A 230686-nucleotide genomic window follows, 5' to 3' on the forward strand; every position below is an offset into this window, starting at 1 on the left:
TTTCAAATCCCATAAAAAAGCCGATGCTTAAAAAACATCGGCTGTGTTCGCTTATTTTGAAAGATTAAACATCAATCTTTGCATACTTAGCGTTCCGTTCTATAAAATCTCGGCGCGGAGCAACTTCATCGCCCATTAACATCGAGAAAATATGGTCAGAGTCTACCGCATTTTGTATAGTTACCTGTTTTAAAGTTCTGGTAGCCGGGTTTAAAGTGGTTTCCCACAACTGCTCGGCATTCATCTCTCCTAAACCTTTGTAACGCTGTACATGTACGCTTTCTTCTTTCCCGGCGCCTTTTAAACGCTGTATGGCTTCATCGCGCTGGATGTCATTCCAGCAATATTCAAAATCTTTTCCTTTTTTTACCTGATAAAGTGGCGGTGCCGCAATATAAACGTTGCCAAACTCAATCAAATCGCGCATGTACCTAAAAAAGAAGGTCAAAATTAAGGTGGTAATGTGCGATCCGTCGATATCAGCATCCGTCATGATTACGATTTTGCTATAACGCAGTTTCTCCAAGTTCAGGGCTTTATCATCTTCCGGCGTACCTATACTCACACCTAAAGCCGTAAAAATGTTCTTAATCTCGTCGTTTTCGTAAATTTTGTGCTCCATGGCTTTTTCCACGTTCAAAATTTTACCTTTTAACGGCAAAATTGCTTGGAAATCGCGGTCGCGACCTTGTTTAGCGGTACCACCCGCCGAGTCGCCCTCAACCAAGAACAGTTCGCAAACCTGAGGATCTTTATTGGCACAATCCGCCAGTTTCCCGGGTAAACCCGAGCCGCCCATTACGTTTTTACGCTGTACCATTTCACGGGCTTTGCGCGCGGCAGCTCTTGCGGTTGCGGCCAATACTACTTTATTTACAATCAGCTTTGCTTCTTTTGGGTTCTCTTCTAAAAAGTTCCCCAAAGCTTCGCCAACCGCAACATCAACAGCCCCGGTAACTTCGTTGTTGCCCAGCTTAGTTTTTGTTTGTCCCTCAAACTGCGGTTCTTGTACTTTCACAGAAACAACAGCGGTTAAACCCTCTCTAAAATCGTCGCCGGTAATTTCAACCTTCACGTTTTTAAGCAAGCCCGATTTATCTGCATACGACTTTAAAGTACGTGTTAAACCGCGTCTGAAACCGGCAATGTGTGTACCGCCCTCATGCGTATTGATATTGTTAACGTAAGAATGTACGTTTTCGCTGTACGAGTTGTTGTAGGTAAAAGCCAACTCTACGGGGATACCGTTTTTTTCGCCTTCAATGTATATAGCTTCCGGGATTAAAGGAGTACGTGTATCGTCTAGGTAACGTACAAACTCTTTTAAACCGCCTTCACTGTAAAATCTTTCGCTCAAGAAAGTGCCGTCTTCTTGCACCTCCCGCTCATCTGTAAGCGTTAGGGCAATGCCTTTGTTTAAGAAGGCCAGCTCGCGCAAACGTCCTGCAAGGGTATCAAATTTGTACTCGGTAGTTTGCGTAAAAATCTCCGGATCCGGGCTAAATGTTTGTATCGTACCCGTTTTGTCACTTTCGCCAATCACCTTAACATCAAACATCGGCTTTCCGCGCTCGTACTCTTGGGTAAAAATTTTGCCCTCGCGGTGTACCAAACTTTTGAAATGGGTAGAAAGCGCGTTAACGCAGCTTACACCCACACCGTGCAAACCGCCAGAAACCTTGTAAGTATCTTTATCAAACTTACCTCCGGCGTGCAACACCGTCATTACAATTTCTAAGGCAGATTTGTTCTCTTTTTTATTGATGCCCGTTGGAATACCGCGCCCGTTATCAGATACAGTGATGGAATTGTCTTGGTGGATAATCACTTGGATATCGTTACAATATCCGGCTAAAGCCTCATCAATAGAGTTATCTACAACTTCGTAAACTAAATGGTGCAAACCTTTTACACCGGTGTCGCCAATGTACATGGACGGGCGTTTACGTACGGCTTCTAAGCCTTCTAAAACCTGAATATTATCGGCTGAATAATTTGACTTCTGATCGTTTTCTTCGCTCATTATATTTTTTACTCAAATACCCGTAAAAGTACATTTTATGCGCCGTATTCCGAAACGCTGTGGATAAAAGGTGAAATGCCCCTAAAACCGTGTCTGTGGCGTTTGTTGCACGCCTTTTTTTATCCACAATGCTTACCAAGGCCTACTAATGAACCTATATTTTTTTAATTAAAAAGCGTGGAGTTGTTTGCTCGAAGCGGGAAAATTATAAGCCTTTTTGTGTGTAATGGCTATTTTGTGTTTTTATTTAAATTACTGATATATAGTAGTTTATGTTCTTTTTAAGTTGTGGATGATTAATTGCAAATACGTTTAAGGTGCTTGTTTTAGCAAGGGCTTTGCACAACACCATTGAAACTTAAACAAAAAACACACGTACAAAAATGCGTGACAAACTAAACGCAATATATGAAAACAAAATTTTACCTATCGCTCATCTTGTCTGTTGCAATCCTGTTTGCATCTTGCGAAAAGGAACAGTTGCCGGGGGTTTCTCCGCATTCTAACTCCAAAGAATTAGTAGAATTTGCTTTTTTGCAGTCAAATAATCCGGGCTTGGACCGTGATTATATATGTGTAGTAGATGGCCAAAATTTAACCATGCAAGTGCCTAAAGGGGTTGATTTGGGTAGTTTGGTGCCTACATTTAAATTGTCGGAAGAAGCAACACTGCGCATAGGCAATGAAGAGATAAGAAGCGATCAAACGGCTATCAACGTAAGTAAAACCAATAATATTACCATAGTTGCAGGCAACGGTTCAATGGTGCGTTATAATTGTAGCGTGTTGTTAGTTGGCTTAGTGCAAGATTTTGCGGCCAACAGCAAAACATCCTATTATAATTATATCCAAAACAACTTATACATTGATTTGGCAAGTGTTATTACAAAAACTTCTTTAAATGTTGCTTATCATGAAGATGCTTACACTGCCCGCGCCTATGCCGATTTTGATAAAGATGGTGACATGGATATTATTGCCGGAGCGAGCAACACTTACGGGAAGGCGCCGGTAGAACTGGAATATTATAAAAATGATGTGTTTTCTTTCGCTAAAGACCAATCTGTGTTTAACGGAGCGGTTCCTACGATGTTAAATCCTCGGAAAGCCATTGTTGGAGATTTTGACAAGAACGGTTGGCTAGATGTGTTTTTTGTAGGTTCCGGATTTGATGCGGGCTCATACACCGGCGAAACCGCTAAAATATTAATGAACAATAACGGTAAATTTACCAGCAAAGACATTTCTCTGGCTAAAGGATACATTGCATCCGCCGCAGCCGGAGATATAGACAACGACGGGGATTTAGATTTGTTCATCACCGATAACAAGAGCATCAGCAGGTTTTTAATAAACGATGGTAAAGGCAATTTTACCGAGGATTTAAGTATTTATCCGAGCGACTTATGGGGTAAAGCTTACTACGCGTCTGAATTGTATGATGTTAATAACGACGGCTATTTGGATATCGTAACCGGTGGGCACGAGCATAACAGTGCGCAAACCATGATTTTGTTGGGCAATGCCAGCGGTAAATTCATGACCTCTAAAATGCTTGCTATCCCAGCGGTATTCGGTTTTGGTGTAGTGGTGGATATTGATTTTATCGATTATGATAAAGACGGCAAAACCGATGTTTTGGTTACACGCACCGGCGACGGTAAAGGAGAGCAAGGCTATTATAAAGGCTACTATCTTCAATTAATGCAAAATCAGGGCTCAAAATTTGCAGATGTAACTAAAACTGCCTTCGGCTCTGATGGAGCATCAGCAAGCGCGAAGTGGATTAATTTAGTTAGGGTGCAAGATTTGGATAAGGATGGCAGCCCGGATATTAGCACCGATGACCAGTTTTACGGTTTAAGCTGGACTAATAAAAATGGAACTTTTGTAAGAAATGGAAGTAAATAAAGTTTAGGGTTAATAATAAGGAGAGAGTGCTTAGGTGCTCTTTTTTTGTTTAACGCACAAATTATTTGTTTATTTAAGCATGGTAAAACCCAGGTTTGATTTAGAGCAACACAATGATTTTGGCAATTTAGAACTACTAGCCACCCAGGTTGTTGAGGGTTTTATCACGGGCCTGCATAAAAGTCCGTTCCATGGCTTTTCGGTAGAATTTGCAGAACACCGCTTATATAATAAAGGCAATTCTGTTAAAAATATAGATTGGAAACTTTACGGACGCACAGAAAAGTTGTTTGTAAAACGTTTTGAAGAAGAAACCAATCTGCGTTGCCAATTGGTGCTGGATGTTTCCTCGTCAATGTATTATCCCGAAAATGGGATGAGTAAATTTGCTTTCTCGGCTTTAGCTAGTGCCGCTATCATCAATTTGTTAAAGCGCCAACGGGATGCCTTCGGTTTAACCTTGTTTAGCAACGAAATCAGTTTATCAACGCCAACAAAATCTACCACGGCACATCAAAAGTTTATTTTAGACGAGCTTTCTAAAAACTTGAATTCGCCGGTAAACACACAGCAAACAAATTTAGCAAGCAGTTTGCACCGTATTGCCGATAAACTTCCGCAACGCTCTTTTGTGGTTGTTTTTACAGATATGCTTTTTAGCCCGGGCAACCATGCCAGTGTCGACGAGGTATTTTCGGCCTTGCAGCATATTAAATATAATAAAAACGAACTCATCGTTTTCAACGTGTTAGAAAAACAACACGAACAGGAATTCAACTTCGCAAACCGTCCGCATCATTTTATAGATGTTGAAACCGGCCAGAATATCAAACTTAACCCCTCTGCCTACCAGGAAATTTACCGGGAAAAATTGCAGGCGTTTAAAGAAACCTTAGCCATCAAGTGCGCGCAATCTAAAATTAATTTGGTTGATGCCGATTTGGAAGACGGTTTTTACCCCATATTAAAGGCTTGGCTGTTGGCTAGGAGTAGGAAGGAAACCCGCATTTTCGTGATTTTATAGGAAATACTTTTATCAGGATGTAAAATTATTTGTCTGTAAACCAGTCTGTTATGTATTTTAATTGTCGTATTTACATTTTTTATTAATTGTGGATTTGACAATTAAATAATCTTTCCTACTTTAGGGTTGCCAAATAACTATTTTGGCGTAAACCAATTATACAACCAATTCAATAAGTAATGAAAATTAAACAAAAACTCTTCCGAGGAGGTGTTGCGTTTCTGATGCTCCTATTACTGTGCGCATTGCAAACCTACGCCCAAAACTCAAACGTTCAAGGAACTGTGCGAGATGACAATGGTGAACCCCTAATTGGCGTTGCGGTAACTTTAAAAGGTACGCAAAAAGGAACCTTCACCGATTTAAACGGTAAATATTCCATAGACGTTGCGCCAAATGCAACCTTGGTTTTTTCTTATGTGGGTTATGTTAGCCGTGAAGAAGCCGTTAATAACCGGAAAACTATATCTGTTGTTTTGGCTAGCGACAATAAAGCATTAAACGAAGTAGTAGTTATAGGCTATGGCGCACAAAAAAGAGCCGATATTACGGGTTCTGTTGCGGTGGTTAATACCAACGAACTAAAGAAAGTTTCCAGTAACGATGTGGGTAGTATGCTTGCCGGCCGTGTAGCGGGTGTTTCGGTTACCGGAGATGGTCAGCCGGGAGCGTTTCCACAGGTAAAATTACGCGGTATCTCCACATTCGGGAATTCGGATCCTTTGTATGTGATTGATGGGGTAGCATTATTTGGTGTTCCGCGAGAGTTCAATCCAAACGATATTGAAAGCATTCAAATTTTAAAAGACGCTTCTGCCGGAGCTATCTATGGCTCGCGTGCGGCAAATGGGGTAGTAATTATTACAACCAAACAAGGCAGAAAAGATACACCGTTAAAAGTGGATTATAACGGTTATTATGGTTTTGATGAGATTTGGCAGATTATGCCGGTCACCGGACGCGAGAACTATCAAACCTTAAATAACGAAGCGCGGATAAACTCAGGAAAAGCACTAGCTCCAGGAAATGACCCTTCATCAAACGTATACATTAAAGACATTGATACCGATTGGCAAAAAGAAGGTCTGAAAACCGGAAACCGTCAAAACCATTATCTTTCTTTAAACGGAGGTGGGGCGTATAATACTTATAACGTTTCACTAGATTATTTTGACAACAATGGGACGTTTGTGGGTGTTGGGCCTGATTATAAGCGTTATACCGGAAGGGTAAATAACACTCAAGAACGCGGGCGCTTTAAATTCGGACAAACTTTGCTTTTTTCTAAATCGCATGAAAATGCCTTGGTAACTGGCGATGGGATTTTAGCGGGTGGCCGTCCGCCGCTTATTAACGATTTAGTATTCGCCATTCCAACCATGCCGGTTTATGATCCAAATCGTTTAGGAGGTTTTGGAGGTACGGCAAGCGAGATACATGACGCAATATCGTTGAACGGAATTGGATTTAATTCGCTAATTACAAACTACACAGATGTTCAAAGAACTTTTGCAACAGCATATGGTTCGGCGGATATTGTAAAGCAAGATCATCATAAGCTAACTTACAAGTTGAATTTTGGTTATGATTTCTTGACTTACAGAAATTATCAATTCGTACCTAAATTCAATTTGGGGTATTTTTTTCCTAACGAAATTGCTAGGGTAACAGATACAGATACCAAAACGGAAAATAAAGTTATTGAAAACACGCTTACCTATCAATTTAAACAATACAAACATACATTGGACGTACTAGCCGGCCAAATGTTTGAAAATACCACAAACTTATGGCGTAAAGGATACGCCGAAGGTATCCAAGACAATGACTTTGCGAACCTTCACAACAGTACGTCTTCAAACGCGGATAGCAATGAGTGGGAGCGTAGCTTGCTATCGTTCTTAGGAAGAGTAAATTATAATTTTGACGAACGCTACCTTTTATCCGCTACGGTACGCCGTGATGAGTCATCTCGCTTTGCGAAGGCCTACAGAGTAGGTTATTTTCCTTCTGCTGCATTAGGTTGGAGAATATCAAATGAGTCTTTCTTCAAAGGCTTAAAGCCGGTGGTTTCGGATTTTAAATTGAGAGCGAGCTGGGGCGTTTTAGGTAATGATAATATTGGAGACTACGCCTATCAAGCCGTTTTAAATCCGGGGATTGTGTATTCTTTCAACGGAACAAGGGTTTTAGGCACCATCCAAACCAACGAAGTTTCTGAATCATTAAAATGGGAAGAGCGCGAAACCTTCAATGCTGGCTTTGATGCGCAATTTTTTAATGGCGATTTAACCTTAAGTGCAGAGTATTACAGAAGCACAAGCCGTGATATTTTGGTAGCTATCCCAATCCCCCTCTCGGTAGGTTCAATTAACTCGCAACCTGTTGTTAATGCCGGTACCTTGCGTAACACAGGGATTGAAGTTTCTGCAGATTATAACTATCGTGTAAACGATGATTGGAACTTTACATTCGGAGCTAACTTCTCTACCTTACAAAATAAAGTGGTGTCTTTAGGAGACGGCGTACAAACGCGTATAGACGGTGCCTTTAGAACAACAGTAGGCAAAGAAGTTGGACGCCATTACGGTTTCTTGACAGATGGCTTATTCCAATCACAGACCGAGATTGCCGCACATCCCGTACAATTTGGCGGTGCAGCAGTAGGTGACATTAAATTTGTAGACAGAAACAAAGACGGTTTTATTAACGATGCCGACCGAACAGATTTAGGAAGTGGTTTGCCTTCTGTTTATTACGGTTTTAATTTTACCGCTAAATACAAGGATTTTGATTTCACCTTATTTGCATCGGGTGCAGGAGATTATCTTATCAACAGCCGTTTATACAGAGATTTGATGCACACCGGAGGTGATCAAAACTATCACCAAGATATGGTGAACAGATGGACAAGCGTTAACACAAACACCACCATTCCAAGACTTTCATGGGATGATTTAAACCACAATTGGGAAAACTCTAACCGAGACGGATGGTTGCAAGACGGAACATATCTGAGGATTAATACCATTTCTTTAGGTTATCAGTTGCCGAAAAACTTAATCAAAGGCGTAGAAAAGGCCAGAATATTTGCCACAGGGCAAAATGTTTATACTTTCCAAAAGTACAAAGGCTATAACCCGGATTATTCCTATGGTGTATTTACTCCAGGTTTAGATAACGGCTCTTATCCAAAACCTAGAGTAATCATGTTTGGTGTGCAACTAGGTTTTTAACTAAACAATTTGTTTTCAACATAAAGTAAAATATAGCATTGGCTATAAGCTATTTAATAAATAGATATTAAGATGAAAAAAATCATATATGGTGTTTTGGCAGCGATTGCTTTAAGTGGCTGCGAAAAAAAACTGGATTTAGTAAATCCAAATTATCCTACAACTGCTAGTTTTTGGAAAACATCAGACCAAGCATTTGCGGCAGTTAACTCTGTTTACAATTCACTTACGCTAGATGGCACCTACAACCGCTCTTTTCCGGGCTTGCAAGACAGCCGGGGCGAAGACGTGAAAGGCGATAGCCCATGGGGCGATTTGGTAGCGACAGGTCAGTTTGTAATCCCTAACACATCCGATCCGGTTTTATGGATCTGGCGGGATTTTTATTTGACGATAGGGCGTGCAAACCGTGTTATTGCTAACGTAGAAGCGTATAAGCCCGAAGATTTAGATGATGCAGCCAAAAAGCGCATCATGGGCCAGGCTTATTTTTTACGCGCGCTTTCTTATTTTAACTTGATAAATAATTTTGAAAAAATACCATTAATTACAACGCCTCCGGCAAGTAAGCAAGATTATTATCCGGCAACAGCAAAATCCGAGGATGTTTGGAATCAGATTTTTGAGGATTTAAAAACAGCAGAAGATTATCTTCCTTTGGATTATAGCAACGTAGTCGGTCCAGATAAAGGACAAGTGGGCAGGGCAACAAAAGGCGCCGCTGCAGGTCTATTGGGCAAAGCTTATGTTTACCAAAAAAAATGGGATTTAGCTCAAAAGCAATTTGAAAAATTTGTTCTGCCAGGCGGAATCTTTAACGGGCGGTACAGCTTAACCTCAAACTATCGGGATAATTTTAGCAACGTTGGAGAAAACAACGCAGAATCACTTTTTGAAATCCAGTTTGATAGTTCATTCGGCTCTGACGGTAATTGGACCGGCGAACCAAACGCCAATTGGAGACAATTTGCAGGCTATTGCGTAACTTACGCGCCCAGAGGTTTTTCGGCAAACGGGGTACAATATGGAGGTTATAAGGATTATATCCCCACAGCGTATCTGAGAAATCAGTACAAAACAGAAACCACTGTTGACGGCGGTACAGACCCGCGCTTGTTGGCAACCGTTTGCTCTTATGAACCCGCAGCAAATTCTACAAAAGTGTACGGCGTAGAGTGGCCTTACGGCACCAATGAAATGTTTTTACGTAAATACACGCATGACGGTTTAAACTACACTGGTCCCGAAACTTTTGAGAACGGTGATATTAACTACCGCGTACTTAGATATGCTGATATTTTAATGCTTTACGCAGAAACATTAAACGAATTAGGACGCACCGCGGATGCTTACACTTATATCCAGCAGGTGCGAAGCAGAGCTAAATTAAAAGATTTAGCAACTGTTAAACCGGGTATGAATAAAGATCAAATGAAAGATCAAATTGCACACGAACGCTTGTTGGAATTTGCAGTAGAGGGACAGCGCATTCACGATTTAATCCGTTGGGGTTGGTTCTACGATAACACGAAATTAGCTGCTTTGAAAGCGGCAGATTCTGACTTTAACACGTGGAAACCCGGTAAAGAATATTTGCCAGTGCCCTTATTTGAGCTAAACGCTAATAAAAATCTAGTTCCAAATTCTGCAAATTAAAATCACTGTGATGAAAAAGAGCATTTATATATTACTATGTGCAGGCTTGCTAAGTGCGGTATCTGCCTGTAAAAAAGACACGGAGGTAATCACGCAGTTAGATCCTGCGCTAAAGCTCCCAGTGCCAGAGCCTCCCATTCAAGGCTTTGATATTTCAACAATAAAAGATACTTACGCAGATATCGCAGACTACGCCAACAGTGCAAAATGGGGACCATATAATCTGCACGATCCATCGGTAATAAAAGATGGCGAATATTATTATTGTTTTAGTACCGATGCTGCTTTTGGCTATGGCGAAGGCACTTTGAAACCGGGAATAATGGTGCGCCGTTCAAAAGACTTGGTGGAATGGGAGTTTCGCGGCTGGGCTTTAAACGGTCTTCCACAGCAAGCCGTTGATTATATCAAAAGCGTAAATGCTACCTACAAACCAAATAGCGGAATTTGGGCACCTTACATTTTAAAAGTCGGTAATCAGTTCCGTTTGTATTATTCATTAGCTTCCGACGGTTTCCGGGTAAGTGCAATAGGCTTGTTAACCTCTAACTCTTTGGAAGGACCTTGGACAGAAGCCGGGTTGGCCGTAAAATCTGGCACCAACGGTCCCGGCACTAATGCTATCGACCCGTCTGTAGTTGTTACGCCTGCCGGCGACCACTACCTTTACTATGGCTCTGCTTGGGACGGCCTGTTCGTTGTACAGTTAAATCCGGCTACAGGTTTAGCCATGAACAGTGGCGACTTGGGTACACGGATTGTACGTCGCGGCAAAACCGGAAATACTTACAACGGAAATTTAGAAGCACCAGAAATTATTTATAATGAGGAGCTACAGAAATATTTTCTGTTTGTTTCTTATGACTGGATTGATACTAAATATAATGTTAGGGTATTTAGGTCCGATAGCCCAACCGGTCCATTTGTGGATTGGAACGGTGAAAATGCGGACACACAATCTGACCATGTTGCGCAATTAGTGGTGGGGCCATATGCTTTTAAAGAACATCAAGGATGGCAAGGTACCGGGCATTGCGCGGTATTTAAAGCACCAAACGGTCAATACTTTATGATGCACCAAGGCCGCCCTCACGAAAACAAGTTCTTTATGGACATGCACGTGCGGAAAATGTTTTGGTCTGATAACGGCTGGCCGATGGTTTCGCCAGAACGATATGCCAATGTGGAGCAAACGCCCATCACCAGAGCAGATATTATAGGAGAGTACGAACAAGTAATTCATGGATATAACACCGTTCCGGGCTATGCCACAGAACAAGCCAATCCGGATATTAATGTTGCTGTAGCAAACAATCCTATGTTACATGCTGATGGAACAATATTCGGCGACGTTAACAACACCTGGGTTTTTGATGAAACCAAGTCCACGTTAGAAATGCGATGGGCCGGAGGTTTATTTGTAGATAAAGTTCATGTATCAAGGGAAAGAGATTGGGAGCGTAAGAAAACTTCTACAATCGTAATGACCGGTTATAACGGCGGAGGCTTAGCGCTTTGGTTCAAAAAAGTTAACTAATTTTACAATATCGGGAAAAGCCAGCATCCCATTCAGGATGCTGGCTTTTCTATCATCTGTTCTAAAAAACGTAATAAACAAACATGTCAAAACTAAAAACTAGCCTCACAACACTAGGCCTTGCGTTAACAGTCGGTTTTACGCAGCAGGTATCGGCACAAAACACCATTAAATTGGATGCAACCGACCCTAAAATCACCATCAACAAAAATATTTATGGCCACTTTGCCGAGCATTTGGGCCGTTGTATTTACGACGGTTTTTATGTAGGCGAAGACAACAAAGCCATCCCCAACACCAACGGCGTAAGAAACGACATTATCGAAGCTTTAAAAAAGCTTAACATCCCCAACCTACGCTGGCCCGGAGGTTGTTTTGCGGATACTTACCATTGGAAAGACGGTATCGGTCCAAAAAAAGACCGCCCAACCATTGTAAACACTTGGTGGGGTGGCGTTACAGAAAATAACAGTTTCGGCACACACGACTTTTTAAATATGTGCGAACTTTTAGGTGCAGAACCTTATTTAGCCGGCAATATGGCCACAGGTACCGTGCAGGAGCTAGCAGATTGGGTGCAGTATGTAAACCATGGGGGCGAAAGCCCAATGTCTAAACTGCGAAAAGAAAACGGCAGAGAAAAGCCTTGGAACGTGCGTTATTGGGGTGTGGGCAACGAGGCTTGGGGTTGTGGCGGCAATATGACAGCAGAATATTACGCTAATGAATACCGTAAATACGCCACCTTCATGTCTAGCTGGACCAACACCAACGGTATTTTCCGCATTGCATCTGGCGCTAATGTGGCAGATTACCACTGGACAGAAACTTTAATGAAAAACATCCCGAAAGGATTGTTGGAAGGTGTGGCTTTGCACAGCTACTCATTTGTAGAATGGAACAAAAAAGGCTCGGCAACCAGCTTTACAGAAGCACAATATTTTAAAACCCTACAAACCGCCTGGAAAATGGAAGAGCTGGTTACCAAACACTCGGCCATTATGGATAAATACGATCCGCAGAAAAAAATAGCTTTGGTGGTTGATGAGTGGGGCGGTTGGTACGATGTAGAAGACGGAACTAATCCCGGATTTTTGTATCAGCAAAATACAATGCGCGATGCAATGATTGCCGGCTTAACCTTAAACGTATTTAACAACCATGCAGAACGTGTGCGTATGGCCAATTTAGCCCAAGCGGTTAACGTTCTACAGTCGGTTATTTTAACCAAAGGCGATCAGATGATTTTAACGCCAACTTATCACGTAATGGAGATGTACAAAGTGCATCAAGATGCGAAGCTGATTCCTTTGACTATAAGTACAGCCGACTATGTGTTTGGTGACGAAAAACTTCCGGCAGTAACTGCATCGGCATCTTTGGCCAAAGATGGTAAAACACACCTTAGCTTAACCAATATCGATCCGTCAAAAGCTCAAGAAATAAGCATCCAATTAGATGGTAAAAAGTTTAAAAACGTTAGTGGCAGGGTGCTAACTTCAAAAAAATTACAAGATTACAATTCTTTTGAAAAACCTAACATCATCCAGCCGGCGCTTTTTAAAGACGCCAGCCTTAAAGGCGATCAGCTAAAAGTGAAATTGCCGCCGTTTTCTGTTGTTGTATTAGAATTATTATAAAATATTATGCGAAACACATTCTTACGTTCACTGGCGTTAGGCGCGGTTTTAGGTATCGGCACGGCCTATGCCCAAACCACAAAATTTACGGTAAATGGCGCCCAAGTAAAAGCACAGGTAAACCAGCACATGTACGGTGTTTTCTTTGAAGACATTAACATGGGTGCAGATGGTGGTATTTATGCCGAACTGATCAAAAATCGCTCTTTTGAGTTTTATAAGCCTTTGATGGGCTGGAAAAAAGAAGGCGATAAAATAGCTGAAGGCGATATACTGGTGCTTAACAGAACAAACCACGAGGCAAATCCACGATTTCTTAGAGTAAAAACGCAAAGCGCTTCCAAAGGAAATATCGGGCTAACCAACGAAGGCTTCCGTGGTATGGGGATTAAAAAAGACCTGAAATACGATTTTTCTGTGATGTACCGCCAAAGCACGCCGGGGCTTAGCCTGCGTTTAGAGCTTCTGGACGGCAAGGACAACATCATAGGTACGGCAACTTTAAAACCAGAAAAATCTGGCGAAGATTGGCACAAACAGGGTGTTTCTTTTGTTTCATCTGCCACCGAGCTAAAAGGAAAGTTTAGGATTTGGTTTGAAGGTTCTGGAAGTATTGATTTAGACATGATTTCTTTGTTCCCCACAGATACCTGGAAAAACCGCCCCGGCGGGATGCGCGCAGATATGGTGCAGCTTTTAGCGGATATGAAACCGGGTTTTATCCGTTTCCCGGGAGGTTGCATTGTTGAAGGGCACGATTTAGAAACACGTTACCAATGGAAAAAAACGGTTGGCCCTATTGAAGATAGGCAACTGATTGTGAACCGTTGGAACACCGAGTTTGCGCACCGTTTAACACCAGATTACTACCAAACTTTCGGTTTAGGTTTTTTTGAGTATTTCCAACTGGCAGAAGACATTGGCGCCGAGGCAATGCCTATTTTAAACTGCGGGATGGCTTGCCAGTTCAACACCTCAGAACTGGTGCCTATGGAAGATATGGAGCAGTACGTGCAAGATGCTTTGGATTTAATTGAGTTTGCAAACGGTCCGGTAAGCAGTAAATGGGGCAAGGTAAGAAGCGATATGGGACACCCGGCACCTTTTAACTTAAAGATGTTGGGCGTAGGTAACGAAAACTGGGGGCCACAATATGTAGAGCGTTTGAAGCTTTTCCAGACGGCTATAAAAGCAAAATATCCTAACATTAAGCTCATCTATAGCTCGGGTACCGACCCTAACGGAGCCAAGTTTGATTATTTGAACGGCGAGCTACGTAAGCTAAATGTTGATATTATTGACGAACATTATTACAGAAGCCCCGAGTGGTTTTTAGAGAATGCCGCGCGCTACGACAGCTACGACCGCAACGGGCCAAAGGTTTTTGCCGGCGAATATGCTGCGCAAAGCGACAGAATAGCCAGCACAAAAAATGAAAACAACTGGAAAACGGCGCTGGCAGAAGCTTCTTTTTTAACAGGCTTAGAGCGTAACGCAGATGTAGTTCGCTTAGCGTCTTACGCGCCTCTTTTTGCCCATGTGGACGGCTGGCAGTGGACACCGGATATGATTTGGGTAGATAATTTGCACGCCTACGGTACACCTAACTATCAAATCCAGAAATTGTATTCGTTAAATAAAGGGACAGATGTTATTAGTTTGACAGAAAACGGCAAAGCCGTAAGCGGACAAGATGGAATGTATGCCTCTGCTACTTTAGATAAAAACAAAAACGAGCTGATCATCAAAATTTCCAATTATTCTGATAAAGCTAAAGATGTAGAGTTTGCTATTGAAGGATTGAAAAAATTGGCATCTAAAGGTACCAACACTTTTATCGCATCAGAAAACTTGGATAAAGAAAATACCATTGAAAACCCGAAAAATGTGGTGCCGATGGAGCAAAGCATCAAAGCTAGCGGTAAAAAGATAAAAACGAGCTTGGCTCCGTACTCCTTTAATGTTTTAAGATTTAAGACTAACTAACATGAGCGTTTTAAAGTCGCTTTTATTGGCTTGTTGCATTCTGCTGGGTACGCAAAGTTTTGCACAGGAAAATCTAAAACAAAACATATCCGTGCATGATCCGGTAATGATTAAGCAAGGCGGTACCTATTATCTTTTTTGTACCGGTTTTGGCATTTCTAAATGGTCGTCCAAGGACCTAATTAACTGGAAACGCGATAAACCTGTTTTTTCTACCGCCCCGCAATGGGCGGTAGATACCATCCCAAATTTCAAAGGCCATATTTGGGCGCCAGATATCAGCTATTACAAAGGCAAATATTATTTGTACTATTCCGTGTCTGCTTTCGGCAAAAACACATCGGCTATTGGCGTTGCTACAAACACTACTTTAAATGAAGCCGACCCAAATTACAAATGGGTGGATCACGGAAGAGTGGTGCAGTCGTATCCTAACGTAACTAACTGGAACGCAATTGACCCCAATTTAATAGCCGATGAAAAAGGAAACGCATACTTAACTTGGGGATCTTTTTGGGACGGTTTAAAAATAGCCAAACTAAGTGAAGATCGTTTGTCATTAACAGGTAGCGATAAAGATTTTGCGACCATTGCCAGCCGTAAAAAGGTAAAATCAGAAATTAATCCGCCGGCAATAGATGATAACCCAAAAGATGCGGGAGGTAACGCTATTGAAGCGCCTTTCATCTACAAAAAAGGGAACTACTACTATTTGTTTGCTTCCATAGATTATTGCTGCAAAGGCGAGCGCAGCACCTACAAAATGATTGTAGGTCGCTCAAAAAATATCCTAGGACCGTACCTAGACGATAAAGGTGTGGATATGGCACGCGCCGGCGGTAAAATGTTGCTACAAGGCAATGAAAAATGGCATGGCGTAGGGCACAACGCGGTTGTGGATATCAGTGGTGAGGATTACCTAGTTTACCATGCTTATGATGCAGAAGATAAAGGCATCCCGAAACTGCAGATTAAAAAATTGGCGTGGGAACAAGGCTGGCCTGAGGTGAAGTAGAAGAAGTTCATTAGTAGAAGGAGTTCATTAGTTCATGGGTAAAAAGTTGATTTAGTGGGAGAAAGAGTTTATTAGTTCAGTTTCGAACGTTCTTCAAATATATAAATGGGCCGAAAAACCAACATCAAACCCCCAACAAACAAAAACATGAAAAAACACATCATCCTGAGTTTAATTGCGCTTTGCTCGGTTTTGCAACTTTACGCCAAAGAAGTAGAAGTAAGCAGCCCAGACAAAACTCTAAAAGCCAGCCTTACGCTCAACAGCAAAGGCCAGCTCTTTTACCGTATATTTAAAAACGGACAACAGGTTTTAGAGTATTCCAAATTGGGTTTAATACGTGCAGATCAAGATTTTCTGCATCAACTTAAATTTGTGTCTGTCTCTAAACCTGTTAAAGTTACCGACCATTACCAGCTAGCCGTGGCCAAACGTTTTGAAAATAATTATGAAGCAAACAAATTGGTTTTTACCGTTTCTAATGCGCAAAAGGCCTTAATGGAAGTCATATTTCAAGTTTCTGATGATGGCGTGGCCTTCCGCTATCATTTTCCAAACAAAAGCAGCGGTTTAAAAGAAATTACTTCGGAAGCTACCTCTTTCAATTTCCCGGCAGAAGCAAAAGCTTGGTTACAGCCTATGGCCGTTGCCAAAACCGGATGGAGCCAAACCAACCCGTCTTACGAGGAATTTTACGAGAAAGAAATTCAGGTAGGTACCCCGGCGCCCTTAAAAGCGGGTTGGGTTTATCCGGCCCTGTTCAAAAGTAATGGCACTTGGGTGTTAATTACAGAAACTTTTCCAGATAAGGATTACTGCGGCACACGTCTTTCAACCGAATCGCCAGCGGGCGAGTATACCGTGACATTTCCAGATCAAAGAGAGGTTATCCCCGGAAAAGCTTTAAACCCTATTTCAACCTTGCCTTGGTATTCACCATGGCGCATTTTGGCGGTCGGTAGTTTAAAAACCATTGTAGAATCAACCTTAGGGACTGATTTGGCAAAACCTGCAAAAATCAAAAACGTAGCAGATTTTAAACCGGGTATTTCTTCTTGGAGCTGGGTGATGCTTAAAGATGATTCTACAGTTTACGATGTTCAAAAGAAGTTTATCGATTACGCTGCCGATATGAATTGGGACTACTGTTTGGTAGATGCCGATTGGCATAAAAAAATAGGCCGCGATAAAATTGCTGAGCTTTCCAAATACGCGCAGACCAAAAATGTGGCTTTAATACTTTGGTACAACTCGGCCGGTAACTGGAATACCGTACCTTACGGCCCTAAAGATTTTATGCTTACAGAAGCGTCCAGAGACAAAGAATTTGCTTGGCTACAATCTATTGGTGTAAAAGGCGTAAAAGTGGATTTTTTTGGTGGCGATGGCCAATCCATGATGGCTTATTATGAAGATATTTTAACCTCCGCTGCTAAATATGGGGTATCGGTAAATTGCCATGGCTCTACTTTGCCGCGCGGTTTGCAACGCACATTTCCAAATTTGATGACGATGGAAGCCATCCGTGGGATGGAGTTTAGAACTTTTGAGCAGAAAGATGAGAATGTAGCGGCCTCGCATATTGCAACCATACCATTTACCCGCAACGTTTTTGACCCGATGGATTATACCCCAATGGCTTTGGGCGGTGTACCAAGATTTGAGAGAGGAACCACCAGTGCTATGGAATTAGCAACAGCGGTGCTTTTCCAATCCGGGGTTACACACATGGCAGAAACGCCAACAAGAATGGCGAAAGCGCCTGCATACGTACAAGATTTGTTAAAGCATTTGCCAAAACATTGGGACGATATCCGTTTTGTAGACGGTTATCCCGGAAAATATTGCGTGTTGGCGCGCAAAGCGGGTAACAAGTGGTATATTGCAGGTATAAACGGCGAAAAGGACAGCAAAGAACTAAACTTAGACTTGTCGTTTTTGCCATCCACAAGCATAACTATGATAACCGAAGGTAAGGATGCAATGGGGTTTTCATCTGCGAGTTTACAAGGCTCAACCAAGGTAAAAGTTACGCTAAATCCACACGGCGGATTTTTAATGCTTAGTCAATAAAATACCAATTACATCTACTCAGAAAGCCTCCAGTTAATGGTGGCTTTTTTGTTTTGGATTAGATATGCGTTTGCCCGGCTAAAAGGTTTTGAACCAAAAAATCCCGAGTGCGCCGAAAAAGGAGAGGGATGTGCCGATTCTATAATCAAATGCTTGCTAGCATCAATCAAGGCTTTTTTTTGCCGCGCATAATTGCCCCAAAGAATAAATACCACGTGCTCTTTTAGTTCCGATACTTTGCGGATTACCTCGTCTGTAAAAACCTCCCAGCCCTGGTTTTGGTGCGAGCCTGGTTTGCCGGCACCTACCGTTAAAGTTGCATTTAACAATAAAACACCTTGTTTAGCCCAGGCGCTCAAATTTCCACTTTTGGGCTCTTTAAAATCAGGATATTCATTAGCTAATTCTTTGAAAATGTTGCGCAGGGAAGGTGGCGGTTTTATGCCGTCTTGCACAGAGAACGAAAGTCCGTGCGCCTGTTGCGCACCATGGTAAGGGTCCTGCCCTAAAATTGCCACTTTTACTTCATCAAACGGGCAAAGTTCAAATGCGTTAAAAATATCCGAATTTCTAGGATAAACGGTTTCGCCGCGGTTTTTTTGTTCTGTTAAAAAAGCTTTTAATTTACCGAAATAAGGTTTTTCAAACTCGGCACCAAGCACTTTTAGCCAGGATGATTCTAATTTTACAGCCATATTTGTAGGGTTTTTATTGCTTTAAACCTTAAATAAACAGATATTTGCAACCACTAAAATAGAATAATAAATACGCGGACATGCCAAATTTTATCAGAATAATTATTGCAAGTTTAATTTTAGGAGTAGCCATTACCTTAATGGTGTTTTCTCATTGGGGATGGGGGATTCTGTTAATTTTTGTGGCTTTGCTTGTGTTTATCACTTTCATTTTTAATGAGCGGATGCTTTTAGCGCAGTGGTATTTACGTAAAGAAAATATGGACAAAGCCGAGCGTACGCTAATGGGCATCAAAAACTACGAGAAAGAATTGTACAAAGGCCAGTACGGTTATTACAATTTGTTAATCGGTCTTATCGAATCGCGCAAAGCGCCCATGAAATCGGAAAAATATTTTAGAAAAGCCCTGAGCTTTGGCCTGGCTATGGACCACAATATTGCGCTGGCAAACTTGAGTTTAGCTGGTGTAGAGATGGGCAAACGCAATAAACGCGAAGCACAGCGTTTGTTAAAAGAAGCCGAGAAAGCAGATAAGAATAAGCTTTTGGCCGAGCAGATTAAAATGATGAAAGGCCAAATGTCTATGTTGGACCGCACCCAGCAAGTACGTGGTGGCAAAGGCAGCTATCGTCAGTTTTAGTTATTAGTGAGTAATGGGTAGTGATAAAGACCGTTTTCTTAGGTCTTTAGTCTTTACTCCTTATTCTTTGCTCTTTGTTCTTTACTCCTTATTCCTTCTTCAGGCAAATTTCTTAGATCCGGCTACGCAGGCAATTACGCCCAACGTAATGATAATCATAAGTGTGCTTACATGCTCGTGCAAAACGCCAGCGGCTATGCCTAAGCCAAAAAACGGTTGCAGTAATTGCAGCTGACTTATGGATGCAATACCTCCCTGGGCCATTCCTTTATACCAAAATATAAAGCCAACAAACATACTAAACACCGAAACGTACAGCAATCCGCCCCAAGCCGCTAAAGAAATATGGGTAGCAGTGTTGGGTAAAAAATAAAAAGTTAAGGGCAGCATAATAGGTAAACTAATCACCAAGCACCATGATATCACCTGCCAGCCTCCCAGTGTTTTAGCTAAGCTTGCACCTTCGGCGTAGCCTAAGCCGCAAGTAATAATGGCAAGCAACATCAAGCCATTGCCTAAAGCTGATGTGGAAAAGCCTTGCAAAACGGCAAAACCCACAACAAGCGTAGCACCCACCGCCGAAAATAACCAGAATGCAGGTTTCGGTTTTTCGCCGTGGCGCCATACGCCAAAACTGGCGGTAGCTAAAGGCAGCAAACCTAAAAATACGATTGAATTGGCCGAGGTGATATATTGTAGCGCCAAAGCACTGAACAACGGAAAGCCTAACACCACACCAAAAGCTGTAAGTGCGAGTTTGCCTAAATCAGTTGTATTCGGTTTTTTTTGTTTGCCTATAAGTAACACCGCCAAAGCAATTAAGCCTGCAATACTTGCGCGGGCAACAGTTACAAAATATGGGTTTAAATCGATAACGGCGAGGCGGGTGGCAGGTAACGAGCCACTAAAAATAAGAACACCGATAAATCCATTGATCCAACCTTTGGAAACAGTAGAAGGGGGCATTTGGCAAATGTAAAAATCTGAGCCAATGAAATCAACATCAATCCGCTACAATCAGCTCTATTTCGTGTGCTTAAATAGCACCACATCACCGCAAAAAACAACCTTCATTTAGCAAATGCTTATGAGGGCTGGCTTTATCATATCAAAAGCAAAACGAAAACCTAAAAGGTCTGATTAACGATAAGGTTAATCTTCTCGTCCAATTCCTCGGTGGCATCCTTCATTTTTTGTAAGATGTCTTTATCGGCTTTATAATTTTCGTTTTCGATGATTTCCATTAACCCAAGTATGGAAGAAACGGGTTTGCGGAGTTCGTGCGATTGCATCCATGCAATCTGTTTCAAAGCTAGCTCTTGTCGATAAAGTTTTTGCTCTTGGGAAACTTGTTGCGAGATGTCCGAAGCGTTAAAAGAAACACCTATAATCTGCCCTTCTTTGTCTTTTGCCGGTCCGTAAGTCACATGCCACCATGACGGGCCTTCTGAAGTTTCGATAAATTTCTCAATGGCAATGCGCTCGCCAGCCACACACCTCTTAAAATTAATGATGAAGTCGTTCGCGTAATCAGCAAAAAAAGTGGTGGCGGCAACGCCTTTTTTCATGCTTGGCCCAAAAGACTCTTTTGCTTTGTTGTTGTATGCTGCAATGTTCATGTCTAAATCAATCAAAAGATGGATCGAGCTGGATGCGTCGAAAAAAGACCGAAGTTTATTGGTCGAATCTTTCGCTTTAATGTAAAGCTCTTTCAAAATACGTAGGCTGTTATCAAACTCTAACAAATGGATAATCTGTTTGGATAAAATATCTAGCATCTGCAATTGGTAGCCTTCCAGTTTGCGCGGTTTACGGTCTGTCACACAAAGGCTTCCTAAACAATGCCCGTCTAGAGTAGTTAACGGGATGCCGGCGTAAAAGCGGACTTTAATACCCTCTTTTGCTAGTGGCTGGGCATTAAAACGTGCATCTTTCCTGGCATCCTCAATAACCACACTTTCTTTTGTTTTAATTACCAAATCGCAAAAGGCATTTTCGCGGGGCGAGTTTTCTAAAGCGGTGCCTACCTTAAAACGCACATGCTGAGTATCGTGGTTTAATAAGGTAATGAGAGCGACAGGTGTATTACACACTTTAGCCGTTAATGCTGTAATCTCCTTCAACTGCGCTTCTTTTTCTATTTCCAGCTCTAGGAAACGGTTTACCTGCATCAATCGTTCTAATTCTTTAAAAGGCATTTTCTTATGTCTGTAAGGATGCCTGTTTTGCGAACAGCCAACGGCAATGAAGTTAATTAGAATTCGGTGAAATTTTAAAACATTTTTAACCCTTTATTTAAACAAACTTAATTTTAAACCGAAAGTTGACCGTTTATTACTCGTTATGTCCCAAGTGTTTTACGCTTGATACCGCTTAGGTAAATGTTATCATTCTATTCAAGCCTTTTATTTTATCCCATTAATTCATGTATCAACTTATCAAAATCTGCTTTAAGCTGGGCATAATTTTCTTCCAATTGCGCAACACGTGATTCCAATTCGCTTACAGATTTTCGAGCAGGTTCTGCAACAAAATCGTCTTCATCAGAAATTTCCGGCTCTCCGGCAAATAAATGGGCATAGCGTGCTTCTTTTTGTCCGGCTCGCTTGGGCAGTTGAACAATATATGGCGGTTCTACGGAGGCTAACTGTTCTAAAACTTCATGCACGTTATCTAAACTTTCAAATTCATAAAGCCTGCCCGCGTTACTGTTAATTTCCCCGGGCGTTAAAGGGCCTCGTAAAAATAGCAGGCACATTACTGCAACTTGCGCCGGAACTACCGGATAAACGATAGCGAAATTATGTTTGTATTTTGTTGCACGACTGCTTCCGCCGGTTGCGGTGGATGTTAAACCTTTTTTCTTTAAGCTATCCAACGCTAAAACAACGGTTTCCGCGAGCTTTTTTGGTTGCATGCCGCCGTTAGTGCGTTTAATGTCATCGGATAATAATCCGGCGTGGTTTTGCTTTTCTCCATCAAGGCGCCCAACACGCGGATTTCTTGGCTGTTTAAAATAGGTAAGGTTTTGTTTTGGTCCATGGTGTAACAATTGAAAGCCTAAGCTAAACAATTTCGCGCGGACGGATAAATTTCTGAAACAATAGATGTGCAATTGGTGCAATCATAATTCCCGCTGCTGCAAAAAGCGCGAAAGATACTCTAAGATTTAAGGCGTGAGATATATATCCGATGATTGGCGGGCCAATCAACATCCCAGAAATGGTGTAGGTGGTAATGATAGATAAGGCCATGCCCGGGGCATATTTGTCCGATTTTCCGGCTAAGGCGTAGGTCATAGGCACCACGGAAGCGGTACCCGCACCCACAAAAGCAAAACCAATTAAACCCGCCCAAAAATACGGCAAGGCAATAGAAAGTATAATGCCCGAAAAAATAAGCCCGGCGCTGAGCATGTAGTTGCGGTACATGCCAATTTTAGCTATAATAGTTCCGGATAAAAAGCGGAAACCGGCCATAAACGTCATGAAGGTAAGGAAGCCATAAGTGAATATCGGCGTTTGTATTACTTCTTTAAAATATACGCCGCTCCAGTCAAACATTCCTCCTTCGCAAACCGCGGCACAAAAAGCCAACAAGCCTAGCATAAAAATGTAAGGATCCGGTTTGCCGATGATGATTTTATTGCCTTTTTCGGGTTTATCGTTTCTGATGAGATAGGGATAGGCAAATGCGCATGCAATGATGACTAAAATTGCGATGGCGATTAAATGAACCTGAATGCTTACCTGATATTTTAGCAGGAAAGTAGTCAAGGCGGCGCCTACGATGCCTCCGGCGCTCCACAAACCGTGGAAGGTGCCCAAAATGTTTCTGGAAAACAGCTTTTGAAGATTTACTCCTTGAGTGTTTAGCGATAAGTTGAGCGTACGTGTGGTAAACGCGTAGGCAGATATCCCAACAGACAGTAAAAAAATAGAATTTGCATTTCCTATCAGCATCAGCGAAAGCGCATTGATGAAAATAGATACTATCAAAGGTTTCCGGCTGTTAAAGCGCGAAACTAACCATCCCGAAAAAGGCAGGCTAACCATAGAGCTGATAGGCATCAGAATCAGTAACGAACCGAGTTCAGCATCATTTAGTTGGAAATTTGCCTTAATATTTGGAATGCGCGATGCCCAAGTTGCAAAACTAACGCCTATGAAAAAGAAAATTAAACCGATAAAAGCTCGTTGATGCTTAGAAGATGGCATGTGAAATTTTTTGCAAATATCTTCTTTTTACGCAAAGCAAAAGTCTTTTTTTGGTCAATCTGCCTCTACCGCCGCTTTGTACATATGGTCGATATAATCAGCGTATTTTTTCTCGATCACCTTACGTTTTGGTTTTAAAGTAGGAGTAATATCGCCATCTTCAATGGTAAAAGGGTTACGCTTGATGATGAAATTTTTGATACGTTCAAACTTCGCCAGCTCGGGCGAAAGCTTTCGGATGTCTTCTCCAAACCATTTAACAATCTGCTCGTCATCAATAAATAAATCGGGCTTGTTAAAAAATGCCTCGTCTAAGTTGAAAGCTTCCTGCATCGTCTCGCGACTTGGAGTTATAATAGCAGTTACATATTCGCGCTTATCGCCAATCAAGAAAATGCTCTCAATTTTAGGGCTTTTTAAGTAGGTGTTTTCAACCGGGGTTGGATAAATGTTTTTGCCATAAGCATTCACCAACATATTTTTAATACGATCGGTAATCTGCAAGTTCCCTTTGTAAAAACGCCCAACGTCGCCAGTGTGGAACCAACCGTCGGCATCTATTACCTCAGCTGTTTCCTGTGGCTTGTTCCAATAGCCGCGCATTACGCAATGCCCGCGCACGCAAATCTCGCCTTCATCACATTGGAAAGCCTCATTAAATGTTTCGTGGGTTTGTATACTGATGAACTTTTTGGTCTCTACATCTTGTATGCCTACTTCTATACCGGGAATCACTCTACCCACCGTTCCGTAAACTTGACGGTGATACTCCGTTACCGACATTACCGGCGAAGTTTCCGTTAAGCCGAAACCTTCTAATATTTTAATGCCTAAATCGCCAAAAAACTCCCCAACATTTTTAGGCAAAGCTGCGCCACCAGAAATCATAAATTTTAACCGGCCGCCGGTTTTCTCCTTTATTTTGCTAAAAACCAGCTTCTCTGCCAAGGCATGTTTGGCCTGCATAATTAAGCCGGGCTTATTGCCCGTTTCTTTTAGCTGCCGGTAATTTTTGCCGGTTTCTAAGGCCCATAAAAATATTTTTGCTTTGGTGCCTCCGCCAGCTGTTCCGCTTTTGATGGCTTTATCGTGTATTTTCTCTAGCAGCCGGGGCACGCAAGACATCACCGTTGGTTTAACCTCGCCCATGTTTTTCGCCAATAGCTCTAAACTTTGCGCAAAAGCTATTTTACAGCCCATTGCACAGCAAACATGATAAGTTGCAGTGCGCTCAAAAACGTGGGATAGCGGTAAAAACGAAAGGAAAGTTTCGTGATGGCCGATCACCGGAATTTGTTGCAGGCAAACTTTCACATTCTCTACAAAATTTGCGTGTGTAAGCATCACACCTTTGGGTGTACCGGTGGTGCCGGAAGTATAAATTAACCCCGAAAGGTCTGATGCCTGCACCTGCGCGCGTCTTTTCTCAATTTCTTCGCGATATTTTTCTAAATTATTTTTTCCTTCGGCAATTACGTTGCTTAAGCTGATGATGCCTGCATTGACTTTATTGTTGCCCACAATTTTTTGGAAATCGTCAAAAGCCGGAATTATCCTAACCAATTCTGAGCAGTGGTTAGCAATTTTTAAAATCTTTTTCAACAGAAAAGGATTGCCAACTAAAATTGTCTTTGCGCCAGAATCAATTAAAATGTATTCAATTTCTGCTTCAGATAGGGTGGGGTAAATAGAAGTATTAACTGCACCAATTTGTTGCAACGCTTGGTCGTAATAAACATAGTCTGGGCCATTCTCAATAATGAAGGCAATACGGTCGCCTTTGCAAATGCCCATCTCTAAAAAGTATGCGCTAATTGCATCTGCATTGGCTAGGGTGGTTTCAAAAGAAATTTCCTCCCAAACTTCTTTTTCTTTTCTGATTAAAAAAGTGTCAGTAGCCGAATGGATATTTTTTACCACGTTTCTTAAAAGCTGTGGTACGGTTGTCAAAGTAGAAATACTGCTCATTATTTGCCTACGCGGTTGCCTAATATTAATTTAACAATATCCGCTAAAATAAATAAAAAAACAAAGGCGCCTTTTGGGCGCCTTAAATTTTATATAACAGCTTGGTTTTAAACCGAGAAGCTCTCGCCACATCCGCAGGTGCGGGATGCGTTGGGGTTAACAAAGTTGAAGCCCTTTCCGTTTAAACCATCAGAAAAATCAAGTTCTGTGCCGGCCAAATAAAGAAAAGATTTCATATCTAACACAATTTTTAAGCCTTTATCTTCAAACTCTTGATCACCTTTTTGGGCTTCGTTATCAAAATCCATGTTATAAGATAAACCAGAACAACCGCCGCCTTTTACCGATACGCGGAGAAAGTACGATTCGTCCAGGCCAGCGTCCCTCATCAGTTCATCAACCTTACTTTTTGCCTTATCTGTTATTGTTACCATTTTTTTTGAGTATTGAGATTTGCGTATTGAGTATAGAGCCATTTGCAAAGTCGCAATACGCACTACTCATATCGCAAATACAATTAGTGGTGCGATTTCTCCAATTCAATAGCTTCCATACCGTTTTTCACGCGGTAGTCGTTAATTGCAGATTTAATTGCGTCTTCTGCCAATACCGAGCAGTGGATTTTCACCGGTGGCAAAGCCAATTCTTCCACAATATCCATATTATCGATAGTTAAAGCGTCGTCTATTGTTTTTCCTTTTAACCACTCTGTAGCTAACGAAGACGATGCAATTGCCGAGCCACAACCAAATGTTTTAAACTTTGCGTCGGTAATTACCTGGTTTTCGTCTACCTCAATTTGCAAACGCATCACGTCGCCACATTCCGGGGCGCCTACCAAACCTGTTCCAACGCTTTGTTTAGCCTTATCAAGCGTTCCTACGTTTCTTGGGTTGCTGTAATGATCTATTACCTTATCTGAATATGCCATAACTTTATCCTCCTTTTCCGCTCCTTGGAGCTTATTTTTTAATTTTAATTTTATTACTTTTTATTTCTTCCTAGTGCTCTGCCCACTCAATAGAATCTAAATCTATACCTTCTTTAAACATCTCCCACAGTGGCGAAAGCTCGCGTAAGTGGTTTACGGCTTTAATGGTGTTTTCGATAGCAAAGTCTACTTCTTCTTCTGTAGTAAAGCGCCCTAAACCGAAACGGATAGATGAATGCGCCAAATCATCAGACAAGCCTAAGCTTTTTAATACGTAAGATGGTTCTAAAGATGCGGACGTACAAGCAGAGCCCGAAGATACCGCCATGTCTTTCATCGCCATCATTAAACCTTCTCCCTCTACATATTTAAAAGAAATATTTGCAGTATGCGGAATGCGGTGTTCCACATTTCCGTTTACGTATGACTCTTCTAACACCGTTAAGTTACGCTCCAGTTTATCTCTCAAGGCAGCTAAGCGTTTAGATTCTTCTGCCATCTCATTATAGCAAATTTCTGCCGCTTTTCCTAATCCTACAATGCCAGGTACGTTTAAAGTGCCAGAACGCATGCCTCTTTCGTGACCACCGCCATCCATTTGTGCAGTAACTTTAACGCGCGGATTTTTTCTGCGAACATACAAAGCACCTACGCCTTTTGGCCCGTACATTTTATGTGCAGAAAGTGCCAATAAATCAATGCCATCTTCAATTACGTTTACCGGAATTTTTCCTACCGCTTGTACGGCATCTGTAAAGAAAAGCGCGCGGTGTTTATGCGTAATTGCAGAAATTTCTTTGATAGGCTGAACTACGCCAATTTCGTTATTGGCATACATAATGGCAACCAAAATGGTTTGGTCGGTAAAAGCAGCCTCTAATTTATTTAGGTCTACCAAGCCATCTTGTTCAACATCTAAATAGGTTACCTGTGCGCCTAGTTTCTCTAAATGTTTACAGGTATCTAATACGGCTTTATGCTCGGTAGTTAAGGTGATGATATGGTTGCCTTTTTCTTTGTACATCTCGTACACACCTTTGATCGCCAAGTTGTCTGATTCTGTAGCTCCAGAGGTGAAAATAATTTCTTTATCTGTAGCACCAATCAGCTTGGCAACCTGCTCGCGCGCATAATCAACACCTTCTTCTGCGGCCCAACCAAAAGGGTGGTTTCTGCTGGCTGCATTTCCAAATTTTTCATTAAAATAAGGCAACATCGCCTCAAGCACTCTAGGGTCTAAAGGCGTTGTAGCATTGTTGTCTAAATATATAGGAGTCTTTATCATCGTCAAATGAATTATTTACCCTGCAAAGGTATGAAAAAACTTTTCAGAACGCTAGCGCGATAGGGGTAGAACTGGTCTAAATCAGTCATTCCTTTGCAATTATTGTTTAGCTGTTTTTACAGATAAATGCCAGTAGATGACGAAGTAGCTGCATTTTGAAATTTGTAAACATCATTTTTGTAATACATAAAATATTAATATATTTGCGCTCCTAAAAATTGGGGAACGAATAAGAAATTAGCATGAAAAAAGATTTGCATCCATCGAATTATAGATTAGTTGTTTTTAAAGATATGTCTAACGACTATTCTTTTATCACTAAATCTTGCATTAACACCAACGAAACTACTACTTGGGAAGACGGAAATGAGTATCCTTTGGTAAAATTGGAGATTTCTCATACATCGCACCCATTTTATACCGGTAAAATGAAATTGGTTGATACCGCTGGTCGTATTGATAAATTCAAAAGCCGTTACGCAAAAAAATAAGTTTAAAATAAATTTATATACGAAGTCCCTTCTTGCCAGTTGGGACTTTTTTTGTTTTTTTGCACTATGACAGTCATATTTTTCGATGATCAATCGCGAGAAAGCCTATTGCCCTTAACCTACACACGGCCAGTAGCTGATTTGCGGATTGGAATCATGAAAATTTCGGAGAAGTGGCTCCGCCATTTTAAAACCGATAAGCATTATTACCAAACCCAAACCTATCTTCAAGAAAAATTCGCCACCGGCTCTGGAAGCTTAAATATTTTCATTAACGGTTCAGTTTGCCCAAATACGCAACTGTTTGAAGCTGTTGTGGCTTTAAAAGATGGGGAAGCGCTAATGCACGAAGATATTTGCATTGCCGTAAAAACCTCACAGCCGCAATTAAACATCCGTGCGCTAGAAAATTTCAAACAAGTTCATTTTGATGAACAGTTTATTAAAATCACCTATCCCGAAGATATTTTTAAATTTAATGCAGATGCTTTGCGCGAGGATTTTGACGCGCTAACAAGAGGCAGAACATCAGCAAAACTGAGCAATACCAACACGATTTTAGGTACGGATATTTTTGTAGAAGAGGGAGTAAGTGCGGAGTGCTGTACTTTTAATACCCATAACGGGCCAATTTATTTAGGCAAAAACAGTCAGGTTTGGGAAGGAACCAATATTAGGGGAGGCTTGGCTTTGTGCGAAAATTCGCAGATAAAAATGGGCGCAAAAATTTATGGTGCTACTACCATTGGTCCCAATTCGCGTATTGGCGGCGAGGTGAACAATGCTGTAATCTGGGGCAACTCATCAAAAGGGCACGAGGGGTATTTAGGTAATTCTGTAGTGGGCGAGTGGTGCAACTTTGGCGCAGACAGCAACAACTCTAACCTAAAAAACAACTATGCGGAAGTGAAACTCTGGGATTATAGTAAACAGCGTTTCCGCCGTACAGGCTTGCAATTTTGCGGTTTAATTATGGCCGACCATGCTAAATGTGGCATAAACACCATGTTTAACACGGGCACGGTGGTAGGTGTGGCGGCAAATGTGTTTGGCGCCGGTTTTCCGCGCAATTACATCGCAGATTTTGCTTGGGGCGGGGCCCAAGGTTTTGAAGTTTATACCTTAAACAAAATGTTTGATACGGTGGTAAAAGTGTTTGAGCGCCGCGGGCGTTTGTTTGACGAAATGGAAAGAAATATCCTAACCAATATATTTAATTTAACAGAAGAGTACAGAAGATTTTAACATTATGAGAAAGAAAATTGTAGCCGGAAACTGGAAAATGAACAAAAACTACACCGACGGTTTGTCTTTATTTTCGGAGGTTTTAAACATGGTGAAAGATGAAGTTCGTGGACAGCAACAGGTAATTGTTTGTGCGCCTTTTATTCATTTGCACAGTTTAACCGCTCTAGCAAAAGGACACGCACAATTGAGCGTTGGTGCACAAAATATGCATCAGGAGGCTTCTGGCGCTTACACCGGCGAAATCTCTGGAGAAATGTTGGCTTCGGTTGGCGTACAACACGTAATTTTAGGCCACTCGGAACGTCGGCAGTATTTTGGCGAAACAGATGCGCTTTTGGCTAAAAAAGTTGATGCGGCTTTAGGTAACGGTTTAGCACCTATCTTTTGCATCGGCGAAACTTTGACCGAACGCGAAGGCGGCTCTCATTTTGATGTTGTAAAAAAACAATTGGCAGACGGAACTTTCCATCTAAGTGCGGATGATTTTAAAAAGTTGGTGATTGCTTATGAGCCGGTTTGGGCTATTGGTACCGGTTTAACGGCAACAGATGAGCAAGCGCAAGAAATTCACGCTTTTATCCGCAAACAAATTGCCGAAAAATATGGTGAAGCAGTAGCTGATGAAACCTCTATTTTATACGGTGGCAGTTGTAACCCTAAAAATGCTGGGGGCTTATTTGCACAAGCAGATATTGACGGTGGCTTGATAGGCGGTGCTTCGTTAAAATCGCGTGATTTTGTTGATATTGCTAAGACCTATAATTAAAAAGCTTTAAGTTTAAAAGTTAAAGCCCAGGTGACTAGTTCATTTAGGCTTTAACTTTTAAACCTTATACCTCAATCCTTCTCCCTCAAACCTTACACCTTCCTCCTCAAGCCTTACACCCTCCTCCTCAAGCCTTAATTTTATTGCTCTTCATAATGATAGGTGAGTCCGCCATCAATAAAATAAGTACTGCCGGTAATATAAGATGCATCATCGCTGGCTAAGAAAGCCACTAAGCCCGCCACTTCTTCTGGGGTACCCATACGCTCCATCGGAATGTTTTCTAAAAGCGCTTTCATTTTTGCTTTGTCGGCCATCATTTTTTTGTTGATGGGCGTAGCAATAGCACCCGGCGCAACATTGTTAATCCTTATTTTTAAAGGCGCTAATTCTGTCGCCAAGTTTCGCATCAGCATTTTTAAACCGCCCTTGCTGGCACAATAAGCGGCAAAATGGGGGAAAATAATTTCTTCGTGCACCGAGCTCATGTTTATCACCACACCGCCACGTTTCTCTTTCATGCAGTATTTAGCGTAGGCTTGCGTGCCAAAAAAAACGGCTTTCAGATTGGTATCCATCACTAAATCATAATCTTCTGGTGTAACATTCCAAAAATCGGCCGAGCGTTCAACACCGGCATTGTTAACCAATATATCTAAGCCACCAAGCGCTTCAATGGCTTCATTTACTAAATCAATCACGTTTTGGGGAGCGCTAATGTCTTTTGCTATAAAATGTATTTTTGTGCCCAGTTTCTCCATTTCTTTTACCAACAGGCCCGCATCTTCATCCAAATGGCGCCCGTTTAAAACGATATTTGCGCCTTCTGAAGCTAGGCGGTTTGCACAAGCTTGGCCAATGCCAGAACTGCTTCCGGTTATCAGAACGTTTTTTCCTTCAAATCTTTTCATAAGCTTTTTTTATCAAGTTAAACAAGAATACGACCAAAGCGCATTACCTTAGCTTTGCAAAGCTGTTGGCCGTGGTTTTTTGGTGCCTCAGCGTTAATTCTTGGATTTTACGAAATGGATTATATAGAACTGAAATTTAAACTGGAAGACCCAGAGGCTTACCGGAAAGATATTTTAATAGATGCCTTAGCTAATGTTGGTTTTGATACTTTTGAAGAACATGACGAGGGTTTTTCTGCCTATGTGGTTAAAGAAAATTTTGAGCAAACGGCAATGGAGCTCGCCCTAGAGCCATTCGCCGATTTTGATTTTGCTTACGAAATAAACAACGTAAAATCGGAAAACTGGAATGCCGTATGGGAAAGCAATTTTGAACCGATACATATAAAAGACCAGGTTTACGTACGCGCCACTTTTCACAATCCTAAGCCGGATTTTCCTTACGAGATAGTCATTGACCCAAAAATGTCTTTTGGCACAGGCCATCATCAAACTACTGCTTTAATGATGGAATATTTATTAGAAGCCGATTTACAAGATAAAGAGTTATTGGATATGGGTTGTGGTACGGCCATCTTGGCTATTTTAGCAGCTAAATTGGGCGCAAAATCTTTGGTTGCGATTGATTACGACCCTGTATGTTACGAAAGCACTTTAGAAAACGCGGAGTTAAACGGCATTGATAAGCTTACTGCGTACTGCGGTTCTAAAGAAGCAATTCCCAACCAAAAATACGATGTGATCTTAGCAAATATCAATCGCAATATTTTGTTAGATCAAATGGAAAGCTATTCCGGCGTTTTAAAGACCAAGGGTGAAATATATTTCAGTGGCTTTTATGAAGAACCAGATTTGGGGATAATTAAAGCTGCCGCAGAAAATTTAGGAATGCAATACGTTAACCATAAGAAGAAAGACGCTTGGGTAGCGGCAAAGTTTATCAAAAAATAATATGAGAGTACATTTTATTGCCATTGGCGGTGCAGCTATGCACAACTTAGCTATTGCCTTACATTTAAAAGGCTACGAAGTTAGCGGGTCTGATGATGCGATTTACGAACCTTCCAGAACGCGTTTAGCAAAGCACGGCTTATTGCCTGATGCGGATGGTTGGCGCCCCGAGTTGCTAAACGATAAAATAGATGCGGTAATCTTAGGGATGCACGCACGCGCAGACAATCCGGAGCTGCTGAAGGCCCAAAGTTTAGGCTTAAAAATTTACTCGTACCCAGAATATGTTTATGAGCAAGCTAGAAATAAAAAACGTGTAGTGATAGGTGGCAGCCACGGGAAAACCACCATCACTTCCATGATCTTGCATGTGCTAAATTATTATCAAAAAGACTTTGATTATTTGGTAGGGGCACAAATTGCCGGTTTTGAAAATATGGTGCGTTTGTCTGATGCTCCGGTTATTGTTATAGAAGGTGATGAATATTTGGCGTCGCCGATAGATAGGCGGCCGAAATTCCACTTGTACAAAGCACATGTGGGTGTAATAAGTGGCGTTGCCTGGGACCATATCAATGTGTTTCCAACCTTTGATAGCTACAAAGCGCAGTTTAGCAAATTTATAGACACCCTTGAGCGAAACGGTACATTGATATACTGCGCTGAAGATGAGGTTTTGAAAAAAATTGTTGCCCAGCATACAAGCAGGAACGATGTGCGGAAAATTCCGTACGAAACTCCTCTTTATGAAATAAGGGAAGGGAAAACCTACTTGGTAACTGCCGGTAAGGAGGTTGGACTAGAAGTTTTTGGCAAACATAATTTACAAAACTTAACCGCAGCGCGTTTGGTGTGCGCCCAGCTGGATGTTTCTGAGGAAGATTTTTATGCTGCGATAGCTAGTTTTAGCGGTGCGGCAAAACGCCTAGAGAAATTAGGAGAAACGGCACATAAAGCAGTTTTTAAAGATTTTGCGCACTCGCCATCTAAGTTGAAAGCAACAGTTGAAGCGGTAAAATCGCAATACCCTCAGCGCAGTTTAATTGCTTGCATTGAGCTGCATACATTCAGCAGCTTAAATGAAAATTTTTTAAACGAGTACTCGGGTACTTTTAATGGCGCAGATTTTGCGGTCGTGTACATCGATCAAAAAACCTTCGAACAGAAGAAGTTAAAACCGTTTAACGGCGAAGATGTGATGAAAGCATTCGGGAACAAAAATTTATTGTTTTATGACAATCCCGAAAAACTAAAACGATATATTGAATCGTTTGAAATATCTGACTGTAATCTGTTGATGATGAGCTCTGGAACATTCGGAAGTATTGATTTGGTTACATTGGCAAACTCTTTTCTTTACAGGTAAGAAATGTTTATATTAGGAGCGTTAAAACTCATGTTGTAGATTTAAAGTTTAAAAAGCGAAAAAAAGATATGAAATTACTAGGAAAAAAAATCAGACTTCTAAGACATCAAAGAGGATGGAGCCAAGAGGACGTAGCTAAGCAATTGGATATTTCCATTCCGGCTTTTTCTAAGATAGAAACCGGTATTACAGATGTAAACCTTTCTCGTTTAGAACAAATTTCGGCTTTGTTTGAGATGTCGGTGGTCCAGTTGCTAACTTATAATGATCCGGAGCAGGAAATAAAAAATGCTTCTGATTTGGAAGTTGCCAATAAAAAACTGCACGACCGCGATGCGGAAGTTATTGAGTTGCAGAAAAAAGTGATCGAGCTGTACGAAGAAATCAGAAACTCAAAAAGTTTCGGTTAAAAAAAAGTCCTGAAGAAAATTCAGGACTTTTTTTATGATAAAGCTGTTGCTTATAAAGCTTCGGAAACTACTTCCTTCACTTCTGGCACCATCCTTTGTAATAAACTTTGGATGCCAGATTTTAAGGTGATGGTTGATGAAGGGCAACCGCTGCAAGAACCGCGAAGTTCTACCGTAACCACACCATCTTCAAAAGAACGATAGCTGATAGCGCCACCGTCTTGCTCAACCGCCGGACGCACATAATCGTTTAAAATCTGCTGAATTTTAATTTCGGTTTCTGTGCCTTCAAAAACCAAATTTTCTTCCTCTGTTTTGTCTTGTACGGCATATTCAGATTCTATGGCTCCTTTTACAAACTCCTTTAGCAAAGGCTCAATATCCGCCCAGTCTGCATCTTCTGTTTTGGTGATAGTCACAAAATTGCTGGCGAAAAATACGCCGTTTACAAAGTTGAATTTGTAAAGCTCAGACGCAAATTTGGAGTGCTCGGCGCTTTCTTTGGTCGGGAAATCTACACTTCCGTTAATCAACAGTTTGTTTACAATGAATTTCATTGTAGCCGGATTTGGGGTGGATTCTGTATATACGGTGATGTTCATTTTTTTAATCTTTTTTGTAAAAATAACCAACCTTTACGAAAGAAACGTGCAATAAGCGCTATTTTACGCCTTAATGACTTTAAATGCCGGTATAACTGCTTGGCGTAATAGCGCGCAATTCGGCTTTAACTTCATCAGTTACATCCAGCGTTTCTATAAAATCAGCCATTACTTGGGCGTTAATTTGGGTGTTTGTACGCGTTAAATCCTTTAGTGCCTCGTAAGGGTTCGGATAGTTTTCTCTTCTTAAAATGGTTTGGATAGCTTCTGCTACCACCGCCCAGTTGTTATCTAAATCTGCTTGAATCTCTTTTTGGTTTAGCAACAATTTATTTAAGCCTTTAATGGTCGATTTTAAAGCGATAATGGTATGCGCCAATGGAACCCCAATGTTACGCAACACGGTAGAGTCGGTTAAATCGCGCTGCAAGCGGCTTACTGGAAGTTTTGCCGCCAAATGTTCAAATAAAGCATTGGCAATGCCGATGTTTCCTTCCGAGTTTTCAAAATCTATAGGGTTAACTTTATGTGGCATGGCGGATGAACCTACTTCTCCTTCTTTAATTTTCTGTTTGAAGTAGTTCATGGAAATATAGGTCCAAAAATCACGATTAAGATCCAGCACAATATTGTTGATTCTTTTTAAGCCATCAAACTGCGCCGCCATGTAATCGTAATGTTCAATTTGGGTGGTATTTTGCAAGCGCTTCAACTTCAGTTTCTTATCAACAAAATTATTTCCAAAGTTTTTCCAGTTTATTAGGGGAAAAGCTACATGATGCGCGTTAAAATTGCCGGTAGCGCCACCAAATTTTGCGCCGAACGGAATTTCTTGCAGTAATGCAAGCTGGTTTTCTAAACGCTCTACAAACACTTGAACTTCTTTGCCCAAACGCGTTGGCGATGCTGGCTGCCCATGCGTATGTGCCAACATAGAAACGTGTTTCCATTCTTTTGCCAAGTCACTCAAGGTATTGATGAGTTCTTGCAATTGAGGATAATAAATTATCGATAAACCCGCTTTTAAAGAATAAGGAATGGCAGTATTGTTAATGTCCTGCGAGGTTAAGCCAAAATGGATATATTCTTTATAAGCGGAAAGGCCCAGTTCGTCGAACTTCTTTTTGATGAAATATTCCACCGCCTTTACATCATGATTGGTGGTTTTCTCAATCTCTTTTACCGCTAAAATATCCTCTTCGGTCAGATTGTTTATTTCTAAGCGTATAGCATCAAAATTATAATTGGACAAACCTTTTAAAGCGGGCAAAGGAAGCTCACATAAAGCGATAAAATACTCTACTTCTACAAAAATACGGTACTTAATAAGCGCAGCTTCAGAAAAGTATGCGCCTAAATCGGCAGTCTGGCTGTGGTAGCGTCCGTCTATTGGAGAAATAGCGTTAAGCGTTGAAATATTCATTTGATTGGATTGTTTGCACAAAAATAACAAAGTAAGTTGAAATAGGCGAGGTTTGAGATGGAAGGTTGAGGTGGAAGGTGTAAGGTTTTGGGTTTAAGGTTTAGAACTTTTGTAGCGTTCTGTAGAGGGCTTACGTATTTAACAGTGGATTTTTTATTGGAAACTTTGGAAATGAAAAAAGTTTCCATAGTTTTGGGCGCGAAAAAATTTGGAGATATAGATGGTTGACAAGGTAATATTGGAAGAGGCGGAGAAGTTGTTTTTAAAGTTTGGGATGCGCAGCGTTACCATGGATGATATTGCAAAGCATTTGGGTATGAGCAAGAAAACCATATACGCGCATTATAAAGACAAAAATCAGCTGGTGATGGAAATGATTAGCAATACCCTAAGTAAAGAAGAATGCAATATGGATTTGTGCCGGGTAAAAGCTAAAGATGCCATTGAGGAGATTTTTTTAACGATGGATTTTTTGAAAGAAATGATATCCAGTTTGAATCCGATTGTATTTTACGATTTAGAAAAATACCATAATGAGGCCTACAAATTATTGATGAGCTTCCATGAAAACCGCATCTATAACTGTGTAAAAGCGTGCTTAGAGCGTGGCATAAACGAAAAGATTTTTAGGGCAGACATTAATCCGGATATTTTAGCTACTGCGCGTACGGCACAAATCAACTGGGTTTTTCAGGCAGATTTGGTGCGCAGCGGCCGATATAGCATGTACAACGTAATTCATGAATTAACCACGCATTTTCTGTTTGGCATTTGCACGCTAAGCGGACATGTATTAATTAACAATTATACCAATAGAAACAATCCGATATGATGAAAACAAAAAAACTGTTTGTTACGGCTGTTTTCAGTTTATTCAGCATTTTAGTGTGGGCACAAAACCCGCCCGAAAAGGTGCATGATTTTAACTTAGAGCAGTGCATAAATTATGCTTATGAGCATCAAACCAGTGTACTTAATGCGGCGATTGACCAAAAAATTGCGGATGCCAAGGTTAAAGAAACAATAGGCATCGGTTTACCGCAAATTTCTGCTTCGGCAGATTTGCAAGATTTCTTGAAACTACCTACTTCATTATTGCCAGGCGAATTTTTTAATCAGCCGGCGGGCACATTTATTCCAGTAAAATTTGGTGTTAAATACAGCTCTAGCCTAGGCGCGGCAGTAAACCAGTTGATTTTTGATGGAAGCTATTTGGTTGGCTTACAGGCATCCAAAACCTATAGAGAGCTGTCGGAAAAAACGTTTAATCGCACTAAAATTGAAACAAATGTTGCGGTAACTAAGGCATTTTACATGGTTTTGGTAAACAACAAACAGCTGGATTTGCTGAATGCCAACATCAGCCAGTTAAAAACCCAGCTAGACCAAACACAAGCTTTGTTTGACAATGGTTTTGCCGAAAAAATTGATGCGGATAGGCTGCGGGTGATCTACAACAATTTGCTTACCGAAAAGCAAAATGTTGAGCGTTCTTTAGGCGTGGGCATTACCATGCTAAAATTTCAGATGGGCATGCCCGTTACCGACGTTTTAACACTTTCTGGGACTATCGAAGATGTGAAATTGGACAAAGGCGTTTTTATGAAAGACACTACCGCCTACCAAAACCGCATTGAATATTCTTTGGCGCAAACAGCTATTAAGTTGAACCAATTGGATTTAAAGCGCTACAAATCGGCTTATTTGCCAAATTTATCAGCTTTTGGCTCGGGTTCTTATCAATATCAAAACAATAAGTTTAGCGATTTGTACGACGAAAGCTTTCCGACGATGGTAATTGGTCTAAAACTGAACGTGCCGATTTTTAGCGGCGGGCAAAGGTATCAAAAGGTTAAACAAGCAGAATTTGAGGTGTTAAAATCACAGAACGATTTGTTCCAGGCTAAAAACTCTATTAATCTGGATATCGAAAACAGCATTACCAAATACACCAACGCCATCAACTCGCTAGAAAGCCAGCAACGTAATTTGGATTTGGCCAATGAAGTACTGCGTGTGAGCAAAATTAAGTACGAGCAGGGTGTGGGCTCATCTTTGGAGGTTACCCAAGCGCAAACATCGCTCAAAGAAGCAGAAAACAATTATATCAATGCACTTTATGACGCTGTTGTAAGTAAGGTGGACACCGAGAAAGCAACTGGAGTTATCCAATAAATAAAGAATTGTCAACATGACTAAACAATCAACAAATAAACAGATGAAGAATATATTAATACTGTCCCTTGTGCTGTTTTTAGCAGCCTGTGGTAGTGAGCCTAAAGACAAAAAAGCTCAGCTAGAGAAACTAAAGAAAGAGCAAGCCAAGATAAGCGAGCAAATTGCCGATTTGGAAGCTCAGATTGGCGATGATAAAGAAGATGTGGTAAAAGAGGTAACCGTATTTGACGTACAAAAGAGCACTTTTAAAAATTACATTGAAATACAAGGAAAGGTAGATGCTGAACAAAATGTGCAGGTAAACCCAGAAGCGCAAGGTGTAATCACCAAAATTTACGCAAGCATTGGTCAGCACGTATCAAAAGGGCAGGTGTTGGCGCAAATTGACGATGCAGTTTTAAGGCAAAATATCGCACAACTGCAAACCTCGCTTGACTTAGCTACCAATTTATACAACAGGCAAAAGAACCTTTGGGATCAAAAAATTGGTACGGAGGTGCAGTACCTGAATGCAAAATCGCAAAAAGAGGGCTTAGAGAAACAGATGGCGGTGCTAAAACAACAAGCAGCGATGTACAAAATCAAGTCGCCAATTTCCGGCACTATAGACGAGATGGATTATAAAGTTGGGCAGGCTGTGCAACCAGGCGCGCCGGGCATTAGGGTGGTAAATGCTAACGATTTAAAAGCAAAAGCGCAAGTTTCCGAAACCTATGCGGGGCGCATTAACCAAGGTGATGAGGTTTTGGTGATTTTGCCAGACGCTTCTGATTCGGTAAAAACGCGCATCTCTTTCGCGTCGAAAACCATTGACCCTATGAGCCGGAGCTTTAACGTAGAGGTAAAACTGCCAAGTCGCAAAACTTTTCGGCCTAACATGATATCAGTACTTAAAATTGTGGATTACACCAATAAAGATGCGACCACTGTGCCTATAAAAGCCATCCAAAAATCGGAAAAAGGCGATTATTTGATGCTAGCGGTGAACGGGAAAGCCAAAAAAGTTGATGTAAAGGTCGGCAATGTGTACAACGGCATGGCCGAAATTTTAGAAGGCATTAGTGCCGGCGATAAAGTGGTTGTTGCAGGCTTAAACGGACTGAGCGAAGGCGATACCGTAAGTTTTTAGTTGAAAGATTTGAAAACATCAATCCAAACTAAATGAAAGATTTAGAAAAAGAATTTAAGCCCTCAAGTTGGGCTATTGAGAATAAAACGGCAATTTACGTACTAACTTTTATGCTTTTAATAGCGGGTTACATTGCCTACGTAAACTTGCCTAAAGAGAATTTTCCGGAAATCTCTATCCCGAAAATATTTGTGCAAACGGTTTATCCGGGCACATCGCCAGAGAATATGGAGAATTTGGTAACCAAGCAGATTGAGAAGCAAATTAGATCTACCCAAGGCTTAAAGAAAGTTACCTCCAACTCTTACCAGGATTTTTCCATCATTACAGCAGAGTTTAACTCTAACGTAGATATTGTGGTGGCAAAACAGCGTATCAAAGATGCTGTGGACAAATCAAAAACAGATTTACCTAGCGATTTGCCCGATGATCCGGTGGTGATGGATATCAACCTTTCGGATTTACCGATTATGTACCTGAACATGTCGGGAGATTTTGATTTAAAAACCTTAAAAGGTTATGCCGATGATTTGCAGGATAGGATAGAGGCCTTGCCAGAAATTTCCGGGGTGGATATTGTTGGTGCGCTTGAACCAGAAATGCAGATTAATGTGGACATGAACAAGATGGCCGCAGCGAAAATCTCGTTTATGGATATTCAAAATGCGGTAGGTTACGAGAACATCTCGGCGTCTGGCGGTACTGTGCCTATTGATGGCGTTCGCCGTACCTTAAATATTAAAAAGGAGTACAAATCTGCCGAGGAAATTGGCAACACCATTATTAAAACACCGACAGGTGGCTCGGTTTATTTGAGAGATATCGCCAACGTGGTGGACGGTTTTGAAGAACAAGAATCTTTTGCGCGACTGAACGGTAAAAACGTAATCACCTTAAACGTTAAAAAACGTTCGGGAGAAAACCTGATTGAGGCATCGGATAAAATCCGCGAGATTTTGGCGGAGATGCAGGAAAAGCAGTTTCCAAAAGGTTTGGAAATTGTGGCCACCGGCGACCAATCCGATCAAACCCGCGTTACCCTTCATGATTTGATCAACACCATTATCATCGGTTTTATTTTGGTAACGCTGATTTTGATGTTTTTCATGGGCATTACCAATGCCTTGTTTGTGGCGCTTTCGGTACCGCTTTCTATGTGTGTGGCTTTTTTGGTGATGCCGGCTTTAGGTTTCACCATGAATATGATTGTGCTGTTTTCTTTCTTGCTGGCTTTGGGTATTGTGGTGGATGATGCCATTGTGGTGATTGAAAATACCCACCGGATATTTGAGAACGGGAAAATAGAGATTAAAAAGGCTGCAAAAATGGCGGCAGGCGAAGTGTTTTTGCCTGTGTTTTCTGGCACTATGACGACTTTAGCGCCTTTTGTGCCACTCGCTTTTTGGCCCGGCGTTATTGGCGAGTTTATGTTCTTTTTGCCGATAACCTTGATTATAACCTTGTTGGCATCTTTGGTGGTGGCTTATATCATCAATCCGGTTTTCGCGGTTGATTTTATGGAGTCGCATGATGGGCATGAGGCGCACCAACCTAAGTTTGACAGGCGCACCAAAAAGGTACTGCTTTACTTCTGCATAGCAGCTGTAATTGGCTACATCATCAACTTTGGTTTTGGAAACTTTATTGTGGTAATAGCCTTGTTTTACCTGCTGCAGCATTTTGTATTAGAAAAAACCATCCGCAAGTTTCAAACCCATTTTTGGCCAAGAGTACAAGATCGCTACGCCCGTTTTTTAGATTGGGCGCTGCACCGCCCTTACACCATCTTGGGCAGCACTTTCGCTTTGTTGGTGTTCTCCGTTATTTTAACAGGCATCATCCCGCCAAGGTTTGTGTTTTTCCCAACTGCCGATCCCAACTTTGTGTATGTGTACACCACCTTGCCGGTAGGTACGGACCAAGCTTACACCAACGAGGTCACCAAGAAAATAGAAAAACGCGTAACTGCCGTGGTAGACAGTTTGGGTGCGCAAAACGTATCGTCTATCATTTCTAACGTAACGGTGGGCGTTACAGATCCGCAAGATGAAGACCAAGGCAATTACCCTAACAGAAGCAAGGTTACGGTGGCTTTCAAAGAATTTGGCAAACGTACCGGAAGGCCTTCATCAGAATATCTTACAGAGATTAGGAAAGCTATAAAAGGTATTCCGGGTGCCGAGATTTCTGTTGCACAAGAGCAAGGCGGCCCGCCAACGGCTAAACCCATCAGTATCGAAATTACGGGCGACGATTTGGATAGCATTGTAAAAACATCTGAACGCCTAAAGAGCTATTTGGTAGCTAAAAACATTGGCGGTATTGAAGAGCTAAAATCGGATTTCCAAAACAATAAGCCAGAGGTGATTTTTGATATCGACCGTGAGCGGGCAAACCGCCAAGGGATATCTACACAAAACGTGGTTTACAATTTACGTACAGCCCTTTACGGGATGGAGGTTTCTAAGTTTAGAGATTTGGATGAAGATTATAAGATAAACGTGCGGGCGCGAGAGGAGCAACGGAATAGTCTGGAGGCTTTGCGCAATATCCAGATTACGTTTCGCGATATGGCGATGGGCGGCGCAATCCGTCAGGTGCCGATTTCTTCTTTTGCGACGATAGATTATGTGGACACTTACGGCGGTATCAAGCGGAAGCAAGGTAAACGCATTGTGATTTTATCATCTAACGTTTTGGCGGATTATAACCCGGGCGAAGTAAATAAAAACATCGAGAGTGCCATTAAAGATTTTAACGCGCCAGCCGGTGTGGTGATTAAAATGGGCGGTGCGCAAGAAGAACAGGCCGAAACCTCCGCTTTCTTGGGCTTAGCTTTGGGCGTTGCATTTTTCTTGATCCTCATTATTTTGGTGATCCAGTTTAACTCTATCGGTAAACCGATTATTATTTTGAGCGAGATTTTGTTCAGCATCATAGGTGTGTTGCTGGGCATCACTATCTTTCATATGGAAATGTCTATTGTAATGATGGGCGTGGGTATTGTTGCCCTTGCGGGGATTGTGGTGCGTAACGGAATATTGCTGGTGGAATTTGCAGATTTAATGATAGAACAAGGGATGCAACCTTACGAGGCCGTTTTAGAAGCCGGACGCACGCGGATGACGCCGGTTTTATTAACCGCTACGGCTACGATGCTGGGCTTAATTCCGCTTGCAGTAGGTTTAAACCTGGATTTTGCCACTTTATTAACTACCGGAAATCCCCATTTATATTTCGGCGGTGACAACGTTGCTTTCTGGGGCCCGCTTTCTTGGACGATGATATTCGGTTTAAGCTTTGCCACTTTCTTGACGTTAATTTTAGTGCCGTCTATGTACCTAATTAGGTGTAAAATGAAGGCACGAATTGCCAAATGGCGTAAGAAAGAGGAAGTGAAATTGTTAGAAGAATAAGTTTAATTTATAAATGTGTGTTTAGCGTTCCGAAATTTCTTCGGAACGCTTTTTTTTGTTAAAGCAAACATTCTTCTTTCTTCTCGGGCATATCTTCATTTGCGGTAGGCACGCTAATGATATCCGAGATGTTTCCGTTTTTATCCAAAAGCAAGGCTGTTAATTTATTGCATTTATAGGCACCGGTGTCGATATTAATGGCGTGCACATTGGCATCGTAAAGTGCATCTTCTTTTGGTGTATGGCCAAAAACTTGCAGTTGCGGCAGTTTTTTGGTTTCGTTACGTTGCCAAACTACACCTTCTTTATTGTTAGGGTCAAAAGGGTTTTCCGAATCTGAAATGCCAGCGTGGGAAACGATAAAGTTGGGGTGCTCAAACACCAAAGGCAAATTTTTGAACCATTCCGCGTCCGGATCAATAGGTCTTCCTTCTACCAAATACTGGCTAAATGTACGTTCGCCAGATTTGCCATACCAATCTTCATCAAAGCTTTCTAAGCAATGTTGCATAAACTGTTGCTCGTGGTTTCCGCGGATAAGCACCGTATCCGGATGTTTTTTCTGTAGCTCTTGAACCAACTGCGCAACCTGCGGACTAAAATTCCCGTGATCTATAATATCGCCAACAAAGATGAGCTGCTGCTGCTTGGGTTTCCATTGCAATAACAGTTTCTGAAGCGTATAAAAGCAGCCATGCACATCGCCCACAATAAAAAAGCTCTTCATAAAGGGTTTTAATTGCGGTTAAACAATTATTAGTCCAATCGTTGGGTTTTGTTTTTGGCCTCAATCCATTTTGAGAGGTACTTGGTGCTATTTAGCTGATGGTGACGCAACATAGCGCCTAAAAAATTTTGTTGCCGATGTTGTTGCAACGTGCTTAAAAGCTTTCCAATGTTATTAAGTAACGCACGTTCGCCTGCTGTTTTACTGTAAATTTGGTTAATGATGGGATAAGCTAATGCTTGTTTTTGCATCCATAAATCTTTATTCTGGTAAAGCGCTACGGCTGCATCTGCAAACTTCTCAACGTCGTTTTCAATCCGTCCGGGCCAAGCCAAATTGCCGTGCATGGCCTCGGCGCCAATAGCAGTGGTTACGTTGGGCGTCCCGTTTTGCATGGCATCAATCAATTTACCTTTTAGGCCCGCGCCAAAAAGTAGGGGCGCCAAACAAACCCGCGCGTTTTGCATAACAGCGTTTACATTTTCTGCACGGCCTTTAATGATAAAACCTTCTTTGGGTTGCTGTAGTTGAAACACTTTTTCGGAAGGGTAAGCGCCATAAATATGGATTTCTGCCTGTGGCAAACGTTTGCGGATTAAAGGCCAGATTTTATTTTTTAAATGCAATACCGATTGCCAGTTGGGCTGGTGCAAAAAATTACCGATGCTGATGAAATGCTTTCTGTGCTCGAAAGATGGGATTTTTTCTGCAAAATCGGCAGGCAATTGCTCCAGCATAAAAGGCAGATACAATAAAAGAGACGGTTCTATCTTAAACAAGTTCTGCAGTAGGTCGAGCTCAAAAGCCGAAATAACTAAGGATAAATCGCAACGTAAAATGCTGGCGATTTCCCGTTTTGCTACTTCTTCGGTTAATAAATCGCTAATTTGAAATGCTTTTCCTGCTTTCCAAGCGTTTTGGCGTGCGGCACGTAAACAATGTAAATCTTCGGTATCTAAAATCTGTAACGCTTCCGGACAGCTTTCGCGTAGACGCCAACCGTATTGCTCCTCTGTCATGAAGCGATCAAATATTACCACTTGGGGATTTAGCTGTGCCACAAACGTATCAAAACTGGCACTGTTGAGCTGGATGTGGACTTTGTTAACGCCAATTGAAGCCAAATCCACAGAAAATTCGCTATCCGCAGCAGCGGACGCAAATGTGATTTGATAATTTGCCTTATGGAAGGCCGCAATCAGTTGCATCATCCTGCTTCCGGCAGCAGAAGAATTAGGCTCGGGCCAAACCGAGCCAATAATAAGCAATTTAGGACTAAGCATGTAAATCGTTAAAAACCAAAAACTCGTTCTCTAAACCGCTTAAGTCTGCTTTTTCATCAAAAATTCCATAAACAGAAGCGCCGCTTCCACTCATTAAACTAAACAGCGCACCCGCTTGGTATAAAGCTTTTTTCGCCTTCGCGATAATGGGGTGTGCTTTTAAAATATGTGGCTCAAAATCATTGTAAATGTGCTGTTGCCAATCAGACACCGGTAATTTTATTAGCTCTTTAAGCGATTTGGAAGACGGTTTTGGATTTACTCCAGCGTAAGCTTCTGCGGTGGATACGTGAACATTTGGCATCAGCAGGGCAATATGATAAGCACTTAAATCTATCTCGATATTCTCAAATTCATCGCCTTTGGCAAACGCGTAAACCGGCTTGTTTTCGATAAAAAAAGCACAATCTGCGCCCAGCTTTCGGCAATAGACTTGCATTTGTTCAACATTTAAATTCAGCTTAAAATATTGATTAACCAGCTTTATAAAAAAAGCGGCATCGGCCGAGCCTCCGCCCAAGCCTGCCCCAACGGGGATTTTTTTAAGTAGATGGATGTGGATATTTGGCAAATCGAAATCGTTGCGCAAAAGTTGGTAGGCCTTTAAGCAAAGGTTTTGATCTGTATTACCCGGAATGGGAATGCCCGAACTTTCAAATTTCATTTTGCTGCTTTCAACCAGTTCTAAAGCATCACATAGTTGGATGGGGTAAAAAATCGTTTCTAAATCATGATAGCCATCTGCCCGGCGCTTTACCACATTTAAGCCGATATTGATTTTTGCAGAAGGGAAGATGAGCATGGGGGTTTAATTTTGAATTTTGAAGGAGTGAATGATTGAATAGTTTTATTGTCCATAGTCGATAGTCCATGGTTTTATAGTCCGCAGTCCATGGTTTGCAGTTCATGGTTGGGGGTTTATAGTCGATAGTCCATAGTCCGTAGTCTATAAGTTTATGGTCGATAGCTTATATCTCTAATCTCATATCTAACGTCTCACATCTCATATCTAACATCTTCACACATATCTTTTAAACATTAATAGGATAACAAATATAGATTAATTTAATTTGTAGGTTAAAGCGATATTTAATGAAGCAGTATTTAGATTTGATGAGGCACGTGCTGGAGAACGGCGCGCAAAAGCACGACAGAACCGGTACCGGAACCATTAGTGTGTTTGGCTACCAAATGCGGTTTAACCTTGCCGAAGGTTTTCCGATGGTGACCACAAAAAAGCTTCATCTAAAATCTATTATTCATGAACTGATTTGGTTTTTAAGTGGCGATACCAATATCAAATATCTCAAAGAAAACGGGGTGCGTATTTGGGACGAGTGGGCTGATGAAAACGGAGACTTAGGTCCGGTTTACGGGTCGCAATGGCGCTCTTGGCCTACGCCAGACGGTAGAACCATTGATCAAATCAGCAACATCATTCAGCAGTTAAAAAACAATCCGGATAGCCGCAGAATTATTGTTTCTGCATGGAATGTGGCCGAGATTGAAAACATGGCTTTGCCGCCTTGTCACAGCTTTTTTCAGTTTTATGTGGCTCCGCCGGATGCATCTAAAGGCGAAACTAAAGGAAAATTAAGTTGCCAGTTGTACCAACGCAGCGCTGATATTTTCTTGGGCGTACCTTTTAACATCGCGTCTTACGCTTTGCTAACTATGTTGGTGGCGCAAGTTTGTGATCTAATGCCTGGCGATTTTGTACATACTTTGGGCGATGCACATTTATACAATAACCATATAGAGCAGGCTAAATTGCAGTTAAGCCGTGAGCCTAAAGCGCTGCCACAAATGAAAATTAATCCGGCAGTAAAAGATATCTTCGCTTTTAAGTATGAAGATTTTGAGCTGGTAGGTTACGAGGCACATCCGCATATTAAAGGCGCTGTTGCCGTTTAAATGGAGGTTTAGATTTTACGATTTATATTAAGAGCCTGTTTAAAATTTATCTAATAATTTGTATATGCTTCTTTTCGGCTACAACTTTGTTGTGTTTTTTTGAGGTAGAAGCCTCGCTATCTCTGCAAAAACACGCCTTGTTTCGCTCAAAATGGCAATAAGCCTTCTTGAATGCCTTGAACAACAATAAGCAGCATGAAAAAATAAGCGATAAAAATTTTTACAATATAAATTTAAACAGGCTCTAAACAAAAAAGCCGGAGCTGTAAAAACAGGTCCGGCTTTTTTGTTCTCGTACTAACTCTTAAAAACGGTAAGTCAAATCTGCCGAAAACACGCGTGGCGCTTGCGGGCTGATGGTTGACCAACCTTTGTAGTAATCTTTGTTAGTTAGGTTATCCAGCTTCAGTGTAAACCTAAAAGCTTTTACATCATAAAAAGCAGATGCGTTTAAAATGGTATAAGCTGGTAAGGTAAAGGTTCCGTTTGTGCGGTTAAAGATTTTGTTTTCGCTGGCGTAGTTTCCTCCAAAGCCTAATCCAAAGCCATCTAAAACAGCCGATGAAAAGCGGTAGCTTGCCCAAAAGTTAGCCAAGTGAGCCGGGCCGGCTTCCTCTGGTCTAAACCCAATAAAGCTAGGGTCGCCAGATAGCTGTTTGCCCTCATTATAGCTGTAGCCTGCAACAAAATTTAGCCCGTTAATTGGGTTGGCAATTACGCTCATTTCAAATCCTTTACTGTACTGCTCGCCGTTTTGTACATAATAGCTGTTGTCTGGGTCAACTTCAATCAGTTGCGCCCGGTTATTCACTTTAATGTCGTAATAGCTTAAAGTAGCGGTAAATTTATCAGTAAGGAAACTCATTTTTGTTCCGAACTCAAACTGGCGAGCATGCTCGGGTTTTAAAGATTTTGAGCTGGCTACGCCATTTGTTTTAACTTCGCCGGGCGCAACGTTGGAAAAACCGTCCATAAAATTACCGAATAAGCTCAGTTTGTTTAGTATCGGTTGATAAACCACGCCAAATTTTGGTGATAAAGACACCTGGTGGTAGCTGTCGTCGCTAAACCTATCAACACGTAAACTGGCCATCGCAGAAAGTGCAGGTGTAAAAGTGATTACATCTGAGGCGTAAGCGCTGTAAACCTGCTGTTTAGTTTTGCCGTAGCCGGGACCCGGACTGTATGAGGCTAAAATGCCCGCATCTGCGCCTGCTTGGGTTAATACGCCGCTATCATCTGGGGTAGTGCTAACCGGAATATTGTAGAAATTATGCAGGGCAGGCACTACAGATTGGAAAATAGCTGGATCAACCCCAAGGTTAACAAAGCCGTGGATGCCGTAGCCCATATCGTTGCGAACCTCATTTCTGTTGAAATAATCTAAACCTACTAAGAGTTTGTTTTTAACAGTTCCGAGGCTGAAATTGCTCAAAAAGTTCTGTTGGATATCTAATCCGATGGTTTCGTTGTTTTGTTTGGTGGTAGATCTTCTTAAAATAATACCGCTTGGAATAGGAGTATTAAAAGGCGCACCTTCTACCGCTGATGTTACTTCGTACAAATAAGAATAATAACCTTCTGAGCGGGCAGAAGTTTTTGAAACTACGGTTTGTGAAGTCCATTGGCCGGATAGTTTATAATTCATTTGTCCTTGTAGGCTGTAGGTTGGCGTTTCCATATACAAATCATTGCTGGTGTATGATCTTTCACGGTTGTAACCCAACTCGGCAATATTATGTACGCGCAACGGTGAACCACGGTCCACAAAAAGCATGGTTTGGTTGGTGCTTTTGCCTTGGAAAAACTCGGTATTGATGTCAAAGGAAAGCCTTTCGTTTACATCAAAACGTAAAGCCGGAGCCACAAATAAACTTCTTTTGAAACCCGCATCCTGGAAACTTGCCTGACTGTTATAAGCAGTATTAATGCGGAAAGCCGCGTTGTTATCGCTACCCAAAGTGGTGTTCACATCTGCGGTAACGCGGTTTAGGCCGTAGGTTGCAGTGGTGTAAGAAATGCTTCCGCCAAAACCGTAAAATGGACGCTTGGTGTTGATGTTAATTAAACCTCCGTAAGAGATTAAGCTGCTGCCATACAAAGTGCCAGATGGTCCTTTAACAACCTCAATGCTTTCTACGTTAGCAATATCCGGCGAGCCGTTAGTTAAAGCAGGCACGCCGTTAACTAAAGTGGGCTGCACCGCAAATCCGCGCAACGAAAAATATCCGGCACCATCACCGCCACGGCCTGTAGATTCCCAAAGTTTATCAATACCGGGTGCATTTTTTAAAGCATCATCAAAATTGGTCACTACTTGTTCTTTCAGCAAAACACCAGAGATGGAATTGTAAACCTGCGGGTTTTCCAAATCTTTCAGGGGCATTTTAGATACCGTACTGCTCATTTCTCGGCCATATTTATTGGCTTTATTTCCGGTAACGGTAACCTCATTTAGGTTGTTAGCGTTGGAAACCGCCAGCTGAATATCATTTAAGAAAGTGGTTTGGTTAGCATCTATTTTTACGCTGATGTTTTTCGTGCTGTAACCGATGATGGAAACTCTTAAGCTGTAGGTGCCGCTCGGCAGATCCTTAATTTCAAAAGAACCATCTTGCGCTGTAACCGCGCCTTTTTTAAGCTCCGGAATGCGTACGCTAGCATTGTTTAAAGGCTCATTTTGTAGCGATATCACCCTGCCCGAAAGATTTCCTGATTGGGCAAATGCAACTAAGCTCGTACAAAATAGTAGAAGTAATAGATATAGTTTTCTCATTTGTGTTGTGATTAAATAGGGTGAAATGTTAAAGCGTAAAGATTACCTGATTCCATCTATTTTTAATTAGATTGATTTTAAATTGATGCAAACATACGTTACGGCATTTTAATTTGCAACAAGTTTTTTACCGATAATTTTAATGACGTATAACTAAAATAAGCGGTAACGCAAACCTAAAAAACCTCTAATTCCCTGGTTAGGCGCGTAAACATAATTTGGGTCAAACGTTAATCCATAAGGGTTTTCTGGCGTTGCCATGGCTTGGCCGTTGGCGTCAAATTGTACGTTTTTGTCAAACGGGTCGTATGCGCGAGAAATGATAAATGGCGTTCCTTTGTTCGGTGTCCAGTTTAATAAGTTTTTAACGCCGCCGTAAATCTCCATTTTTTGCCCTAAGCTTTTGGTAAGTTGTATGTTTTGGATGCTCCACCAAGGCGAATACTCACTGCGCGGATCGGTTTTACTCAACAAGGGCAAACGCATAGGACTATATACGCTCCCGGTATAATCAAGCGTTAAACCTATTGGCTTAAGGGTGTAACTTATATTCCACGTTCCGGTGAATTTTTCGGCAAATAATTGGCGGGTTTTTACGCCTCCTTCTTTATCATAAACATCCATAGCGGTAGCGCCAGCCAATATTTTTAGACCGTTTTGAAATGCCACATCCACATTTAGTGATAAACCTTTTGAAATGGCGTATCCCGAGAGGTTGTCGTAAATGATTTTATTCGGGTCCGTTTCGTAATCGGCAATAATTTTATTGCTGAAATGCGTGTAAAATGCAGTGGCATCTAAACCGACGAATGTAGTCCCGGCGACAATTTTCTTTACAAAGTTTAAGTTTCCGTTCCAAGATGTTTCTGGGTCTAAATTGTTTGCAAAAACCACCTCTCTTGCGCCTGTAAGCGCCGCATGGTCTTCGGTAAATACGTTAGCTACCCGGTAGCCGTTTCCAAAACTTAAGCGTATGATGTTGTTTTTATCGTTAGAGTTCCATTTGTAATTTACCCGTGGCGTTAAAATGCTTCCGTGGATCGAGTTATAATCGTACCTAAGACCTAGAAGCAATTTGTTGTTGCCGTTCATGGTTATTTCGTCCTGCATAAAAACACCCGGTAAATGCGTGTGAGTGGGTTCGTTATGTAAGCCGTTTGCACTCGTGGTAGCGTAAGTATTATCATCATAATAGGTGTAGCGATAGGTAAGACCGGTCAACAAATCGTGTCTGCCCATCGTTTTAAACCAGTTTAACTGTCCATAACCTACGTATTGGTCGGCTAAATACCATGTATTGCCGTAAGCCGAATTTTGCTTGTGCCCGTTGGCGCTGAACTGGAAAAGCACACGCTCTTTCATAGGCAATTGGTAGGTGCCAAAGGTTTCCCATCGGCTAGTATAAATACTCTCGCCATATACCTCGCCGCCGCCGCGATATTTTGGAGACCAGTTCATTTCGCCACCCCAGCGGTCTTCGTAAACGTAGCGAGCAGCCATAGAAAACTCCCTATTCCCTGACCTATCTATACTCCATTTACTAAAAACTGAAACGCGGTTTTGCAAGGTGACATCCGTAAAGTTATCGCCGTTTTTGTCTAGCGGATTTTGGTAATTAAAATAATTGACACCCAGCAAGGTGCTGGCTTTTTTGCCTACGCCAAAACGCGCCCCTAAGTCGGTGTTTACCTCGCCCCAGCCGGTTACAAAAGCATCGGCAGAGAGGCGTGGCGTGTTGCCCGGGCGTTTGGTAATCACGTTGATGAGCCCCCCAACAGCCTCACTTCCGTATAGGGTAGAGGCAGGACCTTTCACAATTTCTACCCTATCAATTAAAGATTGCGGTATCCCGCTTAAACCATAAACAGTGGATAAACCGCTAACAATCGGCATCCCGTCTATCAAAATCATGGTATAAGGGCCTTCCAAACCATTGATATGGATATCGCCAGTGTTGCAAATGTTGCAGTTTAGCTGTGGTTTTACGCCGTTAATATTCTGTAGCGCATCAAAAATGGACGGAGTAGGGTTGGCTTTAAAAAATTTGGAAGTGTAGACCTCTACTGGCACCGGGCTTCCTGTTTTTGAAACCTCCTTTAATGTTCCAGAAACCACTACTTCGTTTAAACCGGTGTTATGGTTTGGAGTAAGCATGATGTTTTTTTGTACGTCGGTACTGTCTATATCTATTTCAGCACGATATTTTCCGTAACCCACAACACCGGCCTCCAAAGACCATTTTCCTTTTGGGATATTATTTAAAATAAACCCGCCTTCGCTATCGCTAAGTGTAAAAAGTCCCAGTTTTGGGATAGATACGCTTGCCGCCGTCAGGGGTTCGCCCTTTTCGTCCTTCACTGTTCCGCTAATTTTATATTGTCCGAAAGCGGAAAGTACAGTAGGGAGTAAAATTGTAAAAGTTAAGATAATACTAATTTTCATTTTTTAATTCTCTAATTAATATTTTAAAAATAGTAACTTATAAAGTTAGGCTAAGCTAACAAAATTATTTTGATTGATTTTTTGTAGCTTGTGCGTGTTTTTAAAATAATAATGGAGGAAAAGAAACGCACTTTATTGAATTGGTTGAAACGTAATATTTTAACCTTGCTGATGCTGGGCTTAATTGCATTGATGTTGTTGAATCCTAACGTAAAACCGTGGATTTTACAGCAGGCGATGCGGACCGGTTTGTTTAATGCAAAAATTGGAACTGCCGAAAATTCCGAAGAGGTAAATTTTGCTTTCCGCGATATGGATGGGGAGATTAGGCATACGCGTGATTTAAGTGGGAAAGTGGTTTTTATCAACTTTTGGGCTTCTTGGTGCCCGCCTTGCCGTGCAGAATTTCCTTCTATCGAGAATCTTTATTCAAAATATAGAAACCATCCAAAGGTGTTTTTTCTGACCATAAGCGAGGATGAAAGGCTGCAAACCGCTCAGAAATTTATGGAAAAAAACGAGTATCAAGTTCCGTTTTATGCGCTTGCTTCTGCCGTGCCGGATAAAGTTTACAAAGGAAGCCTTCCTACAACCTTGGTGCTAGATAAAGAAGGGAAAATGCGTTACCATCACGAGGGTTTGGCCAAATATGATTCGGATAGCTTTATGAAACAGCTGGAAGATTTGATTGCGGAGTGAGAGTTTAGTATTTAGTATTGGGTATTGAGTGGTAAATAGTGAATGGTGAGTATTGGGTATTGAGTAATGAGAAGGATAGTCAGTCGGACAAACTAACACCTAACCCAGGGCTAACTACCTACAAATCACAGCTTCGCTAGTGTTGATTTTTGGGCTTAAGTAAGGGATATCTAAATTTAAACCGCGGAACAAAAACCACAAGCCTAAACAAAGAGTTACATAAGGTAAAAATCTGGTGATTTTTTGTCTGAATACCGGTTTTGCAAAGTTTGCGCCCAGCATCGCGAAAAGCATTAATGGAATAGTGCCCAAACCAAAAACAAACATAAAAAGTGCCGATTGCACAGCACTGCTGGTACTTACCGCCGTTGCCAAACCCAAGTAAACAAAACCGCAGGGTAAAATACCGTTTAGCAATCCTAAATAAAAATGTCCGGAGCGTTGTTGTATGGCTTTTCCGATGAGCTTGTTTACTGCAGAGGTGATTTTATTTGGACGGTATTGCTGTGCGCTGCGCCGATTAATGATTTGCGGTAGCACAGCTATAATAATTAAGATGCCACTAATAATACTAACGCCTTGTTGCAAACCGGCAAGCCAAAGTTGTTTGCCTAGCAAACCAACAAGCAAGCCTAAACTAGCATAGGAGACCGCACGCCCAATATTATACGACAGTTTTTTAAGAAGCGTAATCCACTTAGCTTCTTGTTGTTGAGGAAGGGCGAAAGCCAAAGGGCCACACATACCTACACAATGCAAGCTGCCAAAAAGGCCAATTACAAAGGCAAGTTGAAGGTGGCTCATTGCATAAACATATTGCTTTGGTACAAATATTTTTTGCCGTCGGCCGTCCAGTGGATGATGATGCGCCATTCGCCTTTTTCAAAAGCCGATTTTGGTAAACGCACTTCACGCTCGTTAAAGCTGTAAAGCTGGTCCTTTTTCCGATCCGACGGGCGTTTGAAGTTTACCGTTCCGCTGTCCACTTTAGCAAAATCAATTTGTACAAAATTGTCGTCTTGCCGTAGGCTAGGGGCGGCTTTATCTTTAATTACCTGTTGCATTTGCTGGTAATCTACATCATAAGCCAAGCCTTTTTCGTAATAGTCTTTGTCAAAACTGTCTTCGGCGGTTCTAAACATTTGCACCACCAACAAGGTGATAAATATCATAAAAGCGGCTAAACCCAGTACTAAACCTTTTCCCCAATTCATGTATTTTTAATTAACAGGTCCCAAAAAGTTGGTTTCAATACGGTCAATCACTTCGCCGTTTTGCACCACCTCAATATTAACAGAAGTTTTGGTTTTATTAATGTCAGTTTGTGGGACCAGTAAAAAGAAAGTTGCTTTTGAGGTGCTTTCTGGCGCTAAACTATCCACCTTTTGCACCCATTGGATTTTGTGATTTTTATTTTCTGGCACAAAATCAATTTTTGTAGGTTTTGATGTTTTGTTTACCAGTTCGGCGGTGTACAAATTGCTGATGAAGTTGTTTGGTTGCTCTTGGTACATAGAGCCCGCCGCGCGCAATACGTTTACATCAATATCTTTTTTGGTGAGGATGAAAAATGTGGAAACGCCAATCATCAATAAAATGATTACCCCATAAGCTTTCATCCGCAAGGTTAATCGTGGCGAACGCTCATTGTTTTTGATCATCTCCTCGGAGTAGTAACCAATTAAATTACGCGGACGGTTAACTTTGTCCATCACTTGGTTACAAGCATCAATACAAGCCGTGCAGTTTACGCACTCCAGTTGCGTCCCTTCGCGGATATCAATCCCGGTAGGGCACACGGCTACGCAAAGGTTACAATCTACACAATCACCTAGTTGTGGAGGGTTAGGGTCGTTCTTTTTAATTCGTCCGCGCGGTTCGCCGCGTAAATAATGGTAAGCAACAACCAGCGAGTTTTGATCTAATAAAACGCCTTGCAATCGTCCGTATGGGCAGGCCACAATACAAACCAGTTCTCTAAAATGCGCAAAAACGTAGTAAAACGCAGCGGTAAATAGCCAAATGCTTATGAAACCAGATACGTGTTGGCTCACCGGTTCTTTAATAATTTGCCATAATTCGGCAGAGCCGATGACGTATGCCAGAAAAGTGTTGGCAATAAAAAAAGAGATTGCAACGTAGATAAGGTGTTTGCTGGTTTTTTTGATGATTTTATCCTTTGTCCAAGGGCTGTTATCCAGCTTTTTGCGCGCAGCGGGTTCTCCTTCTATCCATACCTCAATACGACGGAAAACCATTTCCAAGAAAATCGTCTGCGGACAAATCCAGCCGCAAAAAATACGTCCGAAAGCGCTGGTAAACAATACAATGCCTACCAGTGCTGTCAATGAGATTAAAACAATAATGAAAAAATCTTGTGGCCAAAAAACCTGCCCAAAGAGGATGAACTTACGTTCGATGATGTTGAACAGCAAAAGCTGGTGTCCGTTTATCCTGATGTATGGCGCAGCAAACAAAAAAACCAATAAAAAGTAAGCCACATAGCTTCTGTATTTATACCATTGGTCAATTCTTATTAAGGGGTAAAGCCACCTGCGCTTTCCGTTTTGATCTGTTGTTTGATGATAATAATTAACTTCTTCTGCCATCTTCTTCCTTCTAGTATAGAGTATAGAGTATAGAGTATTGAGTGCTGGTAGTGCGGAACTCCGCCTGCTTAACCCTCACACCGAATTACCAAACCAACTAAAACCTGCCAATCTAATTACTCCTCTAAAACACTTTAAACCTAACATTTACGCAACTAATCACCTAACCAACTAACACCTAGCCAACTAACCACCTAACCAACTAATCTACTCTTTTTCTCCTTGTGGTGCTTTAGGGTTTGGCGGGTTGGTACCTTTCAAAGACTCAATATAGTTGGCTACATCAGATATTTGTTTTGGGCTTAGCTGTTTTTCCCAAGCAATCATGCCTTTTTCTGGCACTCCGTATTTAATTGTTTTAAATACTTTGTTAATGCTGCCACCGTGCAACCAATATTCATCGGTTAAGTTTGGTCCTACAACGCCCTGGCCTTTATCCCCGTGGCAAGCCACGCAGTTTTGGGTATAAACCGCTTGTCCGGCAGCTAATACCTCGGCCGATTTATCAATCTTAACGCTGTTTTCATCAATCATGTTGCCGGCCTTAGCCAAAAACGCCTCTTTTTCTGCAGCGGCCTGTTTCATTTCTACTGCGTATTCTTCATCTTGTAATTTGCCTAATTTAAACACGTGGAAGTTTAACAGGTAAACTACCGCAAAAACCACCGAAGCGTAAAACAACCAGTTAAACCAAGCTGGGATAGGATTGTCCAGCTCTTGGATGTTGTCGTAATCGTGCATGATTAGCAGATCTTTTTCCTCAGACATCGGTCTTAAAGAAAGCAATTTTTGCCAAAATGTTTGTTTGTGCGATTTTATTGGCGCTTTGCCTGCCGTAGTAACGCCAACAAGCTCTGGGTTTTCCAGTTGTTGCTGTTCTGATGGTAAAACCATTGCAGTAAGCACTTTAAACGTTTTTAACAAAACGAAGCAAACCACTACAATAAGAATCAATGTTACGATGATTGCGCCCAAGGCGATACCGTTCATGATTTCTGAGGTGCTGGCGGCAAATGCGCTATTGCCAAAAACGAGGCTTGCCGCTACCAGCATAAATATTTTGTTGTGTAAACGCATAATAAGCTTTTAATTAATGGTTTCTTCTTGGTCCTTTTTGTCTTTATCTTCAAGCGGAATGTTGCTCATGTAATCAATGTGCTTTTTCTTCATCCTTATCAGAACCACTGCGGCCACTATGAAAAAGATAAAGAATATTGAAAGTGAGATGAGCATGTAAACCTCATCTCCCTTTAAACCGTTTATAAACTGCTTGAACATCTTTTTGTTTTTATTGTTTGTTTTTGATGTCGATACCTAGGCGTTGCAGGTAAGCGATGATGGCGATAATCTCTTTATCGGCTTTCACTTTAATTTTATCTGCTGCTAGGTTTTCCGCAATCTGTTCTGCTTGTTTCATCAAATCTTGGTTGGCGATAGCATCATAACCTTTAGGATACGGAACACCTAGTTTTTGCATCGCGCGGATCTTAGTAGCCGTTGTGGTGGTGTCTAGCTTTTGGTCTAACAACCAATCGTAGTTAGGCATTACACTGCCCGGAGACATGGTGCGCGGATCCATCATGTGGTTGTAGTGCCAAGCATTACTGTATTTGCCGCCTTCGCGGTGCAAATCTGGTCCGGTACGTTTAGATCCCCATAAGAACGGGTGGTCATAAACAAACTCGCCCGCCTTGCTATACTCGCCGTAACGTTCTGTTTCTGAGCGGAACGGACGGACCGTTTGCGAGTGACAGTTAACGCAACCTTCGCGGATGTATAAATCACGGCCTTGCAACTCGAGTGGCGAATATGGTTTTACACTTGCAATAGTAGGTACGTTGGTTTTGATGAAGAACGTCGGCAACATTTCTACCATACCGCCAATTGCGATAACAATTAAGCTGGCAACCAACAATGTCATTGGTTTACGCTCTAATCTGCGGTGCCAGAACTCGCGTTTGCTTTCTTCTGGCAATGCCGGCAACGGTAAAGCCTCTGCATACTCATTACTTACCAACTTGCCTTGTTTGGCAGTTTTAATTAAGTTGTAAGCCATCACAATAACTCCTGCTAGGTATAAAACACCGCCAATAGCCCTCATTACGTACATTGGTAAAATACGGGTTACTGTTTCTAGGAAGTTTGAATATTTTAACAAGCCTTCCGGGGTAAATTCTTTCCACATTAAGCCCTGGGTAAAACCAGCCCAATAAAGCGGAATGGCATAAAATAAAATACCTAAAGTACCTGTCCAGAAGTGGAAACTTGCCAGTTTTTTAGAGTACAGGTTGGTTTTATAAATGCGCGGTACCAACCAATACATGATACCAAAGGTTAAGAAACCGTTCCAACCTAAAGCACCAACGTGTACGTGCGCTACAATCCAATCTGTAAAGTGCGCTATCGCGTTAACGCCTTTTAAAGAGAGCATTGGACCTTCAAAAGTAGCCATACCATAAGCGGTAAGCGCAACCACCATAAATTTTAAGGTAACATCATCACGCACTTTATCCCAGGCGCCACGCAGGGTAAGCAAACCGTTAATCATACCGCCCCAGCTTGGTGCAATGAGCATGATAGAGAAAGCCACACCTAAAGATTGCGCCCAACCCGGTAAAGAAGTGTATAATAAATGGTGCGGGCCAGCCCAGATGTAGATGAAAATTAAGGCCCAAAAGTGTAAAATACTTAAACGGTAAGAGTACACCGGACGGTTAGCCATTTTAGGTAAGAAGTAATACATCATACCCAAATAAGGCGTAGTTAAGAAAAACGCAACCGCATTGTGGCCGTACCACCATTGCACTAAAGCGTCTTGCACGCCGGCATATAAATAATAACTTTTAAATAAGGATACAGGCAACTGAAACGAGTTGACAATGTGCAATACCGCAACCGTAACAAAGGTGGCAATGTAAAACCAAATGGCAACGTACAGGTGGCGCTCGCGTCTTTTTATAATTGTACCAAACATGTTGACACCGAATACTACCCAAATTACCGTAATGGCAATATCAATGGGCCACTCTAACTCGGCATACTCGTGCGAGCTGGTAAAACCCAGCGGAAGCGTAATTACTGCCGATACAATAATCAACTGCCAGCCCCAGAAGTGGATTTTACTTAGCACATCGCTAAACATGCGGGCTTTTAGCAAGCGTTGGATAGAGTAATAAACGCTCATGAAAATGGCGTTGCCCACAAATGCAAAAATCACCGCGTTGGTGTGCAGCGGTCTAATACGGCCAAATGTGGTGTACTGGTTGCCTAGGTTCATTGCCGGGCTAAAAAGCTGTGAGGCGGCTAGCAAGCCTACCGTCATCCCGATAATACCCCAAACAAGCGTAGCAATAGCAAAATCGCGGACGATCTTGTTGTCATAATAAAATTTGTCTGCCTGCATCATAGTTATTAATGAATAGATTTTTTTATCTGCGCCAAAGATAGGCTCAATTCCTCTGACAATTTAATGACTTTAATTTTTTCGGATAGTGATTTTAGTCACTTTTTTTTATAGAAACCCTGTTAACGGGTGGTTTGATGCCTTTTAAGGGCTGAGGTGTATGTTATATAGACTTGTTCTAATTTAACTTTTGTGAAACGCCCTTGCGGTAAGTCAATCGCCCGGTTGACGCTTATCATATTTTAAGACTTTTTTGTCTTTTACTTTTGTCTCGGAACTAAGCACAGGTAGCTTAAGAAATTTAAAATTCAATTAAATGGAAACATTGGATGTTACACAAATAGAACCGAGGTTTAAACACCCGACAATTTTCAACAAGTTTGATTCTTTGGCAGAAGGGGAGGCTTTTATTATTAATAATGATCACGATCCAAAACCCTTGTATTATCAGCTATTAGCCGAGCGTGGCCAAACATTTACCTGGGAATATTTAGAAAACGGCCCGGAAGTTTGGCGAGTTCAGATTTTAAAACGCCAGCCCAGCAGCGATGAAACCATTGGTGAAATGGTAACCAAAGACTTCCGCAAAGCGCAAGTGTTTAAAAAATTCGGCATCGATTTTTGCTGTGGCGGGAAGAAAACCGTTAAAGAAGTTTGTGAGCGTAAAGGGATTGATGTAGCCGTGGTAGAAAAAGAATTGAACAGCTTTAACGAACGTGAAAACACCTATTTCGATTTTGACAGCTGGGAGCTGGATTTCTTGGCGGATTATATTGTAAACACGCACCACAAATACGTAAAAGAGAGCTTGCCGTTTATGACCGAGCTGGCCAACAAAGTCGCGCGAGTGCATGGCGACGGACATCCGGAACTAATCCGTATTGCGCAGATTTTTAGCAACGTAGCGCAAGATTTTGGTCTGCACTTAATGAAAGAAGAAAAAATTTTGTTCCCTTATATTAAAGAAATGGTAGCGGCCAAAAACACCGGCGCAAGTATTGCGCCCGCACCTTTTGGGCAAGTGAACAATCCTACCCAAATGATGGAAACCGAGCACGAGCAAGCCGGAGAGGATATGGCGGCAATTAGGCAATTAAGCAACGATTACACCTTGCCTCAAGGTGCTTGTAACTCGTACACCATCTTGTTTAAAAAGCTCGAAGAGTTTGAAAACGATTTGTTTACGCACGTACATTTAGAAAACAACATTTTGTTCCCTAAAGCTATTGCCCTAGAGAAAGAGTTGCTGGCCTAAAAAATGCCGGTGTAAGATGCACCGTAAAAATCCTTAACATGGGTTGTTAATCTGGGCGGAGCGGAAGTTCCGTTCTGCCCTTAATAGTATGGTTAAATCAGTTTTATAAATTGCTTAACGCGATGTTTTTCCTCTAAATTTATCTCCGGCACTTACCGAATCTGAAAACCGCCTAAATTTTAAAAATTGAATGCACCAACAAAAACGGACCTAAATAAGTTAATGATCGCCCATCATTTGCTTGCTGGCTTTTCGTTTTTTATGGTGGCTTTATTGCTGCTTTTTGCTGCAACCGACTTTGGCGGACATTATTTTCAGCCGCGCTTGTTGGCCATAACCCATTTAACTGCCTTAGGCTGGTTTTGTGCGCTGATATTCAGTTTATGTTATAAACTTTTGCCGCAGTTTTACCCAGGCTTTAAAGTAAACACCAAACTAGCTTGGATAAGTTTTGGGCTTTTTGTAATTGGGCTGGCGCATTTAATTTATAGCTTCTGGGTTTTTGAGCCCGGGTGGCCCATGCAATGTGCTGCCGCATTGCTTTTGATAAGCATCAGCTGTTTGGTGTGGCAAATTTTTAAAGCGGGCAAACAAACCGTTAAGCCAGATGTATTTCAAGATTTTCTCAGCACTTCTGCCATTTGGTTGTTACTCACCGTTATCCTCGGTTTTCTGATGGTCTTCAACTTCCGGTTTGCGTTTTTACCGATGGATCATGTGGTGTTTTTAAAGTTGCACGCACACGCGGGTTTTGGTGGCTGGTTTTTGTTGTTGCTGATTGCAATTAGTTCTAAATCATTACCCGAATATTTGCAACTAAAACCCGATAAAACTCATCTTTTACATAGCAGTTTCTATCTGATCAATTTGGCACTATTGGCATTTTTTATAAACACCTACCTATTTGGATTAAACAACATCACCTACCTTATTATCGGCTTAGCGGTATTTGGTGTATTCTGCTGGCTTTTTTATTTGCTTCCATTTGTAATGCTAAGTGTTAAGCGTAAGGTCCAAACTGATGGCACAAGCTTTTTAAGCGCCTTGTTATTGTTTTTTATCGCGTTAATTGTAGTTCCGTTAATTGTGTATTATCAATTTAGGGAAAGCAACACAGCCATTAATTTAAGTGTGTTTTACGGTTTTTTATTGCTGTTGGGTTGCTTGGGTAGTTTGATGCAAAGCCGGTTTTTTGGTTTGCACTTTTCATCCGAAAAGCTTTCTGGCCCGCGCCTTAACGAACTGGCGAAGCTGCGCATCCTATGTTATCTCATTTCAACAGCGGTTTTCAGTATCGGCATCTTGTTAAAAAATACCGCGCTGATACATTTGGCACTTTTTGCTTTTGTGACAAGCGCTATACTTTATCTCCTTTGCATTTTCGCTAATTTGCCTGCAAAGCTTAGCCATTTTGTTAAGCAACATCGTATCCAAAAATAAGGCTATGGAAAATGCAGTATTACATAAAACCGCACAATATTACGCCAAATGGGCATTGGCCAATTTTTTTGTATTGGCCTTAGCCGGCGCATTGCTGCGCTACCTGCAGCTTTTTTCTTTGCCTATAAATTATCAGTTTTTGCTGCACGCACATTCGCATTTCGCATTTTCTGCTTGGATGTTTTTAGTGATTATGTTGCTTTTTTACAAAGCCTTATCACCAAGTTTGACAAAGGACTTTCAGTTTCAGTTCAAAGGTTTATTTGCATTAACCATACTGATAAGCTACGGCATGTTAGTCAGTTTTTTCTTTACCGGATACCAAACGCTTTCCATTGTTTTATCTGCGCTTTTTGTGTTTGCAACTTACTGGGGAAGCGCATTGATTTTAAAGTCGGGCTTCTTTAAAGCAAACCGGCACATAGCCAATATTTTGTTAATCGGCGCGCTTATTTGCCTGTTACTCTCCTCATTAGGGCCGTATGTGCTGGCTTATTTTAGGGCAAAAGGTTTTGAAAACAGTGCACAGCAGAATGCAATATATTTTTACCTGCACTTTCAGCTGAACGGTTTTATGCAATTGGCCAGTATCGGTTTTTTATTGCGTGCATACTGGAGAAATGTGCGGAATACAACACGTCTAAAATTTTGGATGTGGTTGCTGGTTGTATCAACGTTTCCGCTTTACGCGATGTTTTTGCTGTGGCACGTGCCTTCGGTTTGGATGTATTTGCTTACCGGCGTTGCTGCGCTCTTACATTTAGCCGCGTGGTTAGTGATCTTGTTTAAATTCATCCGCGAATGCGAGACACCCACCTTTTTAATAGGCATGGCCTTGATAGCCATAACATTGCAATTGGTATTTCAGTGTTTGGTGGCGCTTCCGCAACTTGGGGCTTGGGCTTTTGCCAGCAGAAACCTAATTATCGGTTATGTGCATTTGCTCACTTTGGGCAGTCTAACGCCTATTTTTTTGGATTTGATGAGCAAAGCATCGCTAATTAAAACTTCGGCAATTTTAAACCGATTGCTAATGGCTACGGTAATAGCCTATTTAGGATTGTTATTTGTGCCGGTTTGTTTGGCCAGTTTCGGCATTTATATTCCAAACCTTGGGCTATTGTTGTTTACAACTAATTTGATTTTGCCGGTGCTGGCACTTGTTTATTTGCTGCAAAACATAAAATACAAACAAACACAAAATATTAAACTGAATTTATTTATCGATTAACAACTAAAAAGAAAAGCGATGACAAACACAAATTATATCTCGGCAGAAGAGGCAGTAAAACTGATTAAATCTGGCGACCGGGTGTTTTTGCACGGCAGTGCTGCCACCCCAACGCCTTTGATAGAGGAATTGCAAAACCGTTATCAGGAACTAAAGAATGTAGAGCTGGTAAGCATCACCACACTAGGCGACAGCAGCTTTGGCGACGATAAATACAAAGACAGCTTCTTTTTCAATTCGCTTTTTGTGTCGGCAAATTCCCGTACGGCAGTAAATAGTGCCTATGGAGACTATGTGCCGGTGTTTTTGAGCGAGATTCCGCTGTTATTTAACGATGAGTTTTTACCTGTTGATGTTGCTATTTTGCAAGTATCAGAGCCTGATAAACACGGCTATTGCACTTTAGGTACTTCTGTGGACATCGCGAAAGCAGCGTTTGATAATGCTAAAAAAGTAATCGCGCAAATTAACCCTAATATGCCGCGTACCCACGGCGATGGTTTTATACACACCAGCAAACTGGATGCAATGGTTTGGCATCCAAATGCCTTGCCAGAGGTTGACTACTCCGCCAAAGCCAATGATACCATTATTGCCATTGGCAAAAACGTGACTTCTCTAATCGAAGACGGTTCTACACTGCAATTGGGCATCGGTAGCATTCCGGACCAGGTGCTTAAAAATCTGGTGAACCACAAAAACCTGGGTTTACATACAGAAATGCTTTCCGACGGCGTAATTCCGCTTATCGAAAGCGGGGTGATTGATAACAGCAACAAAAAGCTGAACAAAGGAAAATCTGTAACTTCTTTTATGGTGGGCACCCGCAAGTTATACGATTTTGTGAACGATAACCCGTCTATCCGTGTAATGAACATCAATTACGTGAATGATACCAGCATTATTAGGCAAAACCCGAAAGTGATTGCCATTAATAGCGCTATCGAGATTGATTTAACCGGCCAGGTTTGTGCCGATTCTATCGGAACTTTCCAGTATTCGGGTATTGGTGGGCAAATGGATTTTATCCGTGGTGCTTCTTTGTCGCCAGGCGGTAAGCCTATTATTGCTTTGCCTTCTGTTACAAATAAAGGCGTATCGCGTATTACGCCGTTTTTAAAGCAAGGTGCGGGTGTGGTAACCACCCGCGGACACGTGCATTGGGTAGTAACCGAGTACGGAAAAGTGAATTTGTTTGGCAAAAGCATGAAACAGCGTGGTAAAGCATTAATTGAAATTGCCCATCCGGACCATCGCGAAAGCTTGGAAAAAGCATTTTTTGAGAGATACGGTTCACTTATATAGCGGTGCAATGCAGAGCCGGAAGCATGTTCCGGCTCTACTTACGGAAGCCAACTACTAAAAACGATGAATCCATAAACTGCCAATCCCTAAAAATATGAAACCCGAACTAACTGCTTACATCGCCGAGAACAAAATAGCCACCTTGTGTTGTATAGATTTAAACGGCAAGCCATATTGTTTTAATTGTTTTTATGTTTTTGAGCCGGCGCACAAATTATTGTTGTTTAAATCTTCCGAGCAGAGTTTCCACTCGCAATCATTGAAGCTTAATGCAGAAGTGTCCGGTACAATTTTGCCACAGAAAATGAACTTTATGGCTATGAAGGGCTTACAGTTTACCGGCGAAGTATTGTATGGCAGTTTTCCGGAAGGTTTTTTGCCCAGCAACTATTACCATAAGCAAAACCCTTTGGCTTTGGCTAAAGCTGGCGAGGTTTGGTGCATCCAATTAAAAACCGCAAAGATGACCGATAGCACGCGCGTTTTTGGTGAGAAGTTGGTTTGGGAGAAAGCGGGCTGAGTTTGTAGGCCTGTTGCTTAGAATTTGTGTCTGTTGCAGCTTAATATTGACAAAAATCATTTGTTTACACCTTCTAAAACAGCACTTTTGCGTTTTAAAACGTATTCTTATAAATGCTTATTTACAAACAATTTACTTTTGATGCTGCGCATTTTTTGCCCAACGTTTCCGAAACACATAAATGCCGTAAAATTCACGGGCATACTTATCATTTAACGCTGTTTTTTGAAGGCGAAGTTTCAGCAGAATACGGTTGGGTGATTGATTTTGCTGATATAAAAAAACACGTAAACCCAATAGTGAAAAGTTTGGACCATCATTTTTTGAACGAAATTGAAGGTTTAGAAAATCCCACCTCAGAAGTAATCTGTATGTGGCTGTGGAACAAAATAAAACCGCTAATCCCAGAACTTTGCCGTATCGAATTGAAAGAAACCCCAACATCCGGAGCGGTATATTCGGGTAAATAGCATTGCTTAAAAGGCCCGCAGAAACACCACCGCCTAAAATATAAAGGCTACCAAACTAAATTGTTAAATTTGCCGCCTTAAATAGAAATTTTGAGAGAAGCCAAGATATTAGAGTCCCTCACGGTGCATGATATTGCCGAGGAAGGAAAAGGGGTTGCACGTGCAGAAGATTTAGTGGTTTTTATAGACAAAGCCATTCCGGGGGATGTGGTGGATGCCGCCGTGTTTAAGAAAAAGAAACGATTTGCCGAAGCGAAAATTGCCAGGGTAATTAGTCCGTCGACAGAAAGGGTAGAGCCCTTTTGCCAGCATTTTGGCGTTTGCGGTGGCTGTAAATGGCAGCACATGGATTATACCGCGCAATTAAAATACAAGCAAAAATCTGTTTTGGATGTATTGCAGCGTGTTGGAGGCCTAACGGTTGACCATGCAGAAGCCATTTTACCAGCGCCAACAGATAAATATTACCGCAATAAACTGGAGTACACCTTTTCTAACAAACGTTGGCTTACCAGCGCAGATGATATCATCAGCGATGAAAAAGAGATGAACGCTTTAGGTTTCCACGTGCCTTTGCGCTTTGATAAAATTTTAAAGATAGACCACTGTTACCTGCAAGCCGACCCATCTAACGCCATCCGCAATGCGGTAGCGCAATTTGCGGTAGATAACAACATTTCTTTTTACGATTTACGTGCGCATGAAGGTGCGTTGCGCAACTTGGTTATCCGCACTAGCTCTACCGGCGAGCTAATGGTTATTGTGATTTTTGCCTATCCAGAAGAAGATCAGATTACAGAAGTGATGGATTTTGTGCAGTCGCAATTCCCGGAAATTACCTCCCTGCTTTACATCGTTAACCAAAAGAAAAATGATACGTTTTTTGATCAGGAAGTGATGTGTTATAAGGGTAGGCCTTATATTGAGGAAGAGATGGAAGGGTTGAAATTCCGCATTGGTCCAAAGTCTTTTTACCAAACTAATTCGCAACAGGCTTATGCGCTTTACCAAATCACGCGCGATTTTGCAGGTTTAAATGGGGATGAGCTGGTTTACGATTTGTACACCGGTACTGGAACCATCGCCAATTTTGTGGCAAAAAAGGCGAAGAAAGTGGTGGGTGTAGAGTATGTTCCAGATGCGATTGAGGATGCCAAAGTAAACTCGCAGGTAAACGGTTTAAACAATACCGTTTTTTATGCCGGCGATATGAAAGATATTTTAAACGCCGAATTTATTGCTGCTAACGGCAAACCCGATGTGGTGATTACAGATCCGCCACGCGCCGGGATGCACCCCGATGTGGTCGCGCGCTTATTGGAAATGGAAGCCGATAAAATTGTTTACGTAAGCTGTAACGCGGCTACGCAAGCGAGAGATTTGGCGGTGTTGAAAGAAAAATACGACCTTGCGAGGATAAAGCCGGTAGATATGTTTCCGCATACGCAGCATGTAGAGAACGTGGTTTTGCTAAAATTGAGAAAATGAATCCAGAAGAGTTATTAGGGCAAAATGACGGACAGCAACAAGCCCCGAAAGAAAGTCCATTGGTTAGTTTAAAGAAGGATTTAGAGTTTTATAAGGAGACTTTGCGCGAGGTAGCGATAGAAATTATGGTCGAAGGTTTATCTGCCTATCCTATTTTTATTGCGCACCAACATGAAGTCAATTTGGGCGAAGTCATCCTCGATAGCAACGAATTAAATACGGCCTGGACGGTACAGGTTTCCACTTTAGAGGAGTTTGTAGAAAAAGGCATCATCCAAGCCGATAAAAAAGACCATTTTACCACAAACTATAAAGCTGCCGAAGATTTTATGTGTGTATTTGTGGTTGTACCGGAAGGGGCAAACTTTGTTTTTTATCCCTACCATAACGTTTAGATAATTCCCACAACGCTTTTAAATAAATTAATAAAGGTGTTTACCATAAAAAAGTCTCGGTGTTTTTGCCGAGACTTTTATGTTTGATAAGCTTTCTACAGCTTTTAAATTTTTCCTTTTAAATTATAGGTACGCTCTCGCGTTATTACCCTCCATCCAGTTCATAAAAGCGCGGTTAACCACTTTATTGCCGCCTGGGGTAGGGTAGTCGCCAGAAAAATACCAGTCGCCTAAATGGTTAGGGCAAGCTTCATGTAAATTTTCAATACTTTGGTAAATCACTTCTACTTTAGCGCCTAAATTTTTAGGTGTAATAATCTCCGCTATTTTTGCTGATATTTCTTCATTGCTGAAAGACGCATAAATTTCTTTTACGTGATTAATTACTTCCTCTTTTGGTGCAAACTCTTGTGCTTTACATTTTTGATAAACATCGGTAATTAACTGCTCTTGGCCACGCTCTTTCAATAGTAAAATAGCCGCTTCAAAAGCTACAAATTCGCCCATGCGGCTCATGTCTATACCGTAACAATCTGGGTAACGTATTTGTGGCGCAGAAGATACGATGATAATTTTTACCGGTCCCAAACGATCGAAAATGCGCAGGATGCTTTGCTTTAAGGTAGTGCCACGTACTATCGAATCGTCCAACGCTACGATGGTATCTACATCACGTTTTACCAAGCCATAAGTGGTGTCGTAAACATGCGAAACCATGTCGCTACGCTCGGCATCTTGGGTAATAAAAGTGCGCATTTTAACGTCTTTTATCGCCAGTTTTTCTACACGCGGGGTTACACGTAAAATACGGTCCAGTTCTTCATCTGTCAAATTATCCCGGCTGTGTATCAAAGCATCGCGTTGGGTTTTTACGGTATAACGGTGCAAGCCCTCAACCAAACCGTAAAAAGCAACCTCGGCGGTATTTGGGATGTAAGAAAACACGGTATGCTCAATATCGTGCTCAACGGCATCTAAAATCGCCGGTGTTAACAAGTTGCCCAGCTGTTTGCGTTCTTGGTAAATATCGGCATCGCTTCCGCGCGAGAAATAAATGCGTTCAAAAGAACAGGCCTTTTTCTCTACCGGTTCTCTAAACATCTCCTCTCTAATGCTGCCATCTTTTTTGATAATCATGGCGTGGCCCGGTTTAATTTCTTTAACCTGACCAATTTTGATGTTGAAAGCAGTTTGCAAAGCCGGACGTTCTGATGCAGCCACAAAAATTTCATCATCCTGATAATAAAAAGCCGGACGTATACCAGCCGGATCGCGCATCACAAAAGCATCGCCATGGCCAAAAATACCGGCAATGGTATAGCCACCGTCCCAAGTTTTTGCCGATTTTTTTAGGATGCGGGCAACATCCATGTGTGCGGCAATTAACTGCGAGATCTCGACGTTATCATAACCTTCTCTCTTAAATTTATCAAACAGGTACTGGTTTTCATCATCTAAAAAGTGACCTATTTTCTCTAACACGGTAACCGTATCTGCACGCTCTTTGGGATGCTGGCCCAAATCATAAAGCTGCTGCAAAAGTTCGTCAACATTGGTCATGTTAAAGTTGCCCGCAATAACTAAGTTCCGTGTTTTCCAGTTGTTTTGGCGTAAAAAGGGATGGCATGCTTCTACACTGTTTTTGCCGTGTGTGCCATAACGCAAATGGCCTAATAGCACTTCGCCTGTAAAACTTACGTTTTCTTTAAGCCATTGGGCATTTTTCAACAGTTCTGGATCTTGCTTGCCTACCGCCGCAAACTTTTTGGTAACGTATGAAAAAATATCCTGAACGGCATTTTTTTCCATCGAGCGGTACCGGCTAATGTAGCGGTTTCCAGGTTTAATGTCTAGTTTTATGGTAGCAATACCGGCGCCATCTTGGCCGCGGTTATGCTGTTTTTCCATCAGCAAATACAGCTTGTTTAGGCCGTAAAGTGATGTTCCATATTTTTCCTGATAATATTCGAGAGGTTTTAACAGTCGGATGAATGCGATACCGCACTCGTGTTTGATTTGTTCGCTCATTTAATGCGTTTCCAATGAAGCTCACAAAATTAAGACTTTCTTCGCTTTTGTGAAATTTAAAAACGTCATCTTGATAACATTTCTGCAACATCTTTTTAAAAGATTGGAATTGATTTGTTTACAAGTTTTTCCAGTTGCTGATATTAAACGGAGCAATCAGTTTTTTCCCGAGGTAAACGTGTAAATGCTTAGCTTTTTAAAAAATGCACCAAATATTATACAATGCTGGCTTGGCCAAAATTGCGCTCAGCGGTTCTATTTGGCGTTTTTTAGCTAATGGTCTTTTTATTGTAAGTGCTAGCATCAAACAAATCTTATAAAAACATGGAAACTGTAAAAATAACTAAAGGACTAGTTTTATTGGCCTTACCGGCCTTGGTAACAACGGCTTGTAGCCATAGCGATGCTAAGTATAAAAATTTGCAAACCGGTGAAAAGGTTTACATCATCAAGTCAGAATCTGGACAAGCTATTGATAGCGTAAGTGGCAAACCGGTAGAATTTTACGTGGATTTAGATACCAAAGACACCATTTACGGTGAAACAGGTGAGGTGGTAAACAACAAAATTGTGAAAACTGCCGATAACGTTTACAAATTGGATGAAAGTAAATTTAAATCTGATGTAGAAAAGCTTTTGGAAAGCGGTGAAGACGTGAAAGTGAAACGCGACGGCGACGAGCTGAAAATAAAAACCGACGACAAGAAAATTAAAATTGAAGACGGGGAAACTAAGGTGAAAGATAGATAGGCTATAAAGCAAAAATTAAAACTGAAATTCAATAACTGTAGAGATGAAAAAGATATTTTTAGGTATGGCAACGGTAGCTTTGTTAGCTACGGCCTGCAACAATAACAAAAATGCGGAAGAAAACGCGGATACTATGGCGCATGACCATGATGCTATGACTAGCATGGATAAACCAGAGGTACGCGAGGGCGAATATGTGAACTTGGCATCTGGCGAAAAAGTAAATATTGTGCGCGATCCGGAAACGGGAATTGCGGTGGATAGCAAAACGCAACTGCCGGTAGAATTTTATTATGATCCGGTGAGTTTAGACACCATGTACCAAAATGGAATGGTGGTAAACTCGATGCTGATTAAAGAAAAAGAAGGAAAATACCGCCTTAACGATACCAAAATCAAGATCGATGGTGATGAGATTAAGGTGAAAACCGATTCGTCAAAACTAAAAATTGACGGTGATGAAATGAAAATGAAATCACCGGATAGCAAAATGAAAGTTGACGGCGAAGATGGTAAACTAAAAACCGACGACACCAAAATTAAGGTGGAAGATGGCGAAACAAAAGTAAAATCGAGATAAGAAATTGAACATTAGCTTTCATGTTCAATTTAAACAGCTGGCACATGCCGGCTGTTTTTGTTAAATGCCCTTGGTATATTTCTTGCAACATTGCGGAAAAAAAACCGAAAAACATGTCTGTAATTGGAGAATTGATAAAGAAAGCCATTGATGTTACCGGCTTTATTAAAGGCGAGGCTAAGCCTGTGAAAGAGCAAGAGTTGGTATTGCGCCAGCTGTTGGAAAGCGCCAAACTAACAGCCTTTGGAAAAAAATATAATTTTACGAAAAACCTGTCCTTGGCTTCGCCATTGGCCGCTTTTCAGCACGCAGTGCCTGTTCATGATTATGATAAAATGTTTGAAGATTGGTGGCACTACCTGTTGGAAGGCCATCAGAACGTGACTTGGCCGGGCGGACAAAAATATTTTGCCCTTAGCAGCGGCACTACCAGCAATAGCAAATACATCCCGGTAACGGATGATATGCTGGAAGCCATCCGCAAGGCAGGGATTAAACAAGTTTTAAGTTTAAAGAATTTTGAGCTTCCGGGAGATTTTTTTGAGAAGCAGATTATGATGTTGGGCAGCAGCACCAAGCTTATCAAAAAAAACGACCATGAAGAGGGCGAAATTAGTGGAATATCCGCAGCAAACATCCCAACTTGGTTTCGCGCGTTTTACAAGCCGGGCGAAGAAATTGCCAGCATAAAAGATTGGGATGCCAAGTTAGAGCGGATTGTTGAAGAGGCTCCAAAGTGGGATATCGGTAGCTTATCCGGCATTCCGTCGTGGGTAGAGATGATGCTGAAAGCCATCGTTGAGCACTATAAGCTCAAGAGCATTCATGAAATTTGGCCAAACCTGCAAGTGTACACCAGCGGAGGCGTAGCTTTTGAGCCTTACCGTCAGAGTTTTGAAAAGTTGCTGGCAAAGCCAATGATTTATATCGATACCTACTTAGCGTCGGAAGGATATTTAGCCACTCAAACTCGTCCGGGCACTACGTCAATGGCATTAAATACGGATAACGGAATTTTCTTTGAGTTTGTACCTTTTGTAGAGGAGAACATGGATGATGAAGGCCGTGTAAAACAAAACGCAAAGGTTTTGGCTTTAGCCGATGTAGAAGAAAATGTGGAGTACGTGTTGCTGATTAGTACGGTGGCTGGCGCTTGGCGCTATATGATTGGCGATACCGTAATGTTTACGGACAAAGAAAAGGCGGAAATCAGAATTTCTGGACGCACCAAACACTATTTAAACGTGGTGGGTTCGCAACTATCCGTTCACCAGATGAACCAAGCGCTAGAACATTTAGCAGAAAAATACGGGGCAGTGATTAAAGAATTTATGGTGGCAGCCATCCATCGGGGCGATGAGTACATCCATAAATGGCTAATTGGTGCAGCTATTCATCCGCAAAAGCAAAATGAATTTGCTAAAGATTTAGACGCCTTTTTAGCCGAACACAACAAAAATTATAAAGTTGCGCGTAGCAAAGCTTTAAAAGACGTGGAGGTAGAGTTTTTTCCGGTTTCGCATTTTTATGCTTGGAGCGAGGATAAAAAGAACTTAGGAGGGCAAGCCAAAATTCCGCGTGTATTAAAAGAAGAAGACTTTTTGCAGGTGCAAGATTATCTGCGAAAGCTTTAAAAAGACTTATCCAAAGTTTTCGCTTCTTCAAGTTTTCTAACTTGTTCTACAATATCGTCTGGCGAAAGATATAAGCGTGCAATACGGGCTTTATATTTTTCGGGCAAATCAGTTTGGTCTAAAATAAATCGTTTGGTATCAATAATATAGGCTCCCAAGCCATGGTTTACTGCAAAGGTATCTGCCACGCGCTCGGCTTTTTGGATATATTTTTCGGAAAAAAGGTAGCCAACGCCGAAGCCTAACATTCCTACAAGATTACGCTGACGGTAATCCATTACGTGGCCAAGCTCGTGTCCAATCCACCCGATCATAATATTTTGCGGTAGCTGGTGGATGGGCGTTGCCGAGTGCGTTAGTTTAAACATTGCGCTGATGTTGATTTGATAGGCGCGTTTTTTCCGTTTCTTTAAAATTGTTGCAAACTTAGGCTGTGCCTGCATCACAGATTTTTTGATGTTTTGTTTAAACACAAAATCGATTTCGGCATCTTTCAGTTCGGGATAGTGCGAGAGAGCAATTAATGCGCTTTCTTCAATTACTTTCGGTATTTTTTTATGTTGCGCAAAAGATTTAATGTTGGTATCTGCTAAAAAATTGGCTGTGTTGTTCGTCATCATAAAAAGAAATAAAATAATTGTGTACATGGTCGCTAGTGCCGTTTATAGCTCGGCTTTGCTAAACAAAACATCATCCGTGCCACTAAACAAAATGGCATCCGCACTTCAATCATCGGCTAAATTATTTCTGTTATATTTGCGCAATTTTTAAGCACCTCTCTTTCAAGCGGGTTTCTAATCGCGCAAAGCGTAAAACAATTTATGACAACATTACAAGCAGAAATAGCCAAAAGACGCACCTTCGGAATTATCAGCCACCCGGATGCGGGCAAAACCACCCTTACCGAAAAACTGTTGCTGTTTGGTGGCGCTATCCAAAAAGCGGGAACGGTAAAACGTAATAAAGCAGAAAAAACCGCCACGTCTGATTTTATGGAAATAGAAAAGCAGCGCGGTATTTCTGTGGCGACTTCTGTAATGGGTTTTGAGTATAATGGAGTAAAAGTTAATATTTTGGATACGCCGGGCCACAAAGATTTTGCTGAAGATACTTACCGCACATTAACCGCGGTAGACTCGGTAATATTGGTGGTAGATTGTGTGAAAGGGGTGGAAGAGCAAACGCGTAAGCTGATGCAGGTTTGCCGGATGCGCCACACGCCGGTAATTATTTTTGTGAACAAGCTGGACCGCGAGGGTAAAGATCCTTTTGATTTATTGGAAGAGCTGGAGAAGGAGCTGAATATTTCGACCCGGCCGCTAAGCTGGCCAATAGGTATTGGCCATTCTTTTAAAGGGGTTTACCAACTAAACAACAAAGCGCTTAACCTTTTTAGCGCCAATAAAAAGCAAATTGCCGATGATAAAATCACCATTGGCAATTTAGAAGATGCCAAAGTAAATGAGTTGCTAGGGCATGATTTAGCTGGAAAGTTACGCGAAGACGTAGAGCTGATTGAGGCTGTTGCCGAACCGTTTGACCGCAGTTTATACCTTTCGGGATATTTGGCGCCGGTGTTTTTTGGCAGTGCCATTAATAATTTTGGTGTTCAAGAGCTATTGGAAACATTTATAGAAATTGCGCCATCGCCGCAGGGCAGAGAAACCGATACGCGCAAAGTGGAAAGCGCGGAGCCAAAATTCACCGGATTTGTATTTAAAATTCACGCCAATTTGGACCCTAACCATCGCGACCGTATCGCGTTTTGCCGTATCTGTTCGGGAACTTTTAAGCGTAATACCTTTTACCAGCACAATCGTTTGGGCAAAAAGATGAAGTTTGCCTCGCCAACCAGTTTTATGGCAGATAACAAAAGTTTGGTGGAAGAAGCTTATCCCGGGGATGTGATCGGTTTGTACGACTCGGGCAATTTTAAAATTGGAGATACTTTAACAGAAGGCGAAAACTTGCAATTTGTGGGCATCCCGAGTTTTTCGCCAGAGATTTTCCGCGAGCTGGAGAACAACGACCCTTTTAAAACAAAACAGCTGGAAAAAGGCATTCATCAGTTAAGTGATGAGGGCGTTGCGCAGCTGTTTATCCAAAATCCGGGTAACAGAAAAATTATCGGCACGGTAGGGGAGTTGCAGTTTGAAGTCATCCAGTTCCGTTTGTTAAATGAGTATGGCGCGTCATGCTCGTTCAGGCATATGAATATCAGCAAAGCAAAATGGGTTTCGGCAAGCTCGGATGAAGAACTGAAAAAGTTTATCCAGCGTCACAGCTCAAAAATAGCTTACGACAAAGAAAACAAGCCGGTGTTTTTGGCCGCTTCGGCTTGGGATATTGAATATGCTACCAAACAGTTTCCGGAAATAAGTTTCCATGATACGTCTGAGTGGAGGTTAGTCGCAGGAAAAAATTAATTCTCCCGCGCCATCAACATTTCTGCAAAGCCCAATAAAATGCTTTTATTTTCGGGGGCTACATCAATGTTTTCTAAGGCCTGCAAAGCTTTGGTAGCGTGTTGTTGCATGGCTTCTTCGGCTATTTGGCGTATGTTAAGCCGGTTGTATATGCCTTTTACGGCCTCAACTTTTTCGGTGGTATCAAAGTTTGTTTGCTGTAACCACAATTCTAAGGTTTTGGCATCTTGGTCTTTGGCAAGTTCTAAAGCTTTAATTAACAGGTAGGTTTTTTTATTACAAATAATATCACCGCCTACTTGCTTTCCAAACTTTTCGGGATCTCCGTAAACGTCTAAAATATCATCCTGCAACTGAAAAGCGATGCCTAAGTTTTCGCCAAACTGATAAAGCAAATCGGCGTTTTCTGCATTTGCTTTGCCTATTAAAGCGCCAATTTTTAAAGCGCCACCCAGCAAAACCGCTGTTTTTAAGCGGATCATCTCCAGGTACTCGGCAATGCTTACATTTTGGCGCACTTCAAAGTTCATATCTATCTGTTGCCCTTCGCAAACCTCAACCGCTGTTTTGTTAAATACTTCCAAGACACCCGATAAAATTTCTGGCCTTACCTGTATCATCAGCTTATAAGCTTTTACAAACATCACATCGCCCGAAAGTATGGCTACAGAAGCGTTCCATTTTTCGTGTACAGTTGGCTTCCCGCGGCGTAAAGGCGCATTGTCCATAATGTCGTCGTGCATCAAAGTAAAATTATGGAACAGCTCAATGGCTAAAGCAGGTGATATTGCTTCTTCAACATCGCCACCAAATAAATCTGTAGCCATTAAAACCAAAGCAGGGCGTAACCTTTTGCCACCTAAAGACATTAAATAGGCAATGGGCTGGTAAAGCTCTTTGGGTTGTGCCGGATAATCTATTTCGTTTACGGCTTTAACAATAATTTCTTGAAGTTGTTTAATGCTGTGCATGGATAATGAATTTCGCTACGCAGCGAAAATAGGGTTTTATTCGGCCTAAACAGAACGTTAATTTAAGGCTAGCAGTTTAATCAACTTCCTGTTTAGCTCTAGCGTTTCATTATCAGAAAGTTTTCCAATAACACCTTTAAGTAATGATTTCTCCAGAGTAGCTATTTTACTTGTTCGGATCAGCGATTCTTTTTTAAGACCATTTGTAATAGTCGGTGTTAATACCACATCCGTTTCCTCTTTCCAACTAATCTGACTGGTTATAAAGCAAACCGTTACGTCTAAATCGTCTTCCGTTAAAACAACAGCTGGCCTTAATTTGTTTCCGCTTAAATCTGTAAACGGAAATGAAACTAAGACAATTTAACCCTTAGCCATTGTAAGGTTCTTTTACATCAGACAAAGTGTAAAGTTCTTCATCTTCTTCTAAAAAAGCGTTGGTTTTGCCGTTTGAAACCATGTTATGTATATCTTTTCTCAGTTGCGATTCTTCGTGTTGTTTAAAAAGAAATTCTGCAAAATCCATCACTTCAACGGCCTTTTCATCTGGAAGTTGTTGCATTACTTTTACTGCCTTCTCTATTAAAGCCTGCTTAGTCATTTTAACAAGATTTTCAAGTTGAACTAATTTAAGTAAAATTTAAAACAATGGTATTCGGCACAAAAAGTTTTAATTTTCTGTCCTTATTCTATAATCTTTACTCCTTGCTCTTTTCAGTTACTCCACAATCAAAGTAAAATCAATCTGCCTTTTGGCCAAATCCACACGTTTTACCTTAATTTTTACTTCATCGCCAAGTTGGTAAGTGCGTTTTTTACGCTGACCAATAATGCAATAATTCTTCTCGTCCAATACATAAAAATCATCCGAAATGTCGCGCAACCTAATCATCCCTTCACACTTATTTTCTTCAATTTCTACGTACATGCCCCACTCGGTAACGCCCGAAATAATGCCCATATAAATCTGGCCGATATGATTTTCCAGGTATTCGGCTTGCTTATATTTGATGGAGGCGCGTTCGGCATCGGCCGCTTTTTTCTCCATTTGCGATGCGTGCTGGCAAAGTTTTTCGTAATGATCCGCATTCACGCTTTCGCCACCGGCCAAATAATGTTCCAAAAGGCGGTGCACCATTACATCGGGGTAACGGCGGATAGGAGAGGTGAAATGCGTGTAAAAATCAAACGCCAAACCATAATGGCTGCTGCTTTTTGTGGTGTACAAAGCTTTTGCCATTGAACGGATGGCCAACTGCGTCAGCACGTTTTGTTCTTTAGTGCCTTCCACATCGTGCATCAATTTATTTAAACTTTTAGCGGCTTCGCGGTCCGATTTGGTAGAGATTTTATGCCCAAATTTAGCCGCAAAAGAAGCAAAGGCAGTTAGGCTTTCCGGCTTTGGCGAGTCGTGCGCACGGTAAACAAAGGTATATTTATGTTTCCCTTTTCCCTTACGGGCGATGAATTCTGCCACGCGCCTGTTCGCTAACAGCATAAAATCTTCAATCAGCTTGTGCGCATCTTTCCGTTCTTTCACATAAACACCGATAGGTTTGCCCTCTTCATCCAACCTAAATTTTACTTCGGTAGATTCAAAACTAATGGCACCGTGCTTAAATTTGCGATCACGCAGGATGTGCGCCAGCTTGTTCAAAGTCAAAATCTCTTCAACAAAAGGTCCTTCTTGCTTTTCGATGATGTCTTGCACTTCTTCATAAGCAAAACGCTGATCGCTATAAATTACGGTTTTGCCAAACCATTCGTTTACAATATTTGCGTTTTGATCCAGCTCAAACACCGCCGAAAAACATAGTTTTTCCTCCTTTGGGCGTAAAGAACAGAGATTGTTCGATAAACGCTCGGGCAACATCGGTATCACCCTGTCTACCAAATAAACAGATGTGCCCCGGTCATAAGCTTCTTTATCCAGTGCACTATCCGGCACTACGTAGTGCGATACATCCGCTATATGCACACCTAACTCGTAATTGCCATTTTCTAGCACTTTAAATGATATGGCGTCATCAAAATCTTTTGCATCGAACGGGTCAATGGTGAAGGTTAAAGTTTGGCGGAAATCGCGACGTTTGGCAATTTCTTCTTTGCTGATTTCTGGTGAAATAGACTTCGCTTCCTGTTCAACCTCGGGCGGGAAACTTAAAGGGAAACCGTACTCGGCCAAAATGGCGTTCATCTCGGTGTTGTTTTCGCCTTGGTTGCCCAAAATATTTTTAATAATACCAACCGGGTTTTTAGCACCCGCAGGCCAATCTACAATCCGGGCTAAGGCTTTAACGCCGTTTTTTGCGCCGTTTAAATCCTCTAACGGAATAAAAATATCGTGCAACATTTTACGGTCGTCCGGAATAAAAAACGCAAAATGCTTGCTCAGTTTTACGATTCCGGTAAATTCAAATTTTGCGCGTTCCAAAATCTCCACCACTTCCCCTTCGCGCCTTTTCCCTTTGCTGCTTTCATAAACGTGCACATTCACTTTATCGCCATGCAAAGCGGTCCTAACCTTGCGCGGGGCTAGGTAAACGTCTTTTTCAAATTCATCATCGGGTATTAAAAATGCCGAACCATCGTTAGACATGGCTATTTTCCCGGTTAAAAAGGCTTTAACCTCGTGAAGTTTATATTTCCCTTTACTGGTTTCTAAAAAAACGCCGTCTGCCGTGCCATCTTCTAAAATCTCTAAAATAGTCGCTTTAGAATCTGGATCAATAATGTTTAGCTTGTTGGCAATTTGCCGGTAGTTTAAGGGTTTATTGCCCGCTTTTTCAAAAACGTTGGATATGAGTTGGGTAAGTACAAGTTTTATAGAGTTCGTTTGCTGATCAGCCATCTGATTTTCTTTTAACAATTATTTATGCTCAAAATAAAGATTCTGTTTTTATTTTTCGCCTTTTAATACATATTTAATAGCGTTTTAACTTTAATTTAACGCATTGGTGGCAAGCAATAATTAATCCCTAATTTAGCCCGAAAAAAATTAAGCTCATGCATTCAGCTATTCAACAAGCATTTGAAAAACAATTAAACGGCAAGCATATCCAGCTCCACTGGCTAAAAAGTCCAAATTTACAAGTTGGTATTTGTAACTATGGCGCCAGAATTACCCATTTTATTTTGCTAAAAAAGGATCAACAATTAGATGTTGCCCTTGGTTTTAACAATATTGATGCCTATTTGAACAGCAAAAACGAGTTTTATTATGGCATTACGGTAGGTCCGTTTGCCAACAGAATTGCTAATGCACGCTTTAGTTTAGATGGAAAAACTTATCAGCTTGAGGCTAATAATGACGGCAATTGCTTGCACAGTGGCAGCCAAGCTTTTCATAATAAAGTGTGGGATGTTTTAGAAGCTGATGAAAGCAAAATTGTGATGCAAACTGTAAGCGTGGCCGGCGAAGGCGGTTTTCCGGGAAATTTACAGTGCCAAGTTGCTTTCTCTTTAAACAACGATGCTTTAAAAATTGAATATCATGCTAGCACAGATGAAGACACGGTAGTAAACTTAACTAACCATAGTTATTTTAACTTAAACGGCGAAGGCACAGGCAGCATTTTAAACCATCGGATTCAAATTAACGCGACGGAATATTTGCCAATTAACCGGCGTTGCATCCCGCTAGGTGAATTTGCAAAGGTGGAAAGTACGCCTTTCGATTTTTTAACGCCAAAAGCAATTGGCGCAGCTATTAATGCTGATAATGAACAGCTGAAATTTGGAAATGGATACGACCATTCTTTTTCGGTTAATACAGAACAAGAATTAAAAAAGGTAGCTTTTGCGCAAGGCGATGAAAGCGGTGTCTGCTTAGAAGTATATACAGACCAACCCGGAATGCAATTTTATACCGGCAATTACCTTAGCGGCGATATCGGCAAAAGCGGAAAACCCTATGCGGCACGTACTGCATTTTGTTTTGAAACGCAACATCACCCGGATTCGCCAAACCAGCCCAATTTCCCATCGGCCGAATTAAAAGCCGGTGAAACATTTAAAAGCACAACCATTTACAAGCTTTATTAGGCAAACCGGCGTAAAAAGCATCCGCAAAAAAAAGTTCCAGTTCCCGCATCAGGTAAATAAATTTAGTTTAGATTTAGATAACAAAACTAAACCGCCTAATGTGGGCTTGTTATGCCTAAAAATAAGTACGATTGGAAAATAATTGTTTTGCTAGCAATTTTTTTTCAGGTGATGAGCGCTTGCCGTAAAGATCCAAAAGTGGAGCCGGACCGTAGCCCGCTGCCGGTGGAAGACGTGGATATTTCTGATAAGTTGCCACAGTTTAATGAGTATAAACTGAACCTCCATAAGCTTTTTTTTGCGAATGTGATAGAAGGTTGGTTATTGCCCGACGGCACTTTCCGCAAACCAGATGTTTCTACTTTGGGTTGGACGCATCCCTCTGTACTTTTTTTTAAAGAAAAGTGGAATAATCATCGTTATTGGATGGCGGTAACGCCCTATCCCGGCGGCATCAACCAGTATGAAAATCCCACCATATTTTGTTCTGATGATGGCGTAGTGTGGAAGGAGCCAATCGGGATTGTTAACCCCATAGAAAAGGCGCCGGTTGAGCCGGGATATAATTCGGACGTGAACCTATTGATGGATAACGGAGTTTTATATTGTTTTTGGCGTGGCGTTTCCATAGTTGATCCTAAAACGAAGCAACGAATTAATGGGCGCACGTTGCTGTACCGCTCTTCCACAGATGGCGTACATTGGTCGGACAAGCACGTGATTACCAGTTGGGATTATCAGGGCATAGATCTTATCGCGCCAAGCGTGTTAAAACAAAACGATAACTATTACTGTTATGGCGTTTCTACGGGCGAGGCCACGCCGGGGGCTTATTATACCAATTACGCCATCCGCAGAACGGTGGTTAAAAACGTTGATGATATTAAGGTGGATAAAAATTTAGGCTACGAGCTGGTGAAAATTTATGCGAGGCCTTGGGGCGAAGGCGATGAACCCTGGCACCTTGAAGTAAAAAAATTTAAGGACCGCTGGTACATGTTGGTTTCTACCACGCGCAATAAGCAGTACGGAAGCGGCGGACGCTTGTTTTTAGGTTACAGTACAGACGGGCTTACCTTCACCTTTGCTCATAAACCATTATGCGAAATTACCGAAGCCTACAAATCTTCTTTTGAACTGTACGAAGGCAAAAAAACCGGCAGGCTGAATATTAAATTATGGCGATCAACCAGTGCCGGCTGGGCAATTTTTTTCGATGAATTTTGTGTTGATAGGTATTTTGAGTAGGGGATGAATGGATGAAATGCAAAAAAGACTTTTTAAACCTACTAACCCACCACCACTTCATCCCCCGTCTTCGCCACTTCGCTTCTCTCTTCTCTCTCGTTCCTTTTACGCCAGAAATTAGCCAGTAAAGATCCTGAAACGTTCATCCACGGACTAAAAACAGCCGAAGCTAAACCTACGGTAGCCAGTTTGCCCATAGCGCCGGCTAAACCAGATGCCATACCGCCGTTTTGCAAACCTACTTCAAAAGCTATGGTGCGACTGCGGTTTTTGTCGAGCCCGCTCCATCTGCTTAGCCAATAGCCAAAGAAATAGCCGGCACCATTGTGTAAAACCGAGGCAAAAAATAGCAGAAAGCCAATCTCCAGCAAGTTGTCTCTGCCAGCAGCGGTGGTTACTAGGGTGAAATAAATAATGCCAAACATAGAGAAATAAGGCATTAGCGCATCTATTTTTTGGTAGCGCTTGTACAGCCAGTTATACGCACATCCTACCAAAATGGCTCCGCATAAAAAATCGAAAACTTCTATTAAAACCGTAGCGTTTCCCGTTGGGGCGCTAAACATATTTTTGCCAACAGTAAAAGAAATCAGCAACCACAATAGGGCTATAAACGCGGTAATAAAAATGTTTTTCTTGGTTTTTGCCGAACCGGTTTTTAAAACATCATGCACCATAGCGGCTGTTAACGGAATCAATACAATTTTGATGATTTCCATCATCATGTTAAAAAACTTTACTTCTACCAAAGTACCTGCAAATAATTTCATTAAAAACGGTGTCATAATAGGTGCGGCAATGGTTGATATAGCGGTAACCGTAACAGAGAGCACTAAATCGCCTTTGGCAATGTAAGTCATCACGTTTGAGGCCAGGCCACTGCTACAGGAGCCAATTAATATAATCCCAGCGGCAATTTCAGGCTCAAAATGGAAGGTGCTGGCAATCAAAAAACCCATAATTGGCATAATGGTAAAATGGCCTATGAGCCCAACCAACACTCCGCGGCCCGAGTGGCGGATGCCGGTAAAATCTCTGACGCTCATTTGTGTGCCCATGCCAAACATCACCAACTGTATGATCCCCAGGATGAGCCCTTTGTTGCGTAAATCTAAACTGCCCACGTGCAAAAACGTCTGCGGATAAATTAAACCTGCAGCAACGGCCGCTAAAATCCAAAAGGTATATTGGTAGTTGCTCAACAACTTAATGCTGCCCACACCAATGGCTAGCGCACAAAAAGCGCCTATCAAACTGCTTTTCCAAAGCGTCTCAATTTCTTGGAAGTAGCCAAAAGTGCTGGTCAAAAAGAATAGGAGCGAAGCCCATAAAAAGATTTTACGTATCATTTGGTTTAAAATGGTTTATGTGATCGTTTTTGCCCTCTCCCCAGAGGCTTCCACTATTAAGCGGAGTTTACAATCACTTTTGGTTCAAAAATGTTTTTGCAAGTGCGGCCATCGCTATAGGCGGACTGGCCAATATCGGCACCCGTTTTTCATCTGCGCTTAAGCCGTCCACTACGCGCGCCATAGAGGCTTGTGCCAACAAAATGACGTCTACGGTTTCCATCAACTCTTTTAAAACGCTGGCCACCATTTCATCGTGTTTTGCCGCGTCTCCGCTCATTAAAGCTTCAAATGCACCTTCACAAAGTTTCGAGATAATGTTAACGTCTTTTCCAGCTTTTTCGGCTCGGCGTTTTACCAGATCCGAGGTAGGTTCCAAGGTGGTGGGCAAAGTGGCAATTACACCTATATTTTCTCCCATTTGCACCGCTTCATCAGCCATGGCTTGGTCCACCCTGATAACGGGCACTGTACATAAAGTAGCTGCAGTTTCAATGGCACGGCCAATGGACGAGCAGGTCACCAAAATGGCATCAGCGCCAGCCTCTTCTGCTGCCTGTATGTGTTTTACAACGCGCGCAGCCGTGTTGGGCATCAACTTTCCTTTTTTGATGACGTCTTTTATCAAGCTGTCGTCAACAATGTTAAAAGTTTCTACACCCGCTAAATGCGTTTTGGCTAAGTCCTGAAAAAGAGGGACTAAAGTTGCGGATGTGTGTACAAATCCTAATGTTTTCATTTCGTTTTTTCTCCGTTTAATACGTTTATAAAGTAATCGGGCGCACCAACTTGCCCGCCTTTAAAATTCAGTTCTAAGCCATTTATCAGCGAGTTTTCCGCTACAGCCCTGCACAAAGGCGCACCGGGCGCTATTGGCGTTAGCATTTCTAAGGCATAGATGCCCAGTTCAGAAGCGGCGTAACTGCTGGTATCGCCACCTGCAAATAAAATTCGCTTTAGGCTTACTTCTTTTAGCACAGCTTGGATAATTTGACCTAAGACTTTACCCAAGCGCTTGCTGCTTTCTTTTTGGATGTTTTTGCTTGCGACACCGCTTTTTGCCAGTAAAGCCTCTGTTGCCTTTATTCGGGGATCATCTGGCCCTAAGCTGGTATGTATAATGGTGTCTTTATTCGCTTTAAGCTGATGAACTACTTCACGCGTAATTTTTAGGATAAACTCGTCTTGATGATTTTTATCTAAAATATCACTAGGTAAAGCTACTTCGGCAAAACCCTGCTGCATAGCGAATTTGATTTGCCCTGCGGTAATAGGCGAGCAACTTCCAGAAATAACCAAAAGCGGTTTTGCCCCTTGCACTTTAGTAGCAAATGATGTTTTTTTGGTGATGGATTTTGTTGACCAAGCTTCACCTAATGCCACTTCAACGCCCGAAGAACCTACTGTGAAAAGGGTTTTATCAGGTTGTTCTTGCTGATGTAGATACTCGCCGATGTTTGCCAGATGCGCGGCGTTAAAAGCATCAAAAAATAAAATTTGCTGGTCCTTATTTTCCTCTACCGTTTTCGTGATGCTTTGCAGGCCTTTTTCAACCTTTGTTAAATCAACCAAACCAATTTTTAAAGGTGTTTGCTGTTGCAGATGTTGGCGAAGATCACTTTCTGATGCGGGCGTTACCGGATGTTTTTGCATGGACGGATGCCTGTCTAAGCGGTAAATTTCTCCGTCACCGCTGGTACCCATTTTGGCAAATAAATTCCCAAAAACACAGTACCTTCCCAAATGCGGTGCTGCAGGGATTACAAAGGTCTGCGCTTGGCCACAAACGGTACTTCCAATTTCTATCGCTTTGCCAATATTGCCAACGTGTGGCGCAGAGTCAAAGGTAGAGCAAACTTTATAATGCAACTGAGCCGGATTTAACGCCTGCAATTTCTGTAAAACCGGCTTCAGCTGTGTTTCCATTTCTTCCGGAGATAAAGACCGACTGGTTCCGGCTACGCCAATAGCTTGCAAGCTGGGATGTTTATCTAAATCTTCGGCAGTTGGCGCGCGTAAAAAAAGCATGGTTTTTACGCCTGCCAAGGTCAAAAATTCCAGAGCATCTGTCGAGCCTGTGAAATCATCACCGTAATAAGCCAAAAGCAGACGTTTATTTTCCATTTATTTGCCAAATTTTTTTACTGATGCCATAAATTCTGGATGTAAGCTGGCTGTTTCTTCTAAACTTAAACCCTTTACCGCACTGTCCCAAGCTTGATGTAAAGCGATAACGCCAGCTTTAGCGCCCATAGGGTGCGCTAAAATTCCGCCACCGGCCATGTAAAGCAAATCGGTGGTTTGGGTGCGGCGGTAGGTTTCAAAAGCTTGTCCGCCCCATTGGCCAGACGAAACCACAGGAAGCAAAGGCTTCAAGTTTAAAAATGGTTTTAAGCACGATTGGATAGACCGCACCACAGAATCGTCAGACTCCCAAAATTTATTTTGGATGCCGTTTACATGGAGCTGGTCCACGCCGGCCAAACGCCAAATTTTTTGATAGGCCGGAAACTCGATGCCCAGCAGCGGATGCCGATTCAGCATTCCCCAGCCGTTTCTGTGCGCATGAATAGCCAAAGCTCCTTTGTCGCAAATCTTTTTGGTAGCGCTTAAGCCCACGCTATTGATGCTGATCATTGCGCAGGAACCTTTTTCGCTCAAAATTAAATCGTATTTGCGTTGCATTTCATCCAGCTCGTCGCTGATGTTAAATGCATACATTGCTTTTTTACCGGTTTTATCTTCGTGCTTTCTAATTTCGGGCATAATCGCTTTTACGCGGTCGTCAAACAAAGAATTAGCGGTAGAGCCCATCAGCTCATCGTCCTTAATAAAATCGATGCCTGCGTTTAATAGCGTTTTCACTAATGCCGCAGTGTCTTGCGGGCTCAGCCCAACGCTGGGTTTAATAATAGTTCCAATCATTGGCCGGCCTGCAACACCTGTGGAGGCTTTAGAACCTTTGATTCCAAACTTTGGTCCCGAGAAATGTTTTTGGTAAGAATCTGGCACCTCAAAATCCAACAGTTTTAAACCTGTAAACTGAGTAATTTCGTACAAATTTCCTTGCAAGGTGCTTACCAGTACGGGTAGATTATAACCAAAATTCTCTATAGACCAGCTTACCTTAACTTTTGCTTGCTGATATTTTTTGCCCGCAATAGCAGTTCCGGGGATGGATGGTTCGTCCTTTAAATCCAGCAATTCAATATTTTCTACCCGTGCGGCAAAACGCTGTTTTAACTCATCTGTTTCGCCGGGTACGGCTACAAATGTTCCGGATGATTGTTCACCGGCCAAAACGGCTGTGGCTTTTTCAACCTCGTAAGGCGTTTCGATCAGGTATTCAGCAAAAATTCTTTCCATTTTATTTGATGATGATGTCTTTTCGTCGGCTTTCTGGCCAAACGTTGATGATGTTTGCCTTTCCGTTTTTTACTTCTGCCTCTACTACGGTTTGTTGTGGGGCATGTAATTTAAAACGTACGTCAATATCCTTTGGCCAAGCCGGAAACAGTAAAATTTTGTCATCCACGTCTTGCAGCAACATCTCTTGCAAGCCTATCATGCCGGAGCCTCCCCAGTTATGGTCTGGTGTCCAGTCAAATCCCGGTCCCCAAAATGCCGGAAATCTTCTTTCCGAATTTTTAAGTTTGGCAAAAGTGTATTTCACGGCCTCGTCTGTTAAGCCCAAACGTGCAGCCCAAATATTATCTTGTTTCCAGCCTTTGCTATCGCGGAAACGCAAAGCATCCGGGTCAAATTTATAGGTGTTAATTGCGGTATCTAAGCCCGGTTTTTGTAAACCGAATATTTTCCACGGAAAAACAGGATAAAGCTGAGGCGTTTCTACATTATTAATTCGCTCCCATACCGTAGCCGGCGAAATGGTCGTTTTGCCATCAATATCGCGGTAGCTAATTTCTGGGATGCGCGTTAGCATTCCTTGCCACTGCGCTTTTTCATCTGCATTTAACAACTCGTTAGGTAGTTGAAGAAAATTTTGCAGAACGGTTTTCAGCGCTGCAACAGTAGAGCTGGCGTTATAAGTCATTTTGTAGGTTTCGGCAGCCGAGCCGGGGTATATCACCAATTTACCATCAGCAGTTAACGCCTTTGAACCACGTTTTTTTGCCAAATACTGATAATGTTCGTCAAAAAAACGCAAGCTACTTTTGATTAATGGTAAGTAAGGCTTTACATCAAAGTTTTGATAATCTCTAGCATCTAAAATCATTTGGCAAAACTCCAGCACGGTATCCCACTCATACTCCAACCAAGCATTGTATTCCATGCCTTTGTCGTAGCTCTCGGGGCGTTTCCAGCCGTACTCGGCAGGGTTTGGCAAACCAAAGTTTTCAATTTGCTCTGTAAAACTGGCGCCATTGTGGCCCCAATAAAATTTGCTCCGCCACTCGGCATTGCCCAAAATACTCTGGTAAAAATCAAACTGAGGTTTCATTAAATCGGCGTCGCCTGCTTTTAACATGGGCCAATAAACCAAGCGTTGGTTTTGCGCAGTATGCGTGCCGCCTCCCCAGTTTCTAAAATCTGGTGTAAACGTGGCGGTTGAATCTGTAAAAACCGGGTCAAAGGTAAATAGACCGCCGTTAAACTTAGTAGGGTAGTCGCCGTAGGCATTGCAAGCCAACATATAGCGGTACAAATTATAGTTGCGCGCCACCTGATAAGCCGTAGTGTCGGCTGTTTTTGGGATTTGGATATAGCTTTTGTTCCAAAAACTTGCCCACCATCTCTGGTTGTTTTTAAAATCTTTTTTTGCCGATGAAGCACTGTTCAGCGCCAATTTCTGTGTCTCGCTCTTCAGTTTTTCTGGGCTTAAATGCTGCCCGGTTTGCAAAGCAATAAGCACCTGCTGACGTTTAGACGGCTTAGCAGTTTTAAGCTCATAAGCTTTAAAAGGTGTGTTAATGTAGTTTCCTTCTTCAATTCCTGCATTCACAAAGCCCTTTGCGTACAAAAAGCCTCCAAAAATACGCCCATCTAATGGGTTAAAAAGGCTGTCTTTTATACTTTCTAGCCCTTGTTGTTTAACCACTACATCAAAAACCGTTTGTTTTTTGTTTTGATGATAAAAATAAAGGCTCCCGTTTTCAAAACCTACCTCGTCTGCATAGGTTTTTACATCGCCTTGTGGTGCCCATTTCCATGAGTTTTGGTTGTTCTCCTTTTTTTTGGTTGCGCGGTCTTCAAAGCGCCAGTGTTCAAAGAAAAGTTGTGCGTTTGTGGCTTTAGAGTGGTCTATATCAATATGTATTACTGCTTTATGCACATCTACCCAAATGCGAACGTCGGATTGCAAACCGCTTTGCGCACCCGAGATGTGGCAAGCGCCATCGGCCAAATTTAACCGTTGTTTAAAGCCTTCTTTTAACTTGTTTTGAGGAAAGCGCAAACGCACGCGTCCAACTTTTAACAGGGTATTGTTTTCGTCAAAAAGTCCGCTGCGAGATATATAAAACAGCAAATCTCCGTCTTCTACCCACACGTTTAAACCGATGTCGCCGCCGCCTACCGGCATAGATTCCGACGAGTTTTTACTTTGGCTGTTCCACAGCACATCATAGTTAGAAATAGCAAATTCCTGCGCTTTTCCGGCGCTAAAAAGCAGACAAAAAATAAAAATAAATGGTATCCTCATGTTAAAAATCATCTGTACGGAAAGAAGAAACCGGAAGTCTTTCTGTGCTAAACAGCTCGCCAACCACAAAATCTTTAAACGCGTAACGTACGGCTACGGGTTCTTTCACTTTAGGCGACGAAACCAGCACCTCGTTTCCGTCTATTTCGGCTTTGGCCGGATAAAACCAGCGGTCTTTACCACAGATTTCAAAATTCACCAAATCGTGCCCAAAAGTGCTTAAACCATTGTGCACGTTTTTAAATTTAATTTTAGCAATGCTGCCAGTCACTTCCATGGTATCTAGCAAAGGCGACTCGTAGCCAAAACCTTTCATGCCGTATGTTTTGCCCAAAGCCAACAGGGCTAAACGCTCGCCAACAGGTTTTTTATGCATCGGGTGGATGCTTTTTTCGTCGCCTATATCCAATAAGCTCACCATCCCAGCGTTTGGAATGGCATCTAAAGCTTTCCGTTGCGCATCGCGCAGGTAGGCCGAATTGAATTTTCCGCCCGACTGGTAGGGTGGCAACTGTGCATAATTGTAAGGCGCAATTTGTACATAGTAAAAGGGAAAATCTCCCTGTTTCCACTCGCTGCGCCACTCTTTTACCAAAGCGGGGAAAAGTTTTTGGTATTGGTCTGGCCGGTCATAATTAGATTCTCCTTGGTAAAAAACAGCTCCTTTTATGCCGTAACCAATGATAGGGTGCAACATGCCATTGTATAGCGCGGTTGGGGTACGGTTATCAACCTTAGCGGCATCTTTTTGCTCGGGTAATTTGATATCGGCGAAGGCCGCCAACTCTTCGCGGCTCATCCAAGCTTCTGCGGTAGAACCGCCGTAATTTACGTTAATTAAGCCGATAGGCACTTGTAACAAATCTTGCAGTAAACGGCCAAAATAATATCCGGTAGCGCTAAAATTAGCTACTGCTTCGGGTTCTGCGTGTTTCCAAACAGAGGGTTTACTGTTTTCTTTAGCCTCAAATTCGCGTGCGCGTGGCACAACGTACAAGCGGATGTTAGGGTTTTTAGAATGCAAAATAGCATCGTTTGAGCCGTAAACCGGTTGCGAACGGAAGCCCTTCATCGGCATCTCCATATTAGATTGGCCACCTAAAATCCAAACTTCCCCAATCAAAACATCATTAAGCGTTAGGGTTTGGCCGTCACTTATTTTTATTGAGTAGGGACCGCCTGCCTTGGGTGTGTTCACAAACACTTTCCATTTTCCGTCTTTGTCGGCTTTCGCCTGATAGTTTTCGCCGTTCCAAGAGCATTTTACCGATACGTTTTTTCCTTTGCCGGCCCATCCCCACAGGGGTACTTTGGCCTGTTGCTGCAAAACCATGCCATCCGTAAAAATAGACGGCATTTTCACTTGCGCTAAAGCATCAGAAACTATTAATAACAAAAAACTAAAAAGAGCAACTGCTCTAAACGGATTAAAGTAATACATTAAATTAGGTTTATTGACCATTTTCGTTCGCTTTCCCTTTGTTGTTTTTAGGCAAGCTAAAAGGAAATCGCCTGTCACACAAATATTGTAATTTTTTTATATTTGAATACAGTTTTCACAGATAAATTTATCTATATTTGGGTATTTATCATAAACGCCTAAATAAAAAAACAAATCTAAGTAATTAAACCTCCTTAGTATGATGATGAAACCGAGACAAATTTTTTGCCTTTTAATAACTATTACCTTTTTGCTAGGTGCTTTAGTTTCGAGCGCACAAAATTTGAAAGAGATTAGATTAAGTGCTCCGGCAAATGCTAGCGAACGTGTGTTGTATGGCGTTGAAAAACTTTCTGCCACCTTGCGTGCCAACAATTATCAGCTCCAGACAAAAAAAGCGGGCAAAGGCAGCCTTAGCATTAACATCAACAAAAATTACGATAATACATTAGCTAAAGAAGGTTTCCGTATCATCAGAAATGGCAACAGTGTGGAAATAAGTGGCCGTGATGACAGTGGCCTGCTTTACGCATGTTTAGATTTAGCAGAACGCGTAAAAGGCTCGGGAAAAATTCCGGAGCAATTAAATATTAGCGACCAGCCCGAAATGGTTTTGCGAGGCACCTGCATAGGCATTCAAAAGCCAACGATATTGCCGGGACACGAGATTTATGAATATCCGTACACGCCAGAAAGTTTTCCCTGGCTTTACGATAAAGCTTTGTGGGTAAAGTATTTAGATATGATGGTGGAGAACCGTTACAATTCGCTATATCTATGGAACGGCCATCCTTTCTCTTCATTGGTAAAGCTTAAAGACTATCCGGAAGCGCTGGAGGTTGATGAGGCTACTTTTAAAAAGAACGAAGAAATTTATGAGTTTATCACCAAAGAGGCTGATAAACGAGGAATTTGGGTAATCCAGATGTTTTATAACATCATTGTGCCAAAGCCCTTCGCGGAAAAAAGGGCTTTGAAAACACAGGATCGGAACAGACCAATTGTGCCCGTTATTGCCGATTATACTCGGAAAGCAATAGCGGCCTTTGTAGCTAAATATCCTAATGTTGGTTTACTGGTGACATTGGGTGAAGCTATGGAAGGCGTTGGCCAAATGGACATCGATTGGTTTACCCAAACCATATTACCCGGCGTTAAAGACGGTTTAGCCACTATTGGCAAAACCAACGAGCCGCCTATCGTGTTGCGTGCGCACGATACAGACGCACCGGCTGTAATGAAAGCGGCCTTGCCTATTTACAAAAATTTGTACACCATGGCTAAGTACAATGGCGAGGCGCTCACTACGTACACACCGCGAGGCAAATGGGCCGAGTTGCACCGCGAGTTGAGCGCCATTGGTACGGTGCAAATTGAAAACGTGCATATTTTGGCCAACCTAGAACCTTTCCGCTACAGCTCCCCAGATTTTATTCAGAAATCTGTAAAGGCCATGCACTCGGTTTACCATGCCAATGGTTTGCATTTATATCCGCAAGCTTCTTATTGGGATTGGCCATATACCGCAGACAAAGCCGACCCGCGTTTGTTGCAGATAGACCGCGATTGGATGTGGTACAAGGCTTGGGCGCGTTACGCTTGGAAAGCCGATAGGACTAAATCTGAAGAAAATTTGTACTGGGGAAAATTGCTCGGCCAAACCTTTGGTGCAAACCAAAAAGCTTCTGAAAATATTTTAACAGCCTATGAAGAAAGCGGTGAAATTTCGCCTAAGCTGCTCCGCCGTGTGGGTATCACAGACGGTAACAGGCAAACCCTAACTTTGGGCATGTTGATGACCCAGCTCATTAATCCTTTCCGTTACGGCCTATTTACCTTGCTGTACGAGTCTGAAGCGCCCGAGGGCGAAATGATTATTGAGTACGCTAAAAAAGAAGCCGAAAACCAAGCCCACATTGGCGAAACCCCGATACAGGTAGCTAATGAAGTTGTAGAACACGCCAGGCTGGCGGTAAAAGCGATTGACGAAGCTACAGACGGCGTAACGGCCAATAAAAAGGAATTTGAAAGGCTGAAAAATGATATCTACTGCTATGATGCTATGGCAAAGTTTTACGCCAACAAAATAAAAGCGGCTACGCAGGTATTAAAGTTTAAATACAGCAGTAATATCGATGATTTGGAAGCTGCCGTACCTATGTTAGCGCAGAGCGTAAAAAACTGGCAAGTACTTACAGATTTAACCAAAGATCATTACCTGTATGCCAATAGTATGCAAACTAAACAGCGCAAAATCCCGATGCGCGGAGTAGATGCCACTTTTATCCACTGGACAGAAATGTTGCCGGTTTACCAAAAGGAACTGGCTGATTTTAAAAAGCACATTGCGCAGTTGCGCCAACAAACCAAAGGCGGAGATATCGTGAAAACGATACCGCTTAAAAATGCAAACGTAAAGTTTGTAGATAAAAATATCAGTTTTTATACCGTAACAGAAGGTGCTAAACCAAGGAAAGGCGAAAGCGTTACTTTACAAAACGTTGCGCCCGAATTACAAGGTTTAAAAGCGGTGCAATTGGGCAAATCGGATCAGGTGATGTACGGTACAAAGCTTAGTTTTGAGAACGATAAACCTGTGAAGGTTTTGGTAGCCTACTATAAAGAACCGAAAAGCGGAGATTTACTGCCTCCGGTTTTAGAGATAGATGCAAGTGCTAATGATTACGGGCAGGCCGAGATAAAAATTGCGAATGCCATTAAAACATCAAACGGGCGATTGTTAAATATTCATACTTTCAGCTTCCCGAAAGGAAAAAACACATTAAGCCTAGGCAAAGGCGCAGCGTTGGTTTTAGGTGTGATTAACGACGACGAGCCACTGCGCATCCATAACGCAGGTTTTGATGGGAGCGGACAAGATATTGACTGGTTATTTGAAGAATAAAACATGATACGTAATGCTGTTGCAGGCTTATTTTTAGCCTCCTTTCTTTTGGTTGCACCTACTAAAGCCCAAGAAAAAAGAATTGTTTTAAAACCCGAGCTGATGAAACCCGACATCAGCTACTTTAATTCGCTGGATTCGGAAGATGTGGTAAATGCCATCTCTAACGAAAAAACATACGAGTTTTTGTCTAAACAGATTCCGCTTTTTGATTGTCCGGACTCGGCCATTAAAAAAATATATTACTACCGCTGGTGGACCATGCGCAAGCATCTTAAACAAACACCGGATGGTTACGTTTTTACCGAGTTTTTGACGCCAATGAAGCACGGCGGAAAGTATAACGCCATTAGCAGCGCGGTTGGCTTGCAACTGAATGAGGCACGTTGGTTTTACAACCAGGAAATTGTAAAGCAATACGCTAATTTTTGGCTCAATGTGGATGCGAACGAGGCAAAACCGCATTTGCACAATTTTAGTAACTGGCTGGCTTGGTCTTTTCTAGATATTTACAAGGTAGATCATCAGCTTGATTTTGTAAAGCGCAATTTGCAGGCATTAAATAAAGATTATCACCAATGGGAAGATGAACGCCAAAACCCCGATCAAACTTTTTGGCAGTATGATGTAAGGGATGCCATGGAGGAATCTATAAGTGGTGGCCGTAGAGAAAAAAACGTTCGCCCCACCATCAACAGCTACATGTACGGCAGTGCAAAAGCAATGAGTATTATGGCGGGTTTGGCTGGGGTTGATAGCCTAAAGGCAAAATATCAGCTAAAAGCAGAAGCTTTAAAAAATATTGTAGAAACCAAACTTTGGAACAGCGAATCGGGTTTTTTTGAGGTAGTAAAAGAAAAAGGCGGTTTTGCGCAAGCGCGCGAAGCCATCGGTTTTATCCCTTGGTATTTTAATTTGCCTGCTGATGATAAAAAATACGAAGTGGCTTGGCACCAGTTGGTAGATACGGCTGGTTTTTGCGCACCTTGGGGCTTAACCACGGCAGAAAGAAGGCATCCCGGTTTCCGTACACATGGCAGTGGGCATGGTTGCGAGTGGGACGGCGCCATTTGGCCTTATGCTACCACGCAAACTTTAACTGCTTTAAGCAATTACATCAACAACTATAAAAATCATGATGCCATGAGCGCCGATGTTTTTTACAAAGAACTGCACAAATACGCAATGGCGCACGTTAAACAAGGCAACACCTACATTGGCGAATATCAGGACGAAAAAACCGGACAGTGGTTAAAAGGAAACAAAAGCGCCAGAAGCCGTTTTTACCATCATTCCAGCTACGTGGATCTGGTAATTAGCGATTTAATCGGTTTAAAACCGCAAATTGACGATACCCTATTGATACAACCTTTAGTGCCACAAAATAAGTGGGATTGGTTTTGCCTAGACGGTGTACAATATCACGGAAAAACTTTCACCATTATTTGGGATAAAAACGGTAAAAAGTACGGAAAAGGTAAAGGTTTCTTGGTTTTCCAAGATGGCAAACGCATTCACAAAAGCAATAAACTAAAAAGTATAAAAAAGTCTCTCTAATTGATGAAACCCACTTTAAAAACTGCGAGAAACTTAAGCCTATGCTTAGCTTTCTTTTTAATGTTAGCAAACAAAGCCAGTGCGCAAAAATACTTTAACGTGCAAGATTACGGGGCAAAGGCGGATAGCAGCACTTTAGCTACTGTAGCCATACAAAAAGCCATTGCGGCTGCGGTTAAAGTTGGCGGCGGAACCATTTATTTTGGCCCCGGAAAATACTTAACCGGCCCCATACATTTAAAAAGCAACATTAATATTTTAATAGACGCCGGTGCCGAACTGCACTTCAGCGATAATTTTGACCATTACTTACCTGCGGTTCCTAGCCGTTGGGAAGGTACCATGGTCAACAACTTTTCTCCGCTTTTTTATGCTTATGAGGCCGAAAACATTTCGATAACCGGGCGTGGTTTAATTAACGGAAACGGAAAAAAGTGGTGGGCAACGTCAGAGAATTTTGCCAATGTGCAACCCACCAAATACATGGAAATTTTTAAGCAGAACAACAAAAACGTGATTGCTCCAGATTTGAAAGGCTGGATAGAACGTGGTTTTTTACGTCCGCCTTTTATACAGTTTATGTTCTGCAAAAACGTGCTGATCCAAGGCATCAAAATAATTAACTCGCCTTTTTGGACCGTTAATCCGCAATTCTGCGAAAATGTAACGGTGCAGGGGGTAACCATAGAAAATCCGCCGTCACCAAATACAGATGGAATTAATCCCGAGTCGTGCAGATACGTGCATATTTCAGATTGCCACATTAGCGTAGGCGATGACTGTATCACTATTAAATCTGGCAAAGACCGCGACGGTCGCCGTATGAATGTTCCGGCAGAAAATTATACCATCACCAATACCACCATGCTTTCGGGCCATGGTGGCGTAGTGATAGGCAGTGAAATGTCTGGCGGGGTAAAAAAGATTGTGATTTCTAACTGTGTGTTTGACGGTACCGATCGTGGCATCCGCATTAAATCTGCGCGGGGCAGGGGAGGCGTGGTTGAAGATATCCGCGTAAGCAATATCATCATGAAAAACATTCAGGATGAAGCTATTGTTTTAAACATGCAATATGCTAAAACCGAGGTTGAACCCGTTTCTGAGCGTACGCCTATTTTTCGCAACATTCATTTCAGCAATATCACGGGGGTGGATATTAATGTTGCCGGTAAAATTGTAGGTATTGAGGAGTTGCCGGTGGATCAGATTACATTTAACGATATCCAAATGGATGCTAAAGAAGGTTTTAACCTGCTAAACGCTAGCAATATCGAGTTTCACCAAGTTACGGTAAACGCAAAAAACGGCAGCGCTTTAAAGACAGATAACGTTACTAATTTGGAGCTAAACGGTTTTAAAACCAACAAACCATTGGCAGATAGTCCGGTTATTTCGTTAAAAAACACCTCGAACGTATTTATTCACAACAGCTGGCCAAAAGCGGGTTCACCTAATTTTGTAAGCATCAGCGGTAGCAAATCGTCCAACTTTACTATAAAAAATAACAACTTTAAAGCTTTAAAAAACCCTGTAATTAAAAGTTCGGAGGTAAAGGAAAAATTGGTTTTTGATTAGGTGGTCCGAGGTTGGGTGTTAGGTGGTTCGGGGTTAGTTGGTTCGGTGTTAGGCCCGTTCGTCTTTAGTCCTTACTCTTATAAAGTGGTCAGGTGTTAGTTTCGTCCCGTCTTTAATCCTTACTCCTATAAAATGCTTAGTTAATCATTCCGTCTTTAATCCTTACTCCTTATTCCTTACTCATATAAAAGTATTTATTTAGGATGAAAAAACTTATTCTGTTTCTTTTTATTACGATTTGTAACGGTGCTTACGCCCAAAACCGCTTATGGTACACACAAGAAGCCAAAGCTTGGACAGACGCTTTGCCATTGGGCAACGGCCGTTTAGGCGCAATGGTTTACGGTGGTGTAGAAACAGATCACATCCAATTTAACGAAGAAACCATCTGGACCGGTCGCCCGCGAGATTACTCGCACCCCGGCGCCGTAAAATATCTGCAACAAATCCGCACCTTGTTAAACGAAGGAAAACAGAAAGAAGCCGAAAAAATTGGGATGACCCATTTTATGGGTTTAAAAGACCATGATGAGTTGGAGTATGTGAAATTGCGGGCAAATTGGTTAAAAAAGATACGTGCTAACGAAGCTTTGGCCGATGCAGATTTGGACATTGCGGGTTGGCAAAAAATGACCGTACCAACGCTAAACGGTTTCGAGACAGAGGGTTTAGAAGGCGTTGACGGTGCTGTTTGGTTCCGCAATAGTTTTGACCTGCCCGAAGCTTGGAAAGGCAAAAAGCTGTACATGGATTTGGGAAAAATCCGTGACGAAGATTATACTTACGTTAACGGAAAGCTGATTGGGAATGATGAAGGCATCAGCAAAAAAAGGCATTACGAGATACCTGCCGATGTGTTAAAGCCTGGGAAAAACGCCATCGCCATCCAGGTAATCAACTACTTTGATAAAGGCGGTTTTGCCGGGACCAAAGGCGACGACCGTATTTTTGTGATTTACCCAGAAGATGCGAAGCCAGAGAGCGGAATTGCCATTGCGCCACAATGGGCCTATAAAATTCAGGATGAAGATCCGCCTGCTTACCCGCAGTACCAAGCAAGCTATCAGCCTTTCGGCGATTTATACCTGCAATTTGCGAAAGGGAAATCGGCGCCAAGCAATTACTACAGAGACTTAGATATCTCGAAAGCCATTGCATCTGTAAGTTACCAGCAAGATGGGGTAAACTACCAGCGTAAATATTTGGTAAGCGCGGCAGATCAAGTTTTGGCTATCCATTTAAGTGCGGATAAAAGACAAAGCATTTCATTTAAAGCCGTGCTGGGCAGTGCACACAAAGCACAACAATTTATGCAAATTGATGCGCATACTTTGGCGCTGAAGGTGCAGGTAAAAGACGGTGCAGTTTATGGGTTTTGCCAGCTTTATATACATGCGCCAAAAGGAAAAATCACCATTCATGCGCATGATATTGAGGTGAGCAATGCCAATAGTGCAACACTTTATTTAGTGGGCGCAAGTAACTTTAAAAATTATCAGGATGTTTCTGCAAACGCAAAAGAAATTACTGCTGCGCAGTTGGCCAATGTGAAAAATAAATCGTTTAAAGCGGTTGAAAAGGCACATATTAAAGAGTATCAAAGCTATTTCAATCGTTTTTTTGTAAATCTAGGAGCGGATAACAGCAGTTTGCCCACAGACCAGCGGATCCAAAATTATAGCCATCAAAAAGATCCGGCATTGTTAGCCTTGTATATGCAATATGCGCGTTACCTAATGATTTCGTCCTCTCGTCCGGGCACGCAGGCGGCTAATTTGCAAGGCATCTGGAACAATTTACTAACGCCGCCTTGGGGCAGTAAATATACCACCAATATTAACTTGGAGATGAATTATTGGCCGGCAGATTTGTTGGGCTTGGGCGATTGTGCAGAACCTTTATTTTCTTTGGTTAAAGACTTAGCGGTGTCCGGCGCAAAAACCGCCAAAGTTCATTACGGCGCGCCGGGATGGGTAGAGCATCATAATACGGATATTTGGCGTGCCACGGCGCCCATTAACAATTCTAACCACGGTATTTGGCAAGGCGGATCGGGCTGGTTGGTGCAACATTTATGGGAGCATTACCTGTTTACCCAAAATCTAGAGTTTTTACGTAATACGGCATATCCGCTAATGAAAAGCGCTGCGGCTTTTTATCAATACAATTTAGTTAAAGACGAAAAAACGGGCTGGTTAATTAGCTCGCCATCTAACTCGCCCGAGAATGGAGGTTTAGTGGCTGGGCCTACGATGGACCATCAAATTATCCGTAGCTTATTTGAACGTTGCGTAAAAGCCAGCGAAATTTTAGGTCGGGATAAAGCTTTCGCCGATAGTTTGCGCAAGCTTATCCCGCAGATTGCGCCTAACCAAGTTGGCAAACACAGGCAGTTGCAAGAGTGGTTGCAAGATATTGACGATACCACAAACACGCACCGCCACGTTTCGCACTTGTGGGGCGTTTATCCGGGCAATGATATTAACTACATCCAAAACCCCAAAATGATGGATGCGGCCAAGCAATCTTTAATTTACCGTGGCGATGACGGCACCGGCTGGAGCATTGCCTGGAAGGTGAATTTGTGGGCGCGTTTCCGCGATGGCGACCATGCCTTGTTGATGATGGACAAATTGCTGACTCCTGCCGAAGGCGAAAATGAAAAAGAAAAAGGTGGTGTTTACCGCAATATGTTTGATGCGCATCCTCCTTTCCAAATTGATGGTAATTTTGGCGGTGCCGCAGGTTTAGCCGAAATGGTTTTGCAAAGCCAAAACGGAAGTTTGGATATTTTGCCGGCATTGCCAAGCGCATTGCTAAATGGCGAAATGCGCGGATTAAAAGCTAGGGGTGGTTATACTGTGGATATCAGCTGGGAAAACGGAGAGTTGGCAAGTTTGACGGTTAAATCAAAAATTACGCAAACCTGCCGCATCAACTATCAAGGAACAAACAAAACATTTACTGCAAAAGCCGGCAAAACTTACCGTTTTGGCGCGCAATTACAATAATAACATGAGAATAAAATTTGGCCTGTTCGTTATTTTCTGTGCTTTAACCTTCACGGGATATACGCAAACAAGGCAATACATTAGTCTTAACCAAAATTGGCGAACGGCCTTGGATTCTGAAAACACGGTAGTTACCAAGCAACAAAGTTCTGCTACTTATAATGACAGCCAGTGGAAGAAAACGGATGTTCCGCATAATTGGGACAGCTACGGCGGTTACCGCCGTTTGGTACATGGTAATTTGCACAGCAATGCTTGGTACCGCAAAAAGTTTAAGGTAAAAGCTGGTGCCGATAAAAAACTGTTTCTGTTTTTTGAGGGTGTAGGTTCTTATGCCACTGTGTGGCTAAACGGCAAACAAATTGGCAAGCATGCCGGTGGCAGAACCACTTTTACCTTAAACGCCAGCGAAGCCATTTACCGCGACGGGCGCGAGAACGTTTTAGCCGTTTATGCAGCGCATCCGGCAGAAATTAGAGACTTGCCCTGGGTTTGCGGCGGTTGCTCTGATGAGCGCGGCTTCTCGGAAGGTTCGCAACCTTTGGGTATTTTCCGTCCGGTAACTCTAATCATCAGCAACCCGGTTAAGGTAGAGCCTTTCGGCGTGCACGCATGGAACGATACTACCGTTAATAAAAGCAACAGCACCGTACACCTTTCGGCCGAAATAAAAAACTACCAAAACAAAGCCGGAAGCTTTACGCTGGAACAGCAGTTTCTAACGCGCGATGGCCGTCTAATGAAATCTGTTCGACAAAAAGTATCGCTAAAAGCGGGGCAAAGTAAAACGCTGAAACAAAGCTTCGAGAACTTGAACAATGTACAGCTGTGGGATTTAGAAAATCCGTACCTCTATAAAATAGTCACCAACGTCCGCTCGGGTCGCAAAATTATAGATACCGATACTTTAAACTATGGTATCAGGTGGGTAAGCTGGCCAAAATCGGCAACAGCCAAAGACAAGCGTTTTTTCTTAAACGGGAAACCGGTATTTATTAATGGCATTGCAGAATATGAACATGCCATCGGCTACAGCCATGCCTTTACGCCAGAGGAAATAAAATCGCGTATTGCGCTGTTACAACAAGCCGGTTTTAACGCTTTTCGCGATGCACATCAGCCGCATAATTTGCTTTACGGCAATTTGATGGAGGAAAAGGGCATTTTATGGTGGACACAGTTTTCGGCGCATATCTGGTTTGATAATCCCGAGTTTAAAGCCAATTTTAAATCGCTCTTGCGCGATTGGGTAAAAGAACGCCGCAGTAACCCGGCGGTTGTGATGTGGGGTTTGCAAAACGAAAGCCGTGTGCCCAAAGAATTTGCCGAAGAATGTACGCAGATTATCCGCGAAATGGATCCTACGGCATCAACGCAGCGTTTGGTGACTACCTGTAATGGTGGCGAAGGGACAGATTGGGACGTGCCACAAAACTGGACGGGCACTTACGGCGGCAACCCTGCAACTTATGGTGAAGATTTAAAACGCCAGGTTTTAGTGGGCGAATATGGCGCTTGGCGCACTTTAGATTTACATACCGAAGGCGCTTATGACCAAAACGGCATTTACAGCGAAGACCGCATGTGCCAGTTGATGGAGCAAAAAGTGCGTTTGGCAGATTCGGTGAAAAACGAGGTAAGCGGCCATTATTTTTGGTTGTACAATTCGCACGATAACCCCGGCCGTGTACAAGGGGGCGAAGGTTACCGCGAGTTGGACGCCATTGGCCCTGTAAACTATAAGGGTTTGTTTACCTCTTGGGGCGAACCAACGGACGTGTATTACATGTACAAATCTAACTTTGCGCCCAAAACCCAGCCTATGCTTTACATTGCATCGCATACTTGGCCAAACCGTTGGTTAAAACCCGGCTTAAAAGATGGTATTGTGGTTTATTCAAATTGCGATGAGGTGGAGCTTTTTAACGATATAGATGGAACTTCTTTAGGTAAACAAAAACGCGGTAAACTGGGCACGCACTTCACTTGGGATAAAGTGGATATAAAATACAATGTGCTTTATGCCATAGGTTATGTAAATGGCAAAGCCGTGCTTAAAGACACAGTTGTGTTGCAGCATTTACCGCAATCGCCAAATTTTACGGCGATGCAAAACGACAAAAATTACCTAAAAGCCGAAGCCAATTTTAATTATTTGTACCGCGTAAACTGTGGAGGTGGCGATTATACGGATAAGTTTGGGCAGTTATGGCATGCAGACGTTAACCGCAAAAGTGACGATACTTGGGGTTCAACATCATGGACGGCCAACTATAAAGATATGCCGGCTTATTTTGCCAGTCAGCGCCGGGTTTTTGACCCTATTAAAAACACCCGTGATTGGCCTTTGTTCCAAACTTTCCGTTACGGACGAGACGAGCTGAAGTATGAGTTTCCTGTTGCAAATGGCGAGTACTTGGTAGATTTGTTCTTTATTGAGCCGTGGATTGGCGGTGGCGACTTAAACAGCCACGCCGGTGCAAGATTGATGAACGTTGCCGTAAATGACAGCATTTACTTGAAAGATTTGGACATTTGGCAAGAAGCAGGGCACGATGCCGCGTTAAAGAAAAGCATTAAGGTTAAGGTGGAAAACGGTTTATTAAAGCTTCATTTTCCGCAGGCAAAAGCTGGCCAAGCTTTAATTTCTGCCATTGCCATTGCAAGCTTAAATCCGAATACGAAAGCGGCACCGGCATCAAAAGCAGTAGTGCAAGCATCTGATAAATTTAAAAATGCGCAATGGTTAGATTTAGGCGCACAGGTTTACACCGATCAACAAATTTTATTTAGTGCCTTAGCCCCTAAACTTTTTGGTGCCACATTTTTGCAGGCCAAACAATCAACGCCGGTGCAATCTTTCGTGTTAAATGAAGGCGCCGACGTTTATTTAGCGCTCAAGTCATCGGCGAAAGCCAAAACCCCAAAAGATTTTGAGGACACCAATAGCACTTTACAAACCGATGAAAACGGCGGTACCATTTACCAGCTTTACCGCAAAAGATACGCGCAGGCGCAAAGCGTAAATTATCCGCTTTTTAGCGATGATTATTTGTTATTCGCGCTCCCAATCTCGAAATTAGAGCCCGCGTATGATTTAAAGCCATCTAAAGATTACAAACCGGAAGTTGCTAAGTATGATGCAAGTTTGAAACTGGAAACGCGTTTAAAATACGAAACTTTAACTTTTACAGACCGCAGTAAAGCTTGGTTAAGCTGGACTTTTGACACCGGCGTAGCAGATGTTTACTCCTTAACTTTGAGGTACATTAACAGCGCAAGCGCAGATATAAAAGTTAAACTGCAACTATTTTCGGCAGATGGTACGCTGATGAAAGAGGAAGTAGCCTCGCTTTCGCCCTCTTTAGAGGGGAAATGGAGCTATTTTACCACCACCACCGGCAGTATGATTAACGCAGGAACGTACACGCTTAAAATTTCGACGCCGGATGCGGATGGTTTAAGCGTTTCAAAATTAACGGTACAATAAAAAACAATGTTTAGTTTAAAAGGAAAATCGGCAGTAATTACAGGGGGTGGCAGCGGTATTGGCAAGGCCATTTCGCTGTTATTTGCCAAACAGGGCGCAACCGTGCATATTATCGAGTTAAATACAGCTTCCGCAGATGAAACCGTAAAGGAAATTAGCGCTTACGGAGAGGCTTTTGCACACAGTTGCGATGTAGCTAATCAACAACAGGTGAAGCGGGTTTTTAACGAGATTGGCAAAATAGATATTTTGGTAAACAATGCGGGTATTGCGCATATTGGCAAAGCCGACACTACCGAGGAAGCAGATTTTGACCGCGTTTACCAAGTGAACGTGAAAGGCGCATATAACTGCTTTTATGCCGTACTACCAATAATGAAACAAAACGGGGGCGGGGCAATTTTAAACACCGCATCCATTGCGTCTGTCGTTGGTATTGCCGATCGTTTTGCCTACTCGATGAGCAAAGGCGCTATTTATGCCATGAGCATGTCTGTTGCGCGAGATTATATGGCAGATAACATCCGCAGCAATAGCATTTCGCCGGCGCGCATTCACACCCCTTTTGTAGATGGTTTTATCGCTAAAAATTATCCCGATAACCAAGAAGAAATTTTCGAAAAACTTTCTAGAAGTCAGCCGATAGGCCGTATGGGCAAACCAGAAGAGGTTGCGGCTTTGGCATTGTACCTTTGCTCGGACGAAGCCGGCTTCATTACCGGTTGCGATTACCCGATAGACGGCGGTTTTATAAAATTGAACAATTAACAAGAATCAAGATTTTAAGACACAAGAATTAAGACCATAGACCGCGGCCGACTGACCGCCGACTTCGGACAAATAACAAAATAAAAGCAATAACAAATGAAATTAATTAGATACGGAAACATTGGCGCCGAAAAACCCGGCGTTTTGATAGACGGAAAGCGCTTTGATACCTCGGGCTTTACCAAAGATTACAACGAAGAATTTTTTGCAGAAGGCGGACTTCAGAAATTAGAAGATTATGTGAAAAACAACCAACTGCAAGAAGTTGCGTCCGACGAACGTTGGGGAAGCCCCGTTGCACGTCCCTCAAAAATTCTTTGTATAGGTTTAAACTATCGCGCCCACGCAGAAGAAACCGGTGCCGCTATTCCGGCAGAACCGGTAATTTTTATGAAATCCAGTACTTCTTTGGCTGGTCCTTATGATGATGTGATTATTCCAAAAGGATCAGAAAAAACGGATTGGGAAGTAGAGTTGGCTGTAGTAATCGGGAAATACGCATCGTACGTTGAAGAAAAAGATGCGATGGATTACGTGGCAGGTTATGTTTTGCATAACGATGTTTCTGAGCGCGCCTTCCAGCTAGAGCGTGGCGGAACATGGGATAAAGGAAAAGGCTGTAACACCTTTGCACCTTTAGGTCCTTTTATGGCGTCGAAAGACGAGATAAAAGACCCGCACAATTTACGCCTATGGTTAAAGTTAAACGGCAAAACCGTGCAAGACAGCTCAACTGCCGACTTTATTTTTGACATTCCGCACATGATTTCTTACGTGAGCCAATTTATGGCACTGTTGCCGGGCGATGTTATTTCTACCGGAACACCTCAAGGCGTGGGTATGGGCATGCGTCCAAATCCAATTTACTTAAAAGCAGGTGATGAGATGGAATTGGGTATTGATGGTTTGGGCTCGTCTAAACAAAAAGCAGTTGCTTACACCAAATCGTAACAGATGAATACGGCGCTAAAAATCCCGAGAATTATTTTAGGAACCAGCAACTTGGGCAATTTATATCAGGCTTTGCCATACCAGCAAAAGCTGGGTATTGTGAGGGCTGCGGTAAAAGAAAACCCGCACTTTCCGGTGTTTGACACCGCAGGCAAGTATGGCGCAGGTTTAGCTCTGGAAAGTTTGGGGAAATGCTTAAAAGACTTAGGTGTTAAGCAAAACGAGGTGATCATTAGCAACAAGCTGGGCTGGTTGCGCAAACCCTTAACCACGCCCGAACCTACTTTTGAGCAAGGTGTTTGGAAAGATATTGAGTTTGATGCTTACCAAGACATTAGCTACGATGGGATTTTAAAGTGCTTTGAGCAAGGTAACGAGCTGTTAAACGGTTACATTCCGCAGTGGGTTTCTGTGCACGACCCTGATGAATATTTGGCCAGCGCAAAAACCGAGGAAGAGCGGAAGCAAAAGTTCAATGATATTTTGGAGGCTTATAAAGCGTTGCAAAAGCTTAAAAGTGAGGGCAAAGTGCAAGCTATAGGAGTGGGCGCAAAAAACTGGAAGGCCATCCAAGAAATTGCTTCGCATGTGGATTTGGATTGGGTGATGTTTGCAAACAGCCTAACCTTATACAGTCACCCACAAGAGCTGATTGATTTTATGGAATCTTTAAGCGCTAAAGGCGTGCTTATCATCAACTCGGCGGTATTTAACGGTGGCTTTTTAACCGGAAGCGATTATTTTAACTATCAGCTGTTAGACCGAGAGAAAGACAAAGAGGCCTACCAATGGCGAGATCGCTTTTATGAAATTTGCGAAAAACACAGCATCAGCCCGGCGCAAGCTTGTGTGTACTTCGGTTTGCACGCTAAAGGTGTAGATAGTATTGCCTTAAGCAGTAGCTCGCCAGAACGCACCGCTAAAAATTTGCGTTTGGAAGATGTAAAAATAGACGATGCTTTTTGGGACGAGCTAAAGGCAGAAGGTTTGTTGGAAAAGGATTATCAAATTGGATAGCAAATGAGGATTGATTCGCACCACCATTTTTGGATTTTTGACCCGGTAAGAGACGCGTGGATTAACGATGAGATGCAAGAAATTAAACGCGATTTTTTGCCGTCAGATTTAGAACCTGTTTTAAAAGAACATGGTTTTGATGGCTGCGTAAGCGTGCAGGCCGACCAAAGCGAAGCGCAAAACGATTTTTTACTCGGCTTTGCCAAAGAACATCCGTTTATTAAAGGCATAGTGGGTTGGGTTGATTTGCAGAGCAATGCGATTGAAGAACGCTTGGCGTACTACGCCGAAGAGCCTTTATTAAAAGGTTTTAGGCACGTTTTGCAGGGCGAAGCGCAGCGCGATTTCATGCTACGTCCGGCATTTAAAAACGGCATATCGCTGTTAGGAAAATATGGTTTCACTTACGATATCCTCATTTTCCCCGACCAATTAAAATTTTCTGAAGAATTGGTGAAAGCTTTCCCGAACCAAAAATTTGTGATAGACCATATTGCCAAACCAGAAATCAAAAACCAAAAAATGAACGGTTGGGATACCGATATCCGCGCCATAGCGCAACACGAGAATGTTTTTTGTAAAGTATCTGGAATGGTTACCGAAGCCGATTTTAAAGGATGGAAGCCTCAAGATTTTGAACCTTATTTGGATGTAATTTTTCAAAGCTTTGGTACAAAACGCTTAATGTACGGATCCGATTGGCCGGTTTGCAACGTGGCAGGCGGTTATACCAAAGCCTTAAACATCCTTGAGAATTATACAGAAAAGCTTTCTGAAAACGAGAAAGCACAGTTTTTTGGAGCTAACGCCGTTGGCTTCTACAATTTATAAATCATGAAAGTTTTAGTATGTAAAAACCCGGGCCAGTTTGAGTATCAGCAGATGGAACAACCAAAAGCCGAGAAAGACCATGCCTTGGTTAAAATAAAAAGAATTGGCATTTGCGGTACAGATTTGCATGCGTTTGAAGGTACGCAACCTTTCTTTAGCTACCCGCGAATTTTAGGTCACGAATTAGCCGGTGAGCTGGTAGATTTTGACAATGCGCCCGGTTTTGAAAAAGGCGAGGCGGTCACTTTTATCCCTTATTTCTCTTGCGGAAACTGCATCGCCTGTCGCCAAGGCAAACCCAATTGCTGTGCTAACATAAAGGTGTTTGGTGTGCATGTGGACGGCGGCATGGCAGAGTATGTTAGCGTACCGTCTAAATATTTGTTGCATGGCAAAGGTTTAAGTTTTGATGAATTGGCTTTAGTAGAACCTTTAGCTATTGGCGCCCACGGGGTTAGGCAGGCAAATGTGCAGGCTGGCGAATTTGTGCTGGTGGTAGGTGCGGGGCCCATTGGCTTAGGAATCATGGAATTTGCTAAAATTGCCGGCGCTAAAGTTATTGCTTTAGACGTTAACGATATGCGCCTGGACTTTTGCAAAAAAGAGCTAGGCGTGCATGCAACTGTTAATGCGTTACACGCAGATGTTGTGGCCCAACTTGCGGAAATTACCGGCAGAGATATGCCTACGGTTGTGATTGATGCTACCGGAAATTTACGCGCCATCAATAACGGAATAAATTATTTGGCGCACGGCGGCCGTTATGTACTCATCGGTTTGCAAAAAGAAGCTTTTTCTTTTAATCACCCGGAGTTTCACAAGCGCGAGACTACCTTGATGAGCAGTCGCAATGCTACCACGGTAGATTTTGAGCACGTCATTGATTCGATGCAGAAAGGTTTGGTAAATCCGCAAACCTACATTACGCACCGCGTTGCTTTTGAAGAGGTGAAAGATGAGTTTGCCTCATGGCTCGACCCAAAAAAAGGGGTGATTAAAGCAATGGTGAGTTTGGATTAGCTTTCGCAGATTTTTTGAAATAATAATGGAACGGGCTTTTGCCCGTTTTTTTGTTTCTGATGGTTGATATGATTTGGTTTAAGGCCCATTTTTGAAAGGTAAAAACGCATCGGACTTTAATCCGCTCTTATGGAAACCTAACAGCATTGTAATCCAAGAATTGGTTTTTTAGGGGTAAGGATTATTTTTGGAACAACGGCTTGGCTTTTGTTTAATTATTTTGGAAAACACTTGGCAATAATGGCTTCTAAACCTTATAAAGACCCTTACGAAATCATCAAAGTTCCGCGCTTTGAAGAAGCAGAGGGTTTTTATACCAGCCCCAAGCGGAGCCGGAACATGAGCCGGATACGCTCGAAAAACAGTAAACCCGAGCTGCTTTTCCGTCGCGCGTTGTGGGCTGCCAATATCCGTTTCCGTAAACATGTTAAAACTTTGCCGGGCACGCCCGATGTGGTTATCAAAAAATATCGCTTAGCCATATTTGTTGACGGCAGTTTTTGGCATGGCTACCAATGGGAGCAACGCCGCGAGAAACTAAAAAGCAACCGCGCATTTTGGATTCCGAAAATTGAACGTAACATGCAACGCGACGCTATAAACCGCCAAAATTTAGAAAGCAAAGGTTTTACGGTAATGCGGTTTTGGGACCATGAAGTGCTTCAGAATTTACAGGCCTGCGTAAACCAAGTGAAGCTTTATATAGAAACGGCTAAAGTGGTTAAGATACCTTGGGGAGAATAATTGCAAGTCGAACAAAAAAACGGCAAGGACCACAATAGCCCTTGCCGGATAAACGATTAATCACAATTTATTTTAAGCTGTTGCCAGCATTCCGTTTTTGATCTCTACAATTTTGGCTTCAAACTCGCGCAGATGCTCAAAAAAATCGTTTTTTGAAGGCGCATTCAGATTTAAGAAGTCCGACGCTAGATTTTTATAATAGCCAATACCGTTTTGCAACTGCGCAATAAAGTTGTTAATACTTTTTTCTTTTTTAGCATTCATCTCTTTAAAATTGGTTTCAATATCCTTGCGTAAATACTCTACATAAAGCTTAAGCTCGTTGATAAACATATGCGGACGTTTTACGCCCTCTAACAAATTAATGCGGCCGTAAATATGGTTTACCATTTGCTCTAACTTGTATGGTCCTTTAAAGAAAGCCAAATTTGGGCCTGGGCATATAGCTACGGCTTTGTTTTCTTTTGGTTTTAGGATGTCTTCTTTAATGTAGTACGAGTTTACTAAGCCCTCGCATAAACAAAGTTTCTCTGTAATGGCATCAAATTTTTGTTGATATTCCGCTTCGTTTAAACCTTGCTTTTGCAGTTCCTTAATTTTTAGGTTTTGATACTTGCGCGATGCCGTGCAGATTGGTTCGCTAGTAAACTCGGTGTTTGATACCAAAAACTTTTTGGTACAGGGACTGCCCGGCCGGCCGTCTGCAATACGTTGTAAGCGCTGTTTTTCTGCACCGCTTTTTTTAAAGTTGTTAAAAGGAATGCCCAAGGGCGATGCGCCGCTCACGTAAAAGTCTTCTTCTTCGGCTTCTGCCAAATCATTCAACGTATCTAAATCTACCGCGGTTACCTCTGGCACCATCAAAAACGGACTGCCCCAGCCGGTTGCGTCAAGCTGGTAATATTGCATTAAAAACTCGTTTTCGCTGGCCGTACCAATACCGCCCTGTACAGAAATTTTCATGCTTGGCGCTGCCACAATTTCTATTTCTTTGGCAACTAAAGCTTTTTGGTAAAGGTCAAAAAGTTCGGCAATCATTTCGTTTTTCTTTTGCTTAAACTCTTCTAAAATTGGGCCCAGTAAAAATCCTTCGGTAGCAAATGCGTGACCGCCACAGTTTAAACCCGATTCTATCCTAAACTCCGAAATCCAGATGCCGCGTTTGGCTAAAAATTTTGCTTGTATAAATGCCGAGCGGAAATCGCTCACCTTTAAAATGATTTTCTTCTTCAACTTTGCCTCACTGTCCGGCAAAAAGTCGGCGAAGTTATCAAGGTAAGCGTACAAACGCGGGTTCATCCCGGCAGAAAGCACCACAGAAGATTGCAGTTTACTTTGGGCAAAACCGCGTAAAGAAGCCAAGGCATCACTGTAAATTTCTTCGCGCAGTTCCCCTTTTTCATTAACGTTCATCTTGTCTACCTTCGCCATAATGTTTACATCAATTTTACCTTTCACCAACTGCTTTTTAAGCGCTGCGGTCAGCTTTTCTTTCTCAGGTAAGTCTGTTGTGGCTGCTAACGTTTCGTATTGCTTGCGAAGTGGGCTATCAGCAGGCAAAAGCTCAAAATAAATGTTTAGCTTACTGTTTGTTGCAAAATCCGAATTTTTGATGCGCTCAAATTCTTCATCCACCAAATCTTGCATCAGATTTAAATAGGCTGTAATACGTCTGGCTCGGGAATCCTCGGCTTTGTCGCTTATTTCTTCATAAACTCTTCCTGTTTTTTTACAATAATTCGCCCTAATCCGTTCAATGGCGATATCATCCACAATTGAAGCCACAGAAGAAATGCCATAGGGCGCAACTTTTATCGGCGTATCAACGGTGTATCCTAAACCTAAAACAGGAATATGAAAAGTATGACTCATGCTAGCTTTTTTAATTTACGAAATACGCAAAAACCAGCTTTTCAAAATATGACGAAAATCATTTTCAAAATTAAGTTAGGTCAACTAATCGGCTGCAATAAAATAGGGTAAACCGTCAAAATCTCTTATTTTTAGCCCCCATGGAAAAACAAGCTTTGCTAAACGCCATTATAGAAAATGCTATCGACGGTATCATCACCATTGACGATCGCGGTTTGGTAGAATCCATCAATCCATCTGGCTGCAGATTATTTGGTTACGAGGCAAGCGAAGTGCTGGGCAAAAATATTTCCATGCTGATGCCCGAGCCGGACGCATCCCGCCACGACGGATATTTAGAACGTTACCAAAAAACTAAAGTCCCACATATTATAGGCATTGGGCGCGAGGTTAAAGGCTTAAAAAAAAATGGCGAAGTATTTCCATTTAGGTTGGCCGTAAGCGAGGTGCAATACGCGGGGCGCAAAGTTTACTCGGGCATTATACACGATTTAACGAGGCAAAAAAATGCCGAAGAACAACTGTTGCTTTATACCAATAAGCTAGAGGTACTGGTAGAGGACCGTACGGTTGAGCTACAATCTATGGTGAAGCAAATTCAAGATGCTAAAGAAGAGGTGAGTATCTCTTTAGAAAAAGAACGCGAGCTAAACCAGTTGAAAAGTCGCTTTGTTTCTATGGCATCGCACGAGTTCCGCACGCCTTTAAGCTCCATACAACTTTCCGCATCCTTAATAGATAAATACACGCAAGAGTATCAGAACCAAAATATCCAAAAACACATTAATAAAATAAAGAATGCGGTGGGTAATTTGGCCACTATTTTAAACGATTTTTTATCGCTAGAGCGTTTAGAGACCGGTGTAGTTACGCCTTTGCCAGAGGAAGTAGATTTGGTGAAATTTTCTGAAGAAATTACAGAAGAATTGCAGATGGTAGCCAAACAAAACCAAAGTATTATTTACCAGCACACCGGCACCAAAAGGATGGTGAAAACGGATATTAACTTACTTAAGAACTGCATCATCAATTTAATTGCAAACGCCATTAAGTACTCTGGCGAAAACACTTTTATCGAGTTTAATACAGAAATTACCGATACCAATTATTACATCACCATAAAAGATAACGGCATCGGCATTCCCGTATCGGAACAGAAGCATTTATTTGAAGCGTTTTTTAGAGCGCATAACACCGGTAGTATTCCCGGTACAGGCTTGGGGCTTAACATTGTGGACCGCTACATTAAATTGATGTTTGGCCGGATTGAGTTCAAGAGCGAAGAAAATAAAGGCACAACCTTCACATTAATTTTCGATATTTAAACACCTTATAACGTATAATTTATTTTTGGCCTAAAATCGTCCATACAACAAAATGAAGCAGACCATATTAATTATTGAAGACAATACCGATATCCGCGAAAGCACAGCGGAAATTCTGGAGTTGGCAGGTTACCATACCATCACCGCAGAAAACGGAAAACTAGGTGTCGAGCTGGCTCAAAAGCAATTGCCGGCATTAATTATTTGTGATATTATGATGCCCGAGCTCGATGGTTATGGCGTTTTGTATTTGTTGAGCAAACAGCCTGAAACAGCGGTTATCCCTTTTATATTTTTAACCGCAAAAACCGAGCGTATTGATATGCGTAAAGGAATGGAAATGGGAGCAGACGACTACCTAACCAAGCCTTTTGATGATATGGAACTGCTTAACGCGATAGAAGGGCGTTTGGCCAAACAGCAAAAACATCAAGATTTTTATAGCCAAGGTTTGCGCAAACTGGAAGATTTTTCGGAAAGTGTGAACGATTTTGAAGGTTTAAAAAGATTGCTGGCTTCTAAAAAAGTACGCAGTTTAAAAAAAGGACAGCTTTTATATTTTGATGGCGACACCTCGCAAGGCATTTACTTGGTTTTAACAGGTAAAGTGAAAATCAGTAAAATTACCGAAGACGGGCGCGAGCTGGTAACAGCTATCCACTCTGCCGACCAATATTTTGGGATTTACGATGCTTTGGTTAGCCGCACGCACACCGAGAACGCCGAAGCCGTGGAAGAAAGTACGGTATGTCTTTTATATAAAGAACAGCTCGACGATATTTTACAGCGCAACGCCAATTTGGCGATGCAATTTATCCATTTGCTTTCCGAGACCGTACACGAAAAAGAAGAACAGCTGATACAAATGGCTTACCACTCGGTACGTAAACGATTGGCAGAAACCTTGTTGCGCGTAAGTGAGATTAACGGTAGCGAAACCTTTAAAATATCGCGGAACGATTTAGCGGCGATGGCCGGCATGGCTACAGAAACGGTTAGCCGTACCCTTAGCGATTTTAAAGAAGAACATTTATTGGATAAAAAAGGCGCCGAAATTAGCCTGCTTTCCGTAGAGAAATTGCGGAAAATGAAAAACTGATTTTAATCATTTCTGCTGCTGACTGCTCTCATTACAAAGCCCTAAGCTTTGGCCTAAATTTGTTTATTCATAAGCTAAAAATAGCTGTGAGTAAAGAAAGAATCTGGTATGAAAGCAGTTGTTTATAGTATTAAGCCTTTTGAGAAGGAGTATCTGGCGAAAGCCAATGAGAAGAAGCATGATATCACGCTGATATCAAACCCGCTAGGTATTGATACCGTAAGCTTTGCCCAAGGAAAAGATGCCGTGGTGGTTTTTACCAATGACGATGTTAGCGCCCCGGTAATAGAAAAACTGAAAAAATTTGGCGTAAAATATATCGCCACACGTTCTGTAGGGCTTGATCATATCGATTGCGATTATGCTACGCAAGCGGGAATTAAAATTGCCAATGTCCCTTCTTACTCGCCACAAAGTATTGCAGAGCATGCCGTAGCCTTAATGATGGCCTTAAACCGAAAAATTTTCTTGGCGATACAAAATGCTAAAGAGTTTAATTTTAGTTTAGATGGTTTGCAGGGCTTTACCATGTATGGCAAAGTGGTAGGATTAATCGGTTTTGGGGCGATAGCACAATATTTGGCTCGCATTCTTCATGGTTTTGGTTGCACCGTTTTGGTGTACGATCCTTACTGCCAAGATTTTCCGGAATATGTAAAACAGGTAAATTTAGACGAGCTTTATCGCCAGTCAAACATCATTTCTTTGCATACCCCTTTAACTGCACAAACCAAGCACATCATTAATACAGAAAGCATTAGTAAAATGCGTAAAGATGTAATGCTTATTAATACCGGCCGTGGCGCTTTAATTAATACTGTCGATTTGTTGCACGCCATCCGAAACGGCCGTATTGGTTCTTTTGGTGCAGATGTTTACGAAAATGAAAAACGTCTGTTTTTTGAAGATCATCATAACGATGAGCACAAAGACCAGCTTTTGCAGAGTTTGATGAACATGCCGAACGTTATTGTAACCCCTCACCAAGCTTTTTTAACTACGGAAGCTTTACGGGATATTGCCGCGCAGACCATCAAAAACCTGGACCATTGGCAACTAGGGGAGTGCACTGGCGAATCTTGCGCCTGCACCGTGGAGTGTGAGGATAGTAAGAAAAACCGGGAGAAGCCAATAAAGCCCATCGGCGTCGATATTATGTACTAAACATCGCAAGCTAAAAACTTTGAGCTATGCAAATCCAATCTTTAATTGAAAAATACGCTGGCGCTGTGCCTCGTTATACCAGTTACCCAACCGTTCCGTATTGGGATGCGGATACTTTTAACAAAGAAACCTGGCTCCAGCACGTAAAAGAAAGCTTTAACCAAAGTAATGCAATAAGTGGTATAAGCTTGTACATCCATTTACCCTATTGCGAAAGTTTATGTACCTATTGCGGTTGCAATACGCGTATCACTAAAAACCACGCGGTAGAAAAACCTTATATTAAGGCGGTAGCAAAGGAGTGGGAGCTTTACAAAGCGCTTTTTGATACCAAACCCGTTATTAAAGAATTGCACCTAGGTGGTGGCACGCCTACCTTTTTTAGTCCAGAACACCTTCAAAACCTCATCGAATCCATTTTAAGCGCTTGCACTTTGCATCCCGACGCCGAGTTTTCTTTTGAGGCTCACCCGGCAAACACCACGGTAGAGCATTTAAACGTATTGTACAAGCTAGGCTTCAAAAGGTTAAGCTTAGGCATTCAGGATTTTGACCCTAAAGTGCAAGCCATTATTAACCGATATCAAACTGTTGAGCAGGTAAATCATGTGCACAGCAACGCTAAAGACATTGGCTACAACTCCATCAATTACGATCTGATTTACGGCTTGCCACTGCAAACTTTAAGCGGCTTAGAGAAAACCATCAACTCGGTGATAAAGTTAAGCCCAGATCGTATTGCTTTTTACGGCTACGCGCATGTACCTTGGGTAAAACCCGGTCAGCGTAAATTTACTGAAGCCGATTTGCCAAACACTCAAGAACGCCAAGCTTTGTATGAGCTTGGACGTAAAATGCTGATTGAAGCAGGCTATCGCGAAATTGGTATGGATCACTTTGCGCTTAGCACCGACAGCTTGTACCAAGCACAAGAAATGGGCAAACTGCACCGCAACTTTATGGGCTATACCCATCAATACACGCAGCTGATGATTGGCTTGGGCGTTTCGTCCATCAGCGATACATGGACGGCGTTTGCACAAAACGTAAAAAAGGTAGAAGATTATTTAAAGTTGATTGCGGAGAATGAAATCCCGGTAGTAAAAGGGCACATATTAACGGAAGAAGATTTGTTAATGCGCAAGCATATTTTAAGCCTGATGTGTAAAAGCAAAACCGCTTGGAGCCATTCCGATTTATTAAACGACAGTTTTAGAAATAGTTTGGATTTGTTGCCGGCTTTGGCCGAGGACGGATTAATTTGCATTAACGAACGCGCCATAAACGTGACTAAAACCGGTGAACGCTTTTTAAGGAATATTTGCGCTGTTTTTGATGCGCGTTTGCAGGCCAGCACTTTGCAAGAAAATATTTTCAGCAACGGAAACTAACATCTAAAGCTTTAATCTCCTTTGGCTTATTCTTTGTAAAAGTATATCAACAAATTGTTGAATTTAAATACATTTTACCATGGATTTCAGAGACCCAAATGTAGATGCCATTAGCAATACCGTGCTGGTGTTAGCCGTTATTTATCTAGTAATTTGTTTCGCTATAGCCTGGATTTGGGGACGTAAAAGGCGGGTCGGCTTTTTATGGTCGTTCGTGTTTTCGGCGCTGATGACACCTATTGTGGGCTTAGCCATCATTTTAGCGGGTAAAAAAAGAGATCAGGAGTATCTTTAGTTCTTTAGTTGGATTTGTTTGTCTTGAACAAGGAGTAAAGAATAAGGAGTAAAGATATCGTAGATCTCTTGTGCCGATGAACTCGGTGAGCCTGATGAACTCATTATGACCCATGTACTAACAACTCAGTGAACTATTGGCTCAATGAACCAAAACAGTACAAGGAGTAAAGAATAAGGAGTAAAAATGTCGTATGCCTCTTATACCGATGAACTCCTATGTACTAAACAACTCTAACTCAATGAACTTGTTCCTAATGAACTCAATGAACTCATTTAACTAACCGCTCCCTAAATTAATCTTTGCTGTTCACTTTTTCTTTTTCTTGCGCGCCGCTCGGTTTTTCATGTCGTTTGGTAAGTGCGCTTTTATTAGGTTTTGCGGTTACGCTGGCAGCTTCTTCTTCGCGCTCGCGCATTTTTTCGTCCTGTACTTTTTTAATGCTTTTCATGATTTATTATATCGAGGTTTTCCAAATAAATCAAAAGCTGTGCCTGATGAATAGGGGTAAGGAATAAGGAGTAAGAAATAAAGATAAGTTAGCGTTTATTTAAGCAGATACCAGATCTTTACGGATGCGACTTAAAGAAGTATCTGCAATGCCTAAATAAGAAGCAATATATTTTAAAGGCGCTTGGCGGATGATTTGCGGGCGATGTTGCATCAAATGCAGGTAACGCGTAGAAGCCGATTGCGTAATCATCTCAACGGAGCGTTGTTGAATTTCAAAAAGCTTGGCCGACATCCACTCTCGTCCCCATTCGCGCACAGATTCTAAGCTGTGGTATAAGTACTGAAAATTTTCAAAATCAATTTTCCATACCAGGGCATCTGTAACAGCCTGAATGTTTTGTACAGACGGTAAGCGCTGGAACAAAGAGGAAACCTCATTTGCAATTTCGTTTTCACAAGTGAATTGCGTAGTTATTTCATTGCCATTAAAATCATTCACGTAAAAACGGATTAAACCCTGCTCAACTAAATAGTAAGCATTGGCTGTTTTGCCTTCGCACAGCAAAAGCTCGTTTTTAGCGATTTTAACTGGTTGGTGTAATTCGATAATTTGTTGCATATCAGCTTCGGTAAAAAGCGGATGTTTATAAACCTGATGAAAAACGGAGGTGCTCATAATTGCGCTTAAATATAAAAATAAAAAAGTCGGATTTACGTGCCAAACTAAATCATCCGAAAACCAACAGCGCAATTTCTTGTCATAAGTCAAGTTGACTTTAATTGCTCATATCTTAACTTTAAAACCGTAAAAAAGCAGTCTCCAACAAACTAACCAACTGCCTCCTAACCAACTAGAATGTCATGAAAAAAAACAAAGTCATTTTCTGGATTGCCACCATAATCATCGCCCTTTGGGAAGGGCTAATGCCAATTGCCACTTGGATTTTTGCGCCAGAATACCTTACCGTAGGCACAAAAGCGCTTTTTTATCCTGATTATTTTGCCAAAGCCCTCGTTATTGCAAAAGTGTTGGGCGTTCTGGCAATTTTATATCGTCACACACCGGCAAAAATAAGAGAGTGGGCCTATGCCGGGCTGTCGTTTAACCTCATATTTGCTTTCATTAGCCATGCTTGTGTTGACCAAAACATAGCTTATATGCTGATGCCACTCGCTTTCTTGGCCATTTTAGCTTTGTCGTACTTTTGCCAATCAAAAATTCAGTATAATGGATAAATCTCAAAAAATAATCCCTAACCTTTGGTTTGACGGTAACGCCAAAGAAGCCGCCGACTATTATCTATCGATATTTAAAGACGGCAAAATACTGCAAACCACTTATTATCCCAATTCGGAAGCGGAGGGTTTGGCTGATTTTCAAAAAGATTTAGCCGGAAAGGTGCTCACCGTTGAGTTTGAGATTTTGGGTATGCGCTTCATCGGCATTAATGCAGGTCCGGAGTTTAAGTTTACCGAAGCCATTTCAATGATGATTCCTTGCAAAAACCAAGAAGAAATTGACTTTTACTGGGATGCGCTCACTGCAAATGGAGGCGAGGAAAGTGTGTGTGGCTGGTTAAAGGATAAGTTTGGCTTAAGCTGGCAGATATGTCCCGAAAACTGGGACGACACGCTGAAAAAGCCCGGAGCCTTCAAAAAAATGATGGGCATGAAAAAATTGATCATAGCCGATTTTTGACGTTTTCTCAATTTAAGTTTAAGCCGGTTAGGGTGTGTCGTAAGAATTTACAGCAGTAGCTTTGCCGTTTTTACACACGATAGATTGCGGGGGACTTACGAACATACAGTCGGATATGGCGCCGTATTTAGCATTATAATCTCGTTGCTTTTTCGTATATAACTGCACTTTATTTAGAAATGCAACCGTATCTATATTTACCGAGTAAAGCACATATTCTGTAGGTCCGCCACAGGCCTTTGCACCCAAGGCAGTGGCTCTCCACTCAGAACCGTCGCTGCAAATTACACTTTCAGACATTGATTTAATAGCTGCATACAAGCTGGCAAGTACTTTCTCATCATTTGCTTTATTGGATTCTTTATTGCTACAAGCCATGATTAGGAGAGTGATGATTAGAGTAAATAAAAATTTTGGTGCCATATTTTTTCTTTTTTTAGACTGATACGTACTGGAGTCAGTTAATGCGACAGCGGTAAAAAATAGATAGTTTTAGCCTGAGGTGTATCCGCCACTTTTTGCGTCTCCGGTTACCAAAACAGAATTTTGATAGTTATGATTTCGCACAGATGAATGTAGGCAAATTTGAGTAATATACTTTGGGTTTGATTGGTACGATAAAAAACAAAAAACCCGCTAAATCCTGAGATTTGCGGGTTTCTGATTCATTCTGACTGGTATCTAGTCGGGATGGCAGGACGGTTAAATCCTTCCGCAAATATTTATATATCAATAAATTGAATGAGCGTTACGATAGCTACTCACTGTTTTACTCACATGAAGTTTAGTAGCTGTTGGTTCAAATTTAATTATTCTATTTCTATAATACAACTACTAATCATTGTTAGAATTTGCTATAGCGTCTTCAAAATCTTCTTTTATAAAAACCCACTCTTTTCCTCGTAAACAGATTGGAGTCAAATCAGCCTCTGCCTCACTGAAATTTGTGAAATTTTCTCTTATCATCTTTTCATCATGAGTCCATTCAAATCTTTGCTGGTGAAGAGCAAGCATTTGATTGATATCATAGCGAGGTAATACTTCATGTAAATCCCAAAAATCTTTCTTTCTTCCGCCTCTCTGGATAATATCCACTTTCATGGCTATAATCTCTTCCAAACTTGCCATTCTGATTCCTTCTTCGTCAACAGCATTCTGAAAAAAAGGATCCATCGAATAGTACAGATCCAACTTGACAACTTCTTCAGAAGATTTCCCGACAAGATATGACCTACCAAGTCCAGGATTTCCCCCAAAATCTCCGCCTACATGAGCGAAACTTTTTCGAAGCATTTTGTCAATATCTTCAAAGTTAATAGACCCATAAGCAGCGTCCGTAAAAAGATCAATGTCAATAGACATACGGTGACCAAGATGTAAACTCATTGCAGTACCCCCAACCAGCCTAAATTCCTTTAGCTCTTCCGTATTCATCAGCATTAATAATGCTTCCTTCAAAAGTGTCTCAACGGTGTTCCAATAAAGCATTTAATTAGTCTTAACGTGGTCAAGGACTTTCAAAGAGGTTTCAGGATAATTTGCCCCGATCGCTTCGGTCACTTTTTGCGCTCCATAGAATCTAATCATTTCTTTTTTTTCTCCTTCATTCCCTCTTTCAAACACTCTTTTTATAACAGCTTTAGATTGCCTGTTCCAATTTATTTTCTCGATGTCAGTATCCCAAAAAAGAGCACTTCTAAGCAGGGAGAGGTCTGGTCCAGCTTCGTTTTCTAGCTTTGATTTTTCTTTCTCTATCTCATAATAAGCCTGCAAAACAAGCATGGTTCCTTCTTCGAGTTCCAGTGCTTTATCTATTTTTAAAGATAAAGCTGGCGTAATACCGCGTCTTCCTTTCGTGATTTCATTTAAGGTCTGTGGATATTCTTTTAAAGAGATTGCAAAAGGCGCTTTTTTAAGCTTTCTTTTTTTAAGCTCTCTCTCCAGAATCACTCCTGGGTGTATACCTTTATATTTATCTATTGAGATTTGCATATTCAAATATAAACAAATTTGTTTATATTTTTTTCGATTTCTCTAATCACAAAATTCATAAACCGATTTGGCATTTCGCAGAATTCTCAGTTAGTATCTAAAAGCATTCATCCATCAACATAGCAAAACCTTATAAATTATTAAGGATTGAGATAAAAGAAAAGACGCTGATTAGAGAAATTAACCTGAAACAATTACCTGGACAACTGGAGAAGCCTGAAGGCTTATGTCCAACTACAGAAAATAGGTCGGATTGGTGCCAATCTTTAGAAAGCCCGATTTTAAAAACTTTTCCATTTCAATAGCAACAACTGCCGAAGGAGGTGATTCATAATGCACCACTTCTCTACCGCAGGCGCCAGAGATTATCTGCATGGGTGCTTCTCCCTGTCGCCAAAGCCGGGATTACTTTTTGGTTATGCTCCAACAAAAGGTGGTGCCAGTGGCATAACAAATCTGCCGTTAAAGGAACAGCTGTTTTTTGATTTATCTCAACCATCAGCTTAGCTACGCCCGAAGCTCTTTTGTCTTTGACTTCCGGATTTTGATGAAGGCTCAGATTGTTTTTAAGGGAAGACATTACATCTTCCCGACTCATGTACTCGCCTTCTATTTCAGAGGTTTTGATAGCTTCTTCAATCAGCATTTCCAATAAGGTTTCCTGCTTTAGCTCGTCGTTTAAACCAGTCAGCAAACCGTTTACAACACCAAATTCCTGCGCAAAAGCGACGGCGATTTCTTGAAGTCTCTCTACAGAGTAAGTAAAGTTAGGCCAGTTTTTAAATTGCCAGTTGTACATGTTGAGCCGATTCTTTTTATTATTGGCTCAACATGTAATAAAAAAGTGAGCCGATTAAGTTTTTAATCGGCTCATAATTTCCAGTTAATTTAATATAACTTCTGGATGCCTTTTAGACTAAGGAAAGATTTATTAAAAATTTCCGAGCTTATTTCAAATGCTCTGATAAAGCATATGAAGTTTAATTCTAGAAATGCGTTGCCATATCGGTATCTCTCAACTAATCTTGAAAGTACTCCCTTTATTTATTTCGGAATAGACTTCGATTTTTAAGTTATGGTACACCGCAATACTTTTGACAATAGCGAGCCCCAAACCAAAGCCCACGTCTTCATTAAGGTTTGTTTTCTTGAAACGATCAAAAATCAACGACAAGTCTGCTGGCGGAATGCCAATACCGGTATCACTAATGCGTATTTCGTACGCTCCGCTATTCGACTTCCCATCTTCAATAGTTATGCTGCCTCGTTCGCGGTTAAATTTTATAGCATTATGGATGAGGTTGAAAAATAACTGAAATATCAGATCTCTGTTTACATTTTTTAGTATGGACTCTTGCGAAACGTTAAGGTGTATTTGCAAATGTTTTTCTTCTAAGCGATGGCCAATTTCATCGGTAATCTCGCTTAACAGCATAAATAAATTAACATTCTCTTTTTTAATATATTGGTCATTTTCAATTCTAGATATCAACAATAATGAGCTGGTAATGTTTTTTAGCCTACTCACTGTCTTCATCATTTCCACAATAGCAATTGATGATTTTTCATCTAAATTTTCTTCGGCAAGCAAATTCTCCATTTTGCTTTGAAGAACACTGATTGGGGTCATCAGCTCGTGAGATGCGTTAGATGTAAACTCTCTTTCTTTATAAAAGGCATCATTAATTTGGTTCATCAAATTAATTAGCGATTCATCCAAATATTTGAAGTCCGTTGTGCTGGTGATGATGCGTTTTTGTTCACTTTTAAAAGGGAATTTACTGTTGAGTAGCTTCGTTTTTATAATTCTTGAAAGCGGACGTATAATTATCCGGATAAAGGTGAGGTCTATTAATATAGTTATTACAATTAACGCTAAAAGTATATACAGTGCAAAACGCTGTAACGGTTTGTTATACTGGTCACTACGTTCGGTCGTTTTTCCAATTTCAAGTAAATAATTTTTATTTCCCTGTTTAAAGGTGTAGCTTAACACCTTATAATCCAGCGTGTCATTTTCTATCAACCGTTTGGAATCTGCAATGGTATCCATCTTAAATTTATCTGCCACGGGTAAAAGCGCAACAAATTCTTCTTTAAGCATGGTATAACTTCCGTAAGTGTCATCTCCTTGAAAATAATAATCCAACCCGTTTTTTTGGATAATGCTAAGTACCTTTTTTTTCTGCTGTTTTAAAGTGTAAGTGGTATATCTTGATTCAATCTGCTTGATCAAAAACGGTAGCGCAAGCAGAAACAATAAAACAACTACCAGCTTTGAACTGGTAATAAACAGGGTAAGTTTGGTAGATAATTTCATGATTTTTTAACTCGGTAACCTACACCACGTACAGTTTCCAACCATTCTGTTTCTGCCCAAGCATTTAATTTTTTTCTGATATTTTTAATATGGGCATCAATATAGTTAGAATCGAAATCGTCGTTTACAAAAGTTCCCCAGATATGTTCGCTAAGTTGCACCCGAGTTAACACCCGACCTTTATGTAAAAGAAGATAGCTTAATAGGTCGAATTCTTTTCGAGAAAGTTCTATAACTTGTTCTTCAAAAAGAACGAATCTTTTTGGCAGATCTACCTTAAATTGGCCAATAGAAAGCAGTTCTTCGGTAATACCAAATTTCCTTCGAGAGATTGCTTGCATCCTTGATTGTAGCTCTAACAAATAAAATGGTTTTGGTAAATAATCATCAGCACCCAAATCAAGGCCGGTAACACGGTCTTTTAAATTGCTTCTTGCCGTTATGATGATATAAGAAGCATTTGGATGACTCATTTTAGCATTTTTAAGAATTTCCAACCCGTCTCCATCAGGCAAACTTAAATCTATCAGGATAAAATCATATTGGTTTAGTTCCAAATTTTCATTTGCAGATTTTACACTGTGGGCAATATCGCAAACGTAAAAGCTCTTTTTTAAGAAAGCTTCCATCTCAAATGCCAGTGTTTTTTCATCTTCAACAATTAAAACTTTCATATTCTCAACAATTAAAACTGATAATAAAAAGCAAACCCGAAAAGAGATTGTTGATGTTTTAACTCGGCTTGTGCCTTAGGGCCTAAAACAGATAATTGATAGCTAATTTCGGCAATATAGCTTGACCGGCTTAAGCTAAGCGGTAATTTAAAGTTATAAGACAAAAGGTTGAACCTGTTATAAGTTGTTGTAACGGTTTGGTCCGAGTTTCGTGGCAACTCCAAACCTTTGCCTTTCCCGTTGGCTTGGTCTCGTTTTCCTTTTTCTATTACATAGGTTTCATAAAAACGTTGTGTTCCGCCGATAAGCTCCACCGCTGGTTCAATAAAAATCATGTTTTTCTCATTGAAAAGATTACCTAAGCTAATTTCTTTAGAATTATTGAGACTTATAAAAACATCGTTTTGTGTACCAAAAGCGTAATCAGCACTAAAGCTGGTCTTTAACCAGCTCCAGTCATAAGTTGTGGTTAAATTTACATTGTTTTGGTTTGCCGCCTGCAGTAATGGAGAGTTTGCAGGAAAAAAAGAGCGTGTATAAGCAACTCCCATATTAAAACGATCGTTGAAATCGTAATCATATCCTATACCAAGATCTGCTTCTGATAACCCGGACCCATAATTGAATAATTTGTACGAACCGGCAGACAAATAAATACCCACTGGAAACCTAACGGTCAAATTAGCCAATATGTAAGGCATTTTTTCATTGGTAGACTGCCCGTAGTAACTTATGTTATTGCTATACATAGTTGCCAAAGTAAAAGTTGTTTTTTTTAAAGAATCTTGTTGCGCTTGAACCTTTATAACAACAGTCAATAATAAAACCAGTACAGCTCTAACTTTCATGTAATACTTTATGGTTTTTTAATTTTTGGCTTAATAACTTTTATAGGCTTAATTTTAGGTTTTACAATTACCTGTGGCCTTGGCTGTTTACGGGCTTTAGGTACTTTTTTTACAGTAGGATTATTTGGTTGTTGTTTTTTCTGGGTCTTCCCTTTGTTTGTTTCTTTCTTTTTATCTTGTTTTTGGACGCTAATAGTATCTGGAAGGTTCATGGCTTCAATAGACACCGTATTTGCCCACCCCGCAATTGGAAACAAAGAAATCAAAATTAAACTAAGTAAAGTTTTCTTAATGGACATGGGGTTCATCGTTTAAAGATAACGAACAAATGTCGTCATGTAAGATGAAATTAACATGAAATTTTAGTGTAAAATAAATTTGAAATTTCATTTTCATTTCATCTTGGCTAAACAACTTTGGATTATAAAAATATTAAATCATTTAATTCTATAGTTATGAAAAAGAAAATTATGTATGCAGGTTTTGCCTTATCCTTGATGGGGCTAGCCATTTTAAGTAGTTGTAAAAAAGACAGCAGTGTTGCTGGAACAACTAAAGTGCAAATAAGAATGACTGATGCACCTGGTGCGTTTGACCAAATTAATCTGAGTGTTAAAGAAATTATCCTTTTCTCTGACGGCAAGCCTTATACATTTACCGCCCAACCAGATATTTTTAATATTCTTGATTTTAGAATTGGGACCAGCAAGCCAGATATTTTAGTTGCTTCTGGGGAGATTCCAAGTGGCGATATTACCGAGATTAGATTGGTACTAAATGATGAAAATACAATTGTTGTAGATGGTGTTTCGCAACCGCTTACTACGCCAAGTGGCCAATCATCCGGCTGGAAAGTAAAACTTACTGAAAATCCTAGCCTAATTCCAGATGTATCCTATTCTTTATTATTAGATTTTGATGCTGCCAAATCTATTGTAAAAACTGGTAACGGCAAATATTTGCTTAAACCTGTGGTAAGAGGAATTACTGTTGCAAACTCCGGTTTGATATCTGGAACGATAATGCCAGTGGATGCACATCCGGAAGTATTGGTTATTAATGGACAAGATACCGTTGGTACAGTAGCAGATGCAATTACAGGAAAATATACTGTTGGAGGTCTTGCCGCTGGTACCTATTCTGTTAAATATGTACCAGTAACAGGCTACAGAGATAGTACGGTAACGAATGTAAGCGTAGTTTTAGGACAGAATACCGATTTAGGTACAATGACTTTAACGCAATAATTAACTACTTTCTATTTAATAGATTAAATAAAAACAATCATGAAAAAGTTGTTTTTAACCCTACTTGTTGCAGTCGGACTGCTATCAACCCAGTCCTATGCACAAGTTAATGTAAACGTAAATATTGGGTCTCAACCTTTGTGGGCTCCGGTAGGTTATGATTACGTTGAGTACTATTATCTACCTGCCATAGAGAGCTACTATTATGTGCCTAAAAGGCAATTCATATATATGGATGGTGGCCGATGGAATTTTTCCTATTCATTACCGTCCCGATACAGTGGATATGATCTAGACAGAGGTTATAAAGTGGTAATTAATGTAAATAACGCTTATCGTAATTTTGACCGTGATCGTATTAGATACGCAAAATACAAAAAAGTAAGAGGTCAAAAGATCATTAGATACAGTAATGACCCGCGTTATTACGTAGTGAAAGGTCATCCACACGGAATGCCACCGGGGCAAGCTAAAAAAGCGTATTTCCCAAAAAATGGGGGTAACAATAAAGCTAAGGAGCATGGTGGCCAAAAGAGCAACATAAAAGGGAAGCATTAATATGCAATTCTTTTAGTAAAGCTTGGTATAATCGCTTTTTCCTTAAATAGTATTGGTCGTTGTCAACAAAAACAGGTTGTTTTGTTTATATGAGACAGCCTGTTTTGTTTGGATAGATTGGCGGGGAACATTCATTATATGAGTTAAAGAGCATCAATTTTTTTGAGACCTCTTATGTTTTAATTAAAACGGAACTATTGAAATAGTAGGTTTAGCAGAAAAGTCCTAAATCACGCCAAATTATTCACCACACGTTAAGTAGGCCGAAAATTGATTCGTTTCTTATCGCTTTAATGCCCGTTTCAGTAAGTAAACTTCTGAAAAAGTTGAAATAATAACAAAAAAGATTACGACTTCGGTTGAGGCTGTACGGTTTATTGTGTTAAAATTGCTGCCACAAAAACCAAGAAAATTATAGCTGTAAATTACTGCGAAATACCTTAGCATCCACTACAAATTTTATAGAGGATAAAACCCATCCATTCTTTTTAACTTTGTAAAAGCCAGTTTCTGGGAATCTTTTTTCTCATGAGCAGGCTTGTGAAAAGCGATAAAAAAACATCACAACTTAGGTAGAGGTTGTGATGTTTATCCAAAAACAGTCACGAATTTTGGAGAACATTAACAGCGTTATTAACATGAGAAAATATGTTATCGTCGATTAATTAAAAAAGATCATCTATTTAACAACCAAAGAAAAACAAAAATTATGTCAGTAGAAATCCTCACTAAAGAAGACCTTTCTCAGTTCAAAGCTGAACTGCTTACCGAAATCCACAAGATCATCAGACCCGGGAAATTTGAGGCGAAAAAGGAATGGCTCAAAAGTTATGAAGTGCGTAAAATGCTGAACATTTCACCCGGAACTTTGCAGACACTGCGTGTAAACGGCACCTTACAATTTACAAAAATCGGTGGCTCTCTTTATTACAAACATGCCGACATCATCAGCTTATTGGAAGGCAATGGAGCGTCTGAATAATTGCGCTTTGATTTTCCACAAACTGTTTCCACGAACGGTCCTATTTAAGGAGCGAACGGTCCTATTTAAGGAGCGAACGGTCCTATTTAAGGAGCAAGCGGAAGTTGGGCAGAGCCCTACTTTTCTTGCCCTAAGCTACCACTGAGGGGGTTGAAAGTATCCTCCGGGGATACTCTGCTGGCAGTGCGCCTTGGAAACGGACAAATCAGTATACGCCACAGTATACTGGCTTACTTAATTCTAACTATCATAACTCAAATTCCATGAATGAGAAAACGATAAGATTTCCCGTGAAAACGGACGAAAAAATCAAGAAAATTGCGATGAAACTAGGTCGCACCAAACTGGAAACATTTATCCAGATGGTAGATTATTTTTATTCGAGCAAGAAAGATCCAAAAGACATCAGCGACGAGCTCTTAAAAAACACATTGCTCAGAAACCATAGAGATTATATCGGGTTCATCAAGACTCAGGAAAGTGAACTGCTGATTCCCATCAAACGCGATGCAGACCGAATGATAAAAGGTTTACAGCTTGTGGCAAATTATTTTAAAGAAGACATATTGGCGCAAAACCATAAAACCTTAGCGTATCAGGAGCAACAGAAAAAAGAATGCGAAGAAAACCGACGACTGATGGTAAAAATAAACCAAAGCCTCAGCACCAAAGAACAGTTGAAAGTGCAATTTCTAAATATCCTGAAAAGTTATGCGGACGCTAGAGATGCTTTTGGGATGATGACTTCGGCGAAAGATAAAGCGGAGCTTTTTCAAAAAACAATAGCCAATATAAAAATGCTCTGAAATGCACATCAACATCACGACACAAGGAAGCAACAAAGGAAGTAGCGGTAGCTTAGTGCAGTATCTGGAAAAGGAAAACAGGAAAGAGCTGAAAGATGCTCCCGAAAGGTGGTCCAGTTCTCAGCAGCAAACCGCAGAAGCTTACGGGGTTCGAAGAGCGTTAGATAACAACGTTTCCAAACTCGGTAAAGCAGATGCGAAATTTTTCTTGGTCAACATCAGTCCCAGCCAAAAAGAGATCCGGCATTTGCTGGAGAAATTTGGAGACCAAGGCGCAAAAGCCGAACTGAAGAAATATGCGGAGAAGGTGATGGACGAATATGCCAAAAACTTCAAACGTCCCGGAGTAGAAAGCAACCGCGATCTGCTCTGGTTTGGGAAATTGGAGAATTTCAGATATTTCAACCATACGGATAAAGAGGTAAAAAACGGAGAGCGCAAACGCGGTGAGAAGAAGGACGGCGAGCAGATGCACATCCAGATCATCGTAAGCCGAAAGGATATCACGGATAAAATCAAGCTTAGCCCGATGAATACTTCCAGAGGAAAAAACGAAAACCATTCGAAAAAACTGGGTCAGTTTAATCGGGTAGCTTTCAAACAGTGTGGAGAGGAGCTATTTAATAACGTATTTGATTTCAAGCGGGCGTTCAAAGAAACAGCGAGCTACGCGATGATTCAGAAGAATGGTAGTTTACAGCAGAAAGAAAAATTGGATGTTTTGGAAAAAGGTGTCGACATTAATCCAGACGCGAAACCGCTTGCCTTCAAACTGGCTAAAGAAATTTCTATGGAAAGAACCCCGGCGTTTTTCAGCGACTTTTTCATGAGCAATTCGAAAGAGGGTTTATTGGAAAGCCTGCTGAAAGTTGATTCGGTTGCAGAGCAAAAGGAGTTTTATCAGGGTAAAAGGAAGAAGAGGAAATATCGGTCTCATCAGACTTAAACCTTGAGAGAAAAAGCCCGTCGCAAACGCAGGTTTTTTCATCCGTTCCGCAGGCTTCACTTATTCTTTCACCCGCTTTTGCCTGCACACAGGAAAAACTTCACTCCGTACCTCCGTTCAGTATTTCCTAAAAGGGCATTTGCGCACTATTTTTAAAAAAAGTTCATCGTTCAGTTGGATTCTGGAAATTAAAAAAGACCGATATTAACGCTTCTAAAAGAAATGGCGTTCATTAAATTTGAATGTTCATGAATCATGAACATCTGCTTTCATTACTGGAGCTGAATTTTTGATGCATGGTGGGATGAGTTTGTAAACCTTTCCCGCAGTTCGACTCTCCGATGTTATTGATAAGACGTTATAACCCTTTTGCAGAACTTTGTATCATAATGCTAACTTTTTATAGATCTAATTAACAACTTTTTTACTAATATTTTTAGCTTAAGAGATGCGCTTATTTATCTGTTTTACTATTCACACATTTCATTATGTTTAACACTAGGGAAATTGCTTATCTTATTTGGGGATCGCTACTATTGATAGTTCTTTTATTTTCCGGCAAGAATCGATCATCCTTATTTGATCTGGTAAAAGCATTCTTTTGCAAGCATTTCCTGTATGCCTACTTGATCGCTTTGAGTCATGTTTCGCTTTTTGTCTGGGCGTTATATAAAGTCAAGATTTGGGATGCTTCGCTGGTTAAGGACACGGTAATGTGGTTTTTATTTGTCGCTTTGCCATTAATGTACAACGCTGCAAAAATTAACAGCTTCCAAAAGTTCGTAAAGCAGGTAGTAAGACCTCTGATAGGGTTTTCGATCATATTTGAGTATATATTTGGATTATATACATTTGACTGGTGGATTGAAGTTTTGATGGTGCCGGTTGCGGTGTTTATTGGCGGGATGCTTGCATACAGTGATAAGAAACCAGAACATCGACAGGTGCATAAACTAATGAACGGCATACTCAATTTATTAGGGCTGCTATCACTAACCGCGGTTGTCTTCCACCTTTTCTATCATTATTCGGACTTTCTTAATAGGTTGACGCTAATACAGTTTATTATGCCGATTTCCTTATCATTGCTTTTTCTTCCGGTCTTGTATGGCATTGCCATGTACACGCATTACGAAACAGCCTTTGTGGTTATGAAAAGACAGTTTAAACTGCCAGGTGTTTACAATTACGCGATGTTGCAGGCATTGATTCGCTTTAACGGCGACATCGACGGCATGGAGCGTTGGAAAAGAATAGTTTTTACCAAGAACCTACAAACCCGTGAAGAAATCGATCAAGCGATAAGCTCGGTTAAAACGCTGAAAGATGCAGAACAAAACCCGCATACTGTTAACGAGGGGCTTGGATGGTCTCCTTATCAAGTAAAAGATTTGTTGGTTGCTAAGGGCATTGAAACGCCCGGCTACCGAAACACTATTGATGAAGAATTTTGTGCGATTTCGTTTCCTTTTAAGTTGACTGACGATCCTGTATTTTCGGATACTATCACTTACATGGTGCTTGGTGAACAATTAATAGCAACTGAACTTCATATCGGACTAAAAGTCTTCAACGGAACTATCGATAATGCAGCATCCCTAATGCAATTATTGGAATCTTCGGAACTGGTTCACCAAGGTGTATTTGGCAACCCTTTACCGGATAAAATCAAAAATGCAATAGTGAAGGCAAAGCATGCCATCAGTAATAATGACCTTGCAAAACTATCTGTCAAAAAAGAGCTTTGGACAACCCAAACAAAAGGCTATAGTGTAGATTTTAAAATTACCCACATCAGGCACCGCTTGTAGCGGTTATTCAAGATTAAGAGGATTACACGTTTAACCGCGCAAAAATCATCGTTTCCAGTTGCATCAGTTCAGCCAGTTGTTTTTCCAGGCTATAGGTCATTGATTTAAGTGTTGCTTTCGAGGGATTCATGATTACTCTCGTTAATAACAGGTTTAGAAAAATTAATAAAAATGTTGACTGTACGTTTGTAGTCGAGGTTTCTATTCTTTAAAATAATCTCCGCTTCTGTTATTAGTTGTTTTGCACTGTTGAAAGCAGCTTTTAACGCTGGATTTATTAGCCGAGTACGTTCAATGCCAATTGTTGTTTCAGAGGATTTGACTATAAAGTCCGGGTACTCCAACGGTTCATCTGGGACAATCAAATCCAACTCGTCTGGCCAAGCTACAATAAACCTTCCCATGTCTGTCAACTCTTCAAATTTATCCGCGCCTGTATGGGCCTGACCATTTAGAAATGCCTCATAAGGTGCAATAAGTTCAGAAACTTGCATCCAATTATTCCGGTTCCTTGCAAATTCTGATTTTATATCCATAGGTGGAAGTTGATCCACTGGGACACCATACACGTCAGCAATCCGCTGCCTAATTTCTTCTTCAGTGCCTTGGTTCGAGATTTTAAAGTTTTTCTAATCAAGATTGGTTCGGTCGGTTCTCCTTTTAGATTCTTTAAGAAATGCCGATCAAGGTATCCCGATCCTCAGGTGATAACTTTTCAAGAAACGTCATAAAATCTGTATTCATAGCAACGGTAACTATTAAGTGAAGATTAAAGTTACACAATAGCTTGTTTATCTTCCGATCATATCATTTTAAAATTCTAAATCGGATGTTCATTCCCTCGAAAGAACGTCGTGTTTGTTGTCATTAAAAACCATAATAGAAACCCATACGCGAGAAATATCCAAACACTGTCGTAAACTGAATTTAGGTATTGACATTAAGAATTTTTTTTCGATAATTGTGCATGCTTGTTGGCGAGCATGCCCGTTCGTGCAAAGATCTATTCAGCCAATTAATTGTTTAATAATGCAAACCTGCCTGCTTATTATCCAAACAAGATTACGAACGCAAATACCCAGGATAATTAAGTAGGTCTAAACAGGAATGTATTATGACACCTATTGAGTATCTAAAACTCCAAGCAAAAAATCTTCACAAAGATTTCAAAACTCAAACCTCTTCGTTCAATCCGAAACTGCGGCGTAACGTGTACGAGTACGATCCAAGATTTTTTAAGATCGACTTGCTCGTAGATAATTTCAACATTAACGAGGAAAACTTCAAATTAGGGAATGCCCAGCATGTGATTGCGAAATTGTGCGGACTGGACAAATGGACTGACTTATCAAAAGCATCGCCGGCCAAAATAGAGTTGTCTATTCTATTGTATACCAACATGGAGAGGGTTGAAGTGCGGGATTGGAAAGAATATGTCTCGCGTATTGAAACCGAAAACAAAGTAAAGCTTGATGATGAATTTAGATTGCAAATCTTTACAGAAGTTTTTATCGAGGGGGAACAAGACGTCTATTACGATGGTTATCGACTGTCTAAAGACGATGAGACTGAAATTGAATGGGAAAAAGATGATGCTATATTAGGCGTCCCCACCGCAAAAATTTCCTCACTCCCTCTAGCTGATAATGACAGAGAAGAATTTATTAAAGCAGCAAATCAGTCATTCGAGCGCGTCTTTAGTCGCATCGAACCTGACAACCCTGAATTGACCCGGTCTTTGTGGGATGCGGAGAAATTTATCGATGAAGATATATTGACCCCAGATAGGCTGCCGATCGATCGCGATTATGCGCTTTCTATGATCGATGCTTTCATGGTTGGCTATGTAATCCAACTTGCTGCCGGAGCTGACAATCAAACTGAACACCCTGATTGAAGTCTACGGATTAAAAAAACCGTAACAAATACGTAACGGAGCAAAACTTAAACGTTCGTAAAATTGCTTTTCTAACCTAGAAGAGCAATTTTGCTTCATAATAGTGTAGTCAGAATTGAGGACTTAGAATCTTTTAGCGAAAAATCACTAGCTTTCAAATGTCAACGATTATACTAAGGCAAATCCGCCGAAATTACCGAGTCATTTACGGTATTTAACGGATGCGTAATCCTCTATATGTCAGACTCTTTGTCTAGATTAATAATTTCTTGCTTGTTTTTATGACAAACTGGCCGAAAACAGCTACTTGGTAACTTTTTTGATAGAATACAGATTCAATTATAAACCATCAAGTATGCTTTCAACCGAACAAAAAACACAATTTAACGAAATATTAGAGGAACTTGGAAAGAATCTCGATATAAGCGAAACACAGCATAATGCAGTAGCTAAAAGCTATGATGCTGTTGGGCTTCACCTGGCAAAGTATGATTCACCATTAGGAAAATATAGCCCTGAAATCCTACCACAGGGATCGTTTATGCTGGGCACGATGATTCAGCCAATTCATGAAGATGATGACTTAGATGTGGATTTAGTTTGTCAACTTGTTGGTAAGCAAGATTCTTGGACGCAATTTGATTTGAAAAAAGTAGTGGGAGATCAATTAAAGGCACACGGTACCTATGAAAAAATGTTACGGAAGCCGGACGGCAGAAGGTGTTGGACTTTGGATTATTCAGAAGATGCAAACTATCATTTAGATATTTTGCCGAGTATTGTTGATAGCGGGTACCGAATCCTTTTGGAAAAAGCGTTTTCAGCCACAGATCAAGCGGAGGCCAATGCTTTAGCATTGAGAATAACTGATAACACTGAGGATAATTATACAACGGAAACAGACCATCACAAATGGTTAAAGAGCAATCCTTTTGGATATGCAAGATGGTTTTTTAATCAGGCGAGCTTAGATATTATTAAGGCAGAATTATTTAGCGAGGCAATTCAGCCTATTCCTACTTATTCAAAAGAAAGGCTTCCACTTCAAAGGGTCGTTCAGATTCTCAAAAGACATAGAGATTTAATGTTTGATGGGGATGAAAATAAACCTATCTCAATTATAATTACTACTCTCGCCGCAAGAGCTTACAGTAAAGAAGCTAACATTTTGGATGCTTTGGCTAATGTGGTTGCCGCGATACCCAACTTCATACAAGACAAGTTTTCTGAAAAGCATAATAAAATGATTAAATGGGTAGAGAACCCTATCAATTCAGAGGAGAATTTTGCTGATAAATGGGTAGATCATCCAGAAAGGCAAGAGAACTTCTTTAAGTGGCTTAAACAAGTTCAGAAAGACATTGCAGAGGCAACGAGTCAAATAGGTGTACATCGCATTCAAGAATCATTCGAGAAATCATTGGGACAGAGCCTGGTTCGGAAGACATTTAGCGATATTGGTGAAAAGGCGCGTATGCTTACAGAATCCGGCAACAATCAAATTGCTGCCAAGATAGGTGTTTCAACACTTGGAACAGCCACCATAAAACCGCATACATTTTATGGCGAGTAAGGTTAAACCCTTTTCCATAAGTGCGCAAGCTGGACTGTTGCGAAATATGTTTCCAGATTCAACAGTCGTAACCTCAATGGACAAAAGGTTAACCTGGCATTACACTTTAAGACCTTCGCCTTTGGGGGACGAGTATAATGTAAAAATGGTATATGAATTGGGTTCATCGCCCAAAGTTTACGTGCTTAATCCAAAACCCCTTGCTTTGGCGAGAGGTGCAAAAAGATTGCCGCATGTTTACGACCAGGAGAAACAAAGGCTTTGCCTTTACTATCCTGACGGAAAGCAATGGAACTCATCGATGCCACTTGCAAAAACTATTGTCTGGTGGACTTATGAATGGCTATATCACTATGAAATATGGCTTGGTACGGACAACGATTGGAAAGGCGGAGGTGTACACCCGTTTAAAAATCAGCCCAAAATTGAAGAATTAGAGCGAAGTGCTCAAACTAATAAATAAATACTATGAGCGTATCGTACATCCCACAACCTGTAAAATTCATTTTATGGGGTAAGTCTGCCGGTAGATGCCAATATAGAGGATGCAATAAATCCTTATTTATTGACGCATTAACAAAAGGTGAATATAATCAATCTTACATAGCACATATAGTTGCAGACGTACCTGATGGCCCGCGGGGAGACAAGGTAAGATCACCATTGTTGAAACAGGATATTACAAACCTAATGTTATTGTGCGATTCTCATCATCGTAAAATTGATAAGGATGATGTAGCCGGACATACAGAATCTTTGCTTCTGGAAATGAAAAAAGAGCACGAGGATCGTATTGAAAAGGTTACTGATATTGCCTATGATATGCAAAGTTATATTATTACTTATAAAGCAAATGTCGGCGTTCACACGCCTGTTGTAACATACGAATCGGTCAGGGAATATCTGTTGCCTAACCACTATCCGGCACAAGCTTCGGCAATTGATCTTAGTTTAAGTAATAGTCCACAACGAGATAAAAATGCCACCTTTTGGCAAGCCGAAATGGAGAATTTAGAAACTCAGTTTAACGAGCAATTAAGATCAAAGCTAAGAAAAAATGAAATCAGTCATCTTTCTCTATTTGCGTTTGCGCCAATGCCTTTATTAATAAAACTGGGAACACTCTTAAATGATATACAGACTATTGAAGTGCACCAACCAGTACGGTCACCTAAAACTTGGAATTTATCTGATGACCAAGATCAGGTAGCATATACTGTGACCAAACCCGAAAAATTACATCCAATTGTAGCGCTAAATATTTCTCTCAGTGCTACAGTTACTAGTGATAGAATAACATCTGTCATAGGTGAGGACTGTTCGATCTATACAATCACGATACCTGCTCCTTTTAATGACTATTTGAAGAATAAAGTACACCTAGAGGATTTTAGCGTTGTTGTACGTCAACTATTGAACGAGATCAAATCCATTCATGGCGGAACAACGCCACTACACATTTTTCCGGCAATGCCGATAGCCGCTGCAATTGAATTTGGAAGAGTATGGATGCCTAAGGCGGATATGCCTTTGGAGATATATGACGAAAATACCTTTTCGGGTGGCTTTAATAAGGCAATAGAAATAAAGAATACCTAACAATTAATGTGATTAGAGATGATTGAAGATGATACATTAAATCACATTATACATGATTTCAGCACAAATGCTGACCATGAAACATTAATTATACCAACTGAACAAAGAGATAATTTTTGGTTCTGGTTTCAAAATAAGGCGGAACAATACGATTTAGTCTATGTGGATGAGAAGTTAGTAAACGAAAAATTTCTTGCTGGTAGGTGTTATGGAAATGCTCAAATTGTTTCTGTAGAAAATGATTATGAATATGCAGAGGGTTTTGCGAAGGCCACTGATCGGTACATACTTCATGGGTTTAATTTAAGGGACATTTCTGTAGTGGATGTAACTGCGCAAAATCATGTTGACAGTTTTGAGCAATATTTAGGTGGGTTACCGGAATGTCTATGTTGGTGTTAAAATTCCTTTAGAAGTTATTCAGCAATATAACGGGGATAGCATACGAAACGGCCATATAAACATCAATCATCTTCTCTACCAAATGTTCTTACTTGAAAATTAACAGGGCCTAAAAGGGATTTTAATCAAAAATAACATGACAGATGCAGATGAAATCATCAATAAATACTTTACGGCAGGCGACCGGTTAGGACTTATCCTGCTAAAAACCGAGGCGTTATTAGAGGGACTGGAATTGCCAGAACTCGAACGGGTGATATTTACTTACCTGGATGTTGTTTTAAAACTTGCATTGCTCAACCCCAACTCCAAAGCCAAAGATATCAACGACCACAAGCCGGGTCAGGAAACACTCGCGGTTTTGGAAGATATTGCTCCGAGAATCAACAATCTGTATATCAGGGCATTCTTCTTGGATATTCTCCAAGTAAACAAACGCAATAAGTTTGCTCATGCAAAACTTGCGATTCAAACTTATTGGCTGATTTGTGAGAGCCGCAAGACCCTAAGCGACAAACGTGATTACTATATCCGAGTACTCAGGATACTGGTGGGACTAGGTAAAGGCAGGAAACAAACTGCTGAGTTTTACTTTGAGACGATAAAAAACGCTGTACTTGCGGCTTGGTCATTTCACAATTATATATTAAATCTGGTGACAGAGTTCTCAAAGAAAATAACGGGGTTTGAGAAGCATTAATTTAAATCTTGACACAGTTCAGGTTACACTCCCGCGGTTAGGCTAGAAGACTCATAATCTTTTACTTTTAGATACTTACAAATTATTTCTTTTCCAAAATCGTGAAAGCTTATTATAACCTAAATCCAAAAGCGATCAACTCGATTCTGATAACACCAAGGTCCGCCGACCACTTAATCGTAAAGACAAACTAGATTTAACCAGTCGCCATCTTCAACTTTAACTGTTTCATATCTTCACTCAATTTACTCTCAACCACCTTGGCATAAACTTGGGTTGTACGAATAGAAGTATGCCCTAACATCTTACTCACAGATTCGATTGGCACACCATTGCTGAGTGTAACCGTTGTCGCAAAAGTATGTCTGGCAATATGAAAAGTGATCGGTTTTTGAATTCCGCAGACGTCAGCTATTTCCTTTAGATAAGCATTCATTTTCTGATTAGAAATAACCGGGAATAATCTTCCCTGATATTCCGCTTTGGGATGGTCTTTATATTTTTCGATAAGTGCCAAAGCTTTTGGTAATAACGGAATCCGGACGTCGGTATCTGTTTTTTGTCGGCTTGTCATCAGCCAGTCCTCGCCATCAATTCCTTTCAGAATATTTTCTTTGCCCAGGTTCATGGTATCAATATAAGCCAAACCCGTATAACAGCTAAAAAGAAACAGATCTTTTACAGCTTCTAATCTTTCGATGGTGAATTTTTTCTCTTCAATTGCTTTCAGTTCTTCCTTAGTCAGAAAAAAGCGCTCAACTTTTTGAAAGTGCAGTTTGTGTCTGGCAAAAGGATCTTTGTCCATCCATTCCAGCATCAAAGCCATGTTGCTCATTTTACATAAACGTTCCAAGTGTTTCATTGTACCGTTATTATGTAACTTCTTCTGATGGTCCTTTGGTTGTCTGGTCATCAAAAAGTTTTCGAAATCAAGTATGAACTTGTAGTTCAATTCCGAAAGCGAAATATCTGTTCGTCTGTATTTCTGCTTTAGAAAGAGTGCAAGATACTTTTGGGTGGTATAGTAATTTTTCATCGTCCCCTTTGCAAGCTTGTTTTCCATTTCTGTATTGTGATATTTACAAAGCTGTAACAAAGTCATACCGCTATCATCGTTATAGCCTAGAAACTCGGCTTTTACCGCATCAACATTGATAATCTGTTTTGTTTGCACTAATTGGTAGTAGGCATCGCTGATTAAAGTTCGTACCCGTTCTATATGGTCGTTTAATTTACGGGCTTCTTCCTTTATCCCTTTTGCTTTGCCTTTCGCTGCGTCCCAGTTTAGGGTTTCGATTTTCTTTTTCAGGGAAATCTCGCAACGTTTTCCGTTCACGGTAATGCGGGCAAAAACGCTACCGCATGTTTCCTCTGACTTGCTAACGCGTAATACGAACTGAATTCCAAAAGTGTTTCTCGTTTTCATATCAATGAATTTTATTGTTTTTCTTGTTGTTCTCTGTTTCTTTACAAAATTTACTCACCAAAAAGCTCATAAATTCACTTAAAAGCGCCTCAAAATAATGCTAAATTTATAGTTATAATTGTTTGATAAATAAATATTTAAGTGCTTTCTGGTGAGTAAAAATGAATGAATAAAATTTACTCACTGTTTTACTCACCAGATATTCAATTTTCCTAGTTTTGAGGCCAAAAATTTGCTGTCGAAATATTTCTCATTTTTATATCAATTCATTTTGATGTCGTTTGTTTTTAGTTGGTGTTTTGGTTAAAATTTACTCACCAAAAAGGCTAGCAAATCCTATCAAAAATCACTAAAATAAATGATATAAATTATTGATAGTCAGTAATTTATATAGGTTTCAGTGAGTAAATATAAACAATAAAATTTACTCACTGTTTTACTCACAACTACATTGATATACTTTGGGTTTGATTGGTACGATAAAAAAACAAAAAACCCGCTAAATCGTGAGATTTGCGGGTTTCTGATTCATTCTGACTGGTATCTAGTCGGGATGGCAGGATTCGAACCTGCGGCCTCCACATCCCAAATGTGGCGCGATACCGGGCTACGCTACATCCCGTTTATTCGTTGTTGGGAGTGCAAATGTAGCTTTTTTATTATTGCCTCCAAATTTATTTTCACAAAAAAACGCAATAAAAAGTGCCTTTAAACTATTTTTAAGGCCTAATCGGCTGTAAACTAGAAAATTAAATTGTAAAGTTTAGAATTGAATATTATTCTCTATCTTCCTTTTAAGCATCGTTAAAAAAAAGGCGCATTCTTTTATACCAAGAAGCGCCTTTTTAACAAAATTATTATCCTCTACTTAAACCGGTCCTTAATCCCCGGTTTTTCGCAACAAGCCTTTTTACTTTCGGTAGAAAACCGGCTTTGTGCAGCATTGCTCGGCATGGTGCAAACTTTACCTTCGCTTTTCGCTGCTTTCATTTCCTCGGGAGAGCAGGTGTGGCTACAATTTTTGTTATTTACTGTTGCGCTTGCCTGATGCACCTGCATATGTTGCTCGGTGTGCGTAGTTTCGGCTAAAGTTGATGTAGGAACGGCAATGTATGGTGCTATTACTAAAGAAACAATAGACATCAGCTTAATTAAAATATTCATTGAGGGGCCCGAGGTGTCTTTGAACGGATCACCAACTGTATCTCCGGTTACCGATGCCTTATGTGGTTCGGAACCTTTATAATGCATGGCTTCGTTAATCAAAATGCCTTTCTCAAAAGATTTTTTCGCATTGTCCCACGCGCCTCCTGCATTAGATTGAAAAATTCCCATCAAAACACCTGAAACGGTTACGCCAGCCAATAAACCACCCAACACCTCCGGACCAAAAATAAACCCAACTAATATCGGGGTAATTAAAGCCACCGCGCCTGGCATCAGCATTTCGCGGATAGAAGCTTTGGTAGAAATAGCTACACATTTTTCGTACTCAGGTTTAGCTTGGTACTCCATAATGCCCGGTATTTCTCTAAACTGCCGTCTCACCTCGTTCACCATATCCATAGCTGCTTTACCAACCGCTTGGATGCACAGCGCCGAGAAAATGAAAGGAATCATCCCGCCTACAAATAAACCCGCCAAAACCGGCGCTTTGTAAATATCTATTGCGGTAATACCAGCAATACCTACAAAAGCGGCGAACAGCGCCAGAGATGTAAGTGCGGCAGATGCAATGGCAAAGCCTTTTCCGGTTGCGGCAGTGGTGTTCCCAACGGCGTCTAAATTATCGGTACGCTCGCGAACTTCTGGTGGCAGTTGGCTCATCTCGGCAATACCACCAGCATTATCCGCAATAGGGCCAAAAGCATCAATGGCTAGTTGCATGGCAGTAGTAGCCATCATGCCCGCGGCGGCAATAGCTACGCCGTATAATCCGGCGAAATGATAAGATAACATGATGCCAGCGGCCAAAGTTAAAATAGGCACCACGGTAGATTTCATCCCCACAGATAAGCCCGAAATAATATTAGTAGCATGGCCTGTTGACGATTGTTGCACAATAGAATCTACCGGGTTTTTGCCCATTGCCGTAAAATACTCGGTAATTAAACTCATGATAGTGCCTACTACCAAACCTACCATAATGGCATAAAACACGTTAATGCTGGTAAACTCATAACCCCGTAACACCAAAACATCTGGCAACATCCATTTTACTACAAAAAAAGATGCAATAGCGGTAATGGCAATGGACGACCAGTTACCTAAATTTAAAGCCGTTTGTACATTAGAATCCTCACCTTTGATGGTTACAAACCAAGTTCCTACAATAGAAAACACAATGCCTAATCCGCAGATGACCATAGGCAGTAGGATAGGAGAGAGTCCGCCGAAATTATCTATGGCAATAATTTCTTGTCCCAAAACCATAGTTGCCAAGATGGTGGCTACGTATGATCCAAATAAATCCGCGCCCATGCCGGCCACGTCGCCCACGTTATCGCCCACGTTATCAGCAATGGTAGCAGGGTTGCGCACATCATCTTCAGGAATTCCTGCTTCCACCTTGCCCACCAAATCGGCGCCAACATCGGCAGCTTTGGTGTAAATGCCGCCGCCCACGCGTGCAAATAGCGCGATGGACTCGGCGCCTAAAGAAAATCCGGTTAACACTTCAATAGCGGTTTTTACAGTATTAGCGCCTAAATCCGCAAAAAGCGAAAGAAAAACGATAAACAAACCACCCAAACCCAGTACGGCTAAACCTGCAACGCCTAAGCCCATTACCGTGCCACCGGTAAAAGATACTTTTAATGCTTTTTTTAGGCTGCTGCGCGCTGCTTGCGTGGTGCGTACGTTGGCTTTGGTAGCCACTTTCATCCCGATATATCCCGCTGTGGCAGAAAATACAGCACCGATAACAAAAGCGATAGAGATAATCCAGCTAGAATGTATTTCGCGGCCGTTAACTTCATGAATAGATCCTGAATAAGCTAAAAGAGCGGCTGCGAATAAAACAAAAATGCTCAACACCTTCCATTCCGCTTTTAAAAATGCCATTGCGCCATCGGCAATGTAACCGGCAAGCTCCTGCATTTTTGCGTCGCCGGCGTCTTGTTTGCTCACCCACACAGACTTTGAAATCATAACCAGAATGCCAATTAGGCCTAAAGCTGGTATGCAATAAATTAAATTTGTTTGTAAAACTTCCATAAAAAAATGTTGGGGGTTAAAATTTGGTTATTAGGTTCTGTCCCAACTTCCCCAAATTTAACAGCCGAAACTGTATTTGCAAACATTCTAAACCATTCGCTATCATTTTATTTTAGACTTTGATTAAATGTGTACAGCTTAATTTACCAGTAGTACGCTTGTAGCTTTACCAAAGCATAGGCGCCGAGCTTTAAAAGCAAGGGATTATTGCCTACTTTTGCACAAATATTTTTTTGGACGATTACCATGAAGAAAAACGTAAAACTGGGCTTGGTGCAAATGACTTGCTCGCCAAATAAAGAAGACAACTTAGAAAAAGCGATTATCCGTATCCGACAGGCCGCAGAAAAAGGCGCGCAAATCATCTGTTTACAAGAGCTTTTTACCTCACTATATTTTTGTGATGAAGAAAATTACGACAATTTTGCCTTGGCAGAATCTATCCCCGGACCATCAACCGATGCTTTGCAGAGCCTTGCCGGCGAGTTGGGCGTAGTAATTATTGCATCACTTTTTGAAAAACGTACCGAAGGTTTGTACCATAACACCACCGCGGTTTTAGATGCCGATGGAAGCTATTTGGGCAAATACCGCAAAATGCACATCCCAGACGATCCCGGTTTTTACGAAAAATTCTACTTCACGCCGGGCGATTTAGGCTATAAGGTTTTTAAAACCAAGTTTGCCACTATTGGCGTGTTAATTTGTTGGGACCAATGGTACCCAGAGGCGGCCCGCATCACCAGCTTAATGGGCGCCGAAATTTTATTTTACCCAACAGCCATTGGCTGGTCCACCAAACAAGACGAAGAAACTAACCAAGAGCAGCATCACGCTTGGCAAACCATCCAAAGCGCACATGCCGTGGCCAACGGGGTGCACGTTGTAGGTGTAAACCGTGTAGGCGAAGAAGCCGGTGTTAAATTCTGGGGCGGCTCTTTTATTGCAAATCCCTTTGGCAAACTGCTTTACAAAGGCTCTGTAGATGATGAAGAAGTACATGTGCAAGAAATAGATTTAGCTAAATCTGACAGCTATCGGGTGCATTGGCCGTTTTTAAGAGACAGAAGAATTGATTCTTACGGACAGATTGTTAAGCGTTTTATTGATGAGGGATAGTCGATAGACCATGGTCAATAGTCCATTGCCTGTGCGTGCTTTTAGATTAAATTATTACGATTATGGCATTTAAATTCGAAAGTTTAAAGATTTGGCATGATGCGATGGATATTAACGACAAGGTTCTTTTGTTGACTAAAGATTATTTCCCCAAGGATGAACAGTTTATTTTAACTCCACAAATAAGAAGAGCGGCAGATTCAATCGTATTGAACATTGCCGAAGGAAGTACCGGACAAACGAATGCAGTTTTTAAAACTTTTTTGGGCTACGCTTTACGCTCGGGTATTGAGGTAATTTCTTGCATTTTCTTAGCAAGAAAAAGGAATTATATCAGTGAGGATTTATTCAGAGAAATTTATACAGATGTCGAAATATTATCAAAAAAGATAACTGCATTAAGAAACAAGCTATAACTATGGACCATCGACCATTGACTATTGACAAAACTACTCCTCCCGCAGGCTACACCTTCCCGCCCGAATGGGCAAAGCATGAGGCTACTTGGCTAACTTGGCCACATAAGTTAGAAAGCTGGCCGGGCAAAATCGAAAGCATTTATCCAAGATATGCGGAGTTTATTAAATACATCGCTTTATCAGAAAAAGTGCGGATTAACGTGCGCGATGAGGAAATGAAGGCTTTTGCTTTGAAGCACATTGAAAAAGCTGGAGCTGATTTAGCGCAAGTGGAGTTTTACTTTAACCCAAGTAATGATGCCTGGTGCCGCGATCATGGGCCGGCTTTTTTGATAAACCCAAATGCCGAGCAAAAGAAAGTGATTGTAGATTGGGATTTTAACGCTTGGGGAGGTAAATATCCGCCTTTTGATTTGGATGATGTAATCCCAACACGTATCGCTAAGCACTTTGGCATCCCTGTTTATCACCCCGGAATAATTATGGAAGGTGGTTCGGTAGAGTTTAATGGCGAGGGCACTGTGTTGACTTCCAAAAGCTGCTTGCTCAACAAAAACCGTAACCCGCACTTAAGTCAAGAGCAGGTAGAACGTTATTTGAAAGATTTTTACGGTCAGCAACAGGTGCTTTGGGTGAGCGATGGCATAGTTGGCGATGACACCGACGGGCATATTGACGATACCGTGCGTTTTGTAAACCATAACACCGTTTTAACAGTTGTAGAAGATAATCCAGAAGATGAAAACTACGAGCTACTGCAAACCAATTTAAAGGAACTGCAAGCTATGCGTTTATTAAATGGCGAGGCCTTAAATATTATAAAACTGCCCATGCCCGATGCGGTGATTTACGAGGACACGCGTTTGCCGGCATCTTACGCCAACTTTTACATCAGCAATGCGCATGTAATTGTGCCAACTTACCGTTGTGATAAAGATAAAATTGCTTTAGAAATTATCGCAAAATGCTTTCCAGACAGAGAAACTGTTGGGATAGATTCGACCGATATTATTTGGGGTTTAGGAAGTTTCCATTGTTTAAGTCAGCAAGAACCGGCAGTTTAAAAAGATTTGGGCGGCCGGGCGGGCTTTGCATGGCTCCGCTTCGCTTCGGTGCCGGCCCAAAAGCCGGTACTAAACCATTTCAATCCCTGCCGCAAAGCATCGCTAAAATAAAATTGTGAAGCCGGCCAAATATTACATTTACAGACATACCATTGCGCTTGGCTTTTTGCTGCTTTTAGGTTTGCGCTTTGGAAAAATACGGGGCGTATTAATTGTGTTGGTAGTTTATCTGGCGCTCAACATGGATTTTGTGCGGTGGCTTGTTAACACTTATAAAAAAAACAAAAATAGATGAGCCTTTATGCGATACGGCTACCGTTTACGCCCGGTTTATCCGTTGTAAGTAAATTGACGGCGCCATCTGCCTCCAAAGCGCCAAGTATTAAACATTCGCTCATGAAATTGGCAATCTGTTTTGGCTCAAAATTTACAATGGCAACCACCTGTTTGTTCACTAAATCCTCTAGGACATAAATTACGGTTAGTTGTGCAGATGTTTTTTTGATACCCAATTCTCCAAAATCAATCCATAATTTATAGGCGGGCTTTTTTACCTCTTTAAACACTTCTGCGCGGATAATTGTCCCTGTTCTAATATCTAAATTTTTGAAAGCTTCTATAAGGTTCATGTTAGTATTTTAATATTTTGCAAGGTAATTGCTTTGGGCATTAAAAACCATTTTATGAGCCAGTTTCTCCGTTTTTGTATATGCCTGTTATGCTGTACGCAAAGTTTTGTAGCCTTTAGCTTCCAAAGTGAAGATGATATTTTGGGCACTTGGGTTTCCGAAAAAAAGAATGTTGTAATTAATGTGTACAAAGATAAAGGCGAGTTCCGTGCAAAAATTTTATGGTTTAATGACCGTGACGACCCCAGCCAGCCGCGTGCTACGCGCAAAGACATCCATAACCCAGATGAAAGCTTGCGCGACCGTCTCATTATCGGAATGGATGTTTTAGAAGGATTAACGTTCAACCCCAAATCGCACCGTTGGGAAAAAGGTAAAATTTACGACCCTAGGCACGGCAAGTATTGGAGTTCGGTGGTTTATTTTAATAAGAAAAACCAAATGGAGGTAAAGGGTTATTGGAAATTTGAGTTTTTGAGTCAAACCTTGGCTTTTGACCGTTATAAGAAGTAACCTATCCACGCTTTGGCATAATTAGTGGATAATTACGTCGAAACCAAATTGGAAATATCATGGATAAGTTAAAGAAATTTGATTTGATGGAGAAAATAAGCCGAGAGTTGGAAGATTTAAAAAACAGCCAAACTGCGGTGATTCAAAAAATAGGGAAAATAGAAGTTGATAATATCGAGCTCAATGATAAAACGCTAGAAGATAAATTAGGTGATATGCACCAAAGCGCTTCAGAAATTTTGGATTCTATTGCAGGTATTTTAGAGAATTTTGAAGAAGTAAAAAACAAGTTTGAGGGCAAAAACAACATTGAAGGTTTACGTGCGCAAGAAGCAATCGAAAACTTAAAATAATTTTTAAACCAAGCTTTAATAAAAAAATGGCGGACTTTAAGGTCTGCCATTTTTTTTTGGATTAGCGCTTTTTATTTGTAATGCCCATAAGCCGAAAGAATCAATACGGTAACAATATCATTTTCAATGCTGTAAACTAACCTGTGCTCTTTGGAAATGCGTCTGGGGCCAAGTTGGCATACGGTAATGTTTTAACTGCTCGGGCTTTCCGGTGCCGGTTGTAGGATGTTCAGCTATCTCATTAAGTAAAGAAACAAGCTTTTTCATTAAAGCCTTGTCTCCGGAATTTTTAATACGTTTAATATCTCTGCTAGCTTGTGGCGAAAAGCTTAAGTTGAATCTCATAGAGACTTTAAAAAAGTGTTGAGCTCCTCTTTAGTATTAACCACTTTAACTTTACCCTCTTTTGCTTCTTTTATAGAGGCATCAATTTTATCGTAAAACTCTTCTTCCGTTAACAGCGTATCGTCTTTTTTTTCCGTTTTAAAACTTACCTTCATCTCCTTTAAAAAGTTTTTAATCGCCGAAAGTTGACTTTCATTTTTAGGCGTTACGATGATGTTTTCCATAATCAAGTGCTTAAACTTATTAAAGTTAGTAAAATATGCTGGTTTCAAAAAAATGAGTAAAAGCAAAGCTTTTATGCTCTTAAATGCTTTTTCCTTTCATGGCCTGCGAAACCGCTGTGTCCATCAAACGTTCGGCAAAAGGGCGTGTATATTCATTAAGCGCATCAACGGCAGCTAATATTTCATCTTTGCCTTCTTGGGCAATTACTTTTTTTAATTGGCTTACTAATTCTTTAGTGTGCGCTGTTTCTTCTTCGCTCAAGAAACCTGCATTTTTTTGCATAAAGCGCTCTACCGTGTAAACCATTTGTTCGCCTTCGGTTTTTGCTTCAACAATCATCCGTTGTGCAACATCGTCTTTGGCGTGCGTAACCGCATCTAAAAGCATTTGCTCTACCTCCTCGTCTTTTAAGCCGTAGGTAGGTTTAACATCCACCTCCTGTTTTACGCCAGAGCGCAACTCAACCGCTTGTATACGTAAAATACCATCGGCGTTAAGCAAAAAGTTAATATCTACTTTAGGTAAACCGGCGGGCATGGCAGGTATTCCGCGCAGCTCAAATTCAGCCAGTTTACGATTCTCTTTTACCAAATCGCGCTCACCTTGGTAAACCGCAATTTTCATATTGGTTTGTCCGTCAACAGAGGTGGTGTACTGCCGGCCCGCTTTGGTAGGCACTTTAGAGTTTCGCGGAATAATAGTATCCATTAAACCGCCCATGGTTTCGATGCCCAAAGAAAGTGGTGTAACATCCAGCAATAATATATCTTTTCGGTTTCCAGAAAGTACGTCCGCTTGTAAAGCCGCACCTAATGCAACCACTTCATCCGGGTTAATCTGGTCGTTTACTTCTTTGCCAAAAAATTCCGCCACGCGCCGTTTTACCAAAGCTGTACGGGTAGATCCGCCAACCATAATTACTTCATCAATAGCTGTAATTTCAAGTTTGGCATCGCTTAAAGCATTTTGGCACGCATTTATCGTTTCTTCAACTTTTGAAGTAATTAACTGCTCAAAAGTGTTGCGGTCTATTGTGCAAAAAATATCGCCAATTTTCTCGTTAAACAAGCTTTGGTGCGCCAAAGCTTTCTTAGCTTCTTCGGCTTTCAAACGCAGTTCTTGCATGGGTACATTGCCTTCCAGTTTATTTTGCTGCACCCAATAGTCAACAATAGCACGGTCAAAATCATCACCGCCTAAAAAAGTGTTGCCGTTTGTAGCTAAAACCTCAAAAATGCCGTTTTGTATTTTTAGGATAGATACGTCGAAAGTTCCGCCACCTAAATCGTATACTGCAACCGTTTTCTGTTCATCCGGCGAAAGCCCAATGCCATAAGCTAAAGATGCCGCAGTAGGCTCGTTTACAATCCTTAGAACATCTAAACCGGCCAGTTTGCCCGCATCACGTGTGGCTTGGCGCTGCGAATCGTTAAAATAAGCCGGAACAGTAATTACCGCCCGGTTTACATTTGTTTTTAAAGCGTGTTCTGCACGTGCTTTTAACTCTTTTAAAATTACGCTAGAAAGTTCAATGGGCGAGTAAAAGCTATCGTCCACTTTAATTTTTACCAAACTTTCGTCGTTAGCATCGTCGATGATTTTGTAAGAAAAATAATTTTTATGGCTTTCTAAATCGTTGTATGAGCGCCCCAGCAAACGTTTGACCGAAAAAATGGTGTGTTGAGGATCGTTGATCAAGAAAGATTTGGCTTCATCACCAACTACCGCTTCGCCGTCTTTAAAGTGGATAACAGATGGCACTAAAACGCCTTTTCCGGTATCGTTAATCACTTTTGGATTTCCGTCTGGAGCAATAAAAGCGACCAAAGAATTGGTGGTACCCAAATCAATCCCTACAATAATATCTTCTTTTTGTATCGAGCCTGTTGCCAGGTTTATTGAAACTTTTGCCATAATATTTGCGTGTGCCTGCAAAGTTAAGATGTTTTGCGGCACGGCGTGTTAAAAAAGTGTCATGTAGGAGTGGGGTGGCAAGTAGGAAGTATCAAGTAGGAAGTATCGAGTAGAAAGTAGCAAGTATTAGGTAGCATGATGGCGCGGCTAGCTGAGCCGGTGCTTCTACTTTTGAATTTGCGCCAGATCCCATCTCAAATCTGGAAATCTCCATTTGCCTCCTTTAATTTTACCGCCTAATTCCTTAACTTGTGCGCTTTATTAATCAACAACATAAAATCATAATAAATCATGAAAATTACCGTAGTTGGAGCAGGAGCAGTAGGTGCAGCCTGTGCTGATAACATTGCGAGAAGAGAGTTGGCTGAAGAGCTGATTTTGTTAGACATTAAAGAGGGTTTTGCCGAAGGTAAAGCCATTGATATGATGCAAACCGCCGCGTACATCGGTTTTGATACCAAAATTAAAGGCGTTACCAATGATTATGCAGCTACAGCTGATTCTGAAGTGGTGGTTATCACCTCTGGCTTGCCACGTAAACCGGGAATGACCCGCGAAGAGCTGATTGGTACCAACGCCGGCATCGTAAAGTCGGTAACAGAAAATATTTTAAAACACTCGCCAAACACCATTATCATCGTGGTTTCTAACCCAATGGACACCATGAACTACCTTACTTTGAAAACTTCTGGCCTGCCAAAAGAAAGGATTATTGGTATGGGCGGCGCCTTAGATTCGGCCCGTTTTAAATACTACCTGAGCCAAGAACTAAACTGCTCTCCGTCTGATTTAAATGCGGTTGTTATCGGCGGCCATGGCGATACCACCATGATTCCTTTGATTAACCACGCTACCTGGAACAGCATTCCGGTTACGCAATTGTTGAGCAAAGAACAGCAGGATCGTGTAGTTTCTTCAACAATGGTTGGTGGCGCTACTTTAACCAAATTAATTGGTACTTCTGCTTGGTTTGCACCGGGAGCCGGAACTACCGCAATGGTAGAGGCTATCGTGCGCGACGAGAAAAAACTGATTTCTTGTGGTGTTGCTTTGGATGGCGAGTATCAGCAAAGCGATATTTCTTTAGTTGTACCTGTAATTTTAGGCAAAAACGGATGGGAAAAAATTATGGACTTCAAACTTTCTGACGAAGAACAGGCGCAATTTAACAAGAGCGCTGATGCCGTGAGAGCCATGAATAAGGTTTTATCCGATTCTAATTTGATTTAAGGAAAGGGTTTCAGCAAGTTACGATTGACTTTACTGAACACATAACGAGCAAAACTCCCGCTTTTGGGAGTTTTGTTGTTTTTAGACCTTCAGCTTTTAAAATTTAGCAAATCTGATGACAGATATACAAACCAACAGCGCTTTACCTTTACAATTAATTGATTTGCAAGGTGATGGTTTCCACCTATTAGTAGATATTGAGGTGTTTGGTGTACAATTTAAGGCCGTGCTGGATACCGGTGCATCTAAAACAGCTTTTGATATGGAAATTATCTCGGGTTTGGCACCTGCAGACCAGATTGTGCATATGCCCGATCATCACGCCATAGGTTTGGGCACTACAACCATGGAACGATATTTTGTGATTTGCCCCGAGCTGAAACTGGGAGATCTTATTATCCACGATTACGAGGCGCCAGTTTTTGATTTATCCGCGATAAAATATGCCTACAGCCAATTAGATTTGCCGCCCGTAATTGGCGTTTTAGGTGGCGATATCTTACAAGAATATAACGCTGTTATAGATTACGGAAGCTTAACTTTGCATTTGACGCAGAAACTAAACGCTGATGAAAGTTGATATTACAAATACGGACGACGTTAAGCGATTGGTAAACCAATTTTATGATAAAGTGAATGCCGACAAGGATTTATCTTTTGTTTTTAACGATGTAGCTAAAGTAAATTGGGAAGCGCACTTACCAATTATGTACCGCTTTTGGAATGCCAATCTTTTAGGTATTCCCGAGTATAAAGGTTACGTAATTGATGCGCACTTTAGCTTAAACGAGAAAGTGAAGTTAACCCAAGCACTATTTGACCGGTGGCTAACGCTTTTTGAAGAAACAGTTGATTTTTATTTTGACGGACCAACCGCTCAACTAGCGAAACAACGTGCACAAACTATTGCGCAGTTGATGTTTTATAAATTGAGACAATAGTGTTTCAATGAGATTAGATTAAAAATTATATTTTGTAGTATATACTAATAATGTATACTTTTGCAGTATGAAAACATTATCATTGAAGCTAGAAGAAGAGATTTTTAATGAAGCCGAAGAGATAACCGGAAAACTCAAGTTGGCAAGAAATCGTTACATTAATGAAGCGGTCAATATTTATAATAGAGTGAATAAAAGACGTTTGTTAAAAAAGCAACTGTCCAAAGAAGCAAAGTTGACTGCTAAAGACTCTATGGAAGTACTTCATGAATTTGAGCAATTAATGGATGAAAATTGAACAGTACGATATTTGGCTTGCAAATCTTAATCCACAACGTGGTACAGAACCGGGCAAAACTCGTCCTGTAGTTGTGATACAAACTAATTTATTGAACGGAGAACTTCCATCAACTATAATTTGCCCTATTACAACAAACGTTCAAAAAAATATGGATGTTTTGAGGATTCATTTGAATAAGAAACAGCTGAATGATCTTAGTGATGTCTTAGTTGATCAAATTCGCGCGGTTGATAATAAGCGTTTAATTAGCCGGCTTGGAGAGCTTTCTAAAGAACAGCAGAAAAAGCTGAAAGAAAACATCAAAATTGTGTTAGATCTTGAGTGATGTTACTAATAACTTTAAAGCACAAAACCGGAGCTTGTCCGGTTTTGTGCTTTAAAAATTAGGTTTAAGTACGTATTTCTCGTAAAACCTAAAAATATGTTCGGCCGCTTCTTCGGCGGTATCCACCACACGGTATAAATTCAAATCTTCCGGATTGATGTTTTGCGCTTCCAACATCGTATTTTTAACCCAATCCAATAAGCCGCTCCAATAAGATTTTCCAACCAAAATAATAGGGAAGCGTGCCACCTTACCGGTTTGTATTAAAGTCATTGCTTCAAAAAGCTCATCCATGGTGCCAAAGCCGCCGGGCAATACAATATAACCTTGCGAGTACTTCATAAACATCATTTTACGGATGAAAAAATAGTCAAACTCCAGTAATTTGTCGCGGTCTATATAACGGTTATGGAACTGCTCAAAAGGTAAATCAATGTTTAAGCCAACAGATTTGCCCCCGTTTTCATAAGCGCCTTTGTTACCTGCTTCCATAATTCCAGGGCCGCCTCCGGTAATTACACCGTAACCCCGCTCGGTAAGTAAGCGTCCAATTTCTACCGCTACCCCGTAATATTTATGGTCGTTTTTGGTACGTGCCGAACCGAAGATGGAAACGCAGGGGCCTATTTTTGCCAGCTTTTCAAATCCTTCAACAAACTCGGCCATAATTTTAAACACCTGCCAAGAGTCGGTTACTTTAATCTCTTGCCAAGTTTTGTTTTCAAATGCACTTCTAATTTTATCGTCACTTGCCGTCATATACTGTATTTATTTTTTTGGATATACATAACAAACCTAAGAAGGTGATTATGCCGTTAACTAATATCAATTCGTTATCAAAAACATAGCCTGCCAGCAGGCTTGGCGAATATAAATTTAAAAGGTAACATATTGCCGGCGATAGCAAACAAATTACGGGCACCAAGTTCTCGTGCAGTTTACGGCTTTTAACCAACAACCCAAACGCATAGAGGCCCAAAAGCGGGCCGTAGGTATAAGATGCCACCGTAAAAATTGCGCCTACAACGGCTTTGTTGTTCACCTCGTTAAATAAGATTACCGTCAAAAACATCAGTACAGAAAAAGCTATATGCACGTAATGGCGTGTTCTGATGCTTTTAGCCGAGTTGACATCTTCCTTTTTATCGAAACCTAAAAAATCGACACAAAAAGAAGTGGTTAAGGCCGTTAAAGCCGAGTCTGTGGTGGCAAAAGTTGCTGCGGTTAAACCTAACATAAAAACCACCGCGGGTATCAGCGAAAGATGGTTTAAAGCAATTTCTGGAAATAAAAAATCAGTACGTACGGCGCCATGTGCATCTGTAGGAATGGCAATGCCGTTTTTTTGCGCATAAACGTACAATAAAGCGCCTACACTCAAAAAAAACAGGTTTATCAGCACAAAAATGCCGGTAAAGGTGAACATGTTTTTTTGTGCCTCTCCAATGTTTTTGCAACTCAGGTTTTTCTGCATTAAATCTTGGTCCAGCCCAATCATCGCTATGGTCACAAACATACCTCCAATTAATTGTTTGCTTACGTGGAAGCGGTTGTGGGCAAAATCATCCAAAAAGAAAATTTTAGAGTAGCCACTGTTTTTAATGGTTTCAAAAGCGTCAACTACGCCCAAATCCAAGCTGTCGCAGATAAAATAAATGGTGAGCAATACCGACAGGACCAAAAAAGAAGTTTGCAAAGTGTCTGTAATGATGATGGTTTTTAAACCGCCACGGTAAGTGTAAAGCCAAATCAGCGTAAGCGAAATTAAAACGGTGGCAAAAAAGGGCACGCCGTAGCTGTCAAAAATAAATTTCTGCAAAACAATAACCACCAAGTACAACCTGAATGCAGAGCCAATGGTGCGGCTCATTAAAAAAATACCTGCTGCGGTTTTATAGCTCACTTTCCCTAAACGCTGCTCTATATAACCATAAATGGAGGTGAGGTTTAGACGGTAATACAACGGTAAAAGCACCAAAGCCACCACAATAAAGCCCAAGGCATTGCCCAACACAAACTGAAAATACTCGAATTGGTGCCCCGCTAAAGAACCTACTTGCCCCGGTACAGAAATAAAAGTGACACCACTTAAAGCGGTGCCAATCATCCCAAAAGCCACCAAATACCATTTAGAATTCCTGTTGGCGATAAAAAACGCGGAGTTGTCCGACGATTTTTTGGAAGTGAGGAATGCTACGAATATCAACAGCGTAAAATAGCCGACAATGAAGGCTAAAAGGATGCTTGGAGCCATATATTATAAGGTGCTAAAGCGCTAATTAGCATTTAATTTTTAATTTAGCAAAATGAATTTTTCCTCTAAGCTATTAGAGAATGCGGTTTCAGAATTTGGCAAATTGCCCGGTATTGGGCAAAAAACAGCGCTACGATTGGTGTTGCATTTGTTAAATCAGGATGACAAGGACGTAGAGCGTTTTACCGAAAGTTTGACGCTTTTGAAAAACAACATCAAGTTTTGCCGTAAATGCCATCACTTATCTGACGCCGATTATTGCGAAATATGTTCGTCCACAAAGAGAAACCAAAAACTGATTTGCGTGGTAGAAGATAGCCGGGATGTGATGGCAATTGAAAACACCCAGCAGTACAACGGCCTGTATCATGTGTTAAACGGCTTAATTTCGCCAATGGACGGTGTTGGTCCTGCAGATTTAACCATTAACCATCTGGTGCAAAGGGTTAACGAGGAAGAGGTTGACGAAGTGATTTTTGCTTTAAGCGCCACTATGGAGGGCGATACCACTCTATTTTATCTACACAAAAAATTGCAGAACCCGGGCGTTAAAATTAGCACCTTGGCTAGGGGGATTGCTTTTGGCGGTGAAATTGAATATGCCGACGAGCTGACTTTGGGTAGGTCTATCACTACGCGCGTTCCTTACGAAAACACACTTAATAGATAGTTGTGGAACTTTCGGTTGTGATAGTGAGCTATAACGTAAAGCATCTGTTGAAAAACGCGCTCGACTCGCTTTTACTTGCCACCGAAGGGTTAGCCACCGAAATTTTTGTAGTAGATAACGCTTCTAAAGACGGCTCAGCCAGTTGGTTAAAAACACATTATCCGCAAGTGAACTTGATTGCCAATACAAGCAACGTCGGTTTTTCTGTAGCAAATAACCAAGCACTGCGGAGTGCAAAAGGCAAATACATACTGATTTTGAATCCGGATACCATTACGCCTAAAAACACCATTAAAGAAGCTGTGGCTTTTATGGAGCAAAATCAAGATGCCGGTAGTTTAGGCGTAAGAATGCTGGACGGCAACGGGAAGTTTTTGCGCGAATCTAAACGCGGTTTACCTACGCCTTGGGTTTCTTTTTGCAAGCTATCGGGTTTGTACAGACTTTTTCCGCAATCTAAAGTGTTTAACCGTTACTATTTGGGGTGGCAAAGCGAATTTGAAACTACGCCCGTAGATGTGCTTACCGGCGCATTTTTGTTGTTGCGGAAAAAAGCTTTAGACCAAATTGGTTTGTTTGATGAAGCTTTTTTTATGTATGGCGAAGACGTGGATTTATCGTACCGATTAACCTTAGCGGGATACAAAAATTATTATTTCCCTAAAGTCAGCATTACGCATTTTAAAGGACAAAGCACTAAAAAATTAAGTTATAGGTACATTCGTAGCTTTTATGGCTCGATGTTCATTTTTGCACGAAAGTATTTTTTAAAATTTTGATATGGATTTAAAAGGTAAAGTAGTCATCATTACCGGCGCATCAAGCGGAATTGGAGAGGCTTGCGCTTATGAATTTGCTAAACGGGGCGCAACTGTGGTTTTGGCGGCGCGTGCCTATGTGAAATTGTGCGAAATCGCTCAAAAAATACACGATGATTATCAGGTGCGGGCTTTAGCCATCCAAACAGACGTTAGTATAGAAGAAGATTGCCGCCAATTGATTTTACAAACCATAGGCACTTTTGGACAGATAGATGTGCTGGTAAATAATGCCGGTATTTCTATGCGCGCCTTGTTTAAAGATTTGGATTTGGAAGTGTTAAAGAAAGTGATGGATATTAATTTTTGGGGCACGGTTTATTGCACCAAATACGCGATAAACGAGTTAATTAATAGGGGAGGCGCTGTGGTTGGCGTATCGTCTATTGCCGGTTTTAAAGGTTTGCCGGGCCGTACGGGTTACTCTGCTTCCAAATTTGCAATGACCGGTTTTTTAGAATCTTTACGGATAGAAAATTTAAAAAACAACTTACATGTGATGCTGGCCTGCCCGGGATTTACAGCCTCTAACATCCGCAACGTGGCTTTAAATAACGATGCAAAGCCCCAAGGCGAATCTTCTATGGAAGAAGATAAAATGATGAGCAGCGCCGAGGTGGCTAAGCGCATTGTAGACGGTGTGGTAGCCCGCAAACGTACTTTGGTGATGACTGGGCAAGGAAAGCTGACCGTAACTTTGCAAAAGTTTATTCCTGCTGTTTTGGATAAATTGGTTTTCAATCATTTTAAGAAAGAAAAAGATCCATTGATTAACTAGGTTTTTCCATAAAATTGTTGCAATAAATTCCACCCGTTAAATATCGGCGAAAGCATAAAATCCTTATTTTCAGCTTTAAAACTTTGCCGATGAAATGGTCGTTATTATTTAAAGAAAAAATGAAAGCCGCTATCATCTTAGTGGCTTTGATGTTGGCAATCATCATCAGTAATTTTTTTGAAAAACGTTTGGCCAGCCGTAATGATTTTACGGTATCGTCCATTTTTGAGGACCGCCTGCAACCTTCCACAGATTTGTACGAGATGCGCACTTTAAATGATCAGCGATTGTTTATTCTCGAAGAGTTTTTGCATGCCAATTCTGCCACAGACCGTAACCGTTTAAATGAAAAAATGGAGCTTAACCACAGCCAGTTTGATCAGTTGTTGGCGCGCTACCAAACCACTTTTTTAGTTGCACAAGAACGCGAGCTACTGCAGCAGCTACAAAAAAATCTTCGGCAGTTTGATAACGCTTTTGCCCAATTGAGCAAAGCGCAATCCGGTACATTGGCCTTGCAAAATGCCAAAAACAACATCTACCAAACCAATACACACCTAGGTAAACTCAATAAATTGCAAAGCCAAATTGGCAAACAGCTTTTGGCGCAGTATAAAAAAGATACTTATTACAGCAGTTTTCTAAACACTTTCCAAATTTTGCTGTCGGTATGCATTGGCTTCATCATCCTAAAAATGGTGTCCAACTCCAGCTTGCTTAATAAGTTTGATAAAAAAATCAATCTCAACTGAGCTTTTTGTTGAATGCTGTTTGCAGAATTTTAATTTTTAAAAATAATTCCCATATTTGTTGCGGAACATGAGAATTCAGAACGTAAATAAAATTTGGTGGTGGCATTACGAAAACTCGTAAGGCAAACCATTTTTTAATTATTATAAATATTGTAAAGGGTTGCCAGTGGTAGCCCTTTTTTTATGATGTTTTTTAGGATATTGAAGCATCATAAATATCCCAGATAAAACCCATAAACAACAAAAATGAAAGCGATTTTAAATCACTTGTTTGAACATAAAACTTTTAGCCGAGCCCAGTCTAAAGAAATTTTAACCCATATTTCTTCCGGCAAGTACAACGCCTCGCAAATGGCTGCTTTTATGACGGCTTATTGTATGCGCAACATCACCGTAGAGGAGCTCCAGGGTTTTCGCGAGGCGATGTTAGAGCTTTGTTTGCCCGTAAATTTAAACGAAGAGTTTAACCTGATTGATTTATGTGGAACCGGAGGGGATGGCAAAGACACTTTTAACATTTCTACCTTAGCTTCATTTGTGGTGGCGGGCGCAGGTTATCATGTTGCCAAGCATGGCAATTACGGCGTTTCATCTGGTTGCGGCTCTTCCAACGTCATGGAGTTTTTGGGCTACCGTTTCACTAACGATCTTGATTTGCTCAAAAAATCTTTAGATGCTGCCGGAATTTGTTTTTTGCACGCGCCGCTGTTTCACCCGGCAATGAAAAACGTGGCGCCGATCCGCAAAGAGCTGGGCGTAAAAACATTTTTTAATATGTTGGGGCCAATGTCTAACCCGGCTAAACCACAAAACCAGTTGGTTGGCGTTTTTAGTTTGGAGCTGGCGCGTTTATACGCTTATTTGTATCAAAACTCTGATTGTAACTATACTATTTTGCATGCGTTGGAAGGCTATGATGAGGTTTCTTTAACCTGCAACTTCAAAACCTTTAGCAACAAAGGCGAAAAAATGAATGTTTTGGCCGATTTAGGTTTTGAAAAAATAGATGCCAATACCATAAAAGGCGGCCACAATGTGGAAGCTTCGGCTAAAATTTTTACGGATGTGCTGGCTAACAAAGCCACTACCAACCAAAACAACGTGGTGCTTTGCAATGCTGCCTTAGCCATACAAACCATCAATCCCGATAAATCTTTTGCCGATTGTTTTTATGAAGCTGAAAATTCGCTGTTAAGCGGCAAAGCCCTAAAATCGTTCGAAGCCTTAATCAACATCAATAAATGAGAGATTTAAAAATTAAGGTCTGCGGAATGCGGGATCCGGAAAATATTGAGGCTTTGTCTGTTTTGATGCCAGATTTTATGGGCTTCATTTTTTATCCGCCATCAAAGCGTTTCATAGGTTTAGATTTTGAAAAAGCTCACCTAAAATCTATCGATAAAACAATCATCAAAACTGCTGTTTTTGTAAACGCTACCTTAGCAGAAGTTTTAGAGTTTAGCAAGGCTTATGATATGCAGGCGGTGCAATTGCACGGTAGCGAAAGCCCGGAATTTTGTGAGGCAGTTAAAGAGGCCGGTTTTTTTACCATCAAAGCATTTGGTGTGGATGGAAATTTCGATTTCGGAAGGTTAAATGCATATGAAAGTGCGGTAGATGCTTTTTTGTTTGATACAAAAACCGAGTTGCACGGTGGCAGCGGAAAAACTTTTGATTGGCGAATTTTGGAAAAATACCAGCTTAACAAGCCGTTTTTTTTAAGCGGGGGGATAGATTTGCCACATTTGGAACAAATTTTAACGCTCAATTTCCCACAGCTTTGCGCGCTCGATTTAAACTCTAAATTTGAAACCGAGCCGGGCTCGAAAAACATCAACAAACTAAAAACTGCTTTTGAAACATTAAGAAGATGAAAACGAACTATAGAATAAATGAAAAAGGGTATTACGGCGATTTTGGTGGCGCATACATTCCCGAAATGCTTTATCCAAACGTGGAGGAACTGCGCAGTAAATATTTGGAAATTATTAATCAGCCAGATTTTAAGGCAGAATTCGAGTCGCTTTTGAAAGACTACGTTGGGCGTCCTTCGCCTTTGTTTTTAGCGCAAAGATTGTCCGATAAATATGGCGCGAAGATTTATCTAAAACGTGAAGATTTAAACCACACCGGCGCGCATAAAATCAACAACACCATCGGGCAAATTTTGCTTGCTGAAAAATTAGGGAAAAAGCGGATTATTGCCGAGACCGGTGCCGGACAACACGGCGTAGCAACTGCCACTGTTTGCGCCTTAAAAGGTTTGGAATGTGTGGTTTATATGGGCGAAGTTGATATTGAGCGTCAGGCACCAAACGTTGCCCGCATGAAAATGATGGGCGCTAAGGTGGTTCCGGCAACATCGGGCAGCAAAACTTTAAAAGATGCCACCAACGAAGCCCTGCGCGATTGGATTAACAATCCGGTTGATACGCATTACATCATCGGTTCTGTGGTGGGGCCACACCCGTATCCAGAGATGGTTTCTTTGTTCCAGTCGGTTATTTCCGAGGAAACCAAAAAACAACTGGTAGAACATACCGGTAAAGATCAGCCTAATTATGTTTTGGCTTGCGTTGGCGGCGGCAGTAATGCAATGGGTATGTTTTATCATTTTTTAGATGATGAAAATGTGAAATTAATTGCAGCAGAAGCAGCAGGCTTAGGTGTAAATTCTGGCCATTCTGCCGCAACATCTGTCTTGGGTAAAGAAGGGGTTTTGCACGGCTCGCGCACTATTTTGATGCAAACAGACGATGGGCAGGTGGTAGAGCCTTATTCTATTTCGGCAGGTTTGGATTATCCCGGCATTGGTCCTCAGCACGCGCACTTAAACAAGGTTAAACGAGTTGAATATGTGAGCATTACGGATGATGAAGCGATGCAGGCGAGTTTGCTTTTAGCCAAAATGGAAGGAATTATCCCCGCAATAGAATCAGCACATGCTTTGGCCCAACTAGAGAAAATGACCTTCCAAAAAGACGATGTGGTGGTGGTTTGCCTTTCTGGCCGTGGAGATAAAGACTTAGCCACCTTTATGAAATATTTTAATTTGTAAAAAAGGTAAAAGGCGGAAGGTTTGAGGTATAAGGCTTAAAACCTCCCGTCTTAACCTTAAATCTTACACCTCAGACCTTATACTTTACACCTTATACCTTAAACCTTATATTTTACACATTACACCTTAAGTTATGAACAGACTTACCAAACTCTTTTCAGAGAAAAAAGAAAATATACTTTCTATATACTATACAGCCGGCTATCCAGAAATTGGAGCTACCTTAAAAATAGCACAAGCTTTGGAAAAGGCCGGTGCCGATTTTTTGGAAATCGGTTTTCCCTATTCAGATCCGGTGGCCGACGGTCCGGTGATTCAGCACAGCTCACAAGTGGCCATAGATAATGGGATGACGCTTAAAATGCTTTTTAACCAACTTAAAGATTTGCGTCAGCAAGTAAGTATCCCGGTTTTATTAATGGGCTACGTTAACCCGATGTTGCAATATGGGGTCCAGAATTTTTGTCGGGATGCGGCTGAAGCTGGCGTAGATGGCATTATCGTACCAGATATGCCTTTGTATGAATGCGAAGAGCTTTACAAAGATGAATTTATAAAACATGGCCTTAGCAACATATTTTTGGTAACACCACAAACTTCCGAAGAGCGTATCCGCAAAATAGACAGCCTTTCTAACGGATTTATATATCTTTTGTCATCATCTGCCACCACCGGAAAAGGCTTAAACCAATCGGAAGAGATTAGCAAGTATTACGAGCGCGTACGTGCGATGGACTTAAACAACCCTTTGATTATCGGTTTTGGAATTTCCGATAAAGTGAGTTTTGAAAGAGCCAATAAGTTTGCGAACGGCGCCATTGTAGGGACTGCTTTTGTGAAAACCATCGGCAATAAGGAAGATTATCTGTCGCACATCCCAGAGTTTATCTCGAAAATAAAAGGCTCAAATTAATAGCACTACAGAAATGTACAAGCATTAAAAAAGCCGTCTGAGAGTTTGCAGACGGCTTTTTTGTTGGTGAGCTTTGGTTTATTACACCAGCACACGCTTTCTATTTTTTCCTAAAAATTTAAGAATCATAAATCCGAGGACGCCGGCGGTTACTGATGCCAATAAAATTGAGAATTTGGCCTGCGTTTGATGCTCTACATCTGTAAAAGAAAGTAAGGCGATAAATATCGACATGGTAAAACCTATACCACCCAACAAGCCCAAGCCCGCCACCTGAGACCATTTTGTTTGGCTAGGAAGTTTGCTCAACTTTAATTTAACAGAAAGCCAAGAAAAACTAAGTATCCCTAAAGGTTTACCTATTACTAACCCGCATATAATAGCAATACTTAAACCCGAAGCTACGTTTTCGAACATCTCAGATTCAAAACGGATATTGGTATTTGCAATGGCAAAAATGGGCATAATTAAATAATTCACCGGTTTTACTAGTAGGTGCTCTAAGCGCTCCAGGGGTGATTCCTTAGCCGTATCATTTGTCGGGATAGTGAAAGCAGTAAGTACACCGGCAATGGTAGCATGTATGCCAGAGTGGTGGATAAGGTACCACATCACAATGCCCGGGATAATATAAAAGTATATTTTTTTGACTCCGAAATAGTTAAATGCCAACATTAAAACTAGCAATACGGCCGAGTAGCCTAAGTATTGTAAATGAATTTCATTAGAGTAAAAAATCGCGATTACCAGAATGGCACCCAAATCATCAACAATTGCTAATGCTGTTAAAAAAACTTTTAAGGCATTGGGTACACGGTTGCCCAGCAAAGACAAAATAGCGATGGCAAAAGCAATGTCTGTAGCCATTGGAATACCCCATCCGTGGCCGGTTTCTGCACTGTGATCAATTGCAAAATAAATTAAGGCCGGCATCAACATCCCGCCCAAAGCGGCAATAATGGGTAAGCTAGCTTGCTTTATGCTGGATAATTCACCTTCAACCAGCTCTCGCTTAATCTCTAAACCCACCATCAAAAAGAAGATGGCCATCAAGCCGTCGTTAATCCACAACAGTACGCTATAATTTAAGTTTAGGCTATCGGTTTCGAAGCCTATTTTAGTGGCTAATAAATCGGCGAAAGCCGGGCCTAATGATGAGTTTGCGATAATTAAACTGAGGACTACGCAGAGCATCAGCAATATGCCGCCGGTAGATTCGGACTGAAAAAAGTTTTTGAAAGGTTTAAGGTTGATAATGTGTGCCATATCTGCTAAAATAGCAAAAGCGCTTAAAAAACTGTTTTAGGGCATAAAAAAAATTAAAAGCCTTTAGGATTGTTACAGATAATCTTCCAGATTCCCTTTGCCTTCCCTTACAATTTCGAACTCGCCAGAGGTACAATCAATAACCGTAGACGCCAAGTTACCGCCATAACCGCCATCAATTACCATGTCCACCTTATCTTCGTATTTCTCATGGATCAATTCGGGGTCTGTAGTGTATTCAATAATTTCATCATCATCGCGGATAGAGGTGGATAGGATCGGGTTGCCCAGCATTTTTACCAACTGGCGTGCAATATTGTTGTTAGGCACACGGATACCTACTGTTTTTTTCTTACTCGATAAAAGCTTTGGTACCTGATGGCTAGCATTAAAAATAAACGTGAAGGGACCCGGCAGCGCTTTTTTCAAAATCCTAAAGGTGCTGTTATCTATCGGTTTAATATAGTCTGAAATATGGCTTAAATCATAACAAATAAATGAAAAGTTAGCTTTTTCGGGCTTTAAGCCTCTAATCTTGGCAATACGCTCAATAGCCTTTTGATTGGTAATATCGCACCCAAGCCCATAAACCGTATCGGTAGGATAGATGATGATGCCGCCACGTTTAAGCACGTCAACAATTTGTTCTAAAACCCGCTCATTGGGGTTTTCTTCATAAAGTCGTATTAACATATCCTTTTAGATTCAAAAAGCATACAAAGATAAATTTTTATTATCCATGGGCTATTGTGCGTTGCTGAAAGCTTTTTGGATCTTAAGTTAGCTAGCTATTTGCCAATAATTGTATATTTTTTTGTACAGTCAAAACCCTTTCTAGGGGCTTTAAAGCCGGTTTTTGACTATTTTATGATGATAATAGAGATTTTGGCATCTGTTTAGTAATAGGAAAAGAAAGTTAAACGATATTATTATGAAAGCTACAAACACCAACATTAAAAATTTACTATCAGGTTTTGACATGCAACTTTTAGCGATTTTGAAAGACGATTTACGTCAGCAAAACCAAAAAATGAAAACAAAGTTGATTAACATGGCTACCCGAAGCTACGATAAAGAATTGTTGGCGATTATAAAAGCTGATATTAACAAAATGAAAAAAGCGATGGGCGCTAACGAAGGTAATTTAGCACAGGCGGTTTAATACAAAGCCCAAATGTAAAATTCCCGAGAGTTCCACGAGCTTTAAAAATAATTTATTTTATTTGAATATGCTCAGTACTGTACTACCACAAAAAGGAAAACTATTAATCTCGGAACCATTTATGGCCGACCCTAACTTTCAGCGTACGGTGGTTTTAATTACCGAAAATACAGAAGAAGGTACAGTGGGTTATGTGCTAAACCAAAAAAGCAACTATTTATTAAAAGATTTAATTGCCGACTGTTGGGACGCTGATTTTGAGGTTTTTATTGGCGGTCCAGTTGCTCCAGATACCTTGCATTTTGTGCATAAAAGACCCGATTTAATTTCGGGCGGGGCAGATTTAGGAAATGGCCTTTACTGGGGAGGCGATTTTGAAATCTTAAAAAGCGAAATCAATAATTATCGCATAAAAGCAGATGAAATTAAATTTTTCATCGGCTACTCTGGCTGGTCCAAAAACCAATTAGAAGATGAGTTAGAAATGAACGCGTGGATTGTTTCAGATAAATTTAACCCCGATATGCTTCTAGAAAATGGAGAAGTAAACATCTGGAAAGAGGCGGTGTTGAATATGGGCGTTAAATATGCCCACATTACAAACTTTCCGCAAGACCCAAGTTTAAATTAAAAAGAGCAAGCATAGCCTTCTGATTTTAAACCTTCGGCAGATTCCTCTACTTTACTTTTTAAATCATTTTTAAACGCTATTAAACGCTGTGCCAAGGCATCATCAGCCACGCTTAATATTTGCGCCGCCAAAATACCAGCATTTTTTGCCGCATTTAACGCTACGGTTGCCACAGGAATGCCGTTGGGCATTTGTAAAATAGATAAAACCGAATCCCAGCCATCAATAGAATTGCTTGATTTTACCGGCACGCCAACAACCGGCACAGAGGTAATAGAAGCCACCATTCCGGGCAAATGCGCAGCACCGCCGGCACCCGCAATAATCACTTTTAAACCACGGTCTGCTGCTTGTTTGGCATAATCAAACATCCGCTCTGGCGTGCGGTGCGCCGATACTACCGTGAGTTCGTATTGTACTCCAAGCTCTTGTAAAACCTTCGCCGCATCGTCCATAATATTTAAGTCGGACTTGCTGCCCATGATTATGCCTACTTTAACGTTATTGCTCATTTTTTATGCTTTTACTTTGATGGTGTCTTTAATAAATTTGGCTTTCTCGATAGCACGCTCGCGGTCTTCATCTACCACGGTAATATGACCCATTTTGCGGAACGGCTTGGTAAATTTTTTTCCGTAAAGATGCACATATACGCCTTCCTTTTCTAAAATTTCCTCTAAGCCTTCATAAACTGCTTCGCCCTCGTAATTTGCTTCGCCCAGTAAGTTAATCATCAAAGCATTGGCAATCGCTTTGGTATCGCCCAAAGGCAAATTAAAAATTGCGCGGATGTGCTGGCCAAATTGTGAGGTATAGTTGCCTTCAATAGTTTGGTGGCCACTGTTGTGCGGACGTGGTGCAAGCTCGTTCACTAAAATCTGATGGTCTTTAGTAAGGAACATTTCAACCGCCAATAAACCCACCATACTAAGTCCCGAAGCAATGTTTTTCGCTATTTCCTCAGCCTGTTGCTGAATTTCGAAACTATAAGTGGACGGAGAAATCAGAAATTCTACCAGATTTGCTTCGGGATTAAAGTCCATCTCCACCATCGGGAAAGTTTTCATCTCGCCATTTGCATTGCGCGCAACAATCACAGCAATTTCTTTTTCAAATTCAACCATGCTTTCTGCTAAAGAGGGTTGCTCAAATGCGTCCTCCAAATCTTTTTCTGATGCGATTTTTTTTACGCCTTTACCATCGTAGCCGTCCTTACGCAATTTTTGAATAAACGGGAAAGGCAACTCTGCGGCAATTAACTGCTCGCGTGTGTTAAACAGCTGAAAAGCAGCCGTAGGGATGTCGTTTTCTTTAAAAAACTGTTTTTGTAAACCTTTATCTTGTATTAATCGGATGATTCGCGGTTGCGGATAAACGGTTACGCCCTCCTTTTCTAATTGCTCAAGCGCCTCAATGTTTACTTTTTCAATTTCGATGGTAATTAAATCCAAGTATTTACCAAAATTGTAAACCGTTTCATAATCGCCAATAGAACCCACCTCAAAATAATCGCAAATGTTTTTACAAGGCGCATCCGCATCGGGATCTAAAACGCTGACATGGATGTTATAATTTATCGTTTCCTGTATAAGCATTCGGCCAAGCTGTCCGCCACCTAGAATGCCCAAACGGCTTTGTGAAATTGATTTCATGAATATTTTTGTTGCTGATGAAGCTTACATCGCTGCTAAGCTCTCTTTTTCAATCTTTTTTTGAAGTTCTAAAAATCCGCCAATTAAGGCTTCTGGCCTTGGGGGGCAGCCTTGTACATAAATGTCAACCGGGATGATACGGTCAACACCTTTTACCACGTGGTATCCGTGTTCCCAGTAAGGGCCACCGCAGTTAGAGCAAGATCCCATAGAAATCACATATTTAGGTTCGGGCATTTGCTCGTATAGTTTTTTTATCCTTTCGGCCATTTTAAAAGTTACCGTACCAGCAATAATCATAACGTCCGCTTGTCTCGGCGAAGGGCGCGGAAACACGCCGAAGCGGTCTAAATCAAAATTAGATGCCATAGAACCCATCATTTCAATTGCGCAACAGGCTAAACCAAAGCTTAAAGGCCACAGAGAAGATAATCTTGCCCAGTTCATCAAGTCATCAAGCTTGGTAACTACAATGCCGGTGCTTTCTAACTGTTTTTCTAAACTCATGCTTTCTTAAATCGGGGTACAAATTTAGGTTTGCTCACCACAGGCGTTGCAACTTTCTCCGTTTCTGGCTCCACTTTATTTTTAAATGGAACGTAAACTTCCTTATTTATTGCTTCGTATGCACTCAAAGGAATAGCGGTGTCTGTGCTTACCGCAGTTGGCTTCGGTTTTATCCAATCCAAATCTTTCTTACGCCATACGTAAACTAAGCCCAATATCAATATGCTTAAAAAGCCTAGCATCTCGGTAAAGCTAAGCCATCCCCAACGGGCATCAGCGGCAATAAGTTCAGAGTCGGCAAAAACGGTAGCCCACGGAAAAACGAAGATCATCTCTACATCAAATAGCAAAAAAATAAGTGCTATCACGTAAAAACGGCTGTTAAACTGTAGCCAAGAGCTCCCGCTAGGTTCTTCACCACATTCATAAGAGCTGTTTTTTTCTGGGTTTGGATGATTTGGCGACAACAGATGATTTACAAAATAAGCGCCGCCCATAGCTAAAAGCCCAGTAATTAAAAAGATGATTACTTTGCCAAACTCGGTAATACTGGAGACTTCTTCCATAAGGCAAAGTTAACTAATGAGGCCGTATTTTTCTTAAATATTACAGATATGATTTTTAAATGCCATTTTTGACCATGGATTTTGATGCGCTTATTATTGGCGGCGGTGCTTGTGGATTAATGTGTGCTGTACAAGCCGGATTTTTAGGAAAAAGAACCCTTATACTGGAGCGCAATGCGCAGGTCGGAGCAAAAATTTTAATATCCGGCGGCGGTAGGTGTAATTATACGAATCTAAATACCTCTGCCAATAATTTCATATCCGCTAATCCACATTTTGTAAAATCGGCTTTGTCGCAGTGGACGGTTAATGATACCATCTCCTTTTTTGAAAGCTACGGGATTTATGGTGCCGAGAAAACACTGGGGCAACTTTTTCCGGAGAGTAATAAGGCTAAAGATATTGTACAGGTTTTTATTAGCCTTTGCCAACAGTTAGCGCAGAAAATTTACGTAAACAGCACCGTAACTGATGTGCAAAAAGCCGCGGACGGGTTTGAAGTTTTTTACGAGCAAGGAAGCAAAAAGCAGAGCATTAAAGTGCCGAAAGTAGTTTTTGCTAGCGGCGGTTTACCGATAGCTAAAATGGGAGCTACAGATTTTGCGTTGCGGATGGCCAAAAAAATGGCATTGCAAATTGAAAAAACTGCTCCCGCATTGGTTCCGCTAACGATAACGGGCAATCAACAAAGTTTTTTTGCTAACCTTTCGGGCAACGCTATTTTCTCGCGGGTTAGTTTGCCACATATCAGTTTTGAAGAAAACATTTTGTTTACGCACTGGGGCTTAAGTGGCCCGGCAATTTTGCAGATATCTAGCTACTGGCGACCGGGCGATATTTTAGAAATAGATTTATTGCCTAAAAACAATATTATCGATTTAATAGAAGCCGAGCGCAAGATCAACGGAAAAAAGAGCTTAGGTGTTTTTTTAACCCGTTTTTACACCAAAAAGTTTGTAGAGGCTTTGGCCAATGAAATTCCGCTCCCTAAAAATTTGGCGTCTTTATCTAAAACAGAGCTACAAACCATACACCAGCTTTTCCATCATTTTAAGGTTAAGCCTGCCGGCGATAAAGGTTACGATAAAGCCGAAGTAATGCGCGGAGGCGTATCCACAGATGAACTTTCATCTAAAACTTTGGAAAGTAAACAAGTGGCGGGTTTGTATTTTGGTGGCGAATGTGTAGATGTTACAGGTTGGCTAGGTGGGTACAACTTTCAGTGGGCTTGGGCCTCGGGTTTTGTAATTGCACAACATATCTGATTTATAAAATCTTCTCCAAAAGAAGTTGTCTAAGTTTTTTAACAAAAGCAAAAGCTTATGGGTTAAATTTCCGTTTCTGTATCAAAACATTTGTTGCATTTAGCGGTTATGTAATTTATGGAGCTTAAAAATCAGCAGACTAAAGTTTTACGGGGTAAAAATGTTTTAGATTTACTTTGCGACGAGTGCAGTGCTTTAGGCGAAAAGGCTTTTATTGTTTTTGCAGATCCAGAGGTAAAGCAGTCGGGTTTGTATGCCCGTGTAGTTTCTTTGTTGAACATTTGCGGCACCCAGCACGTAACGTTTGAGTGCTTGAGTAAACAGTTGTGTAGTAAAGAACTTAAAACAGCCAATGAAATAGCCCGTAACCACAGTGTGGATATGTTGTTGGCCATAGGCAATCAGCAACTTTCTGAATTTAGCCAGCAACTTTCGCTGAATTTTTTTGAACAACCTAATCAGCCTTCCGCGCATTTACCTATAATTTCTATTTGGGCAAATCAAAACTATTCGTTTAAAAACGATTGTAAGGATCATCGTAGCCATCTGGTGTTGCCAAAACCGGTAGCGCACTTTACGGATTTTGAGCTATAAAAAAATCCCGTTCTTTTTTCAAAAACGGGATTTTCTATTCGTTACGACGATGTTTTTATCCGCGGTTATTACGTTGTCTGTAATCAGGTAAAGAATTTGCGAGCATTACTACACCAACACCAAATACAGCTAAACCACCAAAAAACCAACCAGCGGCCGCATGTGTTCCGCTACTAGAATCTGCCGGGTTAAATGAATGTGCGTTAGTTAACACTATAGAGCCCACTACGATTAGGATGCCGATGACAAGGATAATGGTACCGATATTTTTCATCTTTTTTTATTGTTTGCTTTTTACACAACTATCAAACTTGAGTGCGATAGTTGAAAGTTTCTGTCTTTTATTTTGTGCCAAATATAGTTAAAATTTGATTGCTTTAATTTTAAATTGCATTGTTTTTAATTCTTAAACCATCCTTTCCGGGCAAAATACCAAATCTGCGCCAGGGCAATTATGGCCATTAAAACCAATACGTAAACGTAAGCGTTTTCGATATATAGTTCGGGCATGTTGCCTCTTAATATTTCGCCGGTTTTTGGGTTTTCATAAGCAAAGTTCATCCCGTAAACACCCGCAATAAACGTTAATGGGATAAATACTGCCGAAATAATGGTTAAAGTTTTCATTACCTCGTTCATCCGGTTGCTCATCAAAGAGAGGTATAAATCAAGCAATCCGGTTGATGCCTCACGCATACTTTCTATCAAATCTATAATTTGTACGGTATGGTCATAAGCATCGCGTAAGTAAAGCCGAGTTTCTTCATTAACCAGCGGGCTGTTTAAACGCATCAGGTCATTAATCTTATCCCGCTCGGGCCAGGCCGCACGCCGCATCGCTATCATCAGCTTTTTAACACCTTGTATGCGGTACATTAAATATTTATGCGGTTTTTGGTACAAATGGTCCTCCACCATCTCCATTTCATCGCCAATACGGTTTATGATGCTAAAGTAATGGTCAATAACGGTATCCATCAAAGCGTACATGAGATAGGAGGGGCCCAACTTTCGGATATTTCCGTTGGTGTTTTTGCGCAGTCGCAGGCGTACAGGGTCCAGCACATCTTTGTAATCTTCCTGAAAGCTGATCAGTAGACGGTCAAACAGCAGAAACGAAAGCTGCTCGTTGTTTAACTGTAAACCTTTATCCAATTCCAGCATTCGGCTAACGATAAAGCTGTAGCCATTGTGTTCATCGTTCTTTGGTCTTTGGTGGATGTTCACAATATCTTCCATCACCAAATTGCTAATTCCGAATTTTTGCTGTATAAAGTTGAGCACCTCTTGCGATCCTAAGCCGCGCACATCTACCCAATGGAAGCAATCGGGATGTTTATCTGTAAAAGCGAAAGCCTCTTCTACGCTCTCTGTTTCTGTTTCTTCCAAAAAATCAGTTTTGTAAGAAAAAACAAATATTTTGCTCGGCACGGCATTCTCCATAATCAGGAAACTGCCGGGGATGGCACCCGGCAAGCCCATCCTTTTACGGCGCACCACATTGATGCGTGGCACTTTAATATTAGAAAGCGGTACTTTTATCATAGGCTTATGCTTTGCTATTAAAAAAATCTGCTTGCCTGCGGACCTTGGCTAAACAATAAGTCTACCACACTCAAATTATTTTGGTAACCGTATTTATCCTGAAATACCTGATAATAGGTTTTGTGCTGATAACTACTCTGGTTTTTCCAGTTTAGGCTTTCTCTAAAGTCGTTTTTATCGGTATATGTTTTTTGATAGTCATCGGTAAAATCGAAATTAAGGGGCATTTTCAGCAATTTTAGCAGTAAATGAAAAAGTTCAAGGTTATAATCAAACAAATAATTAAACTTTTTCTCGTAAAACGGCCTAAAATCGTCTTCGTAAAACTCAAAATAAGCCGAACTTCTATAACTTGTTCCTAAGCTTAGCCAATGTATACGCTGCCAGTCATCAGCGTAGCTAATTTTAACGTCTTTATAAGCCGTATGGGTATTGCTTCCTTTTTGTACAGGCACCGTTAATTGCAACTTACCATTTGGACCTGCTATAGTAGTACGGTTTCGGCTGCTTTGCTTGGGATAATGCTCTTGTTTTTCTATAAACAGCTGTTCTTTGTTTTGCTCGCGCAGGGTTTTAAAGAATTCTACATTTGGCAGATAAAACAAAGGGAACACCGCGCCATTTTCCATTTCTTATTTTTTATGTTTGCAATTAAAATCAAACGAAATTAATGATAAATAAAGGGCTTTCTAAAGCAATTGCGTTTTTTTTATACCTCGTATCGCTGTTGCCCATGCCTATATTATACTTAATTTCTGATGTGCTTTACTACCTGCTATACTATATTTTGGGCTACCGCAAGAAGGTTGTGCGTGAGAATTTACAAAAATCGTTTCCAGAAAAAAGCGTTAGCGAATTGCTTATTATCGAGAGAAAATATTTCCGTTACTTGGCAGATTTGATGATGGAAGTTGTAAAGATGTTTTCTGCGAGCGAGCGCTTTATCAATAGCCGTTTTAAATTTAGTAATACAGATTTATTGAACCGTTACGAAGCCAGTGGACAAAGCTATTTGTTTGTAGTTGGCCACTACGGCAACTGGGAGTGGAGCGCCTTGGTAACGCCTTTACTGGTAAAAGCGCAAACTTTAATTGTATATAAGCCTTTAAACAACCCAATAATGGATGGGTTTTTTAAAGAAGCGCGTGAGCGTACCGGTGCAAAAATGGTAAAAATGAGGGCGATATTACGAGAGATGGTAAAGCGGAAGAATGAGCTTACCGTGAGTGTTTTTGCAGCGGACCAAACACCTGCCCGCGCCGAAATTCAGCAGTACATCACTTTCTTAAATCAAGATACACCCGTATTTTTAGGCATCGAAAAAATAGCCAAAATCACTAATTATCCCGTGGTTTTTTGTGATATTGAGCGCCGTGGCCGAGGCTATTATAACTGCGACTTTAAGTTGGTTTGCGATAAACCTAAAGAAACCGCTGATTTAGAGATAACTAAAGCCCACACGAAACTATTAGAAAACAGAATTATCCAAGAACCTGCTTATTGGCTATGGTCGCATAAGCGTTGGAAATATAAACCAGAAGAGTAAATGGCGAGTCCGAGCGTTGCTATTGTCATATTAAATTGGAACGGTCAAAAATTTTTAGAGGCGTATTTGCCTTCCGTTTTCAATTCTTCTTACGAAAACTTACAGATTATTGTAGGCGATAATTGCTCTACCGATAACTCCGTGGCTTATTTGGCGGACAACTTTCCGCTGGTTAAAGTAATTAAAAACGACGCAAATTATGGTTTTGCCGAAGGTTATAACCGTGTACTTGCACAGGTAGAGGCAGATTATTACATTCTGCTCAACTCGGATGTGGAAGTGCACCACAACTGGATAAAACCCGTGATTGAACTAATGGAGAGCGATGAGCAGATTGCCATTGCCCAACCGAAAATCAAATCGCTAATTAACCGTGATGAGTTTGAGTACGCCGGTGCAGCTGGTGGGTTTTTAGATGTGCTGATGTATCCTTTTTGTCGCGGACGGATATTTGACACCGTAGAACAGGATCTTAATCAATATAACGACAATTGCGAGATTTTTTGGGCATCCGGATGCGCTTTGTTCATTAAGTCTAAAATATGGAAACGCGTTGGCGGATTGGACGCTAATTTTTTCGCCCATATGGAAGAGATAGATCTTTGTTGGAGGGTTAAAAATTTGGGTTACAAGGTAATGTATTGCGCAAATTCTGTAGTCTGGCATGTGGGTGGTGGCACCCTTTCTATCGAAAACCCACATAAAACTTTCCTTAATTTCCGTAACAATTATTACCTCATCCGTAAAAATCTGCGCCCATGGCGTTTACTTTACATTATTCCTGTAAGATTTAGTTTGGATTTTTTGGCTTTACTTAAGTTTGCTTTTGCCGGTAAGTTTGGTAACGCGGCAGCCGTTTCAAAAGCTCACCGTAACGTTTTGCTCAGCTTTTTTGGCAATAAAGTAAAGTTTAATAAAGACGTTTCTAAAAGCCCGAATACTAAAGGTTTATATCCCAACAGTATTGTGTTTGATTATTTTTTACTGGGCAATAAAACGTTTAATAAACTGCGTAAATAAATACATTGCAACTAAAAAAATCTGATACCTTAATTATGGCCGTGGCTACTGCGTTTATAGTAGCCAATATTTATTATTGCCAGCCGCTCATTGTATTAATTGCAGATGAGTTTCATATTAGTCCTGCCGTAGCAGGCCGAACTTCTTATTTTACGCAAGCCGGTTATGCGGTAGGTTTATTGTTTTTAGTGCCTTTAGGCGATATGCTAGAGCGCCGAAAGCAAATTGTTTTTACCACTATTTTAGCAGTACTTTCATTACTGATGGCCGCCAGCGCTAAAAGTTTTGCAGTACTGCAAGCAGCCTGTTTTTTAATTGGGTTTGCATCTTGCGTACCCCAGCTTATTTTGCCCTTATCTGCCCATTTATCTGCACCAGAGCAAAGAGGCAAAGTTGTGGGTATTATTATGAGCGGTTTATTGATTGGTATTTTGGCATCGCGGACATTGAGCGGTTTTGTAGGCGATTTATGCGGCTGGCGAAGCATGTTTTACATTGCTGCCGTAATTTGTTTAGCCATCGTTTTTTTAATTCAGTTCCGTTTTCCGCAGAGTATGCCAAACTTTGATGGCAATTATAAAAAATTGATGGGCTCTATCACTTCCTTAGTAAAACAAGAGCATGTTTTGCGCGAGGCGTCTGCCATCAACTTTTTTGTTTTTATGATTTTTGGCAGCTTTTGGACAAATATGGTGCTGTTGCTAGCGAATCCTCCTTATCACTTCGAGAGCGATCAAATTGGGTTATTTGGCTTAGCCGGCGCTGCCGGTGCGCTTACTGCACCACTAATAGGCAAGCTTGGCGATAAAGCCAATCCGCGTATTGCCGTGGGCTATGGTTTAGCCATTTTGTTTTTAGCTCAGGTAGTTTTTTATTTTTTTAGCGCCCATTTGTTCGCTTTTATTGCTGGAATTATCTTGTTAGAAATGGGGCAGCAAGCCGTGCATGTAAGTAACCAAACGCGCGTTTACGCATTAAATCCGGCCGCCCGCAACCGATTAAACACCGTTTTAATGACCATGAGTTTCATCGGCGCCGCTTTAGGCTCGGCTTTGGGACTATGGTTTTGGGATTGGCAAGGCTGGGGTGCCATTTGTATTGCATCAGCAACAATGGCACTGTGTGGTTTTTTAATCTACCTTTTGACTTATAAAAAAGAGCGTATAGCCAATTCATAAGATTTTAAACCAAATCCGGTAATTACTCCTTTACAACTTTTCGCCATCATACTATGGTGCCTAAAACTCTCGCGACTGTAAACGTTAGAAATATGTACTTCAATCACCGGTGTTTTAATGGCAGCGATAGCATCACATAAGGCTACAGAAGTGTGGGTATAAGCACCCGCATTCATTACAATGCCGTCATAATCAAAACCTACCTCATGAAGTTTATTTATCATTTCGCCTTCAACATTGCTTTGGAAATAGCTAATTTCGATTTCTGGAAACAGGCTTTTTAACGTTTCTAGGTATGGTTCGAAGCCTTCGCTGCCGTATATCCCTGGTTCGCGCTTACCCAGTAAATTTAGGTTAGGTCCGTTGATAATTTGTATCTTCATTGCCCAAACTTATCATAAAATATTTAAAACAAAAAGTGGATTGGCAAACAGCAACTAAGGGTTTTGCAAATTATTTAAAGTTAGAGAAATCTTTGGCGAAGCATTCTGTGGAAGCCTACGGACGGGATATCGAAAAGCTTTATCAGTTTTTCAGCGCAAAAGAACCCATGCTACTACCTTTGGAAATCCAAAAAGCTAACCTTAAAGATTTTTTGGAGTGGATTAATCACTTAGGGATGTTGGCCACAACTCAAGCACGGATATTAAGTGGCATTAAAGCATTTTACAAATATTTAGTCTTAGAGGATTTTTTGCAACAAAGCCCGGCCGAGCTGTTAGAAAGCCCCAAAACAATACGTAAGTTGCCCGATGTGCTTAGCGTAAACGAGGTGGAAGAGCTGATAGCTGCGCTTGATTTAAGCAGGCCAGAAAACACACGTAACAAAGCCATGTTAGAAACTTTGTACAGTTGCGGCTTGCGGGTAAGCGAATTAATTAACCTGCGCTTGTCTGATTTATTTTTGGATGATGAGTTTGTGAAAATTACAGGAAAAGGCAACAAAGAACGCTTAGTGCCGATAGGCCAAACAGCTATCAAAAGCATCCAGATTTACCGAAACCAAGTGCGTAATCACGTTTTAATAGCGAAAGGAAACGAAGATTATATTTTTTTAAACAAACGCGGAAGCAAGCTTAGCCGCACAACTGTTTTTACTTTAATTAAAGATTTAGCCCTGCAAATCGGCCTAAAGAAAAACATTAGTCCGCACACGTTTAGACATTCTTTTGCCACCCATTTAATAGAAGGCGGGGCCGATTTACGCGCAGTTCAGGAAATGCTTGGCCACGAAAGCATAACCACTACAGAAATTTACACCCATTTGGATCGCGATTTTTTAAAACAAACGATTAGAGAGTTTCATCCGAGAAGTTGAGCTAAATAGGTCGAAGTGTTAGGCTTTGTTAACCAGTAAAAGCGATAAACCGGACAGAATGGATAAGAGTGGGGGAAAAGAAATAGCGTCATTAAAAAAAACGCTCTCCAGAGAATCCGAAGAGCGTTTTTGCCATGTAAAAATCCTAAATTATCCTAAAGTCAAAGTCTGAACGCGATCCGGGCCTACAGAAAGATACTTCACAGGAACTTCTAATTGATTCTCTAAATACGTGATGTAAGCTTGCAATTTCGCTGGGATTTCATTTGGCTGGCGAATCCCGGTCAGATCTTCGTTCCACCCGTCAATTTCTTCCCAAATTGGCTCTGGTTTAATGCTGCAAATATCGTAAGGCATATAATCAATTACTTCGCCGTTGTATTTATAGTGTGTGCAAGCATAAATCTTTTCGAAACCGCTTAAAACGTCGGCTTTGGTCATTACCAATTGCGTAACCCCGTTTAGCATGATGGCGTATTTTAAAGCAGGTAAATCGATCCAGCCACAGCGCCTTGGCCTGCCGGTAGTAGCGCCAAATTCGTGGCCAACTTTACGCAGTTCTTCACCAACTTCATTTTCTAATTCGGTGGGGAAAGGGCCGCCACCTACACGTGTGCAATAAGCTTTAAATATTCCTACTACTTCACCAATTTTGTTTGGAGCAATGCCCAAACCAGTACAAGCACCTGCAGTGGTGGTGTTAGAAGAAGTTACAAAAGGATAAGAGCCAAAATCGATGTCTAACATGGTGCCTTGCGCGCCTTCTGCCAAAACTTTTTTGCCCTCTTTTAAATATTTGGCTACTAGATGTTCGCTATCCACATGCGGAAATTGTTTTAGCAATTCAATAGCGTCAAAGAAAGCAGCTTCTCTGTCAGAGAAATCTTCAACCTCTCCGTAATGTGATAAAATATCGCGGTGCTTTGCTACCAGCTTATTATAGCGCTCCTTAAAATCGGGAAGGAAGATATCGCCCACGCGCAAACCGTTACGGCCGGTTTTATCCATATACGTCGGGCCAATCCCTTTCAGGGTCGAGCCAATTTTGCCTTCCCCCATTTTCTTTTCAGATGACGCATCTAAAAGTTGGTGCGTAGGTAAAATCAGATGCGCTTTGCGGGCAATCATTAAGTTCTTTTTAGCCAACAAATCATGCCCGGCTTCCTTTAATTTATCAAGTTCTTTTTTTAAGATAATCGGGTCAATCACCACACCATTTCCGATAAGGTTCATGGTGTTTTCTTCAAAAATCCCGGAAGGGATGGTGTTTAAAACAAATTTTTTGCCGTCAAATTCTAAAGTATGTCCGGCGTTTGGACCGCCCTGGAAACGTGCAATTAAATCGTATTTAGGCGCTAAAACATCAACAATTTTGCCTTTTCCTTCATCGCCCCATTGAAGGCCTAATAAAACATCAACAGCCATTTATTTTTGGTCAGATATGAAATGTATAAATAATTAATTTTTGTTTTCTTTTGATTCGCAGTAACCTTCTTGCAAACGGGTGCAATTACCGTAAAGATTTAAAGAGTGGTGCTGTATATCAAACTTGAGCAAATCGCCCATCATGGTTTGGATTTGCTGCACGCGAGGATCACAAAACTCTACCACTTTACCGCAATCTAAACAGATGATATGATCGTGCTGTTTAAATCCGTACGATTTTTCAAACTGGGCCATGTTTTTGCCAAATTGGTGTTTGGTTACCAAATCGCAAGATAAAAGTAGCTCTAAAGTGTTGTAAACCGTGGCCCTGCTTACGCGGTATTTTTTGTTTTTCATTTGGATGTATAATGATTCTACATCAAAATGATCGGTTCTGGAATAAATTTCTTCAAGTATAGCGAAACGTTCAGGAGTTTTTCTAAGATTTTTATTTTCAAGATAGCTCTCGAAAATCTTTTTTACCATATCAATGGTTTCTTGTACGCTCATTACAGAATATTAAAAGCCAAAGTTATTAAAATTTATGATATAGCTAAATCATATTTAGCCTTTTACACTTGCTACTTCCGTCTCGGAATCAAAGCGGGTAACGTCTGATATGCCTTTCACTTCTTTGAGTTTTTGAATCAGGTTATTCAAATGCTCTGTATCGTTAACGTAAATCATAATCCGCCCGTTAAAAATGCCGTCTTCAGTTGCCATAGTTATCGAGCGCATGTTTACTTTAAAATCGTTAGAAATTACTTGCGTCAGGTTATTTATCAGGCCAACTTCGTCTATACCCGTAATTTCTAAGCCCGTTAAAAATGCCAGCTGTTTTTGGCTGGTCCATTTCGCTTTCACAATCCGGTAGCCAAAGCTCGACATCAATTTGGTGGCGTTAGGGCAATTGGTGCGGTGGATTTTAATGCCATCAGATACGGTAACAAAGCCAAAAACATCATCCCCTGGAATAGGGTTACAGCAGTTTGCAAGCTTGTAATCAATTTTTTGCATATCCTCCCCAATCAGCAAAATATCGCTGTCTTTAGTCTTAACCTGCTTAATTAGGTTTTGGATATGTTCCGAGTCGTGTTCTGCAGGTGTCTTCTGCTCCACATTCTTCTCAGATGCGGCAAACTCCTTTAAATCTTTTAAGTCGATTAAACCTTTGGCTACATTGTAAAACACGTCTTGCGTAGACGGTAGCTTGAAATAATAGCTCAGCTTTAAGATGTTATCTGTGTTGTAGGTGATTTTAAGCGATTTTAGTTTACGCTCTAAAATCTCTTTACCATCCTCGGCAATTTTGCGTTTTTCTTCTTTTAATGATGATTTTATTTTTGCCTTTGCTTTGGCCGTTACCACAAAGTTGAGCCAGTCTTCTTTAGGCGTTTGTTTGCCAGAGGTAATTACCTCCACTTGGTCTCCGTTTTGCAGCTTATGCGATAATGGCACCAGTTTGTGGTTAACCTTGGCGCCTATACATTTTGCGCCTACGTCCGAATGGATTTCAAAAGCAAAATCGAGCGCTGTTGCATCTAAAGGCAGTTGCAACAAATCTCCTTTGGGCGTAAAAATGAAAATCTCGTCAGAGAAAAGATTCATTTTAAAATCATCCAAGAAGTCTAAAGCATTTGACTCTGGGTTGGCCAATAGCTCGCGCACTTTATGCACCCATTGGTCCAAACCGCTGTCTGATGAAGATTCCTTGTATTTCCAATGCGCCGCGAAGCCTTTTTCGGCAATCTCGTTCATGCGCTCGGTGCGTATCTGCACCTCTACCCATTGCCCTTTGGGGCCCATCACGGTTGTATGTAACGATTCGTATCCGTTTGCTTTTGGCGATGAAATCCAGTCTCGTAAACGGTCTGGGTTTGGACGGTACAAGTCCGTAACGATAGAATATGCTTTCCACGAGTCAGATTTCTCGTGTTCTGGCGGGCTATCTAAAATAATGCGGATGGCAAAAAGATCGTAAACCTCTTCAAAAGGGATTCCTTTCTTTTTCATTTTATTCCAGATAGAGTGGATGGATTTTGGCCTGCCCACCACGCTGGCATGTAAACCCACCTCGTCTAAAATTTCTTTGATAGGGCCAATAAACTCTTTTACAAATGCTTCTCGCTCCGCTTTTTTCTCGTTCAGTTTTTTAGCGATGAATTTGTAGGTCTCTGGCTCCACATATTTCATGGATAAATCTTCCAGCTCAGATTTCATCGCGTATAAACCTAATCTGTGCGCTAATGGTGCGTATAAATAGGCCGTTTCCGAACATATTTTGAGTTGCTTATCACGTGGCATAAAATCCATCGTGCGCATATTGTGCAAACGGTCCGCAAGCTTAATTAAAATCACGCGCACATCATCCGCCAGCGTAAGTAACATCTTACGGAAGTTTTCGGCCTGTATAGAGCTGTTAGCATCAAAAACGCCCGAAATTTTGGTAAGCCCGTCGATAATTTTAGCCACTTTTTTACCAAACTCGCGTTCAATATCTTCTAAGGTAATATCGGTGTCTTCTACCACATCGTGCAATAGCGCACATACAATAGAGGTTGGACCCAAGCCAATTTCTTCTGCCGCAATCTGCGCCACCGCAATGGGGTGGTAAATGTAAGGCTCCCCAGATTTGCGGCGCATATCTTTATGGCTTTCCACCGCCATATCAAAAGCCATCCTAATCATTTTTTTGTCGCCTTTTTTTAAGGTGGATTTGCAGGCGCGCAATAGTTTTCGGTATCTTTTTAATATCTCAGATTTTTCGGCTTCTATATCAATTACGTAATCTTTCATTAATGTTGCGGTGTGTATATTTATTTATACCAAAAGAACGAATTTAGGGTTACTTATTGTTTTTTTTAGTAATAAATAAGCAATAAATTTGTACCTTAAAATTATGATAAACAAAGCGCTACTTCTGTTTTGCTCCCTGTTTTCTGTGGCATCTTTAAGCATGGCACAAAATACTTACGTTAGCGCCGGCACAAATGATACCATACGTGTTGCGGCCATTAACGTTAACGGCGAAATAATGCCCTGGATTGTGCTTAAAGAGGTGGTAGTTGCCGATTATAGGCGCTTTGCTACTAAAGAAGATTACGACCGTTTTCGCCGTTTGCGGTACAACGTGATAAAAGTACTTCCTTATGCCCGTTTCGCTGGCCAGCGCTACCGCCAACTAGAGCGCGATTTAGCCACCACTTCTGATAAACGTAAGCAAAAGCAATACGTTAAAGATTGCGATAAAGAAATTAAGGACTTGTTTAATCGAGAGGTTAAAAACCTCACCATCTCGCAAGGAGAAATTTTAATTAAGCTGATTGACCGTGAAACGCAACACAGCAGCTATGAGCTGGTGCGCGATTTAAAAGGGAATGTATCTGCTTTTGTAATGCAGTCTGTGGCCAAACTGTTTGGGCACGATCTCAAAAATAAATATGATGTGGACCAGGAGCGAGATATTGAAGCAATCATCAGATCTACTGGCTACTACAGCTACCAGTAGTAAATATGGGCAAACCTAGTATTCATCAGTTTACCGTTAAAAACCTTAAAGGCGAAGAAGTGCCTTTGTCTAACTACCGAAACAAGGTTTTATTAATTGTAAATACGGCATCTGAGTGTGGGTTTACACCACAATTGGCCCAACTGGAGGAATTGAGAAACGAGTTTTTGGCAGAAGGTTTTGAGGTGCTGGCTTTTCCGAGCAATGATTTTGGGCATCAGGAACCGTTGAATGATGCCGGAATTGCCAAATTCTGCAGCATCAATTACGATACGCATTTTCCTATTTTTAAAAAGGTAAGCGTACGTGGCGAAGATGTTTCCCCTCTTTTTTCGTTTTTGGCAGATAAATCTTTGAACGGTGCAATCAGTTCTGTGCCACGATGGAATTTCCATAAATACCTGATCAACAAAAATGGCGAAGTTGTTGATTTCTTTTACTCCTTTACCAAGCCCAACTCGGCACGCGTAAAAAAGAAAATTAAAAAATTGTTATTATATCCCTAAGGATAAGATGAAGTTAGATCTATTATTTATTGTGGCTCACCCAGATGATGTAGAGCTTGGCGCCGCCGGAACGATTCTAAAACATAAAAAAGCCGGAAAAAAAGTTGGCATTATTGATTTAACACGTGGCGAATTGGGAACGCGCGGAACACCAGAAACACGTAAAACGGAGGCAGAACATGCCTCAAAAATATTAAAGTTAGATGTGCGCGATAATTTGGGGATTAGGGATGGTTTTTTTAAAAACGATGAAGAACACCAACTAAAAGTGATTGCTGCCATACGCAAATACCAGCCCGAAATTGTAGTAACAAATGCCTACCACGATAGGCACCCGGACCATGGACGTGCTTGCGAATTGGTGAACGATTCCTGTTTTTTAGCCGGTCTGCAAAAAATTGAAACTGTTGAACAGGGCAAGCCGCAAGCACCGCACCGCCCAAGATTATTGTTGCATTTAATACAAGATACCTACATTAAGCCAGATATAGTAATAGATATTTCTGAGTTTATGGAACAAAAACTAGAAGCCATCAGAGCTTATAAAACCCAGTTTTTTGTTGAGGGCGTAAATAGCGACGAACCTCAAACCTATATTTCGAACCCTGCGTTTATGGAGTTAATTATCGGGCGCACACGCGAATACGGCAGGTCTATACAAGTGGACCATGCCGAGGGCTTTTTATCGCGTAAAATTTTAGGTGTAGATAATTTATTTGATTTGCGATAGTTAAATTGGAGAATTGCTTTCTACAAAAAGCAATTAACCCAGTTCTTTCAAAAAAGGGATTGCAGGACTTGGCACAAACTGTGCCACATCTCCGCCATAACGCAATACATCCCGAACAATAGTAGAGCTGATGGAGGAATAGCCAGGCTTGCTTACGATAAAGATAGATTCGATATCTGGGATTAAAGCATGGTTCATTTGGGCAATGGCTTTTTCATATTCAAAATCAGATACGGTACGGATGCCCCTGATCATGTGCGAAGCGCCAATTTCTCGACAAAAATTCACCGTTAAACCTTCGTAGCTGATGATTTCTACTTTGGGTTCGTCGGCAAAAACAGCTTTTATCATAGCCAAACGTTGCTCAACACTCAGCAAAGATTTTTTAGTGCTGTTGGTTCCTACGCCCACATAAATTTTATCAAATAATGATAAAGAACGTTTTAAAATATCAACGTGCGCTTTAGTGATAGGGTCAAAAGAGCCGGGAAATAATGCTGTTTTCATAGCGTTAGCGGTTGATTTAAACCTGCGAAAGGTAAGCCTTAATTTTTGAAAAAACTAAAAGCGGCATATCCGTATTTTCTGCTTTCAACAAAGTTAGGATGGTCGGCCAATGATTGCATACTTTGATGCTCAATAATCAATGTGCCCCCGGTATTTAATAAATTCCTGTCGAACACAATTTTTGCAATTTCCGGTATGCGGTTTAAATCGTACGGCGGATCTGCGAAAATTAAATCAAATTTATCAGTTTCTGTTGCCAAATACCTAAATACATCGGCCTTAACTGCTTTTAACCGACTAAGATTTTGAGCCTGTGCCGTGCTTTTTAAAAAGTTGTAGCATCCGTAATTTTTATCTACCGAAATGATTTTTTTCGCGTCGCGCGAAGCAAACTCTAAACTAATGTTTCCCGTACCGCTAAATAAATCCAGAACAGCTAAAGTTTCTATCTCAAGCTGGTTGTTTAAAATATTAAATAACGCTTCTTTAGCCATGTCTGTGGTGGGGCGCACCGGTAAGTTTTTAGGCGGATTAAACCTAATGCCTTTTAATTTGCCACCTACAATCCGCATAAATGCAAAGCCAAAAGCGAGAAATGGGAAGAAACGATAGGTTTTTCAAACTGGCTGGTGTTTAAAGGTAAGCTGTCTTGGTCTATCATTTCTGTATGCGTGAAGTAATGTTGCAAGCGTTGCATTAGTTCGCTATCCGCGCCAAGCAGTCCGCTTATTTTTAAAGTGGTGCTTGCGGGTTTAAGGTCGTTTTCTTGGGCGCAAAGCAAAGCGAAATACAGCAGTTCGTCTTGGTTCTGATACTCAAACAGGTTATAAAACACAAACTGCTTATCGGCCATAATTAAAATTTCGGCGTAAGTATCTCTTAAATTGATAAAAATCTGCTTGCCAAAGATTTGAGAAAACCCAAAATTTATTCCTTTAAATAAAGGTGCAATCTGTGGGTAAATCTCGGCATTAGGAAAGTAATGATGTATTTTATCCAGTTGCAACTTGGGCAGTGCATAAATTATGGTGAGCTGGGCATCGGTTAAATGGTGCACACAAACCTCATCATGGTCTGTAGCGCCGATGTATTTCACGAAATTTTGTGTGGCAGACTCATGAAATAATGCGCTGGGAACAAAAGTGAACTTTTGGCTGCTTAGGCTAATTTTGGTCTTCGCAAAGTGCGAACGCAGCCAATCATCATGCAGGCCGTTATACAAATTAGATGCTTTGTGCGATAACAGGCGAACGGCTTTATTTTCCGGATTAACTACGGCATATTTGAAATAGTTAGCACCTACCTCTAAATACAGCTCGTGCGTTTTTGCCTGCGTAATGTCAAAATCCTCAACTTGTGCTTGTGCCTGTTCGTTCATGCTTAACAAAAGTAAAAATTTATCTGTAAGGCGATGCTTTTTTAGCGAAATTTGAAACAATGAGCATCGCAACGGATCTGGCGAAAAACTTCCCGCACACACCTACACCTCAACAAAGCAATTTGTTTACAGCGCTCGATCGGTTTTTAAGTCGCGAAGACGAGTATCCCTGTTTTATTTTAAAAGGCTATGCCGGTACTGGCAAAACTACTGTAATAAGTGCACTCATCAACATTTTGCCCAGGTACCGCATACGCACGGTTTTGCTGGCGCCAACCGGCCGTGCGGCCAAAGTTTTGGGCGGCTATGCCTGCAAAGAAGCAAGTACAATACACCGGAAAATTTACCGTAAAAAATCGGCTTTAGCGCCAGATATGCACTTCAGCTTATCGCCAAATTTGCATAAAGACACACTTTTTATTGTGGATGAAGCGTCGATGATTTCCGATGAACCTACGGATTACAGCGGCACCAGTTTATTGGAAGATTTAATTACGTACGTGTACAATCCGCACCGCAACCGGTTGATATTTGTGGGCGATACGGCACAATTGCCACCGGTAGGCTCATCAGAGAGCCCGGCCTTGTCAAAAAGCTTTTTGCAAAAGTTTGATTTGGATGCCACAGCGGTAGAGCTGAGCGATGTAGTGCGGCAACAAAAAGACTCGGGTATTTTATATAACGCCACCAACATCAGAGAGTTGGTCCGAACAGGCGCGGAGGCTTTCCCAACCCTAACCAGTGCAGGCTTTAAAGATGTTTACAAAATGATGGGCGACCGCATTGTGGAGGGTTTAAACTATGCCTATGGTAAGTACGGCGTAGAAAACTGCTTAGTCATCTGCCGCTCTAACAAAAATGCCAATATGTACAACCAAAGCATCCGCAACCAAATATTATGGCGCGAAGACGAGCTTAGCGGTGGTGATTTGGTGATGGTGGTTAAAAACAATTATTTCTGGCTGGCCGAAGAAAAAGGCGGTTTTATAGCAAACGGTGATATTGGAGAGGTAATGCGGGTAAAAAATATCCACGAAGCTTACGGATTTAGATTTGCCGATGTACAGATTTTGTTTGCTGATATTGATGAGGAACCTCTGACTTGCAAAGTGATGCTGGATACGCTGTATGTAGAATCGCCAAACTTACCTTACGAACGCCAAAAGGTACTTTTTGAAGAGTTGATGAAAGATTATGAGCATTTAGAAACTAAGCGCGAACGTTTAGAAGCCATTAAGACCAATCCTTATTACAACGCACTCCAAATTAAATTTGCTTATGCCGTAACTTGCCACAAGGCGCAAGGCGGGCAGTGGGATTTGGTTTTTATCGACCAAGGCTTTTTAACCGAAGAAATGCTGAATGTTGATCTTTTGCGCTGGCTTTATACGGCCACAACCCGTGCCACCAAAGAGCTTTTTTATGTAAATTTTAATGAGGCCTTTTTTGGATAGAGGGTAGGTGTTAGGTGTTAGTTGGTTAGGAATTAGGAGTATCAAGTAGTAAGTATCGAGTAATAAGTATTAGGTATAAAGAGAGATCATTTAGGTAAGTTCATCCCTTCATCTCATAGCTAATAATAAAATTTTCACAAAAAAAATCCTGTTTACCGGCCGATAAACAGGATTTGCTCGATAAAGAAAAACTTTATTTAGACAATGAAGCTAAAACTTCGTTGTTTTTAATAATCTGACTGTTTTTTGGTTCTCTGGAACGGCTACCGTTTTCAACATTGGTAGCGTTTTTTAAGAACTGAACTTCTAGGCGAGAAGTTGTTTTATTTCTTCTGTCTTTTCTTTTTAAACGCGTTACTGCCATGACTTTTTAATTAATTAAACTTTTAAACGAGGTCGAGAGCGGATTCGAACCGCTGTAGAAGGTTTTGCAGACCTCTGCCTAGCCACTCGGCCACTCGACCCTTTGTTTTAAGGAATGCAAAAATAGTAAAATTTTAAAACAAGCCAACTTATTTAAGTTTATTTCTGCGTATTTCTGCACAGCAGATGGCGCCTGCAATGGCAACGTTCAGAGATTCTGTGTTTTGCCCGCCGGGGATAGTTAGCGGATGTGTGATGCTGGACAGTAAACCCTCAGAAATGCCATTTCCTTCACTTCCTAAAACTACGAACCCTTTTTGTGGCCAAACTGTGTTAAAAATATTTTCGCCGTTTAGTAGCATTCCATATTTAGGTAAATGGTGTGCTGCAAAAAGCTCGTTTAAATTTTGGTAGTTAACTTTAACACGTGTTAAAGAACCCATCGTTGCCTGCACTACTTTCGGGTTGTAAACCTCCACGCAATCTTCAGAACATACCAACTGTTTAAAACCAAACCAGTCTGCCGTGCGGATGATAGTGCCCAGGTTGCCGGGATCTTGCACGCCATCCAACACCAAAACCAAATCATCAAATTCGGCTTGCAATTTTTGGTTTTCGGGCATTTGAACCAAAGCCAGTACGCCCTGAGGGTTTTGCAACAAGCTAATTTTTTTTAAGTCGGTTGGGCTAAGCTCGTAATCTTTTCGTTTATTAGATAAATTAGCCACTTTTGCAGAAAAATCGGGCGTATAAAAAATAGAATCTATGCCAAAATCAGATTGTGCAAATTCTGACACGGCTTTATAGCCCTCCACAATGAAAAGCTGATGCTCTTTTCGGTATTTTTTTTGATGAAGGGACTTAACAAAACTGACTTGAGACTTTGAAATCATATCGATATTATCCTGTTGCAATAATAACCTTTTTTGTGTTTATAGCTTTAGGCTGTAGGTCAACAAAGCGTTTATCTAAAGATGAAGCGTTGGTTACCAAGCTTACCATTAATGGTGTGGACGAGCCATTTGCAGACCAAGCTGAGGATTTTGTTGCACTAGATATCCGCCCAAATTCTCCGTTTAACCTTTGGCTTTATAACACTTTTAGCCGTAAAGGGAAGCTTAAAATAGGGGAAGCGCCCCATTTACTGGATAGCTCTTTAGTGGAAATTTCTCGCAATCAAATTGAAAAATTTTTAAACATCAAAGGTTACTTAAATGCCAAAGTCAAAGACAGCATCAGTATCAAAAATAAAAGAGCGCACGTTGTTTTTACCGCCATTCCCGGCACCGAGTTTAAGTTCAGAAATATCAGTTTCGACGTGGCAGATTCTGCCGTAAAAGAAATTTACCTCAACAACCGAAAAAGTTTTACGCGTATAGATTCGGGTAAGCGTTATGATACAGACAGTATTGCTTTTGAGCGCGAGCAAATTTATCTGTTAATGAAACAAAATGGCTATTACGATTTTGTGCGCCAGTACATGAGGCCAACGGTTGACACCAATTTTAACGCTGGGGTGGCAGATATACAAATTGCGATTTTAAATCCGCCGGGCTTAGCCAAACATCCTATTTATACTTTAGGAGACACTTATGTGCGGATACAGCCTAGCTCGGGGATTATTGCGCATCCGCGCCAAGACCGGGATACCGTGGTGATAGATTCGCAATACCGATTTTATGATTACTCCCATTTTTTTAAGCCCAAAAAGTTTGTTGATTATATTTATTTAGATAAGGGCGATATCTATAACATCAGCAATGCCGATTTAACCACGCAGCGTTTTTTTGATTTAAATGCGTTCCGCAGCGTTAGTGTTGATTTTGCAAAATCAAAAGACAGCAGCAAAAGAGAATTGGTTGGCTTGATGGATATCATTCCGCTAAAGAAAAAATCTAACCGTTTAGATGGAGAGTACACTTTTAACTCGAGCATTACAGGTTTAAATGCCGGTTTAACCTATCAAAACCGTAATTTTTTTGGCGGTGCCGAACTGTTTGAGGTGAAGTTGCGGGGCGGGGTGCAGTTTGATAAAAATGTGGATGGCTCTTTATCCGACAGGTTGCTGAGCCGTGATTTCCAAGTGGGCGTTAGCCTAAGTTTCCCGCGATTGATTACGCCTTTTAACATTCGTTCATCCGGCCGCAACGGTATCCCGCATACGCGTATCGCTAGCTCGTATCAAAATTATCGTTTAACACAAAGCTACCTGCGTAAAAGTTTGGGCTTCAACCTCACTTATGATTGGGTTGAAACCAAATACAAACTGCATTCTTTTACGCCGGTAAATATCTCTTACTCAAACGCTTTAATCAGTGCAGATTTAGCACAGTTGCTCATCAGCCAGGGAAATGCTTTCTTCCTGTCTACGCTGCGGTCGCAATTGTTATCTAGCAGTTATTATACTTACACCGTTAACCTGCCCAAGCTAACTACCTATAATAATTTTACTTTCTTCTCTGGTACGGCAGAAATTGGTGGCAATAGTGCGGCTTTAGCTGCGCAGCTGTCTAATAAGTACAATAGCGACGGTCAAAAACTGCTTTTCGGTGTTCCTTATTATCAATATGTGAAACTGGAAACTGATGTGCGTTTTTACAAATCTTTCGGGGGCGAGCGGCAATTGGTAGTTCGGGTAAACCCTGGAGTGGGCTATTCATACGGAAACGTAAAATCATTACCTTTTGATAAACGCTTTTTTGCAGGTGGTTCTAGCGGTATTAGGGCTTGGCAGGCGCGTACTTTAGGGCCTGGGAATTATAACAGAGCTTCTTTGGCGTCAGATTCGGCGCGCTTCAACTTGCGTAACTTAGATCAGTTGGGCGATGTTAAGTTTGAGGGCAATATCGAATACCGCTTTAAGCTGATCAAAAATTTTATTGGCTCTAAGGTGAAAGGCGCCACCTTTATTGATTTTGGTAATGTGTGGCAACTGCGTGATAATGGTTTAGATGGCGGACAACTGAAGTTTAATAAACTGTTTGAGCAAACTGCAATAGGTGTAGGCTTGGGCTTAAGGTTTGATGTTTCTTTCTTTGTGTTCCGTTTAGATGCAGGTTTCAAGTTCAAAGACCCGCAGTTCCGCGGAGACGATCAATATGTAGTGAAATATTGGTTTGATAGGGAGGGGAGAAACCGCTTAAAGAGCAATTATGCCATCACCAATGCGCCAGATAAATATTCGATTTCACAAATACAGTTTGGCATAGGGATGCCTTTTTAATCAGAGAAGCTAAAAGCTATTTAATTAAATGCAGCACTTCATCTAAAGGCTGGTCGATATCTATTTTAATCCCCGTCATGCCTGCAGCTTCCGCCGCTTCTACGTCGGTTAACTTATCCCCAATGAAATAGCACAGTTTAGGATCTAAATTAAAATCTTTGATACCTTTTAAAAGCATTCCGGGCTTTGGTTTCCTGCAGTCGCACTCGCCGGTAAAGTTGGGGTGGTGCGGGCAATAATAAAAGTGAGATATGGTAATGCCGTGTTTAAGATAGTCTGCCTCTACATGGTCGTGCATTTTCTTTAAAATATCTTCGGTGTACCATCCTTTAGCTAAACCGCCCTGGTTAGTTGCCACTAAAAGCAAATAACCCCTATCTTGTAGTTCTTTTAAGGTGTCGTAGTTGTGTGGCAAAATTTCAAAATCTTCAAACTTGCACACATAATCGCCCAGCTCTTTGTTTATAACGCCATCTCTATCTAAAAAAACTGCTTTATTCATAGCTTTTACTTTGTTCTGCGAAAGTATAAATTTTGCCCATACTTATTTAAAATTCTTCTAAATAACCAACCAAATTTAATTGCCGATTTTTGGGTTTCTTGCAAACTAAAGTTTGGTAAATATTGTTTTTACGCGTTTTTAGTCTGTTTTGATTGTTATTTTGTATTATCGAATAAATAATATTTTACTGCTAAAATTGATAAATCATCAATGAAATCGGTTTAAATTTCCCTTTTATCTATTAAATATTGAAAAAATTAGCAATATCATTGAAACATTCGTAAAAAATAAATGAATAAAAATTTAGGCTTAAAAAACCGTATTTTGAGAGCCCAAACAAAGAACTTTTAAATTATATCTTAATGAATCAACCAGATCAAATTCAACAAGGGCTTTACGATCCGAAGTTTGAACACGATGCATGCGGTACTGGATTTATCACTAACATCAACGGCAAAAAATCTCACCAGATTATAGTTGATGCGTTAACGATGCTCGAGAACATGGAGCACCGTGGCGCATGTGGCTGTGATCCTGACAGTGGAGATGGTGCGGGTATTATGATACAAATACCTCACGAGTTTTTCTTAGATGAGTGCATGGCAGAAGCGATAGCGCTCAGAGAGCCTGGTGATTATGGCGTCGGTATGATGTTTTTGCCAAAAAATGGTCATGATAGAAAAGCGTTGCGCAAGTTAGTGGAAGCTTGTGCCGACCAAATGGGACTGCCTGTTTTAGGATATAGAAAGGTTCCCGTTAATTCTGAAGTGGTTGGGGAAACAGCCCGCTCTGTAGAGCCATTAGTTCGCCAAATTTTTATCGGCAAACCAAACCACATTAAAGATAATGACGAGTTTGAACGCAAGCTTTATGTATTACGTCGCTTAATCAGCAAAACCTTAACAGATACAGTTGGCACGGCGGAGGGCGAGTTTTATTTCACCTCGCTTTCTTCCAGAGTAATTGTTTATAAAGGTCAGTTGACCACTTATCAGGTACGTCAATATTACCAAGATTTACAAGATGAGCGTGTTACTTCTGCCTTCGGGATGATCCACTCTCGTTTCTCTACCAATACATTTCCTTCGTGGAAGTTGGCGCAACCTTTCCGCTACATGTCGCACAACGGAGAAATTAATACCTTAACCGGTAACTTAAACTGGTTTTATGCAGGTGTTCGCTCTTACGTTTCGCCATATTTTACGCCAGAAGAAATGGAAATTTTGCTTCCGGTAATTGATAATAATCAATCAGACTCGGCTTGCTTAGATAATATTGTTGAAGTTTTGATGCTTACCGGACGCTCATTACCGCACGTAATGATGATGTTGGTGCCCGAAGCTTGGGACGGTAACGAAGCAATGGATCCGCTTAAAAAGGCGTTTTATGAGTTCCACGCCACCATTATGGAACCTTGGGATGGCCCGGCAGCTTTAACTTTTACAGACGGAAAGCTCATCGGTTCTATTTTAGATAGAAACGGCCTTCGTCCTTTACGCTACGCCATTACTAATGACGACCGTGTGATTGTAGCTTCAGAAGCCGGCGTGTTGCCAATTGATGAAAAAACAGTTATCCGCAAAGGCCGCTTACAGCCGGGAAAAATGTTTTTGATTGATATTGAACATGGCCAAATCATCACGGATGAGGAAATAAAAAGACAAGTTGCCAGCCGACAACCTTATGGCGATTGGATTAACAACTATAAAATCAAGTTAGAAGAGTTGCCAGAGCCACGTGTTTCTTTCACTAAACTTTCGCAAGAATCGGTTTACCGTTACCAGAAGGTTTTTGGATACTCACGTGAGGACATTGATACCATTATTAAACCGATGGCTTTAGATGGTAAAGAACCGATTGGCTCCATGGGTACAGATGTTCCTTTAGCTGTACTTTCAGACCGACCACAACACCTTTCAAGCTACTTCAAGCAATTTTTTGCCCAAGTAACCAACCCACCGATAGATCCAATCCGCGAGCGTTTGGTAATGAGCTTGGCTACTTTCATCGGTAATAACGGCAACATTTTAGATGAAGATAAAATGCACTGCCACTGCGTTACCTTGAAGCAGCCGGTTTTAACCGACCAGGAGCTAGAGAAGCTGAGAAGTATTGACACAGGCTTATTTAATGCTAAAACTTTGCAAACCTATTTTAAGGCAGACGGTTTGGAAGGTTCTTTAGAACGCGGTTTAGATAGGCTTTGCCGTTATGCAGAAGATGCGGTGAACGACGGTTTTGAGGTTTTAATTTTATCGGATCGTGCCATAGATTCAGAACACGCGCCAATTCCTTCACTTTTGGCAGTTTCTGCAGTACACCACTTTTTAATTAAAAAAGGCCTACGCGGTGCTGTGGGCTTGGTGGTTGAAGCCGGCGACGTTTGGGAAGTCCATCATTTTGCATGTTTACTGGCTTTTGGTGCTACCGCTATTAACCCTTATTTGGCTTTAGCATCTATACACGCCATAAAGTTAGACGACCGATACGATACACCTTTGGAAGAGTACGTGTTGGTTAAAAACTACATCAAATCTGTTTGCGACGGTTTGTTAAAAATATTCTCTAAAATGGGAATTTCAACTTTACAATCATATCACGGATCTCAAATTTTCGAAATCTTAGGTATCAGCAAAGAGGTGGTAGATAAATATTTTACCGGCGGAATTAGCAGAATTGGCGGTTTAGGTTTGGATGAGATAGCGCGCGAGGCACTTTCTAAACACATTTCTGGTTTTAAACAGGATGCCGAGCATCTGTTGCCAGAAGGGGGTATTTACCAATGGAAACGTAGGGGAGAAGCACACTTGTTTAATCCAACTACGGTGCATTTGCTGCAGCACTCTACTAAAACAGACGATTACGAAACGTATAAAAAATATGCGCATGCGGTAAACAACCAAAAAGAGAAAATGTACACTTTGCGCGGTTTGTTGGATTTTGCCAAACATTTAGAACCTATTTCTATTGATGAAGTAGAGCCGGCAGAAAACATCATGAAACGCTTTGCCACGGGCGCCATGTCTTTCGGGTCTATCTCGCATGAGGCGCACAGTACTTTGGCCATAGCGATGAACCGTATTGGCGGTAAAAGCAATACCGGCGAAGGTGGCGAAGATGAAATGCGTTACCAGAAATTGCCAAACGGCGATTCTATGCGTTCGGCCATTAAGCAGGTAGCATCAGGCCGGTTTGGGGTAACCATCAATTACTTAACAAATGCCGATGAGTTGCAGATTAAGATGGCTCAAGGCGCTAAGCCGGGCGAGGGCGGTCAGCTTCCGGGACATAAAGTGGACGATTGGATTGCAAAAACCCGTCACTCTACGCCAGGTGTGGGTTTAATTTCTCCGCCGCCGCATCACGACATTTATTCTATCGAAGACTTGGCACAACTAATTTTTGATTTGAAGAATGCGAACAGAGCTGCCAGAATCAACGTAAAACTGGTTTCTAAAGCGGGTGTAGGCACCATTGCCGCCGGTGTGGCAAAAGCCCATGCCGACGTAATTTTAATTGCAGGTTATGATGGCGGAACCGGAGCATCGCCAATTAGTTCTATCAAACACGCCGGTTTACCTTGGGAACTAGGCTTGGCAGAAGCGCACCAAACATTGGTTAAAAATAAATTGCGAAGCCGTGTGGTTTTACAAGCCGACGGTCAGTTAAAAACCGGACGCGATTTGGCCATTGCCGCTCTTTTAGGTGCCGAGGAATGGGGCGTTGCTACCGCTGCTTTAGTTGTTGGTGGCTGTATTATGATGCGTAAATGTCACTTAAATACTTGTCCGGTTGGTGTTGCCACACAAGATCCAGAACTAAGGAAACTGTTTACCGGTAAGCCAGAACATGTGGTAAACCTGTTTAAATTTATGGCTCAAGAACTACGTGAGGTGATGGCCGAACTTGGATTTAGAACGGTAAATGAAATGGTTGGCCGCGTACAATTCTTGAAAGTACGTCCAGATGTAACCCACTGGAAAGCAAAAAAACTAGATTTTTCTGCTTTGCTTGCGCCGATGGTTTATCCTAAAGGTTTAACGCTTTACAACAGCGAAAGCCAAGACCACGGTATGGACAACATTATAGATTGGAAGCTGATAGAAAATGCAAAATTGGCTTTAGAAAGCAAAACTCCGGTATTTGGCGAGTTCTCTTTAAAAAACACCGACCGTACCGTTGGCACTATGCTTTCTAACGAGGTTGCTAAACGGTATGGTTCTGCCGGTTTGCCAGATAACACCATCAACTACAAGTTTAAAGGCTCTGCCGGACAAAGTTTCGGAGCTTTTGGCGCTAAAGGACTTTCTTTTGAGCTAGAAGGCGAGGCCAATGATTATGTAGGCAAAGGTTTATCAGGTGCGCAACTGGCGGTTTATCCTGCTAAAGAAGCGCAGTTTGCACCAGAAGATAACATGATTGTGGGTAATGTGGTGCTTTACGGAGCTACCTCTGGCGAGTTGTTTATCCGCGGGCAAGCGGGCGAACGGTTTGCGGTGCGTAACTCGGGCGCAACTGCAGTTGTAGAAGGTGTTGGCGACCACGGTTGCGAATATATGACAGGCGGTATCGCATTAATTATCGGTAAAACCGGAAGAAACTTTGCGGCGGGTATGAGCGGCGGTATCGCTTTGGTTTACGATGTAGATGGCGGGTTTAGAGATAATTGCAACTTGGAAATGGTGGATTTAGATCCGCTAAGTCCTAAAGATGAAGAGCTTATTATCAAATTACTGCGTAAGCACCATCAATTAACCGAAAGCAGCGTAGCCAAACATCTGGTAGAAAACTGGGGAGATGAATCTGCAAAATTCATTAAAGTATTCCCTAAAGAATTTAAACGAGTGTTGGCCCAAAAAGAACAATTACAATCAACTTACTAAAATGGGAAAGATTACAGGATTTAAAGAGTACGGAAGAGAGCTTCCAGAAAAAACACCTGCAAAAGATAGGGTAAAAAATTACAATGAATTTGTGGGCATGTATCCGCCGCAGAAGCTTAATGAGCAAGCTGCGCGTTGCATGAACTGCGGTATTCCGTTTTGTCACAATGGCTGTCCGCTAGGTAATGTGATACCGGAGTTTAACGATGCCGTGTACAAGAAAAACTGGGAAGAAGCTTATCAGATTTTAAGCTCAACCAATAATTTTCCGGAGTTTACGGGCCGTATTTGTCCGGCACCCTGCGAATCTGCATGTGTGCTGGGTATTAATAAGCCGCCGGTGGCCATAGAGGAAATTGAAAAACATATTATCGAAATTGCTTACGAAAAGGGTTATGTGAAGGCTTATAACCCGATTCTAAAGACCGGTAAAAAGGTTGCCGTGGTTGGTTCTGGTCCGGCGGGTTTAGCGGCTGCGGCACAGCTCAACAAAGTTGGTCATGAAGTTACCGTCTACGAGCGCGATGACCGCGCCGGAGGTTTGTTACGTTACGGAATACCTGATTTTAAATTGGAAAAAACAGTGGTACAAAGGCGCGTGGAAGTGATGAAAGAAAGCGGTATCAGTTTTCAATTTAATACCGAAATAGGCAAAGACATTCCCGCACAACAATTGGTGGACAGTTTTGACGCTGTTGTACTGGCCGGAGGGTCAACCATTCCTAGAGATTTGCCGATTCCCGGTCGCCAATTAAAAGGAATTTATTTTGCGATGCAGTTTTTAAAGCAGCAAAATAAAAACGTGGCGGGTATCAGTTTTACGGAAGATGAAATCTCTGCAAAAGATAAAAATGTGGTAGTTATTGGTGGTGGCGATACCGGTTCCGACTGTGTGGGCACATCAAACCGTCAAGGTGCAAAATCCATTACGCAGTTCGAGTTAATGTTTCAACCTCCTAAAGAGCGTACTATTAATATGCCTTGGCCACAATACCCCATGTTGTTGAAGACTACTAGCTCGCATGAAGAAGGTTGCGAACGCTACTGGGCTATCAATACCAAAGAATTTATTGGCGATGCCGATGGCAATTTAACAGGTTTGCGCATTAGCGAAGTGGAATGGGAGAAAGATTTCTTAGGACGCCCAGTTAAATTTACGGAAATAGCCGGTACTGAACGCGTAATCCCTTGCGAGCGTGTATTTTTGGCAATGGGATTTTTAAATCCACAGTACGAAGGTATGTTGGAGCAGTTGGGAGTTAAATTAGACGGTCGCCACAATGTGGACGCTATTGAAGGCAAATATAAAACCAGCGTGGAGAAAGTTTTTGCTGCCGGCGATATGCGTAGAGGTCAGTCTTTGGTGGTATGGGCTATCTCGGAAGGAAGGGAAGCAGCCCGTAAAGTAGACGAATATTTGATGGGGCATTCTTCTTTAGAAAGCAAAGATGCCATCAATTTGTTTGAAGATGTTATATAACAATTAACCTTAAAATAACAAAAGCCATTGGAACTTTGGTTCCAACGGCTTTTGTTTTTCTTTGATTCCGGTTTTTTACTGTTCGTCTACCATTGCTTTAACTTTAAGATTCAATAAGTTATCGCCACTGATGTAAACAGTGTAGCTTGCGCCAGACGCCAAGTTTAGCCCAGGAAGATCTATAGAGGAATCGTTAGAACCTGTGGCTATCAGCTCAAAATCGCTTGATGCAGCAACTTCTTGGTAAGCCGACGCGGTTTTGTAAGCCAAGTTGTTTACGATGGTTGCACCGTTTTTAATAGTCAAATTAACTTTATCGGCTAAAAAGCTACTTAGGTGTACAAAACGCACTTTAGCTTTACCTGCTGCCGCTTTTCCGCGCTCGTCTGTAGTTACAAAGTTGGCATTGGCAGATGCACCCCCTGTATAGTAGATGGTGTAATATTTACCAGCATCTAATTTTACGTTTGATGATGAATTCACGGTAGTGCTGCCGCTTGTTTTAAATCTTGCTAACCTATTTCCACTGTTGGTGGTCATGTAAGCGCTACTTTCTGTGTAGGCGACTGCCTTTGTGCTAACTTTTGTGCTGTCTAAATAAAAGTCCTGTGCAGATGAACCGCTTGCTGCGTTCACAATTCTTACATAAGCATCTCCGGTAATTCCGTTATCGTCATCGTTACTACAGGCCGAAAAACCTACCATTGCTACTAATGCAACTGCTGCAAGTTTGCAGTAATTGAAAAATTTTGAATTTGTTTTCATGGGTTTAAAAATTTGTTAATCAATATTTGCGTATGCAATGTGCATACGGTGAGGAGTTTTGCAAGGTTTGTGCCAAGCAAGCTTCTTATGAGAAACAAATTCAACAGAAAAATGGTGCAATAAAAGCTAAATCGCTTCGAAATCCCAGATTTTCACCATCTTATCATCGCCTACAGAAATTAGATGTTTACCATCTGCAGACCACGCAACATCATTTACCGAAAGGATGTGTCCTTCGCGGGCTTTGTCGATACTGAGCATTTTATATAAGGAAGCATCTTCTGCGCGCCAAATTTTTACCGATTTATCTCGGCTAGCGGTTGCAAAAAAAGGCAGATGCGGGTGAAACTCGATGTGGTATATGGCGAACAAATGGGCCGCGAAGCGATTTATCAGCGAGCAATCGAACACGTTGTAAATGTTTAGATGCGCGTCTCTACCACCCGTAATCAGTTGCGTGCCATCCGGCAAGAAACAGATGGAACCCACGCCGTAATCGTTTGCTTTAAACTGTTGTATCAGCGTAAAATCATCTAAATTGTACAAACGCACTTGCTGATCGTTAGAGGCTGTTGCCAGCAAATTCAACTTTTCATGAATAGCAACGGAGCGTACTTTTTCTGCGCCGGAGCTAAATTGATGTACAATCTGATTGTCTGTTACAGATAAGATAAAGATGTCGCCTTTATCGGTAGCGCAAATTAGTTCTTCTTTTAAAGGGATGTATTTTAAATCAAAAATAGCTGAACCAAGGTGGTGCAAAGCCTTGGTTTCGGTGCTTTCTAAATCAAAAGCCAACAAATTTCCATCGTTACAACCGGCATACAATAAGTTTAACGCCGGTATAATTTCTAAGGCGTAAACCGTTCTTTGCACATTTTTAAAAACGCGCCGGTGAACTTTGTGTTCCAAATCCCACTCAACCACACCTTTATCATTGCCGGCAGTGTAAAATAAGGGCAGGCCAGGATGAGTGATGCAGGTGTAAATGGGGTTGTTGTGCCCGGAAAGGGTAGTAGCTTTCATGGTGCGATTTATTTTTTGCGTCAGGGATTGCAGCGGAAATCTTTACCGCTTTTTTCGGCGGTGAAGATTGTAGCGGAAAGCCCGCCCGGACGCCCTTAAATTGTTAGCGGTGGCGCGATTCTAAGTTTTTAGCTATCTGATCCAAAGTAATCCCTTTTTCTTTTAGCAATACCAAAAGGTGAAAAACCAGATCAGATGCTTCGTTTATAAAATCGGTTTCGCTCTCTGCAAGGGCGGCAATTACCGTTTCTACGCCTTCTTCGCCCACTTTTTGTGCAATTTTGTTGATGCCTTTTTGCCTCAAGCTATTCACGTATGATTTAGCGCTGGGGTTTTCATAGCGATCGGCAATTATATTTTCAAGTTCAAAAATGAAATTTTGGTTGTAATCTGTTTTAAAACAGCTACGCGAGCCGGTGTGGCAGGTTGGGCCAACAGGTTTTGCTTTAATTAAAATGGTGTCGTTATCGCAATCTACGCTGATGTTGCGCACCAAAAGAAAATTGCCGCTTTCTTCGCCTTTTGTCCATAAGCGGTTTTTACTGCGCGAGAAGAAGGTTACTTTTTGCTCTTTTTGTGTCTTTAGATAGGCTTCTTCGTTCATGTAGCCCAGCATCAAAACTTCAAGCGTTTGGCTGTCTTGGATAATTACAGGAACTAGTCCTTCACTTTTATTAAAATCTATTTTCACTTAATCAAATCTTAGTTTCTTCGGATCTTGCCGTGTGTCAAAAATTCTTAGTACGGCGATAATTGAACCTATTTCTCTGTAAAATAATGTGTTTTGTTTAGTCAGTACACATTTTCTAATATCTGCAGCGGGATTAATCAGCGCAAAATGCTTCGGATTCTGGACTATTTTCGTAATTTTATTTAACGTAAGCTCCGAAAACTGATTTGCGACATGGCTGTCCCAATGTTGGTCGAGGTAATATAAGATGTTATGGAAATCTTCTTTCGCCAGTGGCGACCAAACAACTGACCTAGCCAAGCTGAAGTTTTTTTCTAGCTTCCATCATCACTGTTTCATGCGGAATCCCTTCGCCGTTTTCAATCTGTTGCATCGCTTTCAAAATGCCATCTTGTTGCTCTTTAGACAACGACTCCCAAGCCTGTTCGTCCGTCTTCGAATCTTGAACAACCTCTAAAATGGTTATTAAATTCAGTTCGACTAAATTTTCCAAAAGCCCTTTTGCTTTTGGATTAAGGATGTTGATTGTTAGCGATTCCATACTTTAAAGATAATAATTTAAAGCCTTATTTCAATCTGTTCTTTTTTTAACAGCGCCTTCAACTCGGGGATTAAAATCTCGCCATAATGGAAAACTGAAGCCGCTAAAGCTGCATCCACGTCTGTTAGCTTAAAAACATCTACAAAATCCTCACTGCTCCCCGCACCGCCAGAGGCTATAACCGGGATGCTAACCAAATCGTTAATTTGTTTCAACAAAACATTATCAAAACCAGATTTGGTTCCGTCTTTATCCATCGATGTCAATAAAATTTCGCCTGCACCACGTTGTTCAGCTTCTTTTATCCACTTTTGGGTTTCAATTTCCGTAGCAATACGCCCGCCGTTTAGGTGAACAAAATCACCGATTGGCAAATGTTTGGTATCTACTGCTAAAACTACAAACTGCACCCCAAAAGCCTTTGCCAAATCGTTAATTAATTGCGGATTACGGACAGCGGCAGAGTTAATAGAAATTTTATCGGCACCTGCATTTAATAGTGCTTCTGCATCTTTTATCTCGCTGATGCCACCGCCAATGGTAAAGGGGATATTCACCTGGCGCGCCACAGCTTTCACCATTTCAATGGTGGTTTTACGCTTTTCATGGGTAGCTGTGATGTCTAAAAAAACCAGCTCATCTGCGCCCTGGTTAGAGTATTGCCAAGCCAGCTCAACCGGATCGCCGGCGTCTCTAAGGTCAACAAAATTTACCCCTTTTACTGTTCGCCCGTCTTTAACGTCTAAACAAGGGATAATACGCTTACTCAACATTTAGCTGTGTTTATAGCGAGGAAAGTCGCTGTAAATTCCATTTTTTAATCTCTTCAATAGAGATGCGTTTTTCGTAAATAGCTTTACCCACCACGCATGATTCGATATTTAGTTGGTTGAGTTCTTCAATATCTGCCATTGAGCTGATACCACCAGAAGCAATCAGTTTAATGAAAGGGGAGTGGTTCAACAACTTTTTGTACAGCTCAACTCCGGCGCCACCCAACTTACCGTCTTTATTAATATCGGTACACAAAAAACGGAAAAAGCCCAGTTGTAAACATCTGTCAACATAATCCATTAGCTTAATTGGAGAGCTTTCCATCCAGCCAGAGTATTTAATCACCTCGTCTAAAACGTCGATAGCAACAACTACTTGGTCAGAGCATTTTGTTTTATTGCAGATTTCTCTGCTCAGCTCCTCTAAAAAAGAGGGATTAGTGATAGCCTGTGTGCCCACGATAACGCGGTAAATACCCACATCAATCAATTCTTTTACTTTGTCAATGCTTCTAACACCGCCGCCATACTGCACCTTCATGTCGGTTTTTTTGATGATATCTGCTAAATATTTTTGATTGCTGAAATCGCCTTTGGCGCCATTTAAATCGATGATATGGACAATTTCGGTACCGTTAGATTGGTACATGTCTATTTGTTCTTCCAATGACACTTCGTAGCGGGTAACCTGGTTATAGTCGCCTTCTACTAGGCGGACAATTTTCTGGTCAAGTACGTCAACAGCAGGAATAATGTACATGTTCTGATTTTATAAGTTAGCGAAATTTTTAAGGAGTGTTTCTCCAGCTTCACCCGACTTTTCTGGATGGAACTGTACCCCGTAAAAGTTATTGTTTTGGATTGCAGCAGAAAATTTGATGCCGTAATCGCAATAAGCGACGGTAAAATTAGGATTAAATTCTATAAAATAGGAGTGAACGAAGTAAAAATATGCGCCGGATGCAATTCCGTTAAAAAGTGGCTGTCCCGAATTTGAGTAAACGCGGTTCCAGCCCATGTGCGGAACTTTCTTGGACTCTAGCTCTCTGAACCTCAATGTTTTTAGCGGAACAATATCCAATAATTGCGAATTGCCCTCTTCAGAAAATTCGGTGAGCAGTTGCATCCCAACACAGATTCCCAAAACAGGTTTGTTTAAGCTTTTAATCTTGGGTACCAAGCCTGTATCGCTCAACTTCTGCATAGCTGTACCGGCATGGCCTACACCCGGAATAATGATTTTCTCGTACAAGTCAAACTCAGCTTCTGAGTTAATCATTCCGTATCTTAAACCTAACCTATCCAAAGCCGCAGTTAGCGAGAATATGTTGCCGGCGCCGTAATTTACTATTCCAATCATTGTTTAGTAGTGAGTATAGAGTATTGAGTATTGGGTATTGGGTTTTGAGTATCAAGTAGCAAGTATCAAGTATCAAGACTGGGACGTATTGTCTTTGCTCCTTAATCTTTGCTCTTTACTCTCTCTTTCTACAAAAGTCCTTTTGTACTTGGTAAACGCATATTATTAATATCTCTTTTTACTGCAATTTTAATGGCCTTTGCAAAGGCTTTAAAAATGGCTTCAATTTTATGATGTTCGTTATCGCCCTCAACCTTAATATTTAAGTTGGCTTTTGCCGCGTCCGAAAAAGATTTGAAGAAGTGATAAAACATCTCCGTAGGCATATCGCCAACTTTTTCGCGCTTAAATTCGGCGTCCCAAACAATCCAATTTCGTCCGCCAAAATCAATGGCTACCTGGGCCAAGCAATCGTCCATCGGCAGGCAGAAACCGTAGCGTTCAATCCCTTTTTTATCGGCCAAAGCCAAAGCAAAAGCCTCGCCCAAAGCAATGCCGGTATCTTCAATGGTATGGTGTTCGTCAATGTGCAAATCACCTTTGGTATGCACGGTAAGGTCTATACCGCCGTGGCGGGCAATTTGGTCCAACATGTGATCAAAAAAGTTTAAGCCTGTTTTGATATCTGCGTTGCCTTTGCCGTCTAAATTAATTTTAATAAAGATATCCGTTTCATTAGTTTTGCGCACATGTTCAATTTTACGGTCGCCAACCTTTAAAAAGCGGTAAATTTCGTCCCAATCGCCGGTTTCAATTGCCAAAACCTCATCCAAATTGTCAATTTTATTTTGGGCCTCTGTGGCTCCTAAAGCCGGGTTGTTATTTAACCAAATAGCTTTGGCACCCAAATTTTTGGCTAAAACTACATCGTTTAAACGGTCGCCGATGACAAAAGAATTTGCCAAATCATACTTTGTGGTATCAAAGAAATGCGTAAGTAATGCAGTGCCCGGTTTGCGGGTTGGCGCATGATCTTTAGCAAAGGTTTTATCAATGATAATCTCCTTAAATTCAACACCTTCGTTTTTTAAGGTTTGTATGATGAAGTTTTGTACCGGCCAAAAATTTTCTTCTGGGTGTGACGAAGTTCCTAAGCCGTCTTGGTTAGTTACCATCACTAACTCAAAATCGCACTCTTTGACAATTTTTGCCAAGTTACTGATGGCTTTTGGATAAAAAACCAATTTCTCAAAACTATCAATCTGTTCATCTTCCGGCTCTAAAATCAGTGTGCCGTCACGGTCGATAAACAAAATCCTTTTTGCGTTTGTTTGCTCAGCTGAAGCGCTTTCTAAGTCAGGTTGCAACATATTTAACTCTCTTTAAATTGTTTAAGGGCATCAATTAGAGCCTCGTTTTCTTCTTTTGTACCCACTGTGATGCGCAAGCAGCCTTCGCACAGCTCCACTTTATTGCGGTTGCGGACAATGATGCCTACTTGCGTTAGGTATTTATAAATTGCATCGGCATTGGTAGTTTTTACCAAAATAAAATTAGCGTCAGACGGATAAATATCCACCACAAAATCAAAATCTTTAATGGCTAAAACTAAAGCATCGCGCTCTTTTAGAAGTTCTTTAATCCATTGGTTTACCTGATCTACATTTTGCAAGGCCTCTAAAGCCAATTGTTGCGATGCTTCATTAATGTTATAAGGTGGTTTAACCCGATTAAACACTTCGATAATTTCCTCGCTGGCGAAAGCCATGCCCACACGTAATGCAGCTAATCCCCAAGCTTTAGAAAGCGTTTGTAGCACCACCAAGTTGGCGTATTCGGTAAGCTCTTGGATAAAGGATTTTTGCCTCGAGAAATTGATGTAAGCCTCATCCACTACTATAATACCGTTAAAATTGGCCAGTAAGGTTTCAATATCTTCACGATGTATCGAGTTGCCCGTTGGGTTGTTAGGTGAACAGATAAAAATCAGTTTGGTGTTTACGTCAATCGCTTCTGCAATGCTGTCCAAATCTAGCTGAAAATCGGCAGTAAGGTTTACCCGTTTCAGCGCTACATCGTTGATGTTGGCAGAAACCTCGTACATTCCGTAAGTTGGCGGCACAATAATCACATTGTCCACGCCCGGGTTGCAAAAACTGCGAAACAAAATGTCTATCGCCTCGTCGCTGCCATTGCCTAAAAAGATATTACGTGCCGGAACACCTTTTATCGCGCTTAAACGCATTTTTACGGCGTATTGCATCGGGTCCGGGTAGCGATGGTAATTTGTAGCCAAAGGCGAACCGAAGGCATTTTCGTTAGCGTCTAAGTAAACAGATGCTTCGCCACTAAACTCGTCGCGCGCAGAAGAGTAGGGCTTTAAAGTTTTAATATTTGGGCGTATGATTTTATTGATGTCAAAGTTCATCGTGCAATTTCGTTTTAAATGATTTTTTAGTTCACTGGTTCATTAGTTCACTGAGTTCATTCGTTGGATGGTTCATTGAGTCCATTAGTTCATTGAGTTTGGGAAGTTCCATTAGTTCAATGTTCATTGAGTTTGAGAAAGTCATTAGTTCATTAAGTTCTCGAGTCTCAAATCTCACGTCTCAAATCTCCCATCTCAAATCTCACTTCACCTCTGCCAATCTTACCGTAACCGCGTTTTTGTGTGCCTGCAAGCCTTCTATGGTGGCTAAAGTTTCTATTGCAGGGCCTAGCTTTCTAAGTCCGCTTTCGCTGATGTGCTGAAACGTTATTTTTTTAACGAAAGAATCTAAAGATACACCCGAGTACGCTTTTGCATAAGCGCTGGTAGGCAAAGTATGGTTGGTGCCACTGGCATAATCGCCGGCGCTTTCCGGTGTTAAATTGCCTGCAAATACAGAACCCGCGTTCACAATTTTTTCGGTTAAGTTTTGCCAGCTATCGCAAGCTAAAATCAAGTGTTCTGGCGCGTACAAATTGCTAAAGTGCAGTGCTTCTTCTAAAGCAGAAACCAAAACCGCATAAGAATTAGCAATAGCTTTTGCAGCGATATCCTTCCTCGGCAAAACTAAAAGCTGTTTTTCCACCTCTAGCAAACTATTTTTTATAAGCAATTCCGAATTACTTACCAGCACAGCCTGACTATCAACCCCATGTTCGCATTGTGCCAATAAATCGGCTGCTACAAAAACAGGGTTTGCACTTTCATCTGCAATAACTAAAACCTCCGACGGACCTGCCGGCATATCAATAGCCGTATTAGTGGTAGATTGGATAATGGTTTTAGCCATGGTGACGTACTGGTTCCCGGGACCAAAAATTTTGTCGGTTTTAGGGATGCTTGCCGTACCATAAGCCATGGCAGCAATGGCTTGTGCGCCACCTACCAAATAAATTTTATCAATCTCTAAAAGTTGCGCTACATAAGCTATATAGGCATTGGTTTTTCCGTTTTTTTGCGGTGGCGAGCAAACCACAATTTCTTTACAGCCTGCAATTTTTGCGGGTACGCCTAACATTAAAAAAGTGCTGGGCAATACGGCTGTTCCGCCCGGAACGTATAAACCTACACGTTCAATGGCGCGTAGCTCGCGCCAGCATTTTACGCCGGGCGTAGTTTCTACTGGCTTTTCATCGCTTCTCTGGCTTTCGTGAAATTTTTTGATGTTTTGGTAAGCCGTGTTAATCGCTTGTTTGGCCTCATTGCTTATTGTAGATGCCAACGCAGCCAATTCGGCTTTTCCAATATAAAGCTCGTCCAACGTTACTCCATCAAACTTAAAGGCAAAATCTTTTAGCGCTTCATCGCCGTTTATTTTTACCTCGTTAATGATGTTTTCTACGCTGGCTCTAATCTGGTTGTTGCTATCCGCATTTCGCGATACCAAAAAGTCCACTTCCGCAGGGTTTAAATCTGAAAATTTATAGGTTTTCATATCCGTTTTCCGTGCTGGTATTTACATGATGATTTTTTCAATCGGCATTACCACAATACCTTGCGCGCCGGCGCTTTTCAGCTCGTTAATGTGGTTCCAAAAATCTGTTTCCGGAATTACAGTGTGTACGGCTACCCAGCCTTCCTCTGCCAAAGGCAAAACGGAAGGACTTTTTACGCCTGGCAACAATGCCAAAACTTTATCTAAATTGCTTTTTGCAACGTTTAATACCACGTATTTGGTTTCTTTGGCGCGCATTACAGATTGTATGCGTTGCATCAGCTCGGTAATTAAGGCATCGCTCTCTATCCCTTTACGGCCTATTAAAACCGCTTCAGACGACATTACATCCGCAAAAGGTTTTAAACCATTGCTACGTAAGGTGCCGCCGGTAGAAACGATATCAAAAATAGCATCTGCTAAACCCAAGCCCGGCGAAATCTCCACAGAGCCAGAAATGGTTTTGATATCTGACTGGATGCCTTCTTTATCTAAAAATTTTTGAAGAATAACGGGATAGGAGGTAGCTATAGATTTACCGTTTAAGTCGGCTACCGTTTTTATATCGCTATGCGTAGGCACAGCCAGCTTCAATTTACATTTTCCAAAACCCAAACGTTGCAGGTAAGTTACATCAACATCTGTTTCGGCGATGCCGTTTTCGCCCACAATGCCAATATCGGCAATGCCGTCTTGTACATATTCGGGGATATCATCATCACGCAGGAACAAAATTTCGAGCGGGAAATTGGATACTTGGGTAATTAACGAGCTTTTATAATTATCGAAAGATAAGCCACAATTTTTTAACAGTTCAACAGATTTTTCGTTCAATCTGCCAGATTTTTGAATGGCGATTTTTAAAGTTTTCAAGATTTAAAAGTATTGATAAAAAGACTAAAGAATTTAAAGAGAAACAGTTTTGACGTACAAAACATAACAAATATCACATCGCCTTAGCGATGATGTAAATGATGTGTTGTTGTGGTCAAAATTAATTTCATGTCTTTTTAATATTTCTGGGGCGAGATATTATAAGCGCAAATATAGCAAGCTTATGGGGATAATCAAGTATTTGTTACAATTATCAATAGGTGCGTTTGCTAAAGGCAATAAAATTTACATATCCAGCCTTGATGAGTACTTAAAAATCAAACAAGTGTTTTTCGGCATGGTAGGATGACCGTACCAAAGGACCGCTTTCTACATATTTGAATCCCATTTCTCTTCCTTTTTCTTTGTAAAACGCAAACTGATCGGGATGTATCCAATCTAAAACCGGATGGTGGTTTTTAGTTGGTTGCAAATACTGACCTATGGTAAGCACGTGAACGCCAGCAGTTTTTAGATCCTGCATGGTTTCCAAAACATCTGCTTCGGTTTCGCCCAAGCCCAGCATAATGCCCGATTTGGTCCTTAAACCAAACTCAGAAATGCGCTGCAAGCACTCCATGCTACGGTCGTATTTGGCCTGTATGCGTACTTCTCTGGTTAATCGGCGCACGGTTTCAATATTGTGCGATACCACTTCTGGACGTTCTTCGCAAACACGGTATAAGTTGTCCCAAATTCCCTTAAAATCTGGGATTAAGGTTTCCATGGTCGTGCCTGGGCTGTCGCGCCGGATAGCTTTGATAGTTTCTGCCCAGATGATAGAGCCGCCGTCTTTTAAATCATCACGGTCTACCGAAGTTAATACCGCGTGTTTTACATTCATCAATTTGATGGAGTTGGCTACCCGGTTAGGCTCGTCGGTATCTACGGCTAAAGGCCTGCCGGTTGCTACGGCGCAGAACGAGCATGAACGGGTACAGATGTTCCCCAAAATCATAAATGTGGCTGTACCTGCGCCCCAGCACTCGCCCATATTTGGGCAGTTGCCGCTTTCGCAGATGGTATGCAGTTTATGCTGATCTACCAAACCCCGCACATGGGCGTATTCCTTGCCAACAGGTAGTTTAACTCTAAGCCAATCTGGTTTGCGTTGCGCTTGGTTTGCCGGGATTACAGGAAGTTCAATCATGATGCAAAGGTAAGTATTAGACCAATAACGAGGGCGAATTTGCGCATTAAATACCGAACCATTTATGTTTTAAATCAAAATTTGAAAGTATATTACATTTAACTGATAAGCTTTTGCCACCAATGCTAAACTTTGCGTTAGGGATTGACGTGGAAATCCTTTTTGCTTCTACCAGCAAAAAGATTGGAACAGAAAGCCCGCCCCGCTTAGCGGGGAACGCCCAAAAATTAGGTTTTATCTGTCGCCGGGTTTTTCTGAAAGCTGTAAATGAGATAAACCAGCGTTGGCAAAATAAAAATGCTTCCTAGCAGAAGCGCCCAGGCTAAAGCATCTATGGTTTTTGCATTGCCCTGCTCTTCTAACAAGGATAACGCGTCGCCATTTTTAAGCAGTACGATGTTTGGATAATGCTCCCAAGTAGTGATAAAAAGAATCATGCTCACCTGAAAACCTGCCAAAAAGCGCATCGTATTGGTGTAAGGCTTGTGCCAAATAGACCATAGGACGATGACGGAAATAGTAGCTAGAATAAAAGCGGCCACGCCCGGCCAGCTCCCAAATACCCAAGTAGTCAAAGGGATGTCTTCTATAAAAGAAACACCAAAAACTACCGCTCCTGCTAGCACGGCCATAATATTAAAAGCTTTTGCCTTGCGGATAAAACGCTCGCGCTCGCTTTGTTCCTGCGTTTGCCCGATGATAAAAACCGCTGCTAAAAAACCACAGATAGCCACGGTGAACAGGCCTACGGCGAAAGAAAAAGCATTGAGCCAGCTAAAAATATAGGCATCTAAAAAGTTATTTGCCTGCGGATTGATGCTGCGCGTTACGGTACTGCCTGCGATAATACCCAAAAACAATGGGGTTACAAAGCTGGAGTACACGAAAATAGGGTTGTAAATTTTCTGCATTTCGTCTTTTACCGCATCGTAATGCCGAAAGGTAAATGCCGTGCCCCGCGCAATAATGCCCAGCAACATCAGCACCAGCGGGATATGCATAAAAGTGGACATGGTGGTGTAAATGCTGGGAAAACCCACAAACAAAATTACAATGGCAATAATGAGCCACATGTGGTTGGCCTCCCAAATTGGACCTATGGCGCGGTACATGGTTTTGCGCGTTTTGGTCTTGTTGGCATCGGAGGTGAAAAGCTCTAATATTCCAGCTCCAAAATCGGCGCCACCCAAAATTAAGTAGAGTAGGATAGAGGTCCACAAAAAAGCGATAACTACGTAGATCATATTCTATTGTGATGGGGTTGAACCATAAAGTTGAGGCACCATTTTAATTTGGCGGTACAGCATAAAGGCTACAATGAACGATAAGGAAATGTAAACGGCGGTAAAAATGTAAAACGAGTACACAATGCCCGGCATAGGCGTCACGGCATCTATGGTGCGCATTACATCTTTAATTATCCAAGGCTGCCGGCCAACTTCGGTAACGGTCCAGCCGGCTTCTACCGCTATAAAACCCAGTGGCGTGGAAAACACAAAAAGTTTAAGCAACCACTTTTGCTGCAGCCAGGCTTTCTTTTTCCATAAAGCGATAAAATAAGCGATGCTTAATAACATCAGTAAAACGCCAATACCCACCATAATTTGAAAAGCATAATGCGTAATGGCGATAGGCGGCTGGTTTTCTTTCGGGATTTGATCTAAGCCGGTAACCTCTGCGTTAAAATCGCTATGAGCCATAAAACTTAGGGCACCAGGGATTTTTAAGGCGTATTTCACGGTTTGGTTGTCGGTATCGGGTATACCTCCGATAATGAGTGGCGCAGCTTTTTCGGTGTGGAAATGCGCTTCCATAGCTGCCAGTTTAGCAGGTTGGTTTTTAGCCACAAACTTGGCCGAAATATCTCCGCTAATAGGTTGCAAAAGCGCGGCTATGGCGCCAAAAACTGCCGCTATTTTAAAAGATTTGGCGTGGAAATCGACGCTTTGCTGTTTCAGCATCATTAAAGCGTGTACACCAGCTACTGCAAAGCCAGTGGCCACAAATGCCGCAATGCACATGTGCAAAGCTTGCGAAAACCAAGCATCGTTAAACATGGCCGCAATGGGGTCGATATTGAGATACTCTCCGTTTATGTAGTCAAAGCCGGCGGGGCTGTTCATCCACGCATTGGCGGCAACTACCAAAATGCCCGAAGCCAATCCGCTGATACCTACCACAACCCCTGTGAACCAATGGAACCATTTGTTAAACTTATCCCAGCCGTAAAGGAAAAAGCCCAAAGCAATAGCTTCAATAAAAAAAGCGGTGCCCTCTAAAGAAAAAGGCATTCCAAAAATAGGTCCCGCATGTTCCATAAATTTTGGCCACAATAAGCCCAGCTCAAAAGATAATACCGTACCTGATACCGCTCCGGTGGCGAAAAATATGGCCACGCCTCTGCTCCAGGCTTTGGTGACGTGCTTGTAGGTGATGTGGTTGGTTTTTAGATACAGGTAGTGCGAAACGGCCATAAAAAAGGGCATCACCATGCCTATGCACGAAAAGATAATGTGAAAGCCCAAGGAGAGCGCCATTTGCGAACGGGCAGCTAAAAAATCGTCCATTTGAAGATGTTTTTAAAATCCTCAAACATAAACATAAAGCGTTATTCTGCATATATTTTAACAGAACTTACTTAATTTAAAGCGTTTCTATTTTAATGAAAAGTTTGGAAGTTTAAAATTATATGAATCAGCAGACGAACAAACAGCGTTTTTCTTTACGGAAGCGTGTTAGCAGTTTTAAATATGCAGTTGATGGATTAAAAGTGCTTTTGGCCGAGGAGCATAACGCCAGAATCCACATGGTAGTGGCTGTTTTGGTGGTGATATTTGGCTTTATAATGGATATAGGTTATGCGGAGTGGGGCTTGCTGCTATTTACGATAGGCTTTGTGCTGGTGGCCGAAATTTTTAACACCTGCGTGGAGGCAGTTTGTGATGTGCTATGCCCCGAGAAAGATATCCGCATTAAAAAGATAAAAGACTTGGCTGCCTTAGCGGTTTTAGTTGCAGCTGTTGTAGCGGTGGCGGTTGGATGTTTGGTGTTTTTGCCGAGGCTGGTTAGTTGGTTAGTTTGTTAGGGGCTAGTTTGTTAGGAGTTAGTTGGTTAGGGTTTAGTTTGTTAGGTGGTTAGGTGGTTAGGGTTTAGTTTGTTAGGTGGTTAGTTTGTGGTCTTCTAGGGTAAAGAAAGTAAAAAAAGCTCCGGGATTAACTCCCGAAGCTTTGTACATCTAAAAGTGATCGGCTTAAATATAGCCCAGTATTTTCATCACTTGTTTGCTGTTTTGCTCTTCGCCAAAAACCTCGTAGTTGAACGTTTCATCGCGGTTTCTGCGGATAATGACTTGCTTAGGCGATGGCAACAAACAATGGTGTATACCGCCATAACCGCTTAAAACCTCTTGGTAAGCGCCGGTATTAAAAAAGCCTAAAAACTGTACTTTTCGCGTTTTTGGCATAAAAACGTTGCCTAAATGCGCTTCTTGGTTGTAGTAATCCTGCCCGTCGCAGGTAATGCCGCCCAAGTTTACACGTTCGTACTCGCTATCCCAGTTGTTAATTGGCAATAGCACATAACGTTGGTTTAAGGCCCAAACATCTGGCAAATTGGTAATAAAAGAGCCGTCAAGCATCAGCCATTTTTCGCGGTCGTTTTGTTGCTTACGGCCTAAAACTTTGTATAAAATGCCTGAAGCTTCTGCCACGGTGTATTTACCAAACTCTGTAATAATATCCGGCTCAATCACCTCATGCTCGGCACAAATTTCTTTGATACGCTTTACAATCTCGTTAATCATGTACTCGTAATCAAAATCGAAGACCAAAGAATCTTTAAATGGCATACCGCCACCAATATCCAGCGTATCTAAATGCGGGTTGATTTTCTTGAACTTGCAATACAGAGTCACATATTTCTCCAGCTCGTTCCAATAATATGGAGTGTCAGAAATTCCGGAGTTGATGAAGAAATGCAAGAGCTTGACCCTGAAATTAGGGTTTTTAACAATCTTGTTGTTGTAAAAATCGATGATGTCTTCTAAACGGACGCCCAAACGCGAGGTGTAAAACTGCGAGTCGGGCTGTTCCTCTGCCGCAATGCGTATCCCTAAATTACAAGGCGTATCCAGCTCAATCTCATCATCGTACAAATTGAATTCTTCTTTATTATCCAGCACGGGGATAATGTTGTGGAAACCATCGTGCAACATATCAATAATATATTGCTTGTACTGGAAAGTTTTAAAGCCGTTGCAAATAACCGTGATATCTTTGGTTAAGGTGCCTTTTTTTTCCAGCGCATCAATCATCGGCATATCAAAAGCCGATGACGTTTCCAAGTGGATGTCGTTTTTTAGCGCTTCTTCAACAATATGCTTAAAGTGCGAGCTTTTGGTGCAATAACAATATTTATAGCTGCCGCGATAGTTGTTTTTTAAAATTGCGGTCTGGAACAGGATTTTTGCCTGCTGTATTTTTTTGCTGATGATGGGCAGGTAAGTGAAACGCAATGGCGTGCCATACGTCTCTATCATTTCCATCAGATTTAAATCGTGGAAATAAAGCTCATCGTCAATAATGTCAAAACCCTCTTGCGGAAAACCAACGCTTTGGTCTAGGAATTCTTCGTAGCTCTGCATCTATAAAATTTTTTGCAAAAATGTAAAAATTAGATTAAAAAATGAGCGACTTCGCCATATTCGCCTAATTTTTTACTTTTTCTGGTGAATGAACTTCTAAAAGCATACCACGGGCACGGCCGCTGCCTATTTTTTCAATGTTGGCAAAGCCGAGCCATTGCGCTTTAGGCCGATGATTTAGAAAGTTTCAAAATTTGCTTTAACGGATTTAAACGATTGAGTTTTTGCCTGAATTATACACGCTCAGCCTCATGCCTTAAACCTTATGTCTTCCATCTCAAGCCTTCCCCTTCATCCTGTCTTTCAGTGCATAAAAATTTAAAATGCCAAATCCGCTAACTAAAAACAAATGGAAAGGCAATAAAGCGAAATCTTTGAAATGGTATGCAGCAACAATTCCGAAAACAAAATAAAGCATCAGCGCGCACTCGACATAAAAAGACAGGGGAAAAGCGTAGTTCGCATAAATGTTTTTTACCGGTTTTTCGCTTTTGAGGATATTGAATTTTGGTGTGCGGATAAAAGCAGACTTAAAGCCGAATAAACCTTCTAACACCGCCACAGAATTGTGGTAGCTAAGCGCCATGGATACCGAAACAAAGGCCAAAAACGTGACGATAAAGTTTTTTAAGCTCCTATGGCTTTGGTAAAAGGCCACTATATAAAAAGCACACATGATTACAAAAGCCAATGCAAAAATACCTAATAAGGGAAAATACCAATTTGGCACGCCCACGGCATTTTTAATTAGTAGCACGGGTATGCTTAGCACGGCTGCTAAAAAAACAAATACAAAAGCGTAGGAATTTAGCAGGTGGAAAAAGCCAAACAACTTTTTGTGCTTGCTTACATCGGCTTGCCATAAATTTTCGAAAGTCTTTTTAGACACTTCTATAGCGCCCTTGGTCCAGCGGTGCTGTTGAGATTTAAGCGCATTTAGCGTTGCCGGAAGTTCGGCTGGCGAAACTACATCTTCCAGGTATTTAAATTTCCAGCCTTTCAATTGCGCACGGTAACTAAGGTCTAAATCCTCGGTTAAGGTATCGTGTTGCCAGGCACCGGCATCTAAAATGCAGGCTTTGCGCCATAAGCCCGCGGTGCCATTAAAGCTCATAAACAAGCCCCGCGCACTGCGTCCTCCTTGTTCTACGCTAAAATGCCCATCTAAACCAAAGCCTTGAACTTTAGTTAATAAAGAATAATTGTTGTTTAAATGCCCCCACCGGCTTTGCACCATGCCTATTTTTTTATCCCTAAAATAAGGGAGTAATTGTTTCAGAAAATCCGCTTCCGGGATAAAATCTGCATCAAAAATGGCGATAAATTCACCTGTGGCTTGTTGCAAACCGTGTTGTAAAGCTCCGGCTTTAAAGCCGATATTTTTCTCGCGTTTAAGCTGGCAAATGTTAAAGCCCAACCGCTTTTTGTCGTCCACTAATTTTTTTGTGAATGCTAAAGATTGGTCGGTGGAGTCGTCTAAAACTTGTATTTGCAACAATTCTTTGGGATAATCCAGTTGACAAACGGCGTTAATTAAACGCTCGGTTACGTAAAGCTCGTTAAAGAGCGGAAGCTGCACGGTTATTTTAGGTAAGTGTAGAGGTAGCGACGGCTTTTGTGGCGCAGGCTTTTTTTTCGCTTTTAGATAAAAATAGATTAGGAACGCTTGTCCGGCACTAAAAATAAACAATACGCCCAAAGCCGCCGTGTATAAAAATAATATCCCGTTTTGCCACCACATCAATCCCGCAAAATTAAAGGTTTTTAAAGATTGTCCATATAATTTTATAACCTGCCAAAATTACGCCTTTTACGGTGCCAGATATTTTGCTTTTGCCGATGCGTTTGCGGTAATCCACCGCCCTTTCTATACAAATAAGCTTTTGTTTGGCCGCTTTTACTTGCATCTCCACTGTCCAGCCATAGGTTTTGTCTTGCATATCTAATTGCCGAAGCTTACCCCAACCAATAGCGCGAAACGGGCCTAAATCTGTAAAGCTGACGCTATAAAATAAGCGGATTAATTTGGTAGCTAGCCAGTTGCCAAATAGTTGTGGCGCCGTCATAGCCCCTTTTTGTTTACTGCCTAGCGCACGCGAACCGATTACCAAATCTGCTTCTCCATCTAAAATTGGCTGTAATAAAAGGGGCATCTGCTGGGGATAGTCCGAGTAATCGCCATCTAAAAAAACAATGATATCTTGAGGTTGCGCTACGCTTTCCAGATAAGCCAAGCCCGCTAAACAGGCATTGCCGTAGCCAGCATCTTTAGCAAACAACACCCTTGCGCCTGCATTTTGGGCCACGGCAGCGGTAGCGTCTGTAGAGTTATTATTGCAAACCAGCACTTCTTTAACCAGCCCTGCCGGAATATCATTTAACACTTTCGCTATCGATTTTTCCTCGTTATAAGCAGGAATTACCACGTACACATCCGGTTTGTCAAACTTCATTCTTAGCTCTAATCAAGTTTAGCTGATTCTCAAATCTGTTGTTTTCGGGGCCGTTTTCTAGTTTTAACACGCCGCGCGGACAAACTTCGGCACAAATTCCGCAACCCACGCAAGATGCACGGATAATATTTTCGCCACGTTGGGCGTAGGCACGTACATCAATGCCCATTTCGCAATAGGTAGAGCAGTTGCCGCAAGAGATGCATTGCCCGCCATTGGTAGTAATGCGGTAGCGCGATTTAAAGCGCTGCACTATGCCTAAATAAGCTGCCAATGGGCAACCGAAACGGCACCATACCCTGTTGCCCATTAGCGGATAAAAACCGGTGCCAACTGCTCCGGCGAAGATAAATCCGATGGCAAAAGCATAAACCTGCCGTATGCCGTAGGTGTTGATGCCCAAGAGGGTAGAAGAGCCGGTAAAAAATGTGTAAAGTACGGCAACGGTCATCACTACGGCAAAAAGCAACACGCCATGCACTAAGTAACGTTCAATTTTCCAGGATTTTATTGATTTGTCTGATAAATGCCGGAAAGGGTCGCCAAAGGTTTCGGCCAAGCCACCGCAACCGCAAACCCAGCTGCAATACCAGCGTTTCCCAAAAAAATAAACCATCACCGGCACGCCAACCACAATTAAAAAAATTCCCCAGCCCAACATCCAATAGCCTAGCAATCCGGCAGAGAGCAAATCATTCAAATGGTAATCAAAAAAGAAAGTATAGTCTAGCGGCCAAATGTTTTTTAAATCTGCCGATGGCAATTGAAGCAAGGTTAAAATATTGGGAATCATAAAGGCAAATGCCACCTGAAAAAATATCACGGAAACGGTTCGCACCAACTGATAATTACTGTGGCGGTGCTTAATCAGCATCTTTAGGCCCATTACCAGCATCACTAAGCAATACATAAAGCCGTACAAAAACCATTGGCTGGCTTGGCTGCCGGTGAGTTTGATGCTAAGCGGATCTACCATCAAAACCCAATTGCTTAAATATGCTGGGGCCTGATACAATAGGATGTAAAAGGCAATTAAAAATACCGCAAACACGATGGCAGAAATCCCGCGGTTTGTAATACCCGATTTAAAAACCTGTTTGTGCTGCGTGTCTCCTTTTTTTTGCAGAAATAAATCCGCAATAAAATAAATTAAACCGCCCAAACTACTGATGATAAAACAGATATAGAATAAGGTTTGAATGTGTTCTTTAACAAAGCCTCTGGCAGAAATTTTTGCCAGTGGTAGCGCATAATCGGTATGGATTACCTTGACCCACGCTTCTTTATCTTTAAATTGCTGGTTGGTTTTGTCTAACGCTTGCCCGTAATCTGCCAAGAAATTAAAATTGTTAGCATAGCTTTTATCAAACATGGCTTGCATGTTAGGAGCCAATGCGGCGCGGTGAGCGCTGTCGCTAACTACGCTTTCAAACTGCTGTGACGTTAAGCGGTAGGTGCCCATAAAAGGCAAACAGAGAAATATTGCAAAACAGCACAAGAACACCGCTAACCCTATATTTTTAACCAGCTTCATCTTTACATCCAGAATTTTAGTTTGTTCGTCTTTTGAGTTTTTGCGTAAGCCGGAAATTGCCGGAAAAACTCGTCAGCTATTTTACGGTGATGCTGCTTGCTAAACTCGGCATCAAAAACACCTTTTTTTAATTCGGCTATGCAAAGGCCAATGTTGCGCTTCTCGCTAATCCAGCGGTTGGCTACCGGATGGTTAAAGCGTATCCCCAAAAAGTTAAATCCGCGTAAAGCACCACTTTCTTTTTCAAAATTGGCCCTAAATGCTTTTCGGCCCGAGGAATGCTCCCAATAAAAAGTTTCTTCATCTGCCAATGGCTGCTTAAACATGCATCCGTAGGTTTGGTATTCTATATCTAAAAATTTTGCCGAGTTGAACCAAACGCCTCTTCGGTAGGTTTGGCGATGCCCGCATATAGTGTTTGCTAGCGCTTCGCCCTGCATTTGCGCGGTGTACCATAGCTGCTCTATCGGCGGATGCAAAAGTTTTGGATTCTCAAATTCGGCGCAATCGCCCAAGGCATACACGTTGGTAATATTGGTCTCCAAAAACTCGTTTACCAAAACACCTTTGTTAATGGCCAGAGCGCTGTTTTTTAGAAAATTAATGTTTGGCTGCACACCGATACTGATCAGGAGCAATTGGCAGGGAATTTCTGCTCCTTTTTTTGTAATAATCCCTTTTACGCTACCACTCCCATCGTCTAAAATCTTGCCCAATTCGGTGTTCGCTATCAAGTTGATGTGGTGTTCGGCAATGTGCCGGCTAATCATTTGCGCCTCTTCTTGGGGTAACACGCTGTTCCAGTAAGCATTTTCTCTGCTCAAAATGCTAACTTTAATGTTTCTGCTGCGTAACATCTCGGCAAGTTCAATCCCAATTAATCCTCCGCCCACAATTACCGCCTCTTTAACGTCGCCGCTGTTTTGTTCCAGCAGTTCCAAATCTTGCTTGCTGTACAAACTTTGTACGCCTTTAAGCCCTTCGCCGCTAAGCCCAATTTTTTTAGGTACAGATCCAGTTGCGATTATCAGCTTGTCATAGCTGATTTTTTGTCCATTTGCGGTGTGCAATGTTTGTTTTTCAAAATCGACAGACTTAACATAAGCATTCAGTAAACTGATGCGGTTTTTTTCCCAGAACCAATTTTCGTAGGGTTGCGTATGCTCAAATTTCATTTGCCCCATGTACACGTACATTAGGGCCGTGCGCGAAAAAAAATAGTCCGACTCGGCAGAGATTACTAGAATCTCATGATCTGATTGCTTTCGGATGTTTCTGGCCGCCGTAATGCCACCAATGCCGTTGCCGATAATTACTATCTTCATAACTAATTTCTACAAAATACGAGATTTTTTGTTTTCGGGTTTTAAGAATAAAGTTTGTAGACTGGCCATTTAAACCCGAAATAGGTTTTCGACGCTATATGCAAGCTGTTTATTATCGCTTTCTTCTAAACTTATAAACTGACCTCTACTGGCGTCTGAAAGCAGCATAAAGTGTGTGTTTTCAACTGCGAATATTTTCCAATATTCACTTCAAAATTTGCGGTGACGGTAGTACAAATTCCCCAGCTTATTAGACAACCAATTATCCATTTTCGGGGTGATGCAGATATGGACTTTAAAAGAGGCGTATTGTTAAAAAAAAAGTCTCGTAACTAACTGTTAACGAGACTTCCATCAATTTTTGGTATCACTACCAGCGGAGAGGGCGGGATTCGAACCTTCGTTTTAAACGCCTGAAAAACAGATTTTTGAAATCCGTTTTTCTTTAAACTCTCGCTATACTCTACTTGAGCTTGTTTCAGTTTGATTGCAAATGTTTTGCAATTTATTAAAATTAACGTAGAAATCCAATGTTATTTGACAGCTGTTTCTCCACCATCACCGAGATTTCAAAACCACATATTGAGCATACCTTAATCTTTCAGAATTTCTGAATATACCGATAGAGGAACTTTTGATTTTGTGGCTATCTGACAGAATAAAAGGGCTTATTGATGATAAGGAGATTGGAAAACAGGCTTTAAAAAATGTTTTAAACGAGCTTAAAGGCAGATGAGGAAGTTGTGGTTATAGTTTTTGAAAGTCTTAAGCTGACCATTCGATATAAACTTAGGTAAATAAAAAGTATGAGCGTATGAAATATATTTTACTCAACAATAACAGTTCTGTTGCTTATGACGATAGTGAAGCCGCCGATGTAAAAGTGTATATAGATGGGAAACTTCACGATTTTAAGGACAGTACGGGAAACAGAGTTGATTATGCTATTGCTACAAAGCGGAATAAATATTCGCAAACTCTAAATAATCAATTTGAGAATTTACTTCTTTTAACAGGGGCAGGTTCATCCATAGGTTGGGGCAAAGATGGAAAGTTAGGTAAGTCGATGGCTAATCTATGGGACGACGCCGAAGCTCTTCTGACATCTGAAATTTTTGCAAAACTACTTGAAACCATCGGTTACGATGAAAAGTGGGAAGATGGCTCAATAGTTAAGAATTTGGAAAAAGTTCTTTCTATGGCTACTCCTGCAATTCCCTATGTGCCTAAAGATGATATTGACATTGAGGATTGTGTGAACAAGATTAAGGATTTTATCAAAGAAGCCTGTCAATTAAGCCTACCTGACAACTCACCACATACATTATTGCTTAATAAGATAACGAAACGTAAGGTCACTTTGCCACGATTTAAATTGTTCACGTTGAACTATGATATGATGTTTGAACAAGCAGCGTGTGAAAGCAATTTTGTCGTAGTTGACGGTTTTTCATTTTCACAACCAAGAATTTTTAGCGGGCGTAATTATGATTACGATATTGTTTCCAGAAATCAAAGCAGAGTTAAAGAAGAAGACAATTTCATTCAAAAAGTTTTCCACCTATATAAATTACACGGTTCTGTTAATTGGGAAAAGCAAGAAAGCAAAATCGTACAAAAAGAAAATCCTGATAATCCATTGATGATTTATCCCCATCAGTCTAAATATGAAAGTTCTTATGAACAGCCATATTTTGAAATGATGTCAAGGTTTCAGGCTAATCTCCGTAAGGATAATGTATTTCTGATAACGATGGGGTTTAGTTTCGGAGATAAGCATATAGTTACTGCTATTGTAGAAGCTCTGGAACAAAATCCAAGTTTCCAATTAATGATTATCAATCGGGGAATAGACGAAACTAACGAAAACCTGAAACCCTTTATTGAGGCTTCAAAGAAATATTCCAATTTAAGTATAATGTCAGAAACCTTTGAAGATTTCGCCAAAAACTACCCTGATTTAAAATCTTACAACCAGGAGGATACAAGACAAATAGTAATTAATATTCCTAACACCTAAATATGAGCAATAGCCCTTTCAATCACAGCCATTTTCTTGGGTATATCAACTTTGTATCCCCTGCCTTTGTTAAAGTGCATTTTCCGTCCTCGGTTTTGATGAAAACATTTGTTCATCACACAGAAGTCTTGCGAGGTGGTCTTGTGGGCAATTACATTGTTATTGAGGGAGAAGACAAAGGGTTTTTAGGCAAAATGTTAGAAATATCTTTACCTGAAAAAGAACGATTAGAATTAAGTGAAAGAACCTTTTCGACTAAGGCGTTTCATCCAGTAGGCAGAATAGAAATTCTCTTATCATTTGACTTGTTCAATCCAAGTAAAATAGAGAAAGGAATAAATAGTTTACCTCTTATTGGGTCTAAGGTATTTATTTGTTCATCCGAATTTCTTTCTACTCATTTTAAAACTTTTGGAATAAAACCGGAGAATATTGAACATTCGCCCACATTTAGAATGGGTAATCTAATTTATGACAAAAATGTCCCTGTAGATATATCTCTTCAGGCAATTTTCAGTCGCCATTGCGCAGTGGTAGGTACTACTGGCGGAGGTAAAAGTTATACTATCAGTAAATTTTTAGAGGGAGTTATAGATACTGGAGCAAAAGCAATTATTTTAGACCCGACCGGAGAATATTCTACATTCGACACACATCCAAAAGTTGCACATTCAATACTAATTTCAGAGAGTTATTTTCCTTATCAAAACTTAACCATAAATGATTTATTTGTCTTGTTCAGACCATCCGGTCAAGTTCAACAACCCGTTTTACTGGAAGCCATAAAATCTTTAAAAGTAGCGCATTGCTTAATGAGCAATATTCCAAACAATGGTCATAATAATGATGGAACAAATGATAGTTTTACATTCCGGGGACAGCAAGTTATAGTAAATAATGGATTGGTTGTGAAGCAGGGAAATTTAACCGCTGCATATAATAACGCCTACTTTACTTATAAGGCAATAGTAGAAGACTTTTCTATAAATAATTTCGGGAAAAACCTGCTTCATAGACAAATCTGAAACGAATGTTTCCAAATATTTAACGACCGATGGGCAGCTAATAGAGATGAAAGAAATTACGGAAATGCGACAAGTTTAATAATGCGTGTCAATAACGTCATATCTGATAACGACTATTCGGGAATGTTTGGATTTAATGCCCCAACAACCAATAATTTAATTACCAAAATAAATGAATTTTTAGAAAATCCTGATTTAAACGTTCTGCGAATTGGGTTTGAAAATGTGCCATATAATTTTCAGGTTAGAGAGATTTTGGCTAATTCATTAGGTAGATATTTATTAAATAAAGCACGAACAAATGCTTTTAGAGAAAAGCCATTGATACTTTTTGTAGATGAAGCCCATCAGTTCCTAAATAAAAAAGTTAAGGATGAATATTTTGAAAGTACAGAATTAAATGCTTTTGATAATATTGCTAAGGAGAGCCGTAAATATGGGTTGTTCTTATGCCTTTACCCGCAAAATATTTATTATTTTTGCACCCAAATGAGGCTTTTTGCGTACATATTCAGCATTTACATTTTGGCATTATCAGTAGTGCCTTGTAGTGATGCGTCTAATGATTGCAAAAGCAACACCACAGTTTCAGAACGTATAGAGGCTCATAATCACAATTCAGACCATAACGATTTTTGTAGCACTTTCTGTACTTGCACTTGTTGTAGTACAACTGCAAGTCTGAAATTCACACCTTATAAGTTCCGCATTCCTAAACCGATTGCAACTTCCAAAATCACATATCCTGTTCGTGATTTTTCTTTTGTTTCCAATTACTGCGGAAAGATTTGGCAACCGCCAAAGATTAATGCCTAATACTATCGGCTAATGTACTGTTGGTGCAAGTATAACGCTATGCGTTAATCGCTGTGTATCGTCATTTTGTGCATTAACTGTTCTTTCTGTGCCATATAGAAAGAGTTCAAATCCATTCGTATTAATCATTAATCAAATGAATTGTGTTAGACAGTATCATAAAATTTAGTATAAAGAACAAGTTAGTTATCGGAATAATGACCTTGTTACTTATCATTTGGGGAAGCTGGAGCGTTACCCGCTTACCCATTGATGCCGTACCGGATATTACCAATAATCAGGTGCAAATTATTACCGTTTGCCCAACGCTTGCAGGGCAGGAAGTGGAACAGTTGGTTACATTTCCCATAGAACAAAGCATTGCCAATCTTCCCGACTTGGAAGAAACCCGAAGCATTTCACGGTTCGGGCTTTCGGTTATTACCGTTGTGTTTGACGATGATGTGGACATTTATTTTGCCCGACAGCTTGTCAATGAAAAACTGAAAGAAGCCGGACAAAATATTCCGCAAGGCATCGGCACACCCGAACTTGCACCTGTAAGCACAGGTTTGGGCGAAGTGTATCAATACATTCTGCACCCGAAAAAAAGAAGTGAAAGCAAGTACAACGCCAAAGACTTGCGTACTATGCAGGATTGGATTGTTGCACGACAACTCAACGGCACAAAAGGCATTGCCGAAGTAAACAGTTTTGGTGGCGAACTAAAACAATACGAAGTATCGGTAAACCCGAACCGCTTAAAAGCAATGGGTGTAAGTATTACCGACATCTTTAACGCACTTGAAAAGAACAACCAAAATACAGGCGGTGCTTATATTGACAAAAAACCAAACGCTTATTTCATTCGTGGAGTTGGGTTAGTTACTTCGTTGGAAGACGTGAAAAACATAGCCGTGAAGAACATGGGGACGGTTCCCATTTTCATAAAAGACGTTGCCGAAGTTCGTTTTGGCAGCGCGGTTCGATATGGTGCAATGACCTACAATGGTGAAGTTGATGCCGTTGGCGGTGTGGTGATGATGTTGAAAGGTGCAAACAGCAACGAAGTGGTGCAACGGATCAAAGAAAAAATTCCTGTCATTCAAAAATCGTTGCCCGATGATGTTGTGATTGAACCGTACTTGGACAGAACAGATTTGATTGGCAGAGCAATCGGTACCGTAGAAAAAAATTTAATTGAAGGAGCATTGATAGTCATTTTTGTATTGGTGCTGTTTCTTGGAAATTTAAGGGCTGGTTTGATTGTCGCTTCTGCCATTCCGTTATCAATGCTTTTTGCATTGGGAATGATGAATATTTTCGGAGTAAGTGCCAACCTGATGAGCTTGGGAGCAATTGACTTCGGGCTGATTGTGGACGGTGCGGTTATCATAGTAGAAGCCACTGTACACCATTTGGGCTTGCGAAAATCAATGAACCGATTGACACAACCGGAAATGGACGATGAAGTATTTCTTTCCGCTTCCAAAATCAGGAATAGTGCGGCGTTTGGAGAAATCATTATCCTTATCGTGTACATCCCGATACTTACTTTGGTGGGTGTTGAGGGCAAAATGTTTACACCAATGGCGAAAACAGTTGGCTTTGCCATTTTGGGCGCATTGATTTTATCATTGACCTATATACCGATGATGTGTGCTTTGTTCCTGTCTAAGAAAGTTTCGCATAAGAAAACCTTTTCAGACAAAATGATGGACTACCTGCAAGGCATCTACCAACCTTTATTGCAAAAAGCGATTAAGATTAAGTATTGGTTAGTGGGTGTTACAGTTGCGGTTTTTGCGCTTACCCTATTCCTTTTCAGTAGAATGGGTGGCGAATTTATACCACAATTACAAGAGGGCGATTTTGCCTTTCACTGCATATTACCACAGGGTAGTTCTTTAAACCAAAGTATTGAAACATCTATGCAGGCATCAAGGATTATCAAACAGTTTGATGAAGTAAAAATGGTGGTTGGTAAAACAGGTGCAGCAGAAGTGCCGACAGACCCGATGCCACCGGAAGCCACAGACTTAATGGTCATTTTGAAACCGCAGGATGAATGGAAAACAAAAAAGAGCTATACAGATTTAGGCGATGAAATAAATGAAGCATTGGAAGTCATTCCGGGCGTATTTTTTGAAAAAAATCAGCCAATACAAATGCGTTTCAATGAGTTGATGACAGGTATCAGGCAAGATGTAGCAGTTAAGATTTTCGGGGAAAACTTGGATAGCCTTGCCATTTATGCCGAAAAGGTTAGCAAAGTAATTCAAAGCGTAAACGGTGCTACATCGCCACAGGTAGAACGAGTTAGCGGATTGCCACAAATCAATGTAGAGTATGACCGCACAAGGCTTGCCAATTACGGCATCAATGTAGAAGATGTAAACAATGTGGTAAGTATGGCTTTTGCAGGTAAAGCAGCAGGACAGGTTTTTGAAAACGAAAGACGTTTTGATTTGGTTGTTCGTCTGGATAGTATTTACAGAACCGACATTGATGATGTAAATAACTTAATGATACCAACCAACACAGGTAATCAAATACCTTTATCACAAGTAGCAACAATCAATTACAAATTAGGTCCTGCACAAATCAGCCGTGATGATGGTAAACGTAGAATTGTAATAGGGTTCAATGTTTCGGGTAGAGATGTGCAAAGTGTGGTAGAAGATATTCAGCAGAAATTGAACGCAGAAATAAAATTGCCGACAGGCTATTATTTCACTTATGGCGGACAGTTTGAGAATTTACAGAAAGCAAGTAAACGTTTGATGATTGCCGTACCTGTTTCGCTATTTCTCATTTTTTCCTTGTTGTATTTTACATTCCGTTCACTCAAACAGGCAAGCCTGATTTTTACGGCAATCCCAATGAGTGCCATAGGTGGCGTATTTGCATTAATGCTACGTGGAATGCCTTTCAGTATTAGCGCAGGTATTGGCTTCATTGCCTTGTTTGGCGTGGCGGTGCTGAACGGTATAGTATTGATTGGAACTTTCAACCAATTAGAAAAAGACGGAGTAAAAGATATTCTGAAGCGGGTATATGACGGCACAAAGAAACGGTTAAGACCCGTACTAATGACGGCAACCGTAGCAAGTTTGGGTTTCCTGCCAATGGCATTATCGCAAGGCGCAGGTGCGGAAGTACAAAAACCATTGGCAACCGTTGTTATTGGTGGTTTAATTACGGCTACTTTCCTTACGCTGTTTGTATTGCCGTTGCTCTACATCATTTTCAATTCAAAAATCAACAATAAGAGAAAAGGGAAAATGATATCAGTTACAACCATACTGGTATTGTTGATTTCGGGATTAGGTTACAATGCCAATGCCCAAACCAAGAAAATCATTAGTGTAGACGAAGCCATAAATATTGCGGTGCAGAACAATGGCAACATCAAAGCAAAAGATTGGGAAATCAAATCGGCACAAAGCCTTAAAAGAACGGCAGGCGAACTGCCGAAGCTGGACGTTAACGCCCAGTTGGGGCAATACAACAGTGTAAACACTGACCAATCTTTTCAGGCGGCACAAACCATACCTTTCCCAACTTTATTTGGTGCTAAAAAGCAGCTTATCAACGCAACAGTTACGGGCAAAGAACTACAAATGAATATATCCTTACTTGAATTAAAAAATCAGGTGCGGACGTATTATTACCAAATCCAGTATTTGCAGCACAATAAAACACAGTTGCAGCAGTTGGACAGCTTGTACAACGATTTTATAAAGATAGCTGAACTACGGTATAAAACAGGAGATACGAAAAAAGTTGAAATCAGTACAGCACAAGCCAAGCAAGGCGAAATCAATTTGTTGCTGAAACAAAATGACGTGCATCTAATCAACGCCTATCAAAATTTGCAGGCATTGATGAATACTAAAGAACCGTTTGAGATAAGCAACGACCAAACATTTCAACCGTTGCAGGTAAGTACCTTGTTTGATAGCACAGCCGTAGCAAACCATCCTACTATCAAAGCCCTCTATCAAGACGCCTTGATTGCCGAGCAAACAAAGAAAGTTGAGAAAGCACAAGGTTTGCCCGATTTTACGATAGGTTATACTAATCAGTCTTTAATCGGTTCTCAAACCGTAAACGGACAGGAAAAGTATTTTAATTCGGGCAACCGATTTAGTTTCGTCAATATCGGCATTGCCATTCCCCTGACTTTCGGAACAACTAAAGCAAGGATAAAATCATTGGATTATCAGAAACAGGCATCTGAAGCCAATGCAAGACAACATCAAGTTTTGTTGGAAACGCAGTTTCAAAACGTAATAATACAATACCAACAGGATTTAGCAGAGTTTAATTACTACAAGCAGCAAGCCCTGCCTAATGCAAAGGATATTGTTTCATCGGCACAATTAGGTTATCGTACAGGCGACATCAGTTATATGGAGTATCTCTATGCTTTGCAAACTGCTACGGATATACAATTGAATTACCTGAAAAGTATTCAGCAAGTAAATCAATCGGTAATCAACATTTATTCAATAATCAATCAGTAATTAAAGATGAAAAATCAAATAATATTTTCTATACTTTGCTTTTCCCTATTCATCACAAGTTGCGGAAATTCAAACCAACCTGAAACCAAAGAAGCGGTTAAGGAAGAACAGGGACACGAAGAAAAAGCCCAAACCATTGCCACGCTCACACAAGAGCAGATAAAAACAGTGGGTATTACTTTCGGCAATATCGAAAACAAGGAACTTACAGCCACCATTAAGACAAACGGTATGTTGCGAGTGCCGAACAATAATAAAGGCAATGCAACTTCTTTGTACGGTGGAGTTATCAAAACCCTTAATGTACAGATTGGCGATTATGTTAGTAAAGGACAAGTAATTGCTACGATTGCCAATCCGCAGTTTATCCAGTTGCAGGAAGAATACTTGACCATTGGCAGTAAAATCACTTTTGCAGAGCAGGAAGTAAATCGACAAAAAGAACTAAACGCCGGAAATGCAGGTGCTTTGAGAAACCTGCAAAATGCAACGGCAGAACTCAATACGCTTCGTACCCGTAAAGCATCGTTGCAACAGCAAATACAGTTAATGGGCATCAACCCAAATTCGGTATCAAACGGTAATCTAAAATCGGCATTGGTGGTTACAAGTCCGTTGAATGGGACAATAAGCAACCTATTTGCCAAAATAGGCAGCTATGTGGATGTTTCTTCGCCAGTGGCAGAAATTGTGGATAACAGTTCATTGCATTTAGATTTACAGGTTTTTGAAAAAGATTTACCGAAGCTAAAAATCGGGCAAGTCATACATTTTACCTTAACCAATAATCCTACCAGCGAGTATGATGCAAAGGTTTTTAGCATCGGTTCTTCATTTGAGAATGAGAGCAAAACTATTTCAGTACATAGCACCGTAACAGGCAATAAAAAAGGCTTGATTGACGGAATGAACATTACAGGTATTGTTAGCCTAAATAATGTTACTACACCTGCGGTGCCAAGCGAAGCAATCGTTAATGCAGAGGGCAAAGACTATATTTTTATTGTTACTGATAAAAAAGCGGAAGAGCATCACGATGAAGAAAGCGAAGAACACGACCACGAAGCAACCGAAAGCACTCATAAAGAAGAACCTAAAGACAATGTGAACTTTGAAAGAATAGAGGTTGTAAAAGGCGTTTCCAATATGGGCTATACGGCAGTAACCTTTATACAGGACGTTCCTGCCAATTCCAAAATTGTTACCAAAGGCGCATTTTTCATCAATGCCAAATTAACGAATACAGGCGGACACGAACATTAAAAAATAAAAGCCATGATAAATACAGATAAAAATCACAAGCATATTTACGATGCACAAGGCAAGCAGCTTTGTTGCACACCACAAGAAGAGAAAATTTACAAAGATGCAAAAGCTAAGAAATTATTAGAGAAAAAGCATCCTGAAGCAGCACTCAACCACGACCACAGCGATGATGACGGACACGACCATTCGGGAGGTAATCAAACTACTTTTCAAATGTTCCTCCCATCTATTATCAGCTTTATTCTATTGATGGTGGCTATAACTTTTGATAATTGGCTGCCACAAGAGTGGTTCACAGGTTGGGTAAGAATAGTCTGGTACATTATTGCCTATCTGCCTGTCGGTTTTCCTGTAATTAAAGAAGCCATGCAAAGCATTTCCAAAGGCGAAGTATTTTCAGAGTTTCTATTGATGAGCATAGCCACCATTGGTGCATTTGCCATTGGCGAATATCCGGAGGGTGTTGCAGTGATGTTGTTTTATGCAGTAGGCGAAGTATTTCAGACATTAGCCGTAACCAGAGCTAAAGCAAATATAAAATCATTGCTCGACCAACGACCTGATGAAGTGACGGTTTTAAGAAATAATCAGCCTCAAACCATAAAAGCAGAAAGCGTAGAGATTGACGAAATCATCCAATTGAAACCAGGAGAAAAATTAGGTTTGGACGGCGAATTACTAACCGAAACAGCATCGTTCAACACAGCAGCTTTAACTGGCGAAAGCAGACCCGATACCAAGACCAAAGGCGAAACGGTTTTAGCAGGAATGATAAACCTTAATACGGTTGCACAGGTAAAGGTTACCACAGCATACGTCGATAGTAAATTGAGCAAGATTTTAGAGTTGGTAGAAAATGCAACTTCCCAAAAAGCACCTACCGAATTATTCATCAGGAAGTTTGCAAAAATATATACCCCTATTGTTGTGTTTTTAGCAATTGGGATTTGTGCATTGCCCTATTTCTTTGTGGCAGATTATCAGTTTTCAGATTGGTTGTACAGGGCATTGGTATTCTTGGTTATCTCCTGTCCTTGTGCATTGGTAATAAGTATTCCTTTAGGCTACTTTGGCGGAATTGGGGCAGCGAGTAAAAATGGAATACTGGTTAAAGGGAGCAACTTTTTAGATGTTCTTGCCAGCATCCAAAATGTAGTAATGGATAAGACAGGTACAATGACGGAGGGCGTATTTAAAGTTCAGGAAGTTGTATTTGACAAAGCATTTAATGAGAAAGAGATTTTGGAAATGGTCAATGCTTTGGAAAGCCATAGTAGCCACCCCGTAGCAACTGCCATTCAGGAATATGTGGGCGATGTAAACCATAATCTCCCTTTAGAAAATGTAGAGGAAATTGCAGGACACGGATTAAAGGCTAATGTAAATGGGAAAGAATTATTGGTAGGGAATTTTAAGCTGATGGATAAATTTTCTATTACTTATGACATAGACCCGAACAGCATTGTTTACACGGTAATCGCAGTGGCTTATGATAGAAAGTTTGTTGGTTACATTACCATTGCGGACAGCATAAAAGAAGACGCAAAGGAAACCATAAATCTGTTGCATAAACTCAATGTTAAAGCTACCATGCTTAGCGGAGATAAAAGTACAGTTGTAAAGTATGTAGCGGAACAGTTGGGGATAGATAATGCTTTCGGAGATTTATTGCCTGAAGATAAAGTAAACAGAGTTAAAGAAATTAAAGCTAAAGGCGGAAGCGTTGCTTTTGTAGGCGACGGTGTAAACGATGCGCCTGTTGTGGCTTTGAGCGATGTTGGTATTGCAATGGGCGGTTTGGGAAGCGATGCGACCATTGAAACGGCAGATGTGGTAATACAAGACGACAAACCGAGTAAAATACCTATGGCAATCAATATAGGAAAGCAGACAAAGAAAATCGTTTGGCAAAACATCACGTTGGCATTTGTGGTAAAAGGAATTGTATTAGTTCTTGGTGCAGGCGGTTTGGCTACAATGTGGGAAGCGGTTTTTGCTGACGTTGGTGTGGCATTATTGGCAATACTAAATGCAGTAAGGATACAGCGGATGAAATTTTAAGATTAGGTCATCCCAATTATGAATAAAACACACAATCCGTAAGAAAGGCAAAAGTTATCAAAAAGTACCTCCCTACAAAAGATACGGAGCTTCTATACCCTCAAATGTCAATTTGTCGAAGAAGAAGAAAAGACCTTCGCCCTTTATGATGCTTTTTGGGATATTTTTAGCTCTGTGTCTTATTGCTTTGATATACATAAAATTAGACACTATTATATCTATCACTATCACTAAAAGTGGACTTATAAGTTCTGTATCGAGCAAAAACCAAAGTTCCAAAAGAGAAGCCCGAAAATGCAAATTCCTTTCAAATATGACAGTATTTGGGTTTCTCTATTATTGTTTAAAAAATGGATTTAAGTTAACGGATGGATAAATTTTATAACGAAACGCTGACTAAGCTGGAAAACGAAATAAAAGAATTGGAGATTGATGCTGACTGTTCGATAGAACGGATTGAAGCAGTTATAAAACTTATCAATTTAAAAAAACTGAAAGACTATTGCGGATGTAGTAATTTTTGTTTACATAGCAAAAAAACAATGGGGTTTGAGAAGCATTAATTTAAATCTTGACACAGTTCAGGTTACACTCCCCCAATATTATTTGTAACTTTGTAGCGTTGAAAAATTTGAAAATACATATAAGCATTTTATTACTTTTCTTTTTGGGTTTCTTCCTGATGCCCAATCAGAGTTATGCTTGTTCCAAAAAATCAACACAAACCGAGCAGTCTTCCTGCTCAAAAGATAAATCCAAAAAATCAAAACACAGCAGTTGCAAGGGTAAATCCTGCAAAAAACGCAAAGATAGCAACGGTTGCGGGGGTAATTGTAAACATAGCTCTTGCAGGTGCGCTGCCTCAACAACTTCTTTAAGTTTACCCCTTGTAATTGAATTCAAAGCAAAAAATCCACTTGCAGCAGGCAAAAAGAAAAAATTCGGTTTCAAAGAAGCCTATTATTCTTCGGGCTTTTTCTCTATTTGGCTACCGCCTAAAATAAGCTAAAACCATGGCTTAATAGCCATAGGTGTGTCTTGTCAAAAGCTGTTCCAGCTTTTGGAAATCCCCTATTTATAGCAATTATTTAGAATTTCAAACAGAAATGGGTTTGCTAATGCCCCATTTCCTAAAATGTAATTATTATGAAATCATTATCAAGAATAGTGATGGTAATCGCTGTATTACTATCATCAATAAACAGCTTCGCACAGATAAAAAATGCGAATACAGAAACCGTAAAAATTTATGGTAATTGCGGTATATGCAAAACCACTATCGAAAAAGCAGGTAACGTAAAAAAGGTAGCCAGTGTGGATTGGAACAAAGATACCAAGATGGCTACGCTCACTTATGACGGCAACAAAACAAATCAGGACGAAATCCTAAAACGTATCGCTTTGGCTGGTTATGACAGTGAGAAGTTCCGTGCGCCGGATGATGTATATGCGAAACTGGCTGGCTGTTGCCAGTATGACAGACCTATTAAGACGGTTGCCAAAAACAAAGAGGCAGGAATGGATATGAACGCGGGACATGGCAATCACAACCATAGCGAAAAGACAACACCCGTCAAAAAGGATGCAGCGCAAAACCAATCGCAGTTAAATTCTGTATTTGACGGCTACTTTTCCGTGAAAGATGCTTTGATAAAAACCGATGCGGCGACCGCATCCGCCAAAGCCCTTGAGTTGGCATCCGCCATCAAAGCAGTCGATATGAACAAGCTATCGGCAGAAGAACATACCCTTTGGATGAACATAGTGAAAGACTTGAAGGCAAATGTCGAGAAGATTTCCACTTCCAAAGATGTTGCAAAACAACGAGAAACATTCGCTGTGCTTTCCAAAAATATGTACGAATTAGCTAAGGCATCAAAACACGAAACGCCTGTGTACTATCAGCATTGCCCCATGTACAATAATGGAAAAGGAGCCAATTGGCTAAGTAAGGATAATGCTATCAAAAATCCCTATTACGGTTCGCAAATGCTTACCTGCGGCAGTACGGTTGAAACCATTAAATAACAGGTTTGAAAGCTATGGTACAGTACAATGATATGTTGCAGGCTCTTAGAGACCTAAGACAACGTGGGTACAATATGGACTTTAGTCTTTTGCCGGATTGCGTGTACTGCGCATCAAAGAGCCTTAGACTAAAGCCGGAGGATTTTACGGTGGCAGAAACACATCGGTTTGAAAGCCTCGATAGCAGCCCGGACAATAATCCCGTGATCTATGCCATCTCATCCAATGACGGCAAGAACAAAGGGGTTCTTGTTGATGCCTATGGTACTTATGCAGAAGAAATGACCTTTGAGATGGCAAAAAGATTAAACACAGATAACTTTTAAAACCTTTGTGTATGAAAAAATATACCTGTCCGATGCACTTGCAAGTGATTAAGGACGAACCGGGAAAATGTCCGCTTTGCGGAATGGATTTAGTGCCAATGGGTGGAGCAAAGAAAGGAACGCATAGCCACCACGACCATAAAGAACATTCTTCACATAGCCATCATTCAGAAAATGGTTACGACAAACACGAAGGTCATCGTACAAATGATTTTCTGAAACGCTTTTGGGTAAGCTTAATCATCACTGCCCCTATCTTGCTTTTATCCCACATGATACAGGAATGGCTCGGTTTTACCATTGCTTTTACGGGAGACAAATATATATTGCTGGCATTGGGAACTATCATTTACCTCTATGGCGGAATGCCTTTCCTGAAAGGAATGGTAGGCGAAATAAAAGCCAAAGCCATCGGGATGATGACCTTGGTAGCTATCGCCATTTCGGTTGCCTATATCTATTCGGTAGCTGTTGTTTTTGGATTGCCCGGTATGGATTTCTTTTGGGAACTGGCAACCCTTATCGTAATCATGCTTTTGGGGCATTGGTTGGAAATGCGTTCTACAATGGCAGCTTCAAAAGCCTTGCAGTCATTAGTCGCCCTATTGCCAAATGATGTAACAGTAGAACGAAATGGAGAAGCCATAAAAATAAAACTCGAAGAACTGAAAAACGGTGAAACCATTATCATCAAACCGGGTGAAAAAATTCCTGCCGATGGATTGGTTATTGAGGGCGTTTCTTATGTAAACGAAAGTATGCTTACCGGGGAAAGTGTTCCCGTAAAAAAAGAAGCGGATGGAAAAGTAATTGCAGGTTCCATCAATGGCGAAGGAGCATTGCGAGTTACTGCAACCGGAGTGGGCAAAGACAGTTACCTCAATAAAGTAATCAATTTGGTTCAGGATGCACAGGCAGCAAAATCCAATACACAAAACCTTGCCGATAAAGTAGCCAAATGGCTTACTTATACTGCCATTGCCGTGGGTGTAGCTACTTTTATTTATTGGTTTAGCAGTAGCGGGGATATTGCTTTTTCATTGGAAAGAATGGTGACCGTAATGGTTACGGCTTGTCCTCATGCTTTAGGCGTGGCTATTCCGTTGGTGGTTGCTATTTCAACCACGCTTTCAGCTACCAATGGTTTGCTCATTCGTAACCGTACCGCTTTTGAAACCACCCGGAAATTATCCACCATCATTTTCGATAAGACAGGAACACTTACCAAAGGTTCTCACGCAGTAGAAAAGGTTATTCCATTAACCGACAAATATTCTGCCGATGAAATGATACAGTATGCCGCAGCCGTGCAGCAATATTCCGAACACCATATTGCAAAAGGCATTCTGAAAACCTTAAAAGAAAGAAACCTTGAATTGTGGAAGTCGGAGAACTTTGGCTATATGGCAGGCATCGGTGTAAAAGCAGTTGTAAACGGAAAGGAAGTGGTAGCGGCTGGCCCTAATTATTTCAAGCAGAACAATCTTACAGAGCCTGAAACTCCAAAAGAAATCAATCAAAATATTGAAACCGTTAATTATGTTTTTATTGAAGGTGAAGTAATTGGCATCATCACGTTGGCTGACAGTATCCGTGAAGGTTCTCGACAAGCTATTGACGAATTGAGAAAAATGAACATCAAATCAATTTTGCTCACAGGCGACAATGAAAAAATTGCAGCAGCGGTATCTAAAGAGTTAGGAATGGACGGTTATATCGCCAATGTATTGCCTCACGAAAAGCAGGAAAAAGTAAAGGAGTATCAAGCGAAAGGAGAGATTGTAGCGATGACTGGTGATGGCGTGAATGATGCACCTGCATTGGCACAGGCTGACGTTGGAATTGCCGTAGGTTCAGGAACGGATGTAGCTGCCGAAACAGCCGATATTATTCTGGTAAACAGCGACCCCAGGGATGTAGTCAAGCTGATTGATTTTGGCAAACGAACGTATAAAAAGATGGTTCAAAATCTCCTTTGGGCAGTTGGCTATAATGTGATTGCCATTCCGCTTGCCGCAGGTGTGCTGTATCCCAATTTTGTTCTAAGCCCTGCGATGGGTGCGGTACTAATGAGCGTAAGTACCATTGTAGTAGCTATTAATGCAAGTTTTTTAAAAATCAAAAATAAATAAAAATGAAAAATATAACATTATCAATTGTTGCTGTTATCATGGCAATTATAACAATATCATGCAACCAGGCATCGAACAAAAACCAGCAGTCTTCAAACGATACTGCTGTTGTTTCAGAAGAACAGCCCTCCTCTCGACCAAAAGACGATGATACGGTAGCGGCCTCCATCGTTAGCGAAACATCAAGCGGTCAGGATGCAAAAGCAACAGGAAAAGAAGAAGCAAAAAACTTTTCTATTGCGCCCATAGTTAACGATTATCTGTCATTAAAGAACGCCCTTGTTTCAGACGATGATAAAGCTGCCGCGAGTGCAGGCAGAAAGCTGTTAGCTACCTTGAATAAAATGGACATGAATGCTGTTCCTGCCGATAAGCACAAAAAATACATGGACATAACAGAAGATGCAAAAGAACATGCAGAACATATTGATAAAAATGTCGGCAACATCCTTCACCAACGGGAACATTTGGCAATGCTTAGCGAAGATTTGAAAGACCTGATTAGTTTGTTCGGTACATCAAAACCGATGTATAAGGTATTCTGCCCAATGTTTAATGACAACAAAGGAGCCTTCTGGCTTAGCGATTCACGTGAGGTAAAAAATCCTTATTACGGTAAAGAAATGTTGTCCTGTGGCGAGGTTAAGGAAGAAATAAAGTAAAACCGTACAGACCATGATTCAAAATTTAATCAAACTCTCCCTCCACAACAGGTATTTCGTTTTGCTGATTGCAATCGGCCTTTTTATCTGGGGTATTTTTGCGGTAAGGGACAATCCCATCGATGCCATCCCCGATCTGAGTGAGAACCAGGTCATCGTTTTTACGGAGTGGATGGGCAGAAGCCCACAGATTATTGAAGACCAGGTCACTTTCCCACTGGTCAGCAACCTTCAGGGTATTCCGAAAATTAAGAATATCCGGGCCTCTTCCATGTTTGGGATGAGCTTCGTGTATGTTATTTTCGAAGATAACGTGGACATTTATTGGGCCAGAACCCGCGTAATGGAACGCCTCAATTATGCGCAGCGCTTATTGCCACAGGACGTAACACCTACTCTCGGACCGGATGGAACAGGCGTTGGCCACGTTTTCTGGTACCATTTCGATGCACCCAAAATGGATTTGGGCGATCAGCGCGCCCTTCAGGACTGGTATGTGAAATTTGCTCTGCAGACGGTTCCCGGTGTGGCGGAAGTGGCCTCCTTTGGCGGTTTCGAAAAACAGTACCAACTCGTTGTAGATCCTGTAAAACTGCAGTACTATAATGTCTCCCTGATGGATGTGATGAACAAAGTGAAAACCAACAATAATGATGTGGGCGGACGAAAGTTTGAGATGGCCGATATGGCCTACATTATTCGTGGCTTGGGCTACATCAAGAACGTAGCCGATGTTGAGGAAATTGCTTTGGGAAATTACAACGGTATTCCCGTACGTGTGAAAGATATTGGCTCTGTACAGATGGGTGGAGATCTTCGGCTGGGTATTTTTGATGCAGACGGTGAAGGCGAAGTCGTGGGCGGTATCGTGGTGGCGCGGTATGGCGAAAATGCAGATAAGGTCATCAACGATGTGAAAGAGAAAATGAAGGACGTTGAAAAAGGTCTGCCGGAGGGTGTCACTTTCAAAACATCATACGACCGCAGTACCCTTATTGAAGGGGCAATCGACAATATCAAAACCAAGCTG

General features: G+C 41.2%; 208 protein-coding genes, 2 tRNA genes and 1 pseudogene (1 of these 211 running past the window's edge). 114 read left to right on the forward strand and 97 right to left on the reverse strand.

Features of this window, described 5'->3' with window-relative positions; translation table 11 throughout:
* Positions 1-64: 64 nt before the first annotated feature.
* A complete protein-coding gene (gene gyrB / locus BCY91_RS09150; RefSeq protein ID WP_120181652.1) occupies positions 65-2023 on the reverse strand; it encodes a DNA topoisomerase (ATP-hydrolyzing) subunit B in 1959 nt (652 codons plus the stop codon).
* A 408-nt stretch (positions 2024-2431) separates the two neighbouring features.
* Between gyrB and BCY91_RS09155 the strand changes: the two genes are divergently transcribed.
* From BCY91_RS09155 to BCY91_RS09195, 9 genes are all read left to right on the forward strand, one after another.
* The gene (locus BCY91_RS09155; RefSeq protein WP_120181653.1) at positions 2432-3934 is read left to right on the forward strand and encodes an FG-GAP repeat domain-containing protein; all 1503 of its coding nucleotides are present in this window, start codon (positions 2432-2434) and stop codon (positions 3932-3934) included.
* 79 nt (positions 3935-4013) lie between these two features.
* Positions 4014-4958, forward strand: a complete 945-nt coding sequence (locus tag BCY91_RS09160) for a DUF58 domain-containing protein (RefSeq protein ID WP_120181654.1) — start codon at positions 4014-4016, stop codon at positions 4956-4958.
* A gap of 179 nt (positions 4959-5137) precedes the next feature.
* Entirely contained in the window at positions 5138-8194 is a 3057-nt protein-coding gene (locus tag BCY91_RS09165) for a SusC/RagA family TonB-linked outer membrane protein (protein ID WP_120181655.1), read from the forward strand.
* Positions 8195-8266: 72 nt separating this feature from the next.
* Positions 8267-9850 (forward strand): RagB/SusD family nutrient uptake outer membrane protein, encoded by a 1584-nt coding sequence (locus BCY91_RS09170; RefSeq protein ID WP_120181656.1) that lies wholly within the window; start codon positions 8267-8269, stop codon positions 9848-9850.
* A gap of 10 nt (positions 9851-9860) precedes the next feature.
* Positions 9861-11387, forward strand: coding sequence for an arabinan endo-1,5-alpha-L-arabinosidase (locus BCY91_RS09175; RefSeq protein ID WP_120181657.1), 1527 nt, complete (start codon positions 9861-9863; stop codon positions 11385-11387).
* An 83-nt stretch (positions 11388-11470) separates the two neighbouring features.
* The gene (locus tag BCY91_RS09180) at positions 11471-13027 is read left to right on the forward strand and encodes an alpha-N-arabinofuranosidase (RefSeq protein ID WP_120181658.1); all 1557 of its coding nucleotides are present in this window, start codon (positions 11471-11473) and stop codon (positions 13025-13027) included.
* Between the two features lie 6 nt (positions 13028-13033).
* Entirely contained in the window at positions 13034-15013 is a 1980-nt protein-coding gene (locus tag BCY91_RS09185) for an alpha-L-arabinofuranosidase C-terminal domain-containing protein (RefSeq protein ID WP_120181659.1), read from the forward strand.
* A 1-nt stretch (position 15014) separates the two neighbouring features.
* Positions 15015-16028, forward strand: a complete 1014-nt coding sequence (locus BCY91_RS09190; RefSeq protein WP_120181660.1) for a family 43 glycosylhydrolase — start codon at positions 15015-15017, stop codon at positions 16026-16028.
* Positions 16029-16175: 147 nt separating this feature from the next.
* The gene (locus tag BCY91_RS09195) at positions 16176-18101 is read left to right on the forward strand and encodes a glycoside hydrolase family 97 protein (RefSeq protein ID WP_120181857.1); all 1926 of its coding nucleotides are present in this window, start codon (positions 16176-16178) and stop codon (positions 18099-18101) included.
* 14 nt (positions 18102-18115) lie between these two features.
* On the opposite strand, the gene ung is transcribed toward BCY91_RS09195, so the two are convergent.
* Positions 18116-18796 (reverse strand): uracil-DNA glycosylase, encoded by a 681-nt coding sequence (gene ung / locus BCY91_RS09200; protein WP_120181661.1) that lies wholly within the window; start codon positions 18794-18796, stop codon positions 18116-18118.
* A gap of 80 nt (positions 18797-18876) precedes the next feature.
* Here ung and BCY91_RS09205 point away from each other — a divergent pair, with 80 nt between their 5' ends.
* A complete protein-coding gene (locus BCY91_RS09205; RefSeq protein WP_120181662.1) occupies positions 18877-19437 on the forward strand; it encodes a DUF2892 domain-containing protein in 561 nt (186 codons plus the stop codon).
* A gap of 99 nt (positions 19438-19536) precedes the next feature.
* On the opposite strand, the gene BCY91_RS09210 is transcribed toward BCY91_RS09205, so the two are convergent.
* The 8 genes and pseudogenes from BCY91_RS09210 to BCY91_RS09245 form a co-directional block, all read right to left on the reverse strand.
* On the reverse strand, positions 19537-20403 hold the full coding sequence (locus tag BCY91_RS09210) for a DMT family transporter (protein WP_120181663.1): 867 nt from the start codon (positions 20401-20403) through the stop codon (positions 19537-19539).
* A 161-nt stretch (positions 20404-20564) separates the two neighbouring features.
* A complete protein-coding gene (locus BCY91_RS09215; RefSeq protein ID WP_120181664.1) occupies positions 20565-21635 on the reverse strand; it encodes a GAF domain-containing protein in 1071 nt (356 codons plus the stop codon).
* 455 nt (positions 21636-22090) lie between these two features.
* Positions 22091-22479 (reverse strand): annotated as a pseudogene (locus BCY91_RS18010) (DUF480 domain-containing protein); the annotation flags it as partial.
* 23 nt (positions 22480-22502) lie between these two features.
* Positions 22503-23654: an MFS transporter gene (locus tag BCY91_RS09225; protein WP_120181665.1), complete on the reverse strand. Its 1152-nt coding sequence runs from the start codon at positions 23652-23654 to the stop codon at positions 22503-22505.
* Positions 23655-23708: 54 nt separating this feature from the next.
* On the reverse strand, positions 23709-25622 hold the full coding sequence (locus BCY91_RS09230; protein ID WP_120181666.1) for an AMP-dependent synthetase/ligase: 1914 nt from the start codon (positions 25620-25622) through the stop codon (positions 23709-23711).
* Positions 25623-25729: 107 nt separating this feature from the next.
* The gene (locus BCY91_RS09235; protein WP_120181858.1) at positions 25730-26056 is read right to left on the reverse strand and encodes a HesB/IscA family protein; all 327 of its coding nucleotides are present in this window, start codon (positions 26054-26056) and stop codon (positions 25730-25732) included.
* A gap of 83 nt (positions 26057-26139) precedes the next feature.
* Positions 26140-26553, reverse strand: coding sequence for a Fe-S cluster assembly scaffold IscU (iscU, locus tag BCY91_RS09240; protein WP_120181667.1), 414 nt, complete (start codon positions 26551-26553; stop codon positions 26140-26142).
* Between the two features lie 70 nt (positions 26554-26623).
* A complete protein-coding gene (locus BCY91_RS09245) occupies positions 26624-27835 on the reverse strand; it encodes an IscS subfamily cysteine desulfurase (RefSeq protein WP_120181859.1) in 1212 nt (403 codons plus the stop codon).
* A 245-nt stretch (positions 27836-28080) separates the two neighbouring features.
* Here BCY91_RS09245 and BCY91_RS09250 point away from each other — a divergent pair, with 245 nt between their 5' ends.
* The 3 genes from BCY91_RS09250 to tpiA all read left to right on the forward strand — a co-directional run bounded on the left by BCY91_RS09250 (position 28081) and on the right by tpiA (position 30343).
* Positions 28081-28329, forward strand: a complete 249-nt coding sequence (locus tag BCY91_RS09250; protein WP_120181668.1) for a type B 50S ribosomal protein L31 — start codon at positions 28081-28083, stop codon at positions 28327-28329.
* A gap of 66 nt (positions 28330-28395) precedes the next feature.
* Positions 28396-29574, forward strand: coding sequence for a putative sugar nucleotidyl transferase (locus tag BCY91_RS09255; RefSeq protein WP_120181669.1), 1179 nt, complete (start codon positions 28396-28398; stop codon positions 29572-29574).
* A 4-nt stretch (positions 29575-29578) separates the two neighbouring features.
* Positions 29579-30343: a triose-phosphate isomerase gene (gene tpiA / locus BCY91_RS09260; protein WP_120181670.1), complete on the forward strand. Its 765-nt coding sequence runs from the start codon at positions 29579-29581 to the stop codon at positions 30341-30343.
* A 140-nt stretch (positions 30344-30483) separates the two neighbouring features.
* On the opposite strand, the gene BCY91_RS09265 is transcribed toward tpiA, so the two are convergent.
* On the reverse strand, positions 30484-31254 hold the full coding sequence (locus BCY91_RS09265; protein ID WP_120181671.1) for an SDR family NAD(P)-dependent oxidoreductase: 771 nt from the start codon (positions 31252-31254) through the stop codon (positions 30484-30486).
* A gap of 114 nt (positions 31255-31368) precedes the next feature.
* Between BCY91_RS09265 and prmA the strand changes: the two genes are divergently transcribed.
* The 3 genes from prmA (at position 31369) to BCY91_RS09280 (ending at position 33981) form a co-directional block, all read left to right on the forward strand.
* Positions 31369-32205: a 50S ribosomal protein L11 methyltransferase gene (prmA, locus tag BCY91_RS09270; protein WP_120181672.1), complete on the forward strand. Its 837-nt coding sequence runs from the start codon at positions 31369-31371 to the stop codon at positions 32203-32205.
* A 1-nt stretch (position 32206) separates the two neighbouring features.
* Complete coding sequence (locus tag BCY91_RS09275; protein ID WP_120181673.1) at positions 32207-33571, forward strand: UDP-N-acetylmuramate--L-alanine ligase; 1365 nt, start codon at positions 32207-32209, stop codon at positions 33569-33571.
* A gap of 68 nt (positions 33572-33639) precedes the next feature.
* Positions 33640-33981 carry a helix-turn-helix domain-containing protein gene (locus BCY91_RS09280; RefSeq protein ID WP_120181674.1) on the forward strand — a complete coding sequence of 114 codons (342 nt, stop codon included), beginning with the start codon at positions 33640-33642 and terminating at the stop codon, positions 33979-33981.
* A gap of 50 nt (positions 33982-34031) precedes the next feature.
* On the opposite strand, the gene BCY91_RS09285 is transcribed toward BCY91_RS09280, so the two are convergent.
* Positions 34032-34583, reverse strand: coding sequence for a NifU family protein (locus BCY91_RS09285; RefSeq protein WP_120181675.1), 552 nt, complete (start codon positions 34581-34583; stop codon positions 34032-34034).
* Positions 34584-34662: 79 nt separating this feature from the next.
* On the reverse strand, positions 34663-36006 hold the full coding sequence (gene purB, locus BCY91_RS09290) for an adenylosuccinate lyase (protein ID WP_120181676.1): 1344 nt from the start codon (positions 36004-36006) through the stop codon (positions 34663-34665).
* Between the two features lie 220 nt (positions 36007-36226).
* Between purB and BCY91_RS09295 the strand changes: the two genes are divergently transcribed.
* Genes BCY91_RS09295 through BCY91_RS09310 form a run of 4 tightly spaced genes read left to right on the forward strand, consistent with a single transcriptional unit; the run spans position 36227 to position 42729 of the window.
* Positions 36227-36838, forward strand: a complete 612-nt coding sequence (locus tag BCY91_RS09295; RefSeq protein WP_120181677.1) for a TetR/AcrR family transcriptional regulator — start codon at positions 36227-36229, stop codon at positions 36836-36838.
* On the forward strand, positions 36835-38181 hold the full coding sequence (locus tag BCY91_RS09300; protein ID WP_245989050.1) for a TolC family protein: 1347 nt from the start codon (positions 36835-36837) through the stop codon (positions 38179-38181). The genes BCY91_RS09295 and BCY91_RS09300 overlap by 4 nt, the downstream gene beginning before the upstream one ends.
* Positions 38182-38224: 43 nt before the next feature.
* Complete coding sequence (locus tag BCY91_RS09305; protein WP_120181860.1) at positions 38225-39313, forward strand: efflux RND transporter periplasmic adaptor subunit; 1089 nt, start codon at positions 38225-38227, stop codon at positions 39311-39313.
* A gap of 32 nt (positions 39314-39345) precedes the next feature.
* On the forward strand, positions 39346-42729 hold the full coding sequence (locus BCY91_RS09310; RefSeq protein WP_120181679.1) for an efflux RND transporter permease subunit: 3384 nt from the start codon (positions 39346-39348) through the stop codon (positions 42727-42729).
* Between the two features lie 58 nt (positions 42730-42787).
* Here BCY91_RS09310 and BCY91_RS09315 read toward each other — a convergent pair whose 3' ends face one another.
* Genes BCY91_RS09315 through ispE form a run of 3 tightly spaced genes read right to left on the reverse strand, consistent with a single transcriptional unit; the run spans position 42788 to position 45541 of the window.
* Positions 42788-43456 (reverse strand): metallophosphoesterase family protein, encoded by a 669-nt coding sequence (locus BCY91_RS09315; protein ID WP_120181680.1) that lies wholly within the window; start codon positions 43454-43456, stop codon positions 42788-42790.
* A gap of 29 nt (positions 43457-43485) precedes the next feature.
* Entirely contained in the window at positions 43486-44739 is a 1254-nt protein-coding gene (locus BCY91_RS09320; protein WP_120181681.1) for a glycosyltransferase, read from the reverse strand.
* A complete protein-coding gene (ispE, locus tag BCY91_RS09325; protein ID WP_120181682.1) occupies positions 44732-45541 on the reverse strand; it encodes a 4-(cytidine 5'-diphospho)-2-C-methyl-D-erythritol kinase in 810 nt (269 codons plus the stop codon). The genes BCY91_RS09320 and ispE overlap by 8 nt, the downstream gene beginning before the upstream one ends.
* 290 nt (positions 45542-45831) lie before the next feature.
* Here ispE and BCY91_RS09330 point away from each other — a divergent pair, with 290 nt between their 5' ends.
* Positions 45832-46653 (forward strand): thymidylate synthase, encoded by an 822-nt coding sequence (locus tag BCY91_RS09330; RefSeq protein ID WP_120181683.1) that lies wholly within the window; start codon positions 45832-45834, stop codon positions 46651-46653.
* Positions 46654-46957: 304 nt separating this feature from the next.
* Here BCY91_RS09330 and BCY91_RS09335 read toward each other — a convergent pair whose 3' ends face one another.
* Both BCY91_RS09335 and BCY91_RS09340 read right to left on the reverse strand, forming a co-directional pair.
* Complete coding sequence (locus BCY91_RS09335; protein ID WP_120181684.1) at positions 46958-49429, reverse strand: TonB-dependent receptor; 2472 nt, start codon at positions 49427-49429, stop codon at positions 46958-46960.
* A 153-nt stretch (positions 49430-49582) separates the two neighbouring features.
* On the reverse strand, positions 49583-51871 hold the full coding sequence (locus BCY91_RS09340) for a TonB-dependent receptor (RefSeq protein WP_120181685.1): 2289 nt from the start codon (positions 51869-51871) through the stop codon (positions 49583-49585).
* Between the two features lie 111 nt (positions 51872-51982).
* On the opposite strand from BCY91_RS09340, the gene BCY91_RS09345 reads away from it, so the two are divergent.
* Positions 51983-52570 (forward strand): TlpA family protein disulfide reductase, encoded by a 588-nt coding sequence (locus tag BCY91_RS09345; RefSeq protein WP_120181686.1) that lies wholly within the window; start codon positions 51983-51985, stop codon positions 52568-52570.
* A gap of 114 nt (positions 52571-52684) precedes the next feature.
* On the opposite strand, the gene BCY91_RS09350 is transcribed toward BCY91_RS09345, so the two are convergent.
* From BCY91_RS09350 to ccoN, 6 genes are all read right to left on the reverse strand, one after another.
* Positions 52685-53374, reverse strand: a complete 690-nt coding sequence (locus BCY91_RS09350) for a sulfite exporter TauE/SafE family protein (RefSeq protein ID WP_120181687.1) — start codon at positions 53372-53374, stop codon at positions 52685-52687.
* Positions 53371-53784 (reverse strand): FixH family protein, encoded by a 414-nt coding sequence (locus BCY91_RS09355; RefSeq protein WP_120181688.1) that lies wholly within the window; start codon positions 53782-53784, stop codon positions 53371-53373. Before BCY91_RS09355 ends, BCY91_RS09350 begins: the two co-directional genes overlap by 4 nt.
* A gap of 6 nt (positions 53785-53790) precedes the next feature.
* Positions 53791-55179: a cytochrome c oxidase accessory protein CcoG gene (gene ccoG, locus BCY91_RS09360; protein WP_120181689.1), complete on the reverse strand. Its 1389-nt coding sequence runs from the start codon at positions 55177-55179 to the stop codon at positions 53791-53793.
* 207 nt (positions 55180-55386) lie between these two features.
* On the reverse strand, positions 55387-56256 hold the full coding sequence (locus BCY91_RS09365; protein WP_120181690.1) for a cbb3-type cytochrome c oxidase N-terminal domain-containing protein: 870 nt from the start codon (positions 56254-56256) through the stop codon (positions 55387-55389).
* A gap of 9 nt (positions 56257-56265) precedes the next feature.
* Positions 56266-56457: a hypothetical protein gene (locus BCY91_RS09370; protein ID WP_120181691.1), complete on the reverse strand. Its 192-nt coding sequence runs from the start codon at positions 56455-56457 to the stop codon at positions 56266-56268.
* A gap of 10 nt (positions 56458-56467) precedes the next feature.
* Positions 56468-58582 (reverse strand): cytochrome-c oxidase, cbb3-type subunit I, encoded by a 2115-nt coding sequence (gene ccoN / locus BCY91_RS09375; protein ID WP_120181861.1) that lies wholly within the window; start codon positions 58580-58582, stop codon positions 56468-56470.
* A gap of 316 nt (positions 58583-58898) precedes the next feature.
* Between ccoN and ric the strand changes: the two genes are divergently transcribed.
* From ric to BCY91_RS09415, 8 genes are all read left to right on the forward strand, one after another.
* Complete coding sequence (ric, locus tag BCY91_RS09380; RefSeq protein ID WP_120181692.1) at positions 58899-59837, forward strand: iron-sulfur cluster repair di-iron protein; 939 nt, start codon at positions 58899-58901, stop codon at positions 59835-59837.
* A 186-nt stretch (positions 59838-60023) separates the two neighbouring features.
* On the forward strand, positions 60024-61277 hold the full coding sequence (locus BCY91_RS09385; RefSeq protein WP_120181693.1) for a hypothetical protein: 1254 nt from the start codon (positions 60024-60026) through the stop codon (positions 61275-61277).
* Between the two features lie 4 nt (positions 61278-61281).
* Positions 61282-62508: a hypothetical protein gene (locus tag BCY91_RS09390; RefSeq protein WP_147387928.1), complete on the forward strand. Its 1227-nt coding sequence runs from the start codon at positions 61282-61284 to the stop codon at positions 62506-62508.
* 18 nt (positions 62509-62526) lie between these two features.
* Complete coding sequence (locus BCY91_RS09395) at positions 62527-63813, forward strand: acetyl-CoA hydrolase/transferase family protein (protein WP_120181695.1); 1287 nt, start codon at positions 62527-62529, stop codon at positions 63811-63813.
* A gap of 94 nt (positions 63814-63907) precedes the next feature.
* Positions 63908-64333: a PNPOx family protein gene (locus BCY91_RS09400; protein ID WP_120181696.1), complete on the forward strand. Its 426-nt coding sequence runs from the start codon at positions 63908-63910 to the stop codon at positions 64331-64333.
* Positions 64334-64446: 113 nt separating this feature from the next.
* Positions 64447-64803, forward strand: a complete 357-nt coding sequence (queD, locus tag BCY91_RS09405) for a 6-carboxytetrahydropterin synthase QueD (protein ID WP_120181697.1) — start codon at positions 64447-64449, stop codon at positions 64801-64803.
* A gap of 90 nt (positions 64804-64893) precedes the next feature.
* Positions 64894-66291 (forward strand): 23S rRNA (uracil(1939)-C(5))-methyltransferase RlmD, encoded by a 1398-nt coding sequence (gene rlmD, locus BCY91_RS09410; protein ID WP_182995346.1) that lies wholly within the window; start codon positions 64894-64896, stop codon positions 66289-66291.
* Complete coding sequence (locus BCY91_RS09415; protein WP_120181699.1) at positions 66288-66686, forward strand: hypothetical protein; 399 nt, start codon at positions 66288-66290, stop codon at positions 66684-66686. Before rlmD ends, BCY91_RS09415 begins: the two co-directional genes overlap by 4 nt.
* Positions 66687-66809: 123 nt before the next feature.
* Here BCY91_RS09415 and BCY91_RS09420 read toward each other — a convergent pair whose 3' ends face one another.
* A complete protein-coding gene (locus BCY91_RS09420) occupies positions 66810-68714 on the reverse strand; it encodes an amidophosphoribosyltransferase (protein WP_120181700.1) in 1905 nt (634 codons plus the stop codon).
* 324 nt (positions 68715-69038) lie between these two features.
* Here BCY91_RS09420 and BCY91_RS09425 point away from each other — a divergent pair, with 324 nt between their 5' ends.
* The 3 genes from BCY91_RS09425 (at position 69039) to BCY91_RS09435 (ending at position 71678) form a co-directional block, all read left to right on the forward strand.
* On the forward strand, positions 69039-69464 hold the full coding sequence (locus tag BCY91_RS09425; protein ID WP_120181701.1) for a hypothetical protein: 426 nt from the start codon (positions 69039-69041) through the stop codon (positions 69462-69464).
* Positions 69465-69507: 43 nt separating this feature from the next.
* Positions 69508-70044: a hypothetical protein gene (locus BCY91_RS09430; protein WP_120181702.1), complete on the forward strand. Its 537-nt coding sequence runs from the start codon at positions 69508-69510 to the stop codon at positions 70042-70044.
* 113 nt (positions 70045-70157) lie between these two features.
* Entirely contained in the window at positions 70158-71678 is a 1521-nt protein-coding gene (locus BCY91_RS09435) for a GH3 family domain-containing protein (protein ID WP_120181862.1), read from the forward strand.
* On the opposite strand, the gene BCY91_RS09440 is transcribed toward BCY91_RS09435, so the two are convergent.
* Positions 71675-72325, reverse strand: coding sequence for a hypothetical protein (locus tag BCY91_RS09440; protein WP_220699463.1), 651 nt, complete (start codon positions 72323-72325; stop codon positions 71675-71677). The genes BCY91_RS09435 and BCY91_RS09440 overlap by 4 nt on opposite strands.
* Positions 72326-72499: 174 nt before the next feature.
* Between BCY91_RS09440 and BCY91_RS09445 the strand changes: the two genes are divergently transcribed.
* On the forward strand, positions 72500-74104 hold the full coding sequence (locus tag BCY91_RS09445) for a peptide chain release factor 3 (protein WP_120181703.1): 1605 nt from the start codon (positions 72500-72502) through the stop codon (positions 74102-74104).
* On the opposite strand, the gene BCY91_RS09450 is transcribed toward BCY91_RS09445, so the two are convergent.
* From BCY91_RS09450 to rnr, 4 genes are all read right to left on the reverse strand, one after another.
* Positions 74101-75075 carry a polyprenyl synthetase family protein gene (locus BCY91_RS09450; RefSeq protein ID WP_120181704.1) on the reverse strand — a complete coding sequence of 325 codons (975 nt, stop codon included), beginning with the start codon at positions 75073-75075 and terminating at the stop codon, positions 74101-74103. The genes BCY91_RS09445 and BCY91_RS09450 overlap by 4 nt on opposite strands.
* Positions 75076-75132: 57 nt before the next feature.
* The gene (locus BCY91_RS18060; RefSeq protein WP_220699469.1) at positions 75133-75438 is read right to left on the reverse strand and encodes a type II toxin-antitoxin system PemK/MazF family toxin; all 306 of its coding nucleotides are present in this window, start codon (positions 75436-75438) and stop codon (positions 75133-75135) included.
* Between the two features lie 7 nt (positions 75439-75445).
* On the reverse strand, positions 75446-75676 hold the full coding sequence (locus BCY91_RS09460) for a DUF2281 domain-containing protein (protein ID WP_120181705.1): 231 nt from the start codon (positions 75674-75676) through the stop codon (positions 75446-75448).
* 117 nt (positions 75677-75793) lie between these two features.
* Positions 75794-77926: a ribonuclease R gene (gene rnr, locus BCY91_RS09465; protein ID WP_120181706.1), complete on the reverse strand. Its 2133-nt coding sequence runs from the start codon at positions 77924-77926 to the stop codon at positions 75794-75796.
* 155 nt (positions 77927-78081) lie between these two features.
* On the opposite strand from rnr, the gene BCY91_RS09470 reads away from it, so the two are divergent.
* Positions 78082-79119, forward strand: coding sequence for an aldose epimerase family protein (locus BCY91_RS09470; protein WP_120181707.1), 1038 nt, complete (start codon positions 78082-78084; stop codon positions 79117-79119).
* Positions 79120-79230: 111 nt separating this feature from the next.
* Entirely contained in the window at positions 79231-80367 is a 1137-nt protein-coding gene (locus BCY91_RS09480) for a glycoside hydrolase family protein (RefSeq protein WP_120181709.1), read from the forward strand.
* A 41-nt stretch (positions 80368-80408) separates the two neighbouring features.
* On the opposite strand, the gene BCY91_RS09485 is transcribed toward BCY91_RS09480, so the two are convergent.
* The 6 genes from BCY91_RS09485 to BCY91_RS09510 all read right to left on the reverse strand — a co-directional run bounded on the left by BCY91_RS09485 (position 80409) and on the right by BCY91_RS09510 (position 88819).
* Positions 80409-81716 (reverse strand): bile acid:sodium symporter family protein, encoded by a 1308-nt coding sequence (locus BCY91_RS09485; protein ID WP_120181710.1) that lies wholly within the window; start codon positions 81714-81716, stop codon positions 80409-80411.
* Between the two features lie 73 nt (positions 81717-81789).
* Positions 81790-82455 (reverse strand): aspartate/glutamate racemase family protein, encoded by a 666-nt coding sequence (locus tag BCY91_RS09490; RefSeq protein WP_120181711.1) that lies wholly within the window; start codon positions 82453-82455, stop codon positions 81790-81792.
* Positions 82452-83840 carry a four-carbon acid sugar kinase family protein gene (locus tag BCY91_RS09495; protein WP_120181712.1) on the reverse strand — a complete coding sequence of 463 codons (1389 nt, stop codon included), beginning with the start codon at positions 83838-83840 and terminating at the stop codon, positions 82452-82454. Before BCY91_RS09495 ends, BCY91_RS09490 begins: the two co-directional genes overlap by 4 nt.
* Positions 83841-85082, reverse strand: coding sequence for a ribulose-bisphosphate carboxylase large subunit family protein (locus tag BCY91_RS09500; protein WP_120181713.1), 1242 nt, complete (start codon positions 85080-85082; stop codon positions 83841-83843). It abuts the gene before it with no gap.
* A gap of 1 nt (position 85083) precedes the next feature.
* Positions 85084-87378, reverse strand: a complete 2295-nt coding sequence (locus BCY91_RS09505; RefSeq protein ID WP_120181864.1) for a DUF5703 domain-containing protein — start codon at positions 87376-87378, stop codon at positions 85084-85086.
* Position 87379: 1 nt separating this feature from the next.
* A complete protein-coding gene (locus BCY91_RS09510; RefSeq protein ID WP_120181865.1) occupies positions 87380-88819 on the reverse strand; it encodes a sialate O-acetylesterase in 1440 nt (479 codons plus the stop codon).
* A 283-nt stretch (positions 88820-89102) separates the two neighbouring features.
* On the opposite strand from BCY91_RS09510, the gene BCY91_RS09515 reads away from it, so the two are divergent.
* From BCY91_RS09515 to BCY91_RS09565, 11 genes are all read left to right on the forward strand, one after another.
* Complete coding sequence (locus BCY91_RS09515) at positions 89103-91724, forward strand: alpha-d-galacturonidase (RefSeq protein WP_245989052.1); 2622 nt, start codon at positions 89103-89105, stop codon at positions 91722-91724.
* Positions 91725-91727: 3 nt separating this feature from the next.
* Positions 91728-93281: an MGH1-like glycoside hydrolase domain-containing protein gene (locus tag BCY91_RS09520; protein ID WP_120181715.1), complete on the forward strand. Its 1554-nt coding sequence runs from the start codon at positions 91728-91730 to the stop codon at positions 93279-93281.
* Positions 93282-93341: 60 nt separating this feature from the next.
* Positions 93342-94859, forward strand: a complete 1518-nt coding sequence (locus BCY91_RS09525) for a glycoside hydrolase family 28 protein (protein WP_120181716.1) — start codon at positions 93342-93344, stop codon at positions 94857-94859.
* A gap of 203 nt (positions 94860-95062) precedes the next feature.
* Positions 95063-97870 (forward strand): glycoside hydrolase family 95 protein, encoded by a 2808-nt coding sequence (locus tag BCY91_RS17600; RefSeq protein WP_182995347.1) that lies wholly within the window; start codon positions 95063-95065, stop codon positions 97868-97870.
* Positions 97871-97874: 4 nt separating this feature from the next.
* A complete protein-coding gene (locus BCY91_RS09535; protein ID WP_120181717.1) occupies positions 97875-101360 on the forward strand; it encodes a malectin domain-containing carbohydrate-binding protein in 3486 nt (1161 codons plus the stop codon).
* 6 nt (positions 101361-101366) lie between these two features.
* Complete coding sequence (locus BCY91_RS09540; RefSeq protein WP_120181718.1) at positions 101367-102128, forward strand: SDR family NAD(P)-dependent oxidoreductase; 762 nt, start codon at positions 101367-101369, stop codon at positions 102126-102128.
* A gap of 96 nt (positions 102129-102224) precedes the next feature.
* Complete coding sequence (locus tag BCY91_RS09545) at positions 102225-103079, forward strand: fumarylacetoacetate hydrolase family protein (protein WP_120181719.1); 855 nt, start codon at positions 102225-102227, stop codon at positions 103077-103079.
* A gap of 3 nt (positions 103080-103082) precedes the next feature.
* Complete coding sequence (locus BCY91_RS09550; RefSeq protein WP_120181720.1) at positions 103083-104096, forward strand: aldo/keto reductase; 1014 nt, start codon at positions 103083-103085, stop codon at positions 104094-104096.
* Between the two features lie 3 nt (positions 104097-104099).
* Positions 104100-104927 carry an amidohydrolase family protein gene (locus tag BCY91_RS09555; RefSeq protein WP_120181721.1) on the forward strand — a complete coding sequence of 276 codons (828 nt, stop codon included), beginning with the start codon at positions 104100-104102 and terminating at the stop codon, positions 104925-104927.
* Between the two features lie 3 nt (positions 104928-104930).
* Positions 104931-105947 carry a zinc-binding alcohol dehydrogenase family protein gene (locus BCY91_RS09560; protein ID WP_120181722.1) on the forward strand — a complete coding sequence of 339 codons (1017 nt, stop codon included), beginning with the start codon at positions 104931-104933 and terminating at the stop codon, positions 105945-105947.
* A 240-nt stretch (positions 105948-106187) separates the two neighbouring features.
* Positions 106188-106691 (forward strand): very short patch repair endonuclease, encoded by a 504-nt coding sequence (locus BCY91_RS09565; protein WP_120181723.1) that lies wholly within the window; start codon positions 106188-106190, stop codon positions 106689-106691.
* A 72-nt stretch (positions 106692-106763) separates the two neighbouring features.
* Here BCY91_RS09565 and BCY91_RS09570 read toward each other — a convergent pair whose 3' ends face one another.
* A complete protein-coding gene (locus tag BCY91_RS09570) occupies positions 106764-108563 on the reverse strand; it encodes a hypothetical protein (RefSeq protein ID WP_120181724.1) in 1800 nt (599 codons plus the stop codon).
* 140 nt (positions 108564-108703) lie between these two features.
* Here BCY91_RS09570 and BCY91_RS09575 point away from each other — a divergent pair, with 140 nt between their 5' ends.
* The 5 genes from BCY91_RS09575 (at position 108704) to BCY91_RS09595 (ending at position 113837) form a co-directional block, all read left to right on the forward strand.
* Positions 108704-109888, forward strand: a complete 1185-nt coding sequence (locus BCY91_RS09575) for a PAS domain-containing sensor histidine kinase (RefSeq protein ID WP_120181725.1) — start codon at positions 108704-108706, stop codon at positions 109886-109888.
* Between the two features lie 52 nt (positions 109889-109940).
* Complete coding sequence (locus tag BCY91_RS09580) at positions 109941-110987, forward strand: response regulator (RefSeq protein WP_120181726.1); 1047 nt, start codon at positions 109941-109943, stop codon at positions 110985-110987.
* A 108-nt stretch (positions 110988-111095) separates the two neighbouring features.
* Entirely contained in the window at positions 111096-112151 is a 1056-nt protein-coding gene (locus BCY91_RS09585; RefSeq protein WP_120181727.1) for a 2-hydroxyacid dehydrogenase, read from the forward strand.
* 26 nt (positions 112152-112177) lie between these two features.
* The gene (hemN, locus tag BCY91_RS09590) at positions 112178-113542 is read left to right on the forward strand and encodes an oxygen-independent coproporphyrinogen III oxidase (RefSeq protein WP_120181728.1); all 1365 of its coding nucleotides are present in this window, start codon (positions 112178-112180) and stop codon (positions 113540-113542) included.
* A 79-nt stretch (positions 113543-113621) separates the two neighbouring features.
* On the forward strand, positions 113622-113837 hold the full coding sequence (locus BCY91_RS09595; protein ID WP_120181729.1) for a hypothetical protein: 216 nt from the start codon (positions 113622-113624) through the stop codon (positions 113835-113837).
* A gap of 295 nt (positions 113838-114132) precedes the next feature.
* Here the strand turns inward: BCY91_RS09595 and BCY91_RS17605 are convergent, their stop codons facing one another.
* Both BCY91_RS17605 and BCY91_RS09600 read right to left on the reverse strand, forming a co-directional pair.
* On the reverse strand, positions 114133-114288 hold the full coding sequence (locus BCY91_RS17605; RefSeq protein ID WP_182995348.1) for a hypothetical protein: 156 nt from the start codon (positions 114286-114288) through the stop codon (positions 114133-114135).
* Positions 114289-114387: 99 nt separating this feature from the next.
* Entirely contained in the window at positions 114388-114966 is a 579-nt protein-coding gene (locus BCY91_RS09600) for a Crp/Fnr family transcriptional regulator (RefSeq protein WP_120181866.1), read from the reverse strand.
* A gap of 185 nt (positions 114967-115151) precedes the next feature.
* Here BCY91_RS09600 and BCY91_RS09605 point away from each other — a divergent pair, with 185 nt between their 5' ends.
* The gene (locus BCY91_RS09605; RefSeq protein WP_120181730.1) at positions 115152-115526 is read left to right on the forward strand and encodes a DoxX family protein; all 375 of its coding nucleotides are present in this window, start codon (positions 115152-115154) and stop codon (positions 115524-115526) included.
* Positions 115519-115989, forward strand: coding sequence for a VOC family protein (locus tag BCY91_RS09610; protein ID WP_120181731.1), 471 nt, complete (start codon positions 115519-115521; stop codon positions 115987-115989). Before BCY91_RS09605 ends, BCY91_RS09610 begins: the two co-directional genes overlap by 8 nt.
* A 27-nt stretch (positions 115990-116016) precedes the next feature.
* Here the strand turns inward: BCY91_RS09610 and BCY91_RS09615 are convergent, their stop codons facing one another.
* The 8 genes from BCY91_RS09615 to BCY91_RS09650 form a co-directional block, all read right to left on the reverse strand.
* Positions 116017-116412 (reverse strand): hypothetical protein, encoded by a 396-nt coding sequence (locus BCY91_RS09615; RefSeq protein ID WP_147387929.1) that lies wholly within the window; start codon positions 116410-116412, stop codon positions 116017-116019.
* A 411-nt stretch (positions 116413-116823) separates the two neighbouring features.
* The gene (locus tag BCY91_RS09620; RefSeq protein WP_120181733.1) at positions 116824-117477 is read right to left on the reverse strand and encodes a nucleotidyl transferase AbiEii/AbiGii toxin family protein; all 654 of its coding nucleotides are present in this window, start codon (positions 117475-117477) and stop codon (positions 116824-116826) included.
* Entirely contained in the window at positions 117478-117981 is a 504-nt protein-coding gene (locus BCY91_RS09625; RefSeq protein WP_120181734.1) for a helix-turn-helix transcriptional regulator, read from the reverse strand.
* A gap of 346 nt (positions 117982-118327) precedes the next feature.
* Positions 118328-118780 carry a DUF4172 domain-containing protein gene (locus BCY91_RS09630; protein ID WP_120181735.1) on the reverse strand — a complete coding sequence of 151 codons (453 nt, stop codon included), beginning with the start codon at positions 118778-118780 and terminating at the stop codon, positions 118328-118330.
* A gap of 216 nt (positions 118781-118996) precedes the next feature.
* A complete protein-coding gene (locus tag BCY91_RS09635) occupies positions 118997-120301 on the reverse strand; it encodes a sensor histidine kinase (protein ID WP_120181736.1) in 1305 nt (434 codons plus the stop codon).
* Positions 120298-120975 carry a response regulator transcription factor gene (locus BCY91_RS09640; RefSeq protein ID WP_120181737.1) on the reverse strand — a complete coding sequence of 226 codons (678 nt, stop codon included), beginning with the start codon at positions 120973-120975 and terminating at the stop codon, positions 120298-120300. The genes BCY91_RS09635 and BCY91_RS09640 overlap by 4 nt, the downstream gene beginning before the upstream one ends.
* Before the next feature lie 11 nt (positions 120976-120986).
* Positions 120987-121823, reverse strand: coding sequence for a hypothetical protein (locus BCY91_RS09645; RefSeq protein WP_120181738.1), 837 nt, complete (start codon positions 121821-121823; stop codon positions 120987-120989).
* An 8-nt stretch (positions 121824-121831) separates the two neighbouring features.
* Positions 121832-122122 carry a hypothetical protein gene (locus BCY91_RS09650; protein WP_147387930.1) on the reverse strand — a complete coding sequence of 97 codons (291 nt, stop codon included), beginning with the start codon at positions 122120-122122 and terminating at the stop codon, positions 121832-121834.
* Positions 122123-122278: 156 nt separating this feature from the next.
* Between BCY91_RS09650 and BCY91_RS09655 the strand changes: the two genes are divergently transcribed.
* From BCY91_RS09655 to BCY91_RS09680, 6 genes are all read left to right on the forward strand, one after another.
* Positions 122279-123070 (forward strand): DUF4382 domain-containing protein, encoded by a 792-nt coding sequence (locus tag BCY91_RS09655; RefSeq protein ID WP_120181740.1) that lies wholly within the window; start codon positions 122279-122281, stop codon positions 123068-123070.
* 39 nt (positions 123071-123109) lie between these two features.
* Positions 123110-123628: a hypothetical protein gene (locus BCY91_RS09660; protein WP_120181741.1), complete on the forward strand. Its 519-nt coding sequence runs from the start codon at positions 123110-123112 to the stop codon at positions 123626-123628.
* A gap of 709 nt (positions 123629-124337) precedes the next feature.
* Complete coding sequence (locus BCY91_RS09665; protein WP_120181742.1) at positions 124338-124610, forward strand: helix-turn-helix domain-containing protein; 273 nt, start codon at positions 124338-124340, stop codon at positions 124608-124610.
* 263 nt (positions 124611-124873) lie between these two features.
* Entirely contained in the window at positions 124874-125416 is a 543-nt protein-coding gene (locus BCY91_RS09670; protein ID WP_120181743.1) for a BfmA/BtgA family mobilization protein, read from the forward strand.
* A gap of 1 nt (position 125417) precedes the next feature.
* Complete coding sequence (locus BCY91_RS09675; RefSeq protein ID WP_120181744.1) at positions 125418-126362, forward strand: DUF5712 family protein; 945 nt, start codon at positions 125418-125420, stop codon at positions 126360-126362.
* A 488-nt stretch (positions 126363-126850) separates the two neighbouring features.
* Positions 126851-128173: a hypothetical protein gene (locus BCY91_RS09680; protein ID WP_120181745.1), complete on the forward strand. Its 1323-nt coding sequence runs from the start codon at positions 126851-126853 to the stop codon at positions 128171-128173.
* Between the two features lie 104 nt (positions 128174-128277).
* On the opposite strand, the gene BCY91_RS09685 is transcribed toward BCY91_RS09680, so the two are convergent.
* Entirely contained in the window at positions 128278-128709 is a 432-nt protein-coding gene (locus BCY91_RS09685) for a hypothetical protein (protein ID WP_147387931.1), read from the reverse strand.
* Between the two features lie 578 nt (positions 128710-129287).
* On the opposite strand from BCY91_RS09685, the gene BCY91_RS09690 reads away from it, so the two are divergent.
* The 6 genes from BCY91_RS09690 to BCY91_RS09715 all read left to right on the forward strand — a co-directional run bounded on the left by BCY91_RS09690 (position 129288) and on the right by BCY91_RS09715 (position 134344).
* A complete protein-coding gene (locus tag BCY91_RS09690) occupies positions 129288-130070 on the forward strand; it encodes a hypothetical protein (protein ID WP_120181747.1) in 783 nt (260 codons plus the stop codon).
* 355 nt (positions 130071-130425) lie between these two features.
* A complete protein-coding gene (locus BCY91_RS09695; protein WP_120181748.1) occupies positions 130426-131643 on the forward strand; it encodes an SMODS domain-containing nucleotidyltransferase in 1218 nt (405 codons plus the stop codon).
* 76 nt (positions 131644-131719) lie between these two features.
* Positions 131720-132106 (forward strand): hypothetical protein, encoded by a 387-nt coding sequence (locus tag BCY91_RS09700; protein ID WP_120181867.1) that lies wholly within the window; start codon positions 131720-131722, stop codon positions 132104-132106.
* Positions 132107-132111: 5 nt separating this feature from the next.
* Positions 132112-133242: an SAVED domain-containing protein gene (locus BCY91_RS09705; RefSeq protein ID WP_120181749.1), complete on the forward strand. Its 1131-nt coding sequence runs from the start codon at positions 132112-132114 to the stop codon at positions 133240-133242.
* 18 nt (positions 133243-133260) lie between these two features.
* Positions 133261-133644 (forward strand): hypothetical protein, encoded by a 384-nt coding sequence (locus BCY91_RS09710; protein ID WP_120181750.1) that lies wholly within the window; start codon positions 133261-133263, stop codon positions 133642-133644.
* Between the two features lie 136 nt (positions 133645-133780).
* Complete coding sequence (locus tag BCY91_RS09715; RefSeq protein ID WP_120181751.1) at positions 133781-134344, forward strand: DUF7380 domain-containing protein; 564 nt, start codon at positions 133781-133783, stop codon at positions 134342-134344.
* A gap of 196 nt (positions 134345-134540) precedes the next feature.
* On the opposite strand, the gene BCY91_RS09720 is transcribed toward BCY91_RS09715, so the two are convergent.
* From BCY91_RS09720 to BCY91_RS09730, 3 genes are all read right to left on the reverse strand, one after another.
* A complete protein-coding gene (locus BCY91_RS09720; RefSeq protein ID WP_120181752.1) occupies positions 134541-135770 on the reverse strand; it encodes a site-specific integrase in 1230 nt (409 codons plus the stop codon).
* Positions 135771-136318: 548 nt separating this feature from the next.
* Positions 136319-136392 (reverse strand) — tRNA-Pro (locus tag BCY91_RS09725).
* Positions 136393-136634: 242 nt separating this feature from the next.
* Positions 136635-138986: a sodium-translocating pyrophosphatase gene (locus tag BCY91_RS09730; RefSeq protein WP_120181753.1), complete on the reverse strand. Its 2352-nt coding sequence runs from the start codon at positions 138984-138986 to the stop codon at positions 136635-136637.
* Between the two features lie 246 nt (positions 138987-139232).
* Here BCY91_RS09730 and BCY91_RS09735 point away from each other — a divergent pair, with 246 nt between their 5' ends.
* From BCY91_RS09735 to BCY91_RS09750, 4 genes are all read left to right on the forward strand, one after another.
* Positions 139233-140105: a carbon-nitrogen hydrolase gene (locus tag BCY91_RS09735; protein ID WP_120181754.1), complete on the forward strand. Its 873-nt coding sequence runs from the start codon at positions 139233-139235 to the stop codon at positions 140103-140105.
* A gap of 62 nt (positions 140106-140167) precedes the next feature.
* Entirely contained in the window at positions 140168-140521 is a 354-nt protein-coding gene (locus BCY91_RS09740; RefSeq protein ID WP_120181755.1) for a four helix bundle protein, read from the forward strand.
* A gap of 2 nt (positions 140522-140523) precedes the next feature.
* Positions 140524-141588: an agmatine deiminase family protein gene (locus BCY91_RS09745; protein WP_120181756.1), complete on the forward strand. Its 1065-nt coding sequence runs from the start codon at positions 140524-140526 to the stop codon at positions 141586-141588.
* A gap of 115 nt (positions 141589-141703) precedes the next feature.
* Positions 141704-141883 (forward strand): hypothetical protein, encoded by a 180-nt coding sequence (locus BCY91_RS09750; protein WP_120181757.1) that lies wholly within the window; start codon positions 141704-141706, stop codon positions 141881-141883.
* A gap of 4 nt (positions 141884-141887) precedes the next feature.
* On the opposite strand, the gene BCY91_RS09755 is transcribed toward BCY91_RS09750, so the two are convergent.
* Positions 141888-142217 carry a tRNA-binding protein gene (locus BCY91_RS09755; RefSeq protein ID WP_120181758.1) on the reverse strand — a complete coding sequence of 110 codons (330 nt, stop codon included), beginning with the start codon at positions 142215-142217 and terminating at the stop codon, positions 141888-141890.
* A gap of 54 nt (positions 142218-142271) precedes the next feature.
* Between BCY91_RS09755 and BCY91_RS09760 the strand changes: the two genes are divergently transcribed.
* Positions 142272-142730: a DUF2147 domain-containing protein gene (locus BCY91_RS09760; RefSeq protein ID WP_147387932.1), complete on the forward strand. Its 459-nt coding sequence runs from the start codon at positions 142272-142274 to the stop codon at positions 142728-142730.
* 59 nt (positions 142731-142789) lie between these two features.
* On the forward strand, positions 142790-143083 hold the full coding sequence (locus tag BCY91_RS09765) for a hypothetical protein (protein WP_120181760.1): 294 nt from the start codon (positions 142790-142792) through the stop codon (positions 143081-143083).
* A gap of 123 nt (positions 143084-143206) precedes the next feature.
* On the opposite strand, the gene BCY91_RS09770 is transcribed toward BCY91_RS09765, so the two are convergent.
* The 3 genes from BCY91_RS09770 to hscA form a co-directional block, all read right to left on the reverse strand.
* Positions 143207-143428 (reverse strand): type II toxin-antitoxin system YoeB family toxin, encoded by a 222-nt coding sequence (locus tag BCY91_RS09770; protein WP_220699465.1) that lies wholly within the window; start codon positions 143426-143428, stop codon positions 143207-143209.
* Entirely contained in the window at positions 143425-143652 is a 228-nt protein-coding gene (locus BCY91_RS09775) for a DUF2683 family protein (protein ID WP_120181761.1), read from the reverse strand. The genes BCY91_RS09770 and BCY91_RS09775 overlap by 4 nt, the downstream gene beginning before the upstream one ends.
* 79 nt (positions 143653-143731) lie before the next feature.
* The gene (gene hscA, locus BCY91_RS09780; RefSeq protein WP_120181868.1) at positions 143732-145567 is read right to left on the reverse strand and encodes a Fe-S protein assembly chaperone HscA; all 1836 of its coding nucleotides are present in this window, start codon (positions 145565-145567) and stop codon (positions 143732-143734) included.
* Positions 145568-145858: 291 nt separating this feature from the next.
* Between hscA and mdh the strand changes: the two genes are divergently transcribed.
* From mdh to BCY91_RS09805, 5 genes are all read left to right on the forward strand, one after another.
* Positions 145859-146797: a malate dehydrogenase gene (gene mdh / locus BCY91_RS09785; RefSeq protein WP_120181762.1), complete on the forward strand. Its 939-nt coding sequence runs from the start codon at positions 145859-145861 to the stop codon at positions 146795-146797.
* 115 nt (positions 146798-146912) lie between these two features.
* Positions 146913-147377, forward strand: a complete 465-nt coding sequence (locus BCY91_RS09790; protein ID WP_120181763.1) for an aspartyl protease family protein — start codon at positions 146913-146915, stop codon at positions 147375-147377.
* Positions 147367-147738, forward strand: a complete 372-nt coding sequence (locus BCY91_RS09795) for a group III truncated hemoglobin (protein WP_120181764.1) — start codon at positions 147367-147369, stop codon at positions 147736-147738. Before BCY91_RS09790 ends, BCY91_RS09795 begins: the two co-directional genes overlap by 11 nt.
* Positions 147739-147805: 67 nt before the next feature.
* The gene (locus BCY91_RS09800) at positions 147806-148036 is read left to right on the forward strand and encodes a hypothetical protein (RefSeq protein ID WP_120181765.1); all 231 of its coding nucleotides are present in this window, start codon (positions 147806-147808) and stop codon (positions 148034-148036) included.
* Entirely contained in the window at positions 148026-148364 is a 339-nt protein-coding gene (locus BCY91_RS09805; RefSeq protein WP_120181766.1) for a type II toxin-antitoxin system PemK/MazF family toxin, read from the forward strand. The genes BCY91_RS09800 and BCY91_RS09805 overlap by 11 nt, the downstream gene beginning before the upstream one ends.
* A gap of 51 nt (positions 148365-148415) precedes the next feature.
* Here BCY91_RS09805 and BCY91_RS09810 read toward each other — a convergent pair whose 3' ends face one another.
* Positions 148416-149123 carry an LOG family protein gene (locus BCY91_RS09810; RefSeq protein ID WP_120181767.1) on the reverse strand — a complete coding sequence of 236 codons (708 nt, stop codon included), beginning with the start codon at positions 149121-149123 and terminating at the stop codon, positions 148416-148418.
* Positions 149110-150618: a sodium:solute symporter gene (locus tag BCY91_RS09815; protein ID WP_120181768.1), complete on the reverse strand. Its 1509-nt coding sequence runs from the start codon at positions 150616-150618 to the stop codon at positions 149110-149112. The genes BCY91_RS09810 and BCY91_RS09815 overlap by 14 nt, the downstream gene beginning before the upstream one ends.
* A gap of 52 nt (positions 150619-150670) precedes the next feature.
* On the opposite strand from BCY91_RS09815, the gene recR reads away from it, so the two are divergent.
* The 8 genes from recR (at position 150671) to trpA (ending at position 157607) form a co-directional block, all read left to right on the forward strand.
* Positions 150671-151288 carry a recombination mediator RecR gene (gene recR / locus BCY91_RS09820; protein WP_120181769.1) on the forward strand — a complete coding sequence of 206 codons (618 nt, stop codon included), beginning with the start codon at positions 150671-150673 and terminating at the stop codon, positions 151286-151288.
* Positions 151289-151290: 2 nt separating this feature from the next.
* Entirely contained in the window at positions 151291-152067 is a 777-nt protein-coding gene (locus BCY91_RS09825; RefSeq protein ID WP_182995350.1) for a glycosyltransferase family 2 protein, read from the forward strand.
* A 1-nt stretch (position 152068) separates the two neighbouring features.
* Positions 152069-152884, forward strand: coding sequence for an SDR family oxidoreductase (locus BCY91_RS09830; protein WP_120181771.1), 816 nt, complete (start codon positions 152069-152071; stop codon positions 152882-152884).
* A gap of 89 nt (positions 152885-152973) precedes the next feature.
* Entirely contained in the window at positions 152974-153636 is a 663-nt protein-coding gene (locus BCY91_RS09835; RefSeq protein ID WP_120181772.1) for an MCP four helix bundle domain-containing protein, read from the forward strand.
* Positions 153637-153882: 246 nt separating this feature from the next.
* Positions 153883-154881, forward strand: coding sequence for an anthranilate phosphoribosyltransferase (trpD, locus tag BCY91_RS09840; RefSeq protein WP_120181773.1), 999 nt, complete (start codon positions 153883-153885; stop codon positions 154879-154881).
* Entirely contained in the window at positions 154878-155510 is a 633-nt protein-coding gene (locus tag BCY91_RS09845) for a phosphoribosylanthranilate isomerase (protein ID WP_120181774.1), read from the forward strand. The genes trpD and BCY91_RS09845 overlap by 4 nt, the downstream gene beginning before the upstream one ends.
* Positions 155507-156694, forward strand: a complete 1188-nt coding sequence (gene trpB, locus BCY91_RS09850) for a tryptophan synthase subunit beta (RefSeq protein WP_120181775.1) — start codon at positions 155507-155509, stop codon at positions 156692-156694. Before BCY91_RS09845 ends, trpB begins: the two co-directional genes overlap by 4 nt.
* Positions 156695-156827: 133 nt before the next feature.
* Entirely contained in the window at positions 156828-157607 is a 780-nt protein-coding gene (gene trpA / locus BCY91_RS09855; protein ID WP_120181776.1) for a tryptophan synthase subunit alpha, read from the forward strand.
* An 81-nt stretch (positions 157608-157688) separates the two neighbouring features.
* Here the strand turns inward: trpA and nhaA are convergent, their stop codons facing one another.
* Complete coding sequence (nhaA, locus tag BCY91_RS09860; protein ID WP_120181777.1) at positions 157689-158873, reverse strand: Na+/H+ antiporter NhaA; 1185 nt, start codon at positions 158871-158873, stop codon at positions 157689-157691.
* 72 nt (positions 158874-158945) lie between these two features.
* Positions 158946-159566, reverse strand: a complete 621-nt coding sequence (locus tag BCY91_RS09865) for an L-threonylcarbamoyladenylate synthase (protein WP_120181778.1) — start codon at positions 159564-159566, stop codon at positions 158946-158948.
* Between the two features lie 238 nt (positions 159567-159804).
* Here BCY91_RS09865 and BCY91_RS09870 point away from each other — a divergent pair, with 238 nt between their 5' ends.
* The gene (locus BCY91_RS09870; RefSeq protein WP_120181779.1) at positions 159805-160035 is read left to right on the forward strand and encodes a hypothetical protein; all 231 of its coding nucleotides are present in this window, start codon (positions 159805-159807) and stop codon (positions 160033-160035) included.
* A 67-nt stretch (positions 160036-160102) separates the two neighbouring features.
* Positions 160103-160666 (forward strand): YqgE/AlgH family protein, encoded by a 564-nt coding sequence (locus tag BCY91_RS09875; protein WP_120181780.1) that lies wholly within the window; start codon positions 160103-160105, stop codon positions 160664-160666.
* On the opposite strand, the gene purE is transcribed toward BCY91_RS09875, so the two are convergent.
* The 4 genes from purE to BCY91_RS09895 are packed head-to-tail and all read right to left on the reverse strand — an operon-like array spanning position 160663 to position 163391.
* The gene (gene purE, locus BCY91_RS09880) at positions 160663-161178 is read right to left on the reverse strand and encodes a 5-(carboxyamino)imidazole ribonucleotide mutase (protein WP_120181781.1); all 516 of its coding nucleotides are present in this window, start codon (positions 161176-161178) and stop codon (positions 160663-160665) included. The two genes, BCY91_RS09875 and purE, sit on opposite strands and share 4 nt — an antisense overlap.
* A gap of 3 nt (positions 161179-161181) precedes the next feature.
* Positions 161182-162318: a 5-(carboxyamino)imidazole ribonucleotide synthase gene (locus BCY91_RS09885; RefSeq protein WP_120181782.1), complete on the reverse strand. Its 1137-nt coding sequence runs from the start codon at positions 162316-162318 to the stop codon at positions 161182-161184.
* Between the two features lie 24 nt (positions 162319-162342).
* Complete coding sequence (locus tag BCY91_RS09890; protein ID WP_120181783.1) at positions 162343-162825, reverse strand: NADH-quinone oxidoreductase subunit B; 483 nt, start codon at positions 162823-162825, stop codon at positions 162343-162345.
* The gene (locus tag BCY91_RS09895) at positions 162822-163391 is read right to left on the reverse strand and encodes an NADH-quinone oxidoreductase subunit A (RefSeq protein ID WP_120181784.1); all 570 of its coding nucleotides are present in this window, start codon (positions 163389-163391) and stop codon (positions 162822-162824) included. Before BCY91_RS09895 ends, BCY91_RS09890 begins: the two co-directional genes overlap by 4 nt.
* Positions 163392-163465: 74 nt before the next feature.
* Here BCY91_RS09895 and BCY91_RS09900 point away from each other — a divergent pair, with 74 nt between their 5' ends.
* The gene (locus BCY91_RS09900; protein ID WP_120181869.1) at positions 163466-164656 is read left to right on the forward strand and encodes a BaiN/RdsA family NAD(P)/FAD-dependent oxidoreductase; all 1191 of its coding nucleotides are present in this window, start codon (positions 163466-163468) and stop codon (positions 164654-164656) included.
* Between the two features lie 117 nt (positions 164657-164773).
* Positions 164774-165250, forward strand: a complete 477-nt coding sequence (locus BCY91_RS09905; RefSeq protein ID WP_120181785.1) for an iron-containing alcohol dehydrogenase — start codon at positions 164774-164776, stop codon at positions 165248-165250.
* A 55-nt stretch (positions 165251-165305) separates the two neighbouring features.
* On the opposite strand, the gene BCY91_RS09910 is transcribed toward BCY91_RS09905, so the two are convergent.
* The 3 genes from BCY91_RS09910 to BCY91_RS09920 form a co-directional block, all read right to left on the reverse strand.
* Positions 165306-165524, reverse strand: coding sequence for a hypothetical protein (locus BCY91_RS09910; RefSeq protein WP_120181786.1), 219 nt, complete (start codon positions 165522-165524; stop codon positions 165306-165308).
* Positions 165525-165649: 125 nt separating this feature from the next.
* Positions 165650-166795 (reverse strand): magnesium/cobalt transporter CorA, encoded by a 1146-nt coding sequence (gene corA, locus BCY91_RS09915; protein WP_120181787.1) that lies wholly within the window; start codon positions 166793-166795, stop codon positions 165650-165652.
* Positions 166796-166812: 17 nt separating this feature from the next.
* Positions 166813-167424, reverse strand: a complete 612-nt coding sequence (locus BCY91_RS09920; protein WP_120181788.1) for a WbqC family protein — start codon at positions 167422-167424, stop codon at positions 166813-166815.
* Positions 167425-167465: 41 nt separating this feature from the next.
* On the opposite strand from BCY91_RS09920, the gene BCY91_RS09925 reads away from it, so the two are divergent.
* From BCY91_RS09925 to BCY91_RS09935, 3 genes are read left to right on the forward strand one after another with little or no spacing between them, the layout of a single operon-like run.
* Positions 167466-168341 (forward strand): lysophospholipid acyltransferase family protein, encoded by an 876-nt coding sequence (locus BCY91_RS09925; protein ID WP_120181789.1) that lies wholly within the window; start codon positions 167466-167468, stop codon positions 168339-168341.
* Positions 168342-169361: a glycosyltransferase family 2 protein gene (locus BCY91_RS09930; RefSeq protein ID WP_120181790.1), complete on the forward strand. Its 1020-nt coding sequence runs from the start codon at positions 168342-168344 to the stop codon at positions 169359-169361.
* A 5-nt stretch (positions 169362-169366) separates the two neighbouring features.
* Positions 169367-170539, forward strand: a complete 1173-nt coding sequence (locus tag BCY91_RS09935) for an MFS transporter (protein ID WP_120181791.1) — start codon at positions 169367-169369, stop codon at positions 170537-170539.
* Here BCY91_RS09935 and aroQ read toward each other — a convergent pair.
* Positions 170509-170922, reverse strand: a complete 414-nt coding sequence (gene aroQ, locus BCY91_RS09940; RefSeq protein ID WP_120181792.1) for a type II 3-dehydroquinate dehydratase — start codon at positions 170920-170922, stop codon at positions 170509-170511. The two genes, BCY91_RS09935 and aroQ, sit on opposite strands and share 31 nt — an antisense overlap.
* 35 nt (positions 170923-170957) lie before the next feature.
* Here aroQ and xerD point away from each other — a divergent pair, with 35 nt between their 5' ends.
* Entirely contained in the window at positions 170958-171857 is a 900-nt protein-coding gene (xerD, locus tag BCY91_RS09945) for a site-specific tyrosine recombinase XerD (protein ID WP_120181870.1), read from the forward strand.
* A 150-nt stretch (positions 171858-172007) separates the two neighbouring features.
* Here xerD and BCY91_RS09950 read toward each other — a convergent pair whose 3' ends face one another.
* The 3 genes from BCY91_RS09950 to BCY91_RS09960 are packed head-to-tail and all read right to left on the reverse strand — an operon-like array spanning position 172008 to position 176078.
* Positions 172008-173282, reverse strand: a complete 1275-nt coding sequence (locus BCY91_RS09950; RefSeq protein ID WP_120181793.1) for an adenylosuccinate synthase — start codon at positions 173280-173282, stop codon at positions 172008-172010.
* Positions 173283-173315: 33 nt separating this feature from the next.
* A complete protein-coding gene (locus BCY91_RS09955) occupies positions 173316-173792 on the reverse strand; it encodes a Fur family transcriptional regulator (protein ID WP_120181794.1) in 477 nt (158 codons plus the stop codon).
* 54 nt (positions 173793-173846) lie between these two features.
* On the reverse strand, positions 173847-176078 hold the full coding sequence (locus BCY91_RS09960; RefSeq protein ID WP_120181795.1) for a RelA/SpoT family protein: 2232 nt from the start codon (positions 176076-176078) through the stop codon (positions 173847-173849).
* A 103-nt stretch (positions 176079-176181) separates the two neighbouring features.
* Between BCY91_RS09960 and BCY91_RS09965 the strand changes: the two genes are divergently transcribed.
* The 3 genes from BCY91_RS09965 to bshB1 are packed head-to-tail and all read left to right on the forward strand — an operon-like array spanning position 176182 to position 178026.
* Positions 176182-176790, forward strand: coding sequence for a DUF4294 domain-containing protein (locus BCY91_RS09965; protein WP_120181796.1), 609 nt, complete (start codon positions 176182-176184; stop codon positions 176788-176790).
* A gap of 5 nt (positions 176791-176795) precedes the next feature.
* Positions 176796-177296 carry a glutathione peroxidase gene (locus BCY91_RS09970; protein ID WP_120181797.1) on the forward strand — a complete coding sequence of 167 codons (501 nt, stop codon included), beginning with the start codon at positions 176796-176798 and terminating at the stop codon, positions 177294-177296.
* Positions 177297-177303: 7 nt separating this feature from the next.
* Entirely contained in the window at positions 177304-178026 is a 723-nt protein-coding gene (gene bshB1 / locus BCY91_RS09975; RefSeq protein ID WP_120181798.1) for a bacillithiol biosynthesis deacetylase BshB1, read from the forward strand.
* A gap of 33 nt (positions 178027-178059) precedes the next feature.
* On the opposite strand, the gene coaD is transcribed toward bshB1, so the two are convergent.
* Genes coaD through BCY91_RS09990 form a run of 3 tightly spaced genes read right to left on the reverse strand, consistent with a single transcriptional unit; the run spans position 178060 to position 179911 of the window.
* Positions 178060-178533, reverse strand: coding sequence for a pantetheine-phosphate adenylyltransferase (gene coaD / locus BCY91_RS09980; protein ID WP_120181799.1), 474 nt, complete (start codon positions 178531-178533; stop codon positions 178060-178062).
* 38 nt (positions 178534-178571) lie between these two features.
* Positions 178572-179105: an RsmD family RNA methyltransferase gene (locus BCY91_RS09985; RefSeq protein WP_120181800.1), complete on the reverse strand. Its 534-nt coding sequence runs from the start codon at positions 179103-179105 to the stop codon at positions 178572-178574.
* On the reverse strand, positions 179093-179911 hold the full coding sequence (locus tag BCY91_RS09990; RefSeq protein WP_147387933.1) for a DUF3822 family protein: 819 nt from the start codon (positions 179909-179911) through the stop codon (positions 179093-179095). Before BCY91_RS09990 ends, BCY91_RS09985 begins: the two co-directional genes overlap by 13 nt.
* A 59-nt stretch (positions 179912-179970) precedes the next feature.
* Here BCY91_RS09990 and BCY91_RS09995 point away from each other — a divergent pair, with 59 nt between their 5' ends.
* Positions 179971-181365, forward strand: coding sequence for an ATP-dependent DNA helicase (locus tag BCY91_RS09995; RefSeq protein ID WP_120181802.1), 1395 nt, complete (start codon positions 179971-179973; stop codon positions 181363-181365).
* A gap of 193 nt (positions 181366-181558) precedes the next feature.
* On the opposite strand, the gene BCY91_RS10000 is transcribed toward BCY91_RS09995, so the two are convergent.
* The 3 genes from BCY91_RS10000 to BCY91_RS10010 all read right to left on the reverse strand — a co-directional run bounded on the left by BCY91_RS10000 (position 181559) and on the right by BCY91_RS10010 (position 182621).
* Positions 181559-181729, reverse strand: a complete 171-nt coding sequence (locus BCY91_RS10000) for a spore protein (protein ID WP_120181803.1) — start codon at positions 181727-181729, stop codon at positions 181559-181561.
* Positions 181730-181758: 29 nt separating this feature from the next.
* Positions 181759-181829: transfer RNA gene (locus BCY91_RS10005), tRNA-Cys, on the reverse strand.
* A gap of 48 nt (positions 181830-181877) precedes the next feature.
* The gene (locus BCY91_RS10010; RefSeq protein ID WP_120181804.1) at positions 181878-182621 is read right to left on the reverse strand and encodes a TrmH family RNA methyltransferase; all 744 of its coding nucleotides are present in this window, start codon (positions 182619-182621) and stop codon (positions 181878-181880) included.
* A 35-nt stretch (positions 182622-182656) separates the two neighbouring features.
* On the opposite strand from BCY91_RS10010, the gene tamL reads away from it, so the two are divergent.
* On the forward strand, positions 182657-184951 hold the full coding sequence (tamL, locus tag BCY91_RS10015) for a translocation and assembly module lipoprotein TamL (RefSeq protein WP_245989054.1): 2295 nt from the start codon (positions 182657-182659) through the stop codon (positions 184949-184951).
* A 16-nt stretch (positions 184952-184967) separates the two neighbouring features.
* On the opposite strand, the gene BCY91_RS10020 is transcribed toward tamL, so the two are convergent.
* Positions 184968-185453, reverse strand: a complete 486-nt coding sequence (locus BCY91_RS10020) for a D-glycero-alpha-D-manno-heptose-1,7-bisphosphate 7-phosphatase (RefSeq protein ID WP_120181805.1) — start codon at positions 185451-185453, stop codon at positions 184968-184970.
* Between the two features lie 362 nt (positions 185454-185815).
* Between BCY91_RS10020 and gltB the strand changes: the two genes are divergently transcribed.
* Together gltB and BCY91_RS10030 are read left to right on the forward strand one after the other, a co-directional pair.
* Positions 185816-190336 (forward strand): glutamate synthase large subunit, encoded by a 4521-nt coding sequence (gene gltB, locus BCY91_RS10025; protein WP_120181806.1) that lies wholly within the window; start codon positions 185816-185818, stop codon positions 190334-190336.
* A gap of 1 nt (position 190337) precedes the next feature.
* On the forward strand, positions 190338-191816 hold the full coding sequence (locus tag BCY91_RS10030) for a glutamate synthase subunit beta (protein ID WP_120181807.1): 1479 nt from the start codon (positions 190338-190340) through the stop codon (positions 191814-191816).
* Between the two features lie 75 nt (positions 191817-191891).
* Here BCY91_RS10030 and BCY91_RS10035 read toward each other — a convergent pair whose 3' ends face one another.
* The 15 genes from BCY91_RS10035 to BCY91_RS10105 form a co-directional block, all read right to left on the reverse strand.
* The gene (locus BCY91_RS10035) at positions 191892-192581 is read right to left on the reverse strand and encodes a DUF4397 domain-containing protein (RefSeq protein WP_120181808.1); all 690 of its coding nucleotides are present in this window, start codon (positions 192579-192581) and stop codon (positions 191892-191894) included.
* A gap of 126 nt (positions 192582-192707) precedes the next feature.
* Complete coding sequence (locus tag BCY91_RS10040; RefSeq protein ID WP_120181872.1) at positions 192708-193607, reverse strand: WD40 repeat domain-containing protein; 900 nt, start codon at positions 193605-193607, stop codon at positions 192708-192710.
* Positions 193608-193710: 103 nt separating this feature from the next.
* Entirely contained in the window at positions 193711-194298 is a 588-nt protein-coding gene (gene hisIE, locus BCY91_RS10045; RefSeq protein ID WP_120181809.1) for a bifunctional phosphoribosyl-AMP cyclohydrolase/phosphoribosyl-ATP diphosphatase HisIE, read from the reverse strand.
* A complete protein-coding gene (locus BCY91_RS18065; RefSeq protein WP_120181810.1) occupies positions 194299-194598 on the reverse strand; it encodes a type II toxin-antitoxin system RelE/ParE family toxin in 300 nt (99 codons plus the stop codon).
* Positions 194591-194839 carry a hypothetical protein gene (locus BCY91_RS10055; protein WP_120181811.1) on the reverse strand — a complete coding sequence of 83 codons (249 nt, stop codon included), beginning with the start codon at positions 194837-194839 and terminating at the stop codon, positions 194591-194593. Before BCY91_RS10055 ends, BCY91_RS18065 begins: the two co-directional genes overlap by 8 nt.
* A 17-nt stretch (positions 194840-194856) precedes the next feature.
* Positions 194857-195612 (reverse strand): imidazole glycerol phosphate synthase subunit HisF, encoded by a 756-nt coding sequence (gene hisF, locus BCY91_RS10060; RefSeq protein ID WP_120181812.1) that lies wholly within the window; start codon positions 195610-195612, stop codon positions 194857-194859.
* A gap of 10 nt (positions 195613-195622) precedes the next feature.
* On the reverse strand, positions 195623-196372 hold the full coding sequence (locus BCY91_RS10065) for a 1-(5-phosphoribosyl)-5-[(5-phosphoribosylamino)methylideneamino]imidazole-4-carboxamide isomerase (protein WP_120181813.1): 750 nt from the start codon (positions 196370-196372) through the stop codon (positions 195623-195625).
* Between the two features lie 9 nt (positions 196373-196381).
* Positions 196382-196972, reverse strand: a complete 591-nt coding sequence (gene hisH, locus BCY91_RS10070) for an imidazole glycerol phosphate synthase subunit HisH (protein ID WP_120181814.1) — start codon at positions 196970-196972, stop codon at positions 196382-196384.
* 128 nt (positions 196973-197100) lie between these two features.
* Positions 197101-198282 carry a bifunctional histidinol-phosphatase/imidazoleglycerol-phosphate dehydratase HisB gene (gene hisB, locus BCY91_RS10075; protein WP_120181815.1) on the reverse strand — a complete coding sequence of 394 codons (1182 nt, stop codon included), beginning with the start codon at positions 198280-198282 and terminating at the stop codon, positions 197101-197103.
* A gap of 2 nt (positions 198283-198284) precedes the next feature.
* Positions 198285-199340 carry a histidinol-phosphate transaminase gene (gene hisC, locus BCY91_RS10080; protein WP_120181816.1) on the reverse strand — a complete coding sequence of 352 codons (1056 nt, stop codon included), beginning with the start codon at positions 199338-199340 and terminating at the stop codon, positions 198285-198287.
* 202 nt (positions 199341-199542) lie between these two features.
* Positions 199543-200835 (reverse strand): histidinol dehydrogenase, encoded by a 1293-nt coding sequence (hisD, locus tag BCY91_RS10085; RefSeq protein WP_120181817.1) that lies wholly within the window; start codon positions 200833-200835, stop codon positions 199543-199545.
* A gap of 21 nt (positions 200836-200856) precedes the next feature.
* The gene (gene hisG / locus BCY91_RS10090) at positions 200857-201708 is read right to left on the reverse strand and encodes an ATP phosphoribosyltransferase (protein WP_120181818.1); all 852 of its coding nucleotides are present in this window, start codon (positions 201706-201708) and stop codon (positions 200857-200859) included.
* Between the two features lie 271 nt (positions 201709-201979).
* Positions 201980-202858, reverse strand: a complete 879-nt coding sequence (gene lipA, locus BCY91_RS10095) for a lipoyl synthase (RefSeq protein WP_120181819.1) — start codon at positions 202856-202858, stop codon at positions 201980-201982.
* 227 nt (positions 202859-203085) lie between these two features.
* Entirely contained in the window at positions 203086-204102 is a 1017-nt protein-coding gene (locus BCY91_RS10100; RefSeq protein WP_120181820.1) for a cytochrome d ubiquinol oxidase subunit II, read from the reverse strand.
* A gap of 3 nt (positions 204103-204105) precedes the next feature.
* Positions 204106-205425 (reverse strand): cytochrome ubiquinol oxidase subunit I, encoded by a 1320-nt coding sequence (locus BCY91_RS10105; protein WP_120181821.1) that lies wholly within the window; start codon positions 205423-205425, stop codon positions 204106-204108.
* 122 nt (positions 205426-205547) lie between these two features.
* On the opposite strand from BCY91_RS10105, the gene BCY91_RS10110 reads away from it, so the two are divergent.
* Positions 205548-205943: a diacylglycerol kinase family protein gene (locus tag BCY91_RS10110; RefSeq protein ID WP_120181822.1), complete on the forward strand. Its 396-nt coding sequence runs from the start codon at positions 205548-205550 to the stop codon at positions 205941-205943.
* 165 nt (positions 205944-206108) lie between these two features.
* On the opposite strand, the gene BCY91_RS10115 is transcribed toward BCY91_RS10110, so the two are convergent.
* From BCY91_RS10115 to BCY91_RS10135, 5 genes are all read right to left on the reverse strand, one after another.
* Positions 206109-207500 (reverse strand): arginine decarboxylase, encoded by a 1392-nt coding sequence (locus tag BCY91_RS10115; RefSeq protein WP_120181823.1) that lies wholly within the window; start codon positions 207498-207500, stop codon positions 206109-206111.
* Positions 207501-207777: 277 nt separating this feature from the next.
* Positions 207778-209241, reverse strand: a complete 1464-nt coding sequence (locus BCY91_RS10120) for a cellulose synthase family protein (protein WP_120181824.1) — start codon at positions 209239-209241, stop codon at positions 207778-207780.
* A 13-nt stretch (positions 209242-209254) separates the two neighbouring features.
* A complete protein-coding gene (locus BCY91_RS10125) occupies positions 209255-209953 on the reverse strand; it encodes a glycosyltransferase family 2 protein (RefSeq protein WP_120181825.1) in 699 nt (232 codons plus the stop codon).
* Entirely contained in the window at positions 209943-211487 is a 1545-nt protein-coding gene (locus BCY91_RS10130; RefSeq protein ID WP_120181826.1) for a 4Fe-4S binding protein, read from the reverse strand. Before BCY91_RS10130 ends, BCY91_RS10125 begins: the two co-directional genes overlap by 11 nt.
* A gap of 2 nt (positions 211488-211489) precedes the next feature.
* Positions 211490-212812: an NAD(P)/FAD-dependent oxidoreductase gene (locus BCY91_RS10135; RefSeq protein WP_120181827.1), complete on the reverse strand. Its 1323-nt coding sequence runs from the start codon at positions 212810-212812 to the stop codon at positions 211490-211492.
* 814 nt (positions 212813-213626) lie between these two features.
* Here BCY91_RS10135 and BCY91_RS10145 point away from each other — a divergent pair.
* The 13 genes from BCY91_RS10145 to BCY91_RS17945 all read left to right on the forward strand — a co-directional run.
* Positions 213627-214832, forward strand: coding sequence for an SIR2 family protein (locus BCY91_RS10145; protein ID WP_120181828.1), 1206 nt, complete (start codon positions 213627-213629; stop codon positions 214830-214832).
* A 2-nt stretch (positions 214833-214834) separates the two neighbouring features.
* A complete protein-coding gene (locus BCY91_RS10150) occupies positions 214835-215857 on the forward strand; it encodes an ATP-binding protein (RefSeq protein ID WP_220699466.1) in 1023 nt (340 codons plus the stop codon).
* 123 nt (positions 215858-215980) lie between these two features.
* Positions 215981-216673: a DUF6660 family protein gene (locus tag BCY91_RS17750; protein ID WP_220699467.1), complete on the forward strand. Its 693-nt coding sequence runs from the start codon at positions 215981-215983 to the stop codon at positions 216671-216673.
* A 197-nt stretch (positions 216674-216870) separates the two neighbouring features.
* Entirely contained in the window at positions 216871-221181 is a 4311-nt protein-coding gene (locus BCY91_RS10155) for a CusA/CzcA family heavy metal efflux RND transporter (protein WP_245989057.1), read from the forward strand.
* A gap of 6 nt (positions 221182-221187) precedes the next feature.
* Positions 221188-222444: an efflux RND transporter periplasmic adaptor subunit gene (locus BCY91_RS10160; protein WP_120181830.1), complete on the forward strand. Its 1257-nt coding sequence runs from the start codon at positions 221188-221190 to the stop codon at positions 222442-222444.
* A 12-nt stretch (positions 222445-222456) separates the two neighbouring features.
* Entirely contained in the window at positions 222457-224508 is a 2052-nt protein-coding gene (locus BCY91_RS10165) for a heavy metal translocating P-type ATPase (protein WP_120181831.1), read from the forward strand.
* A gap of 368 nt (positions 224509-224876) precedes the next feature.
* Positions 224877-225071 (forward strand): hypothetical protein, encoded by a 195-nt coding sequence (locus BCY91_RS17610; RefSeq protein ID WP_182995351.1) that lies wholly within the window; start codon positions 224877-224879, stop codon positions 225069-225071.
* Between the two features lie 135 nt (positions 225072-225206).
* Positions 225207-225386 carry a hypothetical protein gene (locus BCY91_RS10180; RefSeq protein ID WP_120181833.1) on the forward strand — a complete coding sequence of 60 codons (180 nt, stop codon included), beginning with the start codon at positions 225207-225209 and terminating at the stop codon, positions 225384-225386.
* 268 nt (positions 225387-225654) lie between these two features.
* Positions 225655-226536, forward strand: a complete 882-nt coding sequence (locus BCY91_RS10185) for a DUF3347 domain-containing protein (RefSeq protein ID WP_120181834.1) — start codon at positions 225655-225657, stop codon at positions 226534-226536.
* A gap of 74 nt (positions 226537-226610) precedes the next feature.
* A complete protein-coding gene (locus tag BCY91_RS10190) occupies positions 226611-226862 on the forward strand; it encodes a phosphoribosylpyrophosphate synthetase (RefSeq protein ID WP_245989059.1) in 252 nt (83 codons plus the stop codon).
* Between the two features lie 11 nt (positions 226863-226873).
* Complete coding sequence (locus BCY91_RS10195) at positions 226874-228994, forward strand: heavy metal translocating P-type ATPase (protein WP_120181836.1); 2121 nt, start codon at positions 226874-226876, stop codon at positions 228992-228994.
* A gap of 2 nt (positions 228995-228996) precedes the next feature.
* Complete coding sequence (locus BCY91_RS10200; RefSeq protein ID WP_120181837.1) at positions 228997-229656, forward strand: DUF3347 domain-containing protein; 660 nt, start codon at positions 228997-228999, stop codon at positions 229654-229656.
* 13 nt (positions 229657-229669) lie between these two features.
* On the forward strand, positions 229670-230686 hold the 5' portion of the coding sequence (locus BCY91_RS17945) for an efflux RND transporter permease subunit (protein ID WP_120181838.1). 267 nt of this gene lie beyond the right edge of the window; only the first 1017 of its 1284 coding nucleotides appear in the window; the start codon lies at positions 229670-229672; the stop codon falls past the right edge of the window.

It is taken from the genome of Pelobium manganitolerans (genome assembly GCF_003609575.1).
GTDB classification, from domain to species: Bacteria; Bacteroidota; Bacteroidia; order Sphingobacteriales; family Sphingobacteriaceae; genus Pseudopedobacter; species Pseudopedobacter manganitolerans.

Coding starts and splice junctions, on each gene's coding strand:
- iscU (WP_120181667.1), bottom strand. CDS start 26,553: ATGGCATATTCAGATAAGGTAATAGATCATTACAGCAACCCAAGAAAC.
- BCY91_RS10135 (WP_120181827.1), bottom strand. CDS start 212,812: ATGAAGATAGTAATTATCGGCAACGGCATTGGTGGCATTACGGCGGCC.
- BCY91_RS09655 (WP_120181740.1), top strand. CDS start 122,279: ATGAAAAAGAAAATTATGTATGCAGGTTTTGCCTTATCCTTGATGGGG.
- BCY91_RS10190 (WP_245989059.1), top strand. CDS start 226,611: ATGGACTTTAGTCTTTTGCCGGATTGCGTGTACTGCGCATCAAAGAGC.
- BCY91_RS09630 (WP_120181735.1), bottom strand. CDS start 118,780: ATGTACAACTGGCAATTTAAAAACTGGCCTAACTTTACTTACTCTGTA.
- BCY91_RS10110 (WP_120181822.1), top strand. CDS start 205,548: ATGAATCAGCAGACGAACAAACAGCGTTTTTCTTTACGGAAGCGTGTT.
- BCY91_RS10180 (WP_120181833.1), top strand. CDS start 225,207: ATGCTTGTTCCAAAAAATCAACACAAACCGAGCAGTCTTCCTGCTCAA.
- ispE (WP_120181682.1), bottom strand. CDS start 45,541: ATGCTCATCTTCCCTTCTGCAAAAATCAATATCGGCTTAAATGTGGTA.
- BCY91_RS09435 (WP_120181862.1), top strand. CDS start 70,158: ATGTCTGTAATTGGAGAATTGATAAAGAAAGCCATTGATGTTACCGGC.
- BCY91_RS09510 (WP_120181865.1), bottom strand. CDS start 88,819: ATGTATTACTTTAATCCGTTTAGAGCAGTTGCTCTTTTTAGTTTTTTG.
- BCY91_RS10105 (WP_120181821.1), bottom strand. CDS start 205,425: ATGGACGATTTTTTAGCTGCCCGTTCGCAAATGGCGCTCTCCTTGGGC.
- BCY91_RS09635 (WP_120181736.1), bottom strand. CDS start 120,301: ATGAAATTATCTACCAAACTTACCCTGTTTATTACCAGTTCAAAGCTG.
- BCY91_RS10160 (WP_120181830.1), top strand. CDS start 221,188: ATGAAAAATCAAATAATATTTTCTATACTTTGCTTTTCCCTATTCATC.
- BCY91_RS09470 (WP_120181707.1), top strand. CDS start 78,082: ATGCATTCAGCTATTCAACAAGCATTTGAAAAACAATTAAACGGCAAG.
- BCY91_RS09765 (WP_120181760.1), top strand. CDS start 142,790: ATGGATAAGTTAAAGAAATTTGATTTGATGGAGAAAATAAGCCGAGAG.
- BCY91_RS09350 (WP_120181687.1), bottom strand. CDS start 53,374: ATGAGCCACCTTCAACTTGCCTTTGTAATTGGCCTTTTTGGCAGCTTG.
- BCY91_RS09545 (WP_120181719.1), top strand. CDS start 102,225: ATGAAATTAATTAGATACGGAAACATTGGCGCCGAAAAACCCGGCGTT.
- BCY91_RS09165 (WP_120181655.1), top strand. CDS start 5,138: ATGAAAATTAAACAAAAACTCTTCCGAGGAGGTGTTGCGTTTCTGATG.
- BCY91_RS09495 (WP_120181712.1), bottom strand. CDS start 83,840: ATGGAAAATAAACGTCTGCTTTTGGCTTATTACGGTGATGATTTCACA.
- BCY91_RS09185 (WP_120181659.1), top strand. CDS start 13,034: ATGCGAAACACATTCTTACGTTCACTGGCGTTAGGCGCGGTTTTAGGT.
- BCY91_RS09295 (WP_120181677.1), top strand. CDS start 36,227: ATGGTTGACAAGGTAATATTGGAAGAGGCGGAGAAGTTGTTTTTAAAG.
- BCY91_RS10065 (WP_120181813.1), bottom strand. CDS start 196,372: ATGTACATTATTCCTGCTGTTGACGTACTTGACCAGAAAATTGTCCGC.
- BCY91_RS09990 (WP_147387933.1), bottom strand. CDS start 179,911: ATGAACGAACAGGCACAAGCACAAGTTGAGGATTTTGACATTACGCAG.
- queD (WP_120181697.1), top strand. CDS start 64,447: ATGCTTATTTACAAACAATTTACTTTTGATGCTGCGCATTTTTTGCCC.
- BCY91_RS10165 (WP_120181831.1), top strand. CDS start 222,457: ATGATAAATACAGATAAAAATCACAAGCATATTTACGATGCACAAGGC.
- BCY91_RS09160 (WP_120181654.1), top strand. CDS start 4,014: ATGGTAAAACCCAGGTTTGATTTAGAGCAACACAATGATTTTGGCAAT.
- BCY91_RS17605 (WP_182995348.1), bottom strand. CDS start 114,288: ATGAAAAGCATTAAAAAAGTACAGGACGAAAAAATGCGCGAGCGCGAA.
- gltB (WP_120181806.1), top strand. CDS start 185,816: ATGAATCAACCAGATCAAATTCAACAAGGGCTTTACGATCCGAAGTTT.
- trpB (WP_120181775.1), top strand. CDS start 155,507: ATGAAAACGAACTATAGAATAAATGAAAAAGGGTATTACGGCGATTTT.
- BCY91_RS10200 (WP_120181837.1), top strand. CDS start 228,997: ATGAAAAATATAACATTATCAATTGTTGCTGTTATCATGGCAATTATA.
- BCY91_RS09925 (WP_120181789.1), top strand. CDS start 167,466: ATGATAAATAAAGGGCTTTCTAAAGCAATTGCGTTTTTTTTATACCTC.
- BCY91_RS09730 (WP_120181753.1), bottom strand. CDS start 138,986: ATGGAAGTTTTACAAACAAATTTAATTTATTGCATACCAGCTTTAGGC.
- BCY91_RS09745 (WP_120181756.1), top strand. CDS start 140,524: ATGGACCATCGACCATTGACTATTGACAAAACTACTCCTCCCGCAGGC.
- BCY91_RS09620 (WP_120181733.1), bottom strand. CDS start 117,477: ATGCTTTATTGGAACACCGTTGAGACACTTTTGAAGGAAGCATTATTA.
- BCY91_RS09500 (WP_120181713.1), bottom strand. CDS start 85,082: ATGGAAAGAATTTTTGCTGAATACCTGATCGAAACGCCTTACGAGGTT.
- BCY91_RS09555 (WP_120181721.1), top strand. CDS start 104,100: ATGAGGATTGATTCGCACCACCATTTTTGGATTTTTGACCCGGTAAGA.
- BCY91_RS10035 (WP_120181808.1), bottom strand. CDS start 192,581: ATGAAAACAAATTCAAAATTTTTCAATTACTGCAAACTTGCAGCAGTT.
- BCY91_RS09355 (WP_120181688.1), bottom strand. CDS start 53,784: ATGAATTGGGGAAAAGGTTTAGTACTGGGTTTAGCCGCTTTTATGATA.
- BCY91_RS09365 (WP_120181690.1), bottom strand. CDS start 56,256: ATGCGTTTACACAACAAAATATTTATGCTGGTAGCGGCAAGCCTCGTT.
- BCY91_RS09595 (WP_120181729.1), top strand. CDS start 113,622: ATGGATTTCAGAGACCCAAATGTAGATGCCATTAGCAATACCGTGCTG.
- BCY91_RS09740 (WP_120181755.1), top strand. CDS start 140,168: ATGGCATTTAAATTCGAAAGTTTAAAGATTTGGCATGATGCGATGGAT.
- BCY91_RS10150 (WP_220699466.1), top strand. CDS start 214,835: ATGAGCAATAGCCCTTTCAATCACAGCCATTTTCTTGGGTATATCAAC.
- BCY91_RS10040 (WP_120181872.1), bottom strand. CDS start 193,607: ATGAAAGCTACTACCCTTTCCGGGCACAACAACCCCATTTACACCTGC.
- purE (WP_120181781.1), bottom strand. CDS start 161,178: ATGAGCAATAACGTTAAAGTAGGCATAATCATGGGCAGCAAGTCCGAC.
- ric (WP_120181692.1), top strand. CDS start 58,899: ATGGAAACATTGGATGTTACACAAATAGAACCGAGGTTTAAACACCCG.
- BCY91_RS09790 (WP_120181763.1), top strand. CDS start 146,913: ATGACAGATATACAAACCAACAGCGCTTTACCTTTACAATTAATTGAT.
- BCY91_RS09430 (WP_120181702.1), top strand. CDS start 69,508: ATGAAAAAGATATTTTTAGGTATGGCAACGGTAGCTTTGTTAGCTACG.
- BCY91_RS09480 (WP_120181709.1), top strand. CDS start 79,231: ATGCCTAAAAATAAGTACGATTGGAAAATAATTGTTTTGCTAGCAATT.
- BCY91_RS09955 (WP_120181794.1), bottom strand. CDS start 173,792: ATGAGCGTACAAGAAACCATTGATATGGTAAAAAAGATTTTCGAGAGC.
- ccoG (WP_120181689.1), bottom strand. CDS start 55,179: ATGGCAGAAGAAGTTAATTATTATCATCAAACAACAGATCAAAACGGA.
- BCY91_RS10195 (WP_120181836.1), top strand. CDS start 226,874: ATGAAAAAATATACCTGTCCGATGCACTTGCAAGTGATTAAGGACGAA.
- hemN (WP_120181728.1), top strand. CDS start 112,178: ATGCAAATCCAATCTTTAATTGAAAAATACGCTGGCGCTGTGCCTCGT.
- BCY91_RS09930 (WP_120181790.1), top strand. CDS start 168,342: ATGGCGAGTCCGAGCGTTGCTATTGTCATATTAAATTGGAACGGTCAA.
- BCY91_RS09810 (WP_120181767.1), bottom strand. CDS start 149,123: ATGACGGCAAGTGACGATAAAATTAGAAGTGCATTTGAAAACAAAACT.
- BCY91_RS09580 (WP_120181726.1), top strand. CDS start 109,941: ATGAAGCAGACCATATTAATTATTGAAGACAATACCGATATCCGCGAA.
- BCY91_RS09625 (WP_120181734.1), bottom strand. CDS start 117,981: ATGCAAATCTCAATAGATAAATATAAAGGTATACACCCAGGAGTGATT.
- BCY91_RS09415 (WP_120181699.1), top strand. CDS start 66,288: ATGAATCCAGAAGAGTTATTAGGGCAAAATGACGGACAGCAACAAGCC.
- BCY91_RS09565 (WP_120181723.1), top strand. CDS start 106,188: ATGGCTTCTAAACCTTATAAAGACCCTTACGAAATCATCAAAGTTCCG.
- mdh (WP_120181762.1), top strand. CDS start 145,859: ATGAAAATTACCGTAGTTGGAGCAGGAGCAGTAGGTGCAGCCTGTGCT.
- BCY91_RS09895 (WP_120181784.1), bottom strand. CDS start 163,391: ATGGAAGAAGTCTCCAGTATTACCGAGTTTGGCAAAGTAATCATCTTT.
- BCY91_RS09960 (WP_120181795.1), bottom strand. CDS start 176,078: ATGAAAGATTACGTAATTGATATAGAAGCCGAAAAATCTGAGATATTA.
- gyrB (WP_120181652.1), bottom strand. CDS start 2,023: ATGAGCGAAGAAAACGATCAGAAGTCAAATTATTCAGCCGATAATATT.
- BCY91_RS10020 (WP_120181805.1), bottom strand. CDS start 185,453: ATGAATAAAGCAGTTTTTTTAGATAGAGATGGCGTTATAAACAAAGAG.
- coaD (WP_120181799.1), bottom strand. CDS start 178,533: ATGAAAACAGCATTATTTCCCGGCTCTTTTGACCCTATCACTAAAGCG.
- BCY91_RS09610 (WP_120181731.1), top strand. CDS start 115,519: ATGGATAAATCTCAAAAAATAATCCCTAACCTTTGGTTTGACGGTAAC.
- BCY91_RS09795 (WP_120181764.1), top strand. CDS start 147,367: ATGAAAGTTGATATTACAAATACGGACGACGTTAAGCGATTGGTAAAC.
- BCY91_RS09280 (WP_120181674.1), top strand. CDS start 33,640: ATGAAATTACTAGGAAAAAAAATCAGACTTCTAAGACATCAAAGAGGA.
- ung (WP_120181661.1), bottom strand. CDS start 18,796: ATGGCTGTAAAATTAGAATCATCCTGGCTAAAAGTGCTTGGTGCCGAG.
- BCY91_RS09390 (WP_147387928.1), top strand. CDS start 61,282: ATGGAAAATGCAGTATTACATAAAACCGCACAATATTACGCCAAATGG.
- BCY91_RS09715 (WP_120181751.1), top strand. CDS start 133,781: ATGACAGATGCAGATGAAATCATCAATAAATACTTTACGGCAGGCGAC.
- hisD (WP_120181817.1), bottom strand. CDS start 200,835: ATGAAAACCTATAAATTTTCAGATTTAAACCCTGCGGAAGTGGACTTT.
- BCY91_RS09805 (WP_120181766.1), top strand. CDS start 148,026: ATGAAAATTGAACAGTACGATATTTGGCTTGCAAATCTTAATCCACAA.
- BCY91_RS09540 (WP_120181718.1), top strand. CDS start 101,367: ATGTTTAGTTTAAAAGGAAAATCGGCAGTAATTACAGGGGGTGGCAGC.
- BCY91_RS09225 (WP_120181665.1), bottom strand. CDS start 23,654: ATGCCATCTTCTAAGCATCAACGAGCTTTTATCGGTTTAATTTTCTTT.
- BCY91_RS10100 (WP_120181820.1), bottom strand. CDS start 204,102: ATGATCTACGTAGTTATCGCTTTTTTGTGGACCTCTATCCTACTCTAC.
- recR (WP_120181769.1), top strand. CDS start 150,671: ATGAATTTTTCCTCTAAGCTATTAGAGAATGCGGTTTCAGAATTTGGC.
- BCY91_RS09970 (WP_120181797.1), top strand. CDS start 176,796: ATGGGCAAACCTAGTATTCATCAGTTTACCGTTAAAAACCTTAAAGGC.
- BCY91_RS09815 (WP_120181768.1), bottom strand. CDS start 150,618: ATGGCTCCAAGCATCCTTTTAGCCTTCATTGTCGGCTATTTTACGCTG.
- BCY91_RS09640 (WP_120181737.1), bottom strand. CDS start 120,975: ATGAAAGTTTTAATTGTTGAAGATGAAAAAACACTGGCATTTGAGATG.
- BCY91_RS09965 (WP_120181796.1), top strand. CDS start 176,182: ATGATAAACAAAGCGCTACTTCTGTTTTGCTCCCTGTTTTCTGTGGCA.
- tpiA (WP_120181670.1), top strand. CDS start 29,579: ATGAGAAAGAAAATTGTAGCCGGAAACTGGAAAATGAACAAAAACTAC.
- BCY91_RS09695 (WP_120181748.1), top strand. CDS start 130,426: ATGCTTTCAACCGAACAAAAAACACAATTTAACGAAATATTAGAGGAA.
- BCY91_RS09830 (WP_120181771.1), top strand. CDS start 152,069: ATGGATTTAAAAGGTAAAGTAGTCATCATTACCGGCGCATCAAGCGGA.
- BCY91_RS09535 (WP_120181717.1), top strand. CDS start 97,875: ATGAGAATAAAATTTGGCCTGTTCGTTATTTTCTGTGCTTTAACCTTC.
- BCY91_RS09215 (WP_120181664.1), bottom strand. CDS start 21,635: ATGCCTTTTAAAGAATTAGAACGATTGATGCAGGTAAACCGTTTCCTA.
- BCY91_RS09575 (WP_120181725.1), top strand. CDS start 108,704: ATGGAAAAACAAGCTTTGCTAAACGCCATTATAGAAAATGCTATCGAC.
- BCY91_RS09560 (WP_120181722.1), top strand. CDS start 104,931: ATGAAAGTTTTAGTATGTAAAAACCCGGGCCAGTTTGAGTATCAGCAG.
- trpA (WP_120181776.1), top strand. CDS start 156,828: ATGAACAGACTTACCAAACTCTTTTCAGAGAAAAAAGAAAATATACTT.
- hisB (WP_120181815.1), bottom strand. CDS start 198,282: ATGTTGCAACCTGACTTAGAAAGCGCTTCAGCTGAGCAAACAAACGCA.
- BCY91_RS10125 (WP_120181825.1), bottom strand. CDS start 209,953: ATGAAGTTTGACAAACCGGATGTGTACGTGGTAATTCCTGCTTATAAC.
- BCY91_RS09195 (WP_120181857.1), top strand. CDS start 16,176: ATGAAAAAACACATCATCCTGAGTTTAATTGCGCTTTGCTCGGTTTTG.
- BCY91_RS09490 (WP_120181711.1), bottom strand. CDS start 82,455: ATGAAAACATTAGGATTTGTACACACATCCGCAACTTTAGTCCCTCTT.
- bshB1 (WP_120181798.1), top strand. CDS start 177,304: ATGAAGTTAGATCTATTATTTATTGTGGCTCACCCAGATGATGTAGAG.
- BCY91_RS09525 (WP_120181716.1), top strand. CDS start 93,342: ATGTTAGCAAACAAAGCCAGTGCGCAAAAATACTTTAACGTGCAAGAT.
- BCY91_RS09680 (WP_120181745.1), top strand. CDS start 126,851: ATGTTTAACACTAGGGAAATTGCTTATCTTATTTGGGGATCGCTACTA.
- BCY91_RS09250 (WP_120181668.1), top strand. CDS start 28,081: ATGAAAAAAGATTTGCATCCATCGAATTATAGATTAGTTGTTTTTAAA.
- purB (WP_120181676.1), bottom strand. CDS start 36,006: ATGAATATTTCAACGCTTAACGCTATTTCTCCAATAGACGGACGCTAC.
- BCY91_RS09285 (WP_120181675.1), bottom strand. CDS start 34,583: ATGAACATCACCGTATATACAGAATCCACCCCAAATCCGGCTACAATG.
- BCY91_RS09320 (WP_120181681.1), bottom strand. CDS start 44,739: ATGCTTAGTCCTAAATTGCTTATTATTGGCTCGGTTTGGCCCGAGCCT.
- BCY91_RS09400 (WP_120181696.1), top strand. CDS start 63,908: ATGAAACCCGAACTAACTGCTTACATCGCCGAGAACAAAATAGCCACC.
- BCY91_RS09705 (WP_120181749.1), top strand. CDS start 132,112: ATGAGCGTATCGTACATCCCACAACCTGTAAAATTCATTTTATGGGGT.
- BCY91_RS09665 (WP_120181742.1), top strand. CDS start 124,338: ATGTCAGTAGAAATCCTCACTAAAGAAGACCTTTCTCAGTTCAAAGCT.
- BCY91_RS09905 (WP_120181785.1), top strand. CDS start 164,774: ATGGAGCTTAAAAATCAGCAGACTAAAGTTTTACGGGGTAAAAATGTT.
- BCY91_RS10055 (WP_120181811.1), bottom strand. CDS start 194,839: ATGGAATCGCTAACAATCAACATCCTTAATCCAAAAGCAAAAGGGCTT.
- BCY91_RS09340 (WP_120181685.1), bottom strand. CDS start 51,871: ATGAAAATTAGTATTATCTTAACTTTTACAATTTTACTCCCTACTGTA.
- BCY91_RS09660 (WP_120181741.1), top strand. CDS start 123,110: ATGAAAAAGTTGTTTTTAACCCTACTTGTTGCAGTCGGACTGCTATCA.
- BCY91_RS09600 (WP_120181866.1), bottom strand. CDS start 114,966: ATGAGCACCTCCGTTTTTCATCAGGTTTATAAACATCCGCTTTTTACC.
- BCY91_RS09570 (WP_120181724.1), bottom strand. CDS start 108,563: ATGAGTCATACTTTTCATATTCCTGTTTTAGGTTTAGGATACACCGTT.
- BCY91_RS09180 (WP_120181658.1), top strand. CDS start 11,471: ATGTCAAAACTAAAAACTAGCCTCACAACACTAGGCCTTGCGTTAACA.
- BCY91_RS09615 (WP_147387929.1), bottom strand. CDS start 116,412: ATGGCACCAAAATTTTTATTTACTCTAATCATCACTCTCCTAATCATG.
- BCY91_RS09885 (WP_120181782.1), bottom strand. CDS start 162,318: ATGAAATCAATTTCACAAAGCCGTTTGGGCATTCTAGGTGGCGGACAG.
- BCY91_RS10145 (WP_120181828.1), top strand. CDS start 213,627: ATGAAATATATTTTACTCAACAATAACAGTTCTGTTGCTTATGACGAT.
- BCY91_RS17750 (WP_220699467.1), top strand. CDS start 215,981: ATGTTTGGATTTAATGCCCCAACAACCAATAATTTAATTACCAAAATA.
- BCY91_RS09670 (WP_120181743.1), top strand. CDS start 124,874: ATGAATGAGAAAACGATAAGATTTCCCGTGAAAACGGACGAAAAAATC.
- BCY91_RS09770 (WP_220699465.1), bottom strand. CDS start 143,428: ATGAGATTCAACTTAAGCTTTTCGCCACAAGCTAGCAGAGATATTAAA.
- BCY91_RS09775 (WP_120181761.1), bottom strand. CDS start 143,652: ATGGAAAACATCATCGTAACGCCTAAAAATGAAAGTCAACTTTCGGCG.
- BCY91_RS10030 (WP_120181807.1), top strand. CDS start 190,338: ATGGGAAAGATTACAGGATTTAAAGAGTACGGAAGAGAGCTTCCAGAA.
- BCY91_RS09265 (WP_120181671.1), bottom strand. CDS start 31,254: ATGAAAAGATTTGAAGGAAAAAACGTTCTGATAACCGGAAGCAGTTCT.
- BCY91_RS09345 (WP_120181686.1), top strand. CDS start 51,983: ATGGAGGAAAAGAAACGCACTTTATTGAATTGGTTGAAACGTAATATT.
- BCY91_RS09700 (WP_120181867.1), top strand. CDS start 131,720: ATGGACAAAAGGTTAACCTGGCATTACACTTTAAGACCTTCGCCTTTG.
- ccoN (WP_120181861.1), bottom strand. CDS start 58,582: ATGCAGGCAGACAAATTTTATTATGACAACAAGATCGTCCGCGATTTT.
- BCY91_RS09675 (WP_120181744.1), top strand. CDS start 125,418: ATGCACATCAACATCACGACACAAGGAAGCAACAAAGGAAGTAGCGGT.
- BCY91_RS10115 (WP_120181823.1), bottom strand. CDS start 207,500: ATGCAGAGCTACGAAGAATTCCTAGACCAAAGCGTTGGTTTTCCGCAA.
- BCY91_RS09920 (WP_120181788.1), bottom strand. CDS start 167,424: ATGGAAAATGGCGCGGTGTTCCCTTTGTTTTATCTGCCAAATGTAGAA.
- BCY91_RS09255 (WP_120181669.1), top strand. CDS start 28,396: ATGACAGTCATATTTTTCGATGATCAATCGCGAGAAAGCCTATTGCCC.
- BCY91_RS09520 (WP_120181715.1), top strand. CDS start 91,728: ATGATACGTAATGCTGTTGCAGGCTTATTTTTAGCCTCCTTTCTTTTG.
- BCY91_RS09835 (WP_120181772.1), top strand. CDS start 152,974: ATGAAATGGTCGTTATTATTTAAAGAAAAAATGAAAGCCGCTATCATC.
- BCY91_RS10185 (WP_120181834.1), top strand. CDS start 225,655: ATGAAATCATTATCAAGAATAGTGATGGTAATCGCTGTATTACTATCA.
- BCY91_RS09175 (WP_120181657.1), top strand. CDS start 9,861: ATGAAAAAGAGCATTTATATATTACTATGTGCAGGCTTGCTAAGTGCG.
- BCY91_RS10155 (WP_245989057.1), top strand. CDS start 216,871: ATGACCTTGTTACTTATCATTTGGGGAAGCTGGAGCGTTACCCGCTTA.
- BCY91_RS09550 (WP_120181720.1), top strand. CDS start 103,083: ATGAATACGGCGCTAAAAATCCCGAGAATTATTTTAGGAACCAGCAAC.
- BCY91_RS09335 (WP_120181684.1), bottom strand. CDS start 49,429: ATGAGAAAACTATATCTATTACTTCTACTATTTTGTACGAGCTTAGTT.
- BCY91_RS09275 (WP_120181673.1), top strand. CDS start 32,207: ATGAGAGTACATTTTATTGCCATTGGCGGTGCAGCTATGCACAACTTA.
- BCY91_RS09985 (WP_120181800.1), bottom strand. CDS start 179,105: ATGCGGATTGTAGGTGGCAAATTAAAAGGCATTAGGTTTAATCCGCCT.
- BCY91_RS09300 (WP_245989050.1), top strand. CDS start 36,835: ATGATGAAAACAAAAAAACTGTTTGTTACGGCTGTTTTCAGTTTATTC.
- BCY91_RS09460 (WP_120181705.1), bottom strand. CDS start 75,676: ATGACTAAGCAGGCTTTAATAGAGAAGGCAGTAAAAGTAATGCAACAA.
- BCY91_RS09190 (WP_120181660.1), top strand. CDS start 15,015: ATGAGCGTTTTAAAGTCGCTTTTATTGGCTTGTTGCATTCTGCTGGGT.
- BCY91_RS09890 (WP_120181783.1), bottom strand. CDS start 162,825: ATGAGTTTAGAAAAACAGTTAGAAAGCACCGGCATTGTAGTTACCAAG.
- BCY91_RS09605 (WP_120181730.1), top strand. CDS start 115,152: ATGAAAAAAAACAAAGTCATTTTCTGGATTGCCACCATAATCATCGCC.
- BCY91_RS09395 (WP_120181695.1), top strand. CDS start 62,527: ATGACAAACACAAATTATATCTCGGCAGAAGAGGCAGTAAAACTGATT.
- hisC (WP_120181816.1), bottom strand. CDS start 199,340: ATGAACTTTGACATCAATAAAATCATACGCCCAAATATTAAAACTTTA.
- BCY91_RS09205 (WP_120181662.1), top strand. CDS start 18,877: ATGCCAAATTTTATCAGAATAATTATTGCAAGTTTAATTTTAGGAGTA.
- BCY91_RS09305 (WP_120181860.1), top strand. CDS start 38,225: ATGAAGAATATATTAATACTGTCCCTTGTGCTGTTTTTAGCAGCCTGT.
- BCY91_RS09210 (WP_120181663.1), bottom strand. CDS start 20,403: ATGCCCCCTTCTACTGTTTCCAAAGGTTGGATCAATGGATTTATCGGT.
- BCY91_RS09315 (WP_120181680.1), bottom strand. CDS start 43,456: ATGAAGAGCTTTTTTATTGTGGGCGATGTGCATGGCTGCTTTTATACG.
- BCY91_RS09650 (WP_147387930.1), bottom strand. CDS start 122,122: ATGTCCATTAAGAAAACTTTACTTAGTTTAATTTTGATTTCTTTGTTT.
- BCY91_RS09585 (WP_120181727.1), top strand. CDS start 111,096: ATGAAAGCAGTTGTTTATAGTATTAAGCCTTTTGAGAAGGAGTATCTG.
- BCY91_RS09875 (WP_120181780.1), top strand. CDS start 160,103: ATGCTCAGTACTGTACTACCACAAAAAGGAAAACTATTAATCTCGGAA.
- BCY91_RS10130 (WP_120181826.1), bottom strand. CDS start 211,487: ATGAAGCTGGTTAAAAATATAGGGTTAGCGGTGTTCTTGTGCTGTTTT.
- aroQ (WP_120181792.1), bottom strand. CDS start 170,922: ATGAAGATACAAATTATCAACGGACCTAACCTAAATTTACTGGGTAAG.
- BCY91_RS09170 (WP_120181656.1), top strand. CDS start 8,267: ATGAAAAAAATCATATATGGTGTTTTGGCAGCGATTGCTTTAAGTGGC.
- BCY91_RS09950 (WP_120181793.1), bottom strand. CDS start 173,282: ATGGCTGTTGATGTTTTATTAGGCCTTCAATGGGGCGATGAAGGAAAA.
- BCY91_RS10000 (WP_120181803.1), bottom strand. CDS start 181,729: ATGGCAGTAACGCGTTTAAAAAGAAAAGACAGAAGAAATAAAACAACT.
- BCY91_RS09485 (WP_120181710.1), bottom strand. CDS start 81,716: ATGATACGTAAAATCTTTTTATGGGCTTCGCTCCTATTCTTTTTGACC.
- BCY91_RS09845 (WP_120181774.1), top strand. CDS start 154,878: ATGAGAGATTTAAAAATTAAGGTCTGCGGAATGCGGGATCCGGAAAAT.
- BCY91_RS09310 (WP_120181679.1), top strand. CDS start 39,346: ATGAAAGATTTAGAAAAAGAATTTAAGCCCTCAAGTTGGGCTATTGAG.
- BCY91_RS09710 (WP_120181750.1), top strand. CDS start 133,261: ATGATTGAAGATGATACATTAAATCACATTATACATGATTTCAGCACA.
- BCY91_RS09760 (WP_147387932.1), top strand. CDS start 142,272: ATGAGCCAGTTTCTCCGTTTTTGTATATGCCTGTTATGCTGTACGCAA.
- corA (WP_120181787.1), bottom strand. CDS start 166,795: ATGATAAAAGTACCGCTTTCTAATATTAAAGTGCCACGCATCAATGTG.
- nhaA (WP_120181777.1), bottom strand. CDS start 158,873: ATGGCACACATTATCAACCTTAAACCTTTCAAAAACTTTTTTCAGTCC.
- prmA (WP_120181672.1), top strand. CDS start 31,369: ATGGATTATATAGAACTGAAATTTAAACTGGAAGACCCAGAGGCTTAC.
- BCY91_RS10010 (WP_120181804.1), bottom strand. CDS start 182,621: ATGATTTCAAAGTCTCAAGTCAGTTTTGTTAAGTCCCTTCATCAAAAA.
- lipA (WP_120181819.1), bottom strand. CDS start 202,858: ATGATTGAACTTCCTGTAATCCCGGCAAACCAAGCGCAACGCAAACCA.
- hisF (WP_120181812.1), bottom strand. CDS start 195,612: ATGTTGAGTAAGCGTATTATCCCTTGTTTAGACGTTAAAGACGGGCGA.
- hisH (WP_120181814.1), bottom strand. CDS start 196,972: ATGATTGGAATAGTAAATTACGGCGCCGGCAACATATTCTCGCTAACT.
- BCY91_RS09910 (WP_120181786.1), bottom strand. CDS start 165,524: ATGAAAAATATCGGTACCATTATCCTTGTCATCGGCATCCTAATCGTA.
- BCY91_RS09450 (WP_120181704.1), bottom strand. CDS start 75,075: ATGCACAGCATTAAACAACTTCAAGAAATTATTGTTAAAGCCGTAAAC.
- BCY91_RS09440 (WP_220699463.1), bottom strand. CDS start 72,325: ATGTACACAATTATTTTATTTCTTTTTATGATGACGAACAACACAGCC.
- BCY91_RS10120 (WP_120181824.1), bottom strand. CDS start 209,241: ATGTGGTGGCAAAACGGGATATTATTTTTATACACGGCGGCTTTGGGC.
- trpD (WP_120181773.1), top strand. CDS start 153,883: ATGAAAGCGATTTTAAATCACTTGTTTGAACATAAAACTTTTAGCCGA.
- BCY91_RS09235 (WP_120181858.1), bottom strand. CDS start 26,056: ATGGTAACAATAACAGATAAGGCAAAAAGTAAGGTTGATGAACTGATG.
- BCY91_RS17600 (WP_182995347.1), top strand. CDS start 95,063: ATGAAAAAACTTATTCTGTTTCTTTTTATTACGATTTGTAACGGTGCT.
- BCY91_RS09330 (WP_120181683.1), top strand. CDS start 45,832: ATGAAGCAGTATTTAGATTTGATGAGGCACGTGCTGGAGAACGGCGCG.
- BCY91_RS09155 (WP_120181653.1), top strand. CDS start 2,432: ATGAAAACAAAATTTTACCTATCGCTCATCTTGTCTGTTGCAATCCTG.
- rnr (WP_120181706.1), bottom strand. CDS start 77,926: ATGGCTGATCAGCAAACGAACTCTATAAAACTTGTACTTACCCAACTC.
- BCY91_RS09505 (WP_120181864.1), bottom strand. CDS start 87,378: ATGAGGATACCATTTATTTTTATTTTTTGTCTGCTTTTTAGCGCCGGA.
- BCY91_RS09690 (WP_120181747.1), top strand. CDS start 129,288: ATGACACCTATTGAGTATCTAAAACTCCAAGCAAAAAATCTTCACAAA.
- BCY91_RS09900 (WP_120181869.1), top strand. CDS start 163,466: ATGGATTTTGATGCGCTTATTATTGGCGGCGGTGCTTGTGGATTAATG.
- BCY91_RS17610 (WP_182995351.1), top strand. CDS start 224,877: ATGGATAAATTTTATAACGAAACGCTGACTAAGCTGGAAAACGAAATA.
- BCY91_RS09445 (WP_120181703.1), top strand. CDS start 72,500: ATGACAACATTACAAGCAGAAATAGCCAAAAGACGCACCTTCGGAATT.
- BCY91_RS09230 (WP_120181666.1), bottom strand. CDS start 25,622: ATGAGCAGTATTTCTACTTTGACAACCGTACCACAGCTTTTAAGAAAC.
- BCY91_RS09645 (WP_120181738.1), bottom strand. CDS start 121,823: ATGAAAGTTAGAGCTGTACTGGTTTTATTATTGACTGTTGTTATAAAG.
- BCY91_RS09720 (WP_120181752.1), bottom strand. CDS start 135,770: ATGAAAACGAGAAACACTTTTGGAATTCAGTTCGTATTACGCGTTAGC.
- BCY91_RS09425 (WP_120181701.1), top strand. CDS start 69,039: ATGGAAACTGTAAAAATAACTAAAGGACTAGTTTTATTGGCCTTACCG.
- BCY91_RS09865 (WP_120181778.1), bottom strand. CDS start 159,566: ATGTTAATACGACTTTATGAAGAAAACCCCAATGAGCGGGTTTTAGAA.
- BCY91_RS09995 (WP_120181802.1), top strand. CDS start 179,971: ATGAGCATCGCAACGGATCTGGCGAAAAACTTCCCGCACACACCTACA.
- BCY91_RS09685 (WP_147387931.1), bottom strand. CDS start 128,709: ATGGATATAAAATCAGAATTTGCAAGGAACCGGAATAATTGGATGCAA.
- BCY91_RS09870 (WP_120181779.1), top strand. CDS start 159,805: ATGAAAGCTACAAACACCAACATTAAAAATTTACTATCAGGTTTTGAC.
- BCY91_RS09735 (WP_120181754.1), top strand. CDS start 139,233: ATGAAGAAAAACGTAAAACTGGGCTTGGTGCAAATGACTTGCTCGCCA.
- BCY91_RS09370 (WP_120181691.1), bottom strand. CDS start 56,457: ATGTTCAAGCAGTTTATAAACGGTTTAAAGGGAGATGAGGTTTACATG.
- BCY91_RS09755 (WP_120181758.1), bottom strand. CDS start 142,217: ATGAACCTTATAGAAGCTTTCAAAAATTTAGATATTAGAACAGGGACA.
- BCY91_RS09800 (WP_120181765.1), top strand. CDS start 147,806: ATGAAAACATTATCATTGAAGCTAGAAGAAGAGATTTTTAATGAAGCC.
- hscA (WP_120181868.1), bottom strand. CDS start 145,567: ATGGCAAAAGTTTCAATAAACCTGGCAACAGGCTCGATACAAAAAGAA.
- BCY91_RS09420 (WP_120181700.1), bottom strand. CDS start 68,714: ATGAGCGAACAAATCAAACACGAGTGCGGTATCGCATTCATCCGACTG.